Origin of the sequence: Pseudomonas paraveronii, assembly GCF_963681955.1 — a bacterium.
GTDB classification, from domain to species: domain Bacteria; phylum Pseudomonadota; class Gammaproteobacteria; order Pseudomonadales; family Pseudomonadaceae; genus Aquipseudomonas; species Aquipseudomonas paraveronii.
Genome location: NZ_OY817130.1, coordinates 1,376,283 through 1,602,326, shown reverse-complemented (window position 1 = coordinate 1,602,326; position 226,044 = coordinate 1,376,283). Strand labels below are relative to the sequence as shown.

At 61.0% G+C, this 226,044-nt stretch carries 216 protein-coding genes and 1 pseudogene (2 of these 217 running past the window's edge); 90 read left to right on the top strand and 127 right to left on the bottom strand.

Translation table 11 applies throughout. From position 1 onward, the window contains the following. A protein-coding gene (locus U5A08_RS07115) for a TonB-dependent receptor (protein WP_321850955.1) crosses the window boundary here: on the top strand, window positions 1–1,589 show its 3' portion. 970 nt of this gene lie to the left of the window's left edge; 1,589 of the gene's 2,559 nt are visible here — the last part of the coding sequence; the start codon falls outside the window, past its left edge; the stop codon is at window positions 1,587–1,589. A gap of 7 nt (window positions 1,590–1,596) precedes the next feature. Here the strand turns inward: U5A08_RS07115 and U5A08_RS07110 are convergent, their stop codons facing one another. Both U5A08_RS07110 and U5A08_RS07105 read right to left on the bottom strand, forming a co-directional pair. Next, window positions 1,597–1,896: a ribbon-helix-helix domain-containing protein gene (locus U5A08_RS07110; RefSeq protein WP_321850953.1), complete on the bottom strand. Its 300-nt coding sequence runs from the start codon at window positions 1,894–1,896 to the stop codon at window positions 1,597–1,599. 18 nt (window positions 1,897–1,914) lie between these two features. Continuing rightward, window positions 1,915–2,496, bottom strand: a complete 582-nt coding sequence (locus tag U5A08_RS07105) for a DJ-1/PfpI family protein (RefSeq protein ID WP_253393914.1) — start codon at window positions 2,494–2,496, stop codon at window positions 1,915–1,917. Window positions 2,497–2,683: 187 nt separating this feature from the next. Between U5A08_RS07105 and U5A08_RS07100 the strand changes: the two genes are divergently transcribed. Then, window positions 2,684–3,583 carry a DMT family transporter gene (locus tag U5A08_RS07100; protein WP_321850951.1) on the top strand — a complete coding sequence of 300 codons (900 nt, stop codon included), beginning with the start codon at window positions 2,684–2,686 and terminating at the stop codon, window positions 3,581–3,583. Between the two features lie 56 nt (window positions 3,584–3,639). Here U5A08_RS07100 and U5A08_RS07095 read toward each other — a convergent pair whose 3' ends face one another. From U5A08_RS07095 to U5A08_RS07080, 4 genes are all read right to left on the bottom strand, one after another. After that, complete coding sequence (locus U5A08_RS07095) at window positions 3,640–4,857, bottom strand: class I SAM-dependent methyltransferase (RefSeq protein WP_321850949.1); 1,218 nt, start codon at window positions 4,855–4,857, stop codon at window positions 3,640–3,642. Window positions 4,858–5,078: 221 nt separating this feature from the next. Continuing rightward, window positions 5,079–5,696, bottom strand: coding sequence for a TPM domain-containing protein (locus U5A08_RS07090; protein WP_321850947.1), 618 nt, complete (start codon window positions 5,694–5,696; stop codon window positions 5,079–5,081). 31 nt (window positions 5,697–5,727) lie between these two features. Further along, window positions 5,728–6,456 carry a TPM domain-containing protein gene (locus U5A08_RS07085; RefSeq protein ID WP_253393906.1) on the bottom strand — a complete coding sequence of 243 codons (729 nt, stop codon included), beginning with the start codon at window positions 6,454–6,456 and terminating at the stop codon, window positions 5,728–5,730. An 18-nt stretch (window positions 6,457–6,474) separates the two neighbouring features. Next, a complete protein-coding gene (locus U5A08_RS07080; protein WP_247407416.1) occupies window positions 6,475–7,086 on the bottom strand; it encodes a LemA family protein in 612 nt (203 codons plus the stop codon). Between the two features lie 241 nt (window positions 7,087–7,327). On the opposite strand from U5A08_RS07080, the gene bglX reads away from it, so the two are divergent. Beyond that, entirely contained in the window at window positions 7,328–9,619 is a 2,292-nt protein-coding gene (gene bglX, locus U5A08_RS07075) for a beta-glucosidase BglX (RefSeq protein ID WP_321850944.1), read from the top strand. Between the two features lie 112 nt (window positions 9,620–9,731). Here the strand turns inward: bglX and U5A08_RS07070 are convergent, their stop codons facing one another. From U5A08_RS07070 to U5A08_RS07055, 4 genes are all read right to left on the bottom strand, one after another. Further along, window positions 9,732–10,889, bottom strand: a complete 1,158-nt coding sequence (locus U5A08_RS07070; protein ID WP_253393902.1) for a phospholipase D-like domain-containing protein — start codon at window positions 10,887–10,889, stop codon at window positions 9,732–9,734. A 1-nt stretch (window position 10,890) separates the two neighbouring features. Beyond that, window positions 10,891–11,481, bottom strand: coding sequence for a YceI family protein (locus tag U5A08_RS07065; RefSeq protein WP_253393900.1), 591 nt, complete (start codon window positions 11,479–11,481; stop codon window positions 10,891–10,893). A 100-nt stretch (window positions 11,482–11,581) separates the two neighbouring features. Then, entirely contained in the window at window positions 11,582–11,896 is a 315-nt protein-coding gene (locus tag U5A08_RS07060) for an amidase (protein ID WP_253393897.1), read from the bottom strand. Continuing rightward, entirely contained in the window at window positions 11,893–12,966 is a 1,074-nt protein-coding gene (locus U5A08_RS07055) for a serine hydrolase domain-containing protein (protein WP_253393895.1), read from the bottom strand. The genes U5A08_RS07060 and U5A08_RS07055 overlap by 4 nt, the downstream gene beginning before the upstream one ends. Before the next feature lie 184 nt (window positions 12,967–13,150). On the opposite strand from U5A08_RS07055, the gene olsB reads away from it, so the two are divergent. After that, window positions 13,151–13,906, top strand: coding sequence for an L-ornithine N(alpha)-acyltransferase (olsB, locus tag U5A08_RS07050; RefSeq protein ID WP_017844841.1), 756 nt, complete (start codon window positions 13,151–13,153; stop codon window positions 13,904–13,906). Further along, window positions 13,906–14,697: a lysophospholipid acyltransferase family protein gene (locus tag U5A08_RS07045; protein ID WP_253393893.1), complete on the top strand. Its 792-nt coding sequence runs from the start codon at window positions 13,906–13,908 to the stop codon at window positions 14,695–14,697. Before olsB ends, U5A08_RS07045 begins: the two co-directional genes overlap by 1 nt. A 58-nt stretch (window positions 14,698–14,755) precedes the next feature. Here U5A08_RS07045 and U5A08_RS07040 read toward each other — a convergent pair whose 3' ends face one another. Then, complete coding sequence (locus tag U5A08_RS07040; RefSeq protein WP_247406395.1) at window positions 14,756–15,340, bottom strand: acyl carrier protein phosphodiesterase; 585 nt, start codon at window positions 15,338–15,340, stop codon at window positions 14,756–14,758. 154 nt (window positions 15,341–15,494) lie between these two features. Between U5A08_RS07040 and U5A08_RS07035 the strand changes: the two genes are divergently transcribed. Genes U5A08_RS07035 through U5A08_RS07025 form a run of 3 tightly spaced genes read left to right on the top strand, consistent with a single transcriptional unit; the run spans window position 15,495 to window position 18,085 of the window. Continuing rightward, window positions 15,495–15,821, top strand: a complete 327-nt coding sequence (locus U5A08_RS07035) for an ArsR/SmtB family transcription factor (RefSeq protein ID WP_017844838.1) — start codon at window positions 15,495–15,497, stop codon at window positions 15,819–15,821. A gap of 13 nt (window positions 15,822–15,834) precedes the next feature. Then, window positions 15,835–17,001, top strand: a complete 1,167-nt coding sequence (locus U5A08_RS07030; protein WP_253393891.1) for an MFS transporter — start codon at window positions 15,835–15,837, stop codon at window positions 16,999–17,001. Window positions 17,002–17,029: 28 nt separating this feature from the next. Next, entirely contained in the window at window positions 17,030–18,085 is a 1,056-nt protein-coding gene (locus U5A08_RS07025; protein WP_253393889.1) for an alkene reductase, read from the top strand. A gap of 234 nt (window positions 18,086–18,319) precedes the next feature. On the opposite strand, the gene U5A08_RS07020 is transcribed toward U5A08_RS07025, so the two are convergent. Beyond that, on the bottom strand, window positions 18,320–18,952 hold the full coding sequence (locus tag U5A08_RS07020; protein WP_253393887.1) for a TetR family transcriptional regulator: 633 nt from the start codon (window positions 18,950–18,952) through the stop codon (window positions 18,320–18,322). Window positions 18,953–19,238: 286 nt separating this feature from the next. Between U5A08_RS07020 and U5A08_RS07015 the strand changes: the two genes are divergently transcribed. The 7 genes from U5A08_RS07015 (at window position 19,239) to U5A08_RS06985 (ending at window position 30,727) form a co-directional block, all read left to right on the top strand. Continuing rightward, complete coding sequence (locus tag U5A08_RS07015; RefSeq protein ID WP_253393885.1) at window positions 19,239–20,387, top strand: efflux RND transporter periplasmic adaptor subunit; 1,149 nt, start codon at window positions 19,239–19,241, stop codon at window positions 20,385–20,387. Between the two features lie 3 nt (window positions 20,388–20,390). Beyond that, window positions 20,391–23,552, top strand: coding sequence for an efflux RND transporter permease subunit (locus U5A08_RS07010; protein WP_253393882.1), 3,162 nt, complete (start codon window positions 20,391–20,393; stop codon window positions 23,550–23,552). Then, the gene (gene adeC, locus U5A08_RS07005; protein ID WP_253393880.1) at window positions 23,549–25,006 is read left to right on the top strand and encodes an AdeC/AdeK/OprM family multidrug efflux complex outer membrane factor; all 1,458 of its coding nucleotides are present in this window, start codon (window positions 23,549–23,551) and stop codon (window positions 25,004–25,006) included. The genes U5A08_RS07010 and adeC overlap by 4 nt, the downstream gene beginning before the upstream one ends. Before the next feature lie 192 nt (window positions 25,007–25,198). Then, window positions 25,199–26,449: an OprD family porin gene (locus tag U5A08_RS07000; protein ID WP_321850939.1), complete on the top strand. Its 1,251-nt coding sequence runs from the start codon at window positions 25,199–25,201 to the stop codon at window positions 26,447–26,449. Window positions 26,450–26,540: 91 nt separating this feature from the next. Then, window positions 26,541–28,094, top strand: a complete 1,554-nt coding sequence (locus U5A08_RS06995; RefSeq protein WP_321850938.1) for a M91 family zinc metallopeptidase — start codon at window positions 26,541–26,543, stop codon at window positions 28,092–28,094. Between the two features lie 111 nt (window positions 28,095–28,205). After that, the gene (locus tag U5A08_RS06990) at window positions 28,206–29,105 is read left to right on the top strand and encodes a polysaccharide deacetylase family protein (RefSeq protein WP_321850936.1); all 900 of its coding nucleotides are present in this window, start codon (window positions 28,206–28,208) and stop codon (window positions 29,103–29,105) included. 137 nt (window positions 29,106–29,242) lie between these two features. Next, complete coding sequence (locus tag U5A08_RS06985) at window positions 29,243–30,727, top strand: M91 family zinc metallopeptidase (RefSeq protein WP_321850934.1); 1,485 nt, start codon at window positions 29,243–29,245, stop codon at window positions 30,725–30,727. Window positions 30,728–30,815: 88 nt separating this feature from the next. Here U5A08_RS06985 and pcaC read toward each other — a convergent pair whose 3' ends face one another. From pcaC to pcaR, 11 genes are all read right to left on the bottom strand, one after another. Beyond that, window positions 30,816–31,208, bottom strand: coding sequence for a 4-carboxymuconolactone decarboxylase (gene pcaC / locus U5A08_RS06980; RefSeq protein ID WP_253393871.1), 393 nt, complete (start codon window positions 31,206–31,208; stop codon window positions 30,816–30,818). Window positions 31,209–31,218: 10 nt separating this feature from the next. Then, window positions 31,219–32,010 (bottom strand): 3-oxoadipate enol-lactonase, encoded by a 792-nt coding sequence (gene pcaD / locus U5A08_RS06975; RefSeq protein WP_321850932.1) that lies wholly within the window; start codon window positions 32,008–32,010, stop codon window positions 31,219–31,221. 10 nt (window positions 32,011–32,020) lie between these two features. Further along, on the bottom strand, window positions 32,021–33,385 hold the full coding sequence (locus U5A08_RS06970) for a 3-carboxy-cis,cis-muconate cycloisomerase (RefSeq protein ID WP_321850929.1): 1,365 nt from the start codon (window positions 33,383–33,385) through the stop codon (window positions 32,021–32,023). Window positions 33,386–33,395: 10 nt separating this feature from the next. Beyond that, complete coding sequence (locus U5A08_RS06965; RefSeq protein WP_253393864.1) at window positions 33,396–34,691, bottom strand: MFS family transporter; 1,296 nt, start codon at window positions 34,689–34,691, stop codon at window positions 33,396–33,398. A 187-nt stretch (window positions 34,692–34,878) separates the two neighbouring features. Continuing rightward, a complete protein-coding gene (gene pcaG, locus U5A08_RS06960) occupies window positions 34,879–35,445 on the bottom strand; it encodes a protocatechuate 3,4-dioxygenase subunit alpha (RefSeq protein ID WP_253393862.1) in 567 nt (188 codons plus the stop codon). A gap of 1 nt (window position 35,446) precedes the next feature. Further along, on the bottom strand, window positions 35,447–36,151 hold the full coding sequence (gene pcaH, locus U5A08_RS06955) for a protocatechuate 3,4-dioxygenase subunit beta (RefSeq protein ID WP_017844819.1): 705 nt from the start codon (window positions 36,149–36,151) through the stop codon (window positions 35,447–35,449). A gap of 17 nt (window positions 36,152–36,168) precedes the next feature. Continuing rightward, window positions 36,169–37,374: a 3-oxoadipyl-CoA thiolase gene (pcaF, locus tag U5A08_RS06950; protein WP_276197908.1), complete on the bottom strand. Its 1,206-nt coding sequence runs from the start codon at window positions 37,372–37,374 to the stop codon at window positions 36,169–36,171. Beyond that, on the bottom strand, window positions 37,371–38,150 hold the full coding sequence (locus U5A08_RS06945; RefSeq protein WP_253393858.1) for a CoA-transferase subunit beta: 780 nt from the start codon (window positions 38,148–38,150) through the stop codon (window positions 37,371–37,373). Before U5A08_RS06945 ends, pcaF begins: the two co-directional genes overlap by 4 nt. Then, window positions 38,150–39,007 carry a CoA transferase subunit A gene (locus U5A08_RS06940; protein WP_253393856.1) on the bottom strand — a complete coding sequence of 286 codons (858 nt, stop codon included), beginning with the start codon at window positions 39,005–39,007 and terminating at the stop codon, window positions 38,150–38,152. Before U5A08_RS06940 ends, U5A08_RS06945 begins: the two co-directional genes overlap by 1 nt. Before the next feature lie 171 nt (window positions 39,008–39,178). Beyond that, complete coding sequence (gene pcaK, locus U5A08_RS06935) at window positions 39,179–40,522, bottom strand: 4-hydroxybenzoate transporter PcaK (protein WP_253393854.1); 1,344 nt, start codon at window positions 40,520–40,522, stop codon at window positions 39,179–39,181. Between the two features lie 144 nt (window positions 40,523–40,666). Then, window positions 40,667–41,509, bottom strand: a complete 843-nt coding sequence (gene pcaR, locus U5A08_RS06930) for a pca regulon transcriptional regulator PcaR (RefSeq protein ID WP_247397971.1) — start codon at window positions 41,507–41,509, stop codon at window positions 40,667–40,669. A gap of 540 nt (window positions 41,510–42,049) precedes the next feature. On the opposite strand from pcaR, the gene U5A08_RS06925 reads away from it, so the two are divergent. Together U5A08_RS06925 and U5A08_RS06920 are read left to right on the top strand one after the other, a co-directional pair. After that, the gene (locus U5A08_RS06925) at window positions 42,050–42,250 is read left to right on the top strand and encodes a hypothetical protein (RefSeq protein WP_003172389.1); all 201 of its coding nucleotides are present in this window, start codon (window positions 42,050–42,052) and stop codon (window positions 42,248–42,250) included. Between the two features lie 332 nt (window positions 42,251–42,582). After that, entirely contained in the window at window positions 42,583–44,058 is a 1,476-nt protein-coding gene (locus U5A08_RS06920; RefSeq protein WP_247397969.1) for an inorganic phosphate transporter, read from the top strand. A gap of 166 nt (window positions 44,059–44,224) precedes the next feature. Here the strand turns inward: U5A08_RS06920 and ccoM are convergent, their stop codons facing one another. After that, the gene (gene ccoM / locus U5A08_RS06915) at window positions 44,225–44,341 is read right to left on the bottom strand and encodes a cytochrome c oxidase subunit CcoM (RefSeq protein ID WP_029297086.1); all 117 of its coding nucleotides are present in this window, start codon (window positions 44,339–44,341) and stop codon (window positions 44,225–44,227) included. 143 nt (window positions 44,342–44,484) lie between these two features. After that, a complete protein-coding gene (locus U5A08_RS06910; protein ID WP_017844811.1) occupies window positions 44,485–44,646 on the bottom strand; it encodes a hypothetical protein in 162 nt (53 codons plus the stop codon). Between the two features lie 132 nt (window positions 44,647–44,778). Here U5A08_RS06910 and U5A08_RS06905 point away from each other — a divergent pair, with 132 nt between their 5' ends. From U5A08_RS06905 to U5A08_RS06895, 3 genes are all read left to right on the top strand, one after another. Then, window positions 44,779–45,651 (top strand): LysR substrate-binding domain-containing protein, encoded by an 873-nt coding sequence (locus U5A08_RS06905; RefSeq protein ID WP_253393853.1) that lies wholly within the window; start codon window positions 44,779–44,781, stop codon window positions 45,649–45,651. Between the two features lie 89 nt (window positions 45,652–45,740). Then, entirely contained in the window at window positions 45,741–46,211 is a 471-nt protein-coding gene (locus tag U5A08_RS06900) for a RidA family protein (protein WP_253393852.1), read from the top strand. Further along, the gene (locus tag U5A08_RS06895; RefSeq protein ID WP_253393851.1) at window positions 46,208–47,389 is read left to right on the top strand and encodes an aminotransferase class V-fold PLP-dependent enzyme; all 1,182 of its coding nucleotides are present in this window, start codon (window positions 46,208–46,210) and stop codon (window positions 47,387–47,389) included. The genes U5A08_RS06900 and U5A08_RS06895 overlap by 4 nt, the downstream gene beginning before the upstream one ends. Here the strand turns inward: U5A08_RS06895 and U5A08_RS06890 are convergent. Continuing rightward, a complete protein-coding gene (locus U5A08_RS06890) occupies window positions 47,386–47,727 on the bottom strand; it encodes an aspartate-semialdehyde dehydrogenase (RefSeq protein WP_247397967.1) in 342 nt (113 codons plus the stop codon). The genes U5A08_RS06895 and U5A08_RS06890 overlap by 4 nt on opposite strands. Window positions 47,728–47,945: 218 nt before the next feature. Between U5A08_RS06890 and rapA the strand changes: the two genes are divergently transcribed. After that, window positions 47,946–50,792: an RNA polymerase-associated protein RapA gene (gene rapA, locus U5A08_RS06885; RefSeq protein ID WP_253393849.1), complete on the top strand. Its 2,847-nt coding sequence runs from the start codon at window positions 47,946–47,948 to the stop codon at window positions 50,790–50,792. Between the two features lie 183 nt (window positions 50,793–50,975). On the opposite strand, the gene U5A08_RS06880 is transcribed toward rapA, so the two are convergent. Further along, on the bottom strand, window positions 50,976–52,319 hold the full coding sequence (locus tag U5A08_RS06880) for a spinster family MFS transporter (RefSeq protein ID WP_321850921.1): 1,344 nt from the start codon (window positions 52,317–52,319) through the stop codon (window positions 50,976–50,978). A gap of 253 nt (window positions 52,320–52,572) precedes the next feature. Between U5A08_RS06880 and U5A08_RS06875 the strand changes: the two genes are divergently transcribed. Together U5A08_RS06875 and U5A08_RS06870 are read left to right on the top strand one after the other, a co-directional pair. Beyond that, window positions 52,573–52,941 carry a YkgJ family cysteine cluster protein gene (locus U5A08_RS06875; RefSeq protein ID WP_253393846.1) on the top strand — a complete coding sequence of 123 codons (369 nt, stop codon included), beginning with the start codon at window positions 52,573–52,575 and terminating at the stop codon, window positions 52,939–52,941. A 368-nt stretch (window positions 52,942–53,309) separates the two neighbouring features. After that, on the top strand, window positions 53,310–55,487 hold the full coding sequence (locus U5A08_RS06870) for a hypothetical protein (RefSeq protein WP_321850919.1): 2,178 nt from the start codon (window positions 53,310–53,312) through the stop codon (window positions 55,485–55,487). A gap of 221 nt (window positions 55,488–55,708) precedes the next feature. Here the strand turns inward: U5A08_RS06870 and U5A08_RS06865 are convergent, their stop codons facing one another. Continuing rightward, the gene (locus U5A08_RS06865; protein ID WP_321850916.1) at window positions 55,709–56,011 is read right to left on the bottom strand and encodes a DUF2288 domain-containing protein; all 303 of its coding nucleotides are present in this window, start codon (window positions 56,009–56,011) and stop codon (window positions 55,709–55,711) included. A 341-nt stretch (window positions 56,012–56,352) separates the two neighbouring features. Here U5A08_RS06865 and U5A08_RS06860 point away from each other — a divergent pair, with 341 nt between their 5' ends. The 9 genes from U5A08_RS06860 to U5A08_RS06820 all read left to right on the top strand — a co-directional run bounded on the left by U5A08_RS06860 (window position 56,353) and on the right by U5A08_RS06820 (window position 64,040). Then, window positions 56,353–57,480, top strand: a complete 1,128-nt coding sequence (locus U5A08_RS06860; RefSeq protein ID WP_321850914.1) for a branched-chain amino acid ABC transporter substrate-binding protein — start codon at window positions 56,353–56,355, stop codon at window positions 57,478–57,480. A gap of 228 nt (window positions 57,481–57,708) precedes the next feature. Then, the gene (gene livH, locus U5A08_RS06855; RefSeq protein WP_253393838.1) at window positions 57,709–58,632 is read left to right on the top strand and encodes a high-affinity branched-chain amino acid ABC transporter permease LivH; all 924 of its coding nucleotides are present in this window, start codon (window positions 57,709–57,711) and stop codon (window positions 58,630–58,632) included. Next, on the top strand, window positions 58,629–59,882 hold the full coding sequence (locus U5A08_RS06850; protein ID WP_253393836.1) for a high-affinity branched-chain amino acid ABC transporter permease LivM: 1,254 nt from the start codon (window positions 58,629–58,631) through the stop codon (window positions 59,880–59,882). Before livH ends, U5A08_RS06850 begins: the two co-directional genes overlap by 4 nt. Further along, entirely contained in the window at window positions 59,879–60,646 is a 768-nt protein-coding gene (livG, locus tag U5A08_RS06845) for a high-affinity branched-chain amino acid ABC transporter ATP-binding protein LivG (protein ID WP_012722652.1), read from the top strand. Before U5A08_RS06850 ends, livG begins: the two co-directional genes overlap by 4 nt. A gap of 1 nt (window position 60,647) precedes the next feature. Then, on the top strand, window positions 60,648–61,349 hold the full coding sequence (locus tag U5A08_RS06840) for an ABC transporter ATP-binding protein (RefSeq protein WP_017844798.1): 702 nt from the start codon (window positions 60,648–60,650) through the stop codon (window positions 61,347–61,349). Window positions 61,350–61,577: 228 nt separating this feature from the next. After that, complete coding sequence (locus U5A08_RS06835; RefSeq protein ID WP_321850910.1) at window positions 61,578–61,883, top strand: BufA1 family periplasmic bufferin-type metallophore; 306 nt, start codon at window positions 61,578–61,580, stop codon at window positions 61,881–61,883. A gap of 23 nt (window positions 61,884–61,906) precedes the next feature. Continuing rightward, window positions 61,907–62,785 carry an MNIO family bufferin maturase gene (bufB, locus tag U5A08_RS06830; RefSeq protein ID WP_321850906.1) on the top strand — a complete coding sequence of 293 codons (879 nt, stop codon included), beginning with the start codon at window positions 61,907–61,909 and terminating at the stop codon, window positions 62,783–62,785. Then, window positions 62,782–63,558, top strand: coding sequence for an HvfC/BufC N-terminal domain-containing protein (locus U5A08_RS06825; RefSeq protein WP_253393832.1), 777 nt, complete (start codon window positions 62,782–62,784; stop codon window positions 63,556–63,558). Before bufB ends, U5A08_RS06825 begins: the two co-directional genes overlap by 4 nt. Then, window positions 63,555–64,040 carry a DoxX family protein gene (locus tag U5A08_RS06820; protein ID WP_253393830.1) on the top strand — a complete coding sequence of 162 codons (486 nt, stop codon included), beginning with the start codon at window positions 63,555–63,557 and terminating at the stop codon, window positions 64,038–64,040. Before U5A08_RS06825 ends, U5A08_RS06820 begins: the two co-directional genes overlap by 4 nt. Here the strand turns inward: U5A08_RS06820 and U5A08_RS06815 are convergent. Beyond that, window positions 64,037–64,945, bottom strand: coding sequence for a LysR family transcriptional regulator (locus tag U5A08_RS06815; RefSeq protein WP_321850903.1), 909 nt, complete (start codon window positions 64,943–64,945; stop codon window positions 64,037–64,039). The two genes, U5A08_RS06820 and U5A08_RS06815, sit on opposite strands and share 4 nt — an antisense overlap. Before the next feature lie 105 nt (window positions 64,946–65,050). On the opposite strand from U5A08_RS06815, the gene U5A08_RS06810 reads away from it, so the two are divergent. From U5A08_RS06810 to U5A08_RS06800, 3 genes are all read left to right on the top strand, one after another. Beyond that, complete coding sequence (locus tag U5A08_RS06810) at window positions 65,051–65,650, top strand: short chain dehydrogenase (RefSeq protein WP_321850902.1); 600 nt, start codon at window positions 65,051–65,053, stop codon at window positions 65,648–65,650. A 96-nt stretch (window positions 65,651–65,746) separates the two neighbouring features. Next, the gene (locus U5A08_RS06805) at window positions 65,747–66,418 is read left to right on the top strand and encodes a COG3650 family protein (protein ID WP_253393824.1); all 672 of its coding nucleotides are present in this window, start codon (window positions 65,747–65,749) and stop codon (window positions 66,416–66,418) included. Window positions 66,419–66,524: 106 nt separating this feature from the next. Then, entirely contained in the window at window positions 66,525–68,138 is a 1,614-nt protein-coding gene (locus U5A08_RS06800) for an NAD(P)/FAD-dependent oxidoreductase (RefSeq protein ID WP_321850901.1), read from the top strand. 58 nt (window positions 68,139–68,196) lie between these two features. Here U5A08_RS06800 and U5A08_RS06795 read toward each other — a convergent pair whose 3' ends face one another. Further along, on the bottom strand, window positions 68,197–69,291 hold the full coding sequence (locus U5A08_RS06795; protein WP_321850899.1) for a PLP-dependent cysteine synthase family protein: 1,095 nt from the start codon (window positions 69,289–69,291) through the stop codon (window positions 68,197–68,199). Between the two features lie 215 nt (window positions 69,292–69,506). On the opposite strand from U5A08_RS06795, the gene nhaA reads away from it, so the two are divergent. Then, window positions 69,507–70,682, top strand: coding sequence for a Na+/H+ antiporter NhaA (nhaA, locus tag U5A08_RS06790; protein ID WP_253393820.1), 1,176 nt, complete (start codon window positions 69,507–69,509; stop codon window positions 70,680–70,682). Between the two features lie 75 nt (window positions 70,683–70,757). Here the strand turns inward: nhaA and U5A08_RS06785 are convergent, their stop codons facing one another. After that, window positions 70,758–71,222, bottom strand: coding sequence for an outer membrane lipoprotein (locus U5A08_RS06785; RefSeq protein ID WP_003189251.1), 465 nt, complete (start codon window positions 71,220–71,222; stop codon window positions 70,758–70,760). 157 nt (window positions 71,223–71,379) lie between these two features. On the opposite strand from U5A08_RS06785, the gene U5A08_RS06780 reads away from it, so the two are divergent. Further along, on the top strand, window positions 71,380–71,622 hold the full coding sequence (locus U5A08_RS06780; RefSeq protein ID WP_253393819.1) for a hypothetical protein: 243 nt from the start codon (window positions 71,380–71,382) through the stop codon (window positions 71,620–71,622). A 54-nt stretch (window positions 71,623–71,676) separates the two neighbouring features. Here U5A08_RS06780 and pdxH read toward each other — a convergent pair whose 3' ends face one another. The 5 genes from pdxH to dinG all read right to left on the bottom strand — a co-directional run bounded on the left by pdxH (window position 71,677) and on the right by dinG (window position 79,458). Beyond that, window positions 71,677–72,324 (bottom strand): pyridoxamine 5'-phosphate oxidase, encoded by a 648-nt coding sequence (pdxH, locus tag U5A08_RS06775; protein WP_253393818.1) that lies wholly within the window; start codon window positions 72,322–72,324, stop codon window positions 71,677–71,679. Between the two features lie 27 nt (window positions 72,325–72,351). Next, window positions 72,352–73,548 carry an OmpA family protein gene (locus U5A08_RS06770; protein ID WP_321850895.1) on the bottom strand — a complete coding sequence of 399 codons (1,197 nt, stop codon included), beginning with the start codon at window positions 73,546–73,548 and terminating at the stop codon, window positions 72,352–72,354. A gap of 142 nt (window positions 73,549–73,690) precedes the next feature. After that, window positions 73,691–74,836, bottom strand: a complete 1,146-nt coding sequence (locus U5A08_RS06765) for a serine hydrolase domain-containing protein (protein WP_321850893.1) — start codon at window positions 74,834–74,836, stop codon at window positions 73,691–73,693. An 82-nt stretch (window positions 74,837–74,918) separates the two neighbouring features. After that, the gene (locus tag U5A08_RS06760; RefSeq protein WP_321850891.1) at window positions 74,919–77,216 is read right to left on the bottom strand and encodes a beta-galactosidase; all 2,298 of its coding nucleotides are present in this window, start codon (window positions 77,214–77,216) and stop codon (window positions 74,919–74,921) included. Between the two features lie 97 nt (window positions 77,217–77,313). Continuing rightward, the gene (gene dinG, locus U5A08_RS06755; protein ID WP_321850889.1) at window positions 77,314–79,458 is read right to left on the bottom strand and encodes an ATP-dependent DNA helicase DinG; all 2,145 of its coding nucleotides are present in this window, start codon (window positions 79,456–79,458) and stop codon (window positions 77,314–77,316) included. Window positions 79,459–79,556: 98 nt separating this feature from the next. On the opposite strand from dinG, the gene U5A08_RS06750 reads away from it, so the two are divergent. Beyond that, window positions 79,557–80,021, top strand: a complete 465-nt coding sequence (locus U5A08_RS06750; RefSeq protein WP_321850887.1) for a CopD family protein — start codon at window positions 79,557–79,559, stop codon at window positions 80,019–80,021. Window positions 80,022–80,123: 102 nt separating this feature from the next. Here U5A08_RS06750 and U5A08_RS06745 read toward each other — a convergent pair whose 3' ends face one another. Further along, window positions 80,124–80,882, bottom strand: a complete 759-nt coding sequence (locus tag U5A08_RS06745; RefSeq protein ID WP_253393808.1) for a collagen-like protein — start codon at window positions 80,880–80,882, stop codon at window positions 80,124–80,126. 171 nt (window positions 80,883–81,053) lie between these two features. Next, entirely contained in the window at window positions 81,054–81,749 is a 696-nt protein-coding gene (locus U5A08_RS06740; protein ID WP_253393805.1) for a PA1041 family peptidoglycan-binding anchor lipoprotein, read from the bottom strand. Window positions 81,750–81,939: 190 nt separating this feature from the next. On the opposite strand from U5A08_RS06740, the gene U5A08_RS06735 reads away from it, so the two are divergent. The 10 genes from U5A08_RS06735 to U5A08_RS06690 all read left to right on the top strand — a co-directional run bounded on the left by U5A08_RS06735 (window position 81,940) and on the right by U5A08_RS06690 (window position 90,660). Next, window positions 81,940–82,437: a DUF6231 family protein gene (locus U5A08_RS06735; protein ID WP_253393803.1), complete on the top strand. Its 498-nt coding sequence runs from the start codon at window positions 81,940–81,942 to the stop codon at window positions 82,435–82,437. A 4-nt stretch (window positions 82,438–82,441) separates the two neighbouring features. Beyond that, complete coding sequence (locus U5A08_RS06730; RefSeq protein ID WP_253393801.1) at window positions 82,442–82,912, top strand: YchJ family protein; 471 nt, start codon at window positions 82,442–82,444, stop codon at window positions 82,910–82,912. A gap of 21 nt (window positions 82,913–82,933) precedes the next feature. After that, on the top strand, window positions 82,934–83,416 hold the full coding sequence (locus U5A08_RS06725) for an LEA/WHy family protein (protein ID WP_253393799.1): 483 nt from the start codon (window positions 82,934–82,936) through the stop codon (window positions 83,414–83,416). Beyond that, complete coding sequence (locus tag U5A08_RS06720) at window positions 83,413–83,613, top strand: SEC-C metal-binding domain-containing protein (RefSeq protein ID WP_003189235.1); 201 nt, start codon at window positions 83,413–83,415, stop codon at window positions 83,611–83,613. The genes U5A08_RS06725 and U5A08_RS06720 overlap by 4 nt, the downstream gene beginning before the upstream one ends. 102 nt (window positions 83,614–83,715) lie before the next feature. After that, window positions 83,716–86,157, top strand: a complete 2,442-nt coding sequence (locus U5A08_RS06715) for a penicillin acylase family protein (RefSeq protein ID WP_321850879.1) — start codon at window positions 83,716–83,718, stop codon at window positions 86,155–86,157. Between the two features lie 324 nt (window positions 86,158–86,481). Then, window positions 86,482–87,261, top strand: a complete 780-nt coding sequence (locus U5A08_RS06710) for a transporter substrate-binding domain-containing protein (RefSeq protein ID WP_253393795.1) — start codon at window positions 86,482–86,484, stop codon at window positions 87,259–87,261. Window positions 87,262–87,318: 57 nt separating this feature from the next. Further along, a complete protein-coding gene (locus U5A08_RS06705) occupies window positions 87,319–88,047 on the top strand; it encodes an ABC transporter permease (protein WP_247407180.1) in 729 nt (242 codons plus the stop codon). After that, entirely contained in the window at window positions 88,044–88,754 is a 711-nt protein-coding gene (locus tag U5A08_RS06700) for an ABC transporter permease (RefSeq protein ID WP_247407182.1), read from the top strand. The genes U5A08_RS06705 and U5A08_RS06700 overlap by 4 nt, the downstream gene beginning before the upstream one ends. A 9-nt stretch (window positions 88,755–88,763) precedes the next feature. Beyond that, the gene (locus U5A08_RS06695) at window positions 88,764–89,882 is read left to right on the top strand and encodes a succinylglutamate desuccinylase/aspartoacylase family protein (protein ID WP_321850871.1); all 1,119 of its coding nucleotides are present in this window, start codon (window positions 88,764–88,766) and stop codon (window positions 89,880–89,882) included. 13 nt (window positions 89,883–89,895) lie between these two features. After that, the gene (locus U5A08_RS06690) at window positions 89,896–90,660 is read left to right on the top strand and encodes an ABC transporter ATP-binding protein (protein WP_010563548.1); all 765 of its coding nucleotides are present in this window, start codon (window positions 89,896–89,898) and stop codon (window positions 90,658–90,660) included. A 253-nt stretch (window positions 90,661–90,913) separates the two neighbouring features. Here U5A08_RS06690 and U5A08_RS06685 read toward each other — a convergent pair whose 3' ends face one another. Together U5A08_RS06685 and dcd are read right to left on the bottom strand one after the other, a co-directional pair. Next, the gene (locus U5A08_RS06685) at window positions 90,914–91,120 is read right to left on the bottom strand and encodes a hypothetical protein (RefSeq protein ID WP_321850869.1); all 207 of its coding nucleotides are present in this window, start codon (window positions 91,118–91,120) and stop codon (window positions 90,914–90,916) included. Window positions 91,121–91,227: 107 nt separating this feature from the next. Continuing rightward, window positions 91,228–91,794 (bottom strand): dCTP deaminase, encoded by a 567-nt coding sequence (gene dcd / locus U5A08_RS06680; protein ID WP_058412395.1) that lies wholly within the window; start codon window positions 91,792–91,794, stop codon window positions 91,228–91,230. Window positions 91,795–92,194: 400 nt separating this feature from the next. Here dcd and U5A08_RS06675 point away from each other — a divergent pair, with 400 nt between their 5' ends. Further along, window positions 92,195–92,404 carry a cold-shock protein gene (locus U5A08_RS06675; RefSeq protein WP_002554837.1) on the top strand — a complete coding sequence of 70 codons (210 nt, stop codon included), beginning with the start codon at window positions 92,195–92,197 and terminating at the stop codon, window positions 92,402–92,404. 184 nt (window positions 92,405–92,588) lie between these two features. Here U5A08_RS06675 and rpoS read toward each other — a convergent pair whose 3' ends face one another. From rpoS to U5A08_RS06635, 8 genes are all read right to left on the bottom strand, one after another. Then, window positions 92,589–93,593 carry an RNA polymerase sigma factor RpoS gene (gene rpoS, locus U5A08_RS06670; RefSeq protein WP_247407571.1) on the bottom strand — a complete coding sequence of 335 codons (1,005 nt, stop codon included), beginning with the start codon at window positions 93,591–93,593 and terminating at the stop codon, window positions 92,589–92,591. Window positions 93,594–93,698: 105 nt separating this feature from the next. Further along, window positions 93,699–94,535 carry a peptidoglycan DD-metalloendopeptidase family protein gene (locus U5A08_RS06665; RefSeq protein WP_253393787.1) on the bottom strand — a complete coding sequence of 279 codons (837 nt, stop codon included), beginning with the start codon at window positions 94,533–94,535 and terminating at the stop codon, window positions 93,699–93,701. Between the two features lie 209 nt (window positions 94,536–94,744). Then, window positions 94,745–95,380 (bottom strand): protein-L-isoaspartate(D-aspartate) O-methyltransferase, encoded by a 636-nt coding sequence (locus U5A08_RS06660; protein WP_247402496.1) that lies wholly within the window; start codon window positions 95,378–95,380, stop codon window positions 94,745–94,747. A gap of 41 nt (window positions 95,381–95,421) precedes the next feature. Then, window positions 95,422–96,171, bottom strand: a complete 750-nt coding sequence (gene surE, locus U5A08_RS06655) for a 5'/3'-nucleotidase SurE (RefSeq protein WP_253393785.1) — start codon at window positions 96,169–96,171, stop codon at window positions 95,422–95,424. Continuing rightward, window positions 96,159–97,217, bottom strand: a complete 1,059-nt coding sequence (gene truD / locus U5A08_RS06650; RefSeq protein WP_247402477.1) for a tRNA pseudouridine(13) synthase TruD — start codon at window positions 97,215–97,217, stop codon at window positions 96,159–96,161. Before truD ends, surE begins: the two co-directional genes overlap by 13 nt. Continuing rightward, on the bottom strand, window positions 97,214–97,687 hold the full coding sequence (gene ispF, locus U5A08_RS06645) for a 2-C-methyl-D-erythritol 2,4-cyclodiphosphate synthase (protein ID WP_025855145.1): 474 nt from the start codon (window positions 97,685–97,687) through the stop codon (window positions 97,214–97,216). Before ispF ends, truD begins: the two co-directional genes overlap by 4 nt. Before the next feature lie 54 nt (window positions 97,688–97,741). Next, window positions 97,742–98,587 (bottom strand): S-formylglutathione hydrolase, encoded by an 846-nt coding sequence (fghA, locus tag U5A08_RS06640; RefSeq protein ID WP_253393783.1) that lies wholly within the window; start codon window positions 98,585–98,587, stop codon window positions 97,742–97,744. An 8-nt stretch (window positions 98,588–98,595) separates the two neighbouring features. Beyond that, window positions 98,596–99,708, bottom strand: coding sequence for an S-(hydroxymethyl)glutathione dehydrogenase/class III alcohol dehydrogenase (locus U5A08_RS06635; RefSeq protein ID WP_321850862.1), 1,113 nt, complete (start codon window positions 99,706–99,708; stop codon window positions 98,596–98,598). A gap of 109 nt (window positions 99,709–99,817) precedes the next feature. Between U5A08_RS06635 and U5A08_RS06630 the strand changes: the two genes are divergently transcribed. Further along, on the top strand, window positions 99,818–100,720 hold the full coding sequence (locus U5A08_RS06630) for a LysR substrate-binding domain-containing protein (RefSeq protein WP_321850861.1): 903 nt from the start codon (window positions 99,818–99,820) through the stop codon (window positions 100,718–100,720). A 111-nt stretch (window positions 100,721–100,831) separates the two neighbouring features. On the opposite strand, the gene ispD is transcribed toward U5A08_RS06630, so the two are convergent. The 23 genes from ispD to rpsB form a co-directional block, all read right to left on the bottom strand. Further along, window positions 100,832–101,539, bottom strand: coding sequence for a 2-C-methyl-D-erythritol 4-phosphate cytidylyltransferase (ispD, locus tag U5A08_RS06625; RefSeq protein ID WP_321850858.1), 708 nt, complete (start codon window positions 101,537–101,539; stop codon window positions 100,832–100,834). Beyond that, on the bottom strand, window positions 101,536–101,814 hold the full coding sequence (gene ftsB / locus U5A08_RS06620) for a cell division protein FtsB (RefSeq protein ID WP_247402486.1): 279 nt from the start codon (window positions 101,812–101,814) through the stop codon (window positions 101,536–101,538). Before ftsB ends, ispD begins: the two co-directional genes overlap by 4 nt. Window positions 101,815–101,985: 171 nt before the next feature. Further along, a complete protein-coding gene (gene eno / locus U5A08_RS06615; protein WP_253393778.1) occupies window positions 101,986–103,275 on the bottom strand; it encodes a phosphopyruvate hydratase in 1,290 nt (429 codons plus the stop codon). Window positions 103,276–103,427: 152 nt separating this feature from the next. Next, window positions 103,428–104,273: a 3-deoxy-8-phosphooctulonate synthase gene (gene kdsA / locus U5A08_RS06610; RefSeq protein WP_010563535.1), complete on the bottom strand. Its 846-nt coding sequence runs from the start codon at window positions 104,271–104,273 to the stop codon at window positions 103,428–103,430. Window positions 104,274–104,278: 5 nt separating this feature from the next. Next, window positions 104,279–105,910: a CTP synthase gene (locus U5A08_RS06605; protein WP_247402490.1), complete on the bottom strand. Its 1,632-nt coding sequence runs from the start codon at window positions 105,908–105,910 to the stop codon at window positions 104,279–104,281. Window positions 105,911–106,183: 273 nt separating this feature from the next. After that, window positions 106,184–107,503 carry a tRNA lysidine(34) synthetase TilS gene (gene tilS, locus U5A08_RS06600; RefSeq protein WP_321850855.1) on the bottom strand — a complete coding sequence of 440 codons (1,320 nt, stop codon included), beginning with the start codon at window positions 107,501–107,503 and terminating at the stop codon, window positions 106,184–106,186. A 161-nt stretch (window positions 107,504–107,664) separates the two neighbouring features. Continuing rightward, window positions 107,665–108,612 carry an acetyl-CoA carboxylase carboxyltransferase subunit alpha gene (locus U5A08_RS06595; protein ID WP_253393776.1) on the bottom strand — a complete coding sequence of 316 codons (948 nt, stop codon included), beginning with the start codon at window positions 108,610–108,612 and terminating at the stop codon, window positions 107,665–107,667. A 138-nt stretch (window positions 108,613–108,750) separates the two neighbouring features. Beyond that, on the bottom strand, window positions 108,751–112,272 hold the full coding sequence (dnaE, locus tag U5A08_RS06590; RefSeq protein WP_253393773.1) for a DNA polymerase III subunit alpha: 3,522 nt from the start codon (window positions 112,270–112,272) through the stop codon (window positions 108,751–108,753). Between the two features lie 76 nt (window positions 112,273–112,348). Beyond that, a complete protein-coding gene (gene rnhB / locus U5A08_RS06585; RefSeq protein WP_017844751.1) occupies window positions 112,349–112,981 on the bottom strand; it encodes a ribonuclease HII in 633 nt (210 codons plus the stop codon). Then, entirely contained in the window at window positions 112,978–114,117 is a 1,140-nt protein-coding gene (gene lpxB / locus U5A08_RS06580; RefSeq protein ID WP_253393772.1) for a lipid-A-disaccharide synthase, read from the bottom strand. The genes rnhB and lpxB overlap by 4 nt, the downstream gene beginning before the upstream one ends. Before the next feature lie 2 nt (window positions 114,118–114,119). Next, a complete protein-coding gene (gene lpxA / locus U5A08_RS06575; protein ID WP_247403883.1) occupies window positions 114,120–114,896 on the bottom strand; it encodes an acyl-ACP--UDP-N-acetylglucosamine O-acyltransferase in 777 nt (258 codons plus the stop codon). Beyond that, the gene (gene fabZ / locus U5A08_RS06570) at window positions 114,893–115,333 is read right to left on the bottom strand and encodes a 3-hydroxyacyl-ACP dehydratase FabZ (protein WP_003172281.1); all 441 of its coding nucleotides are present in this window, start codon (window positions 115,331–115,333) and stop codon (window positions 114,893–114,895) included. Before fabZ ends, lpxA begins: the two co-directional genes overlap by 4 nt. A gap of 110 nt (window positions 115,334–115,443) precedes the next feature. Continuing rightward, window positions 115,444–116,499 carry a UDP-3-O-(3-hydroxymyristoyl)glucosamine N-acyltransferase gene (gene lpxD / locus U5A08_RS06565; protein WP_247403880.1) on the bottom strand — a complete coding sequence of 352 codons (1,056 nt, stop codon included), beginning with the start codon at window positions 116,497–116,499 and terminating at the stop codon, window positions 115,444–115,446. 3 nt (window positions 116,500–116,502) lie between these two features. Beyond that, entirely contained in the window at window positions 116,503–117,006 is a 504-nt protein-coding gene (locus tag U5A08_RS06560; protein ID WP_003172279.1) for an OmpH/Skp family outer membrane protein, read from the bottom strand. Between the two features lie 44 nt (window positions 117,007–117,050). Beyond that, a complete protein-coding gene (bamA, locus tag U5A08_RS06555; protein ID WP_253393771.1) occupies window positions 117,051–119,438 on the bottom strand; it encodes an outer membrane protein assembly factor BamA in 2,388 nt (795 codons plus the stop codon). Between the two features lie 74 nt (window positions 119,439–119,512). Then, a complete protein-coding gene (gene rseP / locus U5A08_RS06550; protein WP_321850851.1) occupies window positions 119,513–120,865 on the bottom strand; it encodes a sigma E protease regulator RseP in 1,353 nt (450 codons plus the stop codon). Window positions 120,866–120,918: 53 nt separating this feature from the next. Beyond that, the gene (gene ispC, locus U5A08_RS06545; RefSeq protein ID WP_253393769.1) at window positions 120,919–122,109 is read right to left on the bottom strand and encodes a 1-deoxy-D-xylulose-5-phosphate reductoisomerase; all 1,191 of its coding nucleotides are present in this window, start codon (window positions 122,107–122,109) and stop codon (window positions 120,919–120,921) included. Further along, a complete protein-coding gene (locus U5A08_RS06540; protein WP_253393768.1) occupies window positions 122,106–122,912 on the bottom strand; it encodes a phosphatidate cytidylyltransferase in 807 nt (268 codons plus the stop codon). The genes ispC and U5A08_RS06540 overlap by 4 nt, the downstream gene beginning before the upstream one ends. Continuing rightward, entirely contained in the window at window positions 122,913–123,668 is a 756-nt protein-coding gene (gene uppS / locus U5A08_RS06535) for a polyprenyl diphosphate synthase (RefSeq protein WP_247399509.1), read from the bottom strand. 16 nt (window positions 123,669–123,684) lie between these two features. Continuing rightward, window positions 123,685–124,242, bottom strand: coding sequence for a ribosome recycling factor (frr, locus tag U5A08_RS06530; RefSeq protein WP_253393767.1), 558 nt, complete (start codon window positions 124,240–124,242; stop codon window positions 123,685–123,687). Next, window positions 124,239–124,982, bottom strand: coding sequence for a UMP kinase (gene pyrH / locus U5A08_RS06525; RefSeq protein ID WP_095077480.1), 744 nt, complete (start codon window positions 124,980–124,982; stop codon window positions 124,239–124,241). The genes frr and pyrH overlap by 4 nt, the downstream gene beginning before the upstream one ends. Window positions 124,983–125,192: 210 nt before the next feature. Continuing rightward, window positions 125,193–126,056, bottom strand: a complete 864-nt coding sequence (gene tsf, locus U5A08_RS06520) for a translation elongation factor Ts (RefSeq protein WP_253393765.1) — start codon at window positions 126,054–126,056, stop codon at window positions 125,193–125,195. Between the two features lie 191 nt (window positions 126,057–126,247). Next, complete coding sequence (rpsB, locus tag U5A08_RS06515; RefSeq protein ID WP_048719953.1) at window positions 126,248–126,985, bottom strand: 30S ribosomal protein S2; 738 nt, start codon at window positions 126,983–126,985, stop codon at window positions 126,248–126,250. Window positions 126,986–127,372: 387 nt separating this feature from the next. Between rpsB and map the strand changes: the two genes are divergently transcribed. The 5 genes from map (at window position 127,373) to U5A08_RS06490 (ending at window position 133,860) form a co-directional block, all read left to right on the top strand. Continuing rightward, complete coding sequence (gene map, locus U5A08_RS06510) at window positions 127,373–128,155, top strand: type I methionyl aminopeptidase (protein ID WP_017844739.1); 783 nt, start codon at window positions 127,373–127,375, stop codon at window positions 128,153–128,155. 64 nt (window positions 128,156–128,219) lie between these two features. Next, window positions 128,220–130,922, top strand: coding sequence for a [protein-PII] uridylyltransferase (locus U5A08_RS06505; protein WP_253393763.1), 2,703 nt, complete (start codon window positions 128,220–128,222; stop codon window positions 130,920–130,922). Between the two features lie 39 nt (window positions 130,923–130,961). Next, the gene (dapC, locus tag U5A08_RS06500; RefSeq protein ID WP_253393762.1) at window positions 130,962–132,161 is read left to right on the top strand and encodes a succinyldiaminopimelate transaminase; all 1,200 of its coding nucleotides are present in this window, start codon (window positions 130,962–130,964) and stop codon (window positions 132,159–132,161) included. Window positions 132,162–132,250: 89 nt separating this feature from the next. Continuing rightward, on the top strand, window positions 132,251–132,964 hold the full coding sequence (locus U5A08_RS06495; RefSeq protein WP_253393761.1) for a M12 family metallopeptidase: 714 nt from the start codon (window positions 132,251–132,253) through the stop codon (window positions 132,962–132,964). 113 nt (window positions 132,965–133,077) lie between these two features. After that, window positions 133,078–133,860, top strand: coding sequence for a M12 family metallopeptidase (locus U5A08_RS06490; RefSeq protein WP_321850841.1), 783 nt, complete (start codon window positions 133,078–133,080; stop codon window positions 133,858–133,860). A 51-nt stretch (window positions 133,861–133,911) separates the two neighbouring features. On the opposite strand, the gene U5A08_RS06485 is transcribed toward U5A08_RS06490, so the two are convergent. Next, a complete protein-coding gene (locus tag U5A08_RS06485; protein WP_253393759.1) occupies window positions 133,912–135,555 on the bottom strand; it encodes a Na+/H+ antiporter in 1,644 nt (547 codons plus the stop codon). Between the two features lie 212 nt (window positions 135,556–135,767). On the opposite strand from U5A08_RS06485, the gene U5A08_RS06480 reads away from it, so the two are divergent. The 4 genes from U5A08_RS06480 to U5A08_RS06465 all read left to right on the top strand — a co-directional run bounded on the left by U5A08_RS06480 (window position 135,768) and on the right by U5A08_RS06465 (window position 138,876). Further along, entirely contained in the window at window positions 135,768–136,130 is a 363-nt protein-coding gene (locus U5A08_RS06480) for an ArsC family reductase (RefSeq protein WP_276196841.1), read from the top strand. Window positions 136,131–136,162: 32 nt separating this feature from the next. Then, on the top strand, window positions 136,163–137,197 hold the full coding sequence (gene dapD / locus U5A08_RS06475; RefSeq protein ID WP_247399528.1) for a 2,3,4,5-tetrahydropyridine-2,6-dicarboxylate N-succinyltransferase: 1,035 nt from the start codon (window positions 136,163–136,165) through the stop codon (window positions 137,195–137,197). A gap of 63 nt (window positions 137,198–137,260) precedes the next feature. Beyond that, window positions 137,261–138,466, top strand: coding sequence for an aminotransferase class V-fold PLP-dependent enzyme (locus U5A08_RS06470; RefSeq protein WP_321850837.1), 1,206 nt, complete (start codon window positions 137,261–137,263; stop codon window positions 138,464–138,466). After that, complete coding sequence (locus tag U5A08_RS06465) at window positions 138,463–138,876, top strand: SufE family protein (protein ID WP_321850835.1); 414 nt, start codon at window positions 138,463–138,465, stop codon at window positions 138,874–138,876. The genes U5A08_RS06470 and U5A08_RS06465 overlap by 4 nt, the downstream gene beginning before the upstream one ends. A 9-nt stretch (window positions 138,877–138,885) precedes the next feature. Here U5A08_RS06465 and U5A08_RS06460 read toward each other — a convergent pair whose 3' ends face one another. Together U5A08_RS06460 and tcdA are read right to left on the bottom strand one after the other, a co-directional pair. Then, complete coding sequence (locus U5A08_RS06460; RefSeq protein WP_321850833.1) at window positions 138,886–143,649, bottom strand: dermonecrotic toxin domain-containing protein; 4,764 nt, start codon at window positions 143,647–143,649, stop codon at window positions 138,886–138,888. 117 nt (window positions 143,650–143,766) lie between these two features. Continuing rightward, entirely contained in the window at window positions 143,767–144,576 is an 810-nt protein-coding gene (gene tcdA, locus U5A08_RS06455) for a tRNA cyclic N6-threonylcarbamoyladenosine(37) synthase TcdA (RefSeq protein WP_373423730.1), read from the bottom strand. A 217-nt stretch (window positions 144,577–144,793) separates the two neighbouring features. Between tcdA and U5A08_RS06450 the strand changes: the two genes are divergently transcribed. Beyond that, complete coding sequence (locus U5A08_RS06450) at window positions 144,794–147,385, top strand: glycosyltransferase (RefSeq protein WP_321850830.1); 2,592 nt, start codon at window positions 144,794–144,796, stop codon at window positions 147,383–147,385. A gap of 68 nt (window positions 147,386–147,453) precedes the next feature. On the opposite strand, the pseudogene U5A08_RS06445 reads toward U5A08_RS06450, so the two are convergent. Then, window positions 147,454–147,558: pseudogene (locus U5A08_RS06445) on the bottom strand (outer membrane lipoprotein carrier protein LolA); the annotation flags it as partial. A 53-nt stretch (window positions 147,559–147,611) separates the two neighbouring features. Here U5A08_RS06445 and dapE point away from each other — a divergent pair. From dapE to U5A08_RS06430, 3 genes are all read left to right on the top strand, one after another. Further along, entirely contained in the window at window positions 147,612–148,763 is a 1,152-nt protein-coding gene (dapE, locus tag U5A08_RS06440) for a succinyl-diaminopimelate desuccinylase (RefSeq protein ID WP_253393746.1), read from the top strand. Then, window positions 148,763–149,572 carry a putative RNA methyltransferase gene (locus U5A08_RS06435; protein WP_253393744.1) on the top strand — a complete coding sequence of 270 codons (810 nt, stop codon included), beginning with the start codon at window positions 148,763–148,765 and terminating at the stop codon, window positions 149,570–149,572. The genes dapE and U5A08_RS06435 overlap by 1 nt, the downstream gene beginning before the upstream one ends. Before the next feature lie 71 nt (window positions 149,573–149,643). Next, entirely contained in the window at window positions 149,644–150,021 is a 378-nt protein-coding gene (locus U5A08_RS06430) for a hypothetical protein (RefSeq protein WP_253393742.1), read from the top strand. Between the two features lie 80 nt (window positions 150,022–150,101). On the opposite strand, the gene U5A08_RS06425 is transcribed toward U5A08_RS06430, so the two are convergent. Continuing rightward, window positions 150,102–150,311 (bottom strand): cold-shock protein, encoded by a 210-nt coding sequence (locus U5A08_RS06425; RefSeq protein WP_017844724.1) that lies wholly within the window; start codon window positions 150,309–150,311, stop codon window positions 150,102–150,104. 180 nt (window positions 150,312–150,491) lie between these two features. On the opposite strand from U5A08_RS06425, the gene plsB reads away from it, so the two are divergent. Genes plsB through U5A08_RS06410 form a run of 3 tightly spaced genes read left to right on the top strand, consistent with a single transcriptional unit; the run spans window position 150,492 to window position 154,162 of the window. Beyond that, entirely contained in the window at window positions 150,492–152,993 is a 2,502-nt protein-coding gene (gene plsB / locus U5A08_RS06420) for a glycerol-3-phosphate 1-O-acyltransferase PlsB (RefSeq protein ID WP_321850828.1), read from the top strand. A 50-nt stretch (window positions 152,994–153,043) separates the two neighbouring features. Beyond that, complete coding sequence (locus tag U5A08_RS06415) at window positions 153,044–153,445, top strand: YbaY family lipoprotein (protein WP_247397912.1); 402 nt, start codon at window positions 153,044–153,046, stop codon at window positions 153,443–153,445. Window positions 153,446–153,472: 27 nt separating this feature from the next. Further along, window positions 153,473–154,162 carry a DUF4197 domain-containing protein gene (locus tag U5A08_RS06410; RefSeq protein WP_253393738.1) on the top strand — a complete coding sequence of 230 codons (690 nt, stop codon included), beginning with the start codon at window positions 153,473–153,475 and terminating at the stop codon, window positions 154,160–154,162. Between the two features lie 480 nt (window positions 154,163–154,642). On the opposite strand, the gene U5A08_RS06405 is transcribed toward U5A08_RS06410, so the two are convergent. From U5A08_RS06405 to U5A08_RS06390, 4 genes are read right to left on the bottom strand one after another with little or no spacing between them, the layout of a single operon-like run. After that, window positions 154,643–155,236, bottom strand: a complete 594-nt coding sequence (locus U5A08_RS06405) for a LysE family translocator (RefSeq protein WP_321850825.1) — start codon at window positions 155,234–155,236, stop codon at window positions 154,643–154,645. A 52-nt stretch (window positions 155,237–155,288) separates the two neighbouring features. Beyond that, a complete protein-coding gene (locus U5A08_RS06400; protein ID WP_253393734.1) occupies window positions 155,289–155,903 on the bottom strand; it encodes a LysE family translocator in 615 nt (204 codons plus the stop codon). A gap of 30 nt (window positions 155,904–155,933) precedes the next feature. Continuing rightward, on the bottom strand, window positions 155,934–157,250 hold the full coding sequence (locus U5A08_RS06395) for a serine hydroxymethyltransferase (protein WP_321850823.1): 1,317 nt from the start codon (window positions 157,248–157,250) through the stop codon (window positions 155,934–155,936). 42 nt (window positions 157,251–157,292) lie between these two features. Continuing rightward, window positions 157,293–158,057: a HalD/BesD family halogenase gene (locus U5A08_RS06390; RefSeq protein ID WP_253393730.1), complete on the bottom strand. Its 765-nt coding sequence runs from the start codon at window positions 158,055–158,057 to the stop codon at window positions 157,293–157,295. A 192-nt stretch (window positions 158,058–158,249) separates the two neighbouring features. Here U5A08_RS06390 and U5A08_RS06385 point away from each other — a divergent pair, with 192 nt between their 5' ends. Continuing rightward, on the top strand, window positions 158,250–158,705 hold the full coding sequence (locus U5A08_RS06385) for an Lrp/AsnC family transcriptional regulator (RefSeq protein WP_253393728.1): 456 nt from the start codon (window positions 158,250–158,252) through the stop codon (window positions 158,703–158,705). A gap of 124 nt (window positions 158,706–158,829) precedes the next feature. Here the strand turns inward: U5A08_RS06385 and U5A08_RS06380 are convergent, their stop codons facing one another. Next, entirely contained in the window at window positions 158,830–161,901 is a 3,072-nt protein-coding gene (locus U5A08_RS06380) for an efflux RND transporter permease subunit (RefSeq protein ID WP_321850820.1), read from the bottom strand. Between the two features lie 6 nt (window positions 161,902–161,907). Further along, window positions 161,908–163,008, bottom strand: a complete 1,101-nt coding sequence (locus tag U5A08_RS06375) for an efflux RND transporter periplasmic adaptor subunit (RefSeq protein ID WP_321850818.1) — start codon at window positions 163,006–163,008, stop codon at window positions 161,908–161,910. 93 nt (window positions 163,009–163,101) lie between these two features. Here U5A08_RS06375 and U5A08_RS06370 point away from each other — a divergent pair, with 93 nt between their 5' ends. After that, window positions 163,102–163,761 (top strand): TetR/AcrR family transcriptional regulator, encoded by a 660-nt coding sequence (locus tag U5A08_RS06370; RefSeq protein WP_253393722.1) that lies wholly within the window; start codon window positions 163,102–163,104, stop codon window positions 163,759–163,761. Between the two features lie 18 nt (window positions 163,762–163,779). On the opposite strand, the gene U5A08_RS06365 is transcribed toward U5A08_RS06370, so the two are convergent. After that, window positions 163,780–164,562, bottom strand: a complete 783-nt coding sequence (locus U5A08_RS06365) for a class I SAM-dependent methyltransferase (RefSeq protein WP_321850817.1) — start codon at window positions 164,560–164,562, stop codon at window positions 163,780–163,782. Window positions 164,563–164,658: 96 nt separating this feature from the next. Between U5A08_RS06365 and U5A08_RS06360 the strand changes: the two genes are divergently transcribed. Further along, window positions 164,659–165,279, top strand: a complete 621-nt coding sequence (locus U5A08_RS06360) for an energy transducer TonB (protein ID WP_321850816.1) — start codon at window positions 164,659–164,661, stop codon at window positions 165,277–165,279. 29 nt (window positions 165,280–165,308) lie between these two features. Here the strand turns inward: U5A08_RS06360 and U5A08_RS06355 are convergent, their stop codons facing one another. From U5A08_RS06355 to ppc, 6 genes are all read right to left on the bottom strand, one after another. Beyond that, window positions 165,309–166,136, bottom strand: a complete 828-nt coding sequence (locus U5A08_RS06355; protein WP_321850815.1) for an isocitrate lyase/PEP mutase family protein — start codon at window positions 166,134–166,136, stop codon at window positions 165,309–165,311. Between the two features lie 27 nt (window positions 166,137–166,163). Further along, complete coding sequence (locus U5A08_RS06350; RefSeq protein ID WP_321850814.1) at window positions 166,164–167,024, bottom strand: DUF72 domain-containing protein; 861 nt, start codon at window positions 167,022–167,024, stop codon at window positions 166,164–166,166. Further along, on the bottom strand, window positions 167,024–167,326 hold the full coding sequence (locus U5A08_RS06345) for a hypothetical protein (protein ID WP_247407821.1): 303 nt from the start codon (window positions 167,324–167,326) through the stop codon (window positions 167,024–167,026). The genes U5A08_RS06350 and U5A08_RS06345 overlap by 1 nt, the downstream gene beginning before the upstream one ends. Window positions 167,327–167,486: 160 nt before the next feature. Then, window positions 167,487–168,173 carry a tRNA (adenosine(37)-N6)-threonylcarbamoyltransferase complex dimerization subunit type 1 TsaB gene (gene tsaB, locus U5A08_RS06340; protein ID WP_321850811.1) on the bottom strand — a complete coding sequence of 229 codons (687 nt, stop codon included), beginning with the start codon at window positions 168,171–168,173 and terminating at the stop codon, window positions 167,487–167,489. Between the two features lie 89 nt (window positions 168,174–168,262). Beyond that, window positions 168,263–168,910 (bottom strand): adenylate kinase, encoded by a 648-nt coding sequence (gene adk, locus U5A08_RS06335; protein ID WP_017844708.1) that lies wholly within the window; start codon window positions 168,908–168,910, stop codon window positions 168,263–168,265. 280 nt (window positions 168,911–169,190) lie between these two features. After that, window positions 169,191–171,836 (bottom strand): phosphoenolpyruvate carboxylase, encoded by a 2,646-nt coding sequence (ppc, locus tag U5A08_RS06330; RefSeq protein WP_253393710.1) that lies wholly within the window; start codon window positions 171,834–171,836, stop codon window positions 169,191–169,193. 198 nt (window positions 171,837–172,034) lie between these two features. On the opposite strand from ppc, the gene U5A08_RS06325 reads away from it, so the two are divergent. From U5A08_RS06325 to lptF, 3 genes are all read left to right on the top strand, one after another. Further along, entirely contained in the window at window positions 172,035–172,379 is a 345-nt protein-coding gene (locus tag U5A08_RS06325; RefSeq protein WP_247402782.1) for a pilin assembly protein, read from the top strand. Window positions 172,380–172,662: 283 nt separating this feature from the next. Next, window positions 172,663–173,088: a DUF4398 domain-containing protein gene (locus U5A08_RS06320; protein ID WP_247402785.1), complete on the top strand. Its 426-nt coding sequence runs from the start codon at window positions 172,663–172,665 to the stop codon at window positions 173,086–173,088. Window positions 173,089–173,144: 56 nt separating this feature from the next. Next, window positions 173,145–173,930, top strand: a complete 786-nt coding sequence (gene lptF, locus U5A08_RS06315; protein ID WP_253393706.1) for a lipotoxin F family OmpA-related lipoprotein LptF — start codon at window positions 173,145–173,147, stop codon at window positions 173,928–173,930. A 54-nt stretch (window positions 173,931–173,984) separates the two neighbouring features. Here the strand turns inward: lptF and U5A08_RS06310 are convergent, their stop codons facing one another. The 15 genes from U5A08_RS06310 to U5A08_RS06240 form a co-directional block, all read right to left on the bottom strand. Continuing rightward, entirely contained in the window at window positions 173,985–174,314 is a 330-nt protein-coding gene (locus U5A08_RS06310; RefSeq protein WP_321850807.1) for a hypothetical protein, read from the bottom strand. Between the two features lie 119 nt (window positions 174,315–174,433). Continuing rightward, the gene (locus tag U5A08_RS06305) at window positions 174,434–174,760 is read right to left on the bottom strand and encodes a PA3694 family proteiin (RefSeq protein ID WP_247402792.1); all 327 of its coding nucleotides are present in this window, start codon (window positions 174,758–174,760) and stop codon (window positions 174,434–174,436) included. Next, window positions 174,757–175,662, bottom strand: a complete 906-nt coding sequence (locus tag U5A08_RS06300; RefSeq protein WP_321850805.1) for an alpha/beta hydrolase — start codon at window positions 175,660–175,662, stop codon at window positions 174,757–174,759. The genes U5A08_RS06305 and U5A08_RS06300 overlap by 4 nt, the downstream gene beginning before the upstream one ends. A gap of 108 nt (window positions 175,663–175,770) precedes the next feature. Then, window positions 175,771–177,048: a flavohemoglobin expression-modulating QEGLA motif protein gene (locus tag U5A08_RS06295; protein ID WP_253393700.1), complete on the bottom strand. Its 1,278-nt coding sequence runs from the start codon at window positions 177,046–177,048 to the stop codon at window positions 175,771–175,773. A 21-nt stretch (window positions 177,049–177,069) separates the two neighbouring features. Continuing rightward, a complete protein-coding gene (locus U5A08_RS06290) occupies window positions 177,070–177,618 on the bottom strand; it encodes a hypothetical protein (protein ID WP_247402797.1) in 549 nt (182 codons plus the stop codon). A 15-nt stretch (window positions 177,619–177,633) separates the two neighbouring features. After that, window positions 177,634–178,350: a TetR/AcrR family transcriptional regulator gene (locus U5A08_RS06285; protein WP_253393696.1), complete on the bottom strand. Its 717-nt coding sequence runs from the start codon at window positions 178,348–178,350 to the stop codon at window positions 177,634–177,636. A 106-nt stretch (window positions 178,351–178,456) separates the two neighbouring features. After that, window positions 178,457–179,959, bottom strand: coding sequence for a lysine--tRNA ligase (gene lysS, locus U5A08_RS06280; RefSeq protein WP_321850800.1), 1,503 nt, complete (start codon window positions 179,957–179,959; stop codon window positions 178,457–178,459). A 70-nt stretch (window positions 179,960–180,029) separates the two neighbouring features. Continuing rightward, window positions 180,030–181,125, bottom strand: a protein-coding gene (gene prfB, locus U5A08_RS06275) for a peptide chain release factor 2 (RefSeq protein WP_247402803.1) whose coding sequence is annotated in 2 segments (ribosomal slippage) — window positions 180,030–181,052 and window positions 181,054–181,125 — 1,095 coding nt in all. Because the reading frame shifts where the segments join, the coding sequence is not laid out codon by codon here. A 228-nt stretch (window positions 181,126–181,353) separates the two neighbouring features. Further along, window positions 181,354–182,355: a response regulator gene (locus tag U5A08_RS06270; RefSeq protein WP_247402806.1), complete on the bottom strand. Its 1,002-nt coding sequence runs from the start codon at window positions 182,353–182,355 to the stop codon at window positions 181,354–181,356. 51 nt (window positions 182,356–182,406) lie between these two features. Then, window positions 182,407–183,417: a chemotaxis response regulator protein-glutamate methylesterase gene (cheB, locus tag U5A08_RS06265; RefSeq protein ID WP_253393692.1), complete on the bottom strand. Its 1,011-nt coding sequence runs from the start codon at window positions 183,415–183,417 to the stop codon at window positions 182,407–182,409. Then, a complete protein-coding gene (locus tag U5A08_RS06260; protein WP_321850793.1) occupies window positions 183,414–185,714 on the bottom strand; it encodes a hybrid sensor histidine kinase/response regulator in 2,301 nt (766 codons plus the stop codon). Before U5A08_RS06260 ends, cheB begins: the two co-directional genes overlap by 4 nt. Continuing rightward, on the bottom strand, window positions 185,711–186,412 hold the full coding sequence (locus tag U5A08_RS06255; protein WP_253393688.1) for a chemotaxis protein CheW: 702 nt from the start codon (window positions 186,410–186,412) through the stop codon (window positions 185,711–185,713). The genes U5A08_RS06260 and U5A08_RS06255 overlap by 4 nt, the downstream gene beginning before the upstream one ends. Further along, window positions 186,405–187,664 (bottom strand): CheR family methyltransferase, encoded by a 1,260-nt coding sequence (locus U5A08_RS06250; RefSeq protein ID WP_253393686.1) that lies wholly within the window; start codon window positions 187,662–187,664, stop codon window positions 186,405–186,407. Before U5A08_RS06250 ends, U5A08_RS06255 begins: the two co-directional genes overlap by 8 nt. Beyond that, complete coding sequence (locus U5A08_RS06245; RefSeq protein WP_247405126.1) at window positions 187,661–188,173, bottom strand: chemotaxis protein CheW; 513 nt, start codon at window positions 188,171–188,173, stop codon at window positions 187,661–187,663. Before U5A08_RS06245 ends, U5A08_RS06250 begins: the two co-directional genes overlap by 4 nt. Further along, window positions 188,173–189,795, bottom strand: coding sequence for a methyl-accepting chemotaxis protein (locus U5A08_RS06240; protein WP_253393685.1), 1,623 nt, complete (start codon window positions 189,793–189,795; stop codon window positions 188,173–188,175). Before U5A08_RS06240 ends, U5A08_RS06245 begins: the two co-directional genes overlap by 1 nt. 216 nt (window positions 189,796–190,011) lie before the next feature. Between U5A08_RS06240 and U5A08_RS06235 the strand changes: the two genes are divergently transcribed. Both U5A08_RS06235 and U5A08_RS06230 read left to right on the top strand, forming a co-directional pair. Further along, complete coding sequence (locus U5A08_RS06235) at window positions 190,012–191,451, top strand: PAAR domain-containing protein (protein WP_253393684.1); 1,440 nt, start codon at window positions 190,012–190,014, stop codon at window positions 191,449–191,451. Next, on the top strand, window positions 191,448–192,062 hold the full coding sequence (locus U5A08_RS06230; protein WP_253393683.1) for a hypothetical protein: 615 nt from the start codon (window positions 191,448–191,450) through the stop codon (window positions 192,060–192,062). The genes U5A08_RS06235 and U5A08_RS06230 overlap by 4 nt, the downstream gene beginning before the upstream one ends. Window positions 192,063–192,116: 54 nt before the next feature. Here U5A08_RS06230 and U5A08_RS06225 read toward each other — a convergent pair whose 3' ends face one another. After that, complete coding sequence (locus U5A08_RS06225; protein WP_253393682.1) at window positions 192,117–192,827, bottom strand: tellurite resistance TerB family protein; 711 nt, start codon at window positions 192,825–192,827, stop codon at window positions 192,117–192,119. A gap of 168 nt (window positions 192,828–192,995) precedes the next feature. Between U5A08_RS06225 and U5A08_RS06220 the strand changes: the two genes are divergently transcribed. The 8 genes from U5A08_RS06220 (at window position 192,996) to U5A08_RS06185 (ending at window position 203,094) form a co-directional block, all read left to right on the top strand. Next, on the top strand, window positions 192,996–193,907 hold the full coding sequence (locus tag U5A08_RS06220; protein ID WP_253393681.1) for a LysR family transcriptional regulator: 912 nt from the start codon (window positions 192,996–192,998) through the stop codon (window positions 193,905–193,907). 132 nt (window positions 193,908–194,039) lie between these two features. Next, entirely contained in the window at window positions 194,040–195,497 is a 1,458-nt protein-coding gene (locus U5A08_RS06215) for a gamma-aminobutyraldehyde dehydrogenase (protein WP_247407789.1), read from the top strand. A gap of 74 nt (window positions 195,498–195,571) precedes the next feature. Continuing rightward, window positions 195,572–196,723: a putative ABC transporter substrate-binding protein YdcS gene (ydcS, locus tag U5A08_RS06210; protein ID WP_247407787.1), complete on the top strand. Its 1,152-nt coding sequence runs from the start codon at window positions 195,572–195,574 to the stop codon at window positions 196,721–196,723. Between the two features lie 141 nt (window positions 196,724–196,864). Further along, window positions 196,865–197,899, top strand: coding sequence for an ABC transporter ATP-binding protein (locus tag U5A08_RS06205; RefSeq protein ID WP_321850782.1), 1,035 nt, complete (start codon window positions 196,865–196,867; stop codon window positions 197,897–197,899). A 1-nt stretch (window position 197,900) separates the two neighbouring features. After that, entirely contained in the window at window positions 197,901–198,830 is a 930-nt protein-coding gene (locus tag U5A08_RS06200; protein WP_247404959.1) for an ABC transporter permease, read from the top strand. Next, window positions 198,820–199,629 (top strand): ABC transporter permease, encoded by an 810-nt coding sequence (locus U5A08_RS06195; RefSeq protein ID WP_150292796.1) that lies wholly within the window; start codon window positions 198,820–198,822, stop codon window positions 199,627–199,629. Before U5A08_RS06200 ends, U5A08_RS06195 begins: the two co-directional genes overlap by 11 nt. Before the next feature lie 60 nt (window positions 199,630–199,689). Continuing rightward, complete coding sequence (locus U5A08_RS06190) at window positions 199,690–201,114, top strand: gamma-aminobutyraldehyde dehydrogenase (RefSeq protein WP_321850777.1); 1,425 nt, start codon at window positions 199,690–199,692, stop codon at window positions 201,112–201,114. Between the two features lie 354 nt (window positions 201,115–201,468). Further along, the gene (locus U5A08_RS06185; protein ID WP_321850775.1) at window positions 201,469–203,094 is read left to right on the top strand and encodes a glucan biosynthesis protein D; all 1,626 of its coding nucleotides are present in this window, start codon (window positions 201,469–201,471) and stop codon (window positions 203,092–203,094) included. Between the two features lie 72 nt (window positions 203,095–203,166). Here U5A08_RS06185 and U5A08_RS06180 read toward each other — a convergent pair whose 3' ends face one another. From U5A08_RS06180 to U5A08_RS06170, 3 genes are all read right to left on the bottom strand, one after another. Beyond that, complete coding sequence (locus U5A08_RS06180) at window positions 203,167–203,352, bottom strand: hypothetical protein (RefSeq protein ID WP_253393673.1); 186 nt, start codon at window positions 203,350–203,352, stop codon at window positions 203,167–203,169. Window positions 203,353–203,623: 271 nt separating this feature from the next. Continuing rightward, complete coding sequence (locus tag U5A08_RS06175) at window positions 203,624–204,730, bottom strand: NADH:flavin oxidoreductase/NADH oxidase (protein WP_321850774.1); 1,107 nt, start codon at window positions 204,728–204,730, stop codon at window positions 203,624–203,626. A 225-nt stretch (window positions 204,731–204,955) separates the two neighbouring features. Next, entirely contained in the window at window positions 204,956–206,857 is a 1,902-nt protein-coding gene (locus U5A08_RS06170) for a potassium transporter Kup (protein WP_321850772.1), read from the bottom strand. A 312-nt stretch (window positions 206,858–207,169) separates the two neighbouring features. Between U5A08_RS06170 and rimO the strand changes: the two genes are divergently transcribed. The 5 genes from rimO (at window position 207,170) to tsaA (ending at window position 211,113) form a co-directional block, all read left to right on the top strand. After that, complete coding sequence (gene rimO, locus U5A08_RS06165; protein ID WP_425262818.1) at window positions 207,170–208,510, top strand: 30S ribosomal protein S12 methylthiotransferase RimO; 1,341 nt, start codon at window positions 207,170–207,172, stop codon at window positions 208,508–208,510. Between the two features lie 118 nt (window positions 208,511–208,628). Further along, complete coding sequence (locus U5A08_RS06160) at window positions 208,629–209,102, top strand: GNAT family N-acetyltransferase (protein ID WP_253393667.1); 474 nt, start codon at window positions 208,629–208,631, stop codon at window positions 209,100–209,102. Window positions 209,103–209,173: 71 nt separating this feature from the next. Next, a complete protein-coding gene (locus tag U5A08_RS06155) occupies window positions 209,174–209,884 on the top strand; it encodes an rRNA pseudouridine synthase (protein ID WP_053254683.1) in 711 nt (236 codons plus the stop codon). A 68-nt stretch (window positions 209,885–209,952) separates the two neighbouring features. Then, complete coding sequence (locus tag U5A08_RS06150; protein ID WP_253393666.1) at window positions 209,953–210,414, top strand: YehS family protein; 462 nt, start codon at window positions 209,953–209,955, stop codon at window positions 210,412–210,414. A 3-nt stretch (window positions 210,415–210,417) separates the two neighbouring features. Next, window positions 210,418–211,113, top strand: coding sequence for a tRNA (N6-threonylcarbamoyladenosine(37)-N6)-methyltransferase TrmO (gene tsaA, locus U5A08_RS06145; protein ID WP_253393665.1), 696 nt, complete (start codon window positions 210,418–210,420; stop codon window positions 211,111–211,113). 55 nt (window positions 211,114–211,168) lie between these two features. Here tsaA and fpr read toward each other — a convergent pair whose 3' ends face one another. Then, a complete protein-coding gene (gene fpr, locus U5A08_RS06140) occupies window positions 211,169–211,948 on the bottom strand; it encodes a ferredoxin-NADP reductase (protein WP_247402915.1) in 780 nt (259 codons plus the stop codon). Between the two features lie 124 nt (window positions 211,949–212,072). On the opposite strand from fpr, the gene U5A08_RS06135 reads away from it, so the two are divergent. Continuing rightward, window positions 212,073–212,999 (top strand): LysR family transcriptional regulator, encoded by a 927-nt coding sequence (locus tag U5A08_RS06135; protein WP_247402911.1) that lies wholly within the window; start codon window positions 212,073–212,075, stop codon window positions 212,997–212,999. Window positions 213,000–213,002: 3 nt separating this feature from the next. On the opposite strand, the gene U5A08_RS06130 is transcribed toward U5A08_RS06135, so the two are convergent. The 3 genes from U5A08_RS06130 to U5A08_RS06120 form a co-directional block, all read right to left on the bottom strand. Further along, complete coding sequence (locus tag U5A08_RS06130) at window positions 213,003–213,365, bottom strand: diacylglycerol kinase (protein WP_247402908.1); 363 nt, start codon at window positions 213,363–213,365, stop codon at window positions 213,003–213,005. Between the two features lie 75 nt (window positions 213,366–213,440). Continuing rightward, window positions 213,441–214,091, bottom strand: coding sequence for a response regulator transcription factor ErdR (gene erdR / locus U5A08_RS06125; RefSeq protein ID WP_247402905.1), 651 nt, complete (start codon window positions 214,089–214,091; stop codon window positions 213,441–213,443). A 252-nt stretch (window positions 214,092–214,343) separates the two neighbouring features. Beyond that, entirely contained in the window at window positions 214,344–215,063 is a 720-nt protein-coding gene (locus U5A08_RS06120) for a tRNA-uridine aminocarboxypropyltransferase (protein ID WP_321850765.1), read from the bottom strand. A 198-nt stretch (window positions 215,064–215,261) separates the two neighbouring features. Here U5A08_RS06120 and U5A08_RS06115 point away from each other — a divergent pair, with 198 nt between their 5' ends. Both U5A08_RS06115 and U5A08_RS06110 read left to right on the top strand, forming a co-directional pair. Continuing rightward, on the top strand, window positions 215,262–215,702 hold the full coding sequence (locus U5A08_RS06115) for a PA3611 family quorum-sensing-regulated virulence factor (protein WP_253393663.1): 441 nt from the start codon (window positions 215,262–215,264) through the stop codon (window positions 215,700–215,702). Between the two features lie 363 nt (window positions 215,703–216,065). Then, entirely contained in the window at window positions 216,066–217,178 is a 1,113-nt protein-coding gene (locus U5A08_RS06110; RefSeq protein WP_253393662.1) for an LOG family protein, read from the top strand. Window positions 217,179–217,237: 59 nt separating this feature from the next. On the opposite strand, the gene recX is transcribed toward U5A08_RS06110, so the two are convergent. The 15 genes from recX to U5A08_RS06035 form a co-directional block, all read right to left on the bottom strand. Then, on the bottom strand, window positions 217,238–217,705 hold the full coding sequence (recX, locus tag U5A08_RS06105; RefSeq protein ID WP_321850761.1) for a recombination regulator RecX: 468 nt from the start codon (window positions 217,703–217,705) through the stop codon (window positions 217,238–217,240). 8 nt (window positions 217,706–217,713) lie between these two features. Continuing rightward, complete coding sequence (gene recA / locus U5A08_RS06100; protein ID WP_247408227.1) at window positions 217,714–218,772, bottom strand: recombinase RecA; 1,059 nt, start codon at window positions 218,770–218,772, stop codon at window positions 217,714–217,716. An 83-nt stretch (window positions 218,773–218,855) separates the two neighbouring features. Beyond that, entirely contained in the window at window positions 218,856–219,356 is a 501-nt protein-coding gene (locus U5A08_RS06095) for a CinA family protein (RefSeq protein WP_253393659.1), read from the bottom strand. Window positions 219,357–219,437: 81 nt separating this feature from the next. Beyond that, a complete protein-coding gene (locus tag U5A08_RS06090) occupies window positions 219,438–219,935 on the bottom strand; it encodes a lysis system i-spanin subunit Rz (protein ID WP_321850757.1) in 498 nt (165 codons plus the stop codon). After that, window positions 219,923–220,480, bottom strand: a complete 558-nt coding sequence (locus U5A08_RS06085; RefSeq protein WP_253393657.1) for a glycoside hydrolase family 19 protein — start codon at window positions 220,478–220,480, stop codon at window positions 219,923–219,925. Before U5A08_RS06085 ends, U5A08_RS06090 begins: the two co-directional genes overlap by 13 nt. A gap of 22 nt (window positions 220,481–220,502) precedes the next feature. Next, entirely contained in the window at window positions 220,503–221,513 is a 1,011-nt protein-coding gene (locus U5A08_RS06080) for a contractile injection system protein, VgrG/Pvc8 family (RefSeq protein ID WP_321850754.1), read from the bottom strand. Between the two features lie 12 nt (window positions 221,514–221,525). Then, window positions 221,526–221,738 carry a tail protein X gene (locus tag U5A08_RS06075; protein WP_017844656.1) on the bottom strand — a complete coding sequence of 71 codons (213 nt, stop codon included), beginning with the start codon at window positions 221,736–221,738 and terminating at the stop codon, window positions 221,526–221,528. Beyond that, window positions 221,731–222,114: a phage tail protein gene (locus tag U5A08_RS06070; protein WP_321850752.1), complete on the bottom strand. Its 384-nt coding sequence runs from the start codon at window positions 222,112–222,114 to the stop codon at window positions 221,731–221,733. Before U5A08_RS06070 ends, U5A08_RS06075 begins: the two co-directional genes overlap by 8 nt. Beyond that, window positions 222,114–223,268, bottom strand: coding sequence for a glycine zipper domain-containing protein (locus tag U5A08_RS06065; RefSeq protein WP_321850750.1), 1,155 nt, complete (start codon window positions 223,266–223,268; stop codon window positions 222,114–222,116). The genes U5A08_RS06070 and U5A08_RS06065 overlap by 1 nt, the downstream gene beginning before the upstream one ends. 6 nt (window positions 223,269–223,274) lie before the next feature. After that, the gene (locus U5A08_RS06060) at window positions 223,275–223,400 is read right to left on the bottom strand and encodes a hypothetical protein (protein WP_260473885.1); all 126 of its coding nucleotides are present in this window, start codon (window positions 223,398–223,400) and stop codon (window positions 223,275–223,277) included. Then, the gene (locus U5A08_RS06055; RefSeq protein WP_321850748.1) at window positions 223,397–223,969 is read right to left on the bottom strand and encodes a phage tail assembly protein; all 573 of its coding nucleotides are present in this window, start codon (window positions 223,967–223,969) and stop codon (window positions 223,397–223,399) included. Before U5A08_RS06055 ends, U5A08_RS06060 begins: the two co-directional genes overlap by 4 nt. Before the next feature lie 50 nt (window positions 223,970–224,019). Continuing rightward, complete coding sequence (locus tag U5A08_RS06050; protein WP_321850747.1) at window positions 224,020–224,526, bottom strand: phage major tail tube protein; 507 nt, start codon at window positions 224,524–224,526, stop codon at window positions 224,020–224,022. Then, window positions 224,526–225,692, bottom strand: coding sequence for a phage tail sheath protein (locus tag U5A08_RS06045; protein ID WP_321850745.1), 1,167 nt, complete (start codon window positions 225,690–225,692; stop codon window positions 224,526–224,528). Before U5A08_RS06045 ends, U5A08_RS06050 begins: the two co-directional genes overlap by 1 nt. 2 nt (window positions 225,693–225,694) lie before the next feature. Continuing rightward, the gene (locus tag U5A08_RS06040; protein ID WP_017844649.1) at window positions 225,695–225,868 is read right to left on the bottom strand and encodes a hypothetical protein; all 174 of its coding nucleotides are present in this window, start codon (window positions 225,866–225,868) and stop codon (window positions 225,695–225,697) included. 87 nt (window positions 225,869–225,955) lie between these two features. Beyond that, window positions 225,956–226,044, bottom strand: the final stretch of a protein-coding gene (locus U5A08_RS06035; RefSeq protein WP_253393643.1) for a tail fiber assembly protein. The gene runs 172 nt beyond the window's last position; the window shows 89 of its 261 coding nt (coding positions 173–261); its start codon lies beyond the right edge, outside the window — the gene reads right to left on this strand; the stop codon is at window positions 225,956–225,958.

The window sequence follows — 226,044 nt, the reverse complement described above, 5'->3', positions numbered from 1 at the left end:
TGGACGGCAAGCTGTTCAAGGTCAACGCACACTTCACCGATGAGCACAGTGTCGGCCTGTCTTACTCACGCTCCCACAGCAACCGCTGGACGCCGTTTTCTGCCGCGAGTTACCCGACGCCACCGACCCAGTCCAACATCGACCGCTACGGCTACGAAGGCGCGTTGAAGCGTTTCCTGGCCAACCGCGACACGGTCGACACCACGTGGTCGGGCAAGTATGAATACCAGCCCCTGGACAACCCGTTGGTGGACCTGACCGTCAAATACTCACAGTCCGACACCGAGCAGACCGACGAGCGCAACGCCACCGCGTTTTTCCAGTTGGCCACCGGCGGGCGCAAGATGGACACCGCCTACACCGACAAGAATCTCGACATCCGCAACGTCAGCCTGTTCGACACCGGGCCGTTGCAACACGCGGTGACGGTCGGCGGGCAAATCCGCAAGCACACCCGCGAAACCGAGATGTGGATGCCCGGCGCCACCTACAACACGCCGAACTACAACTACGGGCATTTCCAGCCGGGCTTCATGCCCCATGGCAAGGTGGATACCAACAGTTTCTTCATCCAGGATGCGCTGACCCTGGGCGACGTGACCGTCACGCCATCGCTGCGCTACGACCATGTGCGCAACCGCGGCGAGGCCAACGATGCGCCGTACTACAGCAACCCCGACCCGGCCGTCGGCCACGACTACAGCGATCGTACCTACACCGGCTGGTCGCCGCGCCTGGCGCTGTTCTGGACCGTCACCCCGAACGTCGCGCTGTTCGCCAACTGGAGCCAGACCTGGCGCGCCCCGGTGATCGACGAGCAGTACGAAGTGCAGGGCCTGGGCAGCCGCACCGCCACCAGCGTCGACCTCGACCCGGAACGCATCACCTCGATCAGCGTGGGCAACATCACCCACTTCGACAACCTGATCGCCCAGGACGATAACCTGCAACTGCGCACCACCCTGTTCCACAACAAAGTCGAAGACGAAATCTTCAAGGCCACGGGCGTGGGCTGCCAGAACCAGGCGATCAACGGCGGCACCATCGCCACCGCTTGCCCGCCGGGAGCGAGGTCCAATTACCGCAACATCGGCGGCCTGACCATCAAGGGTTTCGAGGTGGAATCGTTCTATAACTCCACCTACCTGTTCGGTTCGGTGTCGTTTGCCTACACCACCGGCAAGCACGAAGGCGCCTACACCAACCCATGGGGCCCGGACGTGTCGGCTCGCGACATTCCGCCGACCAAATGGGTGCTGGTGATGGGCACCCACATTCCGGCGTGGAATGCCCAGGTGGGATGGATGGGGCAATTCATCGGCGCGACAGATCGCCTGCCCAGCGATAAATACTCCGGCGGCCCGGGTTCCAGCGTCGGCGATTCGTTCTACGACCAGTACGGCAACAAGCGCTACAACACCCAGGGCCTGTTCGCCAAATGGACCCCGCAACAGGCTTACCTGAAAGGCACCGAGGTGAACTTCACCGTGGACAACCTGTTCAACAACAACTTCCGTCCGGCGTTGAGCGGCGACCGCGCCTACACCAAGGGGCGCGACGCAAAAATCAGCGTGACACGGTTCTTCTGACGCCGGTCTAGCGGTTGCGCACCAGGCTCAACTCGGCCGTCTGTGGGCGCTGCTTGCTCAAGTAGCGGGTACAGCTGACGCGCAGAAACGAGGCAAAATTGACCACCTCGCCGCGGTAGTCCATGACTTCCTCATACAGCTTGGTGATCAGTTGATTGGTGGTCATGCCATCCACGCTGGCGATTTCGCTGAGGATGTCCCAGAACTGGTTCTCCAGGCGCACGGTGGTGACGACACCGCAGATGCGCAGGGAGCGCGAGCGAGACTCATAGAGAATCGGGTCGGCCTTGACGTACAGCTCGCACATGGCGATGACCTCCGTTGCTTACAAGGTGATTTTCGTGCCCAGCAGGCCAAGGAACCCTGCCAGCCAACTTGGATGCGCCGGCCAGGCCGGTGCCGTGACCAGATTGCCTTGAACGTGGCTGTGGGTCACTGGAATATCGATGAACGAACCGCCTGCCAGGCGCACTTCCGGGGCACAGGCCGGGTAGGCACTGCACTCGCGGCCGCCAAGGATACCCGCCGCCGCCAGCAGTTGCGCGCCATGGCACACCGCCGCAATCGGCTTGCCGGCCTGATCGAAGGCGCGCACCAGTCGCAGGACTTTTTCATTCAGGCGCAGGTATTCCGGCGCACGACCACCGGGCACCAGTAGCGCGTCGTAGTCGGCGGCTTCGACCTCGGCGAAATCCGCATTCAGGGCGAACAGGTGACCGGGCTTTTCGCTGTAGGTCTGGTCGCCTTCAAAGTCATGGATCGCCGTGCGCACGGTCTGGCCGGCCGTCTTGTCGGGGCACACCGCATGGACGATGTGACCGACCATCAGCAGCGCCTGGAAAGGCACCATCACTTCATAGTCTTCGACGTAATCGCCGACCAGCATCAGGATCTTTTTCGCGGCCATGGGACATTTCTCCAGTTCAACGGTTGGGCAGACAAGAGTAGTCAAGATAGGCGCGTGCCGACGGGCCGGGTAATCCCCCGCTACTACAACTGTACGGATCAATCTGAACCCAGCTGTAAGCCCCCGATTCCCGGAGGCTGTGGCTAGATGGACGTTCACCTCCGCCCCCTCGATTCCGGTTCCCGCCATGAGTTCGCGCGAAAACACTGGCATGGCCCTCGGCCTGCTGGGCGTCATCATCTTCAGCCTGACCCTGCCCTTCACGCGTATCGTGGTGCAGGAAATCCACCCGTTGCTCAACGGCCTGGGCCGTGCGTTGTTCGCCGCGATCCCGGCGGCGGCGCTGTTGCTGTGGCGCCGCGAGCGCTGGCCGAGCTGGCGCCAGGTGCGCGGCCTGTGCCTGGTGATTGCCGGGGTGATCTTGGGCTTTCCGGTGTTGTCGGCGTGGGCCATGCAGACGCTGCCGGCGTCCCACGGCGCGTTGGTCAATGGCCTGCAACCGCTGTGCGTTGCGCTGTACGCCGCGTGGCTGTCCCATGAGCGCCCGTCGAAAGCCTTCTGGGCCTGTGCGGCGTTGGGCAGTGCGCTGGTGTTGAGTTATGCGTTGATCACCGGCGCCGGCAGTATTCAAGCGGGGGACCTGTTGATGCTCGGCGCGATTGCCGTGGGCGGCCTGGGTTATGCCGAAGGCGGGCGTTTGGCCAAAGAGATGGGCGGCTGGCAGGTGATCTGCTGGGCGCTGGTGCTGTCGACGCCGCTGTTGATCGGCCCGGTGGCTTACCTCGCGGCGCAGCATCAAGGCGCGATTTCCATGCGCACCTGGTGGGCGTTCGGCTATGTGTCGCTGTTCTCGCAGTTCCTGGGGTTCTTCGCCTGGTACGCCGGGTTGGCCATGGGCGGCATTGCGCGGGTCAGCCAGATTCAACTGTTGCAGATCTTCTTCACCATCGCGTTTTCGGCGCTGTTCTTTGGTGAGCACATCGAACCGATCACCTGGCTGTTCGCCTGTGGGGTGATCGTAACGGTGATGCTGGGGCGCAAGACGGCGGTGCAGCCGGCGCCAATCTCAAAGGCCAATGCGATTTAACGGTGGGAGGGGCGGTGCGACGATTCGACTTGCTCCCTCCCACATTGGCTTCGTGTTCAGCCTAGGTAATCGTCGGTGCGCAGCAGGGTTTCCAGGCAGTGCTCGGTGATGTGATAGAAGTCCTTGAGTGCCTGAATCTTGTCCAGTAACTGCGTGTTGTCCACCGGCTCCGCGCGTTTGACCGCGAGGATCATCTTGTTCTTGTTGGTGTGCTCCAGGGAGATGAACTCGAACACCTTGGTCTCATAACCACAGGCCTCCAGGAACAAGGCGCGCAGGCTGTCGGTGACCATTTCGGCCTGCTGGCCCAGGTGCAAACCGTATTGCAGCATCGGCTTCAACAGCACCGGGCTCTGGATTTGCAGGCGGATCTGTTTGTGGCAGCACGGCGAGCACATGATGATCGACGCACCGGAGCGGATGCCGGTGTGGATCGCATAGTCGGTGGCGATGTCGCAGGCATGCAGGGCGATCATCACGTCCAGCTCGCTGGGCGCGACGCTGCGCACGTCGCCGCAGGTGAACACCAGCCCCGGGTGTTCGAGACGGGCGGCGGCGGTGTTGCACAGGGCAACCATGTCTTCGCGCAATTCAACGCCGGTGACCTCGGCCTCGACATTGAGGGTATTGCGCAGGTAGTCGTGGATGGCGAAGGTCAGGTAGCCCTTGCCCGAGCCGAAATCGGCGACGCGCACGGGTTGGTCCAGCCTCAGCGGTGACGCGATCAACGCATGGCTGAACACTTCGATGAACTTGTTGATCTGCTTCCACTTGCGCGACATCGACGGGATCAGCGCGTGCTTGGCGTCGGTCACGCCCAGGTCGGCGAGGAACGGCCGGCTCAGGTCGAGGAAGCGATTCTTCTCGCGGTTGTGCTCGGCCGACGGCGCTTCACGCAATTGCTGCGGCTTGCTTTTGAACAGCGAGCTTTTGTTCTTCTTGCTGTATTCCAGCTGGGCTTCGTCGGTCAGCGCCAGCAAGTGTGCGTTCTTGAACGTCGTCGGCAACAACTCGGCAATCGCCGCCACGCCGTCGGCCACTGCGAAGTTCTTGGTGATGTCGCGGGTTTTGTAGCGGTAGACAAAGGACAGGCAGGGCTGCTCCTTGACCGTCACCGCCTTGATGATCAGCCGTTGCAGCTCGGCTTCCTCGCCGACGTACTTGGCCAGCACCAGTTTGATAAAGGCGTTGTGCGCAAGGCTTGCGCTCAGCAGTTCGATGAACTGGGCGTGATGATCCGGCGCAGGGCGGGCAGGTTGAGCGGTGACGGACATGAACAAAACGCCTCGGGCTGGGAATGCCGGGCATTTTAGGGGGGATGGGGGCTGAGGGCACGGGGTTATTTGATCAACGGTAAGATTGGCGCCTCCAACCGCAGATCCAAATGTGGGAGGGGGCTTGCCCCCGATGGCAGTGTGTCAGTCAGCTCATCTGCAGCTGATGCACCGCCATCGGGGGCAAGCCCCCTCCCACATTGGGTTCGGCACTGGTTGGGTTATTCGAGCACGATCAGGCGATTGGGCAGTTCATTACGGGTTTGCGTCACCGGTACATGCACCTTGAGCAACTCACCGCTGGCTTCGATGCAGGCAATGAACCCGGCCAACGTCTGGCCCTGTTTCACCTGTTGGGTAAACGCCTTGACGATGCCATCCCAACTGCTGTCATCCAGGCGCTTGGAAATCCCGTCATCCACCAGGATCTCCACATAGCGCTCGGCCTCGCTGACAAAAATCAACACCCCGGTGCCGCCCAACGTGTGGTGCAGGTTCTGCTCGAGGAACTGCCGGCGCGCCAGGTTCGAGGCACGCCAATGGCGTACTGAGCGAGGGATCAAGCGGGTGGTGACTTTAGGCAGGCGAAACACCAGGCACAGCACGATGAACGTCGCCCACTGCGCCAGCAACAAGGTGTACATGCTCAGGTAGCCCGACAAGTAATGCACAACTCCCGGCACCACCAACGCAATCAGGCTGGCCCACAGCAACGGGATATAGGCGTAATCATCGGCACGCGCGGCCAGCACGGTCACCAGTTCGGCGTCGGTCTGTTGCTCGACCCGGGCAATCGCTTCGGCGACTTGGCGTTGTTCGTGTTCAGTCAGTAGTGCCATGGTTGTAAACGCTCGCTTTTAGTTATTGTCATCACCAGCCACCTGAAGCCCCGCCACCGCCGAAACCGCCACCGCCGCCGCGAAAACCACCGCCACCGCCGCCTCCCCCACCGCCACGGCCGCTGCTGCTGAGAATCGCCAGCAGGATCGCCCACACCGGCAGGCCCAGGCGATTGCACAGCCACAACACGCCGATCAGCAGGATGAACAAGCCGATGGAAAACCCCGGATTATCCTTGGCGAAGTTGGCATCCGCCACATGGGCCGGCACTGCCAGCGGCTCGCCGCCCACCACCTGGATCATCGCGGCGACGCCGTCGCTGATGCCCTGGCTGAAGTTGCCGGCCTTGAACTTGGGCGCAATCACCTGATTGATGATCACCCACGACTGCGCATCGGTCAGCGTGCCTTCCAGGCCATAGCCGACTTCGATGCGCAACTTGCGCTCATCGCGGGCAACGATCAGCAGCGCGCCGTTGTCCTTGCCTTTCTGGCCGATGCCCCACTGGCGCCCCAATTGATAACCGTAGTCTTCAATCGGCACGCCCTGCAGGTCAGGCACGGTGACCACCACGATCTGGTCGCCACGGCTTTGCTCCAGCGCCTGCAATTGCTGGGTCAACTGCGCGCGCACCGCCGGGTCGATCATCTGCGCGGTGTCCACCACCCGCCCGGTCAACGCCGGGAAGGTCAACGCCGCCTGGGCCACGCCCGCGCAGGCCAACAGCCACAGCGCCAGGCCTATCCGTAATAAACGCATCGACACCTCAGTGCAGCCTTATTTGAACTTCACTTGCGGCGCTTTATCGGCATCGGCACTGGTGGCTTCAAACGTAGCGCGGATCGGCAAATCGCTGTACATCACGCTGTGCCACAGGCGCCCCGGGAACGTGCGGAGCTCGGTGTTGTAGGCCTGCACGGCCTGGATAAAGTCGCGACGGGCCACGGCGATGCGGTTTTCCGTGCCTTCCAGCTGAGATTGCAGGGCCAGGAAGTTCTGGTTGGCCTTCAGGTCCGGGTAGCGCTCGGACACCACCATCAAGCGGCTGAGAGCACCACTCAAACCGTCCTGGGCTTGCTGGAACTGCTTGAGTTTTTCCGGGTTGTCGAGGGTGCTGGCGTCGACCTGGATCGAAGTCGCCTTGGCCCGCGCTTCAATCACGGCGGTGAGGGTGTCTTGTTCATGGGTCGCGTAGCCCTTGACCACTTCCACCAGGTTGGGGATCAGGTCGGCACGCCGTTGATACTGGTTCTGCACCTGGCCCCAGGCCGCCTTGGCCTGTTCATCCAGGGTCGGAATGGTGTTGATACCGCAACCGCTCAGCACTGTGCTGATCAATAACAAAGCCGCGGCTTTCAAGCCCCAGCGGTAACCTTGTGCTGCTTGCATGGTGTTTCTCCTGCCCAACTTTGATGGAATTTGACGACTCGCCCTATAAACCGCGCGCATGGGGCATAATCCGCCCCCACTACTGGAATGCATCGAGCCAATCAGCTAAAAAGATGCCCAGCGCGATAAAGAGTTCAGAGTGTGCTGCATTTATCTGAACGACACCCGAACAACAATAGACGCTCCCCACATTTTGGCCGATCAGCCTAACCGCTGTGCAGTGCGCCGAAAAAGGAAATTCATGAAAAAGCTGTGTTTGCTCGGCCTTGTTGCCACTCTGGCCACCCACCCCGTCTGGGCAGAAACAAAGCCTGCTGCGCTTAAAGGCAAGGACGCCTTCGTCAGCGATCTGCTCAAGCAGATGACCCTCGATGAAAAGATCGGCCAATTGCGCCTGATCAGCATCGGCCCGGAAATGCCCCGCGAGCTGATCCGCAAGGAAATCGCCGCCGGCCGCATCGGTGGCACCTTCAACTCCATCACCCGCCCGGAAAACCGTCCGATGCAGGACGCGGCCATGCGCAGCCGGTTGAAGATCCCGATGTTCTTCGCCTATGACGTGATCCACGGCCACCGCACGATTTTCCCGATCAGCCTGGCCCTGGCTTCCAGTTGGGACATGGACGCCATCGGCCGCTCCGGGCGCATTGCCGCACAGGAAGCCGCGGCCGACAGCCTCGACATCACCTTTGCGCCGATGGTCGACATCTCCCGCGACCCGCGCTGGGGCCGGACCTCCGAAGGCTTCGGCGAAGACACGTACCTGGTGTCGCGCATCGCCGAAGTGATGGTCAAGGCCTTCCAGGGCAGCAGCGCGGCGAATGCCGACAGCATCATGGCCAGCGTCAAGCACTTCGCCCTGTACGGCGCGGTGGAAGGCGGTCGCGACTACAACGTGGTCGACATGAGCCCGGTCAAGATGTACCAGGACTACCTGCCGCCGTACCACGCGGCGATCAAGGCCGGTTCCGGCGGTGTGATGGTCGCGCTCAACTCGATCAACGGCGTGCCCGCCACCGCCAACACCTGGCTGATGAACGACCTGCTGCGCAAGGACTGGGGCTTCAAGGGCCTGGCCGTCAGCGACCACGGCGCGATCTTCGAGCTGATCAAGCACGGCGTGGCCAAGGACGGGCGTGAAGCCGCCAAGCTGGCGATCAAGGCCGGCATCGACATGAGCATGAACGACTCGCTGTATGGCAAGGAATTGCCGGGGCTGCTCAAGTCCGGCGAGATCGAGCAGAGCGACATCGACAACGCCGTGCGCGAAGTGCTCGGCGCCAAGTACGACATGGGCCTGTTCAAAGACCCGTACCTGCGCATCGGCAAGGCCGAGGACGACCCGGCCGACACCGACGCCGAAAGCCGCCTGCACCGCGCCGACGCGCGTGACGTGGCACGCCGCAGCATGGTCTTGCTGAAGAACCAGAACGACACCCTGCCGCTGAAAAAATCCGCGACCATCGCCCTGGTCGGCCCACTGGCCAAAGCCCCCATCGACATGATGGGCAGTTGGGCCGCTGCCGGTAAGCCGGCACAATCGGTGACCCTGCTCGATGGCCTCAACGCGGTGATCGGCGAAAAAGGCAAAGTGATCTATGCGCGTGGCGCCAACATCACCAATGACCAGGCCGTGGTCGACTACCTTAACTTCCTCAACTTCGATGCCCCGGAAGTGGTGGATGACCCCCGCCCAGCCCAGGTGATGATCGACGAAGCGGTCAAGGCCGCCAAGGATGCCGACGTGGTGGTCGCTGCGGTGGGCGAGTCCCGCGGCATGTCCCACGAGTCCTCCAGCCGCACCGACCTGAACCTGCCGCAAAGCCAGCGCGACCTGATCAAGGCGCTGAAAGCCACCGGCAAGCCGCTGGTGCTGGTGCTGATGAACGGCCGGCCGCTGTCGATTCTCGAAGAAAACCAGCAAGCCGACGCGATCCTGGAAACCTGGTTCGCCGGCACCGAGGGCGGCAACGCCATCGCCGACGTGCTGTTTGGTGACTACAACCCGTCGGGCAAGCTGCCGATTACGTTCCCACGCTCGGTGGGGCAGATTCCGACCTACTACAACCACCTGACCATCGGCCGGCCGTTTACCCCAGGCAAGCCGGGCAACTACACGTCGCAGTACTTCGATGACACCACCGGGCCGCTGTTTCCGTTCGGCTATGGCCTGAGCTACACCAGCTTCAGCCTGTCGGACATGGCGCTGTCGTCCACCACCCTGAACAAAACCGGCAAGCTCGACGCCAGCGTCACCGTGAAAAACACCGGCAAGGTCGACGGCGAAACCGTGGTGCAGCTGTATATCCAAGACGTGGCCGGCTCGATGATCCGCCCGATCAAGGAGCTGAAGAACTTCCAGAAAGTCATGCTCAAGGCCGGCGAAGAGCGCACGTTGCACTTCACCATTACCGAAGAGGACTTGAAGTTCTACAACACCCAGCTCAAGTTCGCGGCGGAACCGGGTGAGTTCAATGTGCAGATCGGCTTGGACTCCCAGGATGTGCAGCAGCAGACCTTCGAACTGCTCTAACACCTGACGCTGTAAACCATGTGGGAGGGGGCTTGCCCCCGATAGCAGTGGGTCAGCCAATGAATCAATTGACTGACACTCCGCTATCGGGGGCAAGCCCCCTCCCACATGTCTATCCGCGTCGATCCAGAAGGTTGACCACCAACCGATCGATCCACCCCCACACCCGCTGCTTCACCCGCCGCCACAACGGCCGCGACTTCCACGCCTCCAGGCTGACCGCCTGGCTCTGGGCAAAATCCCGCTCGAAACTGCCCGCCACGGCCTGCGTCAATGTAGGGTCCAGCGCTTCGAGGTTGGCTTCGAGGTTGAAGCGCAGGTTCCAGTGGTCGAAATTGCATGAACCGATGCTGACCCAATCGTCCACCAGCACCATTTTCAGGTGCAAAAAGCACGGCTGGTACTCAAATATCTGCACGCCCGAGCGCAGCAAGCGCGGGTAATAACGGTGCCCGGCATAGCGCACCGACGGATGATCGGTGCGCGGGCCGGTCAGCAGCAAGCGCACATCCACCCCGCGCCCCGCCGCTCGGCGCAAGGCCCGGCGCACGCTCCAGGTGGGCAGGAAATACGGGGTCGCCAACCAGATGCGCCGCTGGCCGCTGCTCAGCGCGCGGATCAGCGAGTGCAAAATATCGCGGTGCTGGCGCGCGTCGGCATAAGCGACGCGACCAAGACCGGACCCGGTCGCCGGCACTTTGGGCAAGCGCGGCAAGCCGAAGTGGGTGGCCGGTTTCCAGGCTCGACGGTCGTCGTTGGCCAACCATTGCCGGTCGAACAGCGCCTGCCAATCCAGCACCAGCGGGCCGCTGATCTGCACCATCACTTCGTGCCAGTCGGCGCTGTCCTGCCCCGGTGTCCAGAATTCATCGGTAACGCCGGTGCCGCCGACCACGGCAATGTCTTGATCGACCAGCAACAACTTGCGGTGGTCGCGGTACAGGTTGCGCATCCAGCGCCGCCAGTTCAGGCGATTGTAAAAGCACAATTGCACACCGGCGTCGGTCAGGCGCTTACGCAGCCCGAGGGTAAACGCCAGGCTGCCGTAATCATCGAACAGGCAGCGCACCTGCACGCCCCGCTCCGCCGCCAGCACCAGCGCCTGCACCATGGCGTCGGCGCAGGCCCCGGCTTCCACCAGGTACAACTCCAGATCCACCTGCCGCTGCGCCTGGGCAATGCACGCCAGCATCTGCGGGAAAAAGCTCGGCCCGTCGATCAACAACTCGAAACGGTTGGCGCTGCGCCACGGGAACACTGCGCCGCTCACGTCAGCGCGCCGTAAAAATCAGTACCGCACCCACCGGCACCGACAAACTGATCGACGCCAGCCCAGCCGCCTTGCGCAACGCCGTCACTCCCGGCACCAACTCGAAATCCTCGGCATGCAACACCACCGGCTCCAGGGTCACCACCTGGAAACGCCGATCATCCAAACGCGTGGCCAACAACTCGGCGCTGTAGGTCTGGGTCTTGCCATGCAGCGTGACGCTTAATGGCAGGCGCAACTCCAACTGCGCGCCGGGGGCCAGGTCGTTGATCGGTTGCAGGTTGATTTGCGTATTGATCAGCGCTTCGGGGAAGGTCTTGATCGCGAACAACTGATTGCGCATGCGCTCATCGCGCAGCGGGATGCCGCTGTTGACCGACTCCAGCTCCACTTCCACCTGCGCCGCACCGTTGCGGTCGACCTTGCCGTGCAACACCAGGAAGCGCTGCACTTCGGCAATCTCGGTGTTTTTGGTGGTAACGAACGACAGCCGCGAGGACTCGTTGTCCAGGTACCAGTCGGCGTGGGCAGGCACGGCAGCGGTGGCCAGCAGGGCGAAGGCCAGGGGTTTGATGACAGACGCGTTGAACATTAAAGACTCGTGGGGCGGAAAAACCTGAACGAACCTTAACTGTGCCGCTTGCCCTGTGCAATCTAACTGACAACGCCGCCCCTGCATTGGAAGCGGCGTTTCAGGGGTTGAGACGGCAGCCCTGATGTTCGCCCAACCATCTGGCCGTATGGGTACGCCCCAATCCACTGGCCGTCACTTCACTACGCTCCGGGTCATCGGTGAACGCGCTGATCGACACGTACTGCTTCACATAGCCCCGGCAATACTCCGCCGGGTTATTTGCCACATACCGGCACGAGCAATACTCCTTGGCGGTGTAGGCCGCGATGATGTCGGGGAAGGCTTGCAGGTTGACGCGCTCATGCCAGATCCAACCCAGCAGGGCGAGCAACAGCAGCAGAAACAGGCTGGTAAACGGCCGACGGCGGATCATGGCTGCACCGCCGCCAGCACGCGTTTGAGCAGTTCATTATGGCGATAGCTGCCGTCGCGATCATCGCCGTAACGCACGATCACCAGGTGTTCATCGGGCATCACGTACAGCGCCTGCCCCCAGTGGCCGAGGGCGGCGAAAGTGTCGGCGGGGGCGTCGGGCCAGGGTCTTGGGGTGCCTTGGTTGAGCCACCACTGGCCGCCAGGCACGGCTTCGTCCTGGCCGGGCGTGTATTTATCGAAGGGTTGGCGATTGAAGTCGACCCAGGCTTTGGGCACCAGTTGTTGCTCCCCCCAGCGACCGTCGCGCGCCATCAGCAGGCCGACGCGTGCCAGATCGCGGGCGGTGAGGTAGGCGTAGGACGAGGCGACGAAGGTTTCATCGGCATCGGTTTCCCAGGTGGCGTTGCGAATGCCCAGCGGCTTGAACAGCGCGTCCCACGGGTAACTCATGTAGGCCTTGTGGCCAAGCATGCCCTTGAGCGCGGCGGAGAGCAGGTTGCTGTCGCCGCTGGAATAACGGAAAGCCTCGCCCGGCGCGCGGGCGGCGTCCATACCGGCGACAAACGCAGCCATATCGGCGTGGCCGCGGGTGTAAAGCATCGCGACGACCGAGGATTTCAGCGGGGCATATTCGTAATCCTCCTGCCAATCGAGGCCCGAGGCCCAGTGCAGCAAGTCGGCCATCGTCACGGTGGGATGCTGTTTCATCGGCGGGTAGAAACGTGCGGCGGGGTCGCTCAATTTGAAGCGGTTTTCGCCGTAGGCCACGCCCAGCACCGTCGCCATCAGGCTTTTGCTCACGGACCACGTCAAGTGCGGCGTGCGGGCGGTGGTGGGCGCGGCGTAGCGCTCGTAGATGACTTCGCCATCGCGGATCACCAGCAACGCGTCGGTGCGGATGCCTTGGCGGGTGGCGTCGTCACGCGCAGGGAAAGCGTAGGCGTTCAGGGCATCGACAGCGGGACCTTCGATAGGCGTGCCCTTGGCCCAGTCTTTGTCAGGCCAGGTTTCGGCATAGGCGGTAACGGTGACGAACAACAGGGCAACGCACAGCAAGCCTCTGACCATGACACGCACTCAAGGGGGCATTCAAGCCCGCGAGCCTAGCCGAGGCCGATGACAGATTGGCGACACAGGGGCGTGTCATCTAAGCGTCACCGTAACTTCATGGAGATGACACCGAGCCTACATAGCCTGAGTTTGGACAAACAAGTCGACCGGCCGGAACGTGGCTGGCACTCGGAGATTCGCCATGACTCAGATCGCCCGCATCAGCGACACCGGCAATGAACGCCGCCTGCAAGCCGAACGCCTGATCGGCGCCCAGGCTTTGCAAGAAGCACAGGCCCTGCGGTTCAACGTGTTCAGCGGCGAGTTCAACGCCAAGCTGAAAGGCGCGGAACTGGGCCTGGACATGGATGATTATGATGTTCACTGCAGCCACATCGGCGTGCGGGATTTGAACAGCGGTCGACTGGTGGCCACCACCCGTTTACTCGATCACCAGGCCGCCAGCACCCTGGGCCGGTTCTACAGCGAAGAAGAATTCAGCCTGCATGGCCTGCTGCACTTGCAGGGCCCGATCCTGGAAATCGGCCGTACCTGCGTCGACCCGGCCTACCGCAACGGCGGCACCATCGCGGTGCTGTGGGGCGAGTTGGCCGAAGTGCTCAACGAGGGCTGCTACAGCTACCTGATGGGGTGCGCAAGCATCCCGATGCACGATGGCGGCATCCAGGCCCACGCGATCATGCAGCGCCTGCGCGAACGCTACCTGTGCAACGAACACCTGCGCGCCGAGCCGAAAAAACCGCTGCCGGCGCTGGACCTGCCGTCCAACGTCATCGCGGAAATGCCGCCGCTGCTCAAGGCGTATATGCGCCTGGGCGCGAAGATCTGCGGCGAGCCGTGCTGGGATGAAGATTTTCAGGTGGCCGACGTGTTCATCCTGCTCAAGCGCGATGAGTTGTGCCCGCGTTACGCCCGCCACTTCAAGGCGGCGATGTGATGGGCCGCCTGCGCGTGTACGCGCGGATCGCCCGGGTGCTGCTGGTGGTGGCGCTGGGCTTGAGCATGGCCGGTGTGTTTGGTCTGTTCGAGCGCCTGGGGGTGGCGAACTCGATGGTGCGCCGTCAGCGTTGGTCGCGGTTCTTTATGGCGCGGCTGACCAACGCCCTGCCCTTTCGCGTGACGGTGCTGGGTGAATTGCCGCAAACGCCGATGCTGTGGGTGAGCAATCACGTGTCCTGGACCGACATTCCGCTGCTGGGCATGGTCGCGCCGATGTCGTTTTTGTCCAAGGCCGAAGTACGCACCTGGCCGGTGGCCGGCTGGTTGGCGGCCAAGGCCGGCAGCCTGTTTATTCGCCGGGGTGCGGGCGACAGCCAGTTGATCCGCAAACAGATGACCCGTCACCTGGAGCAACAGCACCCGCTGCTGATGTTCCCCGAAGGCACCACCACCGACGGGCGCAGCCTGCGTACCTTCCACGGGCGCTTGCTGGCCAGTGCGATCGACGCGCAGGTGTCGCTGCAACCGGTGGCGATTCGTTATCTGCGCGACGGGCAAGTAGACCCGCTGGCGCCGTTTATTGGCGATGATGATTTGCTCTCGCACCTGATGCGCCTGTTTGCCAACGACCAGGGCGATGTGGAAATCCATGTGCTCCAGCCGATTGCCTGTGCCGGGCAGGAACGCGCGGCGCTGGCGTTCCAGGCGCAGCAGGCGGTGCAGAAGGCGTTGTTCGGGCCGCTGCCGGAAGCTGAGCAGATTGCGGTTCGGCCGGCATTCGCCGCCTGAAGCGGGCACGGTCAACAATGTGGGAGGGGGCAAGCCCCCTCCCACATTTAGATCTCAGTTAGATCTCAGTGGTCAGTTGAGCGTGTGCAAATTGTTGCAACTCAGGATAAAACAGCCGGAAGTCTTCACTCAGCGGCTCGTATAACGTGCGCAATTCCTGCATCGCATGGCCCAGCGCCTCAGGCTGCGTCAACCGCCGCGAGATCCCCCGCAACACCTGCTCCATCACCCCAAACTCGCGGTATGAGCCCAGCCAATCATCTGCCGCCATGTACGGCGCAATCTGCGCCAGCCGCCCCGGCAGTTGCGGTTCAGCCGCGAGCACGCGGTACACCTGTGAAGTGAAATGCTCCAGAGGCTGGTCGGCATAGCGCTGCCAATCCCGCGCCAGGCAGTGATCGAAAAACACATCGAGGACGATCCCGGCATAGCGTCGGCGGGTCAGGCTGAAGCGCGACAGCGCTTCACCGACCAGCGGATGGCTGTCGGTGAAACGGTCGATTGAGCGGTGCAACTGGATGGCCGCTTCGATGGACGGGCTGAACTGGCCCTGCAGGCGGCCTTTGACGAAGTCGCCATACAGGCTGCCCAGCAGTTGTGCAGGAAGTTGGCCGCCCAGGTGCAGATGTGCGAGATAATTCATGGTGTGCAGTCTATCACTGCCGCCAACATATCGTTATAACTCGATATACCGATTTAGACTGATCTCAGATCAAAATCATATTGGAATATCGGGATATAGCGATTTAAAGTTCGCCTCATCGCGATATAACGCTTTACGACACCGAGCAACTGCCATGTCCATCGACCTCGACGAAATAATAAAAGCCCTGGCGCACCCAGTACGGCGAGACATCCTCACTTGGCTGAAAGACCCGAAAGTGCAATTCCCCGAGCAACTGCACAACCACGAATACGGCATCTGCGCCGGGCAGATCGACCAGCGCTGCGGCTTGTCCCAGTCGACCGTGTCGGCCCACCTGGCCACCTTGCAACGGGCGGGATTGATCAGCAGCCAGAAGGCCGGGCAGTGGCACTTTTTCAAACGCAACGAAGAAACGATCCAAGCCTTCCTCACTGCGCTCATTACTGAGCTCAGTTCTGAAATCCGCGCACCACTGTAACAAGGACACGCACATGCCCCTCTCGCTCCTCATCCTGGCCCTGAGCGCCTTCGCCATCGGTACCACCGAGTTCGTCATCATGGGCCTGCTGCCCGATGTGGCGGCGGACCTGGGCGTGTCGATTCCCGGCGCCGGCTGGCTGGTGACCGGCTACGCCCTCGGCGTGGCCATCGGCGCGCCGTTCATGGCACTGGCCACCGCCAGGCTGCCACGCAAGGCCGCGCTGGTAGCGTTGATGGGCATCTTCATTATCGGCAACCTGCTCTGCGCCCTGGCCAGCGACTACAACGTGCTGATGTTTGCCCGCGTGATCACTGCGTTGTGCCACGGGGCGTTCTTCGGTATCGGTTCGGTGGTCGCCGCCAACCTGGTGCCGGCCAACAAGCGTGCGTCTGCCGTGGCCTTGATGTTCACCGGCCTGACCCTGGCCAACGTACTGGGTGTGCCGTTGGGTACCGCGCTGGGCCAGGAAGCCGGCTGGCGTTCGACCTTCTGGGCGGTGACCGTGATCGGCGTGATCGCGTTGATCGGCCTGATCCGCTTCCTGCCAGCCAAGCGCGACGAAGAAAAACTCGACATGCGCGCCGAACTGGCCGCGCTCAAGGGCGCCGGCATCTGGTTGTCGCTGAGCATGACCGCGCTGTTCGCCGCGTCCATGTTCACCCTCTTCACGTATGTCGCGCCGCTGCTTGGCGACGTCACCGGCGTGTCGCCCAAAGGCGTGACGTGGACCCTGCTGCTGATCGGCCTGGGCCTCACCGTGGGCAACATCATCGGCGGCAAGCTGGCGGACAAACGCCTGGCGGCCACCCTGATCGGCGTGTTCATCAGCATGGCGGTGGTCTCCACCGCGCTGACCTGGACCAGCATCGCGCTGATCCCGACCGAGATCACCCTGTTCCTCTGGGCCACCGCCTCGTTCGCCGCCGTGCCCGCGCTGCAGATCAACGTGGTGACCTTCGGCAAGGCAGCACCGAACCTGGTGTCCACCTTGAACATCGGCGCCTTCAACATCGGCAACGCCCTCGGTGCCTGGGTCGGCGGCAGCGTGATCGCCCACGGTTTCGGCCTGACCAGCGTGCCCCTGGCCGCCGCGGCCCTGGCAATCCTCGCGCTGCTGGTGACCCTGATCACTTTCCGTCAGAGCGGCGATGCCGACCTGGCCCCTGCGACCCACTGATCAACTTAAAAGAGAAGGGTGTTATCCCATGACGACTATTTTCGATCCGATCACACTGGGCGACCTGCAACTGTCGAACCGCATCATCATGGCGCCGCTGACCCGCTGCCGTGCCGACGCCGGTCGCGTGCCCAATGCGCTGATGGCCGAGTACTACGTACAACGCGCCTCCGCCGGGCTGATCCTCAGCGAAGCCACGTCCGTGACGCCGATGGGCGTGGGCTACCCGGACACCCCGGGCATCTGGTCCAACGATCAGGTACGCGGCTGGGCCAATGTGACCAAGGCCGTTCACGGGGCGGGCGGCAAGATTTTCCTGCAACTGTGGCACGTCGGCCGGATCTCCCATCCGTCGTACCTGAACGGCGAAACCCCGGTGGCGCCAAGTGCGATCCAACCTAAAGGCCACGTCAGCCTGGTGCGCCCGCTGGCCGACTACCCGACCCCGCGCGCCCTGGAAACCGCTGAAATCGCCGACATCGTCGACGCCTACCGCACCGGTGCCGAGAACGCCAAGGCCGCCGGTTTCGACGGCGTGGAAATCCACGGGGCCAATGGCTACCTGCTCGACCAGTTCCTGCAAAGCAGCACCAACCATCGCACCGACAACTACGGCGGCTCCCTGGAAAACCGCGCGCGCCTGCTGCTGGAAGTGACCGACGCCGCCATCGACGTCTGGGGCGCCGGCCGCGTCGGGGTCCACCTGGCACCACGCGCCGACTCCCATGACATGGGTGACGACAACCTGGCCGAAACCTTCACCTACGTCGCCCGCGAACTGGGCAAACGTGGCATCGCCTTTATCTGCTCGCGTGAAAAGGAAGGCGCTGACAGCCTCGGCCCGCAATTAAAAGCAGCCTTCGGCGGCGTGTACATCGCCAACGAACGCTTTACCAAGGACAGCGCCAACGCCTGGCTGGCCTCGGGCAAGGCGGATGCGGTGGCCTTTGGCGTACCGTTCATTGCCAACCCGGACCTGCCGGCGCGCTTGAAAGCCGATGCGCCGCTGAACCAGGCGCACCCGGAAACCTTCTACGCCAAAGGCCCGGTCGGTTACATCGACTACCCGACGCTGGCGCTGTGATGTAATGTGCTGAAACGAAAAAGCCCCGATGCGCAAGCGTCGGGGCTTTTTCAATAGGGCCGGGAAACATTCCTTCACAGCCTTGCAACAAAATCGCTACAAAATACTTAGGCGGCTACCTGTCAACCGCCCGCCAGCCCGTATATAAAGTCTTCCCACCAATAAGTCAGAAGGACGGTTGTGCTTCCTTAGGCTTTACTGTTGACATAATTTGAAGCAATTACACATTTTGACTTAATTGCGCAGGCTAGGGCTCAAGCGCAGCATGTCCAGCCCTGCATCGACCCATCGCTCGGCATCCTGGTGCAGCTCAAAACTGTCCGGTACCAGCAGCCACTGGCTCAGCAAGCCATTGATGTAGGCATGAATGCACGCCGCTGCGCGCGTGGTGTCGAGGTTTTCCGGAAGTTGCCCGCGATGAACCGCGTTACGCAAGGTCAGGCTGATACGCAGGTTGCACTCCAGGCTGTGGGTCTGGCGCTGGCGACGCATGTCACACATTTCATCGGTGAACTCGCACTTATGAAACAGGATCTCGTTGATGCGCCGGGTTTTCGGGTCCAGGACCACTTGATGAAAAAGATGAATCAACAGCTTGCGCATGCACCCCAGCGGGTCGACTTCATCCTCGCTTTCACCGGCCCTGGCCAGCTCGTTCAGGGGTTCGTGCAGCGTGTCGAGCAATGCCTGCAACAGATCGGACTTATTGCTGAAGTGCCAGTAGATGGCGCCACGCGTTACGCCCGCCCGCCCGGCGATGTCCGCCAGCGTGGTCCGCGCGACACCGCGCTCATAAAAGGCCTGCTCAGCGGCGTCGAGAATTTGGCTGCGCGTTTCCTGAGCTTCCTCTTTGGTGCGACGAACCATGGCAATAAAACCTCAATCAGAACACGTGGGACTATCGGTAACGCTGCTTTAATAGGCGGTAACGATCATCTGAATAATTGTGGGACGACACCGTCATGGGCGCCGAACGTACTAAAATCGCGACTTGGCGCGTTGCTTTGCCAACAATCCGCGAAGCCTGTCAAGAGTTTACAAACAACCATGAACGTAAGTATATTGCGTAGCAAGCTACTTATCTACTCACAGCTTGTTTTTTACCCTTCCACACTTCTTGTGCGCAGTCTGCGCGCCTGACCCGAGGATCTTCATGCAACTTAAGCCAGCTGTTACCGCTCTGGTCACTGCCGTCGCCCTGGCATCGCTGCTCAGCGGATGCAAAAAGGAAGAGGCGGCTCCGCCCGCGCAAACTCCTCTGGTCGGCGTGGTCACCCTTCAACCGCAAGCCTTTACCCTGACGTCCGAGCTGCCAGGCCGCACCACCGCCTACCGCATTGCGGAAGTCCGTCCGCAGGTCAATGGCATCATCCTCAAGCGCCTGTTCAAGGAAGGCGGGGATGTGAAGGAAGGCCAGCAGCTTTATCAGATCGATCCGTCGGTCTATGAGGCCACCCTGAAGAGCTCGCAGGCCAGCCTGTCCCAGACCAAGTCGATCTCCGACCGCTACAAGCAGTTGGTCGATGAGCAAGCCGTCAGCCGTCAGGAATACGACACGGCCGTGGCCAACCGCATGACCGCCGAAGCCAACGTGCAAACCGCCCAGATCAACGTGCGCTACACCAAGGTGTTCGCGCCGATCTCCGGGCGTATCGGGCGTTCCTCGGTCACCGAAGGCGCGCTGGTCAGCAATGGCCAGGCCGATGCCATGGCCGTGATCCAGCAACTGGACCCGATCTACGTCGACGTCACGCAGTCTTCGGCTGAAATGCTGAAACTGCGCCGCGACCTGGAAAGCGGCCAACTGGAGAAAGCCGGCGCCAACGCCGCCAAGGTCAAGCTGACCCTGGAAGACGGCAGCGACTACGGCAAGGAAGGCAAGCTGGAGTTCTCCGAAGTGTCGGTTGACCAGACCACCGGTTCGGTCACTCTGCGCGCCGTGTTCCCCAACCCTGACCACACCCTGCTGCCCGGCATGTTCGTACACGCCCAGTTACAAGCCGGTGTGAACAGCAAGGCGATCCTGGCACCGCAGCAAGGCGTGACCCGAGACCTCAAGGGTATCCCGACGGCGTTGGTGGTCAACGCGGACAACAAAGTTGAGCAGCGCGTGCTGGTCGCCAACCGCACCGCCGGCGCTTACTGGCTGGTGGAAAAAGGCTTGAACGCCGGTGACCGTGTGATCACCGAAGGCTTGCAGTACGTCAAGCCGGGCGCTCAGGTCAAGGTCAAGGACGCCGACAACGCCCAGCCTGCCGGTACCGCCGCTCCTGCTGCCGCTGCTGCTGGCAAAGGGGAGTAATCCATGTCGAAATTTTTTATCGACCGTCCCATTTTCGCCTGGGTAATTGCCCTGGTGATCATGCTGGTCGGGGCACTGTCGATCCTGAAGTTGCCCATCAACCAGTACCCGGCCATTGCGCCGACCGCCATCGATATCCAGGTGACCTACCCAGGCGCATCCGCACAAACCGTGCAGGACACCGTGGTGCAGGTGATCGAACAACAGCTCAACGGTATCGACAACCTGCGTTATGTGTCATCGGACAGTAACTCCGACGGCAGCATGACCGTCACCGTGACGTTCAACCAGGGTACCAACCCGGACATCGCCCAGGTCCAGGTACAGAACAAGCTGAACCTGGCGACCCCGCTGCTGCCGCAAGAAGTGCAGCAGCAGGGTATCCGCGTGACCAAGTCGGTGAAGAACTTCCTGATGGTGATTGGTCTGGTGTCGGAAGACGGCAGCATGACCAAGGACGACCTGTCCAACTACATCGTGTCCAACATCCAGGACCCGATTTCCCGTACTGCGGGTGTAGGTGACTTCCAGGTATTTGGTTCGCAGTACGCCATGCGTATCTGGCTCGACCCGGCCAAGCTGAACAACTACCAGTTGACCCCGGTAGACGTCAGCACCGCGATTTCGGCCCAGAACGTACAGGTGGCCACCGGCCAATTGGGCGGCCTGCCTGCCCTGCCCGGCACGCAGTTGAACGCGACCATCATCGGCAAGACCCGTCTGCAGACTGCCGAAGAGTTCGGCAAAATCCTGATGAAGGTAAATACCGACGGTTCGCAAGTGCGCCTGCGTGACGTCGCCCGTATCGAACTGGGCGGCCAGAACTACAGCGTCGCCGCGCAATTCAACGGCAAACCGGCCTCCGGTATGGCGATCAAGCTCGCTGCAGGCGCCAACGCCCTGGACACCGCCAAGGCCATCCGTGCCACCGTGGCGTCCCTGGAACCGTTCTTCCCGCCGGGCATGAAGGCGGTGGTGCCGTATGACACCACCCCGGTGGTGACCGAGTCGATCTCCGGTGTGGTTGACACCCTGGTCGAAGCGATCGTGCTGGTGTTCCTGGTGATGTTCCTGTTCCTGCAGAACTTTCGCGCCACCATCATCACCACCATGACCGTACCGGTGGTATTGCTGGGTACCTTCGGGATCCTGGCCGCGTTCGGCTTCACCATCAACACCCTGACCATGTTCGGTATGATCCTGGCCATCGGCTTGCTGGTGGACGACGCCATCGTGGTGGTGGAAAACGTCGAGCGGGTGATGGCCGAGGAGCATCTGTCGCCGAAAGAGGCGACGGTCAAGTCCATGGGCCAGATCCAGGGCGCCCTGGTGGGTATTGCCCTGGTGCTGTCGGCGGTACTGTTGCCGATGGCGTTCTTCGGCGGCTCCACCGGTGTGATCTACAAACAGTTCTCCATCACCATCGTTTCGGCCATGGCGTTGTCGGTACTGGTTGCGCTGATCTTCACCCCGGCCCTGTGCGCCACCATGCTCAAGCCGATCGACCCCGAGAAGCACGGCCAACCCAAGCGTGGCTTCTTCGGCTGGTTCAACCGCAACTTCGACCGTAGCGTACTGAGCTACGAGCGCGGCGTGGGGAACATGCTCAGGCACAAGATTCCGGCGTTCCTCGTTTACGCGCTGATCTTTGCCGGCATGATCTGGCTGTTCATGCGTATCCCTGCCGCCTTCCTGCCCGACGAAGACCAGGGCGTGATCTTTGCCCAGGTGCAGACGCCAGTCGGCTCAACGGCTGAGCGCACGCAGAAAGTCATCGACGACATGCGCATCTTCCTGCTCAACGACAAGGAAGGCGAACCCGGCGAAGGCAAGGGCGTGAAATCGGTCTTTACCGTGAACGGCTTCAACTTCGCGGGTCGTGGTCAAAGCTCGGGCCTGGCATTCGTGATGCTCAAACCGTGGGATGAGCGTGACGCGTCCACCTCGGTGTTCGAGATCGCCAAGCGCGCCCAAGGTTACTTCATGCAGACGTTCCAGGACGCCATGGTGTTTGCCATCGTGCCACCGTCTGTACTGGAGTTGGGTAACGCCACCGGTTTCGACGTGTTCCTGCAAGACCAGGGCGGCGTCGGCCATGATAAGTTGATGGCTGCGCGCAACCAGTTCCTGGGCATGGCCGCCCAGAGCAAGATCCTCGCCGGCGTGCGCCCCAACGGCGTGAACGATGAGCCGCAGTACGAGCTCACCGTCGACGACGAAAAGGCCAGCGCCCAAGGCATCACGCTGTCGAACATCAACCAGACCCTGGCCATCGCCCTGGGTGGCAGCTACGTCAACGACTTCATCGACCGTGGTCGAGTGAAGAAGGTGTACGTGCAGGGTGACGCCGCCAGCCGGATGTCGCCGGAAGACCTGAACAAATGGTACGTGCGCAGCGACTCCGGGAAGATGGTGCCGTTGTCGGCCATCGCGTCGGGCAAGTGGATCTACGGTTCGCCGAAACTCTCGCGCTATAACGGTGTGGCGGCGATGGAAATCCTCGGTACCCCGGCACCGGGCTACAGTACCGGTGAAGCCATGGCCGAAGTCGAACGCATCGCCAAGCAATTGCCGGCGGGTGTCGGCTATGCCTGGACGGGCCTGTCGTATGAAGAACGTCTGTCCGGCTCCCAGGCGCCTGCGCTGTACGCCTTGTCGCTGCTGGTGGTGTTCCTCTGCCTCGCGGCGCTGTACGAAAGCTGGTCGATTCCGATCGCGGTGGTACTCGTCGTGCCGTTGGGTGTGGTGGGTGCGTTGATGGCCACCAGCCTGCGCGGCTTGTCCAACGACGTGTTCTTCCAGGTGGGCTTGCTGGTGACGGTGGGCCTGGCGGCGAAGAACGCCATCCTGATCGTGGAGTTCGCCAAAGAGCTCCACGAACAAGGCAAAGGCATTGTCGAGTCGGCGATCGAAGCGTCACGCATGCGTCTGCGACCGATCATCATGACGTCCATGGCGTTCATCCTCGGCGTATTGCCGCTGGCGATCTCCTCCGGCGCCGGCTCAGGCAGCCAGCATGCGATCGGTACCGGCGTTATTGGCGGTATGATCACGGCCACGGTCCTGGCGATTTTCTGGGTGCCACTGTTCTTCGCAACCGTGTCCGCCATGGGCGAACGCAAAAAGACTGAACCCAAGCAAACTCCTAAAGAGGCTGGCCAATGAGCAAGTCGCTACTTTCCTTAGCCGTCACGGCATTCGTGCTCAGTGGCTGCTCGCTGATACCTGACTATCAGCGCCCCGAAGCGCCGGTGGCCGCACAGTTCCCGCAGGGCCCGGCGTATTCGTCGAACCAGGCACCGAGCCAGGCCGCCGCCGAACAGGGCTGGAAGCAGTTTTTCCATGACCCGGCCCTGCAACAGCTGATCCAGACCGCGCTGGAGAACAACCGCGACCTGCGCGTCGCGGCCTTGAACATCGATGCCTACGCGGCGCAGTACAACATCCAGCGCGCCGACCTGTTCCCGGCCGTGTCGGCCACTGGCAGCGGCAGCCGCCAGCGCGTACCGGCACGCTCGTCGCAAACCGGTAAAGAGAGCATCAGCAGTTCATACTCGGCCACCCTGGGTATCAGCTCCTATGAGCTGGACCTGTTTGGCCGTGTACGCAGCCTGAGCGAGGAAGCGCTGCAGAAATACTTCGCGACCGAAGAAGCGCGGCGCAGTACCCAGATCAGCCTGGTGGCCAGTGTGGCGACTGCCTATCTGACCTGGCAGTCCGACAAGGAACTGCTCAAGCTGACCCAGGAAACCCTGGGCGCATACGAGCAGAGCTACAAGCTCACCTCGCGCAGCAACGAAGTCGGCGTGTCCTCGGCCCTCGACCTGAGCCAAGCACGCACCTCGGTGGAAAACGCCCGGGTGGCCCTGGCACGTTATACCCGCCAGGTGGCCCAGGACGAAAACAGCCTGACCCTGCTGCTCGGCACCGGCCTGCCGGCGAATCTCGCCAGCAAACCGCTGTCGGATGACCTGCTCAGCGAAGTGCCGGCCGGGTTGCCATCGGACCTGCTGCAACGTCGTCCCGACATCCTGCAGGCCGAGTACAACCTCAAGGCGGCCAACGCCAACATCGGCGCAGCCCGTGCAGCGTTCTTCCCGAGCATCAGCCTGACGGCCAACGCCGGCACCATGAGCCCGGACCTGGGCGGCCTGTTCAAAGGCGGCTCGGGCACCTGGTCGTTCGCCCCGCAGATCAACATCCCGATCTTCAACGCCGGTAGTCTGCGCGCCAGCCTGGACTACTCGAAGATCCAGAAAGAGATCAACGTGGCCAACTATGAGAAGGCCATCCAGACCGGCTTCCAGGAAGTCTCCGACGGCCTCGCCGCGCGTGAGACCTACAAGGAGCAACTGGAAGCCCAGCGTGGTTTCGTCGCCGCCAACCAGGATTACTACCGCCTGGCCGAGCGTCGCTACCGCATTGGCGTCGACAGCAACCTGACGTTCCTCGACGCCCAGCGCCAACTGTTCAGTGCCCAGCAATCGCTGATCACCGACCGCCTGGCGCAGTTGACCAGCGAGGTCACCCTGTACAAGGCCCTCGGCGGTGGCTGGAATGAACAGACGGCGAATAACCAGCCGTTGAAAGAAGAAGCGCCAAAGATGAAGTTGTTCTGATAGTCGCGCGGTAAACCAAACCGCTTCCCTCACCGGAAGCGGTTTTTTTACGCCTGACCTGTACCCACCGCGCCAAGACAAGTTGCGTTCGATCATCGCCCAAAACCCGCCCTCCCCCGATTGAACCACCCCCACACTGCCCCGCACCATGGCCGCCACCTGCATAACCCCAATAACAACAGGTCCAACGCCATGAGCACCTTTCACCCTCGCCAGCTATTGCTGGCCACCGCAGTCGCCAGCCTTGCGCTTCCCGTCGTCGCCGAAGAACACGGCTTCCTGGAAGACGCGAGCGCCAACCTCAACCTGCGCAATTTTTTCATCAACCGTAACTTCACCAACCCGACCAAAGCCCAGGGCGGCGCGCAGGAGTGGACGCAAAGCTTCATCCTCGACGCCAAGTCCGGCTTCACCCAAGGCACCGTGGGGTTTGGCGTGGATGTACTGGGGATGTACTCGCTCAAACTGGATGGCGGGCGCGGCACCGGCGGTACACAGTTATTGCCGCTGGACCACAATGGCCGCCCCGCCGACAATTTCGGGCGCCTGGGTGTGGCGTTCAAGACGCGGATTTCGAAGACAGAACTGAAGGTCGGCGAATGGATGCCAGCGCTGCCGATCCTGCGCGCCGACGACGGCCGCTCCCTGCCGCAAACCCTGCGCGGCGGGCAGATCACCTCGAAGGAAATCGACGGCCTGACGCTCTACGGCGGCCAGTTCCGCGCCAACAGCCCACGGGACGACAGCAGCATGTCGGACATGTCGATGTCCGGCAAAGCCGCCTTCACTTCTGACCGCTTCAACTTCCAGGGCGCCGAATACGCGTTCAATGACAAACGCACCCAGGTCGGCCTGTGGAATGCCCAGCTCAAGGACATCTACAGCCAGCAGTTCGTCAACCTGATCCACAGCCAGCCCGTGGGCGACTGGACCCTGGGCGCCAACCTCGGGTTCTTCTATGGCAAGGACGACGGCAGCGCCCGCGCAGGCGAGTTGGACAACAAAACCTGGTCCGGCCTGTTCTCGGCCAAGTACGGCGGCAACACCTTCTACGTCGGCCTGCAAAAACTCACCGGCAACAGCGCCTGGATGCGCGTCAACGGCACCAGCGGTGGCACCCTGGCCAACGATAGTTACAACTCCAGCTACGACAACGCCGAGGAAAAATCCTGGCAAGTGCGTCACGACTATAACTTTGCCGCCCTCGGCGTGCCGGGCCTGACCCTGATGAACCGCTATATCAGCGGTAGCAACGTGCATACCGGCACCATCACCGACGGCAAGGAGTGGGGCCGCGAAAGCGAATTGGGCTACACGCTGCAAAGCGGCGCCCTGAAAAACCTCACGCTGCGCTTGCGCAATTCGAGCATGAGGCGCGACTACAGCAACAATGAGTTCGATGAAAACCGGTTGATCGTCAGCTACCCGATCAGTCTGCTGTAAAGCCGTATTACAGCTTGGAGGGAACGATTGGGCACGAGCGGTCACTGTTAAGCGCCAGGGCTGATACCTGGCGCTTAAATAAGGACCACACATGGACGTTTCGAACGGTATTTCCCACCCGCTCCCGCGCCCCCCAAATAGCGCACCGCCCTTACTGGCGGTACGCGCAGCGCCGGGCACTGCGGCAACTTTTGACAACAGCCACTACGGGTTGACCAAACCTGCCCATCTGAAATTGAATCCCGCCACGCCGATCCAGGCCCATCAGCACACGTTTCTCAATGATGGCAATCTAAAAGCCAGTGGGCACTCGGTATGGGAGCACGGCTACTCCTTCAGCCTGAACAACAGCCTAATTCTTGAAACCAGCGACCGTGCGGACCAGATCCACATCAGCCAGGCTTCTGACGATCAATTGAACGTTCGGATCAATGGCCTGTTGTATCGCTTTGCCAGCCTCGACAACGACGGCAAACCGCTGCCCCTGCACGTGAAGACCCACGGTGGTAATGACAACGTGCGCATTGATGCCAACGTCATGCAGCCCATCGTGATTGAAGCGGGGAACGGCGATGACCGGGTGCAGGCCGGCGGTGGTTACACCCGCGTATTCGGCGGCAACGGTAATGACGTCGTGCGCCTTGGCAGCGGCCTTGGCTACGCCGAGGGCAATGACGGTGACGACCTGCTCATGGGCGGCACCGGTGACAGTGTCCTCTATGGCAACAACGGCAATGACCGCCTCTATGCCGGCGCCGGATCAAGCCGAAAAACCAGCTATCTGGATGGCGGCAACGGCAATGACCGGCTGTACGCCGGCTCCGGCCATACGGTGCTGCATGGCGGCGCCGGGAACGATCGGCTGATCGGCCACGATCGAAGCACCTTCTACAGCGGCAAGGGTTGCGACACGGTCATCGCCAATCGACCGGGCGACCGGATCTACGCCAAGCCTGGCGACTCGATCAAACACCTCAACGGCTCGGTATTGACCGCCGTGTCTGTCCACGCCGGCCCGATCAAGGGTTTTGTGATCAAAGGGTCTCCCGCGTTCATCCAACGGGTCGAAGACGACCTGACGTTGCTACGCAGTTCTCCCCAAGGCCAGCAAATGCTCGCCGAGATGGCCGCTGCCGCCCAGCGCAACGGCGCGCCGGTAACCCTTGTCGAGGATCGACTGGAGGCCGGCAGCGGGTACATCTATGGCAGCCAGGAACTCAAGGCACTGCTGCAAAACGAACGCGCGCCGGTGGTCGGCGATGATCCCAAGTGGGGCTTCATGGTCGACGGTGTACCGGGGTCTCGGGCTGATCGTGCGCACATTGAATACAACCGCTCCCAACTTAATGGCATGGCAGGCACGACTTACGCGCCCATCATTGGGCTCTACCATGAAATGGCCCACGCCTATAACGCCGCCAATGGCACCGCCTTGACGGGTTCCACGCGGGAAGTCGTGGAGGGGGAGGCCCACGAAGTGCCTAACAGTGAACGTCAGGCAGTCGGCCTGGAGAGCAGCGCAACCGCTTTTGATTTCGACAACGACCCCGCCACGCCGGCCACCACGACCAACCCCAAACCCTTCACTGAAAACGCCCTGAACGAAGAAATGGGTAGGCCACCGCGAACGCAGTACGTGGGTTGAACCAGATCGCGTTTGTCAGCCAGTGACCCCACGTCGAGCATCTTGTTGTATGGTGCGCGCCTGCCGCTGCTGACCCGCCCAGCAGCGGCCTCTATTCGAGCCTGCACACACATGAAATTTTTCGCCGTCGCGTCTGCCGTGCTTGCCCTGGCCTTGAGCCTCAGCGGCTGCATCAGCGCGCCCATCGCGCTGACCCCACAGACCGAGCAACGCCTGCAAAACCAGGCGCCGATCCGCTTTCTGCTGACCTTCGATGACGGTCCCAGCGCGTCGGGGTACAACAACCCGAGCCGCTCGGTGATTGCCGACCTGGCGAACAACCCGGTATTGCCGGGCATCAAGGCGGTGTTCTTTTTACAGACCGAAGCCGGCCGCTCCGGTGGCAGCTCGCGTGGCCGCAAGACCATGGAGCGTGAGTTCGCGGGCGGGCATGTGCTGGCGTTTCACACCGCCACGGCGTTTCATACCAACCATCGCTGGCTGAATGATGCCGAGCTTGAACGTACCGTCAGCCAGGGCGCGACGGATATCGCCTCGATCACCGGCACGCCGCCGACGCTGGTACGCCCGCCCTTCTGGAACTACGACCGCCGCACCTTCGCCGCCTACCAGCGCCACGGCATGCAGGTATTGTTGACCGACCTGAGCGCCAACGACGGCAAGATCTGGGGCTTCAACGCCAGCCCACGGCGCCGCGCAAACCTGGTCCGACAGCTGTCGGTCGTGCGCGAACGCATCGCCTTGGGGGAATTGCCGACGGTGGACGGCGTGATACCGGTGGTGGTGACCTTCCACGACATCAACCGCTACACCGCCCGGCATATGCAGGAATACCTGCAGATCCTGATGGACAGTGCCCGGGACAACGGCCTGAAGACCGCTGCCGAGCCGTTCTACACCGACCGCACCGCGCTGGAGCGCGCGGCATTGGCCCGCACGGTGAAAGACGCGAGTGAAGAAGTGCATCTGCCGGGGGTATGGAATTGGGTGTGGGACGCTGATTCCAACTGATGTGCGTTATCGGGCAGTGCGTTGTATTTTTTCATACACACTGTAATGAAGTCGTCATCGTCATGCGGGAACCCCTCCTACTTTTTCACCACTGATCGTCGGTAAGTCACCGACGTTCACAAGAAAGAGTATTGACGATGCAAACCTCTTCCGTTGCACCTATAGCGCCCATTCTTCCCATCGAGCCCAATGCCCTCCCCGGCGGATCGCCAGCTCCAGGCGCCGCGGCATTCATAAACATCCCTCCCCCCCAGACCAGCAAGATTGTCAGTGACAAAAATGTCGATATCACACTGACAACCACGTCGTATCAAGGGGGAGGCGGCGGAGAAAATCTGACCTTTCTAGAAATCGATACTGGCGATGGCGCGGACGACATACACATCAGCAAAGGCGAACGCGGCCAACTCAATGCCGTGATAAATGGCAAAAGTTATTTACTACCCGCAGCTAACAGCGATGCAACATTGATAACCATCAAGACGAACAAGGGTGATGACACCGTTCGAATTGATCCTGATGTGATGGTTCACGCAGAAATCCATGGAGGCGAAGGTAACGATCATATACAGACGGGAGGCGGTAAAAGCCACGTTTACGGCGGCGCAGGCAACGACACCATCAAACTGGGTAGCGCAAGCAGTTACGCCGAAGGTAACGACGGCGATGACACCATGATGGGCGGCACAGGCAACCACAGCATGTATGGCGGAAACGGCAAGGACCGCATGTACTCGGGTTACGGTCCTGACAGCAAAACCAGCTACATGGACGGGGGCAACGATGACGACCTGATGTATGGCGGAAGTGGCCATAACATCATGCACGGTGGCAAAGGCAATGATCAGATAAACGCTTATGGCCGAAGCCATATCTACACGGGTAGAGGTCAAGACAGCGTCTATTCCACTTCAAGTGACGACGTTGTGTACGGTAAACGCAGCGACCACCTGGGGTTGCCATTTGGATTCAAGTTTATCGAGACCGTGCCATTGCCCGAAAATACAGGGAGCAAGGCGATTGATATCGAAGGTTCCCCAGAGTTCAAGCAACGGGTTGAGGATGACCTGGAGTTTTACCGAGGTTCTCCCAACAGCCAGCACATGTTGAAAGAACTGGGCGCCGTCGCAGAGCGCACCGGCGCCAAAGTCACGATAAAGAAAGGTCCCATTGATAGTCACATCGTCACCCAGAAGCTCCCGGAGGGCGTTCCCCTGGCGGAATGGCGAGACCCCACGTTCATCCGCGAGGGAACCCGTGGCGCGGGCGCGACAGACTTGTCTGTGACCTATAACCCGGTCACCCCCAGAGAAGCCTCGGATGAGTCGCGTGTCTTTCTGCCGCCCACCACGACCCTGTACCACGAACTGGGCCACGTATATAACGCAGCCACAGGCAGCATGCTTGCCGGCGATACGGAAATTATCCACCCGGACGGCACACACACCCGTGAGCCCAACAATGAACGCCAGGTCGTCGGCCTGGAAACTGCCAAGCCACCCTTCGACTTCGACAATGACCCCACCACCGCGCCAACCACGTCAAATCCTTACCCACTTACCGAAAACGCATTACGAGACGAAATGGGCCTGCCCTTGAGAAAAAGCTACGACGCACTATGAGTCGGCCTGACCGCTCAGCTCCGTGACGGTCAGCGACCACTCCTCGACAACGTGTTGCCTCTTGCCGGGAGTGCAGTGCCGAGTCGCACTAAGCGCGCGACTCGACCCCCAGCTCATCCCACACCGACTCGGCCAGGTGAAAGGTCGCATTCGCCGCCGGTATCCCGCAGTAGATTGCGCTTTGCATCAGCACTTCCTTGATCTCGGCGCGGGTCACGCCATTGCTGGCGGCGGCGCGCAGGTGCAATTTGAGCTCTTCGTTGCGGTTCATGCCGATCAGCATGGCGATGGTGATCAAGCTGCGGGTATGCCTGGGCAGGCCGGGGCGGGTCCAGATATCACCCCAGGCGTGGCGGGTGATCATTTCCTGGAACTCGCTGTTGAACTCGGTCAAGGCATTCAGGCTGCGGTCGACATGCGCGTCGCCCAGCACTTCGCGGCGCACTTTCAGGCCATCGACGTAACGTTGTTTCTCGTCCACAAAAGACTCCTCAGCGGGCCAGCAGGAATTGAATGACCCGGTCGCTGAACGCGGCACCGGCTTGCACGTTGGACAGGTGGGCGGCGTAGAACTCGGCGTACTCGGCCCCCTGCACATGGTTCTGGATAAAGTGGCAGTCGGCGGGCGTTGTGACGGCGTCTTCAGTGCCGGCGATCACCAGGGTCGGCACCTGGATCGCCGACAGTTGCTCACGGAAGTCCGCATCGCGCACCGCTGCGCAATTGGCGGCGTAACCCTCGGGCGATGTGGCCGCGAGCATGTCGGTAATGCGCTTGGCCTGATCCGGGTCGGTCGCCGCGAAATCGGCAGTGAACCAGCGCGCAATCGACGCATCGCGCAGCGCCACCATCGCCGCCGCACCGTCGCGCAGGACCATCTCGATACGCGGGTTCCACACGTCTGATGTGCCGATCTTGCCCGCGGTGTTGCACACCACCAGGCGCAGCAAACGATCCCCCGCGTTAATCCCCAGCCATTGACCGATCAGCCCGCCCATGGACAGCCCGCAGAAATGCGCGCGTGGGATGTCCAGTGCGTCCAGCAGCGCAATCACGTCGTGACCGAGTTGTTCGATGCTGTAGGGACCTTCGCTCACCAGGGATTGGCCGTGGCCACGGGTATCGAAGCGCAGCACGCGAAAGTGCTCGGCAAAGGCCGGGACCTGGGTGTCCCACATATGCAGGTCGGTGCCCAGCGAATTGGACAGCACCAGCACCGGTGCATCGATGGGGCCATCCAGTTGGTAATGCAGTTCGCCCTCGGCGAGTTGTACAAAAGCCACAGCAATCTCCTCAGGCAGTCAGTGCAAAGTGTTCGGTTACAGCGCGGCTGACCCAGGTTTGGGCCTGGCCCAGGTAGTGGGCCGGGTCGAGCAGGCGGTCCAGATCTGCCGCCGACAACTCGGCGGTGATCTGCGGTTCGTCGGCGAGGACGGCGCGCAAATGGCGCTGTTCGGCCACCGCACGTTTGCAGCACTGCTCCAGCAGGTGGTGCGCGGTGTCACGGCCCAGGCGTTGAGCGAGCACAATGCTGACGGCTTCGGCCAGCACCAGGCCTTGGGTCAGGTCGAGGTTGTGCGCCATGCGCTCAGGGTCGACTTCCAGCCCCGCGCTCACCAGCAGCGCCTGTTGCAATGCGCCAGAGACCAAGCGGCAAATCTCCGGCAGGGTTTCCCATTCGGCATGCCACAGGCCCAGGCTGCGTTCGTGTTCCTGGGGCATGGCACTGAACAGCGTCGCCACCAGGCCGGGCACGCGGGTCGCGGCGCTGATCAGCACGGCGGCGCCCACCGGGTTGCGCTTGTGCGGCATGGTCGACGAGCCGCCTTTGCCGGGCGCCGCCGGCTCGAATACTTCCGCCGCTTCGGTCTGCATCAGCAGGCTGATATCGCGGCCCAGCTTGCCGAGGCTGCCGGCGATCAGCCCCAACACGCTGGCGAACTCCACCAGGCGATCACGCTGGGTATGCCAGGGTTGCTCAGGCAAGGTCAGTTGCAACTGCGCCGCCAACGCTTGGGCAACCGGCATTGCCTGTTCGCCAAGCGCCGCCAGCGTGCCGGAGGCGCCGCCGAATTGCAGCACCAGCAAGCGCGGTTTCAGCTCGATCAAACGCTGGCGACTGCGGGTTACCGCGCCCAACCAACCGGCGATTTTCATGCCGAGGGTGACCGGCGTGGCGTGCTGCAACCAGGTCCGTCCGGCCATCGGTACAGCCGAATAGCGCTGGGCCTGGGCCGCCAGAATATCGCCAAGGCGCGCCAGGTCGGCTTCGATCAACACCATCGCGCGCCGTAGCTGTAGCACCAGGCCGGTGTCCATCACATCCTGGCTGGTCGCGCCCAAATGCACATAGCGTTCGGCGCTGGCGTCTTCGTCGGCAATCAGCTTGCCCAGCGCCTTCACCAGCGGAATCGCCGAATTGCCCGCCGTGGCGATCGCCACGCCGAGGGCATCGACGTCATACAGCGACGCCAGGCACGCCTGGGCAATCGGTGCGACGGCGGCCTGCGGGATCAACCCGACCTGGGCCTCGGCCCGCGCCAGCGCGGCTTCGAAATCCAGCATGCCCTGCAAGCGCCCTTGGTCGCAGAACACCTCGGCCATGCTGTCAGCACTGAAGTAAGCGTCGAACAATTGGTTGCTCGTGCGCAGAGTCATAACGCCTCCCTTATAGATCGTGGTGCAGGTACGCCGCCTGTTTCGGCAGGCGCAGGCTGAACAGGAAGGCCACCGCCATCATGCCGGTGACATACCAATAAAAGGTGTTTTCCATGCCCAGGGACTTCAAGCCCAAGGCCACGTATTCCGCCGAGCCGCCGAAGATTGCGTTGGCCACCGCATACGCCAGGCCCACACCCAGGGCGCGCACCTGGGGCGGGAACATTTCCGCTTTCACCAGGCCGCTGATGGAGGTGTAGAAACTGACGATGGCCAACGCCAGCGTGATCAGCACAAACGCCAGGAACGGACTGCTGACGGTTTTCAGGCTGAGCAGGATCGGCACCGTACACACGGTGCCCAGCGCGCCGAACCATAGCATCGAATTACGCCGACCAATCTTGTCGGCCAGCATGCCGAACAGCGGCTGCATGCACATGTAGAGGAACAGCGCACCGGTCATGATGTAGCTGGCGGTCTTGGCGTGCATCCCGGCGGTGTTCACCAGGTACTTCTGCATGTAGGTGGTAAACGTGTAGAAAATCAGCGAGCCGCCGGCGGTGTAGCCGAGCACGGTGATAAACGCCGCCTTGTGGTCACGGAACAGCGCTTTGATGCTGCCGGCGTCCTGGTCTTCGCGCATTTCCTTGCTGGTGGTTTCTTTCAGGGTGCGACGCAGCAGCAGGGAGATCACCGCCGCGATGGCGCCGATCACGAACGGAATCCGCCAGCCCCAGGCGCGCAGTTCGTCTTCGCTGAGGATCTGTTGCAGGATCACCACCACCAACACCGCCAGCAATTGCCCGCCGATCAGGGTCACGTACTGGAAGGAAGCGAAGAACCCACGCTGGCCCTTGAGCGCCACTTCACTCATGTAGGTCGCGGTGGTGCCGTATTCGCCGCCCACCGACAAGCCCTGGAACAGCCGCGCCACCAGCAACAACGCCGGGGCCCAGGCGCCGATGTCTTGGTAGGTGGGCAGGAAGGCGATGACCAGGGAACCGGCGCACATCATCAGCACCGAGATCATCATCGAATTTTTGCGCCCGTGCTTATCGGCCACCCGGCCAAACAGCCAGCCGCCAATGGGCCGCATCAGGAACCCGGCAGCGAACACGCCGGCGGTATTGAGCAGTTGCACCGTGGGGTCGTCCGACGGGAAAAACGCCGGGGCGAAGTAAATGGCGCAGAAGGCGTAGACGTAGAAATCGAACCATTCGACGAGGTTGCCGGAGGAAGCACCGACAATCGCAAAAATCCGTTTGCTGCGTTCTTCTCCGGTGTAGTGACTCGTTGTTGTTGTCATGTTTTTTTCACTCAGTGGGAACGGTTATAGCCTAGACACACTTTGCAATACTCACGTTCCGCATGCAGAGATTTACACAGGTGTGGCCTGAAATGGCCTCATCGGGGGCAAGCCCCCTCCCACACTTGAATGTATTCACACATCAAAGGTGGGAGGGGGCTTGCCCCCGATAGGTTTTCAAGCCAACTCAGTAATCGAAGAACACCGTTTCCTTATCTGTCCCCTGCAACACCACATTCCACTGATGCACACCGTCCGCATCCGGCTTGGCAATCAAGGTACTGCGCCGCTCTGTGGGCACACACGCGAGCAACGGGTCATCTGCATTCAGCATCTCACCGTCAAAATAAATCCGCGTGAGCAAGTGCTTCACCAGACCACGGGCAAACACCAGCACCACCAGGTGCGGCGCCTGGGTCGTGCCCGCCAGCCCCGGCACGCTGCCCGGCTTGATGGTGGTAAAGCGGAAGCGCCCTTCGCCATCCACCGGCACCCGGCCGAAGCCTTCGAAGTTCGGGTCCAGCGCTTTGTCCTGCTCGTCCTCGGGGTGGTCGTACTTGCCGGCGGCATTGGCCTGCCAGACTTCCAGCATGGCGTCGTTGACGACATCACCGTTGCCGTCCACCACTTGCCCGCTGATCGCCACGCGCTCGCCGAGGGTGGCGGCGTTGGCCAGGGCTTCGCGGTTCAGCCAGGTCAGGCCGATGTGGTAATACGGCCCGACGGTGTGGGATGTGGTCGCATTGAGTGTCATCTCATTTCTCCATCGGCGTGGCATCGCGGCCGCGCAGGACGATGTCCCAGCGGTAGCCGAGGGCATAGGAAGGAATGGTTTTTTCCAGGTCGAACGTGGCGATCAGGCGTTGCTTGGCCGACGTGTCGGGCACGCAGTTGTAGATCGGGTCGTATTCGAGCAGCGGGTCGCCAGGAAAATACATCTGCGTGACCAGGCGCGTCAGCACGCTTGGCCCGAACAGCGAAAAATGGATATGCGCCGGGCGCCACGCGTTGTGGTGGTTACCCCACGGGTAGGCGCCGGGCTTGATGGTCTGGAACTGGTACCAGCCCTCCGCGTCGGTGACGGTACGCCCGGTGCCGGTGAAATTCGGGTCGAGCGGCGCGTCGTGCAGATCGCGCGCGTGGTTGTAGCGGCCGGCCGCGTTGGCCTGCCAGATCTCCACGAGGATGCCCGGCACCGGCAGGCCGTTTTCATCGAGCACGCGGCCATGAACGATGATGCGTTCGCCTTGCGGCTCGCCGTCGTGCTGTGCAGTCAGGTCGTTGTCCTTCTCGTTGATGCGCTCGGCGCCGATGGTCGGGCCGGTGATTTCCGACAGGGAATGGGGCAGGAACACCAACGGCTGAGACGGCGAACGCAGGTTCGTCGACTGGTAGGCCGGGTGCAGGTAATCAGGTTGAGTGCCCGCTTGCGGGCGCCGGTAACCGGGCTTGTCACTCATGGAGCGGTCCTCTCTTATTAGATGCGTTCAATCGCCAGGGCCAAGCCTTGACCAACACCGACGCACATGGTCGCCAGACCTTTGCGGCCACCGGTTTTTTCAAGTTGATGCAGGGCCGTCAGCACCAGCCGCGCACCGCTCATGCCCAGGGGATGGCCGAGGGCGATGGCGCCGCCGTTCGGGTTGACCTGGGGCGCGTCGTCGGCAATGCCCAATTCACGCAGCACCGCCAGACCCTGGCTGGCGAAGGCTTCGTTGAGTTCGATCACGTCAAAATCGCTGACGGCCAGGCCCAGGCGTTCTACCAGCTTGCGCACCGCCGGCACCGGGCCGATGCCCATCACCCGTGGCGCGACACCGGCACTGGCCATGCCCAGCACGCGGGCGCGGGCGGTCAGGCCGTGTTTTTTCACGGCTTCGGCAGACGCCAGGATCAGCGCCGCCGCGCCGTCATTCACGCCCGACGCATTGCCGGCAGTGACGGTCTTGTCCGGGCCATTGACCGGCTTGAGCCGAGCCAGGGTTTCCAGGGTGGTGTCGGCCCGTGGATGCTCATCGTGTTCCACCACGGTTTCGCCTTTTTTATGGGCGACCCGCACCGGCACGATTTCTTCGGCAAAGAAGCCGGCGGCCTGGGCGGCGGCGGTGCGTTGCTGACTGCGCAGGGCAAAAGCGTCCTGATCGGCGCGGGACACGTGGTAGTCGTCGGCGACGTTATCGGCGGTCTGCGGCATCGCGTCGACGCCGTACTGGGCCTGCATCAACGGGTTGATAAAGCGCCAGCCGATGGTGGTGTCTTCCAGCTTCATGTTGCGCGAAAACGCCGCGTCAGCCTTGCCCATCACGAACGGCGCGCGGGACATCGACTCGACGCCGCCGGCAATCGCCAATTCCATTTCACCGCTGGCAATCGCACGGAAAGCGGTGCCGATCGCATCCATACCCGAGGCGCACAAACGGTTGAGGGTCACGCCGGGAATGCTCGAAGGCAGGCCCGCCAGCAACAGCGCCATGCGCGCGACGTTGCGGTTGTCTTCACCGGCCTGGTTGGCGCAGCCGAGGAACACTTCATCGACCGCGTGCCAATCCACCGACGGGTTGCGCTCGATCAGTGCCTTGATCGGCAGCGCCGCCAGGTCGTCGGCGCGCACGGTGGACAGGCCACCGCCGAAACGGCCGATGGGGGTGCGAATCGCATCACAGATAAATACGTCGCGCATCAGGCTTCTCCGGGTGCTTGGCCGTGGGCGGCCGCCGTGCGGGCTTCGAGATCACGCAGCGCGGTCAGCTCGACCGCCGTCGGTTCCTCGGTGGTACTGACCTGGTCGGCAAAGCGAATCGCCCAGCCGGTGGCCGCGACCACTTGCTCGCGGGTGACGCCGGGGTGCAGTGCGGTGACCACGAACTCATGGCTGCCCTCTTCCGGCTCCATGATGCACAGGTCGGTAATAATCCCGACAGGACCGGCACCGGGCAGGCCCAGGCGCTTGCGTGAATCGCCGCCTTCGCCGTGGCCGACGGAGGTGATGAAGTCCAGCTTGTCGACAAACGAACGCGCCGACTGCTTGAGAATGATCAGTACGCTCTTGGCCGAACCGGCGATTTCCGGCGCGCCACCGGCACCCGGCAGGCGCACTTTGGGCTGGTGATAATCGCCGACCACGGTGGTGTTGATATTGCCGAAACGGTCGACCTGGGCCGCACCGAGAAAGCCGACGTCGATGCGCCCGCCCTGCAGCCAGTAGCGAAAGATCTCACCGGTGGGGACGACAGTGTCGGCCGTTTCCGCCAACTCGCCGTCACCAATGGACAGCGGCAGTACGCTGGGCTTGGAGCCAATCGGGCCGGACTCGTAGATCAATACCACGTCCGGCGACGAGGTCAGGCGCGCCAGGTTGGCCGCCTTGGACGGCAGGCCGATGCCGACAAAACACACCGAGCCATTCTTCAGGCGGCGCGCGGCGGCAACGGTCATCATTTCATTGGTCGAGTAAGCCATTACTTGGCCTCCTTCGCGGCGGCCAGCTTGGCCTGGTATTCACTGAAATCGGCAGTGCCGTGGATGTATTCATCGATCCAGGCAGTAAACGTCCCACGGTCGCGAGCGATCGCGTCCCACGCCTGGTAGAAACGGTTGTCGCGTTGGTTATAGCCATGGGCGTAGGACGGATGCGCGCCGCCAGGCACATGGCACACGGCGGTCAGCGCCCAGGTCGGCAGCACGCAGCTGTTCATCGGCGCGTTGAGGTCGTCGACAATTTCTTCGACGGTGACGATGCAACGCTTGGCCGCCAGGGCCGCTTCCTTCTGCACGCCAAGAATGCCCCAGAGCAGCACGTTGCCCTTGCGGTCGGCCTTTTGCGCGTGGATCACGCTGATGTCCGGACGTACCGATGGCACCGCCGCCAACACTTCGCCGGTGAACGGGCAGGTGACGGTTTTGATCAGCGGGTTGACCTTGGGCAAATCGGAACCGGCGTAAGCGCGCAGCACGGCGAACGGTAGGCCGGAGGCGCCAGCGACGTAGGCATTGGCCAGGTCGGCGTGGCTGTGTTCTTCGATCTCCAGGGGCTGCGGCCAGTGTTTTTCGACCGCATCACGCAGGCGATGCAGGGAGCCCACGCCGGGATTGCCACCCCAGGAAAAAATCAACTTGCGGGCGCAGCCGGCGCCGATCAACTGGTCGTAGATCAGGTCAGGCGTCATACGCACCAGCGTCAGGTCTTTCTTGCCCTGACGAATGATTTCATGACCCGCTGCTGTAGGGATCAGGTGGGTGAAGCCTTCCAGTGCGACGGTATCGCCGTCGTTCACGAATCGCTTCACCGCGTCACGCAGCGCAAGAATTTCAGCCATGGGGTCGGGCTCCCGGTGTGGATCGAAAAAGGCGCGAGGGTGGCGCCGAAGTGCTTGAAGGTTAAGCCGGGGCAACGGGGCAAACAATCCGATAATCGACACAGTGTTCGATTATCGAACAAATTGTTGCCTAGCTATTCTTTCCTGCTCACGCAGGAATTGCGTTCGTCTTCAGGTTGCGTCGGCATGGCTGACCATCCCTTTGATCACCACGGCGGCCGTGGCCAATGCAGCCGGAATCACCAGCGCACTGAGCACCTGCTCGAAGTTCCAGCCCAGGCCGAGCAAGGTGGCGCCCATCCATGCACCGAGGATCGCGCCGAAGCGGCCGATGCCGAGCATCCATGACACGCCGGTGGCGCGGCCTTGGGTCGGGTAGAAGCGTGCAGCCAGGGACGGCATCGCCGATTGCGCACCGTTGACACACATCCCGGCGATCAGCACCAAGGTCGCCAACAGCGTGATATTGCCCAGGCTCTGCCCTACCGCGTAGGCAAATACCCCGGCCAGCAGGTAGAACGTGCCGATGACCTTGTGCGGGTTGAACCGGTCCATCGCCCAGCCCACGCCGACAGCACTCAATACGCCACCCAACTGGAACAACGCACCGATAAACGCAGCCTGCTCCATGCTCGCGCCGCTGTCGCGCATCAGCGTAGGCAGCCAACTGGTCAGCAGGTACACAATCACCAGGCCCATGAAGTAGGTGAGCCACAGCAACAAGGTGCCGGCGCTGTAGGTGCCGGAGAAGATCACCGCGAATACGTTGCGCGCCTTCACGGTTGTTTGCTCGGGCACGCTGAAGCTGCTGGCTTGGGCGACGATACCGGGCTCGATGGGTGACAGGGCTTTGCGTACCCTGTCGGTGCCGCGATTGCGCACCACCAGATAGCGCGCCGATTCCGGCAGCCACACCCACAGCACCACCGTGAGGATCAACGGCAGGATGCCGCCGATCAATAGCAGGCTGTGCCAACCGAACGCCGGGATCAATTTGGCCGAGATAAACCCGCCACCGGCCATGCCTAGGTTGAAGCCGCAGAACATGCTGGTCACCAGCAACGACTTGTGACGTTCGGGGGTGTATTCGGACAGCAGCGTGGTGGCATTCGGCATACCGGCACCCAGCCCCAGCCCGGTGAGAAAGCGCAACACCAGCAACTGGTCGACGTTGCTGCTGTAGGCCGAGGCCAGGCTGAAGGCACCAAACACCAGTACCGCACCCACCAACACCACCTTGCGTCCGAAACGGTCCGCCAACGGGCCGGAACCCAGGGCGCCGAACACCATGCCGATCAGCGCGGCGCTCATCACCGGGCCGAGGCTGGCGCGGTCAATGCCCCAGTCCTGGGACAGTGCGGGCGCGATGAAGCCCATCGCGGCGGTGTCGAGGCCATCGAGGAAGACAATCAGGAAACACAGGATCACCACGCGCCATTGATAGCGTGACAGTGGCTGGGCATTGATGAAGGACTGCACGTCCAGGGTGGTACCGACAACAGAAGGCTGATTCATTATTGTTATTCCACACCGATGGCGGGCCAACGACCTGGGGTCGTCATTATTATTGGGCAGCGCTCAGAGCGCTGCCGCACAGTAATAAGCCAAGGGAAACAACGTCAATTGATCGAGCCGGGATCTGTGCGGTCACCGAACAGCTTAGGCAAACAGTTGCGCACTCAACTCACGGCTGGCACTGAGCATGCTCGGCAGGAAGCGCTGTTCCAGTTCGCTGCGGCTGACACGACCGGCATGGGTACTGACGTTGAGCGCAGCCAGCACCTGGCCGGACGCGTCATACACCGGCACCGCGATGGAGCGCAGGCCTTGTTCCAATTCCTGATCGACGATGCACCAGCCCTGCTGACGCACTTGTTGCAGGCACTCGAACAAGGCTTCGGGCGTGGTGAGGGTACGACTGGTCTTGATTTGCAGGTCGACGTGGTCGAGGTAGTCCTGCAGCGAGGCATCGTCCAGCGCCGCCAGCAGGATGCGGCCCATGGAGGTGCAATACGCCGGCAACCGCCCGCCTACCGAAAGGTCCACGGAAATCAGGCGCTGCGTGGTGGCCGACCGGGCGATATAGAGGATGTCATCGCCTTCCAGGGTGGCCATGTTGCAGGCTTCGTGAAGCTGTTCGCTCATGCGGTCCAGGTACGGTTGGGCGGAGACCGCCAACGGTGTCGAGGATAAATAGGCATGGCCCAGGGTCAGGACCTTGGGCAGCAGCGAATAGGTGCGCCCGTCGGTGGTGGCGTAGCCGAGTTTGATCAAGGTATGCAGGCAACGGCGCACGGCGGCGCGGGGAATTTCGGTGCGATGACTGATTTGGGCAATGGTCAGGTGACGCTTGCGCTCCTGGAATGCCTGCACCACGGCCAGGCCCCGGGCCAGGGAGGTCATGAAGTCCGGATCACCGGTAAAGGCCTGGATGCGTTTGGCCGGTGAAGCCACGATCGGCGGCGCCACTGACGCGAAGGAGTTGCGCAATTGATCGTTCATTTCAAGATCCTCGTTATTATTTTCAACCGCTGGCGCTTATCGACAACCGGGAAAGGTGGTCGCTATTGAGAGCCACGCCAACCGGGATACACAAGGTTAGAGCAGCAACGTCGGGCGATTATCGGACGATCATGCGATTATCGCAATTCGGCAGGCGCGATCATAAAAACGGATCGCACGACGGGATCAGGCAGACGGCGGCATTTATGGCGGCCACTTCACAGCCAATACTGACGTGTGCATGTAACAAAAGCCTCACACAAAGTGGACGCTTTTTAACTATATGATGATAGTGTTATTAAAATGCGCCGCTATAATGCAATCTGTGCGGAGGTCAGCCCGGTATCAATATCGGGATCGGAGCTCGCCAGGCGGCGTATGTTGATTATGCTGCCGGTTATAAATACCGGTTCAAGGAAGTCATCGTTGGCAGTTCGTTCAAAGTTGAGCGGTTCACCTGTTCAACTTAAAACATGCCGAGGGCGATATTCTGGTGTGGCGCTGCACGCTAATTAAACTCAACTCAAATTAGGTAACACTGTGACGAAAGATGAACTGCGCGCGGAACTTGAGCGCCAGGAGCAACGTTACAAGGACGTATACGGCGGGGAAGTCACCACCTACGCCGCTCAGCCTGAGCCAGAACGCAAGCCATGGCGCAAACGAGCGAGTTTGCTCGATCAGGCCTTTGCCCAGGAAATCCAAAAGATTGAGCAGGAACTCAAAGCCGAAGAGCCATAAGCACCAAGGTTTGAGGCCTCAGGGTTCTGCTGTCTCCGCCGGCTCACCGCCGGCGGAGGGCATTCGCTTGTGGACCCATTAGTCAGCGTCCTGCTGCGACCAACGAAATTTCGTACAAATGTTTCAGCCATGGCGTTTAGGTGACAAAAACGCACCTTTACGGCACCGCGCTTTGTAAATCAAAGACTTGCCTAGCCCCCGAAAACCCTGGGATGCGCGCCTTTGCCTGGTTTTTTTTCAATGAAGATTGTTACCGATGAGCAGCTAGTGCATCGATTACCGAGGTTTTCTGGCATAATCGCGCCCCCTTACGACCGGGTCAGAAAACCTTCATGATCGATTTATTCAGCGGACTGGATGCTTGGGTTCTCGTGAGCCTGCTGCTCGCCCTGGCCTTTGTCCTCGCCTTCGAGTTCATCAATGGCTTTCATGACACCGCTAACGCGGTGGCCACAGTCATCTATACCAAAGCCATGCCACCGCATCTGGCCGTGTTCTTCTCCGGGGTGTTCAACTTCCTTGGCGTGTTGCTCGGTGGTGTCGGTGTCGCCTACGCCATCGTGCATTTACTGCCGGTGGAGTTGCTGATCAATGTGAACACCGGCCATGGTCTGGCGATGGTCTTCTCTTTATTGGCGGCGGCGATCACCTGGAACCTGGGCACCTGGTACTTCGGTATTCCCGCCTCCAGCTCTCACACCCTGATCGGCTCGATCCTGGGTGTCGGCCTCGCGAATGCGCTGATCAACGACATTCCCCTGGCTGACGGGGTGAACTGGCAGAAGGCGATCGATATCGGGGCGTCCCTGGTGTTCTCGCCCATGGCCGGCTTTCTGGTCGCAGCCCTGTTGCTGATCGGCCTGAAGTGGTGGCGTCCGCTGTCCAAGATGCATAAAACTCCGGACGAGCGCCGCAAGGTCGACGAGAAGAAGCGCCCGCCGTTCTGGAACCGCCTGGTTCTGGTGATTTCCGCCATGGCCGTGAGTTTCGTCCACGGCTCCAACGATGGGCAAAAAGGTATCGGCCTGATCATGCTGGTGCTGATCGGTATCGTGCCGGCGCAGTTCGTTCTCGACCTGGGCAGCACCACTTACCAGATCGAGCGTACCCGCGACGCCACCCTGCACCTGAACCAGTTCTACCAGCGCAACCAGGAAACCCTGGGCGAATTCCTGGCCCTGGGCAAAAGCGTGAAGGACGACCTGCCGGGCAAGTTCCGCTGCAACCCACAGCAGACTGAACCGACCATCAATGCGCTGCTCGACACCTTGAAAGGTGTTTCCGACTACCATTCGTTGACGTCCGACCAGCGCATCGAGGTACGCCGCTACCTGCTGTGCCTGGACGACACCGCGAAGAAAGTCGGCAAGCTGCCAGGCCTGGAGGCCCGTGAGAAATCCGACCTCGACAAGCTGCGCAAAGACCTGACCGCCACCACCGAATACGCACCGTTCTGGGTAATTATCGCGGTCGCACTCGCCCTGGGCCTGGGCACCATGGTCGGCTGGAAGCGCGTGGTACTGACCATCGGCGAGAAGATCGGCAAGCAGGGCATGACCTATGCACAAGGCATGTCGGCGCAAATCACCACCGCCAGCATGATCGCTCTGGCCAACATCTTCAGCCTGCCGGTGTCGACAACGCACGTGCTGTCGTCCGGTGTTGCCGGCACCATGGTTGCCAACAAGAGCGGCCTGCAAAGCGGCACAGTGAAGACCATCCTGATGGCCTGGGTGTTGACCCTGCCGGCGACCGTAGGCCTGTCGGCCGGGTTGTTCTGGTTGGCATCCAAGGCGCTGGGCAGCTGATAGCCCATCGGCCATAAAAAAGGTGCGATCCGCGAGGCTCGCACCTTTTTTTATGCCGATGCCCCGCGCCCACATAAATCCCGTGGTGTTGATTAAATCGCAGGCAAAAAAAAGGGCGACCGAAGTCGCCCAAAATGCCTTGCGTGCTCATGTAACCTGGAAAACCCTATGGCTTTTTACGCTTGTTTGCGTCTTTCCAGATAAAAAATCCAAACCCTACGAAGAACAGCACCATGAGGCCAACCGTCAGCACTCCGGCAAACACCACATTATCGAAAAACATGACTGGCCTCCTGCTCTTGCCTTGTTGCGATAGGGCTAAGTTAAAGGAGAAGGCGGGATGGAAAATTGACAAGGATCAATGTCGCCCGCGACGGGGCGTAAAGAAGGGAAATAACTGACCTGCATCAATAGATACAGGCTGTTTCAACGTTTTTTCGGTTTGTTTTTCGGTTTTTTCTTAACTTTTCCGAGCGGCATTGCTTGTTCGAACGCCTGGCGAACTTCATTTAGACGTTTGTCGTTGAGGTCATGCACCCGTTTAGCGCGTTCGGCGTTCAGGTCAATCAGTTTGTCGTCATCACTCATGGCTTGGCTTATGTCGTGGAGGGGATCGCTTAATAATGCGGCCTCACTTGCCCGACAGCAAATCAGCGGGCGACAAAATGCAGCTCATCACCCAAAATCGGCACTTCCCCTTTACCCAAGAGGCGCACACAGGTGGCACTGCACAAGGACCTTCCGCCGTTGCTGGCCTTGCGCGCCTTCGAGGCCGTGGCGCGGCACTTGAGCTTTATCAAGGCGGCCCATGAGTTGTCAGTGACCCAGAGCGCGCTCAGCCATCAGGTACACAAGCTCGAACAGTACCTGGGCAAACCGTTATTTGTCCGACGCACCCGCGCGATTGATCTGACCGCAGACGGCCAACTCTACTACGAGCAAATCCGCCCTGCCCTCGACCTCATCGCCGCCGCCACCCGCAGCCAACGGGTGGCGCCCAGCGTCACGGTGTTGCGCATCGGCTTGCTCGCGTCCTTTGCCACCTTATGGCTGGCGCCGCGCCTGGCCGGTTTTCTGCAATGCTATCCGCAGATCCAGGTGGAGCTGGTGCCAGCAATTCAACTGGCGAATGTCGCGGCGGCCGAGGTCGACCTGGCCATCCGCTATGGCAAGGGTGACTGGCCCGACGTGCAGGCCACACGGCTGATGCCGGAAGTGCTCTCCCCCGTGTGCAGCCCGGCGTTCAAGGCCAGCCGGCAGCACAACGGCGCACTGCTGATGGCCACCTCGCACCGCCCGTTCGAATGGACGGATTGGTCCGACCATTATCAAGTCGACCTCACCCCGCATCCGCGCGTGATGCTGCATGACTACAACATCGTGGTCGAAGCCGCCGTAGCCGGCCAAGGTATCGCCATGGGCCGTCACCGTTTGATCGAGCGCCGGCTCCAGGACGGCAGCCTGGTAGAAGCCTTCGACTGGCCGCCGTATCGCAGCGAAATCGGCTACTGGCTGATCGCGCCCCAAGGCCCCGCTAGCGCGGCGGCCGAATGTTTCAGCGCGTGGTTGAAGGCTGCCTGCGCCGACGCGTGAGTTATTTCGATACGTCGGATGATATCTATCCGTTTGTCGTCCATCGCCTTGATCAACATGCTGAAACCTCTCAACCCAGAGGATTCAACATGCGCGATTCCATCCGCCAACGCGTGCAGGCCCTCGGCCTCACGCTGCCGACGCCCAGCCAGCCGATTGCCAATTACATCAACCACGTGGTCAGCCGGAATCAGCTGTTTATCTCCGGGCAAATCCCATTGCTGGACGGCAAACCGGCCTATGTCGGCCGCCTGGGCGAATCCCTCAGTGAAGAAGACGGCGCCCAGGCGACCGAACTGGCCGCGCTGGGTCTGCTCGCACAATTGAGCGATGCACTGGGCGATGACCTGTCACGCCTGGTGCGGACCCTGCGCCTGGGCGTGTTTATCGCCTGCAGTGACGACTTCCAGCGCCAGAGCGTGGTGGCCAATGGTGCCTCTAACCTGCTGGTCAACGTTCTTGGCGACAAAGGCCGGCATGTACGCACGGCTGTCGGCGTGTCCAGCCTGCCGGGGGGCGTAGCGGTGGAAGTTGACGCAGTGTTCGAGTTGCAGCCATGAGCCCGCTCGACGTCCAACGCCTGCGCGAGGCCACGCCGGGTTGTCGGTCCGGTCTCGTGCACTTCAACACGGCCGGTGCTGCATTGCCGAGCCAGGCGACCCTCGACACCATCATCGAACAACTGCAACGCGAAGCGTGCGACGGCCCGATGGAGGCCAGCGAGCATGGCGCCATCCTGGTGGAAAAAGCCCGCTGCGCCGCCGGCCAGTTGCTCAATGCACCCGCCGCGTCGATTGCCTTTGCTGGCAGCGGCTCGACCGCGTGGAGCCTGGCGTTCCAGGCGCTGGGCCGGTGGCAGCCGGGCGACAGGATTCTGGTGGGGCGCCACGAATGGGGCGGCAACCTGGCGAGCATGGAACTGGCCGTGCAGGCCGGTGCGCGAATCGAGGTGATCCCTTGCGATGAAACCGGCGCAGTCTGCCCGGTAGCCCTGGAAGCGATGATCGACGCAAGCGTGAAGCTGATCGACCTGACCTGGCTCCCCGCCAATGGCGGCCTGATCAACCCCGCCCAGGCGATTGGTGAAGTGGCCAGGCGGCATGGCATCCCTTACTTCATCGATGCCGGCCAGGCCATCGGCCAGGTGCCAGTGGATGTGCAGGCGCTGCACTGCGACGTGCTCAAGTCGGCAGGCCGCAAGCACCTGCGCGGGCCGCGAGGTACAGCGCTGTTGTACGTGCGGCCGGACTTTCTGGCGCGGCTGAACCCCGCGCAGCGCGATGTGTTTTCAGCGCCGTGGAGCGCCCAGGGTTTCGCCCTGCGCAACGATGCCCGACGCTTTGAAACCAGCGAAACGTCCTACGCCTTATTGGCGGGCTTGGGCAATGCGTTGCAGGAACTCAATCAACTGGGGATTGAGCGGGTGTGGAACCGTGTCCGGCAGACCAGCGCGCGAATCCGCGAGACCTTGCGTCAGACTCCCGGGATGTCCCTGCATGACTTGGGCGCCAGCCAATCAGGCTTGATCGCCTTCAACCTCGCCGGCTGGGACGCCTTCGAACTCAAGCGTCGCCTGGCGCTCAAGCGCATCAATATCGGCGCCAACGATGTGGCGTATACCCCATTGGATATGCAGGCACGAGGCCTGGTCAGCATTGCGCGAATCTCCGTCAGCCCGCTCAACTCCGATCAGGACATTGAACGGCTGATGGTGGCCTTGCGCGAACTGCGCGCTTAAACCTCGACATCCACCCACAACCCCTGGCGCGGCGCGTCTTCGATCAGCGGCGCCACGGGCACGGTGTTGTCGGCGTTGAGCTCGTCGCCCGGGATCGCCAAGTGCGCCTGCGGGTCGTCATCGGCTTCACGCCGGCGTTTCTGCTGTTCCTGCTGGCGGCGTTGCTCCTCGCGCAGCAAAAGAGCCGACTGCTCGGCATCGCCATTTTTCAGGTCGATCGTGCTCTCGTTGGAACTCGCTTGCACGGGCACCACGGGCGGAATATCCGGTTTTTGACGCACCGGATCGAGTTGCGACGTGACCGGCACAACGCTGACGGGCAGCATGGGTGGCAGCATAATAGTTGTTCTCCTGTCAGCAGGCTGTCGGCGGGCGGCGCGGCGACTTGAGCGCAGGCTTGCCAACCTGTGACCCAATCGACACTCGCAAGTGCCCGCCACCCGTCGATTCAGCACTCGATGCACTGCGCAAACCGCGGAGTTTTTGTCAGAGTCCTTTGGATGAGGGCCTTGTTCCGTTAAGATAGTCGGCTTTTTCACGGCGGGAGTCAGGCAGCATGGCGCAGCAGTATCAACCGGGGCAACGCTGGATTAGTGACAGCGAAGCAGAGCTGGGTTTAGGCACCGTTCTGGCACAGGACGGCCGCTTGCTGACCGTGCTCTATCCGGCCACTGGCGACACGCGCCAGTATGCGCTACGGAATGCGCCCCTCACCCGCGTGAGGTTCTCGCCGGGCGACAGCATCACCCATTTCGAAGGCTGGAAAATGACCGTGCAAGAAGTCGACGACGTCGACGGCCTGCTGGTCTACCACGGCCTCAATGGGCAGAACGAGCAGGTCACCCTGCCGGAAACCCAACTGTCGAACTTCATCCAGTTCCGCCTGGCCAGTGACCGCCTGTTCGCCGGGCAGATCGACCCGCTGGCCTGGTTCTCGCTGCGCTACCACACCCTGGAACACACCAGCCGCCAATTGCAATCTTCGCTGTGGGGCCTGGGCGGGGTGCGTGCGCAACCGATTGCTCACCAATTGCACATCGCCCGTGAAGTCGCCGACCGTATCGCGCCACGGGTATTGCTGGCCGACGAAGTGGGCCTGGGCAAGACCATCGAAGCCGGCCTGGTGATCCATCGCCAGTTGCTGTCCGGCCGCGCCAACCGCGTGCTGATCCTGGTCCCGGAAAACCTGCAGCACCAGTGGCTGGTAGAAATGCGCCGCCGCTTCAACCTGCAAGTGGCGCTGTTCGACGAAGAACGCTTCATCGAAAGCGATGCCGCCAACCCGTTCGAAGACACCCAGTTGGCCCTGGTGGCCCTGGAGTGGCTGGTGGACGACGAGAAGGCCCAGGACGCGCTGTTCGCCGCCGGCTGGGACCTGCTGGTGGTCGACGAAGCGCATCACCTGGTCTGGCATGAAGACAACGCCAGCGCCGAATACTCGCTGGTCGAACAGCTTGCCGAGGTCATCCCTGGCGTGCTGCTGCTCACCGCCACCCCGGAACAACTGGGCCAGGACAGCCACTTCGCACGCCTGCGCCTGCTGGACCCGAACCGCTTCCACGACCTGCAAGCCTTCCGCGCCGAAAGCGAAAACTATCGCCCGGTGGCCGAAGCGGTGCAGGAGCTGCTGGACAAAGGCCGCCTCTCCCCGGCCGCGCACACCACCATCCAGGGTTTCCTCGGCAACGAAGGTGAAGCGCTGCTCACCGCCGTCAACGATGGCGACACCGAAGCCAGCGCACGCCTGGTGCGTGAGCTGCTCGACCGCCACGGCACCGGCCGCGTGCTGTTCCGCAACACCCGCGCCGCGGTGCAAGGCTTCCCGGAGCGCAAGCTGCACGCCTACCCGCTGCCGAACCCGGACGAATACCTCGAGTTGCCGCTGGGCGAACACGCCGAGCTGTACCCGGAAGTCAGCTTCCAGTCGCAGCCGGATATCGAGGAAGACAATCGCTGGTGGCGCTTCGACCCACGGGTCGAATGGCTGATCGACCAGCTGAAAATGCTCAAGCGCACCAAGGTCCTGGTGATCTGCGCCCACGCCGAAACCGCGATGGACCTGGAAGACGCCCTGCGCGTGCGCTCCGGCATCCCGGCCACGGTGTTCCACGAAGGCATGAACATCCTCGAGCGTGACCGCGCCGCCGCTTACTTCGCCGATGAAGAATTTGGCGCCCAGGTGCTGATCTGTTCGGAAATCGGCAGTGAAGGCCGCAACTTCCAGTTCTCCCACCACCTGGTGCTGTTCGACCTGCCGTCCCACCCCGACCTGCTCGAACAGCGGATCGGCCGTCTGGACCGGATCGGCCAGAAACATGTGATCGAACTGCACGTGCCGTACCTGGAAACCAGCCCGCAAGAGCGCCTGTTCCAGTGGTACCACGAAGCGCTGAACGCGTTCCTCAACACCTGCCCGACCGGCAACGCCTTGCAGCATCAGTTCGGCCCGCGCCTGCTGCCGCTGCTGGAAAACGCCGACGACGACGAGTGGCAAGCCCTGATCAACGAAGCCCGTGCCGAGCGCGAGCGCCTGGAACAGGAACTGCACACCGGCCGCGACCGCTTGCTGGAGCTCAACTCCGGCGGTGCGGGTGAAGGCGATGCGCTGGTGGAAGACATCCTGGAACAAGACGACCAGTTTGCCCTGCCGATCTACATGGAAACCCTGTTCGACGCGTTCGGCATCGACAGCGAAGACCACTCGGAAAACGCGCTGATCCTCAAGCCCAGCGAAAAAATGCTCGACGCCAGCTTCCCCCTGGGCGACGACGAAGGCGTGACCATCACCTACGACCGCAACCAGGCTCTGTCGCGCGAAGACATGCAGTTCATCACCTGGGAACACCCGATGGTACAGGGCGGCATGGACTTGGTGCTGTCCGGCTCCATGGGCAACACCGCCGTGGCGCTGATCAAGAACAAGGCGCTCAAGGCCGGCACCGTGCTGCTGGAGCTGCTCTACGTCAGCGAAGTGGTCGCCCCGCGCTCGCTGCAACTGGGCCGCTACTTGCCACCGGCCGCCCTGCGCTGCCTGCTGGACGCCAATGGCAATGACTTGTCCGGCCGGGTGTCGTTCGAAACCTTGAACGACCAGTTGGAAAGCGTGCCACGGGCCAGCGCCAACAAGTTCGTCCAGGCCCAGCGCGACCAGTTGACGCCGCGCATCAACGCCGGTGAAGAAAAGATCACCCCGCGCCATGCCGAGCGTGTGGCCGAGGCCAAGCGTCGCCTGGCAGCCGACACCGACGAAGAACTGGCACGCCTGACCGCGTTGCAAGCCGTCAACCCAACCGTGCGCGACAGCGAACTGGTTGCCCTGCGCCAACAGCGCGAGCAAGGCCTGGCCATGCTCGACAAGGCCGCGCTGCGCCTGGAAGCGATTCGGGTGTTGGTGGCGGGTTGATTGCTGCGCTGCTCTGCTAAAAAGAAGGCCCGCGCAATGCGGGCCTTTTTTATGCACTTGAGCCTATCGTTGGCTTTGAAGGCGTCATCGCGGGCAAGCCCGGCTCCCACATTTGGCCGAGTTGTCATGTCGATCTCCGATCAATGTGGGAGCTGGCTTGCCTGCGATGGCGTCACACAGGCCTCAAGCTATGACCGCCGCCGGCACCTCAACAGCCACCAACCCCTCCTTCATCCGCTTGGCATCGCGCACGAAGGTCCGCGAGGCTTGGAACAGAAACAGCATGGTCAAGAACAGCGCCACCGGAATCAGGTACATGGCGTCATGCAACCCCACCGCTTTATAAGCCTCGGTCATCTGCTCCGCCCCGGCGGCATACATCGCCGAATGGGCGAAATGATCGGACAAGCCCCCCACCACCACCGGCCCCATGCCGCCGCCCAGCAAGTACAAGCCGGCAAAGAACAGCGCCATCGCCGTGGCCCGCAGGCGCGGTTCGACCACGTCCTGGATCGCCGTGTATACGCAGGTGTAGAAGTTGTAGGCAAACAACCAGCCCACGCTGAACAACGCGACAAACACCCCAATCTCGATACGCCCTGCATGTAAGGCCCAGGCGGTGGTGACGGTGGAAATGATCAGGCTGCACGCGGCAAACAGCAGCCGGCCATTGGCAATCCGTTGATGGATCTTGTCGGCAACCCAGCCGCCCAACGTCAGGCCGACCAGGCCGGTCAACCCGACGATCACCCCGGTGGCCACAGCCGCTTCCTGCAACGGCATCAGGAAATAGCGCTGCAACATCGGCACCAGGAACGAGTTACACGCATAGGTCGCGAAGTTGAAGCACAGCCCGGCCAGCACCAGCCAGAGGAAGGTCGGCACTGCCAGCACGCGGCGGATCGGGCGGTCGACGGGTTCCTGGGAAACTTGCACGGTTTCTGCTGCGCCGCGCTTGGGTTCCTTGATAAAGAACATGAAGACCGCGAGGATCAGTCCCGGCACGGCAGCAATGAAGAACGGCGCGCGCCAGCTGTCGAACGCCTTGACCATCGCGCCAATGGTAAAGAACGCCAGCAACAGGCCCAACGGCAAGCCCAGCATGAAAATGCCCATGGCCCGCGCACGACGGTGGGCCGGGAACAGATCGCCAATCAGCGAGTTGGCCGCTGGCGCGTAGCTGGCTTCGCCGATACCGATGCCCATGCGCACCAGCAGGAAGGCCCAGAAGCTGCCGACCATGCCGTTGATCGCCGTCAGCCCGCTCCAGGCGAACAGGCCCCACCCCATGAGTTTGCTGCGCGAACCCGTGTCGGCCAGGCGCCCGAGCGGCAGACCGGCAATGGCGTAGACGATGGTGAAGGCGGTGCCGATGATGCCGAGCTGGAAGTCGCTCAGGTGCCATTCCATGCGGATCGGCTCGATGATGATCGCCGGAATGGTGCGGTCGAAGAAGTTGAACAGGTTGGCGAGGAACAGCAGGAACAGAATGCGCCAGGCATTCGTCGCTTGGGTCGAGTTCTGCATGGGTCCGTCTCTTTTATTGTTATGAGAGCTGTGATGCCCGATGCATCCTGCTCTGGTCCCTGCAACATAGTCAGGCCGGCAGCGGTTGTCTGTAATGATTCGTAAAGCTGATAGGGCATGATTTCACCCGAAACTACGAGGCTTTTCCTACGAAAGATATAAGTGTGCTCCCCTCTTCCCAACGGCCATGACGCGATTAGAATGGCGAGCCGTCCTGTAGCACCCCCTCTTACTTTCCTTATCGATGACGCCCATGTCCGAAGCCAGTCCGTGTCTGAATTGCGGTGCCTGCTGTTCACACTTCCGTGTGTCTTTCTTCTGGGGGGAGTGCGCCTCGTCGGGGGGCACGGTGCCCGATGACCTGGTGGTGCAGATCAACCACACCCGCGTGGCAATGATCGGCACCGACCAGAAACCCGCGCGCTGCTGCAGCCTTGAGGGCGAGGTGGGCAAAGGCACCCGTTGCACCATCTATGAGCAGCGCTCCAGCGTGTGCCGAGAGTTCGACTCATCCTGGAGCCAAGGCGTGCAAAGCACCGATTGCGATGCCGCTCGCGCAGCATTCGGCCTGGCGCCGCTGGAGGCACCGCCCTTCGAGCTGGACCTGCCCATCAGCGCTTAACATCAAGCTGGCGCTCAAACAGGGGGGATTTCGTCAAGATTAGCTGTTGAGCCTTGCGGTGCCTGCCGGCGAGATCATGAACGTGATCCAAGGAGGCGCCAGCGTCGAGAGACACTTCCCGTGGCCGCAGCGACCCCACCGGCATCATCAGGCCGAGTCACTGACGTCTAATCTTTGGCATTTCGCCATCATTTATCTAAAGAACTTCGATAAACGGCCGATTCATCAGAGTCGGGCCGGGATTTCCCCTTGAATCACTAGGGGTAAACCCATCGTCCCGGACCCGGACGCACTGTAAAGTCGCGAACTCCCACTCAGTGATGGCTTTTTAATATTTCACAGCCATCCGCCCAGGTACATGGCGCACAATGACTTCTAAAAATAACCCTGCCACCGTGGTCTCCGATGTGTTGCCGACAGCTCCTGCGGAAAAACCTTCAGGTTCAAAGTCATTGAGCAGCCCGCGTCCGGCGGCAACCCAGCAATACCTGTACTTCACCGAGACCAATACCGACCGCATCCTCGACAACCTCGACGGCCTGCGCGACATGGTGTTCCCGCGCCTGCCCCACCAGGAAGTCGACGGCGAGCCGCGCAGCGAGCAGGAATTTCCCTCGGTGTGCCTGATCGGCCTAGGCCGCTGCGGTTCGAACATTGCGCTGGACGTGGCCGAGTTGGTCTACAACGCACGCAAGTTCTACCTGAACGAGTTCAGTACCGAAGACAAGTCGACAGATAAGGGCTACAGCCCGGCCCAGTGGATTCGCAACAACCTGCGCCTGGGCAGCGGCAAAGCCAGCAAACCGGTGTTCCTGGTGGAACCCTTGGTGATGCTGGGCGACCTGGACAAGGACATCGCCGGGCGCATCCGCTTCTCGCGCAAGGGTGAAAAAAGCGGCTTCCTGCGCGACTACAGCAAGATGAAAATCATGGACCTCTCGGAAGTCCATGCCGGCGGCGCCGGTAACGCGCCGATCCTTGGCCAGTATCTGGCCAAGATCATCCTCAATAAAGACACCCAGCGTTTTTCCAGCCCCGACTGGAAGATGATCCATTCGTACCTGATCGACTCCTGCGGCATCAAGGCCAACCAGTCGCGCCTGTACTTCTCGATCTTCAGCGCCGGCGGCGGCACCGGCTCGGGCATGGCGTCGGAATTCGGCCTGGCCCAGCAGCACTCGTACATGAACAAGACGTTCGACACCAAGCCGGCCGACGAGCACGACAGCAAAAGCGGCCACGCCTTCGTCTTCGAACCGATCTTCACCAGCGGCATCTGCGTGCTGCCGAACATCTCCGACCACCGCAGCGAAATGTCCGAGGCGCTGCACATCAACGCCGGGCGGCTGCTGTGCAAGTATCTGTCGGAAGAATGGGATTTCTCGTACAACTTCGCCAATGAAGACAGCAGCGAAGCCAGCGTCAAGGGGCGTATCCGCCCGTGGAACGCGATGATGCTGATCTCCAATGACATCATGCGTTACGCCGAAGAGAGCGATGACGGCAATATCCAGAACATTGATGTCAATGCCATGGAAAAGCACGCCAACCAGTACATCTCACAACAGATCTTCAACATTCTTACCGCCCAGGCGGTCACCACCGACTACGACCAGAACTACTTCCGTCGCGCCGGTATCGACATCGGCGAAACCATCCGCCTGGATGCCAACGACCTGTTCATGAGCCTGGCCGGCCCGGTGGCGATTGCCTACGCCGAATCGGTGGTCCCGGAAACCCCGGCGCCGTCGAGTGACAAGTTCAAGGTGTTCGACAAAGAGCCGCAGCGCCTGAACATCGACGACCTGTTCTTCCGCTCCATCGACCTGCCGCACTTCAACAAAGTCACCCAGGCCATCGAAGGCATCAGCCTGCTGCCGATCGAGTCCAAGCGCTACAAAGCCTCCCTGGAGCAGTACAAGAACTCCGGTTATGACGCGGCGGCGCTGCACGACCTGCACTTCTTCAAGAACTGCTCGTCGGTGGTGTCGATCGTGTCGCTGCCCAAGGACTACAAACTGTCCTACATGGACCTGAACCGCCTCAAGACCCACCTCAACAGCCTGTTCCCCAACACCACGCTCAAGCGCTACGCCCTGGTGATCGGCGCGTCGGCCAACCTGTCGCTGACCACCCTGATCGCCAAGAGCCCGTGCCTGTCGGATGATTTCCTGACGCTGATCGTGGCGTTCATCAAACGCTGCTTTGCGCGCAACCCGTACCGTTTCGATGACACGCTGGACAACTCGATCCTGGACTTCATCATCCACGAGGACTTCGACGAAGACCGTATCGACGAACTGCTCAACGAGTTTGAAAACCCGGCAAAGATCCTCGATACCAACTGGTACGCGATCAAGCCGATGTATGAGAAGAAGTACCGCGAGTTGATCAATGACAAAGAGAAGTTTGTCTCGATCAATGACATTCGCCTGTCACGGGATTGCGTGAAGAAGGCGATCAAGTACCTGCGCGAGATTTACCGTCATCGGATCGGCAAGACCAAGATTATTTCGTTGAACAACCATACCGGCAAGACAGCCTAGGCTTATGTGGCGAGGGAGCTTGCTCCCTCGCCATGGCGATCGGCTCACACCCCGAAACAATTCCCCCAGCATTTCGCCGTCAGCAAAACTGTTCCCGTGACGCGCACGTCACCCGCACCTGTGACCTTTCTCCACGGCAAGATGCCATCACCGCATCCGCGGTTACTCCGCTACACACTTACAGCGGCGCAAACAACGCACCATTTTCGCGCAGACGTTTCTTACGCTGCCCTTTCCTGGATCAGAATCCACGGCGAAACCACCACCGCCCACAAGCTCGGATCGCGCTCCAGCAGGTCCAATGCCCGCGTCGCAGACACTTCGCCAAGGCTACCCGAGGCCAGCCAGGCAGAGACTTTATCGCGCTGATCCTCGGCCATGCCCTCGGCCGCCTCGATCAAATCCAGGCCGGCGTCGACCCACAATAGGGCACCCTTGGCAAAGAACGGTTCAAGCTCCTTCCAGGAGATTTCGGCGGTTTCACCGAGCAGCTTGGCATAGAGGGTGCTAGGTTCTTGCGTCATGGGAATTCACCTTGGGAAAAAATCGGCGCAATCATAACGTCGTGTCTCTCGTAGAAAAACCCAGTTGCAAATGAGTGAGCGATTGAAAACGTCAGGAAAGCCACGGATTGCCCGCCACTGCGGCAGCCACCCGCCGCAATTCTGTCTTTTTCTTTCATTTAAGCGACACGCCCGTATATTGCCCCCAGCAGCCAGCTTTTCAAGCGATCAACCGGCGCTCTACACTGTACCGGTACAGTTGCCAGGGCACTGCCGGGGGGATATTCGAGATATCTGATCCGGTTCTGCAGCTCACAAGGCCGCTAGAACTATAAAAAATACAACAGTAAGAGTGGAGCACTATGAATAAGGCTACTAAGCAGATTTCCAAACTGTTTGCCGCTATGGTCCTGGCCGGGGTTGCCAGCCATTCGTTCGCAGCCGACACCATCAAGATCGGCATCGCCGGCCCTAAAACCGGTCCTGTCACACAATATGGCGACATGCAGTTCATGGGCGCCAAACAGGCGATCGCCGACATCAACGCCAAAGGCGGCGTCGATGGCAAAATGCTCGAAGCCAAGGAATACGACGACGCCTGCGATCCCAAGCAAGCCGTTGCGGTCGCCAACAAAGTGGTCAACGACGGCGTCAAGTTCGTGGTCGGTCACCTGTGCTCCAGCTCCACTCAGCCAGCGTCCGACATTTATGAAGACGAAGGCGTGATCATGATTACCCCGGCTGCCACCAGCCCGGAAATCACCGCCCGCGGCTACAAGCTGATCTTCCGCACCATCGGCCTGGACAGCGCCCAAGGCCCCGCGGCCGGCAACTACATCGCCGACCACGTGAAGCCGAAGATCGTTGCCGTGCTGCACGACAAGCAGCAATACGGTGAAGGCATCGCCACTGCCGTTAAACAGACCCTCGAGAAGAAAGGCACCAAGGTTGCCGTCTTCGAAGGCCTGAACGCCGGTGACAAGGACTTCTCCTCGATCATCCAGAAACTCAAGCAAGCCAACGTCGACTTCGTCTACTACGGCGGCTACCACCCTGAGCTGGGCCTGATCCTGCGCCAAGCCAAGGAAAAAGGCCTGAACGCCAAGTTCATGGGCCCTGAAGGCGTCGGCAACGACTCCATCTCGCAAATCGCCCAGGGCGCTTCCGAAGGCCTGCTGGTGACCCTGCCGAAGTCTTTCGACACCGATCCGGCCAACAAGGCGATCGTTGAAGAGTTCACCAAGAACAAGCAGGACCCAACCGGTCCGTTCGTGTTCCCGGCCTACTCGGCCATTGAAGTCATCGCCGGTGGTATCAAAGCCGCGAAAAGCGAAGACACCGCCAAAGTGGCCGAAGCCATCCACGCGGGCACCTTCAAGACCCCTACCGGCGAGCTGAGCTTCGACGCCAAGGGCGACCTGAAGGACTTCAAGTTCGTGGTCTACGAATGGCACTTCGGCAAACCAAAAACCGAAGTTTCCCCTCAGTAAGCCAGGCGTTACTGGTCAACAAGCCCACTGTGAGAGCAGTGGGCTTTGTTTTACGAGGTTTATGGGCCTGTCACCCGCGATCCGGGCGCTGGCTCACCTGAAAATCTTAAAACCGTCACCAGCGGTTCGCTGGCAAACGCTTTGCGCAAATGTGCTCACAGAACACAGCGCAGGGCCGGAACATGACTCCACCAGTGAAATGCGTATCGGGTTTTTAGGAGCGTTGTAATGCCTGAGATCTATCATTTTTTCCAACAGCTGGTTAATGGCCTGACCATTGGCAGCACCTATGCCTTGATAGCCATTGGCTACACAATGGTTTACGGCATCATTGGAATGATCAACTTCGCCCATGGCGAGGTGTACATGATTGGTTCCTACGTGGCCTTCATTGCCCTTGCCGGGCTGGCCATGCTGGGTATCCACTCCCTGCCGTTGTTGATGACCGCCGCGTTCCTGGCGTCGATCGTCGTAACCAGTGCCTATGGCTACAGTATCGAACGGGTTGCCTATCGTCCCTTGCGTGGCAGCAACCGTTTGATCCCGCTGATTTCCGCCATCGGCATGTCGATTTTCCTGCAGAACACCGTATTGCTGTCCCAGGACTCCAAGGACAAGTCCATTCCCAACCTGATCCCGGGGAGCTTCTCCTTCGGCCCAGGCGGCGCACAAGAAGTGCTGATTTCGTACATGCAGATCCTGGTCTTCGTCGTCACCCTGGTGGCCATGCTGGGCCTGACCCTGTTCATTTCCCGCTCCCGTCTGGGGCGCGCCTGCCGGGCCTGCGCCGAAGACATCAAGATGGCCAACCTGCTGGGCATCAACACCAACAACATCATCGCCCTGACCTTCGTCATCGGTGCCGCGCTGGCGGCCGTCGCTGCCGTGTTGCTGAGCATGCAGTACGGCGTGATCAACCCCAACGCCGGTTTCCTGGTCGGCCTCAAGGCCTTTACCGCAGCGGTATTGGGCGGCATCGGCAGCATTCCGGGCGCCATGCTCGGCGGGCTGGTGCTGGGTGTGGCCGAGGCGTTTGGTGCCGATATCTTCGGCGACCAGTACAAGGACGTCGTCGCGTTTGGCCTTTTGGTTCTGGTGCTGTTGTTCCGTCCGACCGGCATCCTCGGCCGTCCGGAGGTTGAGAAAGTATGAGCAGATATCTTAAATCGGCGTTTTTCAGCGCCCTGCTGGTGTGGGCCGTGGCCTTTCCGGTACTCGGCCTCAAGCTGAGCATTGTCGGCATCAACCTGGAAGTGCATGGCACCGGTCCCGTGACCCTGACCATCATTGCCCTGTGTTCGGTGCTGATGTTCCTGCGCGTGCTGTTCACGCGGCAGGTCGGCGCCTTGTTCAAGGGCAACCGTGGCCCGCTGGTATCGCCCAAGGTCAGCCAATTCCTGACCCTGCCGCGCACCCAGCGCTACATCATCATCGGCCTGATCGTGGCCGCGCTGATCTGGCCGTTCTTCGGCTCGCGCGGTGCGGTCGACATCGCCACCCTTATCCTGATCTACGTGTTGCTGGGCCTGGGCCTGAACATCGTGGTCGGTCTGGCCGGCCTGCTCGACCTGGGTTATGTGGGCTTCTACGCCGTGGGTGCCTACACCTACGCGCTGCTCTCGCACTACCTGGGCTGGAGCTTCTGGGTTTGTCTGCCCCTCGCCGGTCTGATGGCGGCGACGTTCGGCTTCCTGCTGGGCTTCCCGGTACTGCGCCTGCGCGGTGACTACCTGGCCATCGTGACCCTCGGCTTCGGGGAAATCATCCGACTGTTCCTGCGTAACCTGACCGACATCACCGGTGGCCCCAACGGCATCAGCAGCATTCCCAAGCCGACGTTCTTCGGGCTGTCGTTCGAGCGCTCCGCCGCCGAAGGCATGCAGACCTTCCACGAGTACTTCGGGATTGCCTACAACCCGGTGAGCAAAGTGGTGTTCCTGTACCTGGTAGCGCTGTTGCTGGCCCTGGCCGCATTGTTCGTGATCAACCGCCTGCTGCGCATGCCGATCGGCCGTGCGTGGGAAGCGCTGCGCGAAGATGAAATCGCCTGCCGGGCCCTGGGCCTGAACCCGACCATCATCAAGCTGTCCGCGTTCACCCTGGGCGCTGCGTTCGCCGGTTTTGCCGGCAGCTTCTTCGCCGCTCGCCAAGGCCTGGTGACGCCGGAGTCGTTCACCTTTATCGAGTCGGCGATCATCCTCGCCATCGTGGTACTGGGTGGCATGGGCTCGCAGTTGGGCGTGATTCTCGCGGCGATCGTGATGATCCTGCTGCCGGAAATGATGCGTGAGTTCAGCGAATACCGCATGTTGATGTTCGGCGCCATGATGGTGCTGATGATGATCTGGCGTCCTCAAGGCCTGCTGCCCATGCAACGTCCACACATGGAGTTGCGCAAATGAGCCGCGAGATCCTGAAAGTCGAAAACTTGAGCATGCGCTTCGGCGGCTTGCTGGCGGTCAATGGCGTGGCCCTGACCGTGAAGGAAAAACAAGTGGTTGCGCTGATCGGCCCCAACGGCGCCGGCAAGACCACGGTGTTCAACTGCCTCACCGGTTTCTACAAGCCCAGCGGTGGCAGCATCCTGCTCGACGGCCAGCCGATCCAGGGCCTGGCCGGTCACGAGATCGCCCGCAAGGGCGTGGTGCGGACCTTCCAGAACGTGCGGTTGTTCAAGGACATGACGGCGGTCGAGAACCTGCTGATCGCTCAACACCGTCACTTGAACACCAACTTCTTCGCTGGCTTGTTCAAGACCCCGGCGTTCCGCAAGAGCGAGCGCGAGGCCATGGAATACGCGGAGTATTGGCTGGACAAGGTCAACCTCACCGAGTTCGCCAACCGCCCCGCCGGCACCCTGGCCTATGGGCAGCAACGTCGCCTGGAAATCGCCCGTTGCATGATGACCCGCCCGCGGATCCTGATGCTCGACGAACCGGCCGCCGGTTTGAACCCCAAGGAAACCGAGGACCTCAAGGCGCTGATCGGCGTGTTGCGTGAGGAAAACAACGCCACCGTGCTGTTGATCGAACACGACATGAAACTGGTCATGAGCATTTCCGACCACATCGTGGTGATCAACCAGGGCACGCCCCTGGCCGACGGTACACCGGAGCAGATCCGCGACAATCCTGAAGTGATCAAAGCCTATCTGGGGGAAGCGTAAAATGCTGCAATTCGAAAACGTTTCCACTTTCTACGGCAAGATCCAGGCCCTGCACAGCGTCAACGTCGAAGTGCGCCAGGGTGAGATCGTCACGCTGATCGGCGCCAACGGTGCCGGCAAGTCGACCTTGCTGATGACCCTGTGCGGTTCGCCGCAGGCCCACAGCGGCAGCATCCGCTACATGGGTGAAGAGCTGGTGGGCCAGCAGTCGTCGCACATCATGCGTAAAAGCATTGCCGTGGTGCCGGAAGGCCGACGGGTGTTTTCGCGCCTGACCGTCGAAGAGAACCTGGCCATGGGCGGGTTCTTCACCGACAAGGGCGACTACCAGGAGCAGATGGACAAGGTGCTGCACCTGTTCCCCAGGCTCAAGGAACGCTTCAGCCAGCGCGGCGGCACCATGTCCGGCGGCGAGCAGCAAATGCTCGCCATCGGCCGGGCGCTGATGAGCAAGCCCAAGCTGTTGCTGCTCGACGAGCCCTCCCTGGGCCTGGCACCGATCATCATCCAGCAGATCTTCGACATCATCGAACAGCTGCGCAAGGACGGTGTGACCGTGTTCCTGGTCGAACAGAACGCCAACCAGGCGCTGAAAATCGCCGACCGCGCCTATGTGCTGGAAAACGGCCGGGTGGTGATGCAGGGCACGGGTGAGCAGTTGCTGACCGATCCGAAGGTGCGTGAGGCGTACCTCGGCGGTTAACACCCGGTTGCTAAATGTGGGAGGGGGCTTGCCCCCGATGGCGCCATGTCAGGCACAGAACATGTGACTGATATACCGTCATCGGGGGCAAGCCCCCTCCCACATTTGTTTCGGGTGCTCCCTGACGAATTTTTCTCAAACGACTTGTAACGAATTCCAACGTCCAGCCTCTAGTGGTACAAGCAGGCAATCATGCCCGCCAACTCAACCCACTGCTGGAGATACACCATGACCGTAAAAACCCGTTCGCTGTCCGCCGCTTCCCTCGTCCTGGCCCTGGGTTCCGCGCTGAGCCTGTCCGCCCTGAGCACCAGCGCCCACGCTGCCGACGACATGCAGAAATGCTTCGGTGTCGCCGAAGCCGGCAAGAACGATTGCGCCGCCGGCGCTGGCACTTCCTGCGCCGGCACGTCCAAAACCAAGGATCAGGCCAATGCCTGGAAACTGGTCCCGGCCGGCACCTGCACCCAAACCCCAAGCACCACCTCGCCGAGCGGTTTCGGCCAGGAAGCCGCCTTTACCGCCAAGTCCTGAAACAGCCCCCAGCCTGAGTACTGATGATGACGCTTCCGTTCCTGCAAACGCCCTCAGCGGCTCAGGCACCCGGCCTCCCCTTGCGGGCCGGGCTGGGGCTGAAGCACGAGCACTTCGCCGAAGTGCTCGACACCTGCCCCGATATCGGTTTTTTTGAAGTGCATGCCGAAAACTACATGGTGGCCGGCGGCCCGTTTCATCACTACCTGGGTTTGATTCGCGCGCAGTACCCGCTGTCGCTGCACGGCGTGGGCCTGTCCATCGGCGGCGAAGGCCCGCTGGACCGTGAGCACCTGGCACGGCTCGCGACGCTGATTGAGCGCTATCAACCCCGCGCCTTTTCCGAACACCTGGCCTGGTCGACCCACGGCCCGGTGTTTTTCAACGACTTGCTGCCCCTGGCCTACGATGTCGCCGCCCTCAATCGAGTGTGCGAACACGTTGATCAGGTCCAGAGCACCCTCAAGCGCCCAATGCTGCTGGAGAACCCCTCGACCTACCTGCAGTTCCAGCGCTCGACCCTCGACGAAACGGACTTCATCGGCGAAATCATCCGCCGCACCGGCTGCGGCCTGCTGCTGGACGTCAATAACGTCTACGTGTCGTGTATCAACCATCAGCGTGACCCGTTGGCCTACATCGACGCCCTGCCCTTGCACGCCGTGGCTGAGATTCATCTGGCAGGCTTTGCCGAAGACACCGACAGCCTGGGCGAGCGCCTGCTGATCGATGATCACGGCGCGCCCATCGATAACGCCGTCTGGCAGTTGTACGAGCACGTACTCGCGCGTACCGGCCCGGTGGCCACGTTGATCGAAAGGGATAACCAGGTACCGGCCTTCAGCGTGCTGCTGGCCGAGGCTCAACAGGCCGAACGGCACTTGTTGCAGGTGCGCCCATGAGCCTCCTCGAAGACTTTTCCGCCGCCCTGCTCGCGCCGGACCAGGCCTGCCCCGACGGCCTGTTCAGCAGCAACGGCGCCGACCCGGCCAGCCGCTTTGCGGTGTATCGCAACAATGTCCACAGCTCATTGATCAATGCGCTGGCGAGCGCTTACCCGGTGACGTTGCAACTGGTAGGCGATGAGTTTTTCCGCGCCATGGCCGGCTGCTACGTACAGGTGAGCCCGCCCAGCAGCCCGGTGATCAGTGAGTACGGCGCTACATTTTCCGACTTTATCCAGGGCTTTGAACCGGCCGCGAGCGTGCCTTACCTGGCGGATGTCGCGCGATTGGAGCGCTTGCGGGTCCGTGCCTATCACGCGGCGGATGCCCCGGCGCTGGAACCGCAGGCTGTTCTGCAGCAACTGCAAGCACACACCGAACTGGGCACATTGCGCCTGCAATTGCACCCATCCCTGGCCACGTTGAACTCCCGCTACGCCGTCGTCGCCGTGTGGGCGGCGCACCACACCGAGGGCGCGATTGCCACGTTGAATCCCTGGCACGCCCAAGGCGCCCTGGTGTTGCGCCGGGGCCTGGAGGTCAAGGTGTTCGCCATCGACAGCGGCTCGGTGGCGTTTATCGACAGCCTGAACCAGGGCGCGATGCTGGAGGACGCGCTCACGCACGCACTGGAGGCGTCGGCCGAGTTCGACCTGCACCAATGCCTGGCGTTGCTGATCAATCAAGCCGCCATCACTCATCTGTCTCTGGAACACAAGGTATCGTCATGAACCCTCAATCACCGTGCCTGATTAAACGGGCCATCCAACTTTTTGAACAAATCCCCTACAGCTTGATCGCCTTTCTCGCACGCTTCTCCATCGCTGCGGTGTTCTGGAAGTCCGGGCAAACCAAAGTCGAAGGCTTTGCCATCGACTTGATCAGCGGCACCTTCCAACTGGGCGCGCCGCGCCTCGCCGCCTCGACGCTGCCGCTGTTTCGCAGCGAATACAAGCTGCCCTGGCTGTCACCGGAAGTGGCCGCGCACATGGCGGCATTTGCCGAACACTTCTTCCCCGTGCTGATCCTGCTGGGCTTGGCCACGCGCTTTTCGGCCCTGGCGCTGATTGCCATGACCCTGACCATTCAACTGTTCGTGTACCCCGATGCCTACCCGACCCACGGCACCTGGCTGGCCGTCCTACTGCTGTTAGTGGCCAAAGGCCCGGGTCGCCTCTCCGTCGACTACCTGATCGCCCGCCGTTATCGCTAGAGTCGGTCGAGGGCTTCGCCGCTGCGCTTGAACCAGTCCACCAGGTAGTCGGCCAACACTTGGGTGCGTCGCGGCAAGCCGCCCTGATAGGGATGCACCAGGTACATCGGCAGGCTCCGCGTCTGATAATCCCGCAGCAGCCAGCGCAATCGGCCGTCAGCCAGTTCCGCCGGTAAAACGTAGGAAGGCAGCCGCGCAATACCGGCGCCCACCAGGGCGGCCTTTTTCAACAGGTTGTAGTGATTGGAGGCGAAGGTCCCGCTCACCCGCACACGCAACAGTTCGTGCTGCTGGTGGTACAGCCACTCCTCGCGGCCGCTGTAGTGGCTGTTGAGCAGGCAGGTGTGGGACGCCAGATCAGCCGGGGTCAGCGGTTCGCCGTGCTGCTCCAGGTAGGCCGGGCTGGCACAGGTCATCTCGTGCCAGGCTAGCAGTGGCTTGGCCACCAGCCGCTCATTTTCGATGGCACCCGAGCGTACCCCCAGGTCAAAGCCATCCCGCGCCAGGTCGCGGTAGCTGTTGTTCAGCTCCAGTTCGAGCTGCACCTGCGGATAGTGCTCGGAAAACTCCAGCAACAAGCCATCGAAGAAGGTTTCGCCCAATGACACCGGAACCGTCATACGCACCGGCCCGGCCAAATCGTCCTTGAGCCGGGCCAGTGCCTGACGCGCCCGTTCGACCTGCACTACCAACGCCTGCGCCTGAGGCAACAACGCCGCGCCGGCAGCGGTCAGGCTGAGCTTGCGCGTGGTGCGGTGCAGCAACACCACCGAATACCCCGCCTCCAACTGGCTGATGCGCTTGGACAATTGCCCTTTGCTGCAACCCAACTGCTCAGCCGCTACGGTAAAACTGCCGGCTTCGATCAATACGGCAAACGCCGCCAGGTCATCCATCTCACTCATAGATTGTTTCCATTTGAAAACCAAAGGTTGCCTATTAGCGCGTTTATCCATCTGAAAAGCCACACTAGACTGAACCCTCACTTACCCCACTGGAGAAACAGCACGATGAAAATCCTATTGATTGGTGCCAGCGGCACCGTGGGCTCAGCGGTCAAGGCGGAACTGGCGCAGCGTCACGAGGTAATCAGTATTGGTCGCAGCAGCGGCGACTTCCAGGTGGATATCAGCGACAGCGCCTCGATCCGCCGGCTGTTCGAGCAGACCGGCCGGTTCGATGCCCTCGTCTGCGCCGCAGGCAGTGTGAATTTCGTCGCGCTGGGTGAGATGAGCGAAAGCGATTTTGAACTGGGCCTGCGCGACAAATTGATGGGCCAGGTCAACCTGCTGCTGATCGGCCGCGAGTACGCCAACGACGGCGCCTCGTTCACCTTTACCAGCGGCATCCTCAACCGCGACCCGATTCGCACCGGTGCCTCGGCGGCACTGGTCAATGGCGCACTGGATGCCTTTGTGAAAGCCGCGGCAATCGAATTGCCACGGGGCCTGCGCGTCAACTCCGTGAGCCCGACGGTGCTGCTGGAAGCCATGGGCAGCTACGCACCGTACTTTCGCGGGTACAAACCGGCGGCGGGCGCCGATGTGGCACTGGCCTACGCGAAAAGCGTCGAGGGCTTGCAGACCGGTCAAACCTTTATCGTAGGTTGAACTTCAAGGCTGTAAGAAATGCCTGAAGCTCGCACGTGGGCTTGTGATGCACCGCCAGCCTGCGTAACGTGGCGGCACTTGTCAGGAGACCCGATAATGCGTGCCGCCCGTACCCTCATGCTGTTTGCCTTGCTCCCGCTGTTCACCGCCTGCCAGTTGTTCGAAAGCGAGCCGGCCAAACCGTCCACCGTCGGGCTGACCCGCATGCAGGGCGAACTCACGGCTGTCGCAGGCAAGCTGTTGTTCCAACCGTGCCAAGACCAGCGCAACTACGTGGTCAAGGATACCGGCGGCACCAGCATCCTGCAGGAAGCCGCCTCCCTGGCCGGCCAGCAAGGCGTGCTGTTTGCCGACCTGCGCGGCAAGTTCTCCGGCGTCGCCACCGGCACCCAGGGCGAAGTGGAGCTGCAACAGCTGTACCGCGTCGAGCGCTCCGTCTCGGCCTGCGATGATCCCGACTTCAAGCGCACGATTCTGCGCGCCAACGGCCACAAGCCGGCCTGGGCGCTGAACGTCACCGCCAAAGGCATGGTGCTGGAGCGCGAAGGCCAGCCACCGCTGCCGGTTCCCTATGTCGAGGAACAACTGGGTGACGGGCGTTTCAACCTGATGACCGAAGCCAATAACCAGCACATCGAACTGTGGGTAGCCCCGCAGCGCTGTGTCGACAGTGCCAGCGGCAGCCTGCAACACATGACCGCCGAGTTGCGGGTCAACGGTCAAGTCCAGCGTGGCTGCGCGGCTTTCGGTGGTTCGCGGGACGATTGATTTGCTCCTGTGATGTTTTAACATGACGGCAAACTGCGCTTGGGGCTTATAATCACCGGTTTGCAAAACCGCCGGCCCCACCAAACGCCGCACACCGGACCCTGTCATGTTACGAATCACCGAACTCAAGCTGCCCATCGACCATCCCGAAGAAGACCTGCGGCCCGCCATTGTGCAGCGCCTGGGCATCGCCAGTGATGACCTGCTCGATTTCACCCTGTTCAAGCGCAGCTATGACGCCCGCAAAAAATCCTCGGAGCTGTGCTTCATCTACACCGTCGACGTGACCGTGAAGGGTGAAGCCGCCCTGCTGCTCAAGTTTGCCGATGACCGCAACATCAACCCGGCGCCGGACGTCAGCTACAAGGTAGTGGGCCAGGCGCCTGCGGACCTGGCTGAACGTCCGGTCGTCGTCGGTTTTGGCCCGTGCGGGATTTTCGCCGGGCTGCTGCTGGCGCAGATGGGCTTCAAGCCGATCATCCTGGAACGCGGCAAGGAAGTGCGCCAGCGCACCAAGGACACCTGGGGCCTGTGGCGCAAAAGTGTGCTCAACCCGGAGTCCAACGTGCAATTCGGTGAGGGCGGCGCCGGGACCTTTTCCGATGGCAAGCTCTACAGCCAGATCAAAGACCCGAAATTCCACGGGCGCAAAGTGCTGCACGAGTTCGTCAAGGCCGGCGCACCGGAAGAAATCCTCTACGTCAGCAAGCCGCACATCGGTACGTTCCGTCTGACCGGCGTGGTGGAAAACATGCGCGAGCAAATCATCGCCCTGGGCGGTGAAGTGCGCTTCGAGCAACGGGTGACCGACGTGTTGATCGAAGACGGTCAACTGAACGGCGTGGTCCTCGATGGCGGCGAGCAGGTCCTCTCCAAGCACGTGATCCTCGCCCTCGGCCACAGCGCCCGCGATACCTTCCGCATGCTCCACGGCCGTGGCGTGTACATGGAAGCCAAGCCGTTTTCCGTGGGTTTCCGTATCGAACACCCGCAGTCGCTGATCGATGCCGCGCGCCTGGGCAAATACGCCGGGCACCCGAAACTCGGCGCCGCCGACTACAAACTGGTCTACCACGCCAAGAATGGCCGCTCGGTCTACAGCTTCTGCATGTGCCCCGGCGGCACCGTGGTGGCCGCGACTTCCGAGCTGCATCGCGTGGTGACCAACGGCATGAGCCAGTACTCGCGCAACGAACGCAACGCCAACTCCGGCATCGTGGTCGGCATCACGCCTGAGGTCGATTACCCGGGCGGCCCGCTCGCCGGCATCGAGCTGCAGGAGCGCCTGGAGTCCCACGCCTACATCCTCGGCGGCAGCAATTACGAGGCCCCGGCGCAACTGGTGGGCGACTTTATCGCTGGCAAACCGTCCACGGCCATCGGCAGCGTGGAGCCGTCCTACAAACCTGGGGTGTCCATGGGCGACCTGGCCCTGGCGCTGCCGGACTTCGCCATCGAAGCGATCCGTGAAGCCTTGCCGGCGTTCGAGAAGCAGATCAAGGGCTACTCGCTGCACGATGCAGTCTTGACCGGTATCGAGACGCGCACCTCATCGCCATTGCGGATTACCCGTAACGAATCGATGCAGAGCTTGAACGTCAAAGGCCTGTTCCCGGCCGGTGAAGGCGCCGGTTATGCCGGTGGGATTCTGTCGGCGGGTGTCGACGGCATTCGGATTGCCGAGGCGTTGGCGCGGGATATGTTGGGTATCGAGGCCTGAAAAAACCGCCATCCAGATGTGGGAGCAAGCGCGCTCCCACGGTGTTTTTCGTGGCGTGTCAGATATTCGCGCGCAGGATGTTATCGGGCAGCGGCTCACCGCGCTCGACGCTGGCCGCCACCGCAGCGATCAACCCCGGCAGTTCATACCCCTGCCCCGCCAGCCACGCCTGATCGTAATAGGTGGTGGCATACCGCTCGCCCCCGTCACACAAGATCGCCACGATCGACCCCGACTCCCCCGCCGCTTTCATCTGCTGCGCCGCCATCAAGGCACCGATCAGGTTGGTCCCGCTGGACCCGCCGACCCGTCGCCCCAGCCGCTCGGCCAGGTAATGCATGGCCGCCAGCGACAGCGCATCCGGCACCTTGACCATCGCATCGATGACCTTGGGCAAAAACGACGCTTCGACCCGCGGTCGGCCAATGCCTTCGATTCGCGAGCCGCACTCCAGGCGCAAGCCGGCATCGCCGCTCAGGTAGTAGTCAAAGAACACCGAGCGCTCGGCATCGGCACACAATACGCGGGTGCAATGCTGGCGATAACGCACATAACGCCCCAGAGTCGCGGTGGTACCGCCCGTGCCGGGGCTGGAAATCAGCCAGCTCGGCTCGGGATGACGCTCGAAGCGCATCTGCTGGAAGATCGACTCGGCGATGTTGTTATTCGCCCGCCAGTCGGTGGCGCGTTCGGCGTAGGTGAACTGGTCCATGAAGTGACCACCACTTTCCTGCGCGAGGCGTTCGGATTCGGCGTAGATCTGCGTCGGATCTTGTACCAGATGACTCTTGCCACCATAGAAGGCGATCTGGGCGATCTTTTCCTTGGACGTGGTGGCTGGCATCACCGCGATAAACGGCAGGCCGAGCAAGCGTGCGAAGTAGGCTTCGGAGATCGCCGTCGAACCGCTGGAGGCTTCGATTACCGGCGCCCCCGGTTTCAGCCAGCCATTGCACAGCGCATACAGGAACAGCGAGCGCGCCAGCCGGTGTTTCAGGCTGCCGGTGGGATGGCTGGACTCATCCTTGAAGTACAATTCGATACCCGGCAAGCCCGGCAGCGCTAAAGGGATCAGGTGGGTGTCGGCGCTGCGCTGGAAGTCTGCTTCAATAATATGAATGGCTTCGCGGGCCCAGGGACGGTGGTCGCTCATGAGGGAATCTCTAAGGATTTCAGTCGCAATCTTAGGATGTTTCCTACACCTCACACAGATACAGTAACGACTCAATTGGACACACAATTGCTAGGCTCTGGCGCAACCCCGACCACGCCCCATTCTTATAACAAATAAGAATATAACTTTTGTTTTAACAACTAACGGTACGGGTTAGGGTACGCACCTATTGAATCCGGATTGGAGAGCACACCTTGGCTCTGCGTAGCACGTTCACCCGTTTTTTCCAGCTGGAAGCCGCCAGCGGTCTGTTGTTGATCGCCGCAGCCGCCTTGGCGCTGATCGTCAACAACTCACCGTTGTCGCACCTCTACAGCGCGTTTCTCGACGTGCCCGTAGTGGCGCAGATTGGCGCGCTGAAGATCGCCAAGCCCGCGTTGTTGTGGATCAATGACGGCCTGATGGCCCTGTTCTTCCTGCTGATCGGCCTGGAGGTCAAGCGCGAGTTGCTCGACGGCCACCTGTCCAAGCCCTCGCAAGTCGTCCTGCCAGGCGCTGCGGCGATCGGCGGCATGGTGGTGCCGGCACTGATCTACTGGGCAATCAACAAGGATTACCCTGCGGCGCTTTCCGGCTGGGCAATCCCCATGGCCACCGATATCGCCTTCGCATTGGGCGTCCTGGCGCTGCTGGGCAAGCGCGTGCCGGTGTCGCTGAAACTGTTCCTGATGACCCTGGCCATTATCGATGACCTGGGCGCTATCATCGTGATCGCCGTGTTCTATTCCAGCGATCTGTCCGGCGCAGCCCTGGCGGGCGCAGGCGCCTGTTTGATTGCCTTGATTGCGATGAACCGGCTGGGCGTGATCAAGCTCGGGCCTTACCTGATCATCGGCCTGATCCTGTGGGTCTGCGTGCTGAAAAGTGGCGTGCATGCCACCCTGGCCGGCGTGACCCTGGCGTTCTGCATACCGATGCGCACCAAAAACGCCGAAACCTCTCCGCTGTTGACGCTCGAACATGCCCTCCATCCGTGGGTGGCCTACTGCATCCTGCCGCTGTTCGCGTTTGCCAACGCCGGTGTGTCCCTGACCGGGGTCAGCCTCGAGAGCTTCACCCACCACGTGCCCCTGGGTATCGCCGCCGGCCTGTTGATCGGCAAGACTATCGGCGTATTCGGCCTCACCTGGCTGGCCATCAAGACCGGCCTCGCCGCGCTGCCCAGCGGCGCCAACTGGGGTCAGGTGTTCGGCGTCGCGATCCTGTGCGGCATCGGCTTTACCATGAGCCTGTTTGTCGGTTCACTGGCGTTCGTGCCGGGCGCCAGTGAGTTTGCCGGGGAGGATCGAATGGGGATTCTGACCGGGTCGATACTCGCGGCGTGTATCGGTTATGCGGTGACGGCAATGGCGAGTCGCAAGAAAGCCTGACCCGCGCAAACACCGCACACAAAAAACCCCAGCCGGTCACCCGGCTGGGGTTTTTCTTTGCTCGCGGCTTAACGCTTAGCGAGTCACGCGGCTGGTACCATCAACGGTCATGATGCGCACGCGATCACCGATGCGGAAGATTTCATTTTCCTGCACGGCCTGCACGTAGGCGCGCATGCTGCCGTCGTCTTCGCGAACGGTGATTTCCACGCCCTGGGTGCGGGTCAGGCCTTCTTCGGTGGCCGAACCCAACAGGCCGCCGGCGACGGCGCCGATCACGGCGGTCACGATACTGCCACGGCCGCCGCCGATGGCGCTGCCGCCCACGCCGCCAATGACGGCACCGGCCGCGCCGCCGATTGGGGTCTTGGTGCCTTCGATTTTCACCGGACGCAGGGATTCAATGGTGCCCATGCGAACGGTCTGCACACGACGCGCTTCGTCACGGGAGTACGAGTCGCCGGTCAGACTCGAGGCGCAGCCACCCAACAACAACGACAGGGTAGTAAAGCAGGCAACTAGTAAAACGGACTTACGCATAGCATCAACTCCAAAGGACAGGTGTTCATTAGACGCTGCGGCTTGACGCCTGTCACGGCAAGCCCCGCAGAAAATTGCTTTCATTCAGCCCTAGTACAGAGTGCCAGCACCAGAAGACTCGACAAACGGTAGCACTCATTTCGTAAACAGGACGCTCATGGATTATTTCATCATTGTAGTCACTACCGTAGCCGGCTTGTATTTTCATGGCTGGTTGTACCTGCGCATCCGACGCTGGATCGACCGCGACCTGGCGCTCTCCCTGGCGGGCAGCGACCTGCACAAGCGGGCGTTTATGCTGCAACAACTGGAAAAAGCCCGCACCCTGAAGATCAACCGCCGCGATTTGCCGGCCTGGTTGAAAAACGCGGCGCAGCAGTATACGCCCGAGGCCTCTTGAAGAGAGGCTTCGGGGTGACAAACAACAGTCAGGTGGGGTGACGAAAGACGACGATCAGGGTGCCAGACGCTCACGGGTCCAGTCGGCCCCTTGCAAGCGGTAGTTCAGGCGGTCATGCAGACGGCTAGCGCGGCCTTGCCAGAACTCGATGCGCTCGGGCAACAAGCGATAGCCGCCCCAGTGCTCGGGGCAGTGCGGCTGAGTGTCGCTGAAGCGCTCTTCGGTGACCTTGAGCAAGTCGTGCAATTCTTCGCGGTCACGGATGACCTTGCTCTGCGGAGAGGCCCACGCGCCCAGGCGGCTACCCAAGGGGCGCACCTGGAAATAGGCGTCCGACTCTTCGGGCGTGACCTTGACCACCCGGCCCTCGATGCGCACCTGGCGCTCCAGGGTCGGCCAGAAAAAGGTCATGGCCGCGAAAGGCTGCGTCGCGAGCTGATCGCCCTTGGCGCTCTGATAGTTGGTGAAGAAGGTAAAGCCCTGTGCATCCAGGCCCTTGAGCAGCAGGATGCGACAGTGCGGGCGACCGTCCTCATCGACCGTGGCCAGGGTCATCGCATTGGCCTCCACCGGCGGCTGCTCGGTCTTCACCGCATCGCCAAACCATTGGTGGAACAAGGCGAACGGCTCGCTCGGGGCCTGGGCCTCGCTCAAACCATCCCGTGTGTAGTCACGGCGCATATCCGCCACTGCCTGGGTCATGCGACTTTATCCTTCTGGTTCAACGGATCAGTTTTTTGCCTGGTCGTTCACAACCGGTGCAGCAGCCTTGGCTTTGGCTTTGGCCGGTGCTGGTTTCTTGGCAGCTGGCTTGGCCGGGGCCTTTTTCGCGGCTGGCTTAGCTGCGGATTTCTTCGCGACCGCCTTTTTCGCTGGGGCTTTTGCGGCTGCGGCCGGCGCGGGAACGTCCTGCACGGCAACCATTTCAGCCACAGGCAGCGTCTTGCCCGAGTTGTACTTGCTCAGCAAGGCCAACATAGTTGTACGCTGAGTAAACATAATTTCCATGCGACGATTCAGCGCACGGCCCTGGGTACTGTCGTTGGCGGCACGTGGCATCATGTCGCCCATACCGCGCAACATCAGACGGTCTTGCTTGAGGCCGCTGAGACTGAAAATCGATGCGATGGACACCGCGCGCTCTTTGGTCAACGCCTGGCTCGCCGGAGCGCTGCCGGTGGCGTCAACGTGACCGAGGACCAGTACGGCGGTCTTCGGGTCAGCCTCAACAGCCTTGGCGACGCGAGTGAACGGGCCAAGGGTAACCGGCAGCAACATCGTCGGGCGTTTCGGGTTGTAGGAACCGTCTACCGGGGCAATCACCACCAGTACGTTGTCGCGACGTTCCAGTTGCAGGTTGCTGTCCTTGATGGCGGCGCGCAGGCGCGGCTCATAGTCGTCCAGCCAGGCTTGGGTAATTTTCGGGTCGGGCATCGGCACATTGGTCACGTCGACCTTGGCCAATGGCTTAGGCTTGGACGTGCTTTCGAACGGCCACCACCAATGGGTTTCGGAGTCGGTCTTGGCGACGACGGCGGCAGCAGGAGCAGCTGGCGCCGGGGTTGCAGCCTTAAGGTCGGCCTTCAGGTCAGCCTTGGCATCGGCGGCCTTTTCGTCGGCGCTCTTGGAGGAGAACGGCCACCAACTGGAGCCGGTATCCGCTTTGGCCACCGGGGCTGGAGCAGGAGCGGCGGCTACCGGCGCGGCAGGCTTGACGCTGGCAGCAGCTAGCGGTGCAGCAGGCTTGGCCCCGGCGGCGAGTTTGGCGTCCGGTTTGACGTCGGTTTGGGTCACTGCGTCCTTGGTAGCAGCCTTGTCAGATCCAAATGACCACCAATGCCCGCCCTCAGCATCATTTTGTGGTGTTTGTGCGCAGCCAGTAATAGTGAGGCACAGCGCCAGTGCCAAGGACTTGTTCGATAACATGAGATATCCACAAAATGAGAAAAAACCGGGGGTCTGAACGACCCGTTAAACAGACGCGTCCGGAACATTAAAGTTACAATATTTCGCTTCGCGCCTTCTTATACTTGCATTTGTAACAAAAAAACGTGAAACAGCAAGGGGTTTACAGACAACCGGCCAATATTCTGACCAACTTCTGCGCCCGCGGGTCCATAAGTACATAGGGTCCCAATGTATTAGTCGCAAAACCGAACGCTACATCATGTTCAGGGTCGGCAAACCCCACCGAACCACCCGCACCTGGATGTCCAAATGCACGCGGGCCAAGGCCGAAGGTCGCATTCGGCAGTTGCGGTTGATCCAACATGCAGCCCAGGCCGAAACGGGTTTGGGTCAATAAGGTTTTATCGGGCCCGATACTGTGTTCACGGGTCAACTGTTCGAGCATGTCGCTTTCCAGCAAACTACCGTCCAATAAACCACTATAAAAACCCGCCAGGCTGCGCGCATTACCGTGACCATTCGCCGCTGGCTGCTGCATACGCCGCCATTCCGGTTTATTAGTACTGGTCAGAATAGACGGCGGATTGGCAAATGCCCGCGTCGTCATGGCCTCAGGTTCTCGCATCATTACTTGCAGTAAACGTTGCGCGGCTTCATCGCCCATGTTGCCTTTGCCGCGCGCTATATGGGCCACGCGATAAAATTCTTCGTCCGCCAGGCCCACATGAAAGTCCAGCCCCAACGGGCGTGCAACCCGCGCCACGATGGACTCGCCCGGCCCGCGTCCGTCGGCACGGCGCAGCAATTCCCCGACCAACCAGCCATAGGTGATCGCCTCGTAGCCGTGGCCCTGGCCCGGCGTCCACCACGGGGCTTCGGCCGCCAAAGTGTCGACCATCAATGGCCAGTCGTACAGCGCTTCGGCGGGCAGCATTTCACGGATCGCCGGCAACCCAGCCTGGTGGCAGAGCAACTGGCGCAAGGTGATGGCTTCTTTACCGGCCGCGGCAAACGCCGGCCAGTAGTTGGCCACTGGCGCATCCAGTTGCAGCTTGCCTTCGGCCACCAATTGCAGGGCCGCGACGGCGGTGAAAGTTTTGGTGCAGGAGAACAGGTTGACAATGGTGTCGCTGTGCCACGCTTGCGCCCCATCCTTATCGGCGGTGCCGGCCCACAGGTCGACCACGGTTTCCCCGCCGATCTGGATGCACAGCGCCGCACCACGCTCTTGCGGGTCATCGAACAACGCGGCGAACGCTTCACGTACCGCTTCGAACTGGAGCTCGTAATGACCCTGAACCTGCACCTAAGCCCCCTCGGAAAACGCTGTAAAAAGTGGCCGACATTGTTCCAGCCCTTGTAGGATTTGTGAACCCGTCAACGCTGAATCAATGACCATTTCCGGAATGCCCACCGGCATGTCCGGCGCCCTGCCCCGTACCTTTGCCGTCATGCCCCGGTTTGCTCCCTTCATGCTCGCGAACCGCACGGGCCGCCTTGGCTTTTTCGGCCTCCTTGCCCAGTTGGTCGACCGCCGCCAGGTTGCTTCTACGCACACTGTCGACAAAGCCCTGGAACGGCACATCGGTCATACCGACCAGACCGAAATGGCCGTTTTCGCCGTCCAGCAAGCGACCGGTCACCGGCTGGTCCAGATACTGGAACCAGTGCACACCGACAATCGACGGCTCGGCCATGGCCTGCTTGAGGAAGTTGGCATACGCGGTGCCGCGATCCTCTTCCCTGGCCAGCTGCGTTACACCGCCCCAAAACGGGCCGCGGTCAGCCGAGCCGAAGTTGAACTCGGTGATCAACACCGGTTTGTCCAGTGCGCGCAAGGCGGCGAAGTCGTAGCCGTCCTGAGGTTTGAGGGTGTACATGTTGAAGCTCAACACGTCGCAATACTGCGCGCAGGACGCCACCGCTTCCGGAGTACTCACCGCGTAACGCCCGCCCAGCAGCAACTGGTTGGGCGCGTGCCACTTGAGCGCATCGGAGATGGTCTTGAAGTAGGTATCTGCAAAGGTCTTCTGGAAGTATTTGAAGTCGGCTTCGATTTCCGGATGCTCAGGGTTGGGCATCGGCGGCTCGAAGCCCGGGTCTTCCATCAACTCCCAGCCCGCCAGGTGGATGCCCCAGGCTTTCGACAGGCCTTCTTCGTTGCGGTATTTGTCGCGCAATTGCTTGAGGAACGCACGCTTGGCGGGTACGTCGGTGGTCATGCGCAGGGTGCCGTAGGCCAAGGCGTAGCGGGATTTTGCATCGTCACCGGGACCGGCCCAGGCCAGTTCGTTATCGGCAAAAAAACCGATCAGCCAAGGATCGTCGCGGTGATCACGGGCGGCGATGGCCACGGCGCGCTCGGTGGCCATGGCGAAACGCGGGTCGAACGGGTCGGGCATGCCGCCCCACCAGTCGGTGCCGGTACTGATGCTGGCGTAATCGCCGACGATCGACAGCGGCAAGGTGTACGGCACGCGGTCCGCGCTGGCCAGTTGCGCAGCACTCCAGTTGCCCACAGTATTGAAACCCCAGGCCTGCAGGCGGTCGAGGGTGTGGCTGACCCAGCGCTTCTGGTCGAAACCGTCAGTGTCATACGTGCGCTGCAGGTTGGCGCGGTAGAAATCGTACCAACGCCCCGCACCAAAGCTACGCCCTTCGCCGGCGCCGTTACCGGTGCGGTTGTCGCCGCTGCCGTAGTACTTGTCAAAGGGTTCCCCGGCCTTGGGCAGCGCCGCGAACATCCATTCACGACCCGCCACGTAGGTCGGGTTGTTATCCGACGCCACGGTGTTGACGCCCAGGGAATAGAACGGATGCCCCTCAGGCGTCACCAAATACCAGCGACCGTCGCGCTTCTCGGTGTGGAAAAAGCCGCTGGCGTCGAACGCCGGGCCTTTGTTCCAACCGCCGTACTGGTCCAGGGAGGACTTATCCCGCTCGGCCAACCAAACCTTGAGTTGTTGCTGCTCCTTGGCGGCGGCGGCCTTGAGCTGCTCGTCGCTGCTGACCTTTTCCGGCCAGCGCGCGCGGGTGGACTGGCCATAGGCGTCCACCAGTTCGCTATAGGCCGCCTTGAGCACCGGCTCGCTGTCCTGCACGCCAAAGCGCTCCAGCAGAATGCTTTGGGCGACATTCGGCTTGATCATCGACAGGGTCACCGACACCACCTGGCTGCGGTCGATTTCCCCGGCACTGCTGGCCAGCAACACGCGCTGGCCGTCGACGCTGATCGGCATCGGCGGGCCGGCCTTCATGCCCTGGCTCAACGGCGAGTTGGCTTGCAGGGGGATCAACAGGGTCTGGGCTGGACCGGCTGGCAAGTCGATGCGGCTGACCAGGGTCTTGCCGTCATTGCTCTGCACCTTGACGTACAGGGTCAGCGCCCAGTCCATGGCGCTCTGGATACGCAGGCTCATGGCGCTGGATTGCGACCAGTCCCAGGCGCCGGTCTGCGGGCTGAGCACCAGGCTCGGTTCGGCGGCTGGGTTGAAGGTGATGCGGCGCAGCACTTCGCCTTCAGGGGTTTGTTCGGCGTTGTATTGCGGCAGGCTGGCGTCCTGGGTCGCCACCTTGACCACATCGGCAGGCCGGACGAAGTTGAACAGCGTTTGTTGCCCGGCGGGCGCGGCCAACAGGGGCGCGGCGAACAGCAGGGCAAAAAGGGCAGGCAGCGTGCGAATCATACGAGCAAGGTTCTCCCAAACGGCCGATAAATGGCCTGATGACATAGAGCGAGGCAGTGAGATAGACCACGAAGTGGGCGAATTCGCCCACTGAGGCTTAAGAAATTTCGCGCCGGAACGGCGGCAAGGCATTCAAGATAGCCTTGCCATAGCGCTGGGTGACCAGGCGACGATCGAGCAAGGTGATGGTGCCCCGGTCTTCTTCGGTACGCAGCAAGCGCCCGCAGGCCTGCACCAGCTTCAGGGACGCATCCGGCACCGAGATTTCCATGAACGGGTTGCCACCGCGCGCTTCGATCCACTCGGCCAGGGCGGCCTCGACAGGATCATCCGGCACCGAGAACGGGATCTTGGCGATCACCACGTGTTCGCAGTAGGCACCGGGCAAATCCACGCCTTCGGCAAAGCTCGCCAGGCCGAACAGCACGCTGGAATCTCCGCCATCGACCCGCGCCTTGTGCTTGTTCAGGGTTTCCTGCTTGGACAGGTTGCCTTGGATAAACACCTGCTTGCGCCAGTCGCGGTCAAGGCCGTCGAACACGTCCTGCATCTGTTTGCGCGACGAGAACAGCACCAGTGTGCCGCGCGAACCTTCCACCAGCTCCGGCAAGTCACGGATGATCGCCGCCGTGTGGGCCGGCGCATCCCGGGGGTCGGCCTTGAGGTCGGGGACGCGCAGCACGCCAGCATCGGCGTGATGGAACGGGCTCGGCACCACGGCGGTGACAGCCTTTTTCGGCAGGCCAGCACGCATGCGGAAGCGGTCGAAGGTGCCCAGGGCGGTCAGCGTGGCCGAGGTGACCAGGCAACCATAGGCCACGTTCCACAGGTTGCGCCGCAGCATTTCAGCCGCAAGGATCGGGCTGGCGTTGACCTCGATGTCAAACAGCGCACCGCTTTCCGACAGGGTCAGCCAACGCGCCATGGGCGGGTTGTCTTCCGGGTCTTCGACGGTGAAAGCCGTCCACAACTCCCAGTTGCCCTGGGCACGGGACAACAGGCTGCCGAACAGTGGGTACCACTCCTCGGCCTGGTTACTGGCGATGCCGATGTTGACCTCGCCGTCCATGCCTTCCTTGAGCAGGTCGGTCAGGCGGGTGAAGAGGTCGGTCAGGCGCGAAAAGCCCTTCTTCAGCTCGACGCCCATTTCGCGCATGTGCTCGGGAATCAGTCCGCCGACAAAGCGATGGCGCGGGCGCTCGCGGCCTTCGACGTCTTCGCCGGGCTTGAAGTCGGCGACCTGCTCGCAGGCGCTGAACATGAACTGCTGCTGGGTCTTGATCTCCCGCGCCAGCTCCGGTACCTGCTCGATCAGCTTGCCCAGATCGCCGGGCAGCGGATGCTGGGCCAGCAGTTTGGTGAGGTTCTTGGCGGTGGTCTCCAACCAGTCGGCGGTGGAGCGCAAGCGCGTGTAGTGGGCGAAGTGGCCGATGGCTTTGTCGGGCAGGTGGTGGCCTTCGTCGAATACGTAAAGGGTGTCGCGCGGGTCCGGCAGCACGGCGCCGCCGCCCAGGGCCAGGTCGGCCAGGACCATGTCGTGGTTGGTGACGATCACGTCGACCTTGCCCATGCCTTCGCGCGCTTTATAGAAGGCGCACTGGCCGAAGTTGGGGCAATGTCGGTTGGTGCATTGACTGTGGTCGGTGGTCAGGCGCGCCCAATCGGCGTCTTCCAGGGCGGTGGGCCAGCTGTCGCGGTCGCCGTCCCATTTATTGCCGGCCAGTTTTTCGATCATGCTGGTAAACAGCTTCTGGCTGACTTCATCGACTTCGATCTTGAAGCCTTCTTCTTCAAACAGCGACGCCGTGGCGGTTTGCGCGTGGCCTTCCTGCAGCAGCACGTCGAGCTTGGACAGGCACATATAGCGGCCGCGGCCCTTGGCCAGGGCGAAGGTGAAGTTCAGGCCACTGTTGCGCATCAGATCGGGCAGGTCTTTGTAGACGATCTGCTCCTGCAGGGCGACGGTGGCGGTAGCGATCACCAAGCGCTTGCCGGCGGCCTTGGCGGTGGGAATCGCCGCCAGGCTGTAGGCCACGGTCTTGCCGGTGCCGGTGCCGGCCTCGACGGCCACGATCGCGGGGTCACCGCTGCGCCGGCCTTCGTCGTCGGTGTCGATATCCCCGAGGACCTTGGCCACTTCGGCGATCATCAGGCGTTGGCCGTAGCGCGGTTTCAAGCTCTTGGCTTCGAGAAAACGCGAATAAGCGCCCTGGATCGTGGTTTTGAGTTCAGTGCTGATCATGAATAGTCGGGCGCAAAAACGCTGGATAAATTTTCAGTGGTTCGGATCGGCAGCTATCATACCTCGCTAATTAATCCCGCGCAGAACGGAGTACCGCAATGACCGTGTTCAGCCTCGTTTACACCCTGCATGTATTGGCCGCCCTGATCTGGGTCGGCGGCATGTTTTTCGCCTGGATGATCCTGCGCCCCGCCGCTGTGGCGGCGCTTGAGGGCCCTGCCCGGCTCAAGCTGTGGGCAAATGTGTTTCAACGTTTTTTCGTGTGGGTCTGGGTGGCGGTACTGATTTTGCCGATCAGCGGTGTCGGCCTGCTGCAACTGCGCTTCAGCGGGTTTGAAACCGCGCCGCGTTACGTGCAGGTGATGATGGGTTTGTATGTGGTGATGACCGCGCTGTTTATCCGCATCCAGGCGTTGAAGCTCCCTGAATTGCGCACAGCGGTAGCGGCAGAGGATTGGCCGGCAGGTGCGGCTGCACTGGGGCAGATTCGCAAGTTGGTGGGCATTAACCTGATCGTGGGGTTGGTGCTGGTCGCAATTGCTTCGGCTCGGCCGATGTTCTGAGGCGCGCCTTAAACGGCCATCGGGAGCAAGCTCCCTCCCACACTTGAAATGCATTCAAAATGTGCGAGGGAGCTTGCTCCCGATGGCGTCAGATCGAACGACTCAAAGTCGCTGAATGGTCACAGTTCCCGCAGGACCCGCCGGCCCCGGTTGCCCTTCCAGCCCTGGCCGGCCTTTGTCACCACCATCGGCGCGGTACACCAGGCAACCCTTGGATTGCCCACCCCTTCCAGGCTTGCCCGCCGTCCCTGCCAAGCCGCCCGCGCCGCCATCGACCCAGACCTTGATCTTGTCGCTCGGGAAGTCCTGCGGCAGCTCGACCCGCACCTGCGCGCCCGCCGCGCCGGGCAACCCGTCGCCACCGTTATCGCCGTTGGCGCCGCGCCCGGCGGAACCCCAAGTGCAACCCGGGTCTTCGCCGTTGGCGCCATCCAACCCGGCATACCCTTGGGCGCCGGCGCCACCACGGGCATCCACCGACAGTTCCTGCGCCGTCAGGGCATTGATGCGCAAGGTCAGGTCACGCCCGGCCTTGGCTGGTTTTTCATGGGTCCCGGGAGCACCCCGCGAGGTGATTTGGCTGCCGTGCTCCAGTTGCGCCTGACGCACCTGCAATTGCAGCGCGGTGTTACCGGGAGCGATGGCGATGCGTGCGTCGCGGCCCAGGTGCAACTCATCCACCGAGACCTGGCTGATCGTGGCGGGAATGAGCAACGTGCCGTAGTCCGCCACGTCCAGGCGTTCCAGTTGCAATACGCTGGTGCTGTTGGGCAAGCGCATCAACGAGTTGGTTTCGACACTGACGTTCTGGGCCAGGGCAACGGGGCTGACCAACAGGGCCAACAGAAAAACCTTACGCATCATGGGGCTCCTGAGTGTTTTGGAATTTGTTATTGCAAATTTTTCTTTGGGCGCACAGTAACGACTTCTACAGGCGATTTGCCAGTGAAGGATCAAAAAACTTGAGAAGGCGGCGGTTTCAGCGAGGATCGCCAACGATGCCCCTGCGGAATCCCACAGGGGCAAGGGCTGTCAGCGGTTGATCTGGATTTCTACGCGGCGGTTCAGGGCACGGCCTTCAGCGGTTTTGTTGTCCGCCACCGGATGGCTTTCGCCCGCACCGGTCACCGATACAAAGTTACTGCGAGGCACGCCGGAGCCGATCAGGTATTCCGTCACCGAGTGGGCGCGTTTTTCCGAGAGTTTCTGATTGTAGGCGTCCTTGCCGACGCTGTCGGTATGCCCACTGACGCGCAACTGGGCGCTCGGGGCTTCGCGTTTCAGGCGGGTGGCGATGGTGTCGAGCTTGGTTTTGTCCGCCGCCGTCAGCTTGGCCGAGTCGAACTGGAAGTGGACGTCGCGAATCACGATGGTTTCTTCCTTGACCACAACCACCTCTTCAACCACCGCGGCGGGTGGCGCAGGTGGGCAACCATTGGCATCGACCTGCACGCCTTTCGGCGTACCGGGGCACTTGTCACGGCTGTCCGGCACGCCATCGCCGTCTTCGTCGCCATCGCCGTGTACCCAGCAATAGGCACCGGCCATGCCGCCGACCAACAACGCGCCGTAGCCGGCATAGGCTGAGCTTTCCGTCGCACCGATCGCCGCGCCGGTCACACCGCCAACGGCGGCGCAGGTGGGCCAATCGGTTTTTTGCAAACCTGCGCAACCTGTCAATACTCCGGTTAGCAGAACCAAGGGTAGAGCTGTCCGCATGATGCTCATCTGATTTCTCCTGGGGGGATCGGCGGGGGCCGATGGGTGGAGTAAAGACCGCTCTTTTCAACTGCGCCAGTACGCCACACCCCCGTATTCATTGAGGACGGCTGCACTTGAGGGACTTTTCTCAGCCACCCGCTCTAGGCCCGCACGCTCAGCCGCGCTAGTCTCTAGGGTCCTGATGTGAGGATCTCTGATGACCGCTGGTATTTCTTCTCGTACCCCCCAGCAAGCTCTGGCTGCCTTGCTCGATTTACAGCAGCCCAAACGCCTGTTGCTGTTGGGTGCCAGCCAGTTCCCGGCACTGGAAGCCTTTCAAAAGGCGCACCCTGAGACCCAGGTGTCCGTCGCGGCGCCTGGCGCGTTGCCGGCGGAACTGGCGGCGCAGCGTTTTGACCTGGCGCTGGTGGTCGATTGCCTGGAGCACCTGTCAAAACCACAAGGCCTGACCCTGTTGGGCGGCATTCGCAATCTCAATGCCAGCCGTATTGCGGTGCTGGTGGACCTGGGAGCCTGCGACTGGAAGGACACTGACTTCTTCTCCCTGGCCCTGCAGGCCGGCGAGCGCTTCCAGCGCGAAGAGCAGGTGCTGACGCTGTTTACCTATGATCTGCTTGACTATAAACAGGTGCCGGACTGGCTCAACGCCCGCTTTTGGGCCAACCCGGAAAACTTCGGAAAGTATTGGTGGTAACCCAATGACGACAGCCATTTGCCCCTGCGGCAGCGGCAACCTGCTGGATGCCTGCTGCGGCCATTATCACGCCGGCCACCCGGCGCCGTGCGCCACCGCGCTGATGCGTTCGCGCTACAGCGCCTACGTGCTGGGCCTGGTGGACTACCTGGTGGCCACCACCCTGCCCGCGCAACAGGCCGCCCTGGACCGTGACGCCATTGCCGCCTGGAGTGCCCAGAGCACCTGGCTTGGCCTGGAGGTGGAAAGCTCCGAGGTGTTCGGCGGCCAGCCGGAACATGCGTTCGTGACCTTTACTGCACGCTGGCATGACAGCACCGGCGAACATAGCCACCGCGAACAGTCTTCTTTCGTACAGAATGAGGGGCGCTGGTACTTCATCGACCCGACAGTGGAGATGAAGGCCGGACGCAATGACGCGTGCCTCTGCGGGAGCGGGCAGAAGTTCAAGAAGTGCTGCTCCAGCTACCTCTAATCACCTGACAGGGATCACGCCATGCTCCGGACTTACAGCTTGTTGCTGGCGTTGACCCTTGGCTTGAGCGGCTGTGCCTCGTGGTTCGAGGACGACACGCCCCCGCCCCACGTCTCGCTGGTGAAAGTCGAAGTGGTACGGGCCAAGTTACTGGAGCAGAAGTTCAAGCTGTATTTTCGCGTGGACAACCGCGACGACGCCGACCTGACGGTGCGCGGCCTGATCTACAAGGTCAGCCTGGGCAACCTGCTGCTGACCGAAGGCGAATCCAACGAATGGTTCACCGTGCCGCCGCGTAGCCACGCCTTTTTCAAGATCTCGGTGCGCACCAACCTCTGGCCGCAGATCCGTGATGTGGTGCAGATGCTGAAAAACCCCGACCGGCCCGTGCCTTATCGGCTGGAAGGCGAACTGAAAACCGGATTATTCATCGGTAATGACGTGCGCGTGGACCACAATGGCGAGATAATCCCCGGCGATTTTATTCCGGAGCGACATCGATGACTCAACAACCCCATGTCCATGGTCCTGACTGCAACCACGATCACGATCACCATGATCACGACCACGGCCATGTCCACGGCCCGAACTGCGGCCATGCTCACCAGGAGCCGGTGCGCAATGCCCTGAAGGACGTTGGCCGCAACGATCCATGCCCATGCGGCAGCGAGAAGAAATTCAAGAAGTGCCACGGCGCTTGATACCTGGCGTCTGAAAATAAGCCTTAGCTCCTGCTTGCGTCGTTTCACCGCGCTCACTAACGTAGCGCCTTTACTGACGCCACCCCCCGCAGGAGCTTTGCCATGGCCTCGCCAGCCCTCTCACATTTTCTTCCCCGGTTCGGCGTTGCCGCGGCAGTGGCCAGTGCGTTAAGCCTGGCTGGTTGCCAGCTCCAGAGCACCCAGGACACCCTACCACCCGTTGCCGGCGTACAGCCGATCAAGGGCCTCGCGCAGAATGTTTCGATACGCCGCAATGCCCAGGGCATGCCGCTGATTGAAAGCAACACCTTCCACGATGCGCTGTTCAGCCTCGGTTATGTGCATGCCAGCGACCGCATTACGCAGATGGTCACGTTGCGCTTGTTGGCCCAAGGCCGCCTGGCGGAAATGTCCGGCCCCGAGGTGCTGGATGTCGACCGTTTCATGCGCGCGGTCAATCTCAAGAAAAGCGCCGGCGAGCTGTACAACGCCTCGTCGCCGCGGCTCAAGCGCTTCTTTGAAGTGTATGCCCGTGGCGTCAACGCCTACCTGTTCCGCTACCGCGACAAGCTGCCACCGGACCTCGCCCAGACCGGCTACAAACCCGAGTACTGGAAGCCGGAAGATTCGGCGCTGTTGTTCTGCCTGCTGAATTTCAGCGAGTCGGCCAACCTGCAGGAAGAATTGTCATCCCTGGTACTGGGGCAAAAGGTCGGCGTCGACAAACTCGCCTGGCTCACCCCAAGTGCGCCGGATGAGCCGATCCCGCTGGCCGAAGCCGACAAACTCAAGGGCGTGAACCTGGGCCAGATCACCGGCCTGGCTGGGCTAGAGACGGTCAGCCAGCAACTGAGCAGCCTCAACTCACTGGCGATCACCACCTCGAGCAACTGGGCGATTGGCCCGCAACGCAGCCGCAGCGGCAAAAGCCTGCTGGCCAACGACCTCGCCGCCCAGCCGCAAGCCCCGTCGCCATGGAACTACGTACAGATCCGCGCCCCGAAATACCAGGCCGTCGGCGCCTCGATTGCCGGCCTGCCGACCCTGTTGTCCGGCTTCAACGGCAAAGTGGCGTGGAGCATGAGCACGGTCAAGGGCGACACCCAGGACCTGTTCCTGGAAAAGGTCAAACGCCAGGGCAGCGCGCTGTACTACGAAAGCAACGGCAAATGGCTACCGGCCGGTGTGCGTAACGAGACCTTTTTCATCAAAGGCCAACGCTCGATTCGCGAAGTGGTGTACGAAACCCGCCACGGCGCCCTGCTCAACAGTAGCCAGGCGCTGACAACGGGACTGGGCCTGGCCCTGCAAACGGCGGACTTCAAGGACGACAAGAGCCTGGATGCGTTCTTCGACCTGTCCCGTGCGCAAAGCGCCGGCAAAGCCTCGGACGCGACCCGGGAAATCCGCGCCATCGCCTTGAACATGGTGTTCGCCGACGCGAGCAACATCGGCTGGCAAGTGACCGGACGCTTCCCCAACCGCCGCGAAGGCGAAGGCCTGCTGCCCTCACCGGGCTGGGACGCACGCTTTGACTGGGACGGTTACGCCGACGCAATGCTGCACCCCTATGACCAGGACCCGGCCCAAGGCTGGATCGGCACCGCCAACCAGCGCACCGCGCCGCGCGGCTATGGCATGCAACTGTCCAACTCGTGGGATGCCCCGGAGCGCAGTGAGCGCCTGGCGCAACTGGCCAATGCCGGCAAGCATGACAGCCGCAGCATGATCGCCATGCAATACGACCTGACCACCACGTTCGCCGCCAAGCTCAAGAACATGTTCCAGGCGCCGGGCATGGCGCAGCCGCTGAAACAGGCGATCGCTGCGCTGCCCGCGGCCGAACAGACCAAGGCCCGTGAAGCGCTGAATCGCCTGATGGCGTTTGACGGCCGCTTGGCGCCGACGTCCGCCGACGCGGCGATTTACGAGCTGTTCCTGCAGGAAAGCAGCAAACAGATCTTCCTCGACGAACTCGGCCCGGAAAACAGCGCCACTTGGAAAGCCTTTATCAGCAACGCCAACCTGTCCTACGCCGCCCAGGCCGACCACCTGCTGGGCCGTGAAGACAGCCCGTTCTGGGACGATATACGCACCCCGCAGAAAGAAGACAAACCGGCAATCCTCGCCCGCAGCCTAGCCGCCGCGATCACTGCCGGCGACAGCCAGTTGGGTGCCGATCACAAGGCCTGGCAGTGGGGCAAACTGCACAGCACCACCTGGAAGAACCGCAACGGCCAGGTGATTCGCGGCCCGCTGGCCAGCGGCGGTGACCACAACACCCTGAACCCGGCCCCGTACAACTGGGGAGAGAGTTTCGACACCACCCAAGTGCCGGCACTGCGCATGATTGTCGACTTCGGCCAGGCAGAACCGATGACGGGCCAGGGCGGTATCGGCCAGTCCGGCAACCCGGTCAGCCCGAACTACGTCAATGGCATCAATCCGTCGCTCAAGGCGCAATACCTGAGCTTCCCGATGCAGCCGCAGAACTTTGACAAGGTGTATGGGAAAGCCAGGTTGACCCTCACGCCCGGCAAATAACCGTACCAACAGGTGGGAGCAGGCTTGCCTGCGATAGCGGCGGATCAGTCACTGAAAGGGTAACTGACACAGCTTCATCGCAGGCAAGCCTGCTCCCACATTTTTTAATCTGCGCTCGATCCAAAATAGTGCAGCCGATTTTCAATGCCCACTTTCGGGCATCTCCTACACTAATAGCTCCCTCTTCCCACCTTTTAAAACGATCATTCGGAGTGACATTCGGAACTATGGTGCAGAAATTGCTACTTGTGATCCGTCTGACACCGTTCAGTAACAGTCCTAAACGCGCCACAAGCGCTTATCTTGGTTTCCAGGGATTACATAATGAAAAAAGCATTGCTGACCCTTTCTGCACTGGCTCTGTGCATGGCCGCTGGTTCCGCCTTGGCCAAGGAATACAAGGAATTGCGTTTTGGTGTCGATCCGTCCTACGCACCGTTTGAGTCCAAAGCCGCTGACGGCAGCCTGGTGGGCTTCGACATCGACCTGGGCAATGCGATCTGCGCCGAGCTGAAGGTCAAGTGCAAGTGGGTCGAAAGCGACTTCGACGGCATGATTCCAGGCCTCAAAGCCAACAAATTCGACGGCGTGATTTCGTCCATGACCGTCACCGAAACCCGTATGAAGGCCATCGACTTCTCCAACGAGCTGTTCTCCGGCCCGACTTCGCTGGTCTTCAAGAAGGGCGCCGGTTACTCGACGCCTGAGTCCCTCAAGGGCAAAACCGTGGGCTACGAGCAAGGCACCATCCAGGAAGCCTATGCCAAGGCCGTATTGGATAAAGCCGGTGTGACCACCAAGGCCTACGCCAACCAGGACCAGGTGTACGCTGACCTGACCTCCGGCCGTCTCGACGCGTCCGTGCAGGACATGCTGCAAGCTGAACTGGGCTTTCTGAAGTCGCCGGCCGGTGCCGGTTATGAAGTCAGCGCGGCCATCGACGACCCACTGCTGCCGTCGAAAACAGCGATCGGTATCAAAAAAGGTAACACCGAGCTGAAGGCCTTTTTGGATAAAGGTATCAAAGCGTTACACGATGATGGCACCTACGCCAGCATCCAGAAGAAACACTTTGGCGATCTGAACCTGTACAGCGGCAAATAATGCCTGGGGCGCCCCTTCCCGCGAGGGGCGCTTTTTTATCGCCATAGGTCCTGATTTATGTTCGAAGAACTGTTGCAAACCCTCGGGCTGAGCGCGCTCAGTTTGAAGGGTTTCGGCCCGCTGTTGCTACAAGGCACCTGGATGACCATCAAGTTGTCGGTGCTGTCCCTGGCCGTCAGCGTGTTGCTGGGCCTGCTCGGCGCCAGCGCCAAACTGTCCAGCCTGCCCTTCCTGCGCATTCCCGCCCAGCTCTACACCACGCTGATTCGTGGCGTGCCCGACCTGGTGCTGATGCTGCTGATTTTCTACAGCCTGCAAACCTGGCTGACCGGTCTTACAGACTTCATGGAATGGGAATACATCGAGATCGACCCATTCAGCGCCGGGGTGATCACCCTGGGCTTTATTTACGGTGCGTACTTCACCGAAACCTTTCGCGGCGCGATCCTCGCGGTGCCCCGTGGCCAACTGGAAGCCGCCACGGCTTACGGCCTCAAACGCGGGCAGCGGTTTCGCTACGTGACCTTCCCGCAAATGATGCGCTTTGCCCTACCGGGCATCGGCAACAACTGGATGGTGATGCTCAAGGCCACCGCACTGGTGTCGATCATCGGCCTGGCAGACCTGGTCAAGGCCGCGCAGGATGCCGGCAAGAGCACCTATCAACTGTTTTACTTCCTGGTGGTCGCCGCATTGATCTACCTGCTGATCACCAGTGCGTCCAACTTTGTCCTGCGCCGTCTTGAACGTCGCTATTCGGCAGGCTCCCGGGAGGCCGTGCGATGATCGAACTCTTGCAGGAATACTGGCGTCCATTCCTTTACAGCGACGGCCAGCACATCACCGGCCTGGCCATGACCATGTGGCTGCTCAGCGCCTCACTGGTGATCGGTTTTCTGGTGTCGATCCCGCTGTCCATCGCCAGAGTATCGCGTAACCCCCTGGTGCGCTGGCCGGTGCAGTTCTACACCTACCTGTTTCGTGGCACGCCGCTCTATATCCAATTGCTGATCTGTTACACCGGCATCTACAGCATCGCCGCCGTGCGCGCCCAACCGGTGCTGGATGCGTTCTTTCGCGATGCGATGAACTGCACGGTCCTGGCCTTTGCCCTCAATACCTGCGCCTACACCACCGAGATTTTCGCCGGGGCGATCCGCAGCATGGCCCACGGCGAAGTCGAAGCGGCCAAAGCCTACGGCCTCAGCGGCTGGAAGCTGTATGCCTACGTGATCATGCCGTCGGCCCTGCGCCGTTCATTGCCGTACTACAGCAATGAAGTGATTTTGATGCTGCACTCGACGACGGTGGCGTTTACCGCGACGATCCCGGACATTCTCAAAGTGGCCCGGGACGCCAACTCGGCCACCTTTATGACCTTTCAATCATTCGGTATCGCTGCGCTGATCTACCTGACCGTGACCTTTGCCCTGGTCGGTCTGTTTCGTCTGGCGGAGCGCCGCTGGCTGGCTTTCCTCGGGCCGAGCCATTAAGGAGCCTTCATGCGTCATCAGATCCATGAACTGATCGCGCCGGTGCCAGGCACGGCGCGGCAGATTCACAGCTTCCACTTCGGCCCGGAGCAGGCCGAACACAAGATCTACATCCAGGCGTCGCTGCATGCCGATGAACTGCCGGGCATGCTGGTGGCCTGGCACCTCAAGGCACGCCTGGCGCAACTGGCCGCCGCCGGGCGCTTGCGCAGCGAGATTGTGCTGGTGCCCATCGCCAACCCGGCGGGCCTCGAACAAGTGTTGATGGACATCCCACTGGGCCGCTATGAGTTGGAAAGCGGGCAGAACTTCAACCGTCTGTTTGTCGACCTCAGTGAAGAGGTGGGTGATCAGGTCAAGGATGTGCTCGGGGACGATCCCCAGCGCAACGTCGAACTGATCCGCGCGGCGCTGTCCACCGCCCTGGCGGAGCAAACCGTCACGACTCAGTTGCAATCCCAACGCCTGGTACTGCAACGCCTGGCCTGTGATGCCGACATGGTGCTGGACCTGCATTGCGACTTCGAAGCCGTGGCGCACCTGTACACCACGCCCGAGGCCTGGCCGCAGGTGGAGCCGCTGGCGCGGTATATCGGCTCTGAGGCCAACTTGCTGGCCACCGATTCCGGCGGGCAATCCTTCGATGAGTGCTTCACCCTGATGTGGTGGCAGTTGCAGCAACGCTTCGGCGAGCGCTTCCCGATCCCTATGGGCTGTTTTTCGGTGACCGTCGAACTGCGCGGCCAGGGCGACGTCAACCATGGCCTGGCCGGCCTCGACTGCCAGGCGATCATCGACTACCTGATTCACTTCGGCGCGATTGCCGGCGACGTGCCCCCCCTGCCCGACCTGCCCTACCCGGCCACCCCGTTGGCGGGCGTCGAACCGGTAGCGACGCCGGTCGGCGGCTTGCTGGTGTTCAGCGCCTTGCCCGGCGAATACCTCGAAGCCGGGCAACTGATCGCCGAAATCATCGACCCCATTACTGACCGCGTAACGCCTGTGCATTGCAAAAACGCCGGCCTGCTTTACGCCCGTTCGCTGCGGCGCATGGCCACTGCTGGGATGGTCATCGGCCATGTTGCAGGCTCAGAGGCCTACCGCAGCGGCTACCTACTTTCGCCTTGAGGATGCACGCCCCATGTACAAACTGACCGTTGAAGGCCTGCATAAAAGCTATGGCGACAATGAAGTGCTCAAAGGCGTCTCGCTCAAGGCCAAGACCGGTGACGTGATCAGCCTGATCGGCGCCAGCGGCTCGGGCAAGAGCACCTTCCTGCGCTGCATCAACTTTCTGGAAACCCCCAACGACGGCGCGATGACCCTCGACGACAAGCCGATCCGCATGGTCAGCGACCGCCACGGCATGCGCGTGGCCGACGACGCCGAGCTGCAGCGCCTGCGCACACGCCTGGCGATGGTGTTCCAACACTTCAACCTGTGGAGCCACATGAGCGTGCTGGAAAACATCACCATGGCCCCGCGCCGGGTGCTGGGCTGCAGTAAGAAAGACGCCGAGGACCGTGCCCGTCGTTACCTGGACAAAGTCGGCCTGCCGGCCCGCGTGGCCGATCAATACCCGGCGTTTCTCTCCGGTGGCCAGCAACAACGCGTGGCCATCGCCCGCGCCTTGGCGATGGAGCCGGAGGTGATGCTGTTCGACGAACCCACCTCGGCCCTCGACCCGGAGCTGGTGGGTGAAGTGCTGAAGGTGATCCAGGGCCTGGCCGAGGAAGGCCGCACCATGATCATGGTGACCCACGAGATGAGCTTTGCGCGCAAGGTGTCGAGCCAGGTGCTGTTCCTGCACAAGGGCTTGGTGGAAGAGCAAGGCACGCCAGAGGATGTGCTGGGCAACCCGAAGAGTGAGCGCCTGCAACAATTCCTGAGTGGCAATTTGAAGTGAATTTTTGCTGAGCGGTACCGCAAGCGCCCCACTCGCCCCCCCCCAGCAGCGCCGCCTGAGCGCGCTGAGGGCCTGCCGAGCCGACGCATGAACGTGATCGCGGCAAAACCCGCAAGCGGCCTGCTGCCGGTGTTTGGGGCTTTTGCTGGGGATATTCAGTGGAACAGGACGACCAACGGCGAACTTTTGTGACCGGCCGCCAGGAACCATGGCCAGTCGGTTGGAGAACTGACCATTTCCCAACCTGCAGGCATCAGGCCATCGGCACGGGCGGCGGCTCGTCCGGAAGGGTCGGTTCGCCAGGTTCGTCGGGTTCGGTAGGGTACGGGGAATCGGGCTCAGGTTGACCGGGGATACCACCCGCATAAGCAGGGTCGGCCATCAGGGACCAGGCCAGAACACCAATCTGGTTGGGTTCAAGCCGGGCGAGTTCGGCGCTGATTCGCGGGTCGATCTTCATAAGGTACTCCTCAAGCGTGGCTCGGCGCGTTTTGCACGCACCGAGGCAGTACACCCAATAGAGTCACTTTCCCCAGACTAATTCCCTTTACGCGTAGGACGTTTCGATCAGGCGCGTGGCAGGGTGACGCCGCGCTGGCCCTGGTACTTGCCGCCACGGTCTTTGTAGGACACTTCACAGGCCTCATCGGACTGCAGGAACAGCATCTGCGCCACGCCTTCGTTGGCGTAGATCTTCGCCGGCAGGGTGGTGGTGTTGGAGAACTCCAGGGTGACGTGGCCTTCCCACTCCGGCTCAAGCGGCGTTACGTTGACGATAATGCCACAGCGCGCGTAAGTGCTTTTACCCAGGCAGATGGTCAGCACGTCGCGGGGAATGCGGAAAAATTCCACGGTGCGCGCCAGGGCGAAGGAGTTGGGCGGGATGATGCACACGTCGCTCTTGACGTCGACGAAGCTCTTTTCATCGAAGTTTTTCGGATCGACGGTGGCCGAGTTGATGTTGGTGAACACCTTGAATTCATCGGCACAACGCACGTCGTAGCCGTAGCTGGAAACACCATACGAAATCACACGATCAGCGCCTTCACCACGGATCTGGCGCTCAACGAACGGTTCGATCATGCCGTGCTCTTGCGCCATGCGGCGAATCCACTTGTCCGATTTGATGCTCATGGCGGGTGTCCTGAATAGCGAGGTGGAAAAATTCTGTTGGGCATCTTACCGGGGTGGGCGTTGGGGTTCAAAGGGCGTGGGACTTTTGTTAATGAATGTCTTGATCAATGCCCGCCTTGTATAAGCCGCAGCCAGCGGGGCCAGGCCCCAAATCGGCGTGCGCAATCAACGTAAATACCACCGCCAGTCACGAAAATAGAGAAACCTTCGGAAATACCATTGGCACGTTCCGGAAAAAGGGTTAAGGTGGCGCCACTGTGCTGCTTGTGTCACTGAGAATCTCTACACGATATGTTGAATTTCGATCCAACCATCTCCAAGAATTTTTCCTGCTCTTTGCACTCAGTCTCGGCCAGGGCTTTTCCTGAGTCGCAGTTAACTTTGTCCAAGGAGATACACCATGTCTAATCGCCAAACTGGTACCGTTAAGTGGTTCAACGATGAAAAAGGCTTCGGCTTCATCACTCCACAATCCGGTGACGACCTGTTCGTTCACTTCAAAGCTATCCAATCCGACGGCTTCAAAAGCCTGAAAGAAGGCCAACAGGTTTCTTTCATCGCTACCCGCGGTCAGAAAGGCATGCAAGCTGAAGAAGTTCAAGTTATCTAACTTGTACTGACTTAGTCGAAAGAACCCCGCCCTTAAAAGCGGGGTTTTTTTATGCCTGGGATTTGGACATACATAAATAATGTGGGAGGGGGCTTGCCCCCGATAGCGGTGGGTCAGTCGATACATCCAGTGACTGAACCACTGCCATCGGGGGCAAGCCCCCTCCCACATTCATGCTGCGTCGTTATTGAAACAACGACTCACTCGACAAGCCATTCTTCTCCAGGATCTCACGCAAGCGCTTGAGCCCTTCTACCTGGATCTGGCGCACCCGCTCACGGGTCAGGCCGATCTCCTGGCCTACATCCTCCAGGGTACTGCTCTCATGGCCACGCAGGCCGAAGCGGCGAATCACCACCTCGCGCTGCTTGTCGGTAAGTTCCGACAGCCACTGATCAATGCTTTGGGAAAGATCATCGTCCTGCAACAGCTCGCAAGGATCCGTCGGGCGATCATCCGTCAGGGTGTCCAGCAGGGTTTTATCCGAATCCGGGCCCAGCGAGACGTCGACCGAGGACACGCGCTCGTTAAGACCGAGCATGCGCTTGACCTCGCCTACCGGCTTTTCCAGCAGGTTGGCGATTTCTTCGGGCGAGGGTTCATGATCGAGTTTTTGGGTCAGCTCACGCGCAGCCCGCAGGTAGACGTTGAGCTCCTTGACCACATGGATCGGCAACCGGATCGTGCGGGTCTGATTCATGATCGCCCGTTCGATGGTCTGACGAATCCACCAGGTGGCGTAGGTCGAGAAGCGGAAGCCCCGCTCAGGGTCGAACTTCTCCACCGCCCGAATCAAGCCGAGGTTGCCCTCCTCGATCAGGTCCAACAGGGACAGCCCTCGATTGACGTAGCGTCGGGCGATTTTCACCACCAGGCGCAGGTTGCTTTCAATCATGCGCTTGCGCCCAGCCGGATCGCCCTTTTGCGACAAGCGCGCAAAATGGACTTCTTCTTCGGGAGTCAGCAGAGGGGAAAAACCGATCTCATTGAGGTACAGCTGGGTCGCATCGAGCGCCCGCGTGTAGTCAATGTACTTGTGCTGTTTTAACGCAGTGGAGTTCTTGGATTTGGTGCGAACTGAAGGTACAGCTGATCCCTCATTCGACATCGATTCCGTAGCGATGCCGGTCTCCATAAGGAGAACCTCATCGTCGATGTCAAACTCCGGCGCTTCTTTACTGAGAGCCATTGTTATAGTCCTTTGGTGAGTTCGACCTCAAGCTCAAGCGACGCCTTTATCCTTGGCAACGCTGGAGCCTGTTCCTTCTACGCGAGGGAACAGGCTGGCAACACATCAACGACGGGGTAGAAATTGCAGCGGATCTACAGGCTTCCCTTGGCGGCGAATCTCAAAGTGCAGTTTCACCCGGTCTGTACCAGTTGACCCCATTTCGGCAATTGTCTGTCCGACTTTGACCTGCTGCCCCTCCCGAACCAACAGCCTACGGTTGTGGCCGTAAGCACTGACGTAGGTATCGCTGTGTTTGATGATGACCAGCTCGCCGTAGCCCCGCAAACCACTCCCGGCGTACACCACTGTCCCATCAGACGCAGCTAAAACAGGCTGTCCCAAATCCCCGGCGATATCAATGCCTTTATTCAAACTGCCGTTTGAAGAGAATTTTCCAATTAATACACCGTTTGAAGGCCATCCCCAACCGCTCGGTGCAGGCCCCGCAGGCGGCAGCGGCGCGGCTGCCGGCTTGCTCGCAACCGTAGGCGCGGCGGTGCCCGCAGGCCGCGTAATGATCGTGGTTTTGCTCGAAGACGAGGGCGAAGATCCGGTGTTTGTCACAACTGCCGTCGACGTTGAACCGGTGCGTCCATCGAAGCGAATGGTCTGACCCGGATGTATCGTGTAGGGCGCAGGAATATTGTTACGCGCGGCGAGCGCCTTGTAGTCCCAGCCATAACGGAAGGCGATCGAAAACATCGTATCGCCCTTACGCACCACATATTGCCCCGTGGTCACGGTCGGTTTTTGCGGTGCTGCGTTGGTGCGGTCAACCACCCTCGCGCCCCCGGAAGGCGTGCTCGAACAAGCTGCCAATAAGGAACTCAAGACAAGGCCAAGCACCAGTCGCTGAAAGCTTGTTTTACTCATACGCTGCGCAAGACCTGTGAGACTCACCCGCCGCTCCCTTTGTGGTGGCTGAACATGAATGCCTGTATCAGGCTTGAAATATGTCGTAAGTATAACTGGGCATTGGCTTTTTACTGGCACACGACTGAAACGAAAAATTCATCGCGTTTAAAACCAACGACCAATCATGTTGACTCTATAGACCCCGCCGTAAGACACATCCCCGCCAACAGAATTCACTGCGCGCGAATAAATGATCAGGCGAGCGGGCCATTGAGCAACGGCACGAAACGCACAGCGCCGAGCACATGCCGCGAAAAGCCTTCCTCTTCACGGATAATGAGCATCAATTGTTGCACTTCACCGGAACCCACCGGGATCACCAGCCGGCCGCCAGGGGCCAGTTGATCGAGCAACGCCTGCGGCACATCGGTGGCGACTGCGGTGACGATGATGCCGTTGTAGGGCGCCAGCGCCGGCCAGCCTTCCCAGCCATCGCCCCAGCGGAACACCACGTTGCGCAGGTTCAGCTCCACCAGACGTTCCTTGGCGCGATCCTGCAGCACCTTGATGCGCTCCACCGAGAACACACGCTCCACCAGTTGCGACAGCACGGCAGTCTGGTAGCCGGAACCGGTGCCGATCTCCAGCACCTTGTCCAACGGGCCCGCCTCCAGCAGGAGTTCGCTCATGCGCGCTACCATGTACGGCTGGGAAATGGTCTGGTTATGCCCGATCGGCAACGCCGTGTCTTCATAGGCGCGATGGGCCAGGGCCTCATCGACAAACAGGTGCCGAGGCGTGCGCCGGATCACTTCCAGCACCTGGGCATTGGACAGGCCCTCTTCGTACAGGCGCTGGATCAGACGCTCGCGGGTACGCTGGGAAGTCATCCCTATACCGCGACGCAGCAGGTCGTCTTGTTCACGAGCCATCAGCGCAAGCCCTCCAGCCAGCCATCGAGACTACTGAAGGCATCACTGAAGGTGCGATCGAGTTGCAACGGGGTAATCGAGACATAGCCTTGCATCACCGCATGAAAATCGGTGCCCGGACCGCCGTCTTCGGCATCGCCTGCGGCGGCGATCCAATAACCTTCCTTGCCACGTGGGTCGACCACCTTCAACGGCGCCGCCGCACGGGCGCGATGGCCCAGGCGCGTGAGCTGGATGCCGCGAATATGCTCGATGGGCAAATTGGGGATATTGACGTTAAGCACCGTCCGGGGCGGCAGATCGAGGGAACCGTGGGCTTCCACCAGCTTGCGCGCGAAATAGGCGGCAGTCGGCAGGTTATCCAATTGGCGCGAGGCCAACGAGAAGGCGAACGAGGTCCGCCCCAGGAAGCGCCCTTCAAGGGCGGCCGCCACGGTGCCGGAATACAGCACGTCATCGCCCAGGTTGGCGCCAAGGTTGATGCCCGACACCACCAGGTCCGGCTCCTGATCCAACAAACTGTTGATCGCCAGGTGTACGCAGTCGGTGGGGGTGCCGTTCACGCTGATATAGCCATTGGCCAGAACGTGCACGTGCAGCGGACGGTCGAGCGTCAGCGAACTGCTGGCGCCGCTCTTGTCCTGGTCGGGGGCAACCACCACGCACTCGGCGTAATCCGCCAGCGCAGCATGAAGCGCGGCGAGGCCAGGTGCGGTGGCACCGTCGTCATTTGATATCAGAATACGCATGGGCTGTCCGTCTGCCCCACCGGCACCAGATCAACAAGCTCGCGCACCAAGACAGTGGCGAAGCATCCGGCCGGTAGGACGAATTCCAATTGCAGAATGTCAGGCCCGGGATAATGCCACGTCAACCCGCCAATGGGCAGTCGCAGAATGCGACGTTCCTGGCTCATGCCGGCATTCACCAGCCAATCGCGCAGGTCGGCTTCACTGGCGGCAACCGCCTGCTCCAGTGCATGGGTTGCACCGGTAGCCGGCGAATCGCCTTCGCCCCACTGCGGTCCGGTGGGGTGCAGGTCCAGGATCGCCAGGCGCGGGTCGCTGCATTCAGCCTCCCCCGCCGGAAAAAAACTGCGACTGTCGGTGAAGGCCAGAAGATCGCCGACCTGGGCACGCTGCCAGGAACCGTCCGCGACACGCGCTGCCAACACTTTGTTGAAGAGGAAACTGCGCGCCGTCGACAGCAACCGCGAACGCACATTGCGCTGCTCCGGCAAGGCCTTGCGAGCCGCCCACTCACGCGCATCCACCACATTGCCGCCGTTGTGGCCAAAACGCTGGGTGCCGAAATAATTGGGAATGCCGTGCTGGGCGATCAGTTGCAGGCGTGCATCAATGGCCGCGTGATCCCCCGCCAGTTGCGTCAGGCGCAAGGTAAAGCCGTTGGCCGAATGGGCACCGCGTTGCAGCTTGCGCTTGTGACGGCCGGTCTTGAGGATCTTGAGGGTGTCGTTTTCCGCGCCGCTCAGGTCCGGATCAGCCTTGCCCGGCAGTTGTACACTGAACCACTGGCGGGTCAACGCCTGGCGATCCTTGAGCCCGGCATAACTGACGGTGCGCAACGGCACGCCGGCGGCCTTGGCGATCCGGCGGGCGGCCTCTTCAGTGTTGAGGCCACGCTTTTCCACCCACAGCCACAGGTGCTCACCCTCGCCGGTCAGCGGGATATCGAGCACTTCGTCGACCTGGAAATCTTCAGCGGTAGCCTTCAATACGGCGCTGCCCAAAGCCTCGCCATAGGCCCGCGGGCCCAACAGTTGCTGGTCGTTCATGCGCGCAGCAACAAGGCGACGGAGTGCACCGCGATGCCCTCTTCACGACCGGTAAACCCGAGCTTTTCGGTGGTGGTGGCTTTCACGTTCACTTGATCCAATTCAATGTGCAGATCCGCGGCGATCAGCGCGCGCATCGACTCGATGTGGGGGGCCATTTTCGGCGCCTGGGCCACGATGGTGTTATCGACGTTGCCGACTTTCCAGCCTTTGGCGTGGATCAGTCCGACCACATGGCGTAGCAATACGCGGCTGTCCGCGCCCTTGAAGGTCGGGTCGGTGTCCGGAAAGTGCTTGCCGATATCGCCGAGCGCCGCTGCGCCGAGCAAGGCGTCGCTCAAGGCGTGCAACACGACATCGCCGTCGGAATGAGCCAGCAACCCATGGTGGTGCGCAATGCGCACACCGCCCAAAGTGATGAAATCGCCTTCAGCGAAACGGTGCACATCGTAGCCGTGGCCAATACGCATAAAAAAACGCCCCGATTTAATTCAGGGCGTGATTCTACCTACTTTTGTCGCATATTAACCGAGCAAAGCACGACCATGATGTCGCAAATGGTCTTCGATGAAGCTGGCGATAAAGAAGTAGCTGTGGTCGTAGCCGGGTTGCAGGCGCAGTTCGAGCGGGTGATTGGCCGCTTTCGCCGCTTGCTGCAAGGCTTCGGGCTTGAGCTGCACCGCGAGGAAGTCGTCGCGGTCGCCCTGGTCCACCAGCAATGGCAGTTTTTCCGAGGTTTCGCTGATCAGCACGCAAGCGTCCCACTCGCGCCACTTCGAACGTTCTTCGCCCAGGTAACGGGAGAAGGCTTTCTGGCCCCATGGGCAATCCATCGGGTTGTTGATCGGCGAAAACGCCGACACCGATAGGTAACGCCCGGGGTTGCGCAATGCACACACCAGCGCACCGTGGCCGCCCATGGAGTGGCCGCTGATACCGCGTTTATCCGAAGCAGGGAAATGCGCTTCAACCAACGCCGGCAATTCCTGCACCACGTAGTCATGCATCCGATAGTGCTTGGCCCAGGGTTCCTGGGTGGCATTCAGATAGAAACCGGCTCCCAGGCCGAAATCCCAGGCGTTGTCCGGATCGCCCGGCACACCGGGGCCACGGGGGCTGGTGTCCGGCGCGACGATGATCAGCCCCAGTTCGGCCGCCACGCGCTGGGCGCCGGCTTTCTGCATGAAGTTTTCATCGGTGCAGGTCAACCCGGACAGCCAGTACACCACCGGCAGCTTGCCGCCCTGCTCCGCCTGCGGCGGCAGGTAGACGGCGAAGGTCATGTCGCAACCGAGCACGTCAGAATGATGCTTGTAGCGTTTATGCCAGCCGCCGAAGCTCTTCTGGCACGACAGGTTTTCCAGACTCATGGCCGACCTCAGAAGTGGATGACGGTACGAATGCTCTTGCCTTCATGCATCAGCTCAAACGCTTTGTTGATGTCTTCCAGGCCCATGGTGTGGGTGATGAAGGTGTCCAACGGGATCTCGCCGTTCTGGGCCATTTCCACGTAGCTGGGCAATTCAGTCCGACCACGCACGCCGCCGAAGGCCGAACCGCGCCAGACGCGGCCGGTCACCAGTTGGAATGGACGGGTGGAAATTTCCTGGCCGGCACCGGCAACGCCGATGATCACCGATTCGCCCCAGCCTTTGTGACAGCATTCAAGGGCGGCGCGCATCAGTTGCACGTTGCCGATGCACTCGAAGGAAAAGTCCACGCCGCCGTCAGTCAAATCGACAATCACGTCCTGGATCGGGCGGTCGTAGTCTTTCGGGTTGATGCAGTCGGTGGCGCCCAGTTGCTTGGCGATTTCGAACTTGGCCGGGTTGATGTCGATGGCGATGATGCGACCGGCCTTGGCTTTTACCGCACCGATCACCGCCGACAGGCCGATACCGCCGAGGCCGAAGATGGCGACGGTATCGCCGGGCTTGACCTTGGCGGTGTTGATCACCGCACCGATACCGGTGGTGACGCCACAGCCGAGCAGGCAGACTTTTTCCAGCGGCGCGTCTTTAGGAATCTTCGCCACGGAAATTTCCGGCAGCACGGTGTACTCGGAAAAGGTCGAGGTGCCCATGTAGTGGAAAATCGGCTGACCCTTGTAGGAAAACCGCGTGGTGCCATCGGGCATCAGGCCTTTGCCCTGGGTGGCACGAATCGCCTGGCACAGGTTGGTCTTGCCCGACAGACAGAATTTGCACTTGCCGCATTCCGGGGTGTACAGCGGGATCACATGGTCGCCGACGGCAACCGAGGTCACGCCCTCGCCGATCGCTTCAACCACGGCACCGCCTTCATGGCCGAGAATCGACGGGAAGATGCCTTCCGGGTCGGCGCCCGACAAGGTGTAGGCGTCGGTATGGCACACGCCGGACGCGACCACGCGCAACAGCACTTCGCCGGCCTTGGGCATGGCGACATCCACTTCAACGATCTCAAGGGGCTTCTTGGCTTCGAAGGCTACAGCCGCGCGGGACTTGATCATCCGGGTTTCTCCAGGGAGTTAAAAACTGAGGCGGTGAGTGTAAAACATGGCTGACTGATTAATAATCCAGGCAAAAGCAAAACTTTATTGCTGTACAGGGATAATCGCCATGCTGGAAAACCGCTGGGAAGGCATCGATGAGTTCGTCGCCGTCGCTGAATGCAGCCAATTCACTGCGGCGGCGGAACGCCTTGGGGTGTCTTCGTCGCACATCAGCCGACAGGTGGCACGCCTGGAAGAACGGCTGCAAACGCGCTTGCTGTATCGCAGTACCCGCAAGGTGACCCTGACCGAAGCCGGCCAGACCTTTCTGCAACACTGCCAGCGCCTGCAGGATGGCCGCGAAGAAGCCCTGCGCGCCGTCGGTGACCTCGCCAGCGAGCCCAAGGGCATGTTGCGCATGACCTGCGCCGTGGCGTATGGCGAGCGGTTTATCGTGCCACTGGTGACGCGGTTCATGGGGCTTTACCCGCAACTGCGGGTGGATATCGAGCTGAGCAATCGCCAGTTGGATTTGGTCCACGAAGGCCTCGACCTGGCAATTCGCCTGGGGCGCCTGCAAGACTCGCGCATGGTCGCCAGCCGCCTGGCGCCGCGACGCATGTACTTGTGCGCGTCGCCGTCCTACCTTGCGCGGTATGGGCGGCCACATAGTTTGTCGGAATTGAGTCGGCATAACTGCCTGGTCGGCAGCTCGGACATCTGGCAACTGGCCCAGGATGGGCGCGAATTTTCCCAACGGGTGCAAGGCAACTGGCGCTGCAACAGCGGGCAAGCGGTATTGGACGCGGCGTTACAAGGGGTGGGCTTGTGCCAGTTGCCGGACTATTACGTGCTGGAGCATTTGCACAGTGGCGCGTTGGTGTCGTTACTGGAGGCGCATCAGCCGCCGAATACGGCGGTGTGGGCGTTGTATCCGCAGCAGCGGCATTTGTCGCCGAAGGTCAGGAAGCTGGTGGAGTATTTAAAGACAGGGTTGGCCGAACGGCCCGAGTACGGTACTGAGCATTGATGGCGTTTATCGTTTATGTAGGAGCGAGCTTGCTCGCGAAAAACCTGAGAGCGCCGCTTCAATCCAGATTGTCCGCGTTATCGTTGACGTTTTTCGCGAGCAAGCTCGCTCCTACAGCCGATTGGCCCAGCGTAGTCGCAGCCATTCCAGGTCCTCGGGCCGGGTCACCTTGATATTGTCCGAGCGCCCTTCAATCAGTCGCGGCGCCTGGCCGGACCACTCCATGGCCGAGGCTTCGTCGGTGATCACCGCATCGGCCACCAGGCTGTCGGCCAACGCACGATGCAACGCACCCAGGCGGAACATCTGCGGCGTGTAGGCCTGCCAGATCAAGCTGCGGTCGACGGTTTCGACCACGCGCCCATGCTTGTCGACGCGCTTGAGGGTGTCGCGGGCCGGCACCGCCAGCAAGCCACCCACGGGGTCATCCGCCAGTTCGGCGAGCAACGTGTCGAGGTCATCACGACTCAGGTTAGGCCGCGCCGCATCATGCACCAAGACCCAATCATCATCGCTGGCACCCAGTGCATTGAGCTGCAGCAGCGCATTGAGCACCGAACCCGAACGTTCCAAACCACCGTCCGCCCGCTGAATACGCGGGTCAGCGGCACACGCCAGGTTGGGCCAGTAAGGGTCATCAACAGCAAGACTGACCACCAGGCCCTTGAGCGAGGGGTGGTCGAGAAAACAGCCAAGGCTGTGTTCGAGAATAGTGCGCCCGCCCAGTTGCAAGTATTGCTTGGGACGGTCCGCAGCCATACGGGCACCGACGCCCGCGGCAGGAATCACGGCCCAGAAGGCCGGTAAACAGTGACTCATTGGGCCAACTGGTAGAGGGTTTCGCCCTCCTTGACCATGCCCAATTCATGACGAGCCCGCTCTTCGACGGTCTCCGTACCTTTTTTCAGCTCAAGCACCTCGGCATCGAGGACGCGATTGCGCTCCAGCAGGCGTTCGTTTTCGGCGTGCTGGTCGGCAATTTGCTGGGTCAGGTCTTCTACCTGCGCAACGCTGCCATTACCCACCCAGAGGCGGTACTGCAGGCCAGCCAGCAACAAGAGCAAGACGAGGAACAACCAGTTGGGACTGCGCATCGAATATCGGGTATCCAGTGAAAAAAGACAGCCATGCAAAACTTTTAAAGTAGCTGATAGCACGAAGCCTGGAAGACCCAGGCTTGTGCTTGATCGTCATCAGATTAGCGTCGAATTTCACACTCTCGTGATTTTTCCGACACAACCTGCCGACTTTTTACCATTTACTGATCAGCCGCGAAACTCGCCGCGACCGTTGTACTTGGCTTTACCTGCCAGTTGTTCTTCGATACGCAGCAATTGGTTGTACTTGGATACGCGATCGGAACGGCACAGCGAGCCGGTCTTGATCTGGCCGGCCGAGGTGCCCACGGCCAGGTCGGCAATGGTCGAGTCTTCGGTTTCGCCGGAGCGGTGCGAGATCACGGCGGTGTAGCCCGCAGCCTTGGCCATCTGGATGGCTTCCAGGGTTTCGGTCAGGGTGCCGATCTGGTTGAACTTGATCAGGATCGAGTTGGCGATCTTTTTGTCGATGCCTTCTTTCAGGATCTTGGTGTTGGTCACGAACAGATCGTCGCCGACCAGTTGGACCTTCTCGCCGAGCTTGTCGGTGAGAATTTTCCAGCCGTCCCAGTCGGACTCGTCCAGGCCGTCTTCGATCGAGATGATCGGGTAGCGCTGGGTCAAGCCCTTGAGGTACTCGGCAAACCCTTCGGAGTTGAACACCTGGCCTTCGCCGGACAGGTTGTATTTACCGTCTTCGTAGAATTCGCTGGCAGCGCAGTCCAGGGCCAGGGTCACGTCGGTGCCCAGGGTGTAGCCGGCGTTGGCCACGGCTTCGGAGATCACTTTCAGTGCATCTTCGTTGGACGCCAGGTTCGGCGCGAAGCCACCTTCGTCACCCACGGCAGTGCTCAGGCCACGGGCCTTCAGGACAGCCTTGAGGTGATGGAAAATCTCGGTGCCCATGCGCAGGCCTTCGGAGAAGGTCTTGGCGCCAACCGGCTGCACCATGAATTCCTGGATGTCGACGTTGTTATCGGCGTGCTCGCCACCGTTGATGATGTTCATCATCGGTACCGGCATCGAGTACACACCCGGCGTGCCGTTGAGGTTGGCGATGTGCGCGTACAGCGGCAGGTCCTGGTCCTGGGCGGCGGCCTTGGCGGCGGCCAGGGACACGGCGAGGATGGCGTTGGCGCCCAGGCTGCCTTTGTTTTCAGTGCCGTCGAGCTTGATCATCGCGTGGTCCAGGGCTTTCTGGTCCAGCGGGTCTTTGCCCAGCAACAGGTCACGAATCGGACCGTTGATGTTGGCTACCGCCTTGAGGACACCCTTACCCAGATAACGGCTCTTGTCGCCATCACGCAGTTCCAGCGCTTCGCGGGAACCTGTGGAAGCACCGGACGGCGCGCAGGCGCTGCCGATGATGCCGTTATCGAGAAGCACGTCGGCTTCGACGGTGGGGTTGCCACGGGAGTCGAGAACTTCACGACCTTTGATGTCGACGATTTTTGCCATTGTTGTAAACACTCCAAAGTTGACGAAAATGCTCTATACCGCTCGATTTAACTTGTCGCGCACATTGCAATACTTAGAACGAACTTGCCAGGAATAGTGCCCTCTCGGGCCGCATCGCGAGCAAGCTCGGCTCCTACACGGAGAAATGGCGTTTACGCGGTCTCTACCGTCGGAAAACTCTTGACCAGTTCGTCCAATTGCTTGAGCTGGGCCAGGAATGGCTCCAGTTTGTCCAGGCGCAGGGCGCAAGGACCGTCGCATTTGGCGTTGTCCGGGTCCGGGTGGGCTTCCAGGAACAGGCCGGCCAGGGACTGGCTGATACCCGCCTTGGCCAGATCCAATACCTGGGCACGACGCCCGCCAGCGGAATCGGCGCGACCACCCGGCATTTGCAGCGCGTGGGTCACGTCGAAGAACACCGGGTATTCGAACTGTTTCATGATGCCGAAACCGAGCATGTCCACCACGAGGTTGTTGTAGCCGAAGCTCGAACCGCGCTCGCAGAGGATCAACTGGTCGTTACCCGCTTCCACGCACTTGTTCAGGATGTGTTTCATTTCCTGGGGCGCGAGGAACTGGGCTTTCTTGATATTGATCACCGCGCCGGTCTTGGCCATGGCGACCACGAGGTCGGTCTGGCGCGACAGGAAGGCCGGCAACTGGATGATGTCGCACACCTCGGCGACCACGGCAGCCTGTTCAGGCTCGTGGACGTCAGTGATGATCGGCACGCCGAAGGCTTGCTTGATGTCCTGGAAGATCCGCATGCCTTCTTCAAGGCCCGGGCCGCGATAGGACGTCACGGACGAACGGTTGGCCTTGTCGAAGCTGGCCTTGAACACATAAGGGATACCCAGTTTCTGGGTAACCTTCACGTACTCTTCACAGACCTGCATCGCCATGTCGCGGCTTTCCAGCACGTTCATGCCGCCGAACAGCACCATGGGCTTGTCGTTGGCAATCTCGATGTCGCCTACGCGAATGATCTTCTGGGCCATCAGGTTCACGCCTTCTTCTGATGTTGCGTCAGTGCAGCTTTAACGAAACCGCTGAACAACGGGTGACCGTCGCGCGGCGTCGAGGTGAACTCAGGGTGGAACTGGCACGCCACGAACCACGGATGATCCGGTGCCTCGACCACTTCGACCAGCTTGCCATCGCCCGAGCGGCCGGAGACTTTCAGGCCGGCTGCTTTGATCTGCGGCAGCAGGTTGTTGTTCACTTCGTAGCGGTGACGGTGGCGCTCGACGATCACGTCCTTGCCGTAGCAGTCGTGAACCAGCGACCCCGTCTCCAGCAGGCAGTCTTGCGCGCCGAGGCGCATGGTGCCGCCCAGGTCGGACGATTCGGTACGGGTTTCAACGGCGCCGGTGGCGTCTTCCCACTCGGTGATCAGGCCTACGACCGGATGGCCGCTGGAATGATCGAACTCGGTGGAGTTGGCGTCTTTCCAGCCCAGCACGTTACGGGCGAACTCGATAACGGCCACTTGCATGCCCAGGCAGATCCCCAGGTACGGCACCTTGTGCTCACGAGCGTACTGCACGGCGGTGATCTTGCCTTCCACGCCACGCAGGCCGAAACCGCCTGGAACGAGAATCGCGTCAACGCCTTCGAGCAGTGCGGTGCCCTGGTTCTCGATGTCTTCGGAATCGATATAGCGCAGGTTGACCTTGGTACGGTTGCTGATACCGGCGTGGCTCATCGCTTCGATCAGCGACTTGTACGCATCCAGCAGCTCCATGTACTTGCCGACCATGGCGATGGTGACTTCGTGCTCAGGGTTGAGCTTGGCGTCGACCACGGCTTCCCACTCGGACAGATCCGCGCCGCCGCATTGCAGGCCGAAACGCTCGACCACAAAATCATCCAGGCCCTGGGAATGCAGGATGCCCGGGATCTTGTAGATGGTGTCGGCGTCTTCCAGAGCAATCACCGCACGTTCTTCAACGTTGGTGAACTGCGCGATCTTGCGACGCGAGGAAATATCGATCGGGTGATCGGAACGGCATACCAGCACGTCCGGCTGCAGGCCGATGGAGCGCAGTTCCTTGACCGAGTGCTGGGTTGGCTTGGTTTTGGTTTCGCCGGCGGTGGCGATGTACGGCACCAGTGTCAGGTGCATCAGCATCGCGCGCTTGGCGCCGACTTCGAAACGCAACTGGCGGATGGCTTCGAGGAACGGTTGGGATTCGATGTCACCCACGGTGCCACCGATCTCGACCATCGCCACGTCGGCATCGCCTGCACCCTTGATGATGCGGCGCTTGATTTCGTCGGTGATGTGCGGGATCACCTGGATGGTTGCCCCCAGGTAGTCACCACGACGCTCCTTGCGCAGCACGTGTTCGTAGACACGGCCGGTGGTGAAGTTGTTGTTCTGGGTCATGGTCGTGCGGATGAACCGCTCGTAGTGGCCCAGGTCCAGGTCGGTCTCTGCGCCGTCGTGTGTGACGAACACTTCACCGTGCTGGAACGGGCTCATGGTGCCCGGGTCAACGTTGATGTACGGGTCCAGCTTGAGCATGGTGACCTTAAGTCCCCGCGCCTCCAGGATGGCCGCCAATGAAGCGGAGGCAATGCCTTTCCCCAATGAAGAAACAACACCGCCCGTGACGAATATGTAGCGCGTCATGAAAAACCCTAGAAGTCTGCGTTAAAGCGGTCCGAGCCGCCGGGGAAAGCGAAGGAAGGCCGAAGCCCCCGATCACCTGCATTAATCACAGTGCACCTTTCAAAAAAACCGCCGCGTGGTGACAGACCAGCAATGAAACACCGGTACGTTGATCGCTACACATTTTTTGGAATCGCCCAGCAAAGACTGCTTGGTAATCGGCAACTGCTGCGATTCAGGCGAATCCACAGAAGTTGTATCAAGAAGGGAGCGTAGTCTACCGGAAAGGCGCTATCAGCTCAAACCTTGATCGCAGGTCTGTGGCATCCAATGTAATTGCCAGCCGTCATTCGACACATTCCAAAGCCCTGCAAGGCTGGGCACAGCCAGCAATTGCTCACCCCGATACAGCAGCGGCAATCTGCCACGGACAAAGCCCGGCAGCCCACTTTCGTTGAGCAGGCGCTTCAAATCGCGCCGACCGCGACCCGGGATGTCGATGATTTCGCCGCCTTGGCGATAGCGAACCTGCAGCACGCCCTCGGGCACCTGGCCGATCAATCGGAGTTGGCCGTTACCCGGTAACTCTAGTGGGTTTTGCGGCTGCGCCCAGCTCACCGATGCGTCGGAAAACTCCGACCAACTGGAGGGCAGCCACCAGATACGCTCGCCGCAACGATGCAGATCGCCGTCGGCCAGGCGCCACAGGGGTTGCGCATCGAGCTTGGCGTCGCGCAGGGAATGCCAGCCGGCCCAGTGGTCGCTGTCGGGTAAGCGCGTCAGCGGGTTCAACCAATGGCGCAGGGCGTTGCGTTGCCGCGCGTCGGAAAGCTCACACAACGGCGCCAGGGCCAATGACGGCAAGGGCAGCCACGGAAAAGGCGAAGGCTGGTCGGCGGCTTGCAGGTCGAGGCCCGCCAACTCATCCAACAGGCCTTGGGCTTCGCTCAAATGCTCAGCGGCACGGGCCAGGCTCGCAACGGCCTGCGGCCAGCGCTCGGTCAGCCGCGGGAATACACGATGACGCAGGTAATTTCGCGAGAAGCGTGGGTCGGCGTTGGAAGGGTCTTCGATCCACCTCAACTCGTGCGCCTGGGCGTAGGCCTGCAACTCGGCACGTGAACTGCCCAGCAACGGCCGCAGCAGATGACCGCCCGCCAGCGGCCGCTGCATCGGCATGGCCGCCAACCCTTGCACCCCCGCGCCGCGCAGCAGACGAAACAGCAGGGTTTCGGCCTGATCGTCACGGTGCTGGCCGGTGAGCAACGCCGCCCCTGCCCCGACCACTTCACCGAACGCCTGATAGCGCGCGTCACGCGCCGCGCGCTCCAGGCTTGCACCGGCCCGCACCTGCACGCGCATGACTCGCAAGGGGACCCCAAGGGCGTCACAGACCGACTGGCAATGACCGGGCCAGGCATCGGCCGCGGCTTGCAAGCCATGGTGGACATGAACAGCGCCAAGCGTAGGAAGCTTCTCAGTTTTGGCGAGATTTGCCAGGAGGTGCAGCAGGACGGTGGAGTCAAGCCCGCCGGAAAAAGCGATATGCCAGGCCGGGGCGTTGCGCCAGGGGGCCAGGGTTTGCAGGAGTTTGGCGGAGAGTAATGGTTTCATCAGATGTTACCGCCGCAAACTTGGAATACGTTGGCCAAGCATACACAAAGCAAATGTGGGAGAGGGCTTGCTCCCGATAGCGGCGGGCCAGTCACCCGATGCGTTGACTGACACTCAGCAATCGGGGGCAAGCCCCCTCCCACATTTTTTACGGCTGCGGTTTAGAGACCGTAGCTCATCAGGCGCTCGTAACGCCGGGCCAACAGCGCTTCGGTATCCAGCTTCTTGAGCATCGCCAGTTGCGAACCCAGTTCGGCACGGATGGTCGCGGCAGCGGCGGCCGGGTCGCGGTGGGCGCCGCCCAATGGTTCGGCGATGACTTTATCCACGATACCGAGGCCCTTGAGGCGATCGGCGGTGATGCCCATCGCTTCGGCAGCGTCCGGCGCTTTCTCGGCGGTTTTCCACAGGATCGAGGCGCAACCTTCCGGCGAGATCACCGCATAGGTCGAATATTGCAGCATGTTCAATTGGTCACAGACACCAATGGCCAACGCACCGCCGGAACCACCTTCACCAATCACGGTGGCAATGATCGGAGTTTTCAGGCGGGACATGACGCGCAGGTTCCAGGCGATCGCTTCGCTCTGATTGCGTTCTTCGGCGTCGATACCTGGGTAGGCACCCGGGGTGTCGATGAACGTCAGGATCGGCATTTTGAAGCGCTCGGCCATTTCCATCAGGCGGCAGGCCTTGCGGTAGCCTTCCGGACGCGGCATGCCGAAGTTACGGCGAACTTTTTCGCGTACTTCACGGCCTTTCTGGTGACCGATCACCATCACCGGCTGGTCATCCAGGCGCGCGATACCGCCCACGATGGCGGCGTCGTCGGAGAAGTGACGGTCGCCGTGCAGTTCGTCGAACTCGGTGAAGATGTGCTGAATGTAGTCCAGGGTGTACGGACGGCGCGGGTGGCGGGCCAGGCGCGCGATCTGCCAACTGGTCAGCTTGCCGAAGATGTCTTCGGTGAGCGTGCTGCTCTTGTCTTGCAGGCGAGCGATCTCATCGCCGATATTCAGCGAATTGTCATTGCCGACCAGGCGCAGTTCTTCGATCTTGGCTTGCAGGTCAGCGATCGGCTGTTCGAAATCAAGAAAATTCGGGTTCATAAGCGTCCGTCTTGGGTCGACGGCCAAGGGGTGCCTGGCCAGCCGGTTGTCTGTTCGCGCCCTACCTTAAGGGAGAGGCACGTCCAGGTCGAGATTAAATGTTTGGTCGAGATCAGGCGATTTGCCACCACCTGATCGTCAACGGTATTGGAGGAAGACGTTGTCACGACCGAACTGGTCACGCAATGCTTGAATCAAGCCATCAGCGGGATCAATTCGCCAGGTCTCGCCGAACTGCAGCATGGCCTTGGCGTCGTTACCAGTGTATTCCATGGTCACCGGGCATGCGCCACGGTGGCGTTTGAGCAAGTCGCCCAACCAGCGCAGTTGATCGCCCTTGAGCGCCTCGGTCTTGACCTTCAAGCGCAGGCTTTCGGCCAGGTTGGTGCGCGCATCTTCCATGCTCATCACCCGCTTGATCCGCAGGCGCAGGCCACCGGAGAAGTCGTCGTTACTGACCTCGCCTTCCACCACGACCATGGCGTCGGTCTGCAACAGCGACTGGGCGGAATGGAAAGCGTCGGCAAACAGCGACGCCTCGATCCGGCCAGAGCGGTCGTCAAGGGTGATAAAACCCATTTTGTCGCCCTTCTTATTTTTCATCACCCGCAGGGCGATGATCATGCCGGCGACGGTCTGGGTGTCGCGTGCCGGTTTCAGGTCGATGATGCGCTGACGGGCGAAACGACGGATTTCGCCTTCGTATTCGTCAATCGGGTGACCGGTCAGGTACAGGCCCAGGGTGTCTTTTTCACCTTTGAGGCGTTCCTTGAGGGTCAGCTCCTTGGCCTTGCGATGGTTGGCGTACACATCCGCATCTTCCTCGACGAACAACCCGCCAAACAGGTCGGCATGGCCGCTGTCGTGGGTGCGGGCGGTCTGTTCAGCGGCCTTGATCGCTTCTTCCATGGCGGTCAGCAGCACCGCCCGATTGCGGTCGATATTCGCCTGGTAGGCCTTCGGTTCATCATGGAAATACGGGCCGAGACGGTCCAGGGCACCGCTGCGGATCAGGCCATCGAGGGTACGTTTGTTGATGCGTTTGAGGTCGACCCGTGCACAGAAGTCGAACAGGTCCTTGAACGGGCCGTTTTGGCGCGCTTCGGTGATTGCTTCCACCGGCCCCTCGCCCACGCCCTTGATCGCGCCCAGGCCATAAATGATGCGGCCTTCGTCGTTCACGGTGAACTTGAACTCCGAGGCGTTCACGTCCGGCGCGTCGAGGCGCAGCTTCATGGTGCGCACTTCCTCGATCAAGGTCACGACCTTGTCGGTGTTGTGCATATCCGCCGAGAGTACCGCGGCCATGAACGGCGCCGGGTAGTGGGCCTTCAGCCAGGCGGTCTGGTACGACACCAGGCCGTAGGCGGCGGAGTGGGATTTGTTGAAGCCGTAACCGGCGAATTTTTCCACCAGGTCGAAAATGTTACCGGCGAGGTCGGCGTCGATATTGTTGGTGGCGCAACCCTCGATGAAACCGCCGCGCTGCTTGGCCATTTCCTCGGGCTTTTTCTTACCCATGGCGCGACGCAGCATGTCCGCACCACCGAGGGTGTATCCGGCCATGACCTGGGCAATCTGCATCACCTGTTCCTGATACAGGATGATGCCGTAAGTCGGCGCCAGTACCGGTTTGAGGCCTTCGTACTGGTAGTCCGAGTGCGGGTAGGCCAGTTCGGCGCGACCGTGCTTACGGTTGATAAAGTCATCCACCATGCCCGATTGCAGCGGGCCAGGACGGAACAGGGCGACCAGTGCGATCAAGTCTTCCAGGCAGTCGGGCTTGAGCTTTTTGATCAGCTCTTTCATACCGCGCGACTCAAGCTGGAACACGGCGGTGGTTTCGGCTTTTTGCAGCAGGCTGTAGGTCGGTTTGTCGTCCAGCGGGATAAACGCGATATCCAGCGGTTCTTCATTGACCTTGGCGCGTTCGCGGTTAATCGTCTTGAGCGCCCAGTCGATGATCGTCAGCGTCCGCAGGCCGAGGAAGTCGAACTTCACCAGGCCGGCCGCCTCCACGTCGTCCTTGTCGAACTGGGTCACCAGGCCGCCGCCTTCTTCGTCGCAATAGATCGGCGAAAAGTCGGTGAGCTTGGTCGGCGCGATCACCACGCCACCGGCGTGTTTACCGACGTTACGCACCACGCCTTCGAGCTTGCGCGCCATCTCCCAGATTTCGGCGGCTTCTTCATCGACCTTGATGAAGTCGCGCAGGATTTCTTCCTGCTCGTAGGCTTTTTCCAGGGTCATGCCGACTTCGAACGGGATCATCTTCGACAGGCGATCCGCCAGGCCGTAGGACTTGCCCTGCACCCGGGCGACGTCGCGGATAACCGCCTTGGCCGCCATGGAGCCGAACGTGATGATCTGGCTCACGGCGTTGCGACCGTATTTATCGGCCACGTATTCGATCACGCGGTCGCGACCGTCCATGCAGAAGTCGACGTCGAAGTCGGGCATGGAAACCCGTTCCGGGTTAAGGAACCGTTCGAACAGCAGGTCATATTCCAACGGGTCGAGGTCGGTAATCTTTTGCACATAGGCGACCAACGAGCCGGCACCCGAGCCCCGGCCTGGACCGACCGGCACGCCGTTGCTCTTGGCCCACTGGATAAAGTCCATCACGATCAGGAAGTAACCGGGAAACCCCATCTGGATGATGATATCCAGCTCGAAATTCAGCCGGTCGACGTAGACCTGGCGCTTGGCTTCGTAATCGTCGGTGGTGTCCTTGGGCAGCAAGACCGAGAGACGTTCCTCCAGGCCATCGAACGATACCTTGCGGAAATACTCATCGATGGTCATGCCTTCGGGAATCGGGAAGTTGGGCAGGAAGTGCTTGCCCAGCTTCACTTCGATGTTGCAGCGCTTGGCGATCTCGACGGTATTTTCCAGCGCCTCGGGCAGGTCGCTGAACAGCTCGGCCATTTCCTCGGCGCTTTTGAGGTATTGCTCTTCGCTGTAGTTTTTCGAGCGACGCGGGTCATCCAGGGCCCGGCCTTCGCCGATGCACACGCGGGTTTCGTGGGCTTCGAAATCTTCCTTCTTGATAAAGCGCACATCGTTGGTCGCCACCAGCGGCGCGCCCAGCTTGTCGGCCAGGGCCACGGCGGCGTGCAGATGTTCTTCATCGTTGGGGCGGTTGGTGCGCTGGACTTCCAGGTAGAAGCGGTCGGGGAACACGGCCATCCACTCGCGGGCCAGCACTTCGGCTTCCTGGGGGTTGCCGCCCAGCAGCGCGATCCCGATCTCGCCCTCTTTGGCCGCAGAAAGCATGATCACGCCTTCGCTGGCCTCGGCCACCCACTCGCGCTCGATGATCACCGAGCCGTTGCGCTGGCCGTCAATGAAGCCACGGGAAATCAGTTCGGTGAGGTTGCGATAACCGACGCCGTTCATCGCCAACAGGCTGATGCGGCTCAGGGGGTTATCCGGGTCTTTGTTCGACAGCCACAGGTCGGCGCCGCAGATCGGCTTGATGCCGGCGCCCATGGCGTTCTTGTAGAACTTGACCAGGGAACACATGTTGTTTTGATCGGTGACCGCCACCGCAGGCATGCTCATGCCCACCAGGGTTTTGACCAGCGGTTTGATCCGTACCAGGCCGTCGACCAGGGAGTACTCAGTGTGCAGGCGTAGATGAACGAATGAAGCCGGCATAGTGATCCTGTCTTAAACGTAGAAACAACAAGGCCCGGGATTGTACCGGGCCTGGGCAAAAACATCAGCCTCGCGACTAAACCTCGCTGAGGCTCTCGCGCTGTTCGTAAGCCAGGCGCACCGGGGCGAACGAGCGACGGTGGATTGGCGTCGGGCCAAGACGGGCCAGCGCTTCCAGATGAACGGGCGTCGGGTAGCCTTTATGGCCGGCGATGCCGTAGCCCGGATAGATCAATTCGAACGCGGCCATTTCACGGTCACGGCTGACCTTGGCCAGAATCGAGGCTGCCGCGATGGCAGGCACCTTGCTATCGCCCTTGACCACCGCTTCAGCCGGCATCGCCAGTTTCGGGCAGCGGTTGCCGTCGATCATCGCCAGTTTGGGCGTGATATGCAGGCCCTCGACGGCGCGCTGCATGGCGAGCATGGTGGCGTGGAGGATATTCAGTTCGTCGATCTCTTCGACTTCGGCCCGGGCGATATGCCAGCTCAGGGCTTTTTCACAGATCTCGTCGAAGAGTTTTTCCCGACGCGCTTCGGTGAGTTTTTTCGAGTCGTTGAGACCGAGGATCGGACGGTTCGGGTCAAGAATCACCGCCGCCGTGACCACCGCGCCACAGAGCGGGCCGCGCCCGACTTCATCCACGCCGGCCACCAGTTCATGGGCTTGCGCGACCAGGCTGAAATCCAGCCCCATTTGCGTCGTCATAGGGCTTCCTGTTTGTGGCCGATCAACGTCAGCACGGCATCGGCGGCCTGGTTTGACGCATCACGGCGCAAGGTGCGGTGGATGGCGTCAAAGCCGCGAGTCTGCTCTTCGCCGCCGTCGATCAAGGGGAGTAGCGTCTGCGCCAGGGCTTCGGGCGTTGCATCGTCCTGCAACAATTCTGGCACCAACAGGCGCTGGGCCAGCAGATTGGGCAAGGAGATGTAGGGGCTTTTAACCATGCGCTTGAGAATCCAGAAGGTCAGCGGCGCCAGGCGGTAAGCCACGACCATCGGACGCTTGTACAGCAACGCCTCCAGGGTCGCAGTGCCCGAGGCGATCAGCACCGCATCGCAAGCCGCCAGGGCCAGGTGCGACTGACCATCGAGCAGGGTCAACGGCAGGTTGCGCCCTTGCAGCAATGTTTCGATTTGTGCACGACGTTGCGGGCTGGCACACGGCAGTATGAAGCGCACGCCAGGCTTCAAGGCCTGCAGGCGTTCGGCGGCATCAAAAAACAATGTGCCCAGGCGACCCACTTCGCCACCGCGACTGCCCGGCATCAGCGCGACAAGCGGGCCGTCGGGCAAGCCCAGTTCGGCACGCGCCGCAGCGCGGTCGGCGTGCAGCGGGATAGTGTCGGCCAGCGTGTGCCCGACAAACCGCACCGGTACGCCCTTCTCTTCGTAGAAACGGGCTTCGAACGGCAGCAAGGTCAGCATCAGGTCGCAACCTTCGCGGATCTTCAACACGCGCTTCTGCCGCCACGCCCAGACGGACGGACTGACGTAATGCACGGTCTTGATCCCAGCCTGACGCAACCTGAGTTCGATATTGAGGGTGAAATCCGGCGCGTCGATGCCGATAAAAACGTCGGGCTTTTCTTCGATCAGGGTCTGAATCAGCAACTTGCGCCGCACCAGCAGTTCACGTAGACGACCCAGCACCTCCACCAACCCCATGACCGACAAGCGCTCCATGGGGAAGTAAGACGTGAGGCCTTCAGCCTGCATCAACGGGCCACCCACACCGATAAACTCGACCGCCGAATGCTGGGCCTTAAGCGCCCGCATCAGGCCCGCGCCCAGGATATCGCCGGAAGCTTCCCCGGCGACCAATGCGATACGCAGATTGGCCATGATCAGCGAGTGATGCCGCGAGTCGACGCCTGGACCGAGTCACGGAACACCGCGACTTCCGGGAACAATGCTGCAGGCTCGGTCAGTTCAGTCAACGCTTGCTCAACCGTCAGGCCCTGGCGGTAAACCACCTTGTAGGCGCGGCGCAGGGCGTGGATCGCGTCTTCGCTGAAACCACGACGGCGCATGCCTTCGAAGTTCATGCTGCGGGCTTCGGCAGGGTTACCGAAGACCGTGACGAACGCCGGAACATCCTTGCCGATGGCAGTGCCCATGCCGGAGAAACTATGGGCGCCGATGTGGCAGTACTGATGCACCAGGGTGAAACCGGATAGGATCGCCCAATCGTCAACGTGTACATGGCCTGCCAACGCGGTGTTGTTGACCAGGATACAGTGGTTGCCGATCACGCTGTCATGGCCGATATGCGCGTAGGCCATGACCAGGTTGTGATCACCCAGCGTGGTCTCGGCACGGTCCTGCACGGTACCACGGTGAATGGTCACGCCTTCACGAATGATGTTGTGATCACCGATTACCAAGCGTGTTTCTTCACCCTTGTACTTCATGTCGGGGGTGTCTTCGCCTACCGAGGAAAACTGGTAGATGCGATTGTGTTTGCCAATGCGGGTCGGTCCCTTGAGGATCACGTGCGGCCCGATGACAGTCCCCTCGCCGATTTCCACACCTGCGCCGACGATCGACCAAGGGCCGACCTCAACGTCGGCGGCCAGTACGGCCGACGGATCGATGATTGCGCGAGGGTCAATCAAACTCATAGTTTGCGTTCCGCGCAGATGATTTCGGCGGAGCACACTGGCTTGCCATCCACCGAAGCCTGGCATTCGAACTTCCAGATCTGGCGCTTACAACTGATGAACTTGGCTTCCAGGATCAACTGGTCACCCGGGGTGACCGGGTTACGGAAACGCAACTTGTCGGAGCCCACGAAATAGTAAAGCGTGCCGTCGGCAGGCTTGAGGTCGAGCATTTTGAAACCAAGGATACCGGCAGCCTGGGCCATTGCTTCGATGATCAACACGCCCGGCATGATGGGATGCGCGGGAAAGTGGCCATTGAAGAACGGTTCGTTGATGCTGACATTCTTGTAGGCACGAATGCGCTTTTCCTCAACATTCAGGTCCACTACACGATCCACCAGCAGGAACGGGTAACGGTGAGGCAGGTATTCGCGAATCTCGTTGATGTCCATCATTTCGGGGGGAAGCCTGTAATAAAGATTGGGGGCGGGCGACTAAACGCACGCCCCGCTAGCAAATCAAGGAGGCAGTCTAGCGGCTGTTCACACTTGATATGGAAATGGTATCAGCCTTCTGATGAAGCATTACCGCCAGGGGTCACGTCCCCAACACGCTTTTCCAGCTGCTTGAGACGCCGAGCCATGTCGTCGATATGTCTCAAACGCGCCGCACTCTTGCGCCATTCAGCCGCAGGCTGCATGGCGGTACCGGAAGAATAGGCACCGGGCTCGGTAATCGAGTGGGTGACCATGGTCATGCCGGTGATGAAGACGTTGTCGCAAATATCGATATGGCCCACCAGCCCTACGCCACCGGCGAGCATGCAATGCTTGCCGATCTTGGTGCTGCCGGATATGCCTACGCAGGCCGCCATGGCGGTGTGATCGCCAATCTGTACGTTGTGGGCAATCTGGATCTGGTTATCGAGCTTCACGCCATTACCGATCACGGTATCGGCCAAAGCCCCGCGATCAACAGCGGTATTGACGCCGATTTCCACATCGTCGCCGATCAATACGCCGCCGACCTGGGCAATCTTGTGCCAGACACCTTTCGAATTGGCAAAACCGAAGCCTTCACCACCAATCACCGCGCCCGACTGAATAACCACCCGCTGCCCGATACGCACGTCGTGGTACAGGGTCACGCGGGGCGCGAGCCAGCCATCGGCACCGATTTCACAGCGTGCACCGATAAAGCAGTGAGCGCCTACGGTGACGCCGGCGGCAATGCGCGCGCCACTTTCGATCACGGCAAAAGCGCCAATGCTGGCCGCAGGGTCAACCTGGGCATCATCGGCGATGACCGCCGACGGATGGATTCCTCCAGCCGCCTTGGGTTTCGGATCGAACAGGTGGGATACCCGCGCATAGGCCAGGTACGGATCAGCCACCACCAACGCGTCCCCGGCGTAACCCTCGGCGTCAGCAGCCTTCAGCAGCAGGGCTGCGGCTTGGCTGTCGGCCAGGTATTTACGGTATTGGGGATTTGCGAGGAAGCTCAACTGAGATGGGCCAGCCTCCTGCAAGGTGGCTAGCCCAGTAATTTCTTTCTCCGGGGAACCACGCAAGGTGGCTCCCAGGAACTCGGCCAACTCGCCGAGCTTGATAATCGCGGTCATGGCTTACTTCAGCTGGTTCATGCGCTCGATCACCTGGCGGGTGATGTCGTATTGAGGCTTGACGTCAATCACGGCGCCGCGTTCGAACACCAGGTCAAAGGCACCTTTCTTGATGACTTCTTCCACAGCGCTGTCGAGTTTCGGCTTGAGCTGCTTGAGCATTTCGCGGTCGGCAACAGCCTTGGCTTCGTTCAGTTCCTTGGACTGGAACTGGTAGTCACGGGCCTTTTGCTTGAATTCAAGCTCCAGGCGCTCGCGCTCGCCTTGCTGCATCTTGTCGCCACCGGCTACCAGACGATCCTGGATGCCCTTGGCACTGCTTTCCAACGTCTTGAGCTTGGTCAGTTGCGGACCGAATTTCTTCTCGGCATCCACCGCGTACTTCTTGGCCGCATCGGATTCCAGCAGGGCCATCTGATAGTTCAGGACGGCGATTTTCATCTCGGCGAAGGCCGGGGTGGTTACCAGCACAGTTGCCAGCAGAACCAATTGAGTCAACTTACGCACGATGTACTCCTACAGATCCGTTGTCGTTATCTTGGGTCAGACGCTTAGAACGTCTGGCCGAGGGAGAATTGGAAAATCTGGGTTTCAGCGTTATCCGGTTTCTTGATCGGCATGGCCAGAGCAAAGCTCAACGGACCAAGCGCAGTCACCCACGTCACGCCAACACCTACGGAGCTCGCCAGGTTGCTGAGGCTTACTTCGTTACACTGCGTATTGGACTTCACGCCAGTCGGGTTAGTGACCTGATCGCACTTGGAGTCAAATACGTTACCCACATCCCAGAAAACCGAAGTACGCAGGGACCGCTGATCTTTCACGAACGGCAGTGGGAACAGGATCTCGGCACCACCCTGGATCAGCACGTTACCACCGAATGGCAGTGCGCTAGTGTCCGTATCCGCCACGGTGCCGGTGTTACCGGTCACGCCAGCGCCACGGCTAGGGGTACCACGCGGTCCCAAGGTGCTGTCCTTGAAGCCACGGACCGAGTTGAAACCACCCGCATAGTAGTTTTCATAGAACGGCAGGCCGTTGGTCGAACCATAACCGTCACCATAGCCCAGCTCAGTGTGCAGGCGCATGGTGTAATTGTCGCTCAGCGGCTGGAACAACTGGCCACGGTAGTCGAGCTTGAAGAACGACAGGTCGCTGCCCGGCGTGGTGGCTTCCAGGGTCACGCTCTGGGAGTGACCACGGGTTGCCAGTACGCCTTTGTTCAGGGTCGACTCGGACCAGCCGGCAGACGCCTTGAAGTTCAGGAACTTGTCGCCTTCACGACGGGTGAAGTCGAAGATCTCATCCACGGTGTACACACCGGTCTTGATCTCATCCTGCTGCGCGGTCAGGCCGAAGGTCAGACGCGAGGTCTCACTGATCGGGTAACCGATGTTGACGCCGGCACCCAGGCTGTCAATCGCATAGCTGGCAACGTTAACGTCGAGGTCTTTGTAGTCGGTGGTGCGGTAGAAGGCGTTATAACCCAGGCTCACACCATCAGCGGTCCAGTAGGGGTCGACATAACCGAAGTTATAGCGACTCTGGTATTCGCTGCGGGTCAGGCCGATGGAAACCTTGTTACCGGTACCGAGGAAGTTGTTCTGGGTGATCGAACCACCGAGGATCAGGCCGGCACTCTGTGCGAAACCGACGCTGGCGGTGATCGAGCCCGAGGCTTGCTCTTCGACGGCGTAGTTCACGTCAACCTGGTCGTCCACGCCCGGTACAGCCGGGGTTTCGACGTTGACTTCCTTGAAGAAGCCCAGGCGCTCAAGGCGGGTCTTGGACTGGTCGATCAGGTAAGTCGACGCCCAGCCACCTTCCATCTGACGCATTTCACGACGCAGCACTTCGTCCGCAGACTTGGTGTTGCCACGGAAGTTGATGCGGTTCACGTAGGCACGCTTGCCTGGGTCGACCACAAAGGTGATGTCCACGGTGTGGTCATCATCATGCGGGGTCGGCACGCCGTTGACGTTGGCGAAGGTATAGCCTTCGTTACCCAGGCGACGGGTGATCAGTTCGGACGTAGTGGTCATCAGCTTGCGCGAGAACACCTGGTCTTTCTGCACCAGCAGCAGGGACTTGACCTGGTCTTCAGGCACTTTCAAGTCGCCGCTGAGTTTGACGTCGCGGACCTTGTACTTCTCACCCTCGTTGACGTTGACGGTGATGTACACGTGCTTCTTGTCAGGGGTGATGGACACCTGGGTCGAAGCGATATCCATGTTGATATAGCCACGGTCCAGGTAGTAGGAACGTAGACGCTCCAGGTCACCGGAGAGTTTTTCACGGGCGTACTTGTCGTCGTTCTTGAAGAACGACAACCAGTTGGTGGTCTTGAGCTCGAACAGGCCGATCAGGTCTTCATCAGCGAACTTGGTGTTGCCCACCACGTTGATGTGCTGAATGGCCGCCACGGTGCCTTCGTTGATGTTGACCTTGAGGCCGACACGGTTACGAGGCTGCGGGACCACTTCCGTTTCCACGGTCGCGGAGTAGCGGCCCTGGGCAACGTACTGGCGTTGCAGTTCGTTACGCACCCCCTCAAGGGTGGCGCGCTGGAAGATCTCGCCCTCGGCCAGGCCGGATTGCTTGAGGCCCTTCATCAGGTCTTCAGTGGAGATCGCCTTGTTACCCTCGATCTCGATACTGGCGACGGAAGGTCGCTCGACGACGGTGATGACCAGGACGTTGCCTTCGCGACCCAGTTGGATATCTTGAAAGAACCCGGTTTTGAACAGCGCACGAGTGGATTCCACCAGGCGACGGTCATCAGCCTGTTCCCCGACGTTCAACGGCAAGGCACCAAAGACGCTACCCGCGGAAACCCGCTGGAGGCCGTTGACGCGAATATCGGAGATAGTGAAGGACTCGGCGTGAACTTCGGCGATCATCAATACGGTGAGAACCGCAGTTAGCAGCAGACGTTTCATGAAGTCCTTTCTTATTCCAACTGGCAATAAACAAACTGCCGCAAAATGCGGCAGATTCGCAATTCAGCGAAGCGTTACAGTCGTCCCAGATCGTTGACCAAGGCTAACAACATCACCCCGACCACCAAACTGATACCGATCTGTATCCCCCAACCCTGCACCCGATCCGACAAGGGGCGACCACGCACCCACTCGACCAGATAAAACAACAGATGCCCCCCATCCAATACTGGAATGGGCAACAAATTCAGAACCCCAAGGCTAATACTCAGATAAGCCAGGAAATTCAGGAAATCCGCGACACCCGACTGGGCAGAAGCGCCCGCCACTTTAGCAATGGTTATCGGCCCACTCAAGTTTTTTACCGAGAGCTCGCCGAACAACATTTTCTTGAGCGACTCGAGAGTCAGCACGCTCATGGTCCAAGTGCGTTTCGCGCCCTCGCCAATTGCTGCCAACGGCCCGAAACTGACCTCACGCATCATTGAAGGCGGCCACTCCGGACGCTTGACCCCGGCACCGAGGTAACCCCCGGCCGCCTTGGCCTCCCCACGTACCGCCAGGGTCACGGGAACGTCAATTTGAGCACCATCGCGCTCAACTTTCAGCACAATTCTGGTATCAGGCCGCACGCGCACCAGGTCGACCACTTGCTGCCAATCACTCAGCGCCTGGCCATCAAGGGCCAACAGGCGATCACCGGTTTTCAGACCTGCGGCCTGGGCCGGGCCTTTCGGATCAAGCTCGGTGAGCACCGGCGGCAAGGCCGGACGCCATGGGCGAATCCCCAGGGACTTGATCGGGTCCGGCTCATCGGAACCCTTGAGCCAATGGTCGAGAGTCAGCTCACGCGGGGTCTCGGACGAGGAGTCCTGCTCGCGCACCACGACATTGACAGTGCCGCTTTCGCCCAGGCGACGCACCAATTGCAAATTGACCGCCCCCCAACCCGTGGTTGGCTCGCCATCAATGGAAACAATTTCCTGCCCGGCGACCAATCCTGCCTTCGCCGCCATGCTGTCCGCCTCAACCGCACCGATAACCGGGCGTATCTGTTCGCTGCCGAGCATGGCCAGGAACCAGAAGAACACCATGGCCAACAGGAAATTGGCGATCGGGCCGGCGGCGACAATAGCGATGCGCTGACGAACGGTCTTGCGATTGAAGGACTGGTCCAGTTGATCCGCCGGCACTTCGCCTTCGCGCTCATCAAGCATCTTGACGTAGCCGCCCAAGGGGATGGCGGCGATCACGAACTCGGTGCCGCGGCGGTCGTGCCAGCGCAGCAACGGCATGCCGAAACCGACGGAAAAGCGCAGTACCTTGACGCCGCAACGACGCGCCACCCAAAAGTGGCCGAATTCGTGGAAGGTAACCAGCACGCCCAGAGCAACCAGGGTGCCGACAATCATGTAAAGCGCACTCATCTAATTTCTCCGCATTCCAATCCAGTGCCTGAAGACGCAAACGCGCCCACAGACTAACGCGCGTTGCGGCCCAACCATTGCTCGGCCAGGGCGCGGGCCTTGGCATCCGCCTCGAACACTGCCCCCAGATCATTCACAGCCACTACGGGCTCAAGACTCAGAACATCCTCGATGATACTCGCGATCTGCGGAAAGCGGATGCGCTGTGCGAGAAACGCTGCCACAGCCACTTCGTTAGCCGCATTGAGCATCGCCGGCGCACTGTTGCCCGCCTCCGCTGCCTGTCGCGCCAGGCGCAGGCACGGAAAGCGCTGCTCGTCCGGCGCCTCGAAGTCCAGGCGAGCAATGGCGAACAGGTCCAGCGGTGCAACACCGGAGTCAATCCGCTCAGGCCAGGCCAGGGCATTGGCGATCGGCGTGCGCATATCGGGGTTACCCAACTGCGCCAGCACCGAGCCATCCACATAGTCGACCAGGGAATGAATCACACTTTGCGGGTGAATCACCACTTCGACCTGGTCAGGCCGTGCATCGAACAACCAGCAGGCCTCGATCAATTCCAGGCCCTTGTTCATCATGCTGGCCGAATCCACGGAGATCTTGCGCCCCATGGACCAGTTCGGATGAGCGCACGCCTGATCCGGAGACACGTGCTCCAAGTCCGCCAGCGGAGTTTTACGGAAAGGCCCACCGGACGCTGTCAGCAAAATCCGGCGCACGCCGACCTGGCTCAAGCCACGGGCAAAATCACCGGGCATGCACTGGAAGATCGCGTTGTGCTCGCTGTCGAGCGGCAGCAATACCGCGCCGCTCTTGCGCACAGCCTGCATAAAGAGTGTGCCGGACATGACCAGCGCTTCTTTATTAGCCAGCAGGATTTTCTTGCCGGCATCGACAGCGGCCAGGGTCGGGCGCAAGCCAGCGGCTCCGACAATGGCCGCCACCACGGCATCCACCTCGGCATCAGCCGACACCTGGCACAAGCCCTCCTCACCCACCAGCACCTGAGTGGCAAGGCCAGCGGCGCGCAGGTCATCCTGCAAGCCCCGCGCAGCAACGGCCCCAGGCACTACAGCAAAACGCGGCGCATGGCGCACGCACAGCGCCAGCAACTCAGTCAGGCGAGAGAAGCCGGTCAATGCGAAGACTTGATAGCGTTCCGGGTGGCGAGCGATCACATCCAGGGCGCTTAACCCTACCGAGCCGGTCGCACCCAGCACGGTGACCTGCTGCAGGCGGCTCACGAAGCAGCCATCCACAACAGCACGGCAAAAATCGGGATCGCAGCGGTCAGACTGTCGATGCGGTCCAACACGCCGCCATGACCCGGCAACAGATTACTGCTGTCCTTGATTCCGGCCTGGCGCTTGAACATGCTTTCAGTGAGGTCGCCCACGACCGAGATGAACACGACGATGGCCGTCCCCAGCAAGGCCAGGCACAGCCCTTTCACCGACCAGTCACGCACAACCCCGACCACGAGCGTGATCACCAAGGTCAAGGCCAGGCCGCCGTATACGCCCTCCCAGCTCTTGCCCGGACTGACTGCCGGCGCCAGCTTGCGTTTGCCCAAAGCCCGACCGGAGAAGTAGGCACCAATATCGGCGCCCCAGACCAACACCATCACCGCCAGGATCAACTCATTACCGATCGGGAAGCGCTTGATCTCCACCAGCCCTTGCCAGGCCGGCAGCAGAATCAACAAGCCGATCACCAGCTTGCAGGCAACGCTGGACCACTGGCTGCTGGTACGCGGATAGGTCAGCACCAGGAAGGTCGCCAACGCCCACCACAGCACCGCTGCGCCCAACACCCAAGGAGCGAGATCCGGGAGGATGTACATCAGGAACAGCAACAGGGCCACGATGACGGCATACACCACGCGCGGCAACTGGGCGCTGAAGCCCGCCAGACGCGCCCATTCCCAGGCGCCGAGTGTTACGACCAGGCCGATGAACAGCGCAAAGCCGGAACCGTCGAGCAGGAAAAAACCACACAAGGCAATCGGCAGCAGGATCAGTGCAGTGATGATTCGTTGTTTAAGCATTTAAACCCGGGCTCCAGCTTCGATCTGCTCGCTCGTTTTACCGAAGCGACGCTGACGGGAAGCGAAATCGGCCAGCGCATTACGCATGGCATCGTGTTTGAAGTCCGGCCAGAACAGGTCGGAGAAATACAGCTCGGTGTAGGCCAACTGCCACAACAGAAAATTACTGATGCGGTGCTCGCCACCGGTACGGATGCACAAGTCCGGCAGCGGTAGGTCACCGGTGACCAGGCAGGTTTGCAACAGTTCGGGCGTGATCTCGTCCGGCCGCAGATGACCAGCCTGCACTTCGCGGGCAAGCCGTTGCGCAGCCTGGGCGATGTCCCACTGACCACCATAGTTGGCGGCGATCTGCAGCACAAAACGGTTACTGCCAGCAGTAATGGCCTCGGCCTCACGCATGGCCGCTTGCAGCCCCGGATGGAACCGCGAGCGATCACCAATGATGCGCAAAGTGATGTTGTTATCGTTGAGGCGCTTGGCCTCACGACGCAAGGCCTTGAAGAACAGATCCATCAAGGCACTGACTTCTTCGGCCGGGCGCTGCCAGTTCTCACTGGAGAAAGCGAACAAGGTCAACACTTCGACCTTGGCCTCGGCGCACACCTCAATCACCGCCCGTACTGCATCGACACCCGCTTTGTGCCCGGCGACACCGGGCAAAAAGCGTTTTTTCGCCCAGCGATTATTCCCATCCATGATGATCGCGACATGGCGCGGCACCACGGAAGGCACAGTCTGCTTGGTCTTTTCCATGAAAGCGCCCTGACCCTTATACGGCCATCAAGTCCGCTTCTTTTTGCTTGGTGGCCGCATCGACATCAGCTTCGGCCTTGTCGGTCAGCTTCTGGATGTCTGCCGCCGCACGGCGCTCTTCGTCTTCGCTGATTTCCTTGTCCTTGACCAGCTTCTTCAGCTCGCCCAGGGCATCGCGACGGATGTTGCGCACGGCAACACGTGCATCTTCCGCTGCGCTACGCGCCTGCTTGGTGAAGCCCTTGCGGGTTTCTTCAGTCAGGGCAGGCATGGAGATCAGCAGCAACTCGCCCAGGTTGGTCGGGTTGAGGTTCAGGCCGGCGCTCTGGATCGCCTTGTCGACCGCCGCGAGCATGTTGCGCTCAAAGGCTACGACTTGCAGGGTGCGCGAGTCTTTTACGGTGATATTGGCCACTTGGGTGATGGAGGTGTCCGTGCCGTAGTACGGCACCATCACGCTACCCAGAATGCTTGGGTGAGCCTTGCCGGTACGAATCTGACCAAAAGCGTGGTTCAGAGAGTCCAGGGATTTCTGCATACGCTCTTGAGCGTCTTTCTTGATTTCGTTGATCATTGTTGGCCTTCCTCGATCAGAGTCCCTTCCGCGCCGCCGTGTACGATGTTCAGCAGGGCACCGGGCTTGTTCATATTAAATACGCGCAGCGGCATCTTGTGGTCGCGGCACAGGCAAATTGCCGTCAGGTCCATCACGCCCAGCTTGCGATCCAGCACTTCATCGTAGGTCAGATGATCGAACTTCTCGGCATGCGGGTCTTTGAATGGATCTGCAGTGTATACGCCGTCCACTTTGGTGGCTTTCAACACGACGTCGGCATCGATTTCAATCGCACGCAAGCATGCGGCCGAATCGGTGGTGAAGAACGGGTTGCCCGTACCAGCAGCGAAGATGACCACGTCTTTGGAGTTCAGGTGGCGCATGGCTTTGCGGCGATCATAGTGATCGGTCACGCCCACCATGGAAATAGCCGACATCACGATCGCCGAGATGTTGGCACGCTCCAGGGCATCGCGCATGGCCAGGGCATTCATCACAGTGGCCAGCATGCCCATGTGGTCGCCGGTGACCCGGTCCATGCCCGCCGCACTCAGTGCTGCACCGCGGAACAGGTTGCCACCACCAATCACCAGGCCGACCTGTACGCCGATACCGACCAACTGGCCGACTTCCAGCGCCATGCGGTCGAGCACCTTGGGATCGATCCCGAACTCTTCCGAGCCCATCAGGGCCTCGCCGCTAAGCTTGAGTAGAATGCGTTTATAGCGAGCCTGATAACCACTGCCCTGCTGAGCCATTGCGAATCTCTCCTGCGGCGTATTTTTAAAAATTCTTGGCGAGCCGTTTACGGCTTGCGTTCACTCTAGCTGGACGCTGCTACAGCGCCATCGGAACACGGCTTTGTAAGCCAGTTCCGAGGGGAAGCCAAATAAAATCGACCTTCCCATTTGAAAAGAGGCTGCGCGCGTGAGCGGGCAGCCTCTTTCGGGCGACAGTTGAAAACTGTCTTATTGCTTGGCGGCAGCCAGCTGGGCAGCAACTTCTTCAGCGAAGTTGTCGACCGGCTTCTCGATACCGTCGCCTACTTTGTAGTAGGTGAAGGAAACGATTTCAGCACCGGCTTTCTTGGCCAGTTCGCCAACCTTGATTTCAGGGTTCTTGACGAACGCCTGCTCAACCAGGCTCGCTTCAGCCAGGAACTTGCTGATACGGCCTTTGATCATGTTTTCAACGATGTTCTCTGGCTTGCCCGCGATCTTGTCAGCGTTGAGGCTCAGGAACACGGCTTTTTCACGTTCGATTGCGTCAGCGGACACTTCCGATGGCAGCAGGAACTCAGGGTTGCTGGCCGCTACGTGCATAGCGATGTCTTTGGCCAGTTCAACGTTGCCGCCTTTAAGGGCAACCACAACGCCGATTTTGTTGCCGTGCAGGTAACCGCCGACAACATCACCTTCAACGCGAGCCAGGCGACGGATGTTGACGTTTTCGCCAACCTTGCCGACCAGAACCAGGCGATCAGCTTCTTGAGCGGCGATCAGCGGCTCAGCAGCAGTCAGCTTGTCGTCGAATGCTTTCTTGACGCTGGCAGCAACGAATGCCTTGAAGTCATCCTGCAGAGCCAGGAAGTCGGTCTGCGAGTTCACTTCCAGCAGAACAGCGACTTTACCGTCTTCAACCAGAGCGATAGCACCTTCAGCAGCAACGTTGCCTGCTTTCTTGGCAGCCTTGATGGCGCCCGAAGCACGCATGTCATCAATGGCTTTTTCGATGTCGCCGCCGGCCTTGGTCAAGGCCTTTTTGCAATCCATCATGCCTTCGCCGGTACGCTCACGCAGTTCTTTAACCAACGCTGCAGTAATCTCTGCCATTTCAAAATCCTCTTGGATAGGTTTTCAACCATTCCACCCGATCAAACGGGCGATCAATTCTTCCCGAATCTCCCTTGTAGGCCGCTGCACGTTACAGATGATGTAGCTGCGCTGCCGACAAATGGTTTTCGAGGGGGCAAAAAGGGGGCCAAGCCCCCTTTTTGCTTACTGAGTCAACGCCAGGGCGTCAATTACTCAGCTGCGGCTACCGGAGCTTCTTCAACGAACTGCTCGGTACCACCAGCAACGTGGTTGCGACCACGGATGACAGCATCGGCCATCGAACCCATGTACAACTGGATAGCGCGGATGGCGTCATCGTTGCCTGGGATGATGTAGTCAACGCCATCAGGGCTGCTGTTGGTATCGACTACGCCGATAACAGGAATGCCCAGTTTGTTGGCTTCGGTGATCGCGATGCGCTCGTGATCAACGTCGATAACGAACAGTGCGTCAGGCAGGCCGCCCATGTCCTTGATACCACCCAGGGAACGATCGAGCTTTTCCAGGTCGCGAGTGCGCATCAGCGCCTCTTTCTTGGTCAGCTTGGCGAAAGTACCGTCTTCGGCTTGCACTTCAAGGTCACGCAGACGCTTGATGGAAGCACGGATGGTTTTGAAGTTGGTCAGCATGCCGCCCAACCAGCGGTGATCGACGTACGGCGAACCGCAACGTGCTGCTTCTTCAGCAACGATCTTGCCAGCGGAACGCTTGGTGCCGACGAACAGAATCTTGTTTTTGCCCTGGGCCAGGCGCTCTACGAAAGTCAGAGCTTCGTTGAACATTGGCAGGGTTTTTTCAAGGTTGATGATGTGGATCTTGTTACGCGCGCCGAAAATGTATTTACCCATTTTCGGGTTCCAGTAACGGGTTTGGTGACCGAAGTGCACACCGGCCTTCAGCATATCGCGCATGTTGACTTGGGACATGATAGTTCCTTAATAAGTCGGGTTTGGCCTCCACGTATCCCAATGACCAACCAGCGGCATCAAGGCCTCCGGCACCCAGGTCATCGTGTCGACACGTGTGTGGATTTAAGCTCTGCGGGGTATCCCCGGAAAGCGGCGCATTTTATACCACACGAAGGGCAAAAACGAAACCCGCAATCACATTTGCCGCCAACGACTTTTGCGCAACCCTTTGAAAAGCGCCACTATCACCCCACTTTATAGAGACAACCGACGGCCAGACGCTCATGATTTGCCGCCCGCGTCTGGTAGAATCAGGTTTTTTGGGGCTTGTGCGAATTCTGTAACCTTTTGCCGCACACCCGTAAACCGTATTGATTTCAGCGCCTCGCGCTAGAGAGAGCCTGTATGACTGTTACCTTGAAAACCGCCGAAGACATCGCTGGCATGCGCGTTGCCGGCAAACTGGCGGCCGACGTGCTGGAAATGATTGCCGAACACGTCAAGCCCGGCGTCACCACCGAAACACTGGACCGCATCTGCCACGACTATATAGTCGACGTGCAAAAGGCTATCCCTGCCCCGCTGAACTACAAGGGCTTCCCCAAGTCGATCTGCACCTCGATCAACCACGTGGTCTGCCACGGGATTCCGGGCGACAAGCCGCTGAAAGACGGCGACACCCTGAACATCGACGTCACCGTCATCAAAGACGGCTACCACGGCGATACCAGCCGCATGTTCCACGTCGGCACTGTGCCGGTCTGGGCCGAGCGCCTGTCACAGGTGACCCAGGAATGCATGTACAAGGCCATTGAAATCGTCAAACCCGGCTGCCGCCTGGGCGATATCGGTGAAGTGATCCAGAAGCACGCTGAAAAGAACGGCTTCTCGGTGGTTCGCGAGTTCTGCGGCCACGGCATCGGCAAGGTGTTCCACGAAGAGCCGCAGATTTTGCATTACGGCCGTGCCGGTACGGGCATGGAACTGAAAGCGGGCATGACCTTCACCATCGAGCCGATGATCAACCAGGGCAAGGCCGACACCAAGGTACTGGGCGACGGCTGGACCGCCATCACCAAGGACCGCAAGCTCTCCGCCCAGTGGGAACACACCCTGCTGGTCACCGACACCGGTTACGAAATCTTCACCCTGCGCGCGGACGACACGATCCCACGCATTTCGGCGTAACGGCTGCCCCGGTTTTCCCAAACTGTGTTGTGACTGACTGATAGCTAGAAAGGAAAGCCGAACGATGCCCCAGGTGGACCCCGAACTCTTCGACCGTGGCCAGTTCCAGGCCGAACTGGCGCTGAAGGCCAGCCCTATCGCCGCCTTCAAGAAGGCTATCCGCCAGGCCCGCGAGGTGCTCGACGAGCGCTTTCGCAGTGGCCGGGACATCCGTCGGCTGATCGAGGACCGTGCCTGGTTCGTCGATAACATCCTGCAAAAGGCCTGGGAACAGTTCAGTTGGAGCGAAGACGCCGATATCGCCCTGGTGGCGGTCGGCGGCTACGGCCGGGGTGAGTTGCACCCCTACTCCGACATCGACCTGCTGATCCTGCTGGACAGCGCCGACCATGAGATCTTTCGCGATTCCATCGAGCGCTTTCTGACACTGCTGTGGGACATTGGCCTGGAAGTCGGCCAGAGCGTGCGTTCGGTGGCCGAATGCGCCGAAGAAGCCCGCGCCGACCTCACCGTCATCACCAACCTGATGGAAAGCCGCACCATCGCCGGCCCCGAGCGTCTGCGCCAACGCATGCTCGAAGTCACCAGCACCACGCAAATGTGGCCGAGCAAGCACTTCTTCCTGGCCAAGCGCGCCGAGCAGAAAGCCCGGCACCACAAGTACAACGACACCGAATACAACCTGGAACCCAACGTCAAAGGCTCCCCCGGAGGCCTGCGCGATATCCAGACGATTTTGTGGGTCGCCCGTCGCCAGTACGGCACCCTGAACCTGCGCGCCCTGGCCGGTGAAGGCTTTCTGGTGGAGAGCGAAAACGCCCTGCTCGCCTCGTCCCAGGAATTCCTCTGGAAAGTGCGCTACGCCCTGCACATGCTCGCAGGGCGCTCCGAAGATCGCCTGCTGTTCGACCATCAGCGCTCCATCGCCACCCTGCTGGGTTTCGAAGGTGAAGACGCGAAGACCAGCATCGAAAGTTTCATGCAGCAGTACTACCGGGTGGTCATGAGCATTGCCCAGCTCAGCGACCTGATCATGCAGCACTTCGAAGAAGTGATCCTGGCCCCGGAAGACGAAGCCCCGCCGCAGCCGATCAACGCACGCTTCCAGCTACATGACGGCTATATCGAGGCGCGCAACGACAACGTATTTCGCCGCACGCCGTTCGCCATGCTGGAAATTTTCGTGCTGATGGCCCAACAGCCGGAAATCAAAGGCGTGCGCGCCGACACGATTCGCCTGCTGCGGGAAAACCGTCACCTGATCGACGATAACTTTCGCAACGACATCCGCAACACCAGCCTGTTTATCGAGCTGTTCAAGTGCAAGATCGGCATCCACCGCAACCTGCGGCGGATGAACCGCTACGGCATCCTCGGGCGTTACCTGCCGGAGTTCGGTTTTATCGTCGGGCAGATGCAACACGACCTGTTCCACATCTACACCGTGGACGCCCACACCCTGAACCTGATCAAGCACCTGCGTAAGCTGCAGTACAGCCAGGTGTCAGAGAAATTCCCGCTGGCCAGTAAGCTAATGGCCAAGCTGCCCAAACCCGAACTGATCTACCTGGCCGGCCTGTACCACGACATCGGCAAAGGCCGCCACGGCGACCATTCGGAAGTCGGTGCGGTCGACGCCGAGGCGTTCTGCCAGCGCCACCAGTTGCCGTTGTGGGACAGCCGCCTGATTGTCTGGCTGGTGCAGAACCACCTGGTGATGTCGACCACCGCCCAACGCAAGGACTTGTCCGACCCGCAGGTGATCCACGACTTCGCCGGGATCGTCGGCGATGAGACCCGCCTCGACTACCTGTATGTGCTGACGGTTTCCGATATCAACGCCACCAACCCGACGCTGTGGAACTCGTGGCGCGCGAGCCTGCTGCGCCAGTTGTACACCGAGACCAAGCGCGCCCTGCGCCGAGGCCTGGAAAACCCGGTGGACCGCGAAGAGCAGATCCGCCGCACCCAAAGCGCGGCCCTGGACATCCTGGTGCGCGGCGGCAACGACCCGGACGACGTCGAGCAATTGTGGTCGCAACTGGGCGACGATTACTTCCTGCGCCACACCGCCGGCGACGTGGCCTGGCACAGCGACGCGATCTTGCAGCAACCGGCCGACGGCGGCCCGCTGGTGTTGATCAAAGAAACGACCCAACGCGAGTTCGAAGGCGGCACGCAGATTTTCATCTACGCCCCCGACCAGCATGACTTCTTCGCCGTGACCGTGGCGGCCATGGACCAGCTCAACCTGAACATCCACGACGCCCGGGTCATCACCTCCAGCAGCCAGTTCACCCTCGACACCTACATCGTGCTCGACACCGAAGGCGAGTCCATCGGCGATAACCCGGTGCGGGTGAAAAAGATCCGCGAAGGCCTGACCGAAGCGTTGCGCAACCCGGATGACTACCCGACCATCATCCAACGCCGCGTGCCGCGCCAGCTCAAGCATTTTGCGTTTGCGCCGCAGGTGACCATTTCCAACGACGCCCAGCGCCCGGTGACGGTGCTGGAACTCAGCGCACCGGATCGCCCGGGCCTGCTGGCGCGGATCGGCGGGATTTTCCTGGAGTTCGACCTGTCGTTGCAGAACGCCAAGATTGCAACCCTTGGCGAGCGCGTGGAAGACGTGTTCTTCATTACCGACGCCGATAACCAGCCGCTGTCCGACCCCGAGCTGTGCCGCCGCCTGCAGGATGCAATCGTCCAGCAACTGAGCGTGACCCAGGAACCCGGCGTCGAGCTGACGCGCCTGACGATTTGATACTCGCCCAGTTTTTAACGCCTTGCATGAGATCCACCGATGAACAACGCCCTGAACCAGTTGCAGCCTTACCCGTTCGAAAAATTGCGCGCGCTGCTCGGCAGCGTCACGCCGAACCCGGACAAACGCCCGATCGCGCTGTCCATCGGCGAGCCCAAGCATAAATCGCCGACATTCGTCGCCGAGGCGTTGAGCAATAACCTCGACCAGATGGCGGTGTACCCGACCACCCTGGGCATTCCTGCGCTGCGCGAAGCCATCGCGGCCTGGTGCGAACGCCGCTTCAATGTGCCCAAGGGCTGGCTGGACCCGGCGCGCAACATCCTGCCGGTCAACGGCACCCGCGAGGCGCTGTTCGCCTTCACCCAAGCCGTGGTCAATCGCAGTGACGATGCACTGGTGGTGAGCCCGAACCCGTTCTACCAGATCTATGAAGGCGCCGCGTTCCTGGCCGGCGCCAAGCCGTACTACCTGCCGTGCCTGGACGCCAATGGCTTCAACCCGGACTTCGACGCCGTGTCGCCAGACGTCTGGAAACGCTGCCAGATCCTGTTCCTGTGCTCCCCCGGCAACCCGACCGGCGCCTTGATCCCGGTCGACACCCTGAAAAAGCTCATCGCCCTGGCCGACGAATATGACTTCGTGATTGCCGCCGACGAGTGCTACAGCGAACTGTACTTCGACGAACAAAGCCCGCCGCCGGGTCTGTTGAGCGCCTGCGTCGAACTCGGCCGCCAGGACTTCAAGCGCTGCGTGGTGTTCCACAGCCTGTCCAAGCGCTCCAACCTGCCGGGCCTGCGCTCCGGTTTCGTGGCTGGCGACGCCGACATCCTCAAGGCCTTCCTGCTGTACCGCACCTACCACGGCTGCGCGATGCCGGTGCAAACCCAACTGGCGAGCATCGCCGCCTGGCAGGACGAAGCCCACGTCCAGGCCAACCGCGACCTGTATCGGGAAAAATTCGACGCCGTGCTGGCGATCCTCAAGCCGGTACTGGACGTGCAAGCTCCCGACGGCGGTTTCTACCTGTGGCCGAATGTAGACGGTGACGATGCCGCCTTCTGCCGGGACTTGTTCGTCGAAGAACACGTCACCGTGGTGCCCGGTTCGTACCTGTCGCGGGATGTAGAGGGTGTCAACCCAGGTGCCGGCCGCGTGCGTATGGCATTGGTTGCACCACTGGCGGAGTGCGTGGAAGCGGCTGAGCGGATCAGCGACTTCATTCAGCGCAGGAAGTAACCTCGCCAAATCCCGCACTGTGTCGCACAGTGCGGGAACCTCCTTCACTCGCTCACCACTAACAGGCAAACTTCCTACGAGTATTGCCTATGAACCCAATCACCTCGTCGCTCACCCCTCCCCCCGCTTATGAGCCGCCCTCGAATAACGGCATCTCCCCTCCCGAATCCGCCAGGCGAACAAAAAGAGGCATCGCCGACAACGACAAACGCTGGCCGGACGGTGTGGTCACCGTTGCGCTCGACCTGAAGGACGAAAAAAGCAAAGCGCTGGTGGTGGACGCTATTCGCGAATGGGCCCACCACACGCCGACACTGCACTTCAATATCGTCGATGGCAAAAAGGGCGATATTCGCATTTCGGACGATGAAGGGCTCAAGGGCAATTGGTCCGCCATTGGCACAGCGGCCAGGGACATCGATGAAGATCAACCCACGATGCACCTCAACCGGACTGACGACTCGAAGAAGTTCCGCGGTACGGCCCTGCACGAATTCGGCCACGCCCTCGGGTTGTTGCACGAGCACCAGCACCCGCAGAACACCCTGGATTGGAACGAGCCCGAGGCGTATGACTACTACACCAGCAATATTTTCAGCGAAGCCATGGTGCGCGAACACGTCCTTGAACCAGACAACCGGCCCGGTCTGCAGATCACCCCATACGATCAGCGGTCCGTGATGCATTATGAAGTTCCGGCGGCACTGAGGCACAACGGCCAGGCCACTCCTCACAACACAACCCTTTCCGCAGGCGACAAGCAAACGATCAGAATGCTGTACCCCCCGGTCAACCCGACGTAGCGGGCACAGGGGTAAACATAGGCTCACGTATTCACTCAACACCGCCGGGAACTTTCCTGCCTTTGGCACGAATCAACCAACGTCCAGTCCCGACCTGCCGCAGGAAACATTCAATGATAACCCTCGCCCCCGAAGCCGCTTATCAGCCTGGCACTCACTGGCCGCCTGGCGAAAGCGCCGATAGTGCCACGCCAACGTCCAGCCTTTCGAGAAGTCGACGCAGTGTCGGCGAACCCGGCAAATACTGGCCGCAAAACACGACCCTTACGATCGCCATGTATGAGTATGAAACGGACGATAAATACGTGCTGGCGGTCAAAAAAGCCGCCAGCCATTGGCTGCCCCATATCAACCTGAAGTTTGATTTTGTCTCGGGCGACAGCGGCGATATCCGTATCGCACAGAATCCGCCAGGCGATAACGGCGGCGCGTCATCCGTAGGCACCGATGCGCGGAACATACCGCTTGGGATGCCAACCATGCGCCTGCCCATGGATCACAACGATCCTCGATTCGAATACACCGTCCTGCATGAATTCGGGCACATGCTGGGCGCCCATCACGCCCACCAGCATCCCGACGCCAACATTCCCTGGAACCGTGAAAACATCCACCAGGCCTACCGCCGCAGCCCCAACCCGCATCAGGTACGGGACAACGTCCTGCCGCTGACGCGCAGCAGCGCTTATGACTTGCTGCCTTACGACCCTGACTCGGTCATGCACTATGCGGTCAGCCCGGACCAGACCGATGGCAAGCGGGCGCATATCGAGAACAGGTCACTGAGTGACGGAGACATTGCCTGGGCCAAAAAAGCCTACCCTCAAGCCGCGCCCATGCCCCCCGTGATCCGTCATCCACGCTTTCGTGATGCCGACTTCGACTGCACCGTTTAAGGCGTTGCACACTCAGCGTCGAGGGCACGGGCCGCAGCGACAGCCAATTGCCTACTTCGGCGATCCCAGGTTCGCTTCACTCATATCCAGTTCGCTCAACACTTCCCTCAACACGTCATCCCCAATTCGGTGATGACGGCTCAGGCTATACAACTCCAAGCGCTGCGCGCGCAGGGCCTTGAGCCGCAGTTTTCGCTCCAGTTGGTCCATCTGCAACGCGAGCGCCTGGGCTTCGGCGGAGTCGTTAAAGACATCCAACTGATGCCGGTATTCCGACATCAGTCGCGCCTTCAACTCGGTAGCCAGTGCGGCCTGAGCGGCGTCCGCGGGAGCGCTCTCGGTAGGATCTTCGACCTCAAGCGCATGGATCGCGGCCACGGCGGTCTTTTTCCAAGCCTCGCGCACTTCATTGTGATGTTTTTCATCGGGGCTTTTTTCAATGCCGCGCAGCAGCAGCGGCAACGCAATACACGCAGCAACGAGCGACAGCAGGATCACCCCGGCCGCGATAAAGATCAGCAGGTCGCGCTCCGGGAACGCCTTGCCCGGCGCCAGCAGCAAGGGCACCGACATCACACCGGCCAACGTCACCGCCCCACGCACGCCGCCCACGGTCAACAGCCAGCAGGAGCGCGCCGTCGGCACCAGGGTAAGCTCGCTTTTCCCACGCAGGCGCCGGAGCACACCCGACAGACGCCAGATGCTTTGCACCCAAATGAACCGCAATACCAACAGCACCAGGAAGATCGCGATCACGTCCAGGCAGCGATACAGCAGGGTCGGCCACAGCGTGGTTTCATGACTCGCCACCGCCTTGATAATGTCCGGCAGTTGCAGGCCCAATAGCAGGAAGATCAAGCCATTGAAGGCAAACTCCAGCAGCGACCACACACTGCGATTGAGCAAGCGCGTGCTGGTCTGGCGGGGCAGCAGGTCCAGCCAGCTTTGCATCATGCCCGCCGCCACCGCCGAGAGAATGCCCGATGCGCCCAGGCGTTCGGCCAGAACATAGGCGGCAAACGGCAGCAGCAACATGAACACAACGTGGGTGGCCGGGTCGTCCCAGCCTCGCGCAATCATCCAGACACGCAGGCGCCCCACCAGCCAGCTCAACGCAATCCCAACCGCCAGACCGCCGATGGCCACCAGTACAAAGGTCAGGCTGGCATCCGCCAGGGAAAACACCCCGGTCAAGGCTGCCACCAGGGCGAACTTGAACGTCACCAGGCCCGTGGCATCGTTCATCAAGGCCTCGCCCTGAAGCATATGCATCAAGGGCGTGGGTAAACGGTTCTGGGAAATGGCCGACACCGCCACGGCGTCCGTCGGCGACAATACCGCCGCCAGGGCAAACGCCACCGGCAACGGAATCGAAGGCAATAGCCAATGAATGAAGTAGCCGGCGCCAACCACGGTGAACAGCACCAGCCCTACCGCCAACGTCAGAATCGGCCCGCGCAGGCGCCACAATTCGCGCTTGGGCATGCGCCAGCCATCGGAGAACAGCAGCGGCGGCAGAAACAGAAACAGGAACAACTCCGGGTCCAGCGCGACATGCAGCCCCAGCGTGGGCCAGGCCAGCAAAGCCCCGGCGGCAATCTGCACGAGGGGTAACGGCAGCGGGATGACTCGCCAGACCAGCCGCGAAACGCTGACCAGCATCAGCAGGATAAGAACGGTGTAGGCGGTTTGCATAACGCGGGTTTCCCGGACAATCGACTTGCAACGACACACATCAGGCAACAACTCACCATTGAAGTGCCATATTAGCCGCCTATGCTGCGCGATGGCTTTCGCACAATAGTCGCACAGGGCAATCCACGCTAGAGACGAGCGGCACCCAAAGCCGCTGGTCGTGGCATAATCCCAGACCTTTCATTTTCATTGGTCCAAAGGGGGGCAATTCCTTGACCGTATCAAGCAAAACGTTGCACCTTTTCGGCATCAAAGCCTGCGACACCATGAAAAAAGCCCGCACCTGGCTCGACGAGCACGGCGTGAGCTATGCGTTCCACGACTACAAAACGGCCGGTATCGACCGCGAACACTTGACCCAATGGTGCAACGAGCACGGTTGGCAGGTGGTTTTGAACCGTGCGGGCACCACCTTTCGCAAACTCGAAGACGAACGCAAAGCCGATCTCGATCAGTCGAAAGCCATTGAATTGATGCTCGCACAACCTTCGATGATCAAGCGCCCAGTGCTTGATCTCGGTGACAGAACCCTGATTGGCTTCAAGCCAGACACTTATTCGGCGGCCCTCAAGTAGGCCAGCCATTCCATTTTTGTAGAGGTAACAGCATGTCCAATTCCCTGTTCAGCCTGGGCTTCGGCGTCGGCACTCAGAACCGCCAAGGTGCTTGGCTGGAAGTGTTTTACGCACAACCCTTGCTCCACCCGTCGGCAGAAATCGTCGCAGCCATCGCGCCGATCCTCGGTTACAGCGAAGGCAACCAGGCGATCACGTTCACCGTCGCCCAAGCCCTGCAACTGGCGGACGCACTCAAAGGCGTCGACGCGACCCAAGCGGCCCTGCTGAACCGCCTGGCTGAAAGCCATACCCCGCTGGTCGCCACCCTGCTGGCCGAAGACGCCGCACTGACCTCCACGCCTGAGGCCTACCTCAAGCTGCACCTGCTGTCCCATCGCCTGGTCAAGCCCCACGGCCTGAGCCTGGCCGGTGTGTTCCCGCAATTGCCGAACGTGGCCTGGACCAGCCAGGGCGCGATCGACATCAATGAGCTGGCCGAACGCCAACTGGAAGCGCGCCTGCGTGGCGAGCTGCTGGAAGTGTTCTCGGTGGACAAGTTCCCGAAAATGACCGATTACGTCGTACCCAGCGGCGTGCGTATCGCTGACGCTGCGCGTATCCGCCTGGGCGCCTACGTGGGCGAAGGCACCACCGTGATGCACGAAGGTTTCGTCAACTTCAACGGCGGCACCGAAGGCCCGGGCATGATCGAAGGCCGTGTCTCGGCAGGCGTATTTGTCGGCAAAGGCTCGGACCTGGGCGGCGGTTGCTCCACCATGGGCACCTTGTCGGGTGGCGGCAACATCGTGATCAAAGTCGGCGAAGGTTGCCTGATCGGCGCCAACGCCGGTATCGGTATCCCGCTGGGCGACCGCAACACCGTGGAATCGGGCCTGTACGTCACCGCCGGGACCAAGGTTGCGCTGCTCGACGAGCGCAACCAACTGGTTAAAGTGGTCAAGGCGCGTGAGCTGGCCGGCCAGCCGGACCTGCTGTTCCGCCGTAACTCCGAGACCGGTGCCGTGGAGTGCAAAACCCACAAATCGGCCATCGAACTGAACGAAGCGCTGCACGCTCACAACTAAGCAGCGACTCGATGCCACTAGCGAGCCCCGCACCGGGGCTCGCTTATACGAGTCTTGAACACCATGCTTGTGCCCTCCCCCTGGCGCGTCGACTTTCCGGCCATCGCCACCCTGCAACGGCAAGACCAGACCTATCTGGACAGCGCCGCCACCGCGCAAAAACCCCAAGCCCTGCTGGACGCGATCAGCCATTACTACGCCAATGGCGCCGCCAACGTTCACCGTGCCCAACATTTGCCGGGCGCCCACGCGACCCAGGCCTTCGAGGACAGTCGCAGCAAGGTCGCGCAGTGGTTGAATGCAGGAGACAGCGGGCACATCGTCTTCACTCACGGCGCGACGTCGGCGCTGAACCTCTTGGCCTATGGCCTCGAGCACTTATTCAATGCGGGCGATGAAATTGTCATCAGCGCCCTGGAACATCACGCCAACCTGCTGCCCTGGCAGCAACTGGCCAAACGTCGCGCGCTGGAACTGGTGATCCTGCCCGTTGGCGACGACGGCATGATCGACCTTGAGGCCGCCGCCGCGCTGATCGGCCCGCGCACGCGCCTGCTGGCGGTGAGCCAACTGTCCAACGTGCTGGGCACCTGGCAACCGCTGGAACACCTGCTGACCATGGCCAAGGCCGAGGGCGCGCTGACCGTGGTCGATGGCGCCCAGGGCATCGTCCATGGCCGCCACGACGTACAAGCTCTGGGCTGCGACTTCTACGTATTTTCCAGCCACAAACTCTACGGCCCGGACGGCGTCGGCGTGCTGTATGGCCGCACCCAAGCCCTGCATCAGTTGCGCCACTGGCAGTTCGGCGGCGAAATGGTGCAACAGGCCGATTACCACAACGCCAGCTTCCGCCCCGCGCCGCTGGGGTTCGAGGCCGGCACTCCACCGATTGCCAGCGTGATCGGCCTCGGTGCCAGCCTGGATTACCTCAATTCACTGGATCAACCGGCGGTCATCGCCCACGAAGCTGCGCTGCACGACTACCTGTTGCGCGGGCTGAAAGCGCGCAATGGCGTGCGCGTGCTGGGCGCGCCGCAGGTGGCGTTGGTCAGTTTCGTGGTGGAAGGCGTGCATAACGCCGATCTTGCGCACTTGCTGACCGAGCAGGGCATTGCCGTGCGCGCCGGCCATCATTGCGCAATGCCGCTGCTCAAGGCGATGCACTTGTCGGGGGCGATTCGCGTATCCCTGGCGCTGTACAACGACTCCGATGATCTGGAGCGATTCTTTGAAGCGCTGGACCAGGCACTGGATATGCTGCGATGAGCCTGCCGGTCGAGGCCGTCAGCGCGCTTGAGTCGTTTCAGGCGGTGGGCAGTTGGGAGCAACGCGCGCGCCTGCTGATGCAATGGGGCGAGCGGCTGCCGCCACTGGCGGACGAAGACAAGGTCGAGGCCAATCTGGTGCAGGGCTGCGAGAGCCTGGTGTGGCTGGTCGGGCGTTTCTCCGACGGCCATTGGCAGTTCGCCGCCAGCAGCGAAGCCCGCATGATCCGCGGGCTGGTGGCGTTGCTGCTGGCGCGGGTCAACGGGCTGTCGGCCGCCGAGTTGCAGGCGGTCGACTTGCCCGACTGGTTCAATCAACTGGGGCTGTCGCGCCAGTTGTCGCCGTCGCGCAGCAATGGCCTGAATGCGGTCTTGCAACGTATGCGAGTGCTGAGTTCACAGCACTCATGAGTGAAGTGGTTATTGGTCGGCGAGGGGGTCAAAAAAGACTTTCCCTGCAATGCCATGATCGAGGTTCATGCGATAGACATTCAGGCGCTCTTCATCCGTCAGCGCCTGTTGCTTGAGTTTTCCGTAACTGATTGACCGCCGAGCAAAGGGCTTGAGGTGCCCACGAGAGAATTGATACCCCGCATTGCGCGCCAGTACGTTGGCGTAATGAAAGTGTGCGACCCACAACACTGCGCCACTGCTGGCCTCCCTGACCTCAAAATAGCGAAGCAGCTCACCGCCGCGCAGTTGCTCCGGGCGCAGTCCCAGTTTGACCTCTTCGACTTCAATCACCCCGGCATCGAAAAGCAGTAGCAACCCCTCGGACGAGGGGGGCCGCGCCAACGCCATCGCGTTACGCCTGCGCACCGCCTCGCCAATAAAATGTCCAACTTGAGCCTCCAATCGTCGCATCGTTTCTTGAGCCGACGCATAGTCTTCAGGGTGCCGTTCGAGCATGCCGGGGGCTGCCATCGCCTCAACCAACACCTCACGCTGCCTGTGCATTTTTTGCACATATCGCAGCATATCCATACGCAACTCCAGAGGTGATACCTGGGAAAAGAGCGCCATGCGAGCCGCCTCTTGCAACTTATCAGGCGCCAGGCTGACTAACCGAACCGCCTCGGCATTGGCGCCAATCAAAAGGCCATAAGCGCTCTTCGTGACTGGCCCCGTCTCGCGAGCGGCGATCTGTGACCAGTCGCCCTGAGGGTCGTCCAAAAACCGCTTAAATGACATCACCACGCGATGGTCGAAGGGTTCAAGCAGGTCGGCATACTCAAGTTCGATAGACTCGCCTTCGGCGGCATTGCGTCGCTTCCCGATCAACAATCCCCGCAAACGGGTGGCAAGCATCACCGTGGTACTCAGCGGTCGTCCACCATTCCCCGCCACGGTTCCAGCCGCATCGAAATCACCATAGTGTTCGAGCAACTGCTCCTCCACACGCGCCTTCAACGACCGGACAAACGCATGGTAGCTATCCAGCGCCTTACGATTGATATAACTGGGCAACGCATTCAGTTGATAGGTGAGTTTGTAGTCGGCCACGACCAATCCGTCAAAAGCGCCATTCAACACACGCAGCTCTTGCTCCAAGGTGAAGCGGTGCGATGAAAATAGCTCGACACAGGTCATCAGCCTGAGACTGGCCAACTGATTCACCTCATTGATGAGGTCGAACGCCACATGGTTGATCCGCACGTCACCGGGTTCAAAACACTGCAACGCTAGCGTGCGTAATTGAAGCTCTCGCCACTTGAACGACATGCGCCTGCCCGCCCAGTCGCTGGAGGTCAGGCCCTGCATGGTGGTGTCGCCGATTCGCCCCTGCGCCTGCATGTGCTCAAGCGTCTGCTCGGCGTCTGAACACAGAGCAATGGCCTTGGTTTGCAGCTCCGAATACTGCGGTAACCGCTTTGAGAGCGTGGCGAACAGCTTGACGTCCCCCACAACAGCGGGCAGTTGCATGACGTCAAATACCTTCGCTTCAAACACATCCTGCTGGAGCAGGATTCTGCGCTTGCTGCTCAGCAACTCCACCTGATTACGCCAGGCCAGCACCTTGCCGGCGGAAAACCGATTATGCAGGTCGCTGAAGCCCTTGATGACCTGAAGGCGACGGCGCGCTTTCAAAAACTCCAGCAACTTCCCCGACCGCCAGGCGGCCGTCTCCATCCGAGCCAACTGCTCGACGATCAATTGTTCCTGGGCGGCGAAATCGCCCTCCCCGCCGCTCAACGCCTTGATAAGGCTATCGTCGGATAACTGTTCATCCGTAAATTCCTGAAACAGTTTGAGATACTCCGCCTCCAGCGCTGTACGGCGCAGCGCGTCTTGTGCAAGTTGCTCGGCACGTTGTGAATAGCGACGCATCAAGGTGTTCTCTGGCGGCTGATCCTCCGGCAAGAAGGACCATCCCCCTACGCCATCACTGATCAGCTCCGGTCCTTTTCGAAAGGGATGTTCGGTATCCACTGCCAGCACCCGCGAACCCGAGTCCTCCACGGCATACCAGTCTTCAACGACCTGCGCATACAAACCAGCGTCGTTGCGATAAAGCCCTCGGGTACGACCGGCGTCAATGCGGCGAACATTGAGGGGACGACTGATGCGAAACAACTCGATCTCAGCCTGACGAATCGCCGACAGACGTCGGTACAAACCGTCCCACGGTTGCTCCAAAACCGGTTGCTCGCGCACCAGCGAGGAGGTCGACTGCACGGTATCCAACTGCGTGGTATTGCTGGAAGAATGACTCTGTGTGCCGCCACCCAGCAGGCTGTCACCTTCTTCGTGCCAGGAAAACTCGATCTCCCGTTCATCACCGATGAGGCCTTGCGCCTGATCCAACAAGGTGTCCAGTTGTACCACCTGCCCCACTTTGCGCAATGCGTTGCCAGCGTTAAGCAGGAGCATTGCGATATTCATCAACAGATCAGCCACGCCCAGCATTTTATCCGGCGTATCACCCTGCTCGATCCCCTGAAGGTCCTGTACCGCCAGCCAAGCCGGCGCCAGCCAGCGGAGCACCTGGCCCGCCGGCCCGCCGACCAGTGGCAGCAGCGCGCTCAAACTCATGCCGCCCTTGAGCTTGACCCATGTCCAGAACGCTTGCAGGTTGGAGACTGATTGCTGATCGGCCAAGGTCAACAGTGCATCGACAGTGCTTTGGTAGAGAAACTCCAGGTAGTCACCGGTCACGACACGATCATCTATCAGCGCCGATGAGGGGCTCCAGAGCGACTGGGCAAAATCGATCACGTTCAGCACTGAAATATGCGGTGCCCTGAACCCCTGGCGCGTGTAGCGCGTGCGCGCCGACTCGCTCATCCAGGCCAGCACGTCGTATTGCAACCGACCGGGGTCGGCGATCGCATCGAACAAGGCGGTCAGGCTGCTGAACTCAATCAGCTTGACCGACGCCATGGGTCGAAACAGCACCAATGAGCCTGCTGAAATGTCCTGCGGACCAATCAGAAACATATTCAGCACGACATCCGGCGTCGCACCTGCACGCAGCTTGAACGCCAGCGGCCTGAGCACGATGACCTGACCGTCCACCGAACGCTGCGCAACGTCAGCCTTAAATACACAGGCGACGTACTCGAAAGCACGCTGCGAAAACGCGCCGGGATACCGCAGACTGTTTTCCAGCGCGAGCATGGGCAGTTGCAACCGCACCTGTTCGACGAACCGGGCCTTGCGCCACGCCACTTGAGTGGCATCGTCCCTAAGCTGCTGCGAGACAAGCTCGGGGTAGGTCTTGCCGACGTTGACCGCGTAAATCAGGTCACGCACGACCTCATACGTCAACCATGTCGCGTCGACACCCTGATCTGCCGAAATACTGGCCAGTTCAGCATCAACCGCAGTAAGGCTGCGCAGGGACAGCTCGGTCAAGGTCTGGGTACTTTCGGTGTAACCCCAAGGCACTTTCCAGAACAGGCCAATAGTGGGCAGATCCTGGGTCAGATTGAGCTTGAGCGTCACCTTGATCAGGTCCGGGTCCAGGACCGGTTTGGTCGGATAGTCCCTGGCCATTTGCGCCATGAGGGCCTGGCGGGCAAATCGACGAATATCCGGGATGTCTTCGTCAAAGGGTTTCCAGCGAGGCGCCTGCAGGCTTTTGGCCAGGTCCTGCAACAACTGACTCATCACCTGCTGGCGATCAGGGTCCGCCATTACCAACCAGGCGGGCAAAGCCTGGCGCAATTTGGCCAGCGAGGTATTGCCTCGGATCGTGACGCTGTCAAAGTCGACGGTCGCCACTTTCAGTGCCCGCTCCAACACATACCCCGGCCGCTCGAACTGTTGTGCTTGGGGTGCCGCGTCCTGGATATCGCGCAGTTGCTTGGCAAGAAAAGTCAGACTGAAGCTTTCGAAAATGTTGCCGCCGGGTTCGTATAACCGCCACTGCATGCGTTGCTGCGGTGCCAGCGCACTGAACAGCGATAACAATTGCGCCCCTAACTCAGGGTACGAAGCAAAAACCTTTATGCCCCCTGAGAGGGTGAACAAAATAAGGGTGTCACCCGTTTCCATTCGCTCGTACAAAACAATCCCGCGCAACATTTCCAGAGTCTCAGAACCACTGACTCCCCACTGATCGACGATATACGCCTTCACACCGTGGGATAAGGCACGCAAGACGTTATCCGGAATCAACACGACTTGGCGGATCATCTCCAACTGTCGGGAGGTCAATGCGGTTGAGTGAACGGCGGTGGAGAGTAATGTCTGCTTGAGCTGGCCGGCCAACCAGCGAAAACGACTGAGGCCGTTGTCGTGAGGCCGCATCCAGTAACTGACCAGCGCTTCCTGATACGCATTGATCAACTGAGGCCCCCACTGATTGACTGCCCACTCCAAATCCTGGTGGTTGACGGCCAAGGGCACGGCGGGTGAGCCGGGGGGGCTGTTGGTGAGTATCTGCCCCTGGGAGTAATCCACGGAGTGCCCCGTGACAAAGCGCTCGATCAACGCATCGACCAGCGTTGACCGATCAAATCCCACCGCAGTGAAACCATCTGCGGTGTAGCGATAAACCGGTTCCAGCAGCAGCGGCTTGGCGGGCGTGATCGGCAACCAACCGTAACGCTGGGCAAGGGCACGCTGCAATACATGGGCAGCGACCTCCTCCAGGGAGGGGCGCGAGCTGAAGTGCTCCCTGAGCATCTGCGCCAACGGGAGCGAGGGCGTGGCGGGGGCCACTGGGTGAGAAACGGTCATCGGGCTTCCTTACCATGGACAATGAGCGCCCGGACAAAGGATGCCCTGGCGGCCTATATTGTTCATGGGGCTAGGATTGCCCGGCGGTAACTGTGTGTCGTGTGCCCGAAGGCCGCGCTATAAAGCCTTGACCCGCTCCGAAGGCCGGCGCACCCCGGCGACGATCTTGTCCACCGCCTTGGTCGCCGCCACCATGCCGAAGGTAGCCGTCACCATCATCACCGCGCCAAACCCGCCGGCGCAGTCCAGTTTCACGCCGTCGCCGACAAAACTCTTCTGCAAACAGATGCTGCCGTCCGGCTTCGGGTAGCGCAGTTGCTCGGTGGAAAACACGCACGGCACGCTGTAATGACGGGTCACCGTGCGCGAGAAGCCATAGTCACGGCGCAGGGTGGAGCGCACTTTCGAGGCGAGCGGGTCGTTGAAGGTGCGGTTCAGGTCGCAGACCTGGATCAACGTCGGGTCGATCTGCCCGCCGGCGCCGCCGGTGGTGATGATCTGGATCTTGCGGCGCTTGCACCAGGCGATCAGTGCCGCCTTGGCGTTGACGGCGTCGATGCAGTCGATCACGCAGTCAATGTTGGGGGTGATGTACTCGGCCATGGTGTCGCGGGTGACGAAGTCCGCCACCGCATGCACCGTGCAATCCGGGTTGATGCCGCGCAGGCGCTCAGCCATCACGTCGACCTTGGGTTTGCCCACGGTGCTGTCCAGGGCATGCAACTGGCGGTTGCTGTTGCTGACGCAAACATCATCCAAATCAAACAGCGAGATCTCGCCCACCCCACAACGGGCGATGGCTTCCGCCGCCCATGAGCCTACGCCGCCGACACCGACGATTGCCACATGGGCCGCTTTCAAGCGTTCCAGGCCTTCAATGCCATACAAACGGGCGACGCCTGCAAACCGCGGATCTTCTGTACTCATGACCATTACCCCAAAAACCGGCGCGCATTATGGACTACGTAGCCATAAGTTCGAAGCTGCAAGCTGCAAGTTAAGAACTTAGTTGAACATTCGCGGACTAACGTCCGGCTTTTCTCAGTCCGCTGTACGCTCAGGGAAGGGCCAGTGTAGGATGCGCGCCGTTCGGTGTAGGCCGACACCTCTTTTCGTTCCACACCTTTTGGAACCCGAAATCACCATGTCATCGCGTAAATTTGGACTCAACCTGGTGGTGGTGCTGGCAATTGCCGCACTGTTCACCGGCTTCTGGGCGCTGATCAACCGCCCGGTCACCACCCCCAACTGGCCTGAACAGATCTCCGGTTTTTCTTACTCGCCGTTTCAGCAAGGCCAGTACCCACAGAAAGACCAGTACCCGACCGACGACCAGATGCGTCAGGATCTTGCGATCATGAGCAAGCTGACGGACAACATCCGTACCTACTCGGTCGACGGCACCCTGGGGGATATCCCCAAGCTGGCGGAAGAGTTCGGCCTGCGCGTCACCCTGGGGATCTGGATCAGCCCGGACCTGGAACGCAACGAACGCGAGATCCAGCGCGCCATCGAGATCGCCAACAGCTCGCGCAGTGTCGTGCGCGTGGTGGTCGGCAACGAAGCGCTGTTCCGTAAAGAGATCACCCCCGAAGCACTGATCGTGTTGCTGGATCGCGTGCGCGCCGCCGTCAAGGTGCCGGTGACCACTTCCGAGCAGTGGCACATCTGGGAGCACAACCCGCAGTTGGCCAAGCACGTCGACCTGATCGCCGCGCACATCCTGCCGTACTGGGAACATATTCCGGTGGCCCAGGCGGGCCAATTCGTACTCGACCGTGCACGGGATCTGAAGAAGGCCTTCCCGAAAAAGCCGCTGCTGCTGTCGGAAGTCGGCTGGCCGAGCAACGGCCGCATGCGTGGCGGTGCTGATGCGTCCCCCGCCGACCAGGCAATTTACCTGCGCACGCTGGTCAACAAGCTGAACCGCCAGGGCTTCAACTACTTCGTGATCGAGGCCTTTGACCAACCGTGGAAAGCCAGCGACGAAGGCTCCGTCGGTGCTTACTGGGGCGTGTACAACGCCGCACGCCAGCAAAAATTCAACTTCGAAGGGCCGGTGGTCGCGATCCCGCAATGGCGCGTGCTGGCCATCGGCTCGGTGGTGCTTGCACTGCTGTCGTTGACCCTGCTGATGATCGACGGCTCGGCCCTGCGTCAACGCGGCCGCACCTTCCTGACCTTTATCGCGTTCCTATGCGGTTCGGTGCTGGTGTGGATCGGCTACGACTACAGCCAGCAATACAGCACCTGGTTCAGCCTGACGGTGGGTTTCCTCCTGGCACTCGGCGCCCTGGGCGTGTTTATCGTGCTGCTGACCGAAGCCCATGAACTGGCGGAAGCGGTCTGGACCCACAAGCGTCGGCGTGAATTCCTGCCGGTCGTGGGAGACTCGGACTACCGTCCGAAAGTATCGATCCATGTGCCGTGCTACAACGAGCCGCCAGAGATGGTCAAACAGACCCTCGATGCCCTGGCCGCCCTCGACTATCCGGACTACGAAGTCCTGATCATCGACAACAACACCAAGGACCCAGCGGTGTGGGAACCGGTGCGCGACTACTGCGCAACCCTGGGCCCGCGCTTCAAGTTCTTCCACGTTTCGCCCCTGGCCGGTTTCAAGGGCGGCGCGCTGAACTACCTGATCCCGCACACCGCCAAGGATGCCGAAGTGATCGCGGTGATCGACTCGGACTACTGCGTGTCGCCGAACTGGCTCAAGCACATGGTGCCGCACTTCGCCGACCCGAAAATCGCCGTGGTGCAGTCGCCGCAGGATTACCGCGACCAGAACGAAAGCACCTTCAAGAAGCTCTGCTACGCCGAATACAAAGGCTTCTTCCATATCGGCATGGTCACCCGCAACGACCGCGACGCGATCATCCAGCACGGCACTATGACCATGACCCGTCGCTCGGTGCTCGAAGAGCTGGGCTGGGCCGACTGGTGCATCTGCGAAGACGCCGAACTTGGCCTGCGTGTGTTCGAGAAAGGCCTGTCGGCCGCGTATTACCACGACAGCTACGGCAAGGGCCTGATGCCCGACACCTTCATCGACTTCAAGAAACAGCGTTTCCGCTGGGCCTACGGCGCGATCCAGATCATCAAGCGTCACACCGCCAGCCTGTTGCGCGGCAAGGACACCGAGCTGACCCGTGGCCAGCGCTACCACTTCCTCGCGGGCTGGTTGCCGTGGGTGGCGGATGGCATGAACATCTTCTTTACCGTCGGCGCGCTGTTGTGGTCGGCGGCGATGATCATCGTGCCGACCCGCGTCGACCCGCCGCTGCTGATTTTCGCGATCCCGCCGTTGGCGTTGTTCGTGTTCAAGGTGGGTAAGATCATCTTCCTGTACCGCCGCGCCGTGGGGGTAAACCTCAAGGACGCGTTCTGTGCGGCCCTGGCCGGGTTGGCGTTGTCGCACACCATCGCCAAAGCGGTGCTGTATGGCTTCTTCACCACCAGTATTCCGTTCTTTCGTACACCGAAAAACGCGGATAACCACGGCTTCTGGGTAGCGATTTCCGAAGCCCGCGAAGAGATGTTCATCATGCTGCTGTTGTGGGGCGCTGCGCTGGGCATCTACCTGGTGCAGGGCCTGCCGAGCGCCGACATGCGCTTCTGGGTGGTGATGCTGCTGGTGCAATCGCTGCCGTATGTGGCGGCGTTGATCATGGCGTTCCTGTCGTCGCTGCCCAAACCGGCGCCGAAGGCAGAGCCTGCAACCGCCGTGTAAAAACTTGCGCAATGCACTAAACGGCGGCCTCTGGCCGCCGTTTTGCTATAAGATAACGGCCGTTTTGTAAGCCTTGCACATATCACTGTAGGAGCGAGCTTGCTCGCGAAAAACGCAAGAGCACCGCGTTCATTCAAGATGTTCGCGTGATCGTTGACGATTTTCGCGAGCAAGCTCGCTCCTACAGTCAATTAGAACGTCGCCGCCTCGATTTCCGGAGTTTCCCATGACGGCCCATGCCGACCTTTCGCCGACCCTTCAACTTGCCATCGACCTGATCCGCCGCCCCTCGGTGACGCCGATCGACGCCGATTGCCAAAAGCTGATGATGCAGCGCCTGGGCGACGCCGGTTTCCAGCTTGAGCCGATGCGCATCGAAAACGTGGACAACTTCTGGGCCACCCACGGCAAGCACGCCGGCCCGGTGCTGTGCTTTGCCGGCCACACCGACGTGGTCCCGACCGGCCCGGTGCAGGCCTGGCAGAACGACCCGTTCGACGCGCTGATCGACGACCACGGCATGCTCTGCGGCCGTGGCGCGGCGGACATGAAAGGCAGCCTGGCGGCGATGCTGGTGGCATCGGAGCGCTTTGTGCAGGACTACCCGGACCACAAGGGCTCGGTGGCCTTTCTGATCACCAGCGATGAAGAAGGCCCGGCGCACCACGGCACCAAGGCCGTGATCGAACGCCTGGCCGCGCGCAAAGAGCGTCTGGACTGGTGCATCGTCGGCGAACCATCCAGCACCAGCCTGGTCGGCGATGTGGTCAAGAACGGCCGTCGTGGCTCCCTCGGCGCCACCCTGACTGTGCGCGGCGTGCAAGGTCACGTGGCCTACCCGCACCTGGCGAAGAACCCGATCCACCTGGCCGCCCCGGCACTGGCTGAACTGGCCGCCGAGCATTGGGACGACGGCAACAGCTTCTTCCCGCCGACCAGCTTCCAGATCTCCAACCTCAACGCCGGCACCGGCGCCACCAACGTGATCCCCGGCGACCTGACAGCGGTGTTCAACTTCCGCTTCTCCACCGAATCCACCGTGGACGGCCTGCAACAGCGCGTCGCCGCGATCCTCGACAAACACGGCCTGGACTGGCACGTGGACTGGGCGCTGTCCGGCCTACCGTTCCTGACCGAGCCGGGCGCCTTGCTCGATGCGGTGTCCGCCAGCATCAAGGCGATCACTGGCCGCGAGACCCAGGCGTCCACCAGCGGTGGCACGTCCGACGGGCGCTTCATTGCGACCCTGGGCACCCAGGTGGTCGAGTTGGGCCCGGTCAACGCGACGATCCATCAGGTCAACGAGCGCATTCTGGCCAGCGACCTCGACGTGCTGACCGAGATCTACTACCAGACCCTGATCAAGTTGCTCGCCTGATGCTGGCCTGTCCCATTTGCAGCGCACCGCTCAACGCGGTGGACAATGGCGTGGCGTGCCCGGCCGGGCACCGTTTCGACCGCGCGCGCCAGGGTTACCTGAACCTGTTGCCGGTGCAGCATAAAAACAGCCGCGACCCGGGCGATAACCTCGCCATGGTCGAGGCGCGCCGCGACTTCCTCAACGCCGGGCACTATGCCCCGGTGGCCAAGCGCCTGGCACAACTGGCCGCGCAACAAGCACCGCAGCGCTGGGTGGACATCGGCTGTGGCGAGGGTTACTACACCGCCCAAATCGCCGATGCCCTGCCCCACGCCGACGGCTATGCCCTGGATATCTCCAAGGAAGCGGTCAAGCGTGCGTGCAAGCGCAACCCGGCGCTGACCTGGTTGATCGCCAGCATGGCCCGCGTGCCGTTGGCCGATGCCAGTTGCCAGTTTCTCGCCAGCGTGTTCAGCCCGTTGGACTGGCAAGAGGCCAAACGCCTGCTCAGCCCCGGCGGCGGCTTGATGAAAGTCGGCCCGACCCGCGGCCACCTGATGGAGCTGCGCGAGCGGTTGTACGACGAAGTGCGCGAGTACACCGACGACAAACACCTGGCCCTGGTGCCGGACGGCATGAGCCTTGCGCACAGCGAAACTCTCGAGTTCACGCTGAGCCTGGCGGAGCCGAAGGACCGCGCCAACCTGCTGGCCATGACGCCCCACGGCTGGCGCGCCAGCGCCGAGCGCCGCACCGAGGTGATCGAGGCCGTCGAACCGCTACTGGTCAGCGTATCGATGCGCTACGACTATTTCGTGCTTCAATAACCGACTTTTCGGGCACTACGCCCACCCTGAATCCGCGAATGGATTTTCGAATCCCGCAACGAGGAACATCCATGCGCCAACCTGATATCGAGATTTACCTGAAGGACGCCGACGTCGACCACAAGGCCATCGCCGCCTGGCTGGGCGCCGCCCTGGGTCCTTGCTCCGCCTGGGTCCAGCGCGGCCAGACCTACAAGTGCAAGGCCGGCGACGTGCCGGTGACCTGGCTGCCCAAGGCCGTAGGCAAATGGAACAGCCTGTTCCTGGAAAGCGACCAGACCCCGTGGGAAGACGACATCGCCTGCGCCCGCGCCGCCTTTGCCGCGCTGAACGTTGAAGTGCGTTGCGCGCCGGGCAGTTGGGTAGAGGAAGAAGGTGAGGAAAGCGCCGACACCTGGATTCGCATCAGCACAGACGGTGAAGAGCAGATCACCTGGAAAACCACCTGATCTGAATGTGTGAACCCAATCAAAATGTGGGAGGGCTTGCCCCCTCCCACATGGGTTCTACGGTGTAACAAAAATCCGCATTACAAACCAACCACATCCTCCGCCTGCAAGCCCTTCTCGCCGCTCACCACGGCGTACTCCACCTGCTGGCCTTCAGCCAGGGAACGGTGGCCTTCACCGCGAATGGCGCGGTAGTGTACAAACACATCCTTGCCGTCTTCACGCTGAATAAAACCATAGCCCTTGGCATCGTTGAACCACTTCACATTACCGGTTTCGCGCGTTGTCATCTGTTCACTCCCACATGATTGTTATTGTTGAGTCAGTCGCGTTGAACTGCCGAGTATAAGACAGGCGCAAAAACGATCAACTCAACTTTACATCGCTGCTTTTTTGCCGATTTTCGGCGAATACGGCACACTACCCGCCCGAGCACCTGCTCGGTTTTTTCCACTTGAAGCAGCTCGCCTATGACCCGCTCCCCGTTCCGCCGTCTGGTGTTTGGCACCTTGCGTCGACTGTTGTACCTCTGGGTTCGCTCGGAGACGATCAACCAGTCGTCCCTTACCCTTAACCTCGACCGCAGCCGGCCGGTGTTCTACGTCCTGCAATCACCCTCGCTCACCGAATTGGCCGTGGTCGATGCCGAGTGCACCAAGGCCGGCCTGCCGCGCCCGGTGCTGCCGGTAGCGGTCGGCCCGTTGCTGGAACCCGCGGCGTTCTTCTACCTCACGCCGGAGCCCGACTGGCTCGGCCGCCAGGACAAACGCGGCGCGCCGCCCACGCTGACCCGCCTGGTCAACACCCTCAGCGCCCACGCACAAGAGAATGCACAAATCATTCCGGTCAGCGTGTTCTGGGGGCAGTCGCCCGACAGCGAGTCCAGCCCCTGGAAACTGCTGTTCGCCGACAGCTGGGCCGTCACCGGGCGCCTGCGCCGGCTGCTGAGCATCCTGATCCTCGGGCGCAAGACCCGCGTGCAATTCTCCGCGCCAATCAACCTGCGTGAATTGATCGAGCACAATAAAGGCCACGAACGCACCGTGCGCATGGCCCAACGCATCCTGCGCGTACACTTTCGTAACCTGAAAACCGCAGTGATCGGCCCCGACCTGTCGCACCGCCGGAATCTGGTGAAGGGCCTGGTAAACATGCCGCTGGTGCGCCAGGCCATCCTCGATGAAGCCGAACGCGAGAAGATCAGCCCGGAAAAAGCCAAGGCCCAGGCGCTGCGCTACGGCAACGAAATCGCCTCGGACTACACCTACACCGCGATCCGCTTCCTGGAAGTGGTGCTGAGCTGGTTCTGGAACAAGATCTACGACGGCATCAAGGTCAATAACATCGAGGGTGTGCAAAAGGTTGCCCAGGGTTACGAAGTGATCTACGTACCCTGTCACCGTAGCCACATCGACTACCTGCTGCTGTCCTACCTGCTGTTCAAGAACGGCCTGACCCCGCCGCACGTTGCCGCCGGCATCAACCTGAACATGCCGGTGATCGGCAGCCTGCTGCGCCGCGGCGGTGCGTTTTTCATGCGGCGCACCTTCAAGGGCAACCCGCTGTACACCTCGGTGTTCAACGAGTACCTGCACACCCTGTTCACCAAGGGTTTCCCGGTGGAGTACTTCGTCGAAGGCGGACGCTCGCGCACCGGGCGCATGCTGCAACCGAAAACCGGCATGCTGGCGATCACGTTGCGCAGTTTCCTGCGTTCCTCGCGCATGCCGATCGTGTTCGTGCCGGTGTATATCGGCTATGAGCGAGTGCTCGAAGGCCGCACCTACCTCGGCGAGTTGCGCGGCGCGAGCAAGAAGAAAGAGTCGATCTTCGATATTTTCAAGGTGATCGGTGCGCTCAAGCAGCGTTTTGGCCAGGTCGCCGTCAACTTCGGTGAACCGATCAAACTGGCGCAATTTCTCGATGCCGAGCAACCGGGCTGGCGCGCCCAGGAACTGGGGCCACACTACAAACCGGCGTGGCTCAACCAAACCACCAACCGCCTCAGCGAACAGGTGGCGCGCCATTTGAACGAAGCGGCAGCGATCAACCCGGTGAACCTGGTGGCCCTGGCGTTGCTGTCGACCACGCGCCTGGCCCTGGATGAACAGGCCATGGCCCGCCAGTTGGACCTGTACCTGGCGCTGCTGCGCCGTGTGCCCTACTCGCCCCATACCACCCTGCCCGAGGGTGATGGCATGGCGCTGATCAAGCACGTCAAGGACATGAACCTGCTGTCGGAACAGAGCGATGCCCTCGGCAAGATTCTGTACCTGGACGAGCAAAACGCCGTCCTGATGACCTACTACCGCAATAACGTGCTGCATATCTTTGCCTTGCCGGCGCTGCTGGCAAGTTTCTTCCAGAGCAGCTCGCGCATGAGCCGTGAGCAGATTCTGCGCTACACCCATGCGCTGTACCCGTACCTGCAATCGGAGCTGTTTATCCGCTGGTCGATGGAGGAACTGGACACGGTGATCGACCAGTGGCTGGAGGCGTTTGTCGAACAAGGCCTGCTGCGCTTCGAGAACAACGTGTACCTGCGCCCGGCGCCAAGTTCGCGGCACTTTGTGCTGCTGACACTGCTGTCCAAAAGCATCGCCCAGACCCTGCAACGCTTCTACATGGCGATCTCGCTGCTGCTCAACAGCGGCCAGAGCAGCATCAGCGCCGAAGAGCTGGAAGACCTGTGTACGATCATGGCCCAACGCCTATCGATCCTGCATGGCCTCAACGCCCCGGAGTTCTTCGACAAGAGCCTTTTCCGACATTTTATTCAGACGTTGCTGGAGCAAGATGTGCTGCGCCGCGACGAAGCCGGCAAGTTGAGCTATCACGACCAACTCGGTGAACTGGCTGAAGGCGCGGCGAAACGGGTGCTGCCGGCTGAGATTCGCCTGTCGATCCGCCAGGTTGCCCTGCACCGCGTCGACGGCGCGGTCGAAGCCCCCAACCCTGAAGAAAGCCGCTAGATTGAATAAGGCGTCGTTGGGTTACGGCGCCGTTGAAAAGGAGCTGCACCATGAAAAAGATCATCCTCCTGGGCCTGACCGCCCTGCTCGGAGCCTGTCATTCGATGAACCCCGCGCCCAAGGCCAGCCTTGATGGCGAAGTGTTCTACCTGCAACGCATCGCGCTGCCGCCGACGGCCATCTTGAGCGTCAGCCTGCAGGACGTATCGCTGATGGACGCTCCGGCCGTGACCCTGGCCGAGCAGAAAGGCCCGGTCAAAGGCCAGGTGCCGCTGCCGTTCCACTTGAGCTACGACCCGGCCCAGGTCAAGCCGGGCCACAGTTACTCGGTCAGCGCTCGCATCGAAGTAGACGGCAAGCTACTGTTTATCACCACCGAGCGGCACGCCGTGCAACTCAATGGTCAAGACTCCCAACCGCTGCGCCTGCGGGTTGACGCGGTCGCACACTGATTATTTGCAGATCATAAGGAAGCGTCCATGCTCCGTAATTCCCTTCGCCTCACTGCCCTGTGCGCCGGCCTGCTGCTCGGTGCCAATGCCATGGCGCTGTCCCTTGGCAGCCTGTCCCAGGGCGACGCCACCGGCGGCCTCAAGGATGCTTTGACCCAAGGCGCGCAGATCGCCGTGAAACAACTGGGTGTACCGGGTGGTTTCAGCAACAACCCCGACGTCAAGATCGGCCTGCCGGGAAAACTGGGCAAAGTCGCCGACAAGCTGAAGATGTTCGGCATGGGTGACCAGGTCGAACAGCTCGAAACCAGCATGAACAAAGCCGCTGAAACCGCCGTGACCCAGGCCCAGCCAATCCTGGTCAACGCGGTGAAAAACATGAGCGTGACCGACGCCAAGGGCATCCTCACCGGAGGCCAGGACTCGGCCACCCAGTACCTGAACAAAAGCAGCCGCGAAGCCATCCGCGCCAAGTTCCTGCCGATCGTCAAGGCCGCCACCGACAAGGTCGGCGTGGCCCAGCAGTACAACGCCCTGGCAGGCAAGGCCGCAGCGTTTGGCGCGGTCGATGCCAACAGTGCCACCGTCGAAAACTACGTGACGGAACAAGCGCTGGATGGTTTGTTCAAGATGATTGCGCAGCAGGAAGAGACGATTCGCAAAAATCCGGCGGCGGCGGCGACCAGTTTGGCGAAGAAGGTATTTGGCGCGCTTTAACGCCACACGAGCTGAAAAAAGGCCCTGACATCGTCAGGGCCTTTATTTTTCGCCGAACCGTCTATCAAGTCCCCGAACCAAGCGCCGCACGCTCACGCCCGGCGGCGTTGACGAATAGGCTCAATAGTGGATGTGCGAAGCTCGTCGGGCGGCCGAGTGAAACATGTGCGCGCTATGAGAGCTGGACGACGACGCATTGAAGTTATGGTTATCGTTGTTGATATTAATATTGATATCGCGATTGGTGTTTGACTGATTCTGTCCAAACATATTTCCAAGCCCGGACATCGCGCTCGCCATGTTCAGTATCTTCGGTATCACCAGTATCGGTAACGGTATAAACATATGTATGCCTTCCTATTCAGATTAGAGCCAACTCACTGCGCCGCATCTCATACGCGGGAACCGCTCGGTCGACTAATCCTGTGTGGAAGCAAGGGCAAAAATGGTTCCTTCCCGCGTGTGAAATACTGCCTCGCGTCAGTTGAAAATCGAATCGGCCAGGCGTCCCAGTAGCAACGTGGCAAAACACCCGATGGCCATCGAGGTTACCCGGTTGATTTTCAGCGGCGTCAGCCACGTCTTTTGGCCCCCTTCGAACCGGCTGCCCAGCAAGATCCAGGCAGACCCTACAGGTATCACCACCACCGCGAGCGTGGCCATGAACCCGGCATACCCTTGCAGCGTGGCAAATGCGCTGATCGGCGCAATAAACGAAACAATCAGCAGGCCCTTGGGGTTCATCACCGTCAGCCAGAAAAAATACCGCCCGGAGAAACGGTCGGAGCCAGGGTCGGCTGCAGTGCTCTTGCGCTGCCACAACGTGAAGGACAGTTGGAGCAGATAGCAGAGGGCAGCCGTCTGCGTCACTTTCACGACCCAGGGGGACCAGGCCGACACATAGAACAACACCGCCCCCCAAACAGAGACCTGAAGCAGGTACGCCAGGCATTCGATAAATGCCATGCGCCATGACGCGGCAAACCCAAACAGTGCCCCTGCACGCATTAACAGGGTATTGGTCGGCCCAGGCACGACCAGTAATAACACCAGTGCAGACACGGTCCCAAACATGAAAACTATCCTCGGGCGGAACGATTCAATGGCCTTCCCACCGGTAGCGCTATTACGTCAGCGTGATTGACCAGGCGACCGTCGCGACCATCAAAATCGCGAAGCTTACGTTAAGTCGTCGGCTCCAAGTAGGGTGGATGAATAACTTGCGCATTCGGCTGCCAGCAAAGAGCCACAGAAAGTCGAATACCACACACACCAGCAGACAAATCAAGGCTTTCGCACCTTGCTCCCAGGCGGGTGCGGCGCCCAGGGTGAAACTGCCCAGCAACGCGGCGAATGCGGCATAGGCCTTGATATTCGCCACACCCAGCACAAACCCGGCGCCCCATCCCGGCGTGACCACGGACTGCTCGTCCCTGATGGGCGGCGCGGTACCAATCTGGTAGGCCAGCCACACAATATAAACAATGGAGATGACCGTCAGTGCCGTCGCCAGCATCGGAAAACTGTGCAGAACCACATAGAGGCCGGAGGCGACCAATGCCATGGCGATCACCAGGCCCAACGTGATCCCCACGAAAAACCGGGTTGAACGCCTCATGCCATAAGCGGCCCCGCTCGCTGCCAGCGCCAGGGTCGCCGGGCCTGGACTGGCAAGCAGCGCGATGGCGGCGACGGCAAAGGTGAATATCGCCTGGTAAACGGATAGTGCAATGTCGGGCATACGCTCCCCCTGAAGAACATTCGTGACGGCTTAGCGCGGCAGCCCATGTTCATGGCAGTAATAGACGGTTCTGTGGTTTTTCATAAAGTCGATCACGCCATTGGCGACCGCCATGGGGTCCTCTCGATGCAGCAGGACCTTGGCGATCTGCTCGGCGATCCAGGCCATCTCCCGCTCTTTCATTCCCAGGCGCGTCACTTCGACGGTGCCCAACCGAATGCCGGTTTCCCTGTAGGGGTCCGTGTCCCATGGCAGCGGCATCTCGTTGGCAATGATATTGGCGGCCTCCAGCCGCTGAACCGCCTCGCGGCCACTGGCAAAGGGTTTTGAATCGATCACGATCTGATGAGTGCGGGTGTAGCCCTGCTCCCGATAGAAAGCATTCACCCCCTGGTGTTCCAGGTGCAGCGCCAAGGCCTGCGCGTTACTCACCACTTGCTTCATGTAAACCTGTCCGTATTCCAACATCTCCGTCGCCGCCATGGCGAGTGCCGCAACCCGATTGATTTGATGGCTACCGGTGAGCGTCGGGAAAATCGCCTCATGCAAAGGTGACGTCAATCTCGCGTCGTTCCACACAATCACGCCGCCTTGGGGGCCACTGAAGGTCTTCCCGGAGGAACCGGTCATCAGGTCGGCGCCCTCAGCCAATGGGTCCTGAAACAGGCCCGCGCTGATCAGGCCCAGTTGGTGGGCAGCGTCGAAATAGACCTTGCCGTCCCATGCCGAAACGATGCCCTTGATGTCGGCAACGGGCAGGGGAAAAAGGGTCAGCGTCATACCCAAGCCAATCACTGTCGGCTTCACGACTTGGGCAATTTCGCTGAACCGCGTGAGATCGATATCCGCGGTTTTGTGGATAAAGGGAATGTCCCATACCTTGAGCCCGCGCACGCCAGGAGGCCCGTTGGTTCGGTTGCTGGTATCCCCGCCTCTGATCACCGGTACGGTCATGACACTGTCTTCAGGGCGAGCCAGGGCCGTGTAGGCCGAAAGCACCGCCGCCATGCCGCCCATCAGTCGATGATCGGCGTGCTGGGCACGAAACGCGGTTTTGAGCAACTCCACGCAGAGTGATTCCAGCTCGTCGATATTCTTCATCCCAGAAAAAAAACGGTTGTCCCGCCCGATATGCCCGCCCGATGCGCGAGTCCCTACCTCACTGGACAGTAGAGCGCGCACGGACGGGCTGGTCGGTGACTCGGCGGCGACGAGATTGATGCACTGCTGGCCACGCCACTGTTCATTTCGAGCAACAGCAGCCCTGACTAAATCTGCCATGGCCGCGTGTGACTGCGCCTGCTTGAGTAAGGTACTGGCCTGCTGGAGGCATTGAGCGTCATGCATGATCATCATCCCGTGAGTCGAGGTAACAGCCGGATCGCCGCTTTACGTCAGAATTTTTGCGGCCTGCACGTGCTGGTCTTCCCACCAACGGTCATTGCCGTGCAGGTTGCGACTGAGGTCTTTTTCAGCGGCCCAGGTCATGTTGAGAATGATCCGGGTGGCATCCTCATTAAGGGGAATGGTGCGATGCAACGTGGTGTCCGTGCGCAGGAAATAGATATCCCCCGTCTTGAAGCCGTAAGTGGCAATCGGGTTGCTGCACAAAAGCTCGTGAATCCTCGGATTGGCTTTGTCCCACGAGGTGTGAGGAACACATTGCAACATCCCTCCTTTTGCGATGGGCGGGGTTTCGATAATCCAGATCAACGCGAAGCTGTAGTCGCCCCAGTGCCAGCCGTGGGTATCGCCTTTACGCTCCTGCTTGGTGATCAGGTACTCCTCGTCCTTGGAGACGGACGGGACAACTCGTGCATCAGCGATCAGGGACAACGTGTCGAGCAGTACAGGGCACTTTGACAGCGTATTGATCAAAGGGCTGTTTTCAGCAATGAATTCGCTGCGCACAACGCTCATATAGCGAGGCGTATTATCAGTGGTGGCCAGGTGCAAGTCGCGGCGTTCGAGTTGCCGATCAATCAACCCATTGACTTCAGCCGTTATGTATTCACGCAACTGATCGTCGACAATATCGCGTAACTTTATAAACCCATTGCGGGCAAACTCATGACGCAACGAAAATATTCTTTCGTCAGAAAAGTTATTAGCGTGATGTTTTTGTAAGCGAGCCTCATCAAGTACGTAGTTCATTTCGTTCCCTCGATAATATAGATCAAGTTGAAATAGAAACCTCACAGCACACGGTTAAGCGAACTGCGCAGTACTGCATGGACTGCAGGCAAAACAATAGGTAGGCGGTTAGAAAAAATCCATTCTTTTTTTATCGAACTGTGGTATGTAAGCTTTTCATGCTGCTTCATCAAAATTCGTAAGGTCCATCTAATGAAAAAGCTTACAAAGAGCGACCAGACACTTGACTCTATTGATCGTGCGCTGATTGTCGCCCTCCACCAGAACGCCCGTGCGTCTATTCGCGCCCTTGGCCGCCAGGTGGGGTTATCGGCCCCCGGTTGCAGCGAACGCCTCAAGCGTCTGGAAGGGTCGGGGGTCATCAGCGGGTTCAGCGTCGAGTTGGACGCCCAGGCCCTGGGCTTTGTATTGCAAGCGCTGGTCAGGGTTAAACCCCTGACTGGAAAGTTCCAACAGGTTGAACAGTTGCTCGCGCAAATGGCTGAATGTGTGGTGTGCTACAAAATCACCGGGGACGACAGTTTCGTCTGCCATCTTTATATCGACTCAGTTGCCCACCTGGACCTGACCCTACAAAAAATCTCTCCCCTGGCCGACACTAATACATCGATTATAAAAACCGTCGAAAAGAAACTGCCGGCCCTCTGACTAGTCCCGTGGGAGATACCCAGGCGCTATTAGCCGCTGTCGGGTTTCAGGCATTTCCCACTCATTTGACACTTTCTTCAGCGTGCCTCAGGCGTAGGCACTTATATACATACGCCTGTTTTCCTTAGTCTTGGTCACCTGCCTTCCTGACACGAAACCATGCAGCATAAAGCGCGGGCAGGAACAGCAACGTCAATGCCGTCGCTACAATCAACCCGCCCATGATCGCCACCGCCATCGGTCCGAAGAACACACTGCGGGACAGCGGGATCATCGCCAGTACCGCCGCAAGGGCTGTGAGAACAATCGGCCGGAAGCGTCGGACGGTGGCTTCAATAATCGCCTGCCACGGCGCCAGTCCAGCCTTGATGTCCTGTTCGATCTGGTCCACCAGGATCACCGAGTTGCGCATGATCATCCCTGACAGGGCGATGGTGCCGAGCATCGCCACGAAGCCGAAGGGTTGGCGGAACACCAACAGGAACAGCGTGACCCCGATCAGGCCCAGGGGCGCCGTGAGAAATACCATCACCGTGCGTGAGAAGCTGCGTAGTTGCAGCATCAGCAACGTCAGCACCACCACGATAAACAGCGGCACGCCGGCCTTGACCGAATTCTGCCCACGGGCGGAATCCTCGACAGTACCGCCGACGTCCAGTAGGTAACCGTCCGGCAGTTCGGCGCGCACGCCTTCGAGGGTCGGCAGGATCTGCTGAACCAGGGTCGCCGGTTGTTCCTTGCCGTAGATGTCGGCGCGCACGGTCACAGTGGGCAAGCGATTGCGGTGCCAGATGATGCCTTCTTCGAAGCCGTATTCGAGGGTCGCGATCTGCGACAGCGCGACGCTTTTACCGTTGTCCGTCGGTACCGCCAGGCTGGGCAGCAGCGACAGTTCGGTGCGCTCGTAAACGGTGCCGCGCAGGAGGATTTCGATCAACTCGTTGTCCTCCCGGTACTGGCTGACGCTGGCACCGGTCAGAGAACTCTGCAGAAATTTCGACAGGTTGGCGGTGCTCACACCGAGGGCGCGCGCGCGGTCCTGGTCAATATTGAGGTAGACGACTTTGCTCGGCTCCTCCCAGTCCAAATGCACGTTCACCACGTGGGTATTTTCGCGCACCTTGGCCGCCACTTTCCGCGCCAGGGCACGGACTTCTTCGATGTGCTCGCCGGTCACGCGAAACTGCACCGGGTAACCCACGGGAGGGCCGTTTTCCAGGCGTGTGACCCGTGAACGCAGCTCGGGAAAATGCTCGTTGAGGGTTTGGATCAACCAGATACGTAGGCTTTCGCGCTCCTCGATGGACTTGGCCAACACCACAAATTGCGCAAAGCTGGCGGCCGGCAGTTGCTGGTCGAGGGGCAGATAGAAGCGCGGCGAGCCGGTGCCGACATAGGCCACGTAGTTGTCGATGCCGGCGTGCTCCTTGAGCAGGGCTTCCAGGCGCTTGACCTGGCCAGCGGTGTTGCTCAGGGACGCGCCCTCGGTGAGTTTCAGGTCGACCATCAACTCCAGGCGGCCGGAAGCCGGGAAGAACTGTTGCGGCACAAAACGGAACAGCGCGACCGAGCCGATAAACAGCAGCAGGGTCAGGACGATCACGGTCTTGCGTCGAGTGACGCACCACTCGACCAAACGTCTGACACGCTGGTAGAACGGTGTGCCGTAGGGATCGGGACCGTCGGTACCGTGTTTGGCCGCATGAATTTTCGCCAGGTCCGGCAGGAGTTTTTCGCCCAGATACGGTACGAACACCACGGCAGCGATCCACGAGGCGAGCAACGCGATGGTCACTACCTGGAAGATCGAGCGAGTGTATTCACCGGTACTCGATTGCGCGGTGGCAATCGGCAGGAAGCCGGCTGCCGTGATCAGCGTACCGGTCAGCATCGGGAACGCGGTGCTGGTCCAGGCGAAACTGGCCGCTTTAAGCCGGTCGTAACCCTGTTCCATTTTGATCGCCATCATTTCCACGGCGATGATCGCGTCATCCACCAGCAAGCCCAGGGCCAGCACCAGGGCGCCGAGGGAAATCTTGTGCAAGCCGATGCCAAGGTAATACATGCAGGCAAAGGTCATTGCCAGCACCAGCGGAATCGCCAGGGCCACCACCATGCCAGTGCGCACGCCGAGGGAGAAAAAGCTCACCAGCAAGACAATGGCCAGCGCCTCGGCCAACACTTGGACGAATTCTCCGACACCGGTTTTCACCGCAGCCGGTTGGTCCGACACCTTGCGCAGTTGCATGCCCGCCGGAAGGTTCTTCTGCAGGCGTGCGAACTCACCTTCTAGAGCTTTGCCCAACACCAGAATGTCGCCGCCCTCGTGCATGGCGACGGCCAGACCGATCGCGTCTTCGCCCATATAGCGCATGCGCGGTGCCGGTGGATCATTAAAACCACGGTGAATATCGGCCACATCGCCAATACGGAAGGTGCGGTCGCCTACGCGAATCGGGAAGCTGCGGATCTCTTCCACACTCTTGAAATTGCCCGACACCCGCAGTTGCACGCGCTCAGTCGGGGTTTCAAAGAAGCCGGCGGTGGAGACGGCGTTCTGTTCCTGCAACGCTTGTTGTACGGCGGCCAGCGGTAAGCCGAGGGTGGCGAGTTTGAGGTTGGACAACTCGATCCAGATCTTCTCATCCTGCAGGCCGAGCAGTTCGACCTTGCCCACATCCGGCACGCGTTGCAGTTGAATCTGGATGCGGTCGGCGTAGTCCTTGAGCACCGCATAGTCAAAACCGTCGCCGGTCAGGGCGTAGATGTTGCCAAAGGTGGTGCCGAATTCATCGTTGAAAAACGGCCCCTGGATATCCGGCGGCAAGGTCTGGCGAATATCGCTGATCTTCTTGCGCACCTGATACCACAGCTCGGGAATCTGCGCCGAGCGCATGGCATCGCGGGCAACGAACGTGACCTGGGACTCGCCGGGGCGCGAGAAAGAGACAATGCGCTCGTACTCGCCGGTCTCCATCAGCTTTTTCTCGATGCGTTCGGTGACCTGGCGCGACACCTCTTGGGCCGTGGCTCCGGGCCAGTTGGTCTTGATCACCATGGCTTTGAAGGTGAACGGCGGGTCTTCGCTTTGCCCCAGCTTGGTGTAGGACAGAGTGCCGACCACCGCCAGCAGGATCATCAGGAACAGTACGATCTGGCGATTACGCAACGCCCATTCGGAAAGATTGAAACCCATCGGGGACTACTCCTTGACCGCCAGATTCACCACCCGGTTGGAACGATCCACCGGGCGCACTTGTTGGCCCTCATGGAGCACATGGACACCGGCGGCAATCACCCAGTCGGTGGGGCTCAAGCCTTCGAGCACGGGTACGGTTTTTTCGCCAAAGGCGCCGATACGCACCGGGGTACGCACAAGGGTGTTATCCGGTTGCACGCGCCAGACGTAGGACGCGCCGTTCTCCGAGCTCAGGGCGGACAGCGGCACCGACAGCGGAATAACGCCATCGGCCTGTATGAAAACGCGGGCGCTCTGGCCCAGTTCTGCCGGAACCTTGCCACCGCTGAAGGCAATGCGAGCGGCGAAAGTGCGCGATTTCGGATCGGCGGCGGGCGACAGTTCACGAATACGTCCGGCAAACCGCTGGTCCGGCTGGCTCCACAATTCGACCGTCACCGGCTGACCGACCTTGAACCGGCCGAAGCCTTGCTCAGGCAGGCTGATCAGCACTTCACGCTCGCCATCGGTGGCCAGGGTGAACACGGTCTGGCCGGCGGACACCACCTGGCCGACTTCCACCGCGCGTTTGGCGACGACACCATCCTGCGGGGCACGGAGTACGGCATAACCGGCCTGGTTACTGGACACATCGAACTCGGCCTTGATCTGCTTGAGGCGTGCTTCACCCGATCGGTAGAGATTTTCAGCATTGTCGTACTGGGAACGGCTGACCATCTGACGGTCCATCAGGGTCTTGTAGCGGTCACGCTCGGCACGTACCAGCCTCAGGTTGGCCTCGGCGGCGGTCACCTGGGCGCGAGTGGCTTCCAGTTGCAGGCGCACATCCTGCGGGTCGAGTTCCGCCAACGGTTGATTGGCCTTGACCCGCGCGCCCTCTTCCACCAGCCGCTGGCTGACCTTGCCGCCGATGCGAAAGGCCAGGTCCGGCTCATAGCGGGCGCGCACCTCGCCCGGATAGCTATCCATCGCCTGCGCCGAAGGCTGTGGTTGCACCACCATGGCCGGGCGGAGGGTGGTCTGGGCCGATTCTTCGTGGCCGCAGGCGGCGAGTAGAACGACCAGACTGGCAGGCAACGCAAGGGGCAAGAGAATGCTGCGCATGCTGAAGGACCTTTCGCAAATGGAGCTTGGAATAATTATACTGGACAGTATGTTATTAATACCAAACTCACCAGTCCAGTATTAAAGGTGGAAATGTCCTACAATCCTGTCAACACCAACAGCCCTGGGCGTCCCAAGGACATGGCAAAACGCCAGGCAATCCTCGAAGCAGCGAAAATCCTGTTTTTGAACAACGGTTACGCAAATACCAGCATGGATGCCGTGGCCCTTGAGGCCGGCGTATCGAAACTGACCGTCTACAGTCACTTCACCGACAAAGAGACCTTGTTCACCGCAGCCGTGGTGGCCAAGTGCGAAGAACAGTTGCCGGTGATGTACTTCGAGCTGCCCGAGGGCGTGCCTGTGGAGACGGTGTTGCTGAATATCGGGCGACGCTTCCATCGCCTGATCAACAGCAAGGAATCGTTGAGCCTGCACCGCCTGATGATGACCACCGGCAATCAGGACGTAAAACTCTCACAGGTCTTCTTCGAAGCCGGGCCGATGCGCATGTTGCAAGGCATGGAGCGTCTACTTGGGCGCATCGACCAGAGCGGCGCGCTGAGCATCGACAAGCCCTTTACCGCAGCCGAACACTTCTTCTGCCTGCTCAAGGGCACCGCGAACTTCTGCTTGTTGTATGGCTGTGGCGGGCAGTTGAGCGAGGACGCGGCCGAAGCCCATGTGCAGGATGTGGTGGGATTGTTTATGCGGGCCTATCGCAGAGAACCCGCTGCAAGCGGCAACGGGTGACCGCTTGCCGTTTGTGGTTTAGGGCTTGAGTGCTTTTTTCGGGTAGATGTCGTAGCGGCTGGACTTACCATCCAGCGCATGACTCGGCTTGGGCCCTTCGATACACGGCGCCTTGCGCGGGCGCTTGACCACCACGCGATGGCTGGCCAGGGCCAGCGCCGCCGCCAGCAGGGCCGGCGCGTCCGCATCGTCGCCGACCAATGGCCGGAACAGGCGCATTTCCTTCTTCACCAGGGCGGTTTTCTCACGGTGTGGGAACATCGGATCGAGGTAGATCACCTGGGGCGGCTCGCCTTGCCAGTTGCGCATCACCTCGATGGAATTGCCCTTGAGCAGCGTCATCCGCGCCACGATCGGTGCCACCTCAAAATCATCGGCAGCGCGCGCCAGGCCGTCCTCAAGCAACGCGCCGATCAGCGGCTGACGTTCGATCAGGCTCATCTCGCAGCCCAGGCTGGCCAGCACGAAGGCGTCCTTGCCCAGCCCGGCCGTGGCGTCCAGCACCCGTGGGCGCACGCCTTGGGCGATGCCGACGGCCTTGGCGATCATCTGCCCGCTGCCGCCACCGTACAAACGCCGGTGCGCCGCGCCGCCTTCGACAAAATCCACGCGCACCGGCCCCGGCGCGTCGGGTCCGAGCTGTTGCAACTGCAGGCCTTGTTCCCCGACTTGCAGGGAAAATTCCGCATCCGCCAGCTGTAACGGCAAGCCAAGCAGCGCAGCCCACTGTTCGGCACGGGCCTGGAAGCCGTCGGCCAAGGCCTCGACCTGGATGCGGCTGGCCGCTGGTTGTTCGCTCATGAATCGCTACGCTCAAAAATATTAAGGATCGGCCAATAACGGCCGATAGAAACAAGGATCAGGTATTTTGCCAGAGCTGAGCGTCGACCGAGAAAAATGTCAGACATTCTTCCGCTAACCATCGGTGTACTGCCGACCCACAACCACTACGGCCTGCGCAACACTCAAGCGCTGGCCGGCGTCAGTCATGTGTGGCAGGACTTCTTCGCCCGCGCGTTGGCCGAGCAGCTCGGTGAAACGCCGGATGCGCTCGCGGCCAAGGCGCCAGCGCCGCTGGACCCAGCGGTAGAGCCCAGCGCCGGTGCCGACCTGCTGTCGCAGATCCTCACCCAGCGTGAGTGCGACGTGAAAGACACCGAGATCGCCCCGCCTGAACCGCTGTTCCTGCCGATTGCCGAATTCGAAACCGAGTTGTTGCCGCCGCCCGCCACACCGTTCCCGCAAGAAGAGATCATCGCCCAGCAGCGCCAGCAGAGTTTTGAAAGCGGCTGGGTGCGCCCGATCGTGCTGAGCGCCGGCCAACCGCTGCCGGAACCCGGCCCAGCGCCGGAACCGCGGCCACTGCACTTGCCAATCGCCGAATTCGAGCTGGACCTGCTGCCACCGGCCGCCACGCCGTTCCCGCAAGAAGAGCTGGCCGCCCAGCAAAAAGCCCTGGACTTCGACTACCACTGGGCCCGCCCGCTGATCGTCAACAACCTGCGCCTGGCCGCGTAAGCCTCAACAGCCTTGAGACCCCGCGCCGCTTAATCCTTGAAGAATTGACTGGCCTGGCTGTAGGGCATCGAGCGCTCGGTGAAGGTAAAGGTGCCGGATTCATACACCTCCTGCGCCGCCCGGTAGAACTCGCCATACGCCGCCAGCGCCATGGCCGAGCCCACGCTGATACGCTTGACGCCCATCGCGCTCAACTGCGCCACACTGAGTTTCAGGCCGCCGGACATCAACACATTCACCGGCTTTGGCGCCACCGCCTTGACCACCGCCAGCACCTCCTCGGCACTGCGCAGCCCCGGCGCATAGAGCACGTCTGCACCGGCTTCGGCGTAGGCCTGCAGGCGGCGAATAGTGTCAGGCAAATCCAGGCGACCATGCAGGAGGTTTTCTGCGCGGGCCGTCAGCATGAACCGGAATGGCAGGCTGCGCGCCGCAGCGACAGCGGCTTCCACACGCTCGACGGAGCGCTCAAAGGGATAGATCGGGTCGACCGCGATACCCGTGGCATCTTCGATGGAGCCGCCGACGATACCGCAGGCAGCGGCGCGCAAAATGGTCTGGGCGCAACCGTCGGGGGTGTCGCTGAAGCCGTTCTCCAGGTCGGCGGCCACTGGCAACGCCGTGGCCTTGGCGATCATTGCGGCATTGACCAAGGTGTCTTCCAGGGACAACGCCCCTTCGGCATCCGGGCGCCCCAGGCTGAACGCGTAGCCAGCGCTGGTGGTGGCCAGGGCTTCAAAGCCGAGGCTGGCGAGCATGATCGCTGAGCCGGCGTCCCACGGGTTGGGCATCACGAACGCATGATCGCGCTCATGCAGGGCCTTGAAGGTTTCGGCGCGAAGGGTTTGGGCATCCATGACTGACTCCTGGCGGGAAAAGGAGCCTTAGAGTAACCCCAGTTGCTCGGCTGCGGGTTCACGGTACAAGGTCGGCAACGCGGGTAAGCCGGGCAAACGTGCCATCAGCTTATCGTGGAAACGCAGCGCCAGTTGCGCGGCAAGGCGGTTATCCGAGGTATGCAGGAACACGTAGGGCGTGCGCCCTTCTTCGATCCAGCCGGCGATCTTTTCCACCCACGGGATCAGGAACGGGTCGTTGGCCTCAAGCTCGGGATGGCCGATAAACCGCACTTGGGGAAACAGGGTCAACGCGGCCGGGCGCGGTGGAACTTTGGGCTTTTTCGCTTGGGCATGCAGCACGGCCGCCGAGGTCGACGTGCAACTGAACAAGGCGCGAGGATCAAGGCAGATCCGCTCGACGCCACGGTCGCGCAGCAGGCGGTTGAGCATCCGCTCGGCATCCCCCTTGGCGAAGAACTCCGGGTGACGCACTTCCACGGCCAAGGGGCGTTCCAGCCCGTCGATAAACCCGGCCAGTTCGCCGAGGCGCTGCGGCGAAAAACTCGCCGACAGTTGCAGCCACAGCGGTGAAACGCGTTCACCCAGCGCGCTCATCAACCCGACGAAACTCTGCGCCGCCGGCAACTGCTCACGCAGGTCGCCGCCGTGGCTGATATCCCCGGGGAATTTGGCGGTGAAGCGAAAATCCTCGGGCATGATCTCAGCCCAGCGCTGCACGGTGGCAGCCGACGGGCGCGCATAAAACGTGGTATTGCCTTCAACCGCATTGAAGACCTGCGAGTACAACGCGAGGTAATCGCTGGAGCGGGCATCGACGGGGTACAGGTACTCGCGCCAGGCGTTTTCACTCCAGGACGGGCAACCGATGAAATAAGGCAGGCGCATCAGATGTGGATGTCGAGACCCAGCACTTCCATATCCCATTCGACAAAGCCGGCGGTGGTCAGGTAGCTGGCCAGGGCGGTGGCGACGCTTTTGCTCATGGAGCGCGGGAAGAGCATGTCTTGCTGACGGGCGGGAAGACCGCCGATACGTGCGTTTGCGGCGCCTTGGGGGCTGGACGACGCTTCGGACTGGACCTCGATGAAGTCCGGCGAATCCTCGACGGATTCGTCTACCGTGACGTTTGCCTTACGCGGCTTACGCTTGAGGGGGTAGGACTGTGAGGAAAATCCGTCTATACGCATCGATGCGAACTCGGTATCGGTGATGGCATTTTAGTGGCGCAATCCATAACGCGCAAATGCTCTGGTGATAACTAGAACACATAAATGGAAAAAGGTTTAAACACCGGGGCAAATTCTGACGATTGACGCGTTTTTGCCAAAAATGCCCGCACTTTTGACGTCAAATAATTCCGCGCTCGGCCTTGGTCTGCGCGACTTTATCGCGCAGGTACACCGGCGCTGCGAGGTCGGCAGCAATCGCCTCGCCACGCTCGAACGCAAAGCGCGCCAGGGTCAGCAAGTCTTCGGCATGCGGCAACATTGCAGCGTCCTGGCCAACCAGCGGCACGCCGATGCGTTCGCCATAGCCCCAACCCGTGCCGGCTCCGAACCAGTCACCGCTGGCATCGCTCGGCAACACTGCCGCTTCGGGCGGCAGCACAGCCTCAACGCCTGCCAGGCGCATCTCGCCGTCGGTTTCGCGGTAGCAGCCCCAATAGACTTCATCCATCCGCGCATCGATCGCCGCCGCCACTTGCCGTGTACCGTGTTCGCGCAACGTCCGCTGCGCCAGCACGGCGAGGTTGGACACCGGCAACACCGGGCGCTGCAACGCAAAGGCCAAGCCCTGGACCACGCCGATGGCGATGCGCACACCGGTAAAGGCGCCCGGGCCACGGCCGAAGGCGATGGCGTCCACGGCGGACAGGCTTGTGCCGGCGTCCTCCAGCAGTTGCTTGATCATCGGCAACAGCTTCTGCGCGTGCAGGCGCGGGATCACCTCGTAGTGGCTCGTTACCTTGCCATCGTGCAGCAAGGCAACCGAGCAAGCTTCAGTCGCAGTGTCCAGGGCCAGCAGGGTGCTCATCGGTGTCGGTGTCCAAGTCGAAAAAAGTGCGCCAGTATAAACAACAACGGCCCGCAAGCGGGCCGTTGTGCGTAAAGCCGATCATTCGATCAGCTCAGCGCTTGCAGCACCTTGCCGGTGATCGCTTCCACCGAGCCGACGCCAGGGATGTGGCTGTATTTCGGCTTGCCTTGGGCAGCCGACAGCTTCTGGTAGAAGTCCACCAGCGGTTTGGTCTGGGAATGGTAGACCGACAGGCGATGACGCACGGTTTCTTCAGTGTCGTCTTTACGCTGCACCAGGTCTTCGCCGGTGACATCGTCCTTGCCTTCGACTTTCGGCGGGTTGTAGATGGTGTGGTACACGCGACCCGAGGCCTCGTGAACGCGACGACCGGCGATACGCTGGACGATCTCTTCATCTTCAACCGCGATTTCGACCACTGCGTCCAACTCGACACCCGCCGTCACCAGGGCTTCCGCCTGGGGAATGGTGCGTGGGAAGCCGTCGAACAGGAAGCCATTGGCGCAATCAGGTTGTGCGATACGGTCCTGGACCAGCGCGATGATCAGGTCATCGGAAACCAGGCCGCCAGCATCCATGATGCTTTTGGCTTTAATGCCCAGCTCGGTGCCTGCTTTTACCGCAGCGCGCAGCATGTCACCGGTGGAGATTTGTGGAATGCCAAATTTTTCAGTGATGAACTTTGCCTGAGTACCTTTACCGGCCCCGGGAGCTCCCAGCAGAATGACGCGCATCGATGTGCTCCTCAATTTTTTATAGAGATGACGCTCGGATTCGCCGCGTGGGGCCAATCTCGTAAAAATATGGGCCCAGGCCGCCCAAACGGCCAAAGGCTGATCAAGATACACAGCAGGCCCAAACCACACAAGCCGCCAAAAGTAGGAAAAACCCGCACCGCACATGCGTCATAGGAGAGGTGTGCCTGGGTGCAACCCGACCCCCTAAACGCCGACCGCCCTTTTCAGGGCGGCCGTCGTGGGTTATCCGCAAGCCGTTGAGAACACGCAAAAAACCTCAGCCGGTGTTGCGCAAACCGGCGGCGATACCAGCCACGGACACCAGCAGCGCCTGTTCCAGAGGGCTGTCTTGCGCCGCTTCCTGGCGACGCGAACGCGCCAGCAATTCGGCCTGCAACAAGTGCAAGGGGTCGAGGTAGGTGTTACGCAGACGGATGAACTCCAGGGTATCCGGGCTGTGGGCAAGCAGTTGCGACTGGCCGGTCAGGCCAAGCACCACCTGGCAAGCCTGCGACAATAGGTCGCGTAAATGCGCACCCAACGGCAACAGCTCCGGCTGCACCAAACGCTCGTCATAGAGCCGCGCGATATCGGCATCGGCCTTGGCCAGCACCATCTCGAGCATATCGATGCGGGTGCGGAAGAACGGCCATTGCTCGCGCATCTGCCCCAGCAACTCACCCTCCCCGCGCTCCAGCGCCTTGCTCAGCGCCGCTTCCCAGCCGAGCCAGGCGGGCAGCATCAGGCGGGTCTGGGTCCAACCGAAGATCCACGGGATCGCCCGCAGGCTTTCAATACCACCGGCACGGCGTTTGGCCGGGCGACTGCCCAAGGGTAGGCGCCCCAACTCCTGCTCCGGGGTGGACTGGCGGAAATACTCGACGAATTGCGGATTTTCCCGCACCACGGCGCGGTAGGCGCTGACACCGTCTGCTGCCAATTCATCCATCAAATGGCGCCAGGCCGGCTCCGGTGGCGGCGGTGGCAACAGCGTCGCTTCCAATACCGCCGCCAGGTACAGATTGAGGTTCTGCTCGGCGATGTCCGGCAGGCCGAATTTGAAGCGGATCATTTCGCCTTGTTCGGTGGTGCGGAACCGCCCCGCCACCGAGCCCGGCGGCTGCGACAGAATCGCCGCGTGGGCCGGGCCGCCGCCTCGCCCGACGGTACCGCCGCGGCCATGGAACAACAGCAGTTCCACCTGTTGCTCGCGGCAGATATCCACCAGGCGCTCCTGCGCCCGGTACTGCGCCCAGGCAGCGGCGGTGGTGCCAGCGTCCTTGGCCGAGTCCGAGTAGCCGATCATCACTTCCTGCGGGCCTTGCAGCCGCGCGCGGTAACCCGGCAGCAGCAACAGTTTTTCGATCACAGGGCCGGCGTTGTCGAGGTCGGCCAGGGTTTCGAACAGCGGCACCACACGCATCGGCCGTTGCACGCCCGACTCTTTGAGCAGCAGTTGCACCGCGAGCACATCCGACGCGGCGCCGGCCATCGAGATGACATACGACCCCAGGGACGCGGCCGGTGCGGCGGCGATTTCCCTACAGGTGTTCAACACTTCAGCGGTATCGGCCGACGGTTTGAAATAGCCCGGCAGCAGCGGTCGACGATTGGCCAGTTCCTTCATCAGGAAGCTGATGCGCATCTCTTCGTTCCAGTCTTCGTAACGACCCAGACCGAGATAATCGGTGATTTCGGTCATCGCCGCCGTGTGCCGGCTGGAGTCCTGGCGCACATCCAGCCGCACCAGGAACAGGCCAAAGGTGACCGCACGGCGCAGGCAATCGAGCAACGGGCCATCAGCGATCACGCCCATGCCGCACTCATGCAGCGACTGGTAGCACAGCTCCAGCGGGTCCAGCAGGTCGCGGTTGCTTTGCAACACATCCGCCGGCGCCGGGATGCCCGCGCTCAACGACGCGTGCGCCCATTGGCGGGTCGCACGCAGGCGATCACGCAGTTGCTTGAGCAGCACGCGATATGGCTCGACGCTATCGCCGACCTTGGCTTGCAACGCCGGGCTGGCCTGCTGCATCGACAGCTCCGAGGCCAGGTGATCGATATCGCGCAGGTACAGATCGGCCGCCATCCATCGCGCCAGCAGCAAGACTTCGCGGGTGACCGGCGCGGTGACATTCGGGTTGCCGTCACGGTCGCCGCCCATCCACGAGGCGAAGCGAATCGGCGCCGCCTCCAAAGGCAGGTGCAGGCCGGTGGCGGCGTGCAGCGCATGGTCGGCTTTGCGCAAGTAATTCGGAATCGCCTGCCATAACGAGTGCTCGATCACCGCGAAGCCCCATTTGGCTTCGTCCACGGGCGTAGGCCGGGTACGGCGGATTTCTTCGGTGTGCCAGGCTTCGGCGATCAGCCGTTGCAGGCGCTCGCGGATCTGCTCGCGCTCGGCCGTGGTGAGGTCACGGTGATCCTTCAGTGCCAACTGCGCGGCAATCGCATCGTATTTCTGGATCAGGGTGCGACGGGCCACTTCGGTGGGGTGGGCGGTGAGGACCAGCTCGATCTCCAGGCGCCCCAACTGACGGGCCAGGGATTCATTGCTGTGGCCTTCGCGTTGCAGGCGCGCCAACAACTCCGGCAACACACGCGATTCGAAGGGCGCCGGTTGCGACTCATCGCGCCGATGAATCAACTGATATTGCTCGGCGATGTTGGCCAGGTTGAGGAACTGGTTGAAGGCCCGGGCGACGGGCAGCAGTTCGTTTTCCTGCAACTGGTTCAGACTGGCGCTGAGTTCCTCGCCCGCCGCCTGCTCGGCCGCCGCGCCACGGCGGTCAGCCTTGGCGCCTTTGCGGATTTGCTCGATCTTGTCGAGAAAATCATCGCCGTACTGCTCTCGAATGGTATTGCCCAACAGTTCACCCAGCAGGTGAACATCCTCACGCAAACGTGCATCAATATCACTCATCAGCCAATCTCCAGGCAGAAATCCGGGGCGCGCAGGCCTTCCAGAGTGCCGCCCGCGTCACTGTCTGACAAGGCCAACCACAAACGACTTTAAACCTTGTGGCTTGCAGCTAGTCTCAATATTGAGCCGCCGTGTTTATCCACACAGGCGGCTGGTCACTCATCACCGCCCGTTACCGTGGGTTTTATTGAGGTTGCCATGAAAATTCGAGAACTGGCCCAGCATTGGGAAGAAAACGCCAAGGGTCACCTGACCAAGACGGAGTACGCGATCCATCTGGACGTGGAATCCGCCGCGCGGCTGGCGGCCATTGCGGAGATGTACCCCAAGCGCCACCCAGAAGAGTTGCTCGGCGAGTTGATCGGTGCCGCCCTTGAAGAGCTGGAAGCCAGCTTTCCGTATATCAAGGGCCAGCATGTGATTGCCACCGACGAAGAGGGCGATCCGCTGTATGAAGACGTTGGCCCCACGCCGCGTTTTCTGACGTTGTCGCGCCGCTATCTGCACGACATGTCGGCCAGTGCCGACGAACCGAAGCACTGACCAACCGTCCTTAAACACTCTTCACCTCACGTATTTCCGGGCCTCACAAGGGCCCGGAGTACCTCTGCGCGCGGCGAAAGTTCAAGCCAAAAAGCGCTGACCGTTCAGTCAGATATTTTTTTTGGCAAATCGCCATCTTCTCTGAACTTTTGAAAAAAGCCTCAGGTCACAGCCAGTAAGCCATCACTTGGAACGGCCGTTTGAATAGGCGTTTCGCGCTTTACCGCCGGGCCCGCAGCCGCTGACCAGTGAGATGGACTTTGATGTTTTGAGGCGTTATCCAATGGAGTTGAAAACGATGAAGACCAGCACTGCCAAATCTACGTTTAACCACCTGCGCGGGCTCAAACTGGCCGCGCTGGCAATCGGCACCAGCTTCGTCCTGGCGGGCTGCGCCGGCAACCCACCGACCGAGCAATACGCCGTGACCCAGTCTGCGGTCAACAGCGCCGTCAGCGCTGGCGGCACCGAGTTTGCCGCCGTGGAAATGAAGTCGGCCCAGGACAAGCTCAAGCAAGCCGAAATCGCCATGCACGACAAGAACTATGACGAAGCCCGTCGCCTGGCCGAGCAAGCCGAGTGGGACGCCCGCGTCGCTGAGCGTAAAGCCCAGGCCGCCAAGGCCGAACTGGCGGTGAAGGACTCGCAGAAAGCGGTTGACGAGCTGCGCAAGGAAGGCATGCGCCCGGCCGCTATCCAGCAGAAATAAGGCGCCGCCCCTTGGCTGCATCGCACCTGATATCGAATTGAAAGGACGACACGACTATGCGCAAACAATTGATGATCCCTGCCCTGCTGGCGATGAGCGTTGCTCTGGCGGCTTGCTCCACCCCGCCGAACGCGAACCTGGAAAATGCACGGACCAACTTCTCGGCCCTGCAGGCCAACCCGCAAGCCACCAAGATAGCGGCCCTGGAAACCAAGGACGCCAGCGAATGGCTGGACAAGGCGGACAAGGCTTACCGCGACAAGGAAGACCAGAAGAAAGTCGACCAGTTGGCTTACCTGACCAACCAGCGTGTTGAAGTGGCCAAAGACACCATCGCGCTGCGCGAATCCGAAGCCAAGTTGAAAAACGCCGGTGACGAGCGCGCCCGCGCCCTGCTCGATGCCCGTGATGCGCAGATCAAGCAACTGCAAGACAGCCTGAACGCCAAGCAGACTGAGCGCGGCACCCTGGTGACCTTTGGTGACGTGCTGTTTGCCACCAACAAGTCCGACCTGAAGTCCACCGGCCTGGTCAACATCACCAAGCTGGCGCAGTTCCTGCGCGATAATCCGGACCGTAAAGTGATCGTCGAAGGCTACACCGACAGCACCGGTTCCGATTCGTACAACCAGAGCCTGTCCGAGCGCCGTGCGGCCTCCGTACAGCGCGCACTGGCCCAGCAAGGCGTGGACATTTCGCGCATCGTGACCCAGGGCTATGGCAAGGAATACCCGGTTGCCGATAACGGCAGCGTGTCGGGCCGCGCCATGAACCGCCGCGTAGAAGTGACCATTTCCAACGACAACCAGCCAGTCAAGCCACGTTCGTCCGTCGCTTACTGATTGATTGACGCTGGAAACAAGAGCCCCACCTGAACGGTGGGGTTTTTTTGCCTATCAACCGCCGATCTTACGACCGTTATCACTCTCCGGCATCATCGCTTGCATGCCTTGGCGACCGCTCATCATCTTGTTCAGTTGCTCCATATCCGGCTGTCCGCCGGAACCGCCAGAGCCCTGAGAACCACCGCCACTACCACCACCTTGAGAACCGCCAGCCCCCTGAGAACCGCCGGCACCAGCACCTGCCAACATCTCCAGAAGCTTCTTGATCAGCTCAGGTTCCATCTTCCCCTGCTGCTGCTCAACATCTTGCGAACCGCCCTGATCAAGGCTGTTCTGCCCATTGACCATGCCCATCGCTCTATCGATTGCACTGATAGCCATTCCGCTCTCCCGGATTTTTTCGTAAGGATTGTTATCAGCAACGCTGACAAGCCAATCAGTGGCGTCTTACGCAAAACGGTTCCAGAAATTTCAAGCCGGACGGTGCTGCCCGCAACTGACTACTGCTGCAACTGCGGGGTTTCCTGGCCTACGCAACGCACGGCCTGTTTTTTGTTGTTCACCAGCACACCGCTGAGGCCTTTTTGCTCGGTATCGAACATCACCAGCACGCCATCGACGCATTGCGCCACTTGCGCCGCCGGGGTCAGGGAGATCTTGTAGTCCTCGCCGGGCACGGTCTTGAGCATGGTGAAGTCGCTGAGCAGCAACGCGTCGTCCGGTTTGGCGAAATGCAGGTAGCCATAAAACCACAGGCAACCGACGGTGCCGATGATGGTGCCGATGCCGGTGAGGATCAGCGGGATCATGTTGCGTTCTTCGCTCATTGCGGGCTCTCTGATGAGTCAACTTTAGGAATAGGGTAATTCGGAATTTCGCCCAGGCGGCGCAGGCCGTTGAAATGCAGCGGGTCATCCAGATAACGCAGCATCACAGTTTGCCAGGTCTTGTCGGCAAAGGTCTGCACATGGCCGCCGCGGGTCAGTTGCAACACCCTGGGTGCAGGCGCGGCCTGATACAAGCGGATGCCATTGGACAGCGGCACGATGGGGTCATCGAGGCTGTGGAACAGCAGTTTCGGCACCCCGGTCAACTGGGGCATGGCATTGATCGCACTGTCGGCGTCGGGCACCAGCCAAGACAAGGGCACTTGAAACGGCCATGTTAACCAGGAGGTGCTCAGGGCGAATTGTCCTACGTCACGATAACTGGCAGGCACGCCGTCCAGCACCAGGGCCTTGAGCCGGGTCTGCCGCTCCGGGTGGGCCGCCAGGTAATGCACGGCCAGCGCGCCGCCCAGGCTTTGGCCGAGGACGATCAACGGCTGGCCCTGGGTCTCAGGCGCCTGGTCGAGCCAACTGAAAGCCGCGTCGATGTCTTGATAGATCGCCGGTAACGATGGCTTGCCTTGCGACAGCCCATAACCGCGATAATCCAGCAACAGGACCTGATAGCCTTGCTCCGGCAACCACCAACTGCCGCCCAGGTGCCAGGCCAGGTTGCCACCGTTGCCGTGCAGGTGCAGCACCGTGCCCTTGAGCGGCACCCCGGGTTTGGCCGGCAACCACCAGGCATGCAGCTTGACGCCGTCGGCCGTGGTGAGCGTGACGTCGCGATATTCCAGGTGCGCCTTTTGCGGCGTGAACGGCAAGCCGGGCTCCGGGTAGAACAGCAGGGAACTGCAGCCGTTCAGTGTGAGTAGCAGGCAAAGAATGCCGAGGATTCTCATCCGTTGAAGCCTCGCTGATAGTCGAAATGTTCAGGCGTGTGCAGGTCCAACTGTGGGAGGGGGCTTGCCCCCTCCCTCCTTGTTGAACCGTTTGGGTCAGTTCAGCCTTTACAGGATGTTGGAGTAATCCGCCTCGATCCGATCCAGGCTCAAATGGTTGAGGAAGTTGGAGAAGCACATCCACGCCGCCAGTGCATTCATGTCGCGGAACTGCTCCGGAAGGTACTTGGGCGGCACCACCAGGCCTTCGTCGACCAACTGACGCAGGGTGCGCATGTCTTCCAGGGTGGTCTTGCCGCAGAACAGCAACGGCACTTGTTCCAGCTTGCCTTTGCGCACGGCTAGCTGGATGTAGTTGTAGACCATGATAAAGCCCTTGAGGTAGGACAAATCCTTGGTAAACGGCAGACCATTCGGCACCGAGCCGCGAAACACCCGGCTGGCGTTGCCGTAGCTTTCGGCCATTTCAAAGCCTTGTTCACGGAAGAAGTCGAACACCTGCAGGAAGTCGGCGCCCTCTTCCACCATGTGGATGGCGCGGGTGCGGTTGGTCAGCTTGCGCAAGCGACTCGGGTAGGAGGCAAAGGTGATGATTTCCATCAGGATCGCCAGGCCTTCCTGGGTCACGGTCGACGAGGGCGGGCCCTTGGACAGGAAGGTGCAGATCGGCTGGTTCTGGCCGTTGAGGGTGGTGCCCACATGCACCAGGCCTTCATGCACTTCGAGGGCGCGCACGTCGCGGTCGTTGAACATCGCATCGGCGCGGATCTTGATGTAGTCGGCACCCGCCGCCGCGTCGGCGACGATCCCGTCGGACTCGAACACGCGGATGGTTTCCTCGGCCTCGCCAAACACCTTGTTCAGGCGGGTTTGCAGCAGGCTGACCGCGTCCTTGGCGGTGAGGGTCTTGGCCTCGTCCTTCAGGTCGCCACGACCGTCGATATTGTTCAAGTAGTCGGACAGCATCAGGCCGAGGTCCGCCAGGGTCGGATCGCCAGCGTGGAAGGCATCGGAGGCGGCGCCGTACAGTTCCTGGGAAATCAGGCCGAAATCCTCGGTGCCGCGTGCTTCGAGCATGCGCACCACCATGCGGTACTCCCGGCACATGCGGCGCATGATCTGGCCCACGGGACTGAACTGGCCGAGGCGGCGGGTGATGTCGCGCTCGATGTTCTGAAACTCCAGCTTTACCGCGCTCGAATCGAACGACAGTGGCCGGTTCAGGTAGTAATCGCGGTCCACCGCGGGCATTGACTTGCCCTTGGCCTTGAGGAACCCCTGGCGAATGTTATCGTCCCATTTCACCGCGTCGAGGACGCGGATCGGTGTTTGCGCCAGCACAATGCGATCGGACAAGCTGCGTATCGTCTGCTGGTAATCGTCCACCCGGTACTTCCTCTTTAAACGTTATTTATCCGCACGCCGGTAGCGCACGGCTTCAACGAACACATCGGCATTGGCCGGGTCATCCAGGTAGGCAAACACCTGGTTCATGGGGCTGTCGACCAGTACGCCGGCACCTTCCACGGTGTCTACGGTGCTGCCGTGCAACGCCTGTTGCCCGATGGCCTGGTGGATTTGCTCAAGGTCGAGGTTATAGACCACCAATTCGTGCGTTTCGTCGAGCTCGAACCCCGCCAGGACGTAATGCCCGCCGAATTTGCCCGGCAACGGCGCCGACAGATACCAGCGATTGCCATGGCGCGAGACGCTGAACACGTACTCATCACGCTGGCCGGGCTTGGCCTGAGGGTAGCTCACGGCTTTGTAGCGGTGTTCACCGGCGCGACTGATCTGCAGGTTGAGCGGCTCGCCCCACGCATTCTTGCTCGTCCATTGGCCCAACAGCGCAGCAGGCGCCGCCTCACTGGCCGGCAGCGGCTCCTTGAAGGTCACCAGGCAACCGCTGAGTAAAAGGAACGACAAGGCGATGACCGCGACACGCCAGGCTTTCATTGGACACTCCCGGTGTCAGACCGAGGCCAACACCAAATGCATGTAACGCTTGAGGATCTCAAGCATTTCGTCAGCGCTCAGCGGCTCAGCGCCGTCCAGCAGGCCCTGATATTCCATCCGACCGATAATCGCCGTCAACACTTTGGCATCCTGTTGCGGCTCGCGCGAGCCCAATACCTGGAAAAACTGCCCGGTGCCCTGCAGCAGGATCTGCTGGTGGGAGCGCACCAACTCGGCCAGGCGCGGGTTGAGCAAGGCTTCCTGGCGAAAGGCCTGTTCGGCCATCAGGTACTCGCGACGATTGCTCAATTGGCGCTGCACGTAATCGGCGGTCAGCCGCGCAATGTCATCGGCCAGTTGCGAGCGTGACTCCGGGCTGCCATCGCCATACGCGACCATCTCGCGCAGCAAGCCTTCGTTACGCACCCACAGCTTGCCCATGAACGCGGCGCTGCGCTCGACGTATTGGGCGAAGGTATCGGTGAGCAGGTCATCGATGTCCTTGAAGTAATAGGTGGTCGCCGACAAGGGCACCCCAGCCTCCGCCGCCACTGCGCGGTGGCGCACGGCCCGCACGCCGTCACGCACCACGATGCGCATGGCGGCATCGAGAATGTCCTGCCGGCGTTGCTCGCTACCCCGGCGACTGGCCTTACGGCCCTGGTACTGGACGCTTTCAACCACGGCAGCGGCAATGCCGGCGGCGCCTTCTTGAGCGATTACGCGGTTCACGACACACATCCTTGAAAAGATCAAAACCTGGCGCTGTTTGCTTGACGCTTATTTACGCCGCATAAAAAAGCCGCCTTATAAAAGGCGGCTTCGGATTTCGCTTCGCTTACGCTTGTGGCCGCATATGCGGGAACAAGATCACGTCGCGAATCGACGGCGAGTTGGTCAACAACATCACCAGGCGGTCGATGCCGATACCTTCACCCGCAGTCGGCGGCATGCCGTATTCCAGGGCGCGCACGAAGTCGGCGTCGTAGTGCATGGCTTCGTCGTCGCCAGCGTCTTTGTCGGCCACCTGGGCCATAAAGCGCTCGGCCTGGTCTTCCGCGTCGTTCAGCTCGGAGTAGGCGTTGGCGATTTCACGGCCGCCGATGAACAGTTCGAAACGGTCGGTGACGTTCGGGTTGTCATCGTTGCGACGGGCCAGCGGCGACACTTCGAACGGGTACTGGGTAATGAAGTGCGGCTGTTCCAGCTTGTGCTCCACCAGTTCTTCGAAAATCATCACCTGCAGCTTGCCCAGGCCTTCGAAGCCCAGCACCTTGGCGCCGGCTTTCTTGGCGATGGCACGGGCCTTGTCGATGTCGGTCAGGTCGTCGGCGGTCAGCTCAGGGTTGTACTTGAGGATCGAGTCGAATACCGACAGACGCACGAACGGCTCGCCGAAGTGGAACACCTTGTCGCCATACGGCACGTCGGTAGTCCCCAGAACAAGCTGCGCGAGTTCGCGGAACAGTTCTTCGGTCAGGTCCATGTTGTCTTCGTAGTCGGCGTAGGCCTGGTAGAACTCCAACATGGTGAACTCAGGGTTGTGCCGGGTCGAGACGCCTTCGTTACGGAAGTTGCGGTTGATCTCGAACACTTTTTCAAAGCCGCCGACCACCAGGCGCTTGAGGTACAACTCAGGCGCGATACGCAGGTACATGCCCATGTCCAGCGCGTTGTGGTGGGTTTCGAACGGCTTGGCTGCGGCACCACCGGGGATGGTCTGCAGCATCGGCGTTTCCACTTCCAGGAAGTCACGCTTCATCAGGAAGGCGCGGGTGTGGGCAATCACTTGCGAACGCACGCGGAAGGTGTGGCGCACGTCTTCGTTGACGATCAGGTCAACGTAGCGCTGGCGATAGCGCTGCTCGGTGTCGGACAGGCCGTGGTGCTTGTCCGGCAGCGGGCGCAGGGATTTGGTCAGCAGGCGCACGCGGGTCATTTCAACGTACAGGTCGCCTTTGCCGGAACGGGCCAGGGTGCCTTCGGCGGCGATGATGTCGCCCAGGTCCCAGGTTTTCACGGCGGCCAGGGTTTCTTCCGACAGGGTCTTACGGTTGACGTAGACCTGGATGCGCCCGGACATGTCCTGGATCACCATGAACGAGCCACGGTTGAGCATGATGCGACCTGCCACCTTGACCGGGATCGCAGCCTCTGCCAGCTCTTCCTTGGTCTTGTCCGCGTACTGCTTCTGCAAGTCTTCGCAGTAGGCATCGCGGCGGAAGTCGTTGGGGAAGGCATTGCCCTTGGCGCGCTCGGCAGCAAGCTTTTCCTTGCGCAGGGCGATCAGGGAGTTTTCTTCCTGTTGCAGGGCTTGCGGGTCGAGTTGTTGGTCGCTCATGTCTTTAAATTTTCCATCACAGGTTCGTTGCCCCCGCCACTGACGGGGGACTTGAGGTCGGGCTGGCGGTTTACAGCCCCGATTTGAGGCTGGCTTCCAGGTATTCGTCGATATCGCCGTCGAGCACCTTGTCGCAGTCGCTGCGTTCGATGTTAGTGCGCAGATCCTTGATCCGCGACGCATCCAGAACATAAGAACGGATCTGGTGACCCCAGCCGATATCCGACTTGGTGTCTTCCAACGCCTGGGAAGCGGCGTTGCGTTTCTGCATTTCCTGCTCGTACAACCTGGCCCGCAGCATTTTCATGGCGGTGTCCTTGTTCGCGTGCTGGGAACGCTCGTTCTGGCAACAGACCACGGTGTTGGTCGGCACGTGGGTAATACGTACAGCCGAGTCGGTGGTGTTTACGTGCTGACCACCGGCACCGGAGGAGCGATAGGTGTCGATCCGCAGGTCGGACGGGTTGATCTCGATTTCGACCTTGTCGTCGATCTCTGGCGAGACAAACACCGCGCTGAACGAGGTGTGGCGACGGTTGCCGGAGTCGAACGGGCTCTTGCGCACCAGACGATGCACGCCGATCTCGGTACGCAGCCAACCGAAGGCGTATTCACCCTTGATGTGCACGGTCGCGCCTTTGATGCCGGCGACTTCACCGGCCGACAGTTCCATGATGGTTGCGTCGAAACCGCGTTTGTCGGCCCAGCGCAGGTACATGCGCAGCAGGATGTTGGCCCAGTCCTGTGCTTCGGTGCCGCCGGAACCGGCCTGGATGTCCAGGTAGGCGTTGTTCGGGTCCATTTCGTGGCTGAACATGCGGCGGAATTCAAGCTTGGCGAGGTTTTCCTCGAGACGGGCCAGCTCGGCGACGACATCGCCCACTGCACCTTCGTCGTTTTCTTCGACAGCCATGTCCAGCAGGTCGCGGCAATCGGCCAGACCGGTGTTCAACTCGTCCAGGGTGTCGACGATCTGCGCCAGCGCAGCGCGCTCGCGGCCCAGTTCCTGGGCGTATTCAGGGTTGTTCCAGACACTCGGATCTTCAAGCTCGCGATTGACTTCGGTCAGACGCTCATGCTTTTGATCGTAGTCAAAGATACCCCCGAATAGTTTCGGAGCGCTCGGACAGGTCCTTGATGGTGTTAAGGATCGGGTTGATTTCCATGGCGGGCAGCACTCGTTGGCGAACTTTTGAAAGCCGACGAGTATAACGACAAACGTGCGCAAACGGCAGTCCGCTTGGCGAAAAGGCAGGTTCAAGAACAGTGAATATCCACTGTGAGAGGGGGCTTGCCCCCCGATGGCGGGGTGTCAGCCCTACACCCCCGCCATCGGGGGGCAAGTCGAGTCGTCGCACCGCCCCTCCCACATTTGGATCTGCACTGGCCTCGGATTACTCGATACCGACTTGATTGCGCCCATTGTTCTTGGCCGTATACAACCCCTTGTCTGCCGCCATGATCAGTTGCCGGCAATCGGTGCCCTGCACCGGCGTCATGGTCGACAAGCCGATGCTGATGGTCAGGCTCGCGCCCTCGGCCGGGGCGATGTGCGGGATTTTCAGGGCTTCGACGGCCATGCGCAGTTTTTCGGCGACCAGGCGCGCGCCGCCCGGCGAGGTATTTGGCAGTACCAGGGCGAATTCTTCGCCGCCGTAGCGCGCCGGCAGGTCCGAAGGGCGGCTGCTGGCTTCGCGGATGGCGGCGGCGACTTTGCGCAGGGCTTCATCGCCTTCGACGTGGCCGAAACTGTCGTTGTAGGTCTTGAAGAAGTCCACGTCGATCATCAGCAACGACAATTGGGCCTGGTCACGCATGGCCCGGCGCCATTCCAGCTCCAGGTATTCGTCGAAGTGACGGCGGTTGGACAGCCCGGTGAGGCCGTCGGAGTTCATCAGGCGTTGCAGCACCAGATTGGTGTCCAACAGTTGCTGCTGGCTGACGCGCAGCGCACGATAGGCCGCATCACGCTGCAACAGGGTCATGTAGGAGCGTGAGTGATAGCGGATACGCGCCACCAGCTCGATGTTGTCCGGCAGCTTGACCAGATAGTCGTTGGCCCCCGCCGAGAACGCCGCGCTTTTGATCAGCGGGTCCTCCTTGGTGGAGAGCACGATGATCGGGATGTTCTGCGTGGCCGGGTGATTGCGGTATTCGCGCACCAGCGTCAGGCCGTCCAGGCCGGGCATCACCAGGTCCTGCAGGATCACCGTCGGTTTAATGCGGATCGCCTGGGCAATGGCCTGGTGCGGGTCGGCGCAAAAGTGGAAGTCGATGTTTTCTTCATGGGCCAGGCCGCGCCGCACGGCTTCGCCGATCATGGCCTGGTCGTCCACCAGTAACACCATGGCGGCATTTTCGTCGGTCTTGATGCCGTCGATCTGTAAATCACTCATGTGCAGTCACCTGAATTACTACCTGCAAGCCAGCATTGCCGGGGGTATCGATCATTTTGTAAATACCTCCAGCAGCCGGGGCGCAATTCTGTCCAGTGGGCGAATTTCAACAGCAGCATCAATCGCCGCCGCCGCTTTGGGCATGCCATACACCGCCGAACTCTGCTGGTCTTGGGCGATGGTCAGATATCCTTGTTCCCGCATTAATTTAAGCCCCTGGGCTCCGTCGCGGCCCATGCCGGTCAGCAGTACGCCGACGGCATCACCATTCCAGTGGCTGGCCACACTTTCGAAAAATACATCGATGGACGGCCGGTAAATCTCGTTCACCGGCTCGGCCGTATAGGCTAGCGTGCCATTTTTCAACAGGCGGATGTGATGATTGGTACCGGCCAGCAGCACCACCCCGCTTTGTGGCGGCTCACCTTCGCGGGCCAGGCGCACCGGCAGGCCGGAAGCGCTGGTCAGCCACTCGGCCATGCCGGCGGCGAACACCTGGTCCACATGCTGCACCAGCACGATGGCGGCGGGAAAGTCCCGGGGCAAGCCCTTGAGCAGGATTTCCAGGGCCGCCGGGCCGCCGGCCGAAGAACCGATCGCCACCAGGCTCTGGCGTTTGCCGGTGTTGCGCGGCGGCGCGGTTTCGGCGCGCACACGGCTGCCGCGCTGGCCGATCAGCCAGCCAATATTGAGGATCTTGCGCAACAACGGCGCGGCGGCGTCCTTGGGATTACCGACGCCCAGGGCCGGCGTATCCACCACATCCAGAGCGCCGTGCCCCATGGCTTCGAACACTCGGCTGACATTGGCCTGGCGGTCGACGGTGACGATCACAATCGCGCACGGGGTCTGGGCCATGATCTGCCGAGTGGCTTCCACGCCATCCATCACCGGCATAATCAGGTCCATCAGGATCAGGTCCGGGGTCAATTCGGCGCAGCGCTGCACCGCTTCCAGGCCATTGCTGGCCACCCACACCACCTGGTGCGCGGGTTCAAAGCTCACCGCGCGGCGTAACGCCTCCACAGCCATGGGCATGTCATTGACGATCGCAATCCTCATGCCCGCGCGTCTCCGATCAGTTCCACCACGGCGTCAAGGAGGGCGTCATCGTGAAAACTGGCTTTGGCTAAATAGTAGTCGGCGCCGGCGTCGAGTCCACGGCGTCGGTCTTCTTCGCGATCCTTGTAGGACACCACCATCACCGGCAACGATTGCAGGCGAGTATCACGGCGCAAGAGTGTGACCAATTCGATCCCGTCCATACGAGGCATATCAATGTCAGTGATGAGCAGGTCGAAGTCTTCGGAGCGCAAGGCGTTCCAGCCGTCCATGCCATCGACCGCAACGGCCACTTCATAACCCCGATTAAGCAGCAGTTTACGTTGCAACTCTCGCACCGTGAGCGAGTCATCCACCACCAGCACCCGTTTACGCGGGACTTCGGCGGCCTGTTGGCTGCGCCGGGCGATACGTTCCAGGCGACCAGTGTTGAGCAGTTTGTCCACCGAACGCAGCATATCCTCGACGTCGACGATCAACACCACCGAGCCATCGTCCAGCAACGCGCCGGCGGAAATATCCTGGACCTTGCCCAACCGATCATCCAGCGGCAGCACCACCAGCGTGCGCTCGCCGATAAAACGCTCCACGGCAATGCCATACACCGCATCGCGTTCGCGGATCACCACCACCTTCAACGTCTCTTCATTACCTTGCCCCGGCGGGCGCTGCAACAACTGGCTGGCGGCGACCAGGCCGACATGCCGGCCTTCATGCCAGAAATGCTGACGGCCTTCGAGCTGCACAATGTCCTCGGGCGCCAGGTCGCACATCCGCTCGATATGCGCCAGCGGGAAGGCATAGGCTTCTTCGCCGACTTCCACCACCAGGCTGCGCACCACCGACAGGGTCAACGGCACTTCCAAATGGAAGCGACTGCCCTGCCCCGCCGCTTGCTCCAGCACCACCGCGCCGCGCAACTGGCGGACCATATGCTGCACCGCATCCAGGCCGACGCCGCGCCCGGACACTTCGGTGACCTTGTCGCGCAGGCTGAAGCCCGGCAGGAACAGGAACGTCAGCAACTCCTCCTCGCTGAGGTGCAAAGCGGTTTCCTGGGTCGACAAGTGCCGATCAACGATCGTGCCACGCAGGCGTTCGAGGTCGACGCCGTTACCGTCATCGCTCAGTTCCAGCACCAGCAAGCCCGCCTGGTGTGAGGCTCTCAGGCGGATCAAGCCTTCGGCCGGTTTGCCCGCCAGCAGGCGCTGTTCGGGCGCTTCGATGCCATGGTCGACGGCATTGCGCAATAAGTGGGTAAGCGGCGCTTCGAGTTTCTCCAGCACGTCGCGGTCGACCTGAGTCTTTTCGCCCTCGATCTCCAGGCGCACCTGCTTGCCCAGGCTACGGCCGAGGTCGCGCACCATGCGCGCCTGGCCGGCGAGCACATCGGCAAACGGGCGCATGCGGCAGGCCAGCGCGGTGTCGTAAAGCACCTGGGCGCGCTGACCTGCCTGCCAGGCGAACTCATCGAGCTCGACGGCTTTTTCCGCCAGCAGGGCCTGGGCTTCGCTCAGCAGGCGGCGGGCATCGGCCAAGGCCTCCTGGGCCTCCAGGCTCAAGCCGACGGTCTTGAGGTGGCCGTCGAGGTGGTCAAGCGCACGCACACCGTTGCCCTGGATACGTTTGAGGCGTTGCAGGCTGGACAGGTAAGGCTTGAGCCGCTGGGTTTCCACCAGGGATTTGCTCGACAGGTCCAGCAGACTGTTCAAGCGCTCGGCGGTCACACGCAGGACGCGCTCGCCACCTTCGGTCATGCGTTTGTTCTGGCGCGGCGGCTCGCTGCCGAGGGGCGGCGCAGGCTCGGGTTCGGCGGCGGGCAGCGCTTCGATCACCGGCGCAGGCGCAGGCGCAGCCGTAGGGGCAGGCGCGGGCGCGGGCTGCGGCGCAACCTTGGCAGTTGGCTGCGACGGGTCGAGCAGGCGCTCCATCAATGCCACATACGCGTCGACATCCGCCGGCCCCACGGTATTGCCCGGCGTGGCGATGCGCATCAGCAGGTCGGTGCCTTGCAGCAACGCGTCGATATGCTCCGGTTGCAGATACAGGCGACCTTCCTGGGCGCTGACCAGGCAATCTTCCATGACATGCGACACGCTAACCCCGGCGTCCACCCCGACAATCCGCGCCGCGCCTTTGAGCGAGTGCGCAGCGCGCATGCAGGCTTCGAGCTGGTCAGCCTGGGTCGGGTTACGTTCCAGGGCCAGCAGGCCCGCGCTCAGTACCTGGGTCTGGGCATCGGCTTCCAGGCTGAACAACTCCAGCAGCGAGGCATCGCGCATCTGGTCGGGGGTCATGTGAGGCTCCGGGTCACGGCAGACAGCAACTGAGCCTCGTCCAGCCAACGCAGGCTGCGGCCCTTCCACTGCAACACACCCTGGGTGAAGCGGCCGCTGGCCTGGGTGCCGGAGGCTGACGCCGCCGTCAACGTCCGCTCGTCGATGGCATGGATACCGTCGACTTCATCCACCGGTACCACCACCGGGCCGTCCTGCGCGGCGATGATCAACATGCGCGGCATGATACGCCCGCCGGGGGTGCCGTGGCTGGTGGTGTCCAGGCCCAACAGCTCGACCAGCGACAGGCACGCCACCAGCGCGCCGCGCACGTTCGCCACGCCAAGCAATGCGCGGGAACGTTGGTGTGGCAGGGAATGAATCGGTTGCAGCGGCGCCACTTCCACCAGGCAGCGGGTGGCGATCCCGAGCCATTCTTCGCCGAGGCGGAATATCAGCAGGGAGCGGGTGACGATATCTTCGCCGGCTTCGGCAGCGGCGACCGGGCGCCGATCGTCGTGCTGCAACGCATAGCGATCCAGCAAGCGGGTGGCGGCGGCAGAGTACACCGAGCAGTTGCGGCAGTGGATATGGTCCGCCAGCAACGGGCAGGACTTGTCACCGTGAATACCGATACGGTTCCAGCAATCGTCGATGGCCTGGGCGTCGGCTATCGTCAGGTCCAGGCCTGCAGTGTCGAGCGCGTTGGGGCTACTCATGGTTTTTGCTCACTGTCAGCTCGCTACGCGCGGCTCGCGCCTGCAAACGGCGCGCCCCCGCAGTGTCGCCCTGGGCTTCGAGCAGCCCGGCCAGTTGCATCAGGGCCTGCGGGTGCTGCGGTTCCAGGTACAAGGCTTTTCGGTAAAACCCCTGGGCTTCCAGGGCGCTGCCGGCCACATCGCTGAGCAGCCCCAACCAGTAAAACACCTGGGCGGCCGGCGGATGTTGGCTTAAATAGCGTTCGCAGGCGGCGCGGGCTTCGGCGCTTTTGCCTTCGTTGGCCAGGATCGCGATCTGGTTGAGCAGGTCGCCAGCGTCCGACGCCGGCGCGCTGATCGGCACCACCTGGGCGCTGAACGTGCTGAACGGGCGCGGCTTGGGCGGGATCGGTGCGACGCTGTGCCGAGGCGGGGGCACGGGCATCGGCACAAAGACCGGCTCAGGCTTGACCGGCTCGGTGTGTCGGCTAAAGGCAAACGACTGCGGCACGCCGATCGAACGCATGCCATGCCGCCCCAACAGGCTGCCTTCGGCCGGGCCGATAAATAGCACGCCGTCCACGTGAGTCAGGTTCTTGAGCACGTCGAACACTTGTTTTTGTGTCGGCTGGTCGAAATAGATCAGCAGGTTGCGGCAAAACACAAAATCGTAGCTCGGCTCATTGGCGAGCAACCCTGGGTCGAGCAGGTTGCCGACTTGCAGGCGCACCTGTTCGCGCACGCGGTCGTCGATGCGATAGCCATCGGCCTGCTCGGTGAAGTGGCGGTCGCGAAACTCAAGGTCACCGCCGCGAAACGAGTTGCGGCCATACACGCCACGCAGGGCACGCTCCACCGACAACGGGCTGACGTCGATGCCCTGCACCTTGAACTGGTGCGGCGCCAGGCCGGCATCGAGCAAGGCCATGGCGATCGAATAGGGTTCTTCGCCGGTGGAACAGGGCAGGCTGAGAATGCGCAACGCGCGCAACTGGTTGATCTCGGCCAGCCGCGCCTTGGCCAGGCGGGCCAGGGTCGCAAAGGATTCGGGGTAACGGAAAAACCAGGTCTCGGGCACGATCACCGCTTCGATCAGCGCTTGCTGTTCGTCGTGGGAGCGTTGCAGATGGTGCCAGTACTCATCCGCCGTCTGGGCCTCTACGGCCTGACTGCGCTGGCGCACGGCGCGTTCGATGATGGCTTCGCCTACCGAGGCCACATCCAGGCCGATGCGTTCTTTCAAGAAGGCAAAGAAGCGCGGGTCGTCGCTCATAGGCTCGACTCGGCAGAAAACAGCAAGGCGCGCACTTCGTTGGTGAGCAGATCCGCGACGCCGATCCACTGCATCAAACCCAAGGCATCTTCACGCACCGGCCCCAGGTAGGGCGCCTGGGGATTGTCCAGACCGTATGGCTTGAATTGCGCCGGGTCGCAACGCAGGGTTTCGGTGGCCTGCTCCAGAATCAGCCCCAGCCAACGCGCCTCGAGCCAGGGCTCAGGTTTGTAGTTGACCAACACCAGCCGGGTACTGGTCCGCGCCTGGGCCGGCTTGCCGAAGGTCAAGGCACTGAGGTCGACAACCGGCACCATCGCGCCGCGATGGGCAAAGATGCCCGCCACCCACAGCGGTGCATGGGCGAGGGGTTTGAGCGGCAGGCGCGGCAGTACCTCGGCCACTTCCGTGGCCTTGAGGGCATAACGTTCGTCGCCGATGTGGAACACCAGGAACAACGCCTTTTTCGCTGCCGGGACGGCGCCGTGTTTAGCCGCGAGGTCGCTCATCAGACTTTGAAGCGCGACACGCCGCCGCGCAGACCGACCGCAACCTGGCTCAGTTCATCAATGGCAAAGCTGGCCTGGCGCAAGGACTCGACCGTCTGGCTGCTGGCATCGCCCAATTGCACCAGCGCGTGGTTGATCTGCTCGGCACCGGTGGCCTGGGCCTGCATGCCTTCGTTGACCATCAACACCCGCGGCGCTAGAGCCTGGACCTGGTGGATGATCTGCGACAGTTGCTCGCCCACTTGCTGCACTTCGAACATGCCCCGGCGAACCTCTTCGGAGAACTTGTCCATGCCCATCACCCCGGCAGACACCGCCGACTGGATCTCGCGCACCATCTGCTCGATGTCGTAGGTGGCGACGGCGGTCTGGTCGGCCAGGCGGCGCACTTCGGTGGCCACCACGGCAAAGCCGCGGCCGTACTCACCGGCTTTCTCGGCCTCGATGGCGGCGTTGAGGGACAACAGGTTGGTCTGGTCGGCGACCTTGACGATGGTGACCACCACCTGGTTGATGTTGCCGGCCTTCTCGTTAAGGATCGCCAGCTTGGCGTTGACCAATTCGGCAGCGCCCATCACCGAGTGCATGGTTTCTTCCATGCGCGCCAAGCCTTGCTGGCCGGAACCGGCGGCGACCGAGGCCTGGTCGGCGGCGGTGGAGACTTCGGTCATGGTGCGGACCAAATCCTTGGAAGTGGCGGCAATCTCCCGCGAAGTAGCGCCGATCTCGGTGGTGGTTGCGGCGGTTTCCGTGGCCGTGGCCTGTTGTTGCTTAGAGGTGGCGGCAATCTCGGTGACCGAGGTCGTGACCTGCACAGACGAACGCTGGGCCTGGGACACCAGGGCCGTCAGTTCGGTCATCATGTCGTTGAAGCCGGTTTCGACAGCGCCGAATTCGTCCTTGCGCGCAAGGTTCAAGCGCTTGCTCAGGTCACCGGTACGCATGGTGTCGAGGATCTCGACGATGCGCTTCATCGGCGCAATGATTGTGCGCATCAGCAGCAGGCCGCACAGGCCGGCGGCGAAGATGGCGATGATCAGCGACACCGCCATGCTGATCTTGGCCGACAGGACCGACTCGTCGATGGCCGCCGTGGCGAGGTCAGACACGCTCTTGTTTTCGGTGATGATGTCATTGAGCTTCATGCGCCCTTCGATCCAGATCGGCGTCAATTGCTCTTCGAGCAAGACGTTCGCACCCGGCAGGTCATTGGCTTCAATGCGCGCCAGCACCTCGACGAGGGCCTTGTTGTAGTTGATATGCGCCGCCTTGAAGTTATCGAACTCCATGCGATCAGCCTGGCTGTTGACGGTTTTTTCGTAGTTGGCGATCTGCTGTTCAATACGCGCTTCGAAGGACTTGAAGTCGGTTTTATCGGCGCTGGTAAGGGTTTTATCTGCGCGCAGACCAATGATATCGATGGTCAGTAAATAGCTGTCGACCCAGGCGCTGCGGATCATCGAACTGAGGTAAACCCCCGGCACAGCATCGTCACGTACCGATTCCTGGCTGGCTTCGATCTTCAGCAACCGTGAGTAGGACACCACAACCATCAGCAGCATGATCGCGATAATGACCGCAAAGCTCGCCATAATCCGCTGGCGCAAGGTCCAATTCTTCACAGTGTTTCCTCGAAGGGCCATTCAAATGGGGGGGAGTATAGCTGAGCAGAAGCCGTCATTTATCAATGGGTTTCGATGTGGTGCCCACAGAATGCAAAAACATCCCTGAAGGTAATTACAGAACCAACCTACAAAAACCCGCGAAGCGTCCGACTACCGGGCTTTTCTCGCCGAGCCTAGCGTGCTGGTCCCTGCTAACAAAAGGACACGGCTGGCATGCGCCGTTATTTCATTACCCGAGGAGCCAAGACCACCGCTGGCGGGACCGTCGTCGGCGGTTTGACGGGCTTTTGCATCACCCAAGTGGATATCGCCCTTGAAGGTCATGAGGTGCTTTGCCCGGTATGCAAAACCACCGGAGTCATAGTCTGTGTTGGCCCGCGCCTGGAGCAGTGGGCACGAGGGCGACGGGTGGCGCTCTCGGACGATCTCTGCCGCTGTAAATGCGACCCGCCCCCGCGCCTGCTGGCCGACCAGTTCGAGCGGTTTCAGACCCTTACCGCCGAAGACTCCGCGGTACACCGCCGAAGCGCGACTGCATCGGAAGCACCAGCGCCCGCGAAAAACCCCGCCCCGAGCTCAACACCTTCCGCTTTCAGCGAAATACTCGAGTCAGCCTGCGAGCGCAATTGGCGCTTCTACCAGAAGCAGGCAGAAGACGTGATCGCCCCCGGCGGCAAGCTGATCGCCGACCCCAGGTTGCGCAACCGGCTCATCAACTCGGCGTATGCCCAGCTCTGGCGCCTCGATAACCGTTTTCAGTGGGCTGGCCTTGCGGCGTTTGCCTCCAAGCAAGTGGGGTGCGGTTTGCTGCACGCGGCAGAATCCATCGAGAAAATTCAGGCGGAATTTGAAGCGGCGGAGCAATTACGAAGAAGTGCCCGGAAAGGGGTTTGGGGGTTGTTCAGCGCCGAGGAACGTGAACGGCAGGCAAAGCTGCGGGAGTATGAGCGGCGCCTGCGGGACCATGAACAAGCCAGCCGCAATAACCCAATGCCTGATGTTGATTGGCGGCGCGAGGGTGAACCGTTATCGAGCGTGCAGCAGCTTTATCAACATGTGTACGAGATGATGGCGATGGGCAATACCACGCTGTTTTTGGATGTGTTTCCGTTGCATGCGTTTTATAAGGAGCGGGGGTTGGGGTTGCTTGAGACCTGCCTGTCCTCGCGCCAGAACATTTTTGAGGATGGGCTACAGCGGGTGTTGTGGCCGGTGGGGCAGGATAAGTTGAGGTTTGGGGGGGATTACCCGGAAATATTGCATGCATTCAAGGCTATTGACGATGGAGACATTGCTAAAAGTGTTGAGCATCTGGCTGACCACGAACAACGAAACATTCTTCAACCGACCATGTACGGTGATCCAAAACTAGTGGCTCTGCTACGTAGCAACCATCTTTCATACGTCACGGGTATACCGTCCGGGATCGCTCAAGCCATTGAACTGACACTGGCAAACCAATGCAGCACCGCTGATGACGGTCGGACCATTGATTTCAGTAACAACCCCTTCGCCAATCTAGCCGATATCGACCAGCGTATGGCATTCGTGCTCAAGGCTGCAGCGCGGTTTCACACACTACTAAATAGCACTGAGCGGTATCGAATCGAACTCGAGCTAGAAGACATCGCTGAAAGCCGGGGGGGCCGATGAATCGGATCGCGAAGATAGGTTGGCGACGTGGCGGAACGGGACTGGTCGTTGCAGCATCACTCATATGGGTAGCGATACGCCTGAGCGCGGAAGATCCGGAAATAGCACTGATGCTTGGCGAGCCCTGGGAAGACATGCGTCAGCGCTCCAGCGCAAGCATTGGGCCGGCGATTCCCGGACACCACTGGTTCAGAATGCCGAAATCCGATGCTCGACTTCGCTACACAGATCCAAAATACGGATTCGTAACCCCTTTGGCCCGCTTCTTCACGATAGGCTTCGATGATGAGCGAGTTGGCAGTATTCGTATGTCACCTCAAATCGAGCCACTATTGCTCGACGACACCCTCAAAGTCGTACTGGATTTGCAGGAGCAATGGCGCAAGGCGGGTTGGGCGCCCATCCGTGTCGCGTCCAACCCCCCATTCGCCGACACCCCGGAATGGCGTGCCCGGCTACGAAATGTGAACCGAGGCGGCACAGCCTATTGGCGAGCAAGTGACCAGTATCAAGTGATGCTGGTGGTTGGACGATTCAAGGACGATAGACGCCCCACAGAGGAGCGTTACCTCATGACGCTGCAACTGGCCACGCCATGGGGGCCTCCTTAACCGTACCCGATAGACCCGTCACTACCTGATCGCTCCCATCCGTGGGAACGATCCTTAAAACGTCACCTGGCGCACCTGTTTCTCCAGCTCAACCTTCAAACCGGGCTCCAACTTAAGCTGCCGCGCCAGCTCATCCAGATACGCCTTCTCCATAAAGTTCTCCTCATCCACCAGCATCACACTGGCGATGTACATCTCGGCGGCCATTTCCGGGGTGCTTGCCGCCCGCGCCACATCGGCCGGGTCGAGGGGTTTGTTCAGCTCGCCATGCAGCCAGCTTTGCAATTCGCGGTCGTTATCCAGCTTGGTGAATTCACCTTCGATCAGCGCGCGCTCGCGCTCGTCCACATGCCCGTCGGCCTTGGCCGCCGCCACCAATGCCTTGAGGATGGCTTGGCTGTGTTGCTCGACCTGGGCCGCTGGCAGGCGGTCGATGGTTTGCGGCTCGCCCTGGGGCGCGCTGGCCTGTTGCGCCTGCCAGTTGCCGTAGGCTTTGTAGGCGATCACGCCCAATGCCGCCAGCCCGCCATAGGTCAGGGCCTTGCCGCCGAACTTGCGCGCTTTTTTATTGCCCAGCAGCAGGCCCATAGCCCCGGCCGCCAGGGCTCCGCCACCGGCGCCGCCGAGCAAACTGCCGAGCCCGCCACTGCCGAGCAACCCGCCCAGGGCGCCTTTGTCGTCGGATTTGCCCTGGCCACCGGCCTTGTTCTGCAACATGTCCTGACCAGACTTGAGCAGTTGATCGAGTAATCCACGGGTATTCATGCGTAGCCTCCAGACACTAGGGTTCATAGGACCAATAGGCTCCCAGCGTAAAACTAAGTGCTAAAAAACCCTGATCTAGAGTGCTTCCAGATGTAACGCGGCTATCCTTCGGTTAAATCGATATACACTCGAGTCAGTCGATAAAAACACCCCACTGGTAATTCCAGCATGATGACCTTGCGTCAAATCCGGCACTTCATCGCCGTGGCCGAGACCGGCTCGATCTCCGCGGCGGCGCAAACCGCGTTTATTTCGCAGTCCACCCTGACCCTGGCGATCCAGCAACTGGAGCAGGAAATCGGCGTCAACCTGTTCAACCGCCATGCCAAGGGCATGACCCTGACCCACCAGGGCCATCAGTTTTTGCGCCAGGCGCACTTGATCCTGGCCACCGTCGACAACGCCAAACGCAGCCTGCAGCAGAGCACCGATCAGGTGGCCGGGCAGTTGATCGTCGGCGTGACCAGCCTGGTGGCCGGTTATTACCTGGCCGACCTGCTCACCCGTTTCCAGCGCGCCTACCCCAATGTGGAAATCCGCGTGATGGAAGATGAGCGCCCGTACATCGAGCATTTGCTGGTCAGCGGCGAGATCGATGTGGGCGTGTTGATCCTCTCCAACCTCGAAGACCGCCACGCGCTGCAGACCGAAGTACTCACCCACTCGCCCCACCGCTTGTGGCTGCCGGCGCAACATCCGCTGCTGGAACACGACAGCATCAACCTGGCCGATGTGGCGCGTGAGCCGTTGATTCAACTGAACGTCGACGAAATGGGCCACAACGCCCAACGCATGTGGGCCGCAGCCTCCCTGCAACCACGCGTCACCTTGCGCACCGCCTCCACCGAAGCCGTGCGCAGCCTGGTGGCCGCGGGCCTGGGCGTGTCGATCCAGCCGGACATGACGTACCGCCCGTGGTCCCTGGAAGGCGACATTATTGAAGCGCGCCCCATCGCCGACCTCAGCCAGACCCTCGACGTCGGCCTCGCCTGGCGCCGTGGCACGGCACGGCCGGCGCTGGTCGACCCGTTCCTGACCGTGGCGCGGGAACAGCCCCATCCCCGCAAGCCATCTATTTAATCGAATGCTGCATTCAGTATTTAGTATTTGTTGGCCTCGCGTCTGACCTCTAGTCTCGGTACATCCATGAGAGAAGGTCGGGCGCCTTGTAAGAGAACGCCCATGACCGCACAAGAAAAGAGATCGCGAAAAATGTCCGCTGCGCCCACCCCGCTGCTCACTGCGTTGCTGATCGACGGCGAACTGGTCCAGGGCCAGGGCTTTGTCGAACCGATTCTCAACCCAGCCACGGGTGAAGTGCTGACCCAGATCGCCGAAGCCAGCACCGAACAGGTTGAAACCGCCATCCTCGCGGCCCACCGCGCATTTGCCGGCTGGTCACGCACCACGCCGCAGCAGCGTTCGAACATTCTGCTGGGCATCGCCGACGCCATCGAGCACCAAGCCGACTACCTGGCCCGCCTGGAATCCCTGAACTGCGGCAAGCCGTTGCACCTGGCGCGCCAGGATGACTTGAGCGCCACCGTCGATGTGTTCCGCTTCTTTGCCGGCGCCGTGCGCTGCCAGACCGGCCAGCTCAGCGGCGAATACCTGCCGGGCTACACCAGCATGGTGCGGCGTGATCCGATTGGCGTGGTGGCCTCGATTGCGCCGTGGAATTACCCGCTGATGATGGCCGCGTGGAAGATCGCCCCGGCCCTGGCCGCCGGCAATACCCTGGTGTTCAAGCCGTCGGAACACACGCCACTGTCGATCCTCGCCCTGGCCCCGGCCCTCAGCCAATTGTTGCCACGCGGGGTGATCAACATTCTGTGCGGCGGCGGCGAAGGCGTCGGCAGCCATCTGGTCAGCCACCCGAAGGTGCGCATGGTGTCGTTGACCGGCGATATCGTCACCGGGCAAAAAATCCTGCAGGCCGCCTCGAAAACCCTTAAACGCACGCACCTGGAACTGGGTGGCAAGGCGCCGGTGATCGTGTGTAACGACGCCGACCTGCAAGCCGTGGTCGAAGGCGTGCGCACCTACGGTTACTACAACGCCGGCCAGGACTGCACTGCCGCGTGCCGCATCTACGCCCAGGCGGGGATTCACGACAAATTGGTCGCCGACCTGGGTGCGGCGGTCAGCAGCCTGCGCTTTGCCGGCAAGCGCGACGCCGACAACGAACTCGGCCCACTGATCAGCACGCGCCAGCGCGACCGCGTCGCCAGTTTTGTCGAACGCGCCCTCGGCCAACCGCATATCGAGCGCGTCACCGGCGCCGCCGTGCATTCCGGCGCGGGCTTCTTTTATCAGCCGACCTTGCTCGCCGGCTGTAAACAAAGTGATGAAATCGTCCAGCGCGAAGTGTTCGGCCCGGTGGTCACTGTGACCCGCTTCGACGAACTGGAGCAGGCGGTGGACTGGGCCAACGACTCCGAATACGGCCTGGCCTCGTCGGTGTGGACCGAGAACCTGGACAAGGCCATGCAGGTGGCGGCGCGTCTGCAATACGGCTGCACCTGGATCAACAGCCATTTCATGCTGGTCAGCGAAATGCCCCACGGCGGCTTGAAACGCTCCGGGTATGGCAAAGATCTGTCCAGCGATTCGCTACAGGACTACAGCGTGGTGCGGCACATCATGGCCCGCCACGGCCAGCACCTTTAAAAACAACAACTAAGCTCATGCGTCACCGGCTGCAAAAAACTGCCCCGACCATAATTAAAGAAGAGGGATTCCCCATGTCCGCGCATAAGACCGCACTGCTCAGTGCCCTGACCACCGCGCTGCTGGCCAGCGCCAGCCTGCAGGCCGCCGAACCGCTCAAGGCGGTAGGTGCCGGCGAAGGCCAGTTGGATATCGTCGCCTGGCCCGGCTATATCGAACGTGGCGAAAGCGACAAAGCCTACGACTGGGTCACAGGTTTCGAGAAGGAAACCGGCTGCAAGGTCAATGTGAAAACCGCCGCCACCTCTGACGAAATGGTCAGTTTGATGGCCAAGGGCGGTTACGACCTGGTCACCGCGTCAGGCGATGCGTCGCTGCGCTTGATCGGCGGCAAGCGGGTGCAGCCGATCAACACCGCGTTGATCCCGAACTGGAAGAACATCGACCCGCGCCTGAAAGATGCGCCGTGGTACGTGGTCGGCCAGCAAACCTACGGTACTCCGTACCAGTGGGGGCCGAACGTGCTGATGTACAACACCAACGTGTTCAAGACCGCGCCCACCAGTTGGAACGTGCTGTTCGAGGCGCAGAACCTGCCGGATGGCAAGCCGAACAAAGGCCGCGTGCAAGCCTATGACGGCCCGATCTACATCGCCGATGCGGCGCTGTACCTCAAGTCGACCAAACCGGAACTGGGCATCCAGAGCCCGTATGAGCTGACCGAAACCCAGTACAAAGCCGTGCTCGAAGTGCTGCGTGCGCAGCAACCGTTGATCCACCGCTACTGGCACGACACCACCGTGCAAATGAGTGACTTCAAGAACGAAGGCGTGGTCGCCTCCAGCGCCTGGCCGTATCAGGTCAACGGCCTGATCAACGAGAAACAGCCGATTGCCTCGACCATTCCCAAGGAAGGCGCCACCGGCTGGGCCGACACCACCATGCTGCACAGCGAGGCCAAGCACCCGAACTGCGCCTACAAATGGATGGACTGGTCGCTGCAACCGAAGGTCCAGGGCGATGTCGCCGCCTGGTTCGGCTCCCTGCCGGCGGTGCCTGCGGCCTGCACCGGCAGCGAATTGCTCGGCGCCGAGGGTTGCAAGACCAACGGTTTCGACCAGTTCGACAAGATCGCCTTCTGGAAAACCCCGCAGGCTGAAGGCGGCAAGTTCGTGCCGTACAGCCGCTGGACCCAGGATTACATCGCGATCATGGGCGGCAGGTAAGACCCTGCAGACGGCATAGATCCCCTGTGGGAGGGGGCTTGCCCCCTCCCACAGGGTTGACCGCATTCACAGATGTTCTGTTTTTTCAGAAGTCCAGGCCGGGCCGCTGCGACGACCCGCGCCTTTTGGGAGCACCGCACCATGACGCTTGCAGTCCAATTCACCCACGTTTCCCGTCAGTTCGGCGAAGTGAAAGCCGTTGACCGGGTTTCCATCGATATCCAGGACGGCGAGTTCTTTTCCATGCTCGGCCCTTCCGGCTCGGGCAAGACCACCTGCCTGCGCCTGATCGCCGGGTTCGAGCAGCCGAGCGCCGGCTCGATCCGGATTCATGGCGAAGAAGCCGCCGGCTTGCCGCCGTATCAGCGTGACGTCAACACCGTATTCCAGGATTACGCGCTGTTCCCCCACATGAATGTGCGCGACAACGTGGCCTACGGCCTGAAAGTCAAAGGCGTGGGCAAGACCGAGCGCCTCGACCGCGCCGAAGAAGCCCTGGCCATGGTCGCCCTCGGCGGCTACGGCGAGCGCAAGCCGGTGCAGCTCTCCGGCGGCCAGCGCCAACGGGTGGCCCTGGCCCGCGCGCTGGTCAATCGCCCACGCGTATTGCTGCTGGATGAACCGCTGGGCGCCCTCGACCTCAAGCTGCGCGAACAGATGCAAAGCGAGCTGAAAAAGCTGCAACGCCAGCTCGGCATCACCTTTATCTTCGTGACCCACGACCAGACCGAAGCGCTGTCGATGTCTGACCGCGTGGCCGTGTTCAACAAGGGCCGCATCGAACAGGTCGACACCCCACGCAACCTCTATATGAAACCGGCCACCGCATTCGTCGCCGAATTCGTCGGCACCTCCAATGTGATTCGCGGCGAGTTGGCCCAGCGCCTCAGCGGCAGCCCGCAGCCGTTCTCGATCCGCCCCGAGCACGTGCGCTTTGCCGAAGGCCCGTTGGCGGCCGGCGAAGTGGAAATCAGCGGCCTGTTGCATGACATCCAGTACCAGGGCAGCGCCACCCGCTATGAACTGAAACTGGCGAACGGCCAGGCGTTGAACATCAGCCAGGCGAATAACCAGTGGCTGGACACCAGCAACGGCTATCAGGTCGGCCAGCCCATCACCGTGCGCTGGGCGCAGGCCGCCATGACCACCCTGACCGACCACACAGGCGAGGTGTGACATGAGCCTGGCCCTGACCCAACCGCCGATGCGCAGGTTTTCCAACCTGCTGTACCGCAAGCCCAACCTCTACCTGGCGATGCTGCTGATACCGCCGCTGATCTGGTTCGGCGCGATCTACCTGGGCTCGTTGCTGACCCTGCTGTGGCAAGGCTTCTACACCTTCGACGACTTCACCATGGCGGTCACGCCGGACCTGACCCTGGCCAACTTCGCCGCGCTGTTCCAGCCGTCGAACTTCGACATCATCCTGCGCACCCTGAGCATGGCGATTGTGGTGTCGATCGCCAGTGCCGTCGTCGCCTTCCCGATCGCCTATTACATGGCGCGCTACACCACGGGCAAGACCAAGGCGTTCTTCTATATCGCGGTGATGATGCCGATGTGGGCCAGCTATATCGTCAAGGCCTACGCCTGGACCTTACTGCTGGCCAAGGGCGGCGTGGCGCAATGGTTTGTGCAGCACCTGGGCCTGGAGCCGGTGTTGCAGTTCGTGCTGGGGATTCCCGGCGTGGGCGGCAGCACCTTGAGCACCTCGCACTTGGGGCGGTTCATGGTGTTCGTCTATATCTGGCTGCCGTTCATGATCCTGCCGATCCAGGCATCGCTGGAGCGTTTGCCGCCGTCGTTGCTGCAGGCTTCGGCGGACCTGGGCGCCAAGCCGCGCCAGACCTTCATGCAAGTGATCCTGCCGCTGTCGGTGCCGGGGATTGCGGCCGGTTCGATCTTCACGTTTTCGCTGACCCTGGGCGACTTCATCGTGCCGCAACTGGTCGGGCCGCCGGGTTACTTCGTCGGCGGCATGGTGTACGCCCAGCAAGGCGCCATCGGCAACATGCCCATGGCCGCGGCGTTCACCCTGGTGCCGATCGTGCTGATCGCGGTTTACCTGTCCATCGTCAAACGCCTGGGGGCCTTCGATGCACTCTGAGAAATCATCACTCGGCTTGAAGATTGCGGCCTGGGGCGGCTTGGTATTTTTGCACTTCCCGATCCTGATCATCTTCCTGTATGCCTTCAATACCGAAGAAGCGGCGTTCAGCTTTCCGCCCCAGGGCTTCACCCTGAAGTGGTTCAGCGTGGCCTTCGCCCGCCCGGACGTGCTCGAAGCGATCAAGCTGTCGCTGCAGATCGCAGCCATTGCCACCCTGATCGCCATGGTCCTCGGCACGCTCGCTTCAGCCGCGCTGTATCGCCGCGAGTTCTTCGGCAAGCAAGGCGTGTCGCTGATGCTGATCCTGCCGATCGCGCTGCCGGGGATCATCACCGGGATCGCCCTGCTGGCGACCTTCAAGACGCTGGGCATCGAGCCCGGGATGTTCACCATCATCGTCGGCCACGCGACCTTCTGCGTGGTGATCGTCTACAACAACGTGATCGCCCGCCTGCGCCGCACCTCCCACAGCCTGATCGAAGCCTCGATGGACCTGGGCGCCGACGGCTGGCAGACCTTCCGCTACATCATCATGCCCAACCTGGGCTCGGCGCTGCTGGCCGGCGGCATGCTCGCGTTTGCACTGTCATTCGACGAAATCATCGTCACCACCTTCACCGCCGGGCATGAGCGCACCTTGCCGCTGTGGCTGCTCAACCAGTTGAGTCGCCCGCGGGATGTGCCGGTGACCAACGTGGTGGCGATGCTGGTGATGATCGTGACGATGTTCCCGATTCTGGGTGCCTATTACCTGACCCGCGGCGGTGAAAGCGTGGCAGGCAGTGGCGGTAAGTAACTTTTCCATTGAACCCGGTTTCTTCAGGGCAATAACAATAGTTTTTTGGAGGAATGAACCATGCAAACCAAACTTTTGATCAACGGCCAACTGGTCGAAGGCGAAGGCCCGGCACAAGCGGTGTTCAACCCGGCGCTGGGCCGTGTGCTGGTGGAAATCAAGGAAGCCAGCGAAGCCCAGGTCGACGCCGCCGTGCGTGCCGCCGACGCGGCGTTTGAAAGCTGGTCGCAAACCGCGCCCAAGGATCGCTCGCTGCTGCTGCTGAAACTGGCGGACGTGATCGAAGCCCACGGCGAAGAGCTGGCCAAACTGGAGTCGGACAACTGCGGCAAACCCTACAGCGCTGCGCTGAATGACGAGATCCCGGCGATTGCCGATGTGTTCCGCTTCTTCGCCGGAGCCAGCCGCTGCATGAGCGGCTCGGCCGGCGGTGAATACCTGCCAGGCCACACCTCGATGATCCGCCGCGATCCGGTGGGCGTGATCGCCTCCATTGCCCCGTGGAACTACCCATTGATGATGGTCGCCTGGAAAATCGCCCCGGCCCTGGCCGCCGGTAATACCGTGGTGCTCAAGCCGTCGGAACAAACTCCGCTGACCGCCTTGCGCATGGTCGAACTGGCGTCGGAGATTTTCCCGGCTGGCGTACTCAACCTAGTCTTCGGCCGTGGGCCTACCGTGGGCAGCCCGTTGGTGAACCACCCTAAAGTGCGCATGGTGTCGCTGACCGGCTCCATCGCCACGGGCGCCAACATCATCTCCAGCACCGCCGACAGCGTGAAGCGCATGCACATGGAGCTGGGCGGCAAGGCACCGGTAATCATCTTCAACGACGCCGACATCGAGGCGGCGGTGGAAGGCATTCGCACCTTCGGTTTCTACAACGCCGGCCAGGATTGCACCGCGGCCTGCCGCATCTATGCCCAAGCGGAGATCTACGACGCGTTCGTCGAGAAACTCGGCGCCGCAGTCGCCAGCATCAAGTACGGCTTGCAGGATGACCCGACCACCGAGCTCGGCCCGCTGATCACCGCGCAACACCGCGACCGCGTGGCCGGGTTCGTCGAACGTGCCGTGGCGCAGCCGCACATCCGCCTGGTGACCGGCGGCAAAGCGGTGGAAGGCAACGGTTTCTTCTTTGAACCGACGGTTTTGGCCGATGCGCAGCAGGACGATGAGATCGTGCGCCGCGAGGTGTTCGGCCCGGTGGTGTCGGTGACCAAGTTCAGCGATGAAGCACAGGTGCTGGGCTGGGCCAACGATTCGGACTACGGCTTGGCGTCGTCTGTGTGGACCGCGGATGTCGGACGTGCCCACCGCTTGGCCGCACGCTTGCAGTACGGCTGCACCTGGGTGAACACCCACTTCATGCTCGTCAGCGAAATGCCTCACGGCGGTCAGAAACTGTCGGGGTATGGCAAGGACATGTCCATGTACGGGCTGGAGGACTACACCACCGTGCGCCATGTGATGTTCAAGCACTGAACCTCACCCTGATGCCTTGACTGTAGGAGCAGGCTTGCTCGCGAAGAACGCCAACGATAATGCGGGGCATCCGATTAAACGCGGTGTCCAGGCGCCTGTCGCGAGCAAGCCCCTCCCACATCGGACCTTCATAATTCCCGGGTAATGTGCTCACTCACGGCCCGGAAATGTCTTGTCGCATTTGCCAAGCCATCATCCCGCTATCAATCATTTTTCCTACGCCATCGAACCGCTTAAGCTATGCGGCGTCTGTTTAATGTCCGTTGCGTTTGGCCGAAGGTAGGTCCGAACCGTTATTTCTGATCCAGCACGTGCCAGGGCCGGCGCGGGATTTGCTCACGACAGGTTGTCTCTATGCACCGCAGGAATTTGCTCAAAGCGTCCATGGCCATTGCGGCTTACACCGGTTTATCGGCCAGCGGCCTATTGGCCGCGCAGGCCTGGGCCGGGAACCGCGCCGCCGACGGCAAAGCCGTGGCGTTCGATTTCGAAACGCTGAAGGCCCAGGCCAAGCAACTCGCCGGGACCGCGTATAAAGACACCAAACAGGTGCTGCCGCCAACCTTGGCGAGCATGACACCGCAGAACTTCAATGCCATCGGCTACGACGGCAACCATTCGCTGTGGAAGGAATTGAACGGCCAGTTGGACGTGCAGTTTTTCCACGTCGGCATGGGCTTCAAGACGCCCGTGCGCATGCACAGCGTCGACCCCAAGACCCGTGAAGCCCGCGAAGTGCATTTCCGCCCTTCGCTGTTCAACTATGAAAAATCCACGGTCGACACCCAACAACTGACCGGCGATCTGGGTTTCTCCGGCTTCAAGCTGTTCAAGGCGCCGGAGCTGGATCGCCACGACGTGCTGTCGTTTCTCGGCGCCAGTTACTTCCGCGCGGTGGATTCCACCGGGCAGTACGGCCTTTCCGCACGCGGCCTGGCGATTGATACCTACGCGAAAAAACGCGAGGAATTCCCCGACTTCACGCAGTTCTGGTTCGAAACCCCGGACAAAAACGCCACGCGCTTTGTGGTCTACGCCCTGCTCGACTCGCCGAGCGCCACCGGCGCCTACCGTTTCGATATCGACTGCCAGGCCAGCCAGGTGGTGATGACCATCGACGCGAACATCAATGCGCGCACCGCCATCGAACAACTGGGCATTGCCGCGATGACCAGCATGTTCAGCTGTGGTACCCACGAACGACGCATGTGCGACACCCTCCACCCGCAAATCCATGACTCGGACCGCCTGGCGATGTGGCGCGGCAACGGCGAGTGGATCTGCCGTCCGCTGAACAACCCGGCCAAGCTGCAATTCAATGCGTTCGCCGACACCGACCCGAAAGGCTTCGGCCTGGTGCAGACCGACCATGAATTTGCCAGCTACCAGGACACTGTCGACTGGTACAGCAAGCGCCCAAGCCTGTGGGTCGAACCGACCACCGCGTGGGGCGAAGGCTCGATCGACCTGCTGGAGATCCCGACCACCGGCGAAACCCTGGACAACATCGTGGCCTTCTGGACCCCGAAAAAACCCGTGGCCGCGGGGGATTCGCTCAACTATGGCTACAAGTTGTACTGGAGCGCCCTGCCGCCGGTAAGCACGCCGTTGGCGCAAGTCGACGCCACACGTTCAGGCATGGGCGGTTTCACCGAGGGTTGGGCACCGGGCGAGCATTACCCGCCCGTCTGGGCGCGCCGGTTTGCCGTGGACTTCAAGGGCGGCGGCCTGGATCGCCTGCCACCCGGCACCGGTATCGAGCCGGTGGTGACCTGCTCCAACGGTGAAGTGAAAGACTTCAGCGTGCTGGTGCTGGACAACATCAAGGGCTATCGCATCCTGTTCGACTGGTACCCGACCAGCGACAGCGTGGAGCCGGTGGAGCTGCGCCTGTTTATCCGCACCCAGGACCGCACCTTGAGTGAAACCTGGTTGTACCAGTACTTCCCGCCGGCACCCGAGCAGCGCAAGTACACCTGAGCCCCTGACCCATAATGAGGGAACGGGCTTGCTCAGCACAGTAAGCCCGCTCCCCCACTGGTTACCGGCGTTTCAGAACCGCGACACACTTTTCATCGCCCCAATCAGATAGCGCATCGCCACCTGATCGTTCTCGGTCAGGGCGCGATACTGCGCCACCAATTCAGCCTCATCGGAACTCAACCTTCGGGCGCGCAAGGACACCCCGCGGTTCAGAAAAGACGCCACCACACCCGCTACACCATAGGACTTGGCCATGGACTGTTTCTCCTGATATCGATCAAAAACTCCGTGTGCCCATTACCCGCCTGCCGTGAAGCGCAATGCCTCGGTAGACAAACCGACTGACTCCCTGGGCCAGAAATCAGACTTACCCTAAGCGTAGAAACAATCTCGTGACGTGTGGGATTTTTTTAGAGTATTCACTTAAATAATTGGGTCAGGAATAAATACCTACAGCCATATCCCACAGCTCCCGGCAAAAAAAACCCACCGGGTCAGGGTGGGTTTTGTTGGAGCCGATGAAGGATCAATCCCTGAGATCAGACTCATGAATCGGCTGATCCCGATGGGTCGCCCGCTGGTACTGGGCCGGCCAGGTCGCCTTGCGCCCACCCAGGTCATCGTCGGCATGCAACGGCCAGTAAGGGTCACGCAGCAGTTCTCGGGCGAGGAAGATGATGTCGGCCTGGCAGGTGCGCAGGATGTGTTCGGCCTGGGCCGGCTCGGTAATCATGCCCACGGTGCCGGTGGCGATGCCCGACTCTTTGCGCACGCGCTCGGCAAACCGCGTCTGGTAGCCGGGGCCGATGGGGATCTCGGCGTTGGCGGCGGTGCCGCCGGAGGACACGTCGATCAGGTCGACGCCCAAGTCTTTCAGGCGGCGCGCCAGCTCCACGGTTTCATCGGGGTTCCAGCCGTCTTCCACCCAGTCGGTGGCCGACACCCGCACAAACAGCGGCAGGTCTTGCGGCCAGACTTCGCGCACCGCTTCGGTGACTCGCAGTACCAGGCGGATACGGTTTTCAAAGGTTCCGCCGTACTGGTCCTGACGCTGATTGCTGATGGGCGAGAGGAATTGATGCAGCAGGTAACCGTGAGCGGCGTGGATCTCCACCACTTCAAAACCGGCGGTCAACGCGCGCTTGGCTGCGGCGACAAAATCAGCGATCACTTGCTCGATCCCCGCGTCGTCCAGCGGACGGGGCTGCGTGTGGTTCGGGTCAAAGGCAATCGGCGACGGCCCCACCGGCACCCAGCCGCCGTCTTCCGGCTTGAGGCTGCCGTGCTTGCCGATCCACGGCCGATGGGTGCTGGCCTTACGCCCGGCGTGGGCCAGTTGAATCCCGGCCACCGCGCCCTGGGCCGCGATAAAGCGCGTGATGCGTTGCAGCGGGGCGATCTGTGCGTCGTTCCACAGGCCCAGGTCTTCGGCGGTGATACGGCCCTCGGCGGTGACGGCGGTGGCTTCGGTGAAAATCAGCCCGGCCCCGCCGACGGCGCGACTGCCGAGGTGGACCAGGTGCCAGTCGTTGGCCAGGCCATCGACGCTGGAGTATTGGCACATTGGCGACACGGCAATGCGATTGAGCAGGGTCAATTGGCGCAGGGTGTAGGGTTCGAGCAACTGACTCATGGCGCACCTCTTCTTGGCTTTTTGGGCACTTCTGTAGGAGCGAGCTTGCTCGCGAAAGCCTCATGGGCGCCGCGTTTATCCAGGATCGACGCGTTACCGTTAAGGTTTTTCGCGGGCAAGCCCGCTCCTACACAACAGTGCTTAGAGCCTAGTCGACAACGAGGGATCGCACAGGGTTCAGAAGGTAAAACGGGAGCCGATTGCCGGCTCCCGTTCAACAGCCGCTTACATTTCGACCTGGGTGCCCAGCTCGATCACCCGGTTGACCGGGAGTTTGAAGAAACGCAGGTTGCCGTTGGCGTTCTTCAACATGAACGCAAACAAGCCTTCGCGCCAGCGGGCCATGCCTTTGATGCGCGAGGCGATCACCGTTTCGCGGCTGAGGAAGTACGTGGTGCGCATCGGGCTGAAATCCAGGTCATCCAGGTGGCACAGCTTCAGCGCTTCGGGCACGTCCGGCTCATCGGTAAAGCCGAAGTGCAGGATCACGCGGAAGAACCCTTCGCCGTAGGCATCCACCTCGAAGCGCCGTGCGGCGGGAACGCGGGGAATGTCTTCGTAGACCACCGTCAGCAACACCACTTGCTCGTGCAGCACCTGGTTATGCAGCAGGTTGTGCAACAGCGCATGGGGCACCGCGTCGGGCCGCGCGGTGAGGAACACCGCGGTGCCCTGCACGCGATGGGGCGGCTGCACGCGGATACTGCCGATAAAGATCGGCAACGGCAGGCCGCCCTCGTCGAGGCGGTCCATCAACAGTTCCTTGCCGCGTTTCCACGTCGTCATCAGGATAAACAGCACGATCCCCGCCAATACCGGGAACGCACCGCCCTGGATGATTTTCGGCACGTTGGCGGCGAAGAACAGCCCGTCCACCAAGAGGAAACCGATCAACACCGGAATCGCCAGCACCGGTGGCCATTTCCACAGCAACAGCATCACTGCCGACACCAGGATGCTGGTGATCAGCATGGTGCCAGTCACCGCCACGCCGTAGGCTGAAGCCAGCGCGGCGGACGACTCGAAGCCCAACACCAGCAGGATCACGCCGACCATCAGCGACCAATTCACCGCGCCGATGTAGATCTGCCCTTGTTCAGCGCTGGACGTATGCTGAATGTGCATGCGCGGGATGTAACCCAACTGGATCGCCTGACGGGTCAGGGAGAACGCGCCGGAAATCACCGCCTGGGACGCAATCACCGTGGCCAGGGTGGACAACACCACCAACGGAATCAGCGCCCAGCTCGGTGCGAGCAGGTAGAACGGGTTACGCGCCGCTTCGGGGTTTTCGAGCAGTAGCGCACCTTGGCCGAAATAGTTGAGCACCAACGCCGGCAGCACCAGGGCGAACCACGCACGGGCGATGGGTTTGCGCCCGAAGTGGCCCATGTCGGCGTACAGCGCTTCGGCACCGGTCAATGCCAGCACCACGGCGCCGAGAATCGCCACACCCATGCCAGGGTGGACTATAAAGAAACGCACACCCCACACCGGGTTCAACGCGTTGAGTACTTCCGGATGCTGGCTGATGCCATGCACGCCCAGGCCCGCCAGCACCAGGAACCACAACACCATGACCGGCCCGAACAGCTTGCCGATGCGGTCAGTGCCATGTTTCTGGATCAGGAACAGGCCCACCAGCACCACCAGCGACAACGGCACGACCCAGCGTTCAAGTCCCTCAAAGGCCAGTTCCAGGCCTTCTACCGCCGAGAGCACCGAGATTGCCGGGGTGATCATGCTGTCGCCGTAAAACAGCGCCGCGCCGATCAACCCGAGAATTACCAGCACCGAGCGCAGTTTCGGATACGGCGACGCCGCCCGCCGCGCCAACGCGGTAAGGGCCATGATGCCGCCCTCACCCTGGTTGTCGGCGCGCAGGATGAACAACACATACTTGATCGAAACGACCCAGATCAGCGACCAGAAGATCAGCGCCAGGATCCCGAAGACTCCGTCATGGTTGACCTGAACCCCATAACCTCCGCTGAACACCTCTTTAAGGGTGTAGAGCGGGCTGGTCCCGATATCGCCGTAAACTACCCCGACCGCTGCCACCAGCATACCAATCGGCTTGGCGTTGGAATGCTCGGCACCCGCTGCCTGACTACTTGCCTGACCCATCAACCACTCCTGCCCTATGACCTGAGGTCTCTTATAAACAACGCATCTAAGCTGACCTTAGCATGCGCTGTTTTACTTCTCGTAACAGACGTTTTATTGACCCAAGGATTTCACCCGCGAGCAACGGCGCGAAGCATAGCGCAGCACTCGTCGTATTTCCCTGCATAAAGCTGGTCAAGTGCGTTGCCCGTCGCTAGAATTGCGCACTTTTTGATCAGAGGCATAAAAGCCCCTCTCTCACGAGTGCGCTAAGTGCCCGTCTACCGCCTTGTCGTGCCCGACTGGCGGCGTCATTCAATACCGAGGTTAGACATGTCCACCACCATCGCAAAAGCCAACCCCAAGGTCGGCTTTGTTTCCCTGGGTTGCCCAAAGGCTCTGGTCGACTCCGAACGCATCCTGACGCAACTGCGCATGGAAGGTTATGACGTCGTGTCCACTTACCAGGACGCCGACGTGGTGGTGGTCAACACCTGCGGCTTCATCGACTCGGCCAAGGCGGAATCCCTGGAAGTGATCGGCGAGGCCATCAAGGAAAACGGCAAGGTCATCGTCACCGGCTGCATGGGCGTGGAAGAAGGCAATATCCGCAACGTACACCCGAGCGTGCTGGCCGTGACCGGTCCGCAGCAGTACGAGCAGGTGGTCAACGCCGTGCATCAAGTGGTGCCGCCGCGCCAGGACCACAACCCGCTGATCGACCTGGTGCCGCCGCAAGGCATCAAGTTGACCCCGCGCCATTACGCTTACCTGAAGATTTCCGAAGGCTGCAACCATAGCTGCAGCTTCTGCATCATCCCATCGATGCGCGGCAAGCTGGTCAGCCGCCCGGTGGGTGACGTGCTCGACGAAGCCCAGCGCCTGGTCAAATCCGGCGTGAAAGAGCTGTTGGTGATCTCCCAGGACACCAGTGCCTACGGCGTCGACGTGAAATACCGCACCGGCTTCTGGAACGGCGCGCCGGTGAAAACCCGCATGACCGAACTGTGCGAAGCCCTCAGCAGCCTGGGCGTGTGGGTGCGCCTGCATTACGTGTACCCGTACCCCCACGTGGACGAGCTGATCCCGTTGATGGCCGCCGGCAAGATCCTGCCGTACCTGGACATCCCGTTCCAGCACGCCAGCCCGAAAGTGCTCAAGGCCATGAAACGCCCGGCCTTCGAAGACAAGACCCTGGCGCGCATCAAGAACTGGCGCGAGATCTGCCCGGATCTGATCATCCGTTCGACCTTCATCGTCGGCTTCCCTGGCGAAACCGAGGAAGACTTCCAGTACCTGCTCGACTGGCTGACCGAAGCCCAGTTGGACCGCGTCGGTTGCTTCCAGTACTCGCCGGTGGAAGGCGCTCCGGCCAACCTGCTGGACCTGGCCGTGGTGCCGGATGACGTCAAGCAGGACCGTTGGGAGCGTTTCATGGCGCACCAGCAGGCGATCAGCTCGGCGCGCCTGCAACTGCGCATCGGCAAGGAAATCGAAGTGCTGATCGACGAAGTCGACGAGCAAGGCGCCGTGGGCCGCTGCTTCTTCGACGCACCGGAAATCGACGGTAACGTGTTTATCGACGATGCCAGCGGTTTGAAACCGGGTGACAAAGTCTGGTGCACCGTGACCGATGCCGACGAATACGACCTGTGGGCTGAAAAGCGCGGCTGATAGCATCAGGCACCGCTAAAAAAAACTCGAAAAGCCCTGCCTCTGAACAAGATGCGGGGCTTTTTTAGGTCTATCGTCTTGCCCATCGGTCCCGATCATCTACAAAAGGGCAGCGGACATGCGTCAGCATTCGGTTATCCACACCCCCAAAACCAGCGACTTCGCGGAATTGGCGCGTATCTGGGAGGATTCGGTGCGTGCCACCCATGATTTTCTGCCGGACAGCTACATCACGTTGCTGAAAAACCTGGTGCTGACCCGCTACCTGGATGCGGTCATGCTGATCTGCACCAAGGACACGCACCAACGCATCACCGGGTTCGCCGGGGTGGCCGCGGGCAAGGTCGAGATGCTGTTTATCGACCCACAGCACCGTGGCCAGGGCCTGGGCAAGCAATTGCTGCGTTATGCGATCGAGTGCATGAACGCCGATGAGCTGGACGTCAACGAACAGAACCCGCAGGCGCTGGGTTTTTACGTCAAGCAAGGCTTCGAGGTCATCGGCCGCACGGAGCATGATGGCCTTGGGCAACCTTATCCGCTGCTGCACATGCGTTTGCGCCAGGTGCAGCAAGAGGCGCGTCAGGGCTAAATGAAATGGGGCCGGGATTAACCGCGTCCACACAGGTACAATAGTGGCCCCCTTTTGCTACGGCCTTTGTCATGACTGACCCCATACGCCTCTCCAAACGCCTTATCGAACTGGTCGGTTGCTCCCGTCGGGAGGCTGAGCTGTTTATCGAAGGCGGCTGGGTCTCGGTGGACGGTGAAGTGATCGACGAGCCGCAGTTCAAGGTCACCACCCAGAAGGTCGAACTGGACCCCGAGGCCAAGGCCACCGCGCCAGAGCCGGTGACCATCCTGCTGCACGCGCCTGTCGGCGTGGATGCCGAGACGGCGATGGCTTCGATCAGCGCCGAAACGCTGTCGGAAGAACACCGCTTCAGCAAGCGCCCGCTCAAGGGCCACTTCCTGCGCCTGACCGCCAGCGCCGACCTGCAAGCCAAGGCCAGCGGCCTGTTGGTGTTTACCCAGGATTGGAAGATTCTGCGCAAGTTGACCGCCGATGCCGCCAAGATCGAGCAGGAATACGTGGTGGAGGTCGAAGGTGACATGGTTGCTCACGGCCTGAACCGCCTCAACCACGGCCTGACCTACAAAGGCAAAGAGCTGCCAGCAGTGAAAGCCAGTTGGCAGAACGAAAACCGCCTGCGCTTTGCGATGAAAAACCCGCAACCTGGGGTGATTGCCTTGTTCTGCGAAGCCGTCGGCTTGAAAGTCATCGCCATCCGTCGCATCCGCATCGGTGGTGTGTCCATCGGCAAGGTGCCGGTGGGCCAATGGCGCTACCTGTCCGGCAAAGAGAAGTTCTGAGCCCCTCCCCCTTTTTCGACACCGCCTGCGTGGGCGGTGTCCACCGTTGAAAACCAGGATTGCCCACCATGATTCACAACGACGTACTGCGCAGCGTGCGCTACATGCTCGACATCAGCGACAACAAGATGGTCGAGCTGATCAAACTCGGCGGCATGGACGTGACCAAGGAAGACCTGCTGACTTACCTCAAGAAAGACGAGGAAGAAGGCTTTGTGTTCTGCCCGGACGAGGTCATGGCGCACTTCCTTGACGGCCTGGTGATTTTCAAGCGCGGCAAGGACGACAGCCGTGCGCCGCAGCCGATCGAAACCCCGGTGACCAACAACATCATCCTCAAGAAGCTGCGCGTGGCCTTCGAACTGAAGGAAGACGACATGCACGCCATCCTCAAGGCTGCCGAGTTCCCGGTGTCCAAGCCTGAGCTGAGCGCGCTGTTCCGCAAGTTCGGCCACACCAATTACCGCACCTGCGGCGACCAGTTGCTGCGCAACTTCCTCAAGGGCCTGACCCTGCGGGTTCGCGCGTAAGCCATGAGTTACCAGGTCTCGCCCGTCGGTTTCGTGCGCTCCTGCTTCAAGGAGAAGTTCGCCATCCCGCGCCAACCGCAACTGGCGCCTGCCGCCCGCGGCGTGCTGGAGTTGGTCGCGCCGTTCGACCACGGCGAGGCGGTGCAAGGCCTGGAGCAGGTCAGCCATGTGTGGCTGCTGTTTCTGTTCCACCAGGCCCTCGAAGACAAGCCCCGCCTGAAAGTGCGCCCGCCACGCCTGGGTGGCAACACGTCCATGGGCGTGTTTGCCACCCGCGCGACCCATCGGCCCAACGGGATTGGCCAGTCGGTGGTGAAGCTGGACAAGGTCGAACCGGGCCGGCTGTGGATCTCCGGGATCGATCTGCTCGACGGCACGCCGGTGTTGGATATCAAGCCATATGTGCCGTATGCCGACATCATCGACAGCGCCACCAACGACATCGCCAGTAGCGCGCCGCAACTGATTCCCGTGCAGTGGCTGAAGACGGCTCTGCACCAGGCACAAGGCCACGCTCAGCGCCTTGCTGAACCGCTGGTGGAGTTGATCGAGCAGTGTTTGGCACAAGACCCGCGGCCGGCCTATCAAACGCCCGGGCCAGAGCGTGAATACGGGGTGCGGTTCTGGGATGTGGATGTGCGTTGGCACTATCCCGAGGCGGGCGTCATCTGTGTGCTGGAAGTGATTGCAGCTGAATAAACCGAAAACAAATGTGGGAGGGGGCTTGCCCCCTCCCACATTTGTTTGACCGCGTTTACTTCTCGACGAAGGCGCGTTCGATCAGATAGTCACCCGGTTCACGCATCCGTGGCGAAACTTTCAGGCCGAAGCTGTTCAACACTTCGCTGGTCTCGTCCAACATGCTTGGGCTGCCGCACAGCATAGCGCGGTCGTCCTCGGGGTTGATCGGTGGCAGGCCGATATCGCGGAACAGCTTGCCACTGCGCATCAGGTCGGTCAGGCGACCTTGGTGTTCGAACGGCTCGCGGGTCACGGTGGGGTAGTAGATCAACTTTTCACGCAGGGCTTCGCCGAAGAATTCATTCTGCGGCAAGTGCTCGGTGATGAATTCGCGGTAGGCGACTTCGTTGACGTAACGCACGCCGTGGCACAGGATCACTTTTTCGAAACGCTCGTAGGTTTCCGGGTCCTGGATCACGCTCATGAACGGCGCGAGGCCCGTACCGGTGCTGAGCAGGTACAAGTGCTTGCCCGGCTTCAAATCGTCAAGCACCAGGGTGCCTGTCGGCTTTTTGCTGATGATGATCTCATCGCCTTCCTTCAGGTGCTGCAACTGGGAAGTCAGCGGGCCATCGGGCACCTTGATGCTGAAGAACTCCAGATGCTCTTCCCAGTTCGGGCTGGCAATCGAATAAGCGCGCATGAGTGGGCGGCCGTTGGGCTGTTGCAGGCCGATCATCACGAACTGACCGTTCTCGAAGCGCAAGCCCGGATCGCGGGTGCACTTGAAGCTGAACAGAGTGTCGTTCCAGTGATGAACACTGAGGACACGCTCGTGGTTCATGTTGCTCATGTACGGGGGACTCCTGGAGATGGGTCTGCGCCAAATGATAAGTGCGCAATTGCACAGCATTCTAATCGCGGCGACAATATCTGTTAACTGGATTATTAAGATAAGGGTTATCGGTTATATCGATATGCGATTTACTCTCCGTCAACTGCAAGTCTTCGTCGCCGTCGCCCAGCAGGAAAGCGTCTCACGCGCTGCTGGCCTTCTGGCCTTGTCTCAGTCCGCCGCCAGCACCTCAATCACCGAGCTGGAGCGTCAATCCAGCTGCCAATTGTTCGATCGGGCGGGTAAACGCCTGAGCCTCAACGCCCTCGGCCGTCAGTTATTGCCCCAGGCGGTCGCCCTGCTGGACCAGTCCAAGGAGATCGAAGACCTGCTCAACGGCAAGTCCGGCTTCGGCTCGCTGGCCGTTGGCGCCACGCTGACCATCGGCAATTACCTGGCCACGCTGCTGATCGGCAGCTTCATGCAGCAGCACCCCGAGAGCCAGGTGAAGCTGCATGTGCAGAACACTGCACATATCGTGCACCAAGTCGCGCATTACGAAATTGACCTGGGTCTAATCGAAGGCGACTGCAGCCACCCGGATATCGAAGTGCAAACCTGGGTGGAAGATGAGCTGGTGGTGTTTTGCGCGCCTCAGCATCACCTGGCCCAGCGCGGCGTGGCCACCATGGAAGAATTGACCCATGAAGCGTGGATTCTGCGCGAACAAGGCTCGGGCACGCGGCTGACCTTTGATCAGGCCATGCGTCATCATCGCAGCGCGCTGAATATTCGCCTCGAGCTGGAACACACCGAAGCGATCAAACGTGCGGTGGAGTCTGGGCTGGGGATTGGCTGCATTTCGCGGCTGGCGCTGCGCGATGCCTTCCGCCGTGGCAGCCTGGTGCCGGTAGAAACCCCGGACCTGGACCTGGCCCGGCAGTTCTACTTCATCTGGCACAAGCAGAAATACCAGACCTCGGCGATGCGCGAGTTTCTGGAACTGTGCCGCGCCTTCACCGCAGGGGTCCAGCGCAGCGACGAAATCGTGCTGCCGAGCATTGCCTGAGGCTTAGATCAGGATCACGGCCCACACCAGGGCGATCATGGTCAGTGCCACGAATTGCGCGGCGCTGCCCATGTCCTTGGCGTTTTTCGACAGTGGGTGACGGTCCAGGGAAATGCGGTCGATGGCCGCTTCCACCGCCGAGTTGAGCAACTCGACGATCAACGCCAGCAGGCACACCGCAATCAACAGCGCCCGTTCGACGCGGCTGACATGCAGGAAAAAACTCAGCGGGATCAGGATGACGTTCAGCAACACCAACTGACGGAATGCCGCCTCACCGGTGAAGGCTGCGCGCAGGCCATCCAGGGAATAGCCCCCTGCGTTAAAGATACGTTTGATACCGGTTTGACCCTTGAAAGGCGACATAGATGTAGGCAACTGAACCAAAGAAGTGGGAAAACTAGATCACGCAAAGTCAAAAAAGCGTGAATTGGCAACAGCTTAATGCTGCGAAATTGACTCAAGTTGTTGCAAGAGCAACGCCGCCTGGGTTCGCGTGCGCACTCCCAGCTTGCGAAAGATCGCGGTGACGTGGGCCTTGATGGTCGCTTCCGACACGCTCAACTCGTAGGCGATCTGCTTGTTCAACAACCCTTCGCACACCATGGTGAGTACCCGAAACTGCTGGGGCGTCAGGCTGGCCAGGCCATCACGGGCAGCCTTGGCTTCGTCGGACACATTGATTTCTTCAAACGCCTGCGGCGGCCAGGACACATCGCCATCCAGCACCGTGCGCACGGCTTTCTGGATATCTTCCATGGAGCTCGACTTGGGAATGAAACCGCTGGCGCCAAACTCCTTGGAGCGCACCACCACATCGGCTTCTTCCTGGGCCGAGACCATCACCACGGGGATCTGCGGGTATTGCCCGCGTAACAGCACCAGCCCTGAAAATCCGTAGGCACCAGGCATGTTCAGGTCGAGCAGCACCAGGTCCCAGTCGGATTTTTCGGTGAGGCGGGTTTCCAGCTCGGCAATGCTAGCCACTTCAACCAGACGTACATCCGGGCCCAGGCCCAGCGTTACTGCCTGATGCAGCGCACTGCGAAACAGCGGGTGGTCATCAGCTATCAGGATTTCGTATGTGGCCATTGATTAAATGATCCTGTTTTTTATGGCAGCCCTGATGGGTTCAGGGTTCGCCAATACACAAGGTAACGGCCAGGCAGCCATCACCACAGGGCATGCTCAACGTCAAAAGCACCTGAAACGACGTTGGAAATTCACGGTTGCGCCCTGATCGGCGCCCAGCATGCCCAGCGCAGCCTGGGTGGTCAAGCACTACGCCAATGGGCAGTTTAGCGGCGGTTGAATTCACAGTGCCATCATGCAAACGTCGTCTGGTTATACCGCCGGGATGTAGGGCGCTAGACGAGTATGGACGATATCCGTCAAGTCCAGCGGTAACTGGAACTTGGCGGCCAGATAATGGGTGCTGAACACGTCGAGGTAAGCGTCCAGCACTTCGCTGGCCGCGCCGTCGTCGGCCAGCTCCAGGCACAGCGCGGCGACTTCGGCGGTGCAGAAATGATCATCACGCTTGGAACGACGCAGTTTGTAGCGCGACAGCTGTTCCGGAGCCAGGCTGAGGACCGGCAAATGCTCCAAATAAGGACTTTTGCGGAACATCTTGCGCGCTTCGCTCCACGTGCCGTCCAGCAGAATAAACAGCGGGCGCTTGCCCTCCCCTACCTTGACCTCACTGACCACCCGCTCCGGCGCCACGAATTCGCCGGGGAACACGATGTAGGGTTGCCACTGCGGGTCAGCCAGCAGGGTGAGCAATTCGGGATCAACCTCGGTGCGCGACCAGGCGAACGCGCTGGTGTCGTCGATCACATCGGCGATCAGCCAGCCTGTGTTGCTGGGCTTCATCGGTTCGACGTCGTGCATCAACAGGCACATCGCAGACCGGGCCTGGACCTTGGGCCGCCAGGCACACAAACAATAGGCGGGGATCACCCGGCAGCCGGGGCAGCGCTCGGCACGCGAACCCCGATTGACGAAAGGCCTGATGGCGCGCGCCAGGCGCTGGGTACGCAGACGAGAGACGGCGTGGCTCATCGGATGCGCCGCACGGAAGGGGAAATTGACACTGAGGGAACTCGAGGAAGGCTTAAGTGGCCGCAGTTTACCAGAGCCACACGCACTTCCCAGCAATACGCCTGGCTGTACTGGCCAGGGCTCACCTATAATTGCGCGCCACTGAACGCACAGCCCAGTGGCTGGTCTATGCACCAGTAACCGAATCAGGAGAGTTTCATGCTGCGTTCCATGCTGCGTCTTGTCGCCCCATCCGTCGCCCTTGCGCTGGTCTTGCCTGTTGGCGCTCAGGCGGCCTCGCTGCTGGAGGCCCAAATGAACAAGAAGCTGCAAAGCGTCGCGGCTGAAAGCAACAAGGACCTGCCCCGGGAAATCGATGAAAAAACCCTGGAAGTGGCCTATACCGTTGAAGGAATGCAGTTGATCGATCACCTCAGCGTGCTGCCTGATCGTGCCGAACAGATGCGTGCCAACCCCAAGGCGGTGTATTTCCAACTGGGGCAAAGCGTGTGCCTGAACAAAGGCTACCGCGAGCTGATGGCCAAGGGCGCGGTCATGCGTTATGACATCTCCGAAAACAAGACCAACCGCCCGGTAGCATCGGTGAAATTCGTCGAAGCGGACTGCCCGGCACCGGCGGCGGCGAAGAAGAAAAAGTAAGTCGTACTTGCCCCCGCGCGCCGCTGTCCAGTGGCGCGCACTTCCCTCGTTTGCGTTTTCCACCAAGCGCCGCACGTTCTGACGTAAGACCAATAAGCGGTTGCCAGCCAAGGGTTTTTCGGCCCATGATCGTCTCATTCCTACTGCCCGCTCAGCCCAGTTCCCATGCTGTTCTGTAACATTTTCAGGGCAAAACAGAGTTGTCCTCCTGCCACGTGCAGTGCAAAGGTTTTTAAATCACAAGGAACATACAGAGCCGCACTTTGCCGCTTGGCGAACACCGTGCAATGCCTTGGCATGCAGTGTCGTGGCCACGGACGAATCTCGCCGCCAGCCCAGGCTCTGTGAAGAAGGAGAAGTTGAATGCCTTACGAACCGAATGAGCGCCTGCTCCAGCATTTTGAAGCGAACGGGGTCGACCTCACGCAGCAGGTCGAAGCTCAACTCCAGTTGATCGCTCCCGACAGCCCGAATATTCCTCTTTATCGCGACATGATCCTCACCGCGCTGCGCATGGCCCAAGACGACCGCAGCCGCTGGAACGCCAAAATCACCTTGCAAGCTATCCGCGAACTGGACCACGCCTTCCGCGTGCTGGAACAGTTCAAGGGGCGACGCAAAGTTACCGTGTTCGGCTCGGCGCGCACGCCGATGGAAAGCCCGCTCTACGCCCTGGCCCGGGAAGTGGGCGCGGCGCTGGCGCGCTCCGATCTGATGGTGATCACCGGCGGCGGTGGCGGCATCATGGCCGCCGCCCACGAAGGGGCCGGCCTGGAGCACAGCCTGGGCTTCAACATTACCTTGCCGTTCGAACAACATGCCAACCCGACCATCGATGGCACCGAGAACCTGCTGTCATTCCACTTCTTCTTTACGCGCAAGCTGTTCTTCGTCAAGGAGGCCGATGCGCTGGTGTTATGCCCGGGTGGTTTCGGCACCCTGGATGAAGCGCTTGAAGTGCTGACGCTGATCCAGACCGGCAAGAGCCCACTGGTGCCGGTGGTGTTACTCGATGCACCAGGCGGCGGTTTCTGGCAAGGCGCCCTGGACTTTATCCGCAGCCAACTGGAAGCCAATCGCTATATCCTGCCCACTGACCTGAAGCTGGTGCGCCTGGTGTACAGCGCCGAAGCAGCGGTGGACGAGATCAACCAGTTCTACGCCAACTTCCACTCTACCCGCTGGCTGAAGCGCGAGTTTGTGATGCGCATGCATCATCCGCTCAGTGAGCGGGCGCTGGCTCAGGTGCAAAAAGAATTCGCCAGCCTGCGGCTGAGCGGCGACTTCCAGCAACTCGCCTATACCGGAGAAGAGCATGATGAGCCGCAGTTCAGTCATCTGACGCGACTGGTGTTCAACTTCAACGGGCGTGATCAGGGCCGGTTGCGGGAGTTGGTGGATTACATCAACTTGCCGGAGAACTGGGCGCAGGCTCAGGGCAAGACACAACAACGGGTGGCGCCGGAGCCGGCGTGATTTTTGAGCAAAAAAAAGGCCCGCTATTTTCATAGCGGGCCTTTTATTTTTTGCGTTGTTCAGTCGTCCATGTCCCGACCGCTGAACAACCGATTGATCATTTCCATCGAAAACCCGCGATAACTCAGGAAGCGCCCTTGTTTCGCGCGCTCTCTGGCATCAATCGGAAGATGCCCAGAGAACTTGCGACGCCAGGTATCTTCCAGTTGCGACTGCCAACTGATACCGCACTCGCGCAGGGCGAGGTCGATGTCGGCGCGTTGTAGGCCACGCTGGCTCAGTTCTTCACGAATGCGCGCAGGACCATAGCCAGAGCGCGCTCGGTAGGACACAAAACTTTCGAGGTAACGGGCTTCCGACAGCAACCCTTCTTCCGTCAAGCGGTCGAGGGCACTGTCGATCATCTCGGCAGACGCACCGCGCTGACGCAGTTTACGCGTCAGTTCGACTCGACCATGCTCGCGGCGCGCGAGCAGGTCCATCGCAGTGCGCCGAACGGCGACGAGTGTATCCAGCACAACAGTCATCGTTTGGTTCAGACGTCAGTGTCGACTTCTTCCATTTCGTCAACCGGCGCGCGGTTGGCAGCAGCTTTCACGTCCGGCGCAGGAGTCAGCAGCTTGTCGCGGATCTGCTTCTCAAGCGTGGCGGCGATATCCGGGTTGTCCGCCAGGAACTTGGCCGAGTTGGCCTTGCCCTGACCGATCTTGCTGCCGTTGTAGGCATACCAGGCACCGGATTTCTCGACGAAACCGTGCAGCACGCCCAGGTCGATCATCTCGCCGTTCAGGTAGATGCCTTTACCGTAGAGAATCTGGAACTCAGCCTGACGGAATGGCGGGGCCACTTTGTTCTTCACGACCTTGACGCGGGTTTCGCTACCGACAACCTCGTCACCTTCCTTCACCGCGCCGGTACGGCGGATGTCCAGACGGACCGAAGCATAGAACTTCAGCGCGTTACCACCCGTGGTGGTTTCCGGGCTGCCGAACATGACGCCGATTTTCATCCGGATCTGGTTGATGAAGATCACCAGGCAATTGGCGTTCTTGATGTTACCGGTGATTTTACGCAGCGCCTGGGACATCAGACGGGCCTGCAGGCCCACGTGCATGTCACCCATTTCGCCTTCGATTTCAGCTTTCGGCACCAGGGCCGCCACGGAGTCGACCACGATCACGTCGATGGCGTTGGAGCGCACCAGCATGTCGGTGATTTCCAGGGCTTGCTCACCGGTGTCCGGCTGGGAAACCAGCAGGTCGTCAACATTGACGCCCAGCTTGCCAGCGTATTCAGGGTCCAGGGCGTGCTCGGCGTCGACGAACGCGCAGGTGGCGCCCATCTTTTGCGCCTGGGCAATCACCGACAGCGTCAGGGTGGTTTTACCAGAAGATTCAGGACCGTAGATTTCAACGATACGGCCTTTTGGCAGACCGCCAATGCCGAGCGCGATGTCCAGACCCAGAGAGCCAGTAGAAATAGCCGGGATCGCCTGACGGTCGTGATCGCCCATACGCATTACGGCACCCTTGCCGAATTGACGTTCGATCTGACCCAGGGCCGCAGCCAAGGCTTTCTTCTTGTTCTCGTCCATTAAAGTCCTCACGTAATCAATAAGGCCTGACGGCCAACACCTGTATAAGTAGACAGTATTGTTCCACAAAGATCGGAGATCGCCTACCCCTGATTTTCTATTTCTGCTGCAGCTCGTCGCAACAAGCCCTCTAGCGCGGCCTTTACCGTTTGTCGGCGGACCTCGTCGCGGTTGCCGGAGAAGTGCTGGAGCTCGGCCGTGACCTCGTCACCCACGCCGAAAGCCAGCCATACCGTGCCTACCGGCTTGTCCGGCGAGCCGCCATCGGGGCCGGCCACACCGCTGACCGCCACGGCAAAGCGCGCCAGGCTTTTTTCCTGGGCGCCCCTGACCATGGCCTCGACCACCTCGCGGCTGACGGCCCCCACTTTTCCGAACAGTTCCTCCGGCACATCCAGTTGCCGAGTCTTCTGCCGGTTGGAATAGGTGACATATCCCGCTTCGAACCACGCCGAACTCCCGGGTATCCGCGTGATGGCTTCGGCGATGCCGCCACCGGTACACGACTCGGCAGTAGTGACGTGGGCATTGAGCACCTGTAAACGTCGACCCAGTTCAGCGGCAAGTGGGGTGATTTCTTTCACGGTCGTCTCCTGGAATGGGCGGGCGTTTGCCTACCCTACAGGAGCCCATCAGCCATGCAAGTTGCAGCGCGCCTCAAGACACTAACGCGCGATGGCCCGCACATACGCCTGACAGGCACGCAAGGCGATCACGGCGTTATCACCGTCGTCGGTGATGGCGATAATTCGCTGAGCATGCGCCGGGTCAAGTCGGGCTCGCGGGGCTGCATGAACCACGCCGCCGGCGGCGGTGGCAGGCATTGCGCAGCCACTGGCGCAGTGACTGGTGTCGAGGAGGACTGACAACCGCACATCAGCAGTGGCCAGGCGATCGCGCAGAGCGGCCTGATTACGGTGGGCATCGCTCAACTCCTGAGTATGTTGTTGGTCGCTGGCGTTGAGTTGTTGCTCAAGCGCCCGCCGTTGGTCCTGCTGCGCCTGTTGCTGGCGCAAGGCTAGCTGGTTTTGCTGGCTGAGCGCCTGTGCATGGACCGCCGATTGCGCCTCAAGCTGCGCGCCATAGCGCCAGGCTTGCACCTGCCACACGAACGCGCTCAGCAGGCATACGCCGATCAGGCGCCAGGCCGCTAGGAAACGCATAGCACTGCCTTCGCGCGCGCCCACAATCGCAAACGCTCCTCCAGGCCGTTGAGACCGCCGTTGATGCGCCGGGTAATGGTGCTGAACTGGTCGTTGTCCGCCAGTTCGTTCAGGCCGTTGCTGTGCCAGAACCAGGCGGCGGATTCGGCGGCCCATTGCGGTTGTTCCAGCAATTGCGGTTGCAGCAGCAGGCGCTCGTCGCCAAACAACGCTTGGCTACAGATTAAATAGTTGCGACGCCCGGTGATCTGAATCAGCCCCCTGCCCCGGTACTTCTGGCCGTCGCCATCCGCTTCGGGGGTGTTGCCCAGGCGAGCAGCCAGGGTGCCGGTATCGTATTGGCTCAGGTATTGATCGCTGCCCAGTTCGCGGACATAGCGCAACTCGCCGGATTCGTGGCCGATCTGGGCGAGGCAAGCGGCGAGGCGTTTGGGAGTATTGATCGCGTACCGAGCGAATGCCGTATTTAACGAGGATAGAAAAATGCCCGCGCTAAGGCGGGCACCCGGCATGACGTAAAGCAACTGGGGCAGTGTTATCAGCATGAGTCCTACTCCGTAAAAGGCATTACGCCGACAACCCGCCGGCCGTGACCGAACTGCGATAGCCCGTCACCGGGTCGCCTACGTGCGTCACCTTGGTAATCGACCAGCGTCCCTGCATGTAGGAAGGCCAGGTGTCATCCAGCAGCAACAGCCCTTCGGCCGCCAACAGCGGGTTCCCCGGACAATCGATCTGCAGCTTGAGGTCTTCACGCCCCACGCGGCGCAACTCCCCCTCAGCCACCGCCCGCGCCTCGGCTTCGTTCTGGCAGCGCTGGCGCAAGGTCTTGAAGGGCGCAACCCCGACCTGAACCACCCGCTGCTTGCCCGCGGCGGCATCCCACCAGGTGACGCGGCTGCCCTGGTATTTGGCGCGCGAGGTTTCGTCGAGCTTGGCGGTGATGAATGCTTGATCGCCGGGGCGATTGTCCTCGGTGACCGACAGTGTCACGTCCGGCAGTTGCTGGCCGGAGAGTGACTTGACCTGCCCGGCCTCGGCGAGCACGTACAGTTCGTTGATCGGTTTGGTGACGGCGCCATAACGTTTCGCCAGGCGGGTGATGAACGCCATGTCGCTTTCATTGGATTGGTCGATGTGAGCAATCGCAATGCCTTCCAGCGCCGGCGCCACCCGCGGTGAATAGCCGTGGCGGCTGACCAGTTGGCGAAACAGCGCGCCCAGGGTGATCGGTCCATAACTGGCGGATCGACGCTGGCGATAACCACTGGCATCGCCCGCGCTGAAGGGCGCCGCGGTGGCGACGATCATCAGGCGCATGGGAAACAGCACCGGCGTGCGCTGGGTGATGACAAACTCGCCTTTTTCCACCAAGCCAGACTCCTTATAACCGACGCGCAAACCGATCTTGCCACTCAGGCTCGGCAGGCCCTCCAGACCCTCGATGTTGATCGTCAGTTCAAGGCGGTCGGACTCAATGCCCGCCGCGTCGGTGTGGCTCCAGTGCATCAGACGTTGATTGAGCAGCGCGGCGTTGGCGCCATAGAACTCCACAATGGGCGTAAATCCCTGAGCCATGTAGCCTCCTTCTTAATCCCAGGCCGAAACGAGGCGCAGCGCAGCCGGCCGCGACGCCATTTCCGGCACGATCACCCACACGCCAGCCGGCAGCACCGGGCCGTATTCGGCAAGCGTGGGGTTCAAGCGCCAGAGGGTTTCTTCCGCGGCATCATCGCAACGTCCCAGTTCGCGGTAGAGCAGCAGGTTGACTGAATCACCGGCAATACTTCGCACTCTACGCATTGACGAATTCCTCCAGTTCAAGGCTCCAGGTCATGAGCATGGCGGTGCCGTCATCGATCACGTTGCTTTGGGTTTCCATCACCGAATTGATCCGCCACAAGCCCCAGTTGCGGCCGATACCATCCACCAGCGGCAGCGGCACGCGTTGATTTTGCAGGGCGCGCAACTCGTCCAAGCGTTGCATGCCCACGCCGTACATCGCCGTGCCGCCGAAGGTGAGTTTTTCCAGTTTCTGGCCGTTCTGCCGCGACTGCGGTTTGCTCGCGATAATCGTCAGGTCAGCCCAGCCGCCGTCGCTGTTACGGGTCAGCGAGGAATAGGCAAACCCACGGGCGAGCCCAAAAATGAAATCGCCCAGCACCATCTGTTGTCGCATCAATCACCTCCTGGATCGGCCAGTGCCGCGTTGCGCCGGAGCCCGAGGGTGTCGGAGAGCATCGGCATGCATTGGAATTGCAGGGCCTGGATCACCTGGTTGACCACCTGCTGCGCATCGGCGGGGTTGACGCCGGTGATCTGGATGCTGGGGGCAAGGGTGACTTGCACGTTGTCCGAGCGCGCGCTGTTGAGTTCCTTGCTGACGGCGCTGGGTGCAGGCAGGCGGTCACCTGGGCTGAACAGTCTGTCCCCGAGCCAAGCGCCCGCCTCACTGCCGAGCAAGCCGCCGATTGCGCCGCCTACAGCCGTACCGATGCCAGGGAACACCAGGGTGCCGATGGCCGCACCGGCGGAGGCGCCGGCCCAGGCACCACCGGCCGTAGACAGGCCGGTGGCGACTGTTTTCGCGTCGCCATCGCGTAGACCCTGGATCACATTGATGGCGGTGTCGGCATACTTTAACGGGCCAGGGCCACGGGGAACGGGCAACTCCCGCCACAGCGTCGACTTGGCGGTTTTTTTCGCGGACGTCTTTTTCCCGCCAGAACGGTCATAGCCAGGCGGCAAGATGATGCTCGGGGTGGTGGCGCCACGAAGAGACTCGCCGCGGCAGCAGCAGTCCTTGTCTTTGTCGTCTTTGAGCCACTTGCCGGCTTTGGGAAACTTTTGCGCCAGCGCATCGATGGCCTTGCCCGAGACCCTGCTCTTGACCGTATCCCACAAACTCGAGCCCACATCCTTGGCAATGGTCTTCGCCGCATCGGCCCCGAACTGTAGGCCTTTGTCGACCCAGGAGTCGGCTGCCGGCGGCGGTTCTTTGGGCTGACTGTTCTGCGCCTGCGAGGAGGTATCGACCGTCCTGAGCGCCAGTGAATCACTGGTAATGAATAACGTGCTGTTGAGCGTTTCCAGTGTCTCGCGCAGCCGCACTTGCTCCAGGGTCAAGGCGTTGATATCCAGGCTCACCGTGACCAGCGCCAGGCCGAGTTCCGACGATGGCTGCGGTTCGGCATCCAGGCTGGAAGGCCCGACAAAACTTTCGGGAAGGGGTGTCAGCACACTGTTGAGCGTCGCCTCGTTGGACAGGGCCGCAAAGGTCATCCAGCGCTTGTCTTCCTCGGCGAGCCTGATCTCGTATTGAGTCTCTTGCATCCCGCTCTACTCCTGTTTGACGCCAAGGCGATTGATCGCGATGTCGTAGCGGCGCAGTGCTTTTCCGGCGTCCCAGTCGAGGATTTCCGCTTCATTGACCGAGTAAATCAGCGGCACCACGTCGAGGATCACTTCGATGTCGCGCTCCGAAAGAAGTCCGCCGGTTTGTTTAAAAAATCATCGATGCGCTCCTGCAATTCCGTCCAGTCAGGCACGGTCAGGCCAGCCAGGTCGGGGATCATCAGGCCGGTGCAGTGGGCGGTGATGAACTCGGCGCGCTCTTTGTTGGTGGCGAGTTTTTTCATCACTTTGGTCGCGCGCAGGGCGGGCATTTCCAGGGGCAATGCGCTGAAGGTGCGGCCGGCGGCCTCCAGGGGCAGCAACAATTGAACGGGCTCGTCGAAGGTCGGCGCTTCAAGCGGGTCCAGGAAGAACCACGCCGGGCGCGTCGACATCTCATGTACGTATTGGGCGATGCTCACGTAGTCCGGGCGCTTGAGTTGGTCGAGCTCTTTTTCCGACAGGCCGGTGGCGAGTTTCGCCAGTTCGAAAAACTGGTCGTCCTCGTCATCACCGGCCCGGGCCAGCGCGTCTTTTTGCGCGGCGTAGAACAACGGTTTGAGTTGAACCTGCTGGATCGTCGCGCCGGTATCGGCGGTGATCGGGGACAGCAGGAGGTGCAGCGGCGGCATCCAGGCCATGGGGCAATTCCTTGGTCAAGTGTGGGGCGAGCGAGCCCGCCCCCGAGGGCTTACGGCATCAGCACCGCACGGCGGGCGTCGCCCAGCATGTCGACGCCGTTGAGGACGAACTTCTGGGTACGCACGTCGATGTCGATCACCGAGATGCCGTTTTCCAGGCGGTTATAGGTGCGGCAAGACAGCTCCAGCGTGGTGGTGGCCTTCTCGCCCATCTTCAGCTTCGCCTCCTCCAGGGATTTGAGCTTGCCGCCCACGGTGTGGTAGGTGAAGTAGGTCTTGCCGTCCTGGTCCTGGCCGGCTTCACGCACGTTCAGCAGAATGTCGTCACCCATCCGCACGCCCAAGGCCAGCATGATTTCCGGGCCGGCGCCTTGCAGGATCAGCTTGGCATTGAGCACTTTGCCGCTCTTGGCCATTTCCTCGGCAATGAAGCGCCCGCCGGACATGGGCTCCATGTCGAACTCGATCTTCGGCGGGGTGAATTCTTCCACGGTCGCGGACAGCGGCAGGCCTTGGAGGGTGGCCGCAATGGCCTGTCTGACTCGGTTGGTAAACATTAGAGAACGTCCTCCAGGAACTGCTCGATGATTTCATCGCGGGCATTGAGTTGATAAATCATGTGTTCGTTCGGCGCGTAGCGGCCGTAGTCGATAACGATGAACCAGGTACCGTTCTTGTACTTCTCGACACTGTTCAACTCCGGGTGCAGGTACACGCTGCCACCGGGGATGGTTTCGTCAGCGACCAGGGTTTGCAGCCAGTCGTTGATGCGCTTGACCTCTTGGTCCATGAAGGACTTGGTGAGGTTCTTGGCCATCGCCTTCTGCCCGGCCTTGACCAACTTGCGGCTGATGGCGTCTTCCAGGCCGACGTAGCTGATGAACTTGCCAGTGATGGAGCGGTTACCCAGCAGCGAAAAACCGCCGAGGATGGTGCGAGCGTAGTAGCTCACGCCGTAGCGGTTGAGCAGGTCGCCTTCGGTGGAGGTGTCGAGGATGTTGTACTCAACCACGCGAGAAACGTCCTCGGCGAAGGTCACCTGATTGCCCGGGCTTTCCCACTGTTTGACCTTGGCCAGTGCAGCGATGGCCAGGGACGACGGCGAAAGAAACACGTTCTTCTTCGCCGCCTTGGAGTACACCGACGGCATGTTGTGTACCAGCAGGCAACGGTCGAAGCCAAGATCGGCACCGCCCAGTTCGCCGCTGTAGGTCACCTGATCGGCAACTGAGGCGTCCTTGCCATCCAGCACCACGCGGGCCTTGATGCGCTTGCCGAAGGCGGCGAACTCGCCCGCCACGGCCTTGGTGCCAGTGAAGCCTGGGGCGCCGATGATGGTCAGGTCTTCCGGCACACTGCTCAGGGCCGCCAGGCCGAGTTTGCGGCCGGTAATCGGTTCGTTACCGCCGATCACATTGTTGAGCGTGTCAGCCGGGGTCGCGCCCTCCTCCACGATCACCACGTAGACCGGCACCTTGACCACTTTGAGGATCTGGTACACCGCCTGAAACAGCGTGCCCGCTTCACTGCCGCTAGGGTCCAGCAGCGCCTGGGTGGTGAAGCTGTTGATGCGGAACGGGGCGTTTTTCGGGATCGATGCGTGGGCATTCGGCGCGGTGCCGACCAGGCCGATCACGTTATCCCCCAGGCCACCCATGGCCTCGGGGGACTCAGTTGCGTTCACAGTGATGCCGTTGTGCTCGAAGTTCAAAACCTCAGCCATGATTATTCAGCCTTCTTGGGGGTGGTATTGAGGACGCTGGTCAGTTCCAAGCGGCCAGCGGTGCGCAGGGCGGATGCTTCGACGTCCAGCAGTTCCAATTCCTGGCCGGCGGTGGACCAATGGCCGGCGCCGGTGGGGAATGGGATTAGGACGGTGTAGGTTTGGCGAGTGGGCATGTGTTGAATTCTCCGGGTGGAAAACACCAAAGCCCCTGCGGGAGGGGCTTTGGGGAGACGAAAAAAAACCGCTTTCGCGGTTGTATATCACTTCAGGAAGGTCGGCCTTTCGGGCCATACCACGGCGAACGGATCACCAACGTCTTGCGGAACATCCCTCAAAAGTCTCCGGTAAG

Excerpts from the sequence above, each read along its gene's own strand:
- U5A08_RS07110 (WP_321850953.1), bottom strand. The coding sequence starts at position 1,896 with ATGTGCGAGCTGTACGTCAAGGCCGACCCGATTCTCTATGAGTCTCGC.
- U5A08_RS07105 (WP_253393914.1), bottom strand. The coding sequence starts at position 2,496 with ATGGCCGCGAAAAAGATCCTGATGCTGGTCGGCGATTACGTCGAAGAC.
- U5A08_RS07100 (WP_321850951.1), top strand. The coding sequence starts at position 2,684 with ATGAGTTCGCGCGAAAACACTGGCATGGCCCTCGGCCTGCTGGGCGTC.
- U5A08_RS07095 (WP_321850949.1), bottom strand. The coding sequence starts at position 4,857 with ATGTCCGTCACCGCTCAACCTGCCCGCCCTGCGCCGGATCATCACGCC.
- U5A08_RS07090 (WP_321850947.1), bottom strand. The coding sequence starts at position 5,696 with ATGGCACTACTGACTGAACACGAACAACGCCAAGTCGCCGAAGCGATT.
- U5A08_RS07085 (WP_253393906.1), bottom strand. The coding sequence starts at position 6,456 with ATGCGTTTATTACGGATAGGCCTGGCGCTGTGGCTGTTGGCCTGCGCG.
- U5A08_RS07080 (WP_247407416.1), bottom strand. The coding sequence starts at position 7,086 with ATGCAAGCAGCACAAGGTTACCGCTGGGGCTTGAAAGCCGCGGCTTTG.
- bglX (WP_321850944.1), top strand. The coding sequence starts at position 7,328 with ATGAAAAAGCTGTGTTTGCTCGGCCTTGTTGCCACTCTGGCCACCCAC.
- U5A08_RS07065 (WP_253393900.1), bottom strand. The coding sequence starts at position 11,481 with ATGTTCAACGCGTCTGTCATCAAACCCCTGGCCTTCGCCCTGCTGGCC.
- U5A08_RS07060 (WP_253393897.1), bottom strand. The coding sequence starts at position 11,896 with ATGATCCGCCGTCGGCCGTTTACCAGCCTGTTTCTGCTGCTGTTGCTC.
- U5A08_RS07055 (WP_253393895.1), bottom strand. The coding sequence starts at position 12,966 with ATGGTCAGAGGCTTGCTGTGCGTTGCCCTGTTGTTCGTCACCGTTACC.
- olsB (WP_017844841.1), top strand. The coding sequence starts at position 13,151 with ATGACTCAGATCGCCCGCATCAGCGACACCGGCAATGAACGCCGCCTG.
- U5A08_RS07045 (WP_253393893.1), top strand. The coding sequence starts at position 13,906 with ATGGGCCGCCTGCGCGTGTACGCGCGGATCGCCCGGGTGCTGCTGGTG.
- U5A08_RS07040 (WP_247406395.1), bottom strand. The coding sequence starts at position 15,340 with ATGAATTATCTCGCACATCTGCACCTGGGCGGCCAACTTCCTGCACAA.
- U5A08_RS07035 (WP_017844838.1), top strand. The coding sequence starts at position 15,495 with ATGTCCATCGACCTCGACGAAATAATAAAAGCCCTGGCGCACCCAGTA.
- U5A08_RS07030 (WP_253393891.1), top strand. The coding sequence starts at position 15,835 with ATGCCCCTCTCGCTCCTCATCCTGGCCCTGAGCGCCTTCGCCATCGGT.
- U5A08_RS07025 (WP_253393889.1), top strand. The coding sequence starts at position 17,030 with ATGACGACTATTTTCGATCCGATCACACTGGGCGACCTGCAACTGTCG.
- U5A08_RS07020 (WP_253393887.1), bottom strand. The coding sequence starts at position 18,952 with ATGGTTCGTCGCACCAAAGAGGAAGCTCAGGAAACGCGCAGCCAAATT.
- U5A08_RS07015 (WP_253393885.1), top strand. The coding sequence starts at position 19,239 with ATGCAACTTAAGCCAGCTGTTACCGCTCTGGTCACTGCCGTCGCCCTG.
- U5A08_RS07010 (WP_253393882.1), top strand. The coding sequence starts at position 20,391 with ATGTCGAAATTTTTTATCGACCGTCCCATTTTCGCCTGGGTAATTGCC.
- adeC (WP_253393880.1), top strand. The coding sequence starts at position 23,549 with ATGAGCAAGTCGCTACTTTCCTTAGCCGTCACGGCATTCGTGCTCAGT.
- U5A08_RS07000 (WP_321850939.1), top strand. The coding sequence starts at position 25,199 with ATGAGCACCTTTCACCCTCGCCAGCTATTGCTGGCCACCGCAGTCGCC.
- U5A08_RS06995 (WP_321850938.1), top strand. The coding sequence starts at position 26,541 with ATGGACGTTTCGAACGGTATTTCCCACCCGCTCCCGCGCCCCCCAAAT.
- U5A08_RS06990 (WP_321850936.1), top strand. The coding sequence starts at position 28,206 with ATGAAATTTTTCGCCGTCGCGTCTGCCGTGCTTGCCCTGGCCTTGAGC.
- U5A08_RS06985 (WP_321850934.1), top strand. The coding sequence starts at position 29,243 with ATGCAAACCTCTTCCGTTGCACCTATAGCGCCCATTCTTCCCATCGAG.
- U5A08_RS06970 (WP_321850929.1), bottom strand. The coding sequence starts at position 33,385 with ATGACTCTGCGCACGAGCAACCAATTGTTCGACGCTTACTTCAGTGCT.
- U5A08_RS06965 (WP_253393864.1), bottom strand. The coding sequence starts at position 34,691 with ATGACAACAACAACGAGTCACTACACCGGAGAAGAACGCAGCAAACGG.
- pcaG (WP_253393862.1), bottom strand. The coding sequence starts at position 35,445 with ATGACACTCAATGCGACCACATCCCACACCGTCGGGCCGTATTACCAC.
- pcaH (WP_017844819.1), bottom strand. The coding sequence starts at position 36,151 with ATGAGTGACAAGCCCGGTTACCGGCGCCCGCAAGCGGGCACTCAACCT.
- U5A08_RS06945 (WP_253393858.1), bottom strand. The coding sequence starts at position 38,150 with ATGGCTTACTCGACCAATGAAATGATGACCGTTGCCGCCGCGCGCCGC.
- U5A08_RS06940 (WP_253393856.1), bottom strand. The coding sequence starts at position 39,007 with ATGGCTGAAATTCTTGCGCTGCGTGACGCGGTGAAGCGATTCGTGAAC.
- pcaK (WP_253393854.1), bottom strand. The coding sequence starts at position 40,522 with ATGAATCAGCCTTCTGTTGTCGGTACCACCCTGGACGTGCAGTCCTTC.
- pcaR (WP_247397971.1), bottom strand. The coding sequence starts at position 41,509 with ATGAACGATCAATTGCGCAACTCCTTCGCGTCAGTGGCGCCGCCGATC.
- U5A08_RS06920 (WP_247397969.1), top strand. The coding sequence starts at position 42,583 with ATGATCGATTTATTCAGCGGACTGGATGCTTGGGTTCTCGTGAGCCTG.
- ccoM (WP_029297086.1), bottom strand. The coding sequence starts at position 44,341 with ATGTTTTTCGATAATGTGGTGTTTGCCGGAGTGCTGACGGTTGGCCTC.
- U5A08_RS06910 (WP_017844811.1), bottom strand. The coding sequence starts at position 44,646 with ATGAGTGATGACGACAAACTGATTGACCTGAACGCCGAACGCGCTAAA.
- U5A08_RS06900 (WP_253393852.1), top strand. The coding sequence starts at position 45,741 with ATGCGCGATTCCATCCGCCAACGCGTGCAGGCCCTCGGCCTCACGCTG.
- U5A08_RS06895 (WP_253393851.1), top strand. The coding sequence starts at position 46,208 with ATGAGCCCGCTCGACGTCCAACGCCTGCGCGAGGCCACGCCGGGTTGT.
- U5A08_RS06890 (WP_247397967.1), bottom strand. The coding sequence starts at position 47,727 with ATGCTGCCACCCATGCTGCCCGTCAGCGTTGTGCCGGTCACGTCGCAA.
- rapA (WP_253393849.1), top strand. The coding sequence starts at position 47,946 with ATGGCGCAGCAGTATCAACCGGGGCAACGCTGGATTAGTGACAGCGAA.
- U5A08_RS06880 (WP_321850921.1), bottom strand. The coding sequence starts at position 52,319 with ATGCAGAACTCGACCCAAGCGACGAATGCCTGGCGCATTCTGTTCCTG.
- U5A08_RS06875 (WP_253393846.1), top strand. The coding sequence starts at position 52,573 with ATGTCCGAAGCCAGTCCGTGTCTGAATTGCGGTGCCTGCTGTTCACAC.
- U5A08_RS06870 (WP_321850919.1), top strand. The coding sequence starts at position 53,310 with ATGACTTCTAAAAATAACCCTGCCACCGTGGTCTCCGATGTGTTGCCG.
- U5A08_RS06865 (WP_321850916.1), bottom strand. The coding sequence starts at position 56,011 with ATGACGCAAGAACCTAGCACCCTCTATGCCAAGCTGCTCGGTGAAACC.
- U5A08_RS06860 (WP_321850914.1), top strand. The coding sequence starts at position 56,353 with ATGAATAAGGCTACTAAGCAGATTTCCAAACTGTTTGCCGCTATGGTC.
- livH (WP_253393838.1), top strand. The coding sequence starts at position 57,709 with ATGCCTGAGATCTATCATTTTTTCCAACAGCTGGTTAATGGCCTGACC.
- U5A08_RS06850 (WP_253393836.1), top strand. The coding sequence starts at position 58,629 with ATGAGCAGATATCTTAAATCGGCGTTTTTCAGCGCCCTGCTGGTGTGG.
- livG (WP_012722652.1), top strand. The coding sequence starts at position 59,879 with ATGAGCCGCGAGATCCTGAAAGTCGAAAACTTGAGCATGCGCTTCGGC.
- U5A08_RS06840 (WP_017844798.1), top strand. The coding sequence starts at position 60,648 with ATGCTGCAATTCGAAAACGTTTCCACTTTCTACGGCAAGATCCAGGCC.
- U5A08_RS06835 (WP_321850910.1), top strand. The coding sequence starts at position 61,578 with ATGACCGTAAAAACCCGTTCGCTGTCCGCCGCTTCCCTCGTCCTGGCC.
- bufB (WP_321850906.1), top strand. The coding sequence starts at position 61,907 with ATGATGACGCTTCCGTTCCTGCAAACGCCCTCAGCGGCTCAGGCACCC.
- U5A08_RS06825 (WP_253393832.1), top strand. The coding sequence starts at position 62,782 with ATGAGCCTCCTCGAAGACTTTTCCGCCGCCCTGCTCGCGCCGGACCAG.
- U5A08_RS06820 (WP_253393830.1), top strand. The coding sequence starts at position 63,555 with ATGAACCCTCAATCACCGTGCCTGATTAAACGGGCCATCCAACTTTTT.
- U5A08_RS06815 (WP_321850903.1), bottom strand. The coding sequence starts at position 64,945 with ATGAGTGAGATGGATGACCTGGCGGCGTTTGCCGTATTGATCGAAGCC.
- U5A08_RS06810 (WP_321850902.1), top strand. The coding sequence starts at position 65,051 with ATGAAAATCCTATTGATTGGTGCCAGCGGCACCGTGGGCTCAGCGGTC.
- U5A08_RS06805 (WP_253393824.1), top strand. The coding sequence starts at position 65,747 with ATGCGTGCCGCCCGTACCCTCATGCTGTTTGCCTTGCTCCCGCTGTTC.
- U5A08_RS06800 (WP_321850901.1), top strand. The coding sequence starts at position 66,525 with ATGTTACGAATCACCGAACTCAAGCTGCCCATCGACCATCCCGAAGAA.
- U5A08_RS06795 (WP_321850899.1), bottom strand. The coding sequence starts at position 69,291 with ATGAGCGACCACCGTCCCTGGGCCCGCGAAGCCATTCATATTATTGAA.
- U5A08_RS06785 (WP_003189251.1), bottom strand. The coding sequence starts at position 71,222 with ATGCGTAAGTCCGTTTTACTAGTTGCCTGCTTTACTACCCTGTCGTTG.
- U5A08_RS06780 (WP_253393819.1), top strand. The coding sequence starts at position 71,380 with ATGGATTATTTCATCATTGTAGTCACTACCGTAGCCGGCTTGTATTTT.
- pdxH (WP_253393818.1), bottom strand. The coding sequence starts at position 72,324 with ATGACCCAGGCAGTGGCGGATATGCGCCGTGACTACACACGGGATGGT.
- U5A08_RS06770 (WP_321850895.1), bottom strand. The coding sequence starts at position 73,548 with ATGTTATCGAACAAGTCCTTGGCACTGGCGCTGTGCCTCACTATTACT.
- U5A08_RS06760 (WP_321850891.1), bottom strand. The coding sequence starts at position 77,216 with ATGATTCGCACGCTGCCTGCCCTTTTTGCCCTGCTGTTCGCCGCGCCC.
- dinG (WP_321850889.1), bottom strand. The coding sequence starts at position 79,458 with ATGATCAGCACTGAACTCAAAACCACGATCCAGGGCGCTTATTCGCGT.
- U5A08_RS06750 (WP_321850887.1), top strand. The coding sequence starts at position 79,557 with ATGACCGTGTTCAGCCTCGTTTACACCCTGCATGTATTGGCCGCCCTG.
- U5A08_RS06745 (WP_253393808.1), bottom strand. The coding sequence starts at position 80,882 with ATGCGTAAGGTTTTTCTGTTGGCCCTGTTGGTCAGCCCCGTTGCCCTG.
- U5A08_RS06740 (WP_253393805.1), bottom strand. The coding sequence starts at position 81,749 with ATGAGCATCATGCGGACAGCTCTACCCTTGGTTCTGCTAACCGGAGTA.
- U5A08_RS06735 (WP_253393803.1), top strand. The coding sequence starts at position 81,940 with ATGACCGCTGGTATTTCTTCTCGTACCCCCCAGCAAGCTCTGGCTGCC.
- U5A08_RS06730 (WP_253393801.1), top strand. The coding sequence starts at position 82,442 with ATGACGACAGCCATTTGCCCCTGCGGCAGCGGCAACCTGCTGGATGCC.
- U5A08_RS06725 (WP_253393799.1), top strand. The coding sequence starts at position 82,934 with ATGCTCCGGACTTACAGCTTGTTGCTGGCGTTGACCCTTGGCTTGAGC.
- U5A08_RS06720 (WP_003189235.1), top strand. The coding sequence starts at position 83,413 with ATGACTCAACAACCCCATGTCCATGGTCCTGACTGCAACCACGATCAC.
- U5A08_RS06715 (WP_321850879.1), top strand. The coding sequence starts at position 83,716 with ATGGCCTCGCCAGCCCTCTCACATTTTCTTCCCCGGTTCGGCGTTGCC.
- U5A08_RS06710 (WP_253393795.1), top strand. The coding sequence starts at position 86,482 with ATGAAAAAAGCATTGCTGACCCTTTCTGCACTGGCTCTGTGCATGGCC.
- U5A08_RS06705 (WP_247407180.1), top strand. The coding sequence starts at position 87,319 with ATGTTCGAAGAACTGTTGCAAACCCTCGGGCTGAGCGCGCTCAGTTTG.
- U5A08_RS06700 (WP_247407182.1), top strand. The coding sequence starts at position 88,044 with ATGATCGAACTCTTGCAGGAATACTGGCGTCCATTCCTTTACAGCGAC.
- U5A08_RS06695 (WP_321850871.1), top strand. The coding sequence starts at position 88,764 with ATGCGTCATCAGATCCATGAACTGATCGCGCCGGTGCCAGGCACGGCG.
- U5A08_RS06690 (WP_010563548.1), top strand. The coding sequence starts at position 89,896 with ATGTACAAACTGACCGTTGAAGGCCTGCATAAAAGCTATGGCGACAAT.
- U5A08_RS06685 (WP_321850869.1), bottom strand. The coding sequence starts at position 91,120 with ATGAAGATCGACCCGCGAATCAGCGCCGAACTCGCCCGGCTTGAACCC.
- dcd (WP_058412395.1), bottom strand. The coding sequence starts at position 91,794 with ATGAGCATCAAATCGGACAAGTGGATTCGCCGCATGGCGCAAGAGCAC.
- U5A08_RS06675 (WP_002554837.1), top strand. The coding sequence starts at position 92,195 with ATGTCTAATCGCCAAACTGGTACCGTTAAGTGGTTCAACGATGAAAAA.
- rpoS (WP_247407571.1), bottom strand. The coding sequence starts at position 93,593 with ATGGCTCTCAGTAAAGAAGCGCCGGAGTTTGACATCGACGATGAGGTT.
- U5A08_RS06660 (WP_247402496.1), bottom strand. The coding sequence starts at position 95,380 with ATGACTTCCCAGCGTACCCGCGAGCGTCTGATCCAGCGCCTGTACGAA.
- surE (WP_253393785.1), bottom strand. The coding sequence starts at position 96,171 with ATGCGTATTCTGATATCAAATGACGACGGTGCCACCGCACCTGGCCTC.
- truD (WP_247402477.1), bottom strand. The coding sequence starts at position 97,217 with ATGAACGACCAGCAACTGTTGGGCCCGCGGGCCTATGGCGAGGCTTTG.
- ispF (WP_025855145.1), bottom strand. The coding sequence starts at position 97,687 with ATGCGTATTGGCCACGGCTACGATGTGCACCGTTTCGCTGAAGGCGAT.
- fghA (WP_253393783.1), bottom strand. The coding sequence starts at position 98,587 with ATGAGTCTGGAAAACCTGTCGTGCCAGAAGAGCTTCGGCGGCTGGCAT.
- U5A08_RS06635 (WP_321850862.1), bottom strand. The coding sequence starts at position 99,708 with ATGATCAAGTCCCGCGCGGCTGTAGCCTTCGAAGCCAAGAAGCCCCTT.
- U5A08_RS06630 (WP_321850861.1), top strand. The coding sequence starts at position 99,818 with ATGCTGGAAAACCGCTGGGAAGGCATCGATGAGTTCGTCGCCGTCGCT.
- ispD (WP_321850858.1), bottom strand. The coding sequence starts at position 101,539 with ATGAGTCACTGTTTACCGGCCTTCTGGGCCGTGATTCCTGCCGCGGGC.
- ftsB (WP_247402486.1), bottom strand. The coding sequence starts at position 101,814 with ATGCGCAGTCCCAACTGGTTGTTCCTCGTCTTGCTCTTGTTGCTGGCT.
- eno (WP_253393778.1), bottom strand. The coding sequence starts at position 103,275 with ATGGCAAAAATCGTCGACATCAAAGGTCGTGAAGTTCTCGACTCCCGT.
- kdsA (WP_010563535.1), bottom strand. The coding sequence starts at position 104,273 with ATGGCCCAGAAGATCATTCGCGTAGGCGACATCGAGATTGCCAACGAC.
- U5A08_RS06605 (WP_247402490.1), bottom strand. The coding sequence starts at position 105,910 with ATGACGCGCTACATATTCGTCACGGGCGGTGTTGTTTCTTCATTGGGG.
- tilS (WP_321850855.1), bottom strand. The coding sequence starts at position 107,503 with ATGAAACCATTACTCTCCGCCAAACTCCTGCAAACCCTGGCCCCCTGG.
- U5A08_RS06595 (WP_253393776.1), bottom strand. The coding sequence starts at position 108,612 with ATGAACCCGAATTTTCTTGATTTCGAACAGCCGATCGCTGACCTGCAA.
- dnaE (WP_253393773.1), bottom strand. The coding sequence starts at position 112,272 with ATGCCGGCTTCATTCGTTCATCTACGCCTGCACACTGAGTACTCCCTG.
- rnhB (WP_017844751.1), bottom strand. The coding sequence starts at position 112,981 with ATGACGACGCAAATGGGGCTGGATTTCAGCCTGGTCGCGCAAGCCCAT.
- lpxB (WP_253393772.1), bottom strand. The coding sequence starts at position 114,117 with ATGGCCAATCTGCGTATCGCATTGGTCGCCGGGGAAGCTTCCGGCGAT.
- lpxA (WP_247403883.1), bottom strand. The coding sequence starts at position 114,896 with ATGAGTTTGATTGACCCTCGCGCAATCATCGATCCGTCGGCCGTACTG.
- fabZ (WP_003172281.1), bottom strand. The coding sequence starts at position 115,333 with ATGATGGACATCAACGAGATTCGCGAATACCTGCCTCACCGTTACCCG.
- lpxD (WP_247403880.1), bottom strand. The coding sequence starts at position 116,499 with ATGACCGCGATTATCAAGCTCGGCGAGTTGGCCGAGTTCCTGGGAGCC.
- bamA (WP_253393771.1), bottom strand. The coding sequence starts at position 119,438 with ATGAAACGTCTGCTGCTAACTGCGGTTCTCACCGTATTGATGATCGCC.
- rseP (WP_321850851.1), bottom strand. The coding sequence starts at position 120,865 with ATGAGTGCGCTTTACATGATTGTCGGCACCCTGGTTGCTCTGGGCGTG.
- U5A08_RS06540 (WP_253393768.1), bottom strand. The coding sequence starts at position 122,912 with ATGCTTAAACAACGAATCATCACTGCACTGATCCTGCTGCCGATTGCC.
- uppS (WP_247399509.1), bottom strand. The coding sequence starts at position 123,668 with ATGGAAAAGACCAAGCAGACTGTGCCTTCCGTGGTGCCGCGCCATGTC.
- frr (WP_253393767.1), bottom strand. The coding sequence starts at position 124,242 with ATGATCAACGAAATCAAGAAAGACGCTCAAGAGCGTATGCAGAAATCC.
- pyrH (WP_095077480.1), bottom strand. The coding sequence starts at position 124,982 with ATGGCTCAGCAGGGCAGTGGTTATCAGGCTCGCTATAAACGCATTCTA.
- tsf (WP_253393765.1), bottom strand. The coding sequence starts at position 126,056 with ATGGCAGAGATTACTGCAGCGTTGGTTAAAGAACTGCGTGAGCGTACC.
- rpsB (WP_048719953.1), bottom strand. The coding sequence starts at position 126,985 with ATGTCCCAAGTCAACATGCGCGATATGCTGAAGGCCGGTGTGCACTTC.
- map (WP_017844739.1), top strand. The coding sequence starts at position 127,373 with ATGACTGTTACCTTGAAAACCGCCGAAGACATCGCTGGCATGCGCGTT.
- U5A08_RS06505 (WP_253393763.1), top strand. The coding sequence starts at position 128,220 with ATGCCCCAGGTGGACCCCGAACTCTTCGACCGTGGCCAGTTCCAGGCC.
- dapC (WP_253393762.1), top strand. The coding sequence starts at position 130,962 with ATGAACAACGCCCTGAACCAGTTGCAGCCTTACCCGTTCGAAAAATTG.
- U5A08_RS06495 (WP_253393761.1), top strand. The coding sequence starts at position 132,251 with ATGAACCCAATCACCTCGTCGCTCACCCCTCCCCCCGCTTATGAGCCG.
- U5A08_RS06490 (WP_321850841.1), top strand. The coding sequence starts at position 133,078 with ATGATAACCCTCGCCCCCGAAGCCGCTTATCAGCCTGGCACTCACTGG.
- U5A08_RS06485 (WP_253393759.1), bottom strand. The coding sequence starts at position 135,555 with ATGCAAACCGCCTACACCGTTCTTATCCTGCTGATGCTGGTCAGCGTT.
- dapD (WP_247399528.1), top strand. The coding sequence starts at position 136,163 with ATGTCCAATTCCCTGTTCAGCCTGGGCTTCGGCGTCGGCACTCAGAAC.
- U5A08_RS06470 (WP_321850837.1), top strand. The coding sequence starts at position 137,261 with ATGCTTGTGCCCTCCCCCTGGCGCGTCGACTTTCCGGCCATCGCCACC.
- U5A08_RS06465 (WP_321850835.1), top strand. The coding sequence starts at position 138,463 with ATGAGCCTGCCGGTCGAGGCCGTCAGCGCGCTTGAGTCGTTTCAGGCG.
- U5A08_RS06460 (WP_321850833.1), bottom strand. The coding sequence starts at position 143,649 with ATGACCGTTTCTCACCCAGTGGCCCCCGCCACGCCCTCGCTCCCGTTG.
- tcdA (WP_373423730.1), bottom strand. The coding sequence starts at position 144,576 with ATGAGTACAGAAGATCCGCGGTTTGCAGGCGTCGCCCGTTTGTATGGC.
- U5A08_RS06450 (WP_321850830.1), top strand. The coding sequence starts at position 144,794 with ATGTCATCGCGTAAATTTGGACTCAACCTGGTGGTGGTGCTGGCAATT.
- dapE (WP_253393746.1), top strand. The coding sequence starts at position 147,612 with ATGACGGCCCATGCCGACCTTTCGCCGACCCTTCAACTTGCCATCGAC.
- U5A08_RS06435 (WP_253393744.1), top strand. The coding sequence starts at position 148,763 with ATGCTGGCCTGTCCCATTTGCAGCGCACCGCTCAACGCGGTGGACAAT.
- U5A08_RS06430 (WP_253393742.1), top strand. The coding sequence starts at position 149,644 with ATGCGCCAACCTGATATCGAGATTTACCTGAAGGACGCCGACGTCGAC.
- U5A08_RS06425 (WP_017844724.1), bottom strand. The coding sequence starts at position 150,311 with ATGACAACGCGCGAAACCGGTAATGTGAAGTGGTTCAACGATGCCAAG.
- plsB (WP_321850828.1), top strand. The coding sequence starts at position 150,492 with ATGACCCGCTCCCCGTTCCGCCGTCTGGTGTTTGGCACCTTGCGTCGA.
- U5A08_RS06415 (WP_247397912.1), top strand. The coding sequence starts at position 153,044 with ATGAAAAAGATCATCCTCCTGGGCCTGACCGCCCTGCTCGGAGCCTGT.
- U5A08_RS06410 (WP_253393738.1), top strand. The coding sequence starts at position 153,473 with ATGCTCCGTAATTCCCTTCGCCTCACTGCCCTGTGCGCCGGCCTGCTG.
- U5A08_RS06405 (WP_321850825.1), bottom strand. The coding sequence starts at position 155,236 with ATGTTTGGGACCGTGTCTGCACTGGTGTTATTACTGGTCGTGCCTGGG.
- U5A08_RS06400 (WP_253393734.1), bottom strand. The coding sequence starts at position 155,903 with ATGCCCGACATTGCACTATCCGTTTACCAGGCGATATTCACCTTTGCC.
- U5A08_RS06395 (WP_321850823.1), bottom strand. The coding sequence starts at position 157,250 with ATGCATGACGCTCAATGCCTCCAGCAGGCCAGTACCTTACTCAAGCAG.
- U5A08_RS06390 (WP_253393730.1), bottom strand. The coding sequence starts at position 158,057 with ATGAACTACGTACTTGATGAGGCTCGCTTACAAAAACATCACGCTAAT.
- U5A08_RS06385 (WP_253393728.1), top strand. The coding sequence starts at position 158,250 with ATGAAAAAGCTTACAAAGAGCGACCAGACACTTGACTCTATTGATCGT.
- U5A08_RS06380 (WP_321850820.1), bottom strand. The coding sequence starts at position 161,901 with ATGGGTTTCAATCTTTCCGAATGGGCGTTGCGTAATCGCCAGATCGTA.
- U5A08_RS06375 (WP_321850818.1), bottom strand. The coding sequence starts at position 163,008 with ATGCGCAGCATTCTCTTGCCCCTTGCGTTGCCTGCCAGTCTGGTCGTT.
- U5A08_RS06370 (WP_253393722.1), top strand. The coding sequence starts at position 163,102 with ATGTCCTACAATCCTGTCAACACCAACAGCCCTGGGCGTCCCAAGGAC.
- U5A08_RS06365 (WP_321850817.1), bottom strand. The coding sequence starts at position 164,562 with ATGAGCGAACAACCAGCGGCCAGCCGCATCCAGGTCGAGGCCTTGGCC.
- U5A08_RS06360 (WP_321850816.1), top strand. The coding sequence starts at position 164,659 with ATGTCAGACATTCTTCCGCTAACCATCGGTGTACTGCCGACCCACAAC.
- U5A08_RS06355 (WP_321850815.1), bottom strand. The coding sequence starts at position 166,136 with ATGGATGCCCAAACCCTTCGCGCCGAAACCTTCAAGGCCCTGCATGAG.
- U5A08_RS06350 (WP_321850814.1), bottom strand. The coding sequence starts at position 167,024 with ATGCGCCTGCCTTATTTCATCGGTTGCCCGTCCTGGAGTGAAAACGCC.
- U5A08_RS06345 (WP_247407821.1), bottom strand. The coding sequence starts at position 167,326 with ATGCGTATAGACGGATTTTCCTCACAGTCCTACCCCCTCAAGCGTAAG.
- tsaB (WP_321850811.1), bottom strand. The coding sequence starts at position 168,173 with ATGAGCACCCTGCTGGCCCTGGACACTGCGACTGAAGCTTGCTCGGTT.
- adk (WP_017844708.1), bottom strand. The coding sequence starts at position 168,910 with ATGCGCGTCATTCTGCTGGGAGCTCCCGGGGCCGGTAAAGGTACTCAG.
- ppc (WP_253393710.1), bottom strand. The coding sequence starts at position 171,836 with ATGAGTGATATTGATGCACGTTTGCGTGAGGATGTTCACCTGCTGGGT.
- U5A08_RS06325 (WP_247402782.1), top strand. The coding sequence starts at position 172,035 with ATGAAAATTCGAGAACTGGCCCAGCATTGGGAAGAAAACGCCAAGGGT.
- U5A08_RS06320 (WP_247402785.1), top strand. The coding sequence starts at position 172,663 with ATGGAGTTGAAAACGATGAAGACCAGCACTGCCAAATCTACGTTTAAC.
- lptF (WP_253393706.1), top strand. The coding sequence starts at position 173,145 with ATGCGCAAACAATTGATGATCCCTGCCCTGCTGGCGATGAGCGTTGCT.
- U5A08_RS06310 (WP_321850807.1), bottom strand. The coding sequence starts at position 174,314 with ATGGCTATCAGTGCAATCGATAGAGCGATGGGCATGGTCAATGGGCAG.
- U5A08_RS06305 (WP_247402792.1), bottom strand. The coding sequence starts at position 174,760 with ATGAGCGAAGAACGCAACATGATCCCGCTGATCCTCACCGGCATCGGC.
- U5A08_RS06300 (WP_321850805.1), bottom strand. The coding sequence starts at position 175,662 with ATGAGAATCCTCGGCATTCTTTGCCTGCTACTCACACTGAACGGCTGC.
- U5A08_RS06290 (WP_247402797.1), bottom strand. The coding sequence starts at position 177,618 with ATGAAAGCCTGGCGTGTCGCGGTCATCGCCTTGTCGTTCCTTTTACTC.
- lysS (WP_321850800.1), bottom strand. The coding sequence starts at position 179,959 with ATGAGCGACCAACAACTCGACCCGCAAGCCCTGCAACAGGAAGAAAAC.
- U5A08_RS06270 (WP_247402806.1), bottom strand. The coding sequence starts at position 182,355 with ATGAGTGATTTACAGATCGACGGCATCAAGACCGACGAAAATGCCGCC.
- cheB (WP_253393692.1), bottom strand. The coding sequence starts at position 183,417 with ATGAGGATTGCGATCGTCAATGACATGCCCATGGCTGTGGAGGCGTTA.
- U5A08_RS06260 (WP_321850793.1), bottom strand. The coding sequence starts at position 185,714 with ATGACCCCCGACCAGATGCGCGATGCCTCGCTGCTGGAGTTGTTCAGC.
- U5A08_RS06255 (WP_253393688.1), bottom strand. The coding sequence starts at position 186,412 with ATGAGTAGCCCCAACGCGCTCGACACTGCAGGCCTGGACCTGACGATA.
- U5A08_RS06250 (WP_253393686.1), bottom strand. The coding sequence starts at position 187,664 with ATGAGCGACGACCCGCGCTTCTTTGCCTTCTTGAAAGAACGCATCGGC.
- U5A08_RS06245 (WP_247405126.1), bottom strand. The coding sequence starts at position 188,173 with ATGAGCGACCTCGCGGCTAAACACGGCGCCGTCCCGGCAGCGAAAAAG.
- U5A08_RS06235 (WP_253393684.1), top strand. The coding sequence starts at position 190,012 with ATGCGCCGTTATTTCATTACCCGAGGAGCCAAGACCACCGCTGGCGGG.
- U5A08_RS06230 (WP_253393683.1), top strand. The coding sequence starts at position 191,448 with ATGAATCGGATCGCGAAGATAGGTTGGCGACGTGGCGGAACGGGACTG.
- U5A08_RS06225 (WP_253393682.1), bottom strand. The coding sequence starts at position 192,827 with ATGAATACCCGTGGATTACTCGATCAACTGCTCAAGTCTGGTCAGGAC.
- U5A08_RS06220 (WP_253393681.1), top strand. The coding sequence starts at position 192,996 with ATGATGACCTTGCGTCAAATCCGGCACTTCATCGCCGTGGCCGAGACC.
- U5A08_RS06215 (WP_247407789.1), top strand. The coding sequence starts at position 194,040 with ATGTCCGCTGCGCCCACCCCGCTGCTCACTGCGTTGCTGATCGACGGC.
- ydcS (WP_247407787.1), top strand. The coding sequence starts at position 195,572 with ATGTCCGCGCATAAGACCGCACTGCTCAGTGCCCTGACCACCGCGCTG.
- U5A08_RS06205 (WP_321850782.1), top strand. The coding sequence starts at position 196,865 with ATGACGCTTGCAGTCCAATTCACCCACGTTTCCCGTCAGTTCGGCGAA.
- U5A08_RS06200 (WP_247404959.1), top strand. The coding sequence starts at position 197,901 with ATGAGCCTGGCCCTGACCCAACCGCCGATGCGCAGGTTTTCCAACCTG.
- U5A08_RS06195 (WP_150292796.1), top strand. The coding sequence starts at position 198,820 with ATGCACTCTGAGAAATCATCACTCGGCTTGAAGATTGCGGCCTGGGGC.
- U5A08_RS06190 (WP_321850777.1), top strand. The coding sequence starts at position 199,690 with ATGCAAACCAAACTTTTGATCAACGGCCAACTGGTCGAAGGCGAAGGC.
- U5A08_RS06185 (WP_321850775.1), top strand. The coding sequence starts at position 201,469 with ATGCACCGCAGGAATTTGCTCAAAGCGTCCATGGCCATTGCGGCTTAC.
- U5A08_RS06180 (WP_253393673.1), bottom strand. The coding sequence starts at position 203,352 with ATGGCCAAGTCCTATGGTGTAGCGGGTGTGGTGGCGTCTTTTCTGAAC.
- U5A08_RS06175 (WP_321850774.1), bottom strand. The coding sequence starts at position 204,730 with ATGAGTCAGTTGCTCGAACCCTACACCCTGCGCCAATTGACCCTGCTC.
- U5A08_RS06170 (WP_321850772.1), bottom strand. The coding sequence starts at position 206,857 with ATGGGTCAGGCAAGTAGTCAGGCAGCGGGTGCCGAGCATTCCAACGCC.
- rimO (WP_425262818.1), top strand. The coding sequence starts at position 207,170 with ATGTCCACCACCATCGCAAAAGCCAACCCCAAGGTCGGCTTTGTTTCC.
- U5A08_RS06160 (WP_253393667.1), top strand. The coding sequence starts at position 208,629 with ATGCGTCAGCATTCGGTTATCCACACCCCCAAAACCAGCGACTTCGCG.
- U5A08_RS06155 (WP_053254683.1), top strand. The coding sequence starts at position 209,174 with ATGACTGACCCCATACGCCTCTCCAAACGCCTTATCGAACTGGTCGGT.
- U5A08_RS06150 (WP_253393666.1), top strand. The coding sequence starts at position 209,953 with ATGATTCACAACGACGTACTGCGCAGCGTGCGCTACATGCTCGACATC.
- tsaA (WP_253393665.1), top strand. The coding sequence starts at position 210,418 with ATGAGTTACCAGGTCTCGCCCGTCGGTTTCGTGCGCTCCTGCTTCAAG.
- fpr (WP_247402915.1), bottom strand. The coding sequence starts at position 211,948 with ATGAGCAACATGAACCACGAGCGTGTCCTCAGTGTTCATCACTGGAAC.
- U5A08_RS06135 (WP_247402911.1), top strand. The coding sequence starts at position 212,073 with ATGCGATTTACTCTCCGTCAACTGCAAGTCTTCGTCGCCGTCGCCCAG.
- U5A08_RS06130 (WP_247402908.1), bottom strand. The coding sequence starts at position 213,365 with ATGTCGCCTTTCAAGGGTCAAACCGGTATCAAACGTATCTTTAACGCA.
- erdR (WP_247402905.1), bottom strand. The coding sequence starts at position 214,091 with ATGGCCACATACGAAATCCTGATAGCTGATGACCACCCGCTGTTTCGC.
- U5A08_RS06120 (WP_321850765.1), bottom strand. The coding sequence starts at position 215,063 with ATGAGCCACGCCGTCTCTCGTCTGCGTACCCAGCGCCTGGCGCGCGCC.
- U5A08_RS06115 (WP_253393663.1), top strand. The coding sequence starts at position 215,262 with ATGCTGCGTTCCATGCTGCGTCTTGTCGCCCCATCCGTCGCCCTTGCG.
- U5A08_RS06110 (WP_253393662.1), top strand. The coding sequence starts at position 216,066 with ATGCCTTACGAACCGAATGAGCGCCTGCTCCAGCATTTTGAAGCGAAC.
- recX (WP_321850761.1), bottom strand. The coding sequence starts at position 217,705 with ATGACTGTTGTGCTGGATACACTCGTCGCCGTTCGGCGCACTGCGATG.
- recA (WP_247408227.1), bottom strand. The coding sequence starts at position 218,772 with ATGGACGAGAACAAGAAGAAAGCCTTGGCTGCGGCCCTGGGTCAGATC.
- U5A08_RS06090 (WP_321850757.1), bottom strand. The coding sequence starts at position 219,935 with ATGCGTTTCCTAGCGGCCTGGCGCCTGATCGGCGTATGCCTGCTGAGC.
- U5A08_RS06085 (WP_253393657.1), bottom strand. The coding sequence starts at position 220,480 with ATGCTGATAACACTGCCCCAGTTGCTTTACGTCATGCCGGGTGCCCGC.
- U5A08_RS06080 (WP_321850754.1), bottom strand. The coding sequence starts at position 221,513 with ATGGCTCAGGGATTTACGCCCATTGTGGAGTTCTATGGCGCCAACGCC.
- U5A08_RS06075 (WP_017844656.1), bottom strand. The coding sequence starts at position 221,738 with ATGCGTAGAGTGCGAAGTATTGCCGGTGATTCAGTCAACCTGCTGCTC.
- U5A08_RS06070 (WP_321850752.1), bottom strand. The coding sequence starts at position 222,114 with ATGCGACAACAGATGGTGCTGGGCGATTTCATTTTTGGGCTCGCCCGT.
- U5A08_RS06065 (WP_321850750.1), bottom strand. The coding sequence starts at position 223,268 with ATGCAAGAGACTCAATACGAGATCAGGCTCGCCGAGGAAGACAAGCGC.
- U5A08_RS06055 (WP_321850748.1), bottom strand. The coding sequence starts at position 223,969 with ATGGCCTGGATGCCGCCGCTGCACCTCCTGCTGTCCCCGATCACCGCC.
- U5A08_RS06050 (WP_321850747.1), bottom strand. The coding sequence starts at position 224,526 with ATGTTTACCAACCGAGTCAGACAGGCCATTGCGGCCACCCTCCAAGGC.
- U5A08_RS06045 (WP_321850745.1), bottom strand. The coding sequence starts at position 225,692 with ATGGCTGAGGTTTTGAACTTCGAGCACAACGGCATCACTGTGAACGCA.
- U5A08_RS06040 (WP_017844649.1), bottom strand. The coding sequence starts at position 225,868 with ATGCCCACTCGCCAAACCTACACCGTCCTAATCCCATTCCCCACCGGC.